Here is a 230686-nt window from a genome sequence, read left to right as displayed (position 1 = left end):
AGACGAGCGACCCGCAGAAGGCCCGCGAGCTGCTCGAGCAGGGCCCCGGCGCGGCCGACGAGGACCCGATGCCCCGCGTCGACGCCTTCGACGTCATGGTGCAGCTCTCGAAGGCCGTGCCGAAGGAGATCACGCACGACGTGCTCGAGCTCGACGTGAACCGCGGCCACGTGACCCTCCAGGGCGTCGTCCCGTCGGTGTCGGACGCGCAGATCATCGCGGATCACATGAAGGAGCACCGCTGCTTCCGCGACGTGAAGATCGGCCGCACGAGCCAGTTCACGGAGGGCAAGCACAAGTACGTCCTCGAGCTGGATCTCAAGTGCGAGGACAAGGCGAAGAAGAAGAAGACCGGCGCCGCTGACGCGGCGGAGAGCGCCTCGGCCGGCGCGCCGGAGAAGCCGGAGGGATCGCGATGACGCTCCGCGAGCGACTCGACAAGCTGGAGCCGCGCGAGCGCCGGCTCCTCACCATCCTCCTCGGATTCCTGGCGGTGATCGTCCTCTTGCTCGTGCCGATCGGGCTCGCGAGCGTCGCGTCCAGCAAGCGCGCCGAGAACCAGGAGATCCGCGATCTGCTCCAGTCGATCTACGAGGCCTCGGGGAAGGTCAGCGAGCGCAAGGCGCTGAAGGACGCGCTGCTCGCGCGCTATTCGCGGCCGGCGCCCGCGCTCGCCGGCTTCATCGAGGACGCGGCGAAGCAGCAGCAGCTCACCGCCGCCGAGTCGCAGGATCGCCCCGACGTCCCGCACGGCAAGAAGTACACAGAGCGGATCACGGTGGTGAAGATGCACAGGATCGGGATGCTCGGGCTCGCGAAGATGCTCGAGCACATCGAGGGCTCGGGCCACCCGGTCGCGGTGACGAAGCTGAACCTCAAGCCGCGCGCCGGCGAGCCGGACTCCTACGAGGTCGAGCTCGGCATCTCCGCGTTCGACCGGAAGGGCGAGCCCCCGCCGGCGACCCCCCCCGCGCCGTCGGCGCCCCCCGCCGCCGAAGAGGAGCAGGAGCCATGAAGGCGCGGCTCATCAAGATCGCGAGGTGGGCGGCTTATCCGCTCTTTTACCTCTTCTGTCTGGGCCTCTTCGGCTACCTCACGTTCCCCTACGACCGGCTCAAGGACCGGCTGATCGCCGAGTTCGACCGCACGCAGCAGAAGCGGGGCCCGAGCCAGGCGCAGCGCCTCGAGATCGACGAGCTCGACTCGTACTGGTTCACGGGGGTCGAGATGAAGGGCGTGCGGCTCATCCTGCCGCCGGGCGAGCTCGGCTCGGGCAGCAGGCCGAGCGGCGCCGCGGCCTTCGCCTCGGGCGACGCCGCCAAGGACAGCGCGCCGAAGCCGAGCGTCATCGAGATCGACGAGGCGCACGCGCGGCTGAAGATCCTGCCCCTCCTGATCGGGCGGATGCGGGTCTCGTTCTGGGCCAGCGTGTTCGGCGGCGAGATCGAGGGCGTGGTCCCGATGGGCCGATCGGGCGGCGACGTCCACGTCGAGGTCGCGAACGTGGAGCTCGCCAAGGTGGGTCCGCTCGGCGAGATCCTTGGCCTGCCGATCGCCGGCACGCTGAGCGCGAACCTCGATCTCAGCGCCCCCGAGGGCAAATTCAACAAGGCGAACGGCGCGCTCGAGGTCTCCGCCAAGGAGGTCTCGGTCGGCGACGGCAAGACGAAGATCCAGGGGCTCATCGCGCTCCCGGAGGCCAAGCTGGGGGAGCTGCTCCTGTCGGCGGAGGCGAAGGACGGCGTCCTCAAGGTCACGAAGATGTCCGCGAACGGCCAGGACCTCGAGCTCGACGGCGACGGCAAGGTCAACATGCGTGAGCCGTGGAACAACTCCACGGCGGATCTCTACGTGCGCTTCAAGTTCACCGATGCCTACCGATCGAAGAGCGATCTCACGAAATCGCTGCTCGGTGCGCCGGGGTCGAGCGTGCCCGGGCTGATCGAGATGCAGCAGCCCAAGATGAAGCGGTCCAAGCGAGCCGACGGCTTCTACGGCTGGCACGTCCACGGCCCGCTGAAGAAGCCCCGGTTCGACCCGCACGCGGCCGAGTCGCCCGCCGCTCGGGGCCGCACGCCTGGCGCCAGCCCGGCCACGACCACGAGGAAGCCCGGCGGCATCAACATGCCCCTCGGCGCCTCCGAGGCCGCCCCGAGGGACGGCGAGGAGCACGAGCCCCCCATGATGCCCCCGCCACCGCCCCCTCCCTCCACCGAGGACGAGTCGCCTACACGGCCGCCGTCTCCTCCGCCTGTAGACGGCGAGGGCACGCCTCCCGTTGAATAGAGCGAGGTGCAAAATTCGTGGGACACGGGCTCGGCCGCTGGGCCGGCGAGTGAGGCGTACGAAGCACGCCGCAGCGAGCCGAACGACGCGGACGAGCCCGTAGCGCACGAAGGCGCGCCCCGCTCCAGGACCCGGACTCACGCTCCAAGGACTCGGTGATGGGGGATCCCAGCTGGCAGCAGAACCGGCGCGTTTTGCTGATCGACGACGACGAGGCCATCCACGAGGATTTCCGCAGGATCCTCCGATCCGACGCGGAGGGCTCGACCCTCGCGAGCCCCCAGCCGGCGCTGCTCCGCGAGCCGCCCGCCCGGCGGCCGGTGAGGTTCGAGCTCACGTCCACGACCCGCGGGGAGGAGGGGCTGGCGAAGGTCCGCGAGGCGCAGCAGAGCGGCGCGCCGTACGCGCTCGTTTTCGTGGACGCGCGCATGCCGGGGTGGGACGGCGTCGAGACGCTCTCGCGCATCTGGAAGGAAGACGGCGCCATCCAGGCCGTCCTCTGCGCGGCGGACTCGGATGACTCGTGGGAGGAGATCGCCGCCCGGTTCGGGCAGACCGACAACCTCCTCATCCTCGCCAAGCCGTTCGGCCCGAGCGAGGTCCGCCAGATGGCCTTCGCGCTGACCGAGAAGTGGAACCAGCGCCGCGCCCTCGCCGAGGCCAACTACAAGGTGTCGACGCAGTACACCGTGACCAGGATCCTCGTCGAGTCGACGACGCTCGCGGAGGGCGTCCCGGCGCTCCTCGGCGCGCTCGGGGAGACGCTCGGCTTCCGGTTCGCCGCCCTGTGGCTCGGCGACGACGAGAGCAAAGGGCTGCGCTGCGAGCACACCTGGAGCGCCGCGCCCGACGACGCGATCGCGCTCGAGGCGGCGACCCGGGGCGCGCGCTTCGCCCGCGACGCCGGGCTGCCCGGCCGCGCGCTCGCCCAGGGGGAGCCGACCTGGTTCAGCGACCTCGACGCCGAGGCGGACGACCCGCGCGCGCGGGCGGCGCGGCACGCCGGCCTCCGCTTCGCGGTCGAGCTCCCCATCGCGGTCCGCGCCGACGCACAGGTCGCGGCCGTGCTGGAGCTCATGGACGCCGAGCCGCGCGCGCCCGATCCGGGGCTGCTCGACGTCCTGCTCGCGATCGCCGCCAAGGCCGGCCACTTCATCGGCAGCAAGCGCGTCGAGGCGGCCCTGCGCCGGAGCGAGGCGAACAACCGCGCGCTCCTCTACGCCATCCCCGACACGATCCTCCGGATCGACAGCAACGGCATCTGCCTGGACTTCAAGGCCTCCCGGGACCCGAGGCCGTCGCTCCGCGCGGGGGATCTCCTGCACAGGCACGTCGGCAACGTGTTCCCCGCCCACGTCGCCGAGCAGATCACCGGCCTCGTGGCGCGAGCGCTCGCGGACGAGGCGACGCACGTCTTCGAGTACCAGGAGCAGCTGGCGGGCAGCGCGCGCGACTACGAGGTCCGGATCGCCGGCAGCGATCGGGCGGAGGCGGTCGTCATCGTCCGGGACATCACGGAGCGAAAGCGCGCCGAGGCGGAGACCGAGGCGCGGCGCGCCCGGGAGGAGGCCCTCCGGGCGCAGAACGAGATCCTCGCGGCGCTGTCGACCCCGCTCATCCCGATCAGCGACGACATCGTCGTGATGCCGCTCGTCGGCGCCCTCGACCCGCAGCGGACGCGCCGCGTGCAGGAGACGCTGGTCCGCGGCGTCGCCGCCCGCCGCGCGCACGTCGCGATCCTCGACATCACCGGGGTGCCGCGGATCGACGGCCCGTGCGCCGACGCGCTCCTTGGCGCCGCGACGGCGGTGCGCCTGCTCGGCTCGGAGGTGATCATCACGGGCCTGAGCCCCGACGTGGCCAGGACGCTCGTCGAGATCGGCGTCGACATGAGCGGCATCGTCACGCACAACACCCTGCAGAACGGCATCGCCTCCGCGATGACCTCCGCGCGCGGACGTCGCCGGCGGCGCCGGGCGAGGGCGCGCCGGTAGCGGCGGCGTCGCGCGGCGTCCGGCTCAGCGCTTGCCGCTCTGCGCGGCGTGCCTGTCGAGGGCGGCGAGGACGCGGTCGTAGTCGGGCGGCAGCTCGACCGGCGGGTTGGCGAGCCGGCTCGTCACGTCCGCGAGCGCGCGCTCGTGGTATTTCACCTTGAACTCCGTGAACTTGAGGCCGTTCGCTGTCGAGACCACGACGACCCGCTGGCGCTTCTCCACGAGGCCCTTCTTCACGAGCTTCTCCAGCGCCGCGAGGGCGACCGCCGTGTGCGGGCAGGTGTACATCCCGGTGCGATCGGCGCGGGCCGCCGCGTCGCAGAGCTCGTCCTCGGTCACCTCTTCGGCGACGCCGTCCATCGCCTTGAGGGCCAGCATCGCCCTCGGCGCGCTCACCGGGTTGCCGATCTGGATCGCGCTCGCCAGCGTCTCCCCGGCCTTCATCGGCACGACCTCGCTCCGCCCCTCGGACCACGCCTTGAAGAGCGGGTTGGCCCGCGCCGCCTGCGCCACGCAGAGGCGCGGGAACCGCGTCGTCAGGCCGAGGTCCTTCAGCATCTTGAAGCCCGCGTAAAGCGCGTAGGCGTTGCCGAGGTTGCCGCTCGGGAGGATGACCCAGTCGGGCAGCGTCCAGTCGAACTGCTGCACGATCTCGATGGCCACGGTCTTCTGGCCCTCGAGCCGCAGGGCGTTCATCGAGTTCGCCAGGTAGACGACGCCGTCGGCCGAGAGGCGCTGCACGATGGCCATGCAGCCGTCGAAGTCGGTGTCCAGCGAGAGGACGAGCGCCCCCGACGCGATCGGCTGGACGAGCTGCGCCGTCGACACCTTGCCCCGCGGCAGCAGCACGACGACGGGCAGACCGGCCGCCGCGCCGTACGCCGCGAGCGACGCCGAGGTGTCCCCGGTCGACGCGCACGCGATCGCGCGCACCTCGAGGCCCTCGCGGATCGCCTTGTTCACCACCGAGACGAGCACCGTCATGCCGAGGTCCTTGAACGACCCCGTGTGGCTGTTGCCGCAGAGCTTCACCCAGACGTCATCGAGCCCGAGCGTGCGGCCGTAGCGGTCGGCCCAGAACAGGTTCGAGCCCCCCTCGTCCATCGACACGATGGCCTCGTCCGGTACCTGCGGAGCGACCCACTCCCGCTTGCCCCAGACCCCGGAGCCGTAGGGCCACACCGTGCGCTTGTAGCGCTCGTCGAAGAGCTTCATCCACGTCGCGGGGCTCCGGTCGCGGAGCGCGTCGATGTCGTGGGCTACGTCGAGCAGGCCGCCGCAGGTGGGGCAACGGTAGAGGGGCTGCGTCAGCGGGTAGCTCCCGGCGCAACCGGTCAGGCATCGGAATGCAGCAGAGTAGGCCATGGCAATACGGATCTCCTGGGTGGCGGGAAGCGCCCGCGGAAGGTGGTGTCGGTTCAGTCGAAGCGTGGGGCTTCCATGCCGAGCCGCCTATAGAAGTAGATCGCCGCGTTCCTGGCAAACGATCCCTGCGGGACATAGACGTCGCTGGGCTCCCGTAGCGGCTCGTCGGCCGAGAGCGGCCCGTCGCGATCGCCGGCCAGGCGCTCGAGATCCTCGAGGAACGCTTCCATCGAGGGATAGCGGTTGTCCGGGCGCTTCCGGATCGCCTTCAGGATCACGGACTCGAGCAGCGGGTCGAGGCTCCGGCGCTTCTCCGAGGGGCGGGGCGGCGGGGTCACGAGCTGCCGGGCGAGGAGCTCGGACTGCTCCGAGCGCGGGAACGGGAGCTCGCCGGTGAAGGCCCGGAACATGACGACGCCGAGCCCGTAGACGTCGGTGCGGGCGTCGGGCAGGTCGCTCACGACCTGCTCTGGCGCCATGTACTCGAGGGTGCCCACCGCGGTGCCTGTCGCCGTGATGAGATCGGCGGCCTGGATCTTCGCGAGGCCGAAATCGAGCACCTTGACCGCGTACGGGTCGCCCTGCGGGCCCACGAGGTAGATGTTGTCCGGCTTCACGTCGCGGTGGATGATCCCGGCGCGGTGCGCGGCGGCGAGCCCGGACGCGGCCTGGGAGAGCACCGGGATGGCGAGGTCCGCGTCCATGCGGCGCTCGCGCCGGAGCCAGTCGCCGAGCGACTCGCCGAAGAGGTACTCCATCACGAGGTAGGGGGCGCCGTCTTCCGAGCGCGCGCCGGCGTCGAGCACCCGGACGATGTTCGGGTGCCCGATCATCGCGGCGCTCTGCGCCTCGCGCACGAACCGCTCGCGCGTCCGCTCCGCCCGGGCGGCGAACTCCTCGAGGACCTTGATCGCGACCGGCTGGCCCGTCTCGATCTCGACCGCGAGGTAGACGCGCGCCATCGCCCCTTTGCCGAGGTAGCCGCGCACCTCGTAGCGCTCCCCGAGGCGGGTCCCGCGCAGCCGGGTCGGCTTGTACCGGAACAGGTCGACGCGCCGGCCCTCGGTGAGCTCCGCGCCGTCGTAGGGGCAGAACCGATGGCCCGCGTCGTACTCCCGGTGGCAGCGCGCGCAGAACATGGCCTCGCTTCGAATAGCGCTCCGCGCTCCGGCCACGCAAGCCCGCTCGGGAGAGGCCGCCCGGCCGAGGGGATTCTCCTTGCGAGCCGGTGTTGCCTCCGGCAATTTGCGAGGGTGGCGCCATCGTGTGCCGGGGGACGACATGCCGCTGCCGCCGACCTCACAACGCCTGCTCGATCCCGACGCCGTGCCGTATTTCCTGTGGGATCTGGGCATCACCGTCGCGGAGGCGCGTCGCATCCTCGCGCGCGAGGCTTCCCCGACCCGGGATGAGCTGATCGCCCGCATCCTCCGCGAGGCCAACAGCCGCGACGTATGGACGCTGCTCGATTGGCCTGCCATCGAGGAGGCGTGGCCTCGGATCGTGCACCGCCTGGGGCGCGCCCGTGGCGTCTGGACGATGATGCTCGAGCGTCGCCGGGAGCATGTCCGGACTACCGCGGCTGCCTGAGCTGGCCGAAAGCTTGGTCCTCGCGGCCCAGGACGCATCGCCCACGGTGCGGCTGGTCGGAGGCACAGGGCTCGCGTTGCTGCTCGATCACCGACGCTCCGACGATCTTGACCTCTTCTGCGGGTTGCGCGAGGACGTCGAGCCGATTGTCCGCGCGCTGGAGGCTGCGGCGGCCGCCTCGAGCGTCGGCGTCATGCGCGTGAGGTCTGCACCTGGCTTCGTGCGGCTCGAGGCTGTCTCTGGACCGGAGGTCCTCCGCGTCGATGTCGCGTCGGATGCGTCGCCGAGGCTGGTCGAGGCGGACACCTACGTCGGTCCTATCCGGGTCGAGGCGCTCCGGGATCAGCGCGCGAACAAGATCGTGGCGCTCCTGGGGCGGTCGGAGCTGCGCGATCTCATCGACCTGTTCTTCATCGACCGCGCCGGCTTCCCGATCCTCCAGGGCTTCGAGGATGCCCTGAAGAAAGATAGCGGAATGGATCCAGCGTGGTTCGCCTGGGCGGTGTCCCAGATTGAGCTGAAGCCGCTGCGCGGCATGGTCGTGCCGCTCCCAGAGCAGGAGTTGGAGGCGTTCAAGGAGTCGCTGCGCCGAGGAGCTCTGGACCGCGCCGGCGCTGGCGAGAGCGTCTGACGAAGCAAGATCCGAGGTGGCGGCGATGCGTTCGCGCGCGATCTCCAGGTTCGCGCGGGAGCCGCCTCGCGCCGCCCTACGCCGCCTTGCGCGGCGAGCGCCCCGTCAGCTTGGTGTACGCGTGATAGCCGAGCCAGCGGAGCGGCTCGGGCGGGACGCCCCGGAGGGGGGCCATGTAGAACGGCAGATCCCGCCACCGCGCGTCGTCGCCCGCGTAGATGTCGCAGAGCACGCGGCCCGCGAGGTTGGCGAGCGTCACGCCGTGGCCGCTGTAGCCGAGGGCGTAGTACACGTTCCGGTGCTCGCCGCGCACCCCCATGCTGCAGAGCCGGCTCATCGTGATGCCGAGGGTGCCCGTCCAGCGGTGCGCGATCCGCAGCCGCTCGGCCGCAGGGAAATAGCCGGTGAGCCGGCGCCGGATGGCCTCGAACGCCGGCCCGGCCGAGTCGGGGGTGCCCGGGTAGGAGGTCTTGTTCCCGTAGAGGTAGGCGTACGCTGCGTTGCTGCCCCCGCCGAACACCAGCTCACCGGCGGGCGTCATGCTGGCGTACGCGATCCGGTCGCGGTCGTCGCTGAAGCCGGCGACCTGCCCCCAGCCGAGCGCGGCGCGCGCCTCGGCGTCGAGCGGCTCGGTCGCGATCACGTGCGAGTGCAGCGGGAAGACGCCGCTCTTGAAGTAGCCGAGGCGCGGCGTGTAGCCGTTGGTGGCGAGCACGATGGCCGCGGCCCGGACGATGCCCCCCGGCGTGGTCAGCTCGATCGTGCGCCCCTCCCGGATCCCGAGCACCGGCGTGTCCTCGTGGACGGCGACCCCCCACGCGAGCAGCAGCGGGCGCAGGCCGCGCAGCAGGTCGACCCCGTTGAGCTGCCCCTCGGTCGCGTCCAGCACGGCCCCGGCCGCGCCCCGGACCCCGAGCCGCTTCGAGAGCGCCGCGCTGTCCAGGTACTGTAGCGAAATGCCCCAGCTGGCCAGCTGCTCCACCCGAGCGTGCGCCGCCTCGGCCCGGCGCGCGTCGGTGAGCACCTCCAGGCATCCGTCGCGGCGGTGGCGCACCGGGAGGTCGTGCTCCTGGATCATCCCGACGATGCCGTCGATCCCCGCGCGCGTCGTCTCGTACACGCGGCGCGTGAGCTCCGGATCACGAGAGCTCACCCCGTTAATCCAGTTCAGCATCATTCCCCCGTTGCGCCCGCTCGCGCCGTTCGCAAGGTGACGCGCCTCGAGGATCATGATGCGGAGGCTCGGAAATCGGCGGATTAGATGGTATGCGGTGGAGATCCCGGTGAACCCTCCTCCGATGATGGCCACGTCGGCCGCCGCGTCCGCGCGCAGCGGAGGGACGGGCTCATAGACCGGGCCCGCCTCGCTCCACACGGAGCGCGCGGAATCGATGTGCGAGCGGGTGTCGACGAGCGCTGCGCGAGCCACGATGATCACCTATCAGAGGAATGCGCCTCTGGCACCATGAACCCCGGGAGCCCTGCTTGAAGCGACGTGTCCGGCTCTGCATGAAGGATCTCTTCCACCAGGACGTGGTGGAGATGATCGAGCGCGAAACCCGCAAATACCAGATCTGGTCCATCGAGGATCCTTCCGACCCGGACTTCGACGCGGCGTATCAGATCCTCTGGGACTGCTTCGGTCCTCACGGAGAGATGGAGCGCAGGGAGGCGATCGAGGCGTTCCTCCGCGACGACCCGTTCACGCCCGAGCCGTCGGGCACGTACATGCGCTACTTCCTGCTCGTGGCGCGAGACGCGGACGGAAAGGTGCGCGGCGTACGCGACGGCACCGTGCTCATCAATCCAGCGTACGCGCCGGACCTCTGCGTCATCTACCTCGCTCATATCTTCATGCTCCCCGAGGCGCGCGGGACGGTGCTGTCGTACTGGCTGCGCATCTCGCCGGTCGAGCTCGCCATGCAGTACCTCACCGACCTCCACGCGATGGGGAAGATCACGCTCCCCGCGCCCTCGGCCCCGGGCAAGTACTTCGGGATGAACGTCGATCTCGCGGCCGAGGTCGAGTACTTCACGCCGGAAGAGCGCCTGTCGTGGCAGCGCATCCTGTTCTACGGCCGCGGCGGGTTCGACGCGATCAACCCGCGCCACTTCCCCTACCGACAGCCCGACTTCCGCGATCCCGACGTGATCCGCGCGACCGGCAACCAGCCGTCTCCCTTCATGGTCCTCGTGCGGCGCATGGGCCGCGAGCGGCAGGCGCAGCTGCCGATCGACGAGGCGAGGGCGCTCATGCGGCTCCTGTACGACGACTTCGCGGATCACTGCGCGCCGCACCTGCTCGAGAACAGCCTCCAGCTCGTCCTCGACCGGCTGGAGGAGCGGGCGAAGCGGAAGAGCTTCGTCGAGCTCCTGCCGCTGCCGACCGGGCCCAGGGACCTGCACCGGTTGAAGCCGCTCTTCCGGCACAACGTGTTCACGAAGTACTACCCGGACAGCCCCGACGTCCGCGGCTACCTGAACAGCGGCATCCGCGAGAAGCTGCTCGCGAACCCGCGCCACCTCGACGAGGAGCTCGCCCACATCGCCCGGGAGCTGGAGACCCGTCCGCCGTTCGTCTACGGGAGCCGGGACAAGACAGCGACCTGGGAGGGCACGCCGCTCTCGCCGGGCTCGGAGCCGATCCCGGACGGGGCCGACCCGGGCGAGATCACCCGCGAGGTGCCGGCGCCGGCGTCGACCCTGCCGCCGCGGTGATCACCACGGCGCCGCGCTGATCACGCCGCCCCGGGCGGAGCGGCGGCGCCGCTCCCGGGGCCGGCCGTCGCGGCCCGCGCGCGCAGGGCGCCCGCGCGGAGCTTTTGCACCGCCGCGGAGGCGGCCTCGTGGGCGTCGAGCGCGCCGCGCAGCACGAGCGCCCGCCCCTTGGCCGCGGCGGCCTCTCCCAGCGTCCCGTCGAGCACGCCCTCGGCGAGCCGGACGAGCGGGCCGATCTCGGCGAGGTTCCGCGCGAGCGCCCGGGCCTCCGTGGCGAGCCCGGACGCCGCCTCGCAGGGCGAGGCGCTCGCGATGGCCGCGGCCTCCTCGCAGAGCTCGTCCGCGACGGGGCCCATGTCGCGCCAGCACGACACGGCCGCGCGCAGGCTGGCCGGCGTGACGTGCGTCGCGCGCGACGCGGGCGACGCGTCGATCCCGCGCGCCGCGTCGACCCGCGGCCCCGCCTGCGCCGCGGCGATGACGGGCGAGAGGGCGAGGAGCGCGCGCTCCAGCGCGCGCGTGGCCTGCTCGACGCGGACGAGGCGCTCCTGCACGTCGGCGCTGGCCAGCGGGGCGTCGCCCAGCGTGAGCGCGGAGAGCCGGCCGGAGACGTCGATGGCGAGCTGCTCGAGGGCGCCGACGATGCGCTGGTCGAAGCGGCGCGGGACGACGTCGAGCACGCAGAGCGCTCCGAGCACGTGCCCGTGCGCGCGCACCGGCACGCCCGCGTACGCGCGGATGCCGTAGCTCTCGACGAGCTCCTTCGGGACGCGCTCGTCGCGCAGCGCGTCGTCGACGATGAGCGGCACCTCGTCGAGCACGACGAGCTGGCAGAACGAGTTGCTCCTCGACGTCGCGCAGCTCACGGCGAGCTCGAGGGGGAGCCCGTATTGCGCGCGCAGGAGCTGGACATGGCGCACGAGCAGGCTGACCACGGCGATCGGCGACCGGGCCAGCTTGGCGGCCCGCACCACGCAGGCGTCGAGGATGGCGTCCGCGTCGGCGCGCAGCACGGCGCCGCGCAGCTCGGCCAGGCGGGCGGGGTCGTTCAGGTCGGCCATCGCGCGATGCTACCCTGCCTGGCGGGGCGCAGGTCGGCCGAGGTCACCCCGGGCGCGCCGCCGCTCCCCTCGCCCGCGCCGCCGCGATGAAGGTGCGGAGGTGCACCTCGACCACCCGGCTCACGTCGGGCGTGTACCCACCCGCGAGCACCCACGCGATCGGGATGCCTCGCTCGAGCGCGGCCCGGAACACGATCGCGTCGCGCGCGTAGAGATCGTCGTGCGTCAGGTCGAGCGGCGAGTACGGGTCCTCGCGGAAGGGGTCCGCGCCGGCCTGGTACAGGATCAGGTCGGGCGCGGCGCGGTCGATCGCCGGGCCGAGGTGCCGCTCCAGGATCTCGAGGTAGGCGGCGCCGCCGCTCCCGCCCGGGACCGGGACGGACCAGCAGTTCTCCGTGTCCGGGGCGCGCTCGCCCTCGACGTCCCGGTACGCCCGGTTCTGCTTGTACCAGCTGCCGTAGATGGAGAGCTGGAACGCCCAGGGGCGCGACGCGAGCAGCGAGGCGGTGCCGTTGCCGTAGTGGAGGTCCATGTCGACCACCAGGCCGCGGCGGATGCGCCCCTCGGCGCGCGCGCGCTCCAGCGCGACGACGAGGCCGTTGAAGGTGCAGAAGCCCTCGCCGTGGCCCTCGTGCGCGTGGTGGAAGCCGCTCGCGAGGTTGCCCGCGACGCCGTCCTCGAGGGCCGCGGCGGCGGCGGCGACGCAGCCGCCGTTCGTGAAGCGCACCGCCCCGGCCAGCGCCGGCGACCACGGGAACTTCTGCGACTCGGCCAGCGCCCGGGGCTCGCCGGTCGCGATCGCCTGGACGTACGCGGGCGCATGGACGCGCAGGAGGTCCTCGTCACAGGCCGCCTCGGGCTCCTCGACGCGCGCGGGCAGGCCGCTCCGCTCGATCGCCTCGCGCACGAGGGCGAACTTGCGCATCGGCATGACATGCTCGCCGATGTCCGCGAAATAGCGCGGCGTGTGGAACACCCGGATCGGGGGCGAGGCGGCGGCGTCAGAGGTCACTTGCAGACCGACTCGAGGTGGTCGAGCGCCTCGCCGACGTGGCGCGAGGCGAAGATCAGCGCCGGCCGGAAGCGGAGCGTGCGATCGCCCGAGCCGCCCACCTCGAGGCCGCGGTTGCGGAGCGCGGTGAGCGCCGCGTCGCGGCGGGCGGCGTGGGGGAAGTCGACAGCGGCGAAGGTGCCGCTGCCCCGGGCGCCCGAGAGCACCCCGGGGTAGCGCCGGCAGAGGTCCTCGAGGCCGGCGACCAGGCGCTCGCCGGTCGCCCGCGTGTTCTCGAGGAGCCGGTCGCGCTCGATGACCTCGAGGATCACCTCGAGCTGCGCGCCGCGGAGCGGGTCGCCGAGCCAGGTGCTGAAGACGCGCAGCGGCTCGATCGGCGCGAGCTCCTCGCGGCAGTAGAAGCCGCCGAGCTGCATCTTCTTGGAGAACGTGACCATGTCCGGCGGCTCGGGCAGGTCCCACGCCTCGTGCGCCCAGAGCGCGCCGGTCCCGCCGCCGCACGTCTGCACCTCGTCGATGATGAGCGCGACGCCGCGCTCCGCGGTGAGGCGGCGGAGCGCCTGGAAGAAGGCCGGGCTCGCGTGGCGGTCGCCGCCCTCGCCCTGGATCGGCTCGACGATGACCGCGGCGACCTCGTCCGGGTGCGCGTCGAGCGCCGCCTCGACCGCCTCGAGCGAGCGCGCCTCGGCGGCGCGGTTCTGCTCGGCGTGCGCGGCGAGGGGGAAATGGCTCGCGGGGAACGGCGCGACGGGCCAGTCGAACGCGGGGATGTCGAGCTTGTGGATCGGCTTGCTCCGCGTCGCCGAGAGGGCGCCCATGCTGCGGCCGTGGAAGCCGCCCTCGAAGGAGAGCACCTTGAAGGCGTTCACGCCGGGCTGCCGGTTGAGCATGGTCGCGGCGAGGTCGCCGTCGCTCGGCTGCGCGCCGCCGCGCCGGCGCCGGGCGAGCCGGATGAACGCGGCCTTGAGCGCGTTCTCGACCGCCTCCGCGCCGGTCGTGAACGTGAAGACGCGCGTGTGCCCCTTCGGCGCGACGCGCATCAGCGTCTTCTCGACGAGGTCGACCCACTCGGGCGCGGGCGCGACGCCGAGCGCGGAGCGGTAGCCGGCGCACCAGTCGAAGCGGCCGTCGCGCCACGCGGCGAGCAGATCCGGGTGGTTGTAGCCGATGGGCACGGCGGCGATGTGCCCGTACACGTCGAGCAGCACGTTGCCGTCCACGTCGACCATGTAGTTGCCCAGGCTCTTGCGCGCGTCCTGATAGAAGTGGATCGGGCGCGCGTCCTGGTAGCGATGGTGACGGGCGCGGAGCGCCTCGGACGCAGGCCCCGGGATGGCGGTGCGCATCGAGGCGCGCTCGGGCTCGCCGGGGATGGGCGGAGGGGAGTGGGTCTGGGCGTTCATGGTCGGACTCCAATGCAACGGCAGCGGCGGAGCGTCACGCAGATCCGTCGGCCGCGGCGGCCGGCTCGACGCGCACCACGATCGATTTCGACGCGGGCGTGTGGCTCTTCTCGGCGATGCTGCCGAGCGGCACGAGCACGTTCGCCTCGGGGAAGTAGGCAGCGACGTTGCCGCGGGGGATCGTGTACAGCACGACGCGGAACGCGCGCGCGACGCGCTCCCCGTCGGAGAAGCGGCTCGTGACGTCGACGAGGTCCCCCTGGGCGAGCCCGCGCTCGGCCGCGTCCTCGGCGTTCATGAACACGACGCGGCGCCCGCCCCGGACGCCGCGGTAGCGGTCGTCGAGGCCGTAGATGGTCGTGTTGTACTGGTCGTGGCTGCGGATCGTCATCATCAGGAGCTCGCCCGGCTCGAGATCGTGCCGCGGGAGCGGGTGGATCACGAAGTTCGCCTTGCCCGTCGCCGTGCGGAACTCGCGCCGCGCCGCGGCGTTCGGCAGGGCGAAGCCGCGCGGGTCCCGGACGCGCGCGTTGAAGTCGTCGAACCCGTCGATCGTGCGCTCGATGAGATCGCGGATCCTGTCGTAATCGGCGGTGAGCTCCTCCCACGGCACGCGCGAGCGCGCGCCCAGGGCCGCGCGGGCGAGGCCCGCCACGATGGCCACCTCGCTCCGCAGCAGCTCCGAGGCCGGCGGGAGGCCGCCGCGCGAGCTCGAGACGACGCCCATCGAGTTCTCGACGGTCACGAACTGCAGGCCTCCAGCCTGCACGTCGCGCTCGGTGCGGCCCAGGCAAGGCAGGATGAGCGCGCGCCTGCCCGTCACGAGGTGGGCCCGGTTCAGCTTGGTCGAGACGTGCGCGGTGAGGTCGCACCGCGCGAGGGCGCGGGCGGTCAGGGCCGTGTCCGGCGTGGCCGAGAGGAAGTTGCCGCCGAGCGCGAAGAAGACGCGGGCGCGCCCCTCGGCCATCGCCGCGATCGCGGCGACGGTGTCGAGCCCGTGGCGGCGCGGCGGGGCGAAGCCGAAGTTCTGCTCGATCCGATCGAGGAGCTCCGCGGGCGGGCGCTCCCAGATGCCCATCGTCCGGTCGCCCTGCACGTTGCTGTGCCCGCGCACCGGGCACGCGCCCGCGCCGGGCCGCCCGATGTTGCCGCGAAGGAGCAGGAAGCTCATCACCTGCTGCACGTTGGCCACGCCGTTCTGGTGCTGCGTGAGGCCCATGGCCCAGCACGCGATCGTGCGCTCGGAGCGCATCGCGATCTCGGCCGCCGCCCGGATCCGGTCGCGCGGGACCCCGCTCTGCGCGACGATGTCGTCCCAGGGCGCGCCGCGCACGGCGCCCGCGAACGCCTCGAAGCCATGGGTGTGGCTCGCGATGAACGCGCGATCGAGCACGGCGCCCGGCCTCCGCTCCTCCTCTTCGAGCATCTCCTTGATGATCCCGGTGAAGAGCGCGACGTCGCCGTTGATGCGCACCTGGAGGAAGAGCGTCGAGAGCGGCACGCCGGAGCCGACGAGATCGAGCGGGTGCTGCGGGTGCTGGAAGCGCTCGTTGCCGGCCTCGGGGAGCGGGTTCACCGTCACGATCTCGCACCCGCGCAGCCGCGCCTCGCGCAGCGCCGAGAGCATGCGCGGGTGGTTCGTCCCCGGGTTCTGCCCGACGACGAAGATCGCGTCGGCCAGCTCGAAATCGTGGAGGGATACGGTCCCTTTGCCCACGCCGATGGCCTCGCGCAGGCCGACGCCGCTCGACTCGTGGCACATGTTCGAGCAGTCGGGCAGGTTGTTCGTCCCGAGCTCGCGCACGAACAGCTGGTAGAGGAACGCCGCCTCGTTGCTCGTGCGCCCCGACGTGTAGAAGAGGGCCTCGTCCGGCGAGCCGAGGGCGCGCAGCGACGAGGCGACGATGTCGAGCGCCTCGTCCCACGACACCGGGCGGTAATGCGACGCGCCCTCGTCGAGCAGCATCGGGTGGACGAGCCGCCCCTGCTTGCCGAGCCAGTGGTCCGACTGCCGCGAGAGCGCCTCGACGCTGTGCTCGCGGAAGAACTCGGGCGTGACGCGGCGGAGCGTCGCCTCCTCGGCGACCGCCTTGGCGCCGTTCTCGCAGAACTCCGCGATCGAGCGCTTCTCCTCGGGCTCGGGCCACGCGCAGCCGGGGCAGTCGAAGCCCTCGCCCTGGTTCACGCGGAGGAGCGTGCGCACGGCGCGCGCGACCCCCATCTCGCCGACCGCGTGCCGGAGCGTCGCGGCGACCGCCGGGAGCCCGCCGGCCGCCGCGCTGCGCTCGCCGATGCTGGGCGCCTCGGGCTCCAGAGGCGGCTCCGCCTGCACGTCGCGCGGCACGTCGCGGGCCGTCACGACGCGGCCTCCGCCGGGACCACGACCGGGACCTCGATGCGCTCCCGGCCCGCGTACACATTGAATCGCCCGTCGCGCGCGAAGCCGACGAGCGTCATCCCGTGCGCCGCGGCGAGCTCGGCGGCCAGGCTCGAGGGCGCGCCCACCGCGACCATCACCGGGATCGAGGCCCGGAGCGCCTTCTGAACGAGCTCGAACCCGGCGCGCCCGCTGACCATGAGCACCGCGCCCGGGTCGGGCAGCCGCCCCGCGAGCAGCGCGGCGCCGATCAGCTTGTCGACTGCGTTGTGGCGCCCGACGTCTTCGCGCAGGTCGGCGAGCGCGCCGCCCGCGTCGAAGAGGGCCGCCGCATGCAGCCCCCCGGTCCGCCCGAACACCGGCTGCGCGCCGCGGAGCCGCGCCGCGAGCCCGTGCACGACGTGCGGCGCGATCCGCGGGACGCTCCTCGCGAGCGGCGCGGGCGGCGCGCACGACGCGACGTCAATCGACGCCTTGCCGCAGACGCCGCAGCTCGCGTTCGCGACCGCGAGGGCGCGCTCGGTGCGCCCGAGATCGACGGCCACGTCATCGCCGAGCGTGACGCGCACGAGGTCGCCCGAGGGGCCAGAGCGCTCGTCGACGTCGACCACGTCGGCGGCACGGGAGATGATCCCCTCGGCGAACAGGAGCCCGATCGCGAGCTCGCGATCGTTGCCAGGCGTGCGCATCGTGATGCCGAGGCGTCGCGGGGCGCGGGCTCCCGACGCCATGGGGAGCGCCCCGCGGGGGCGCGCGACGACGACGATCTCGAGCGGCGCTTCGACGGCGAGCAGATCTTCGGCGTCCGAGGCAATCTCGCCCGTGATCGTGCGTATCGAGACGTGGGCTGTGCTGGACGGCATGGCGGGGTGGTTCCGGACTCCGTCATCCTAGCCTGCTGCGCCCAGCAGAGCAGGTCGCTCGGGAGGATGTGTTCGATGGTCTGCCAGCGCGGGCCATGAGGCGGCGATCACGCTGCTATCCTCCAGCCGACGGGACGATGACAGGAGGAGAGCCGGATGGAAGATTGGATCGTCGCGCGCCCGGGCCTGCTCGGGGGTAAGCCCTGCATCAAGGGCACCCGCATCAGCGTCGAACTCATCCTCGATCTGCTGGCGAGCGGCGCGACACGTGAGCAAATCCTGGAAGCTTACCCGCAGCTTCCTGCTGAAGGTCTCTCGGCGGCGCTGCGGTACGACGAGCGCAGCTTTCAGAGACCTTGATGCAGCCAGAGGTTCCTTGCGTCGAGCGCCGTTGTTGCCCGAGCCGCCCGACCCCTCAACCTCCCCACGCCGCGCAGAGCCTCTCGAGCTCCCGCTCGGGTACGTCGAGCGGCGCCTTGCCGCGCCACGCCGGCGGGAACAGCGGCATCACCGCGCTCCGGAGCACCGGCGCGAACCCCGCGACCTCCGCCGGCCCCCGCGGGATCCGGATCAGGGGCACGCGCTCGCCCGGGAACGCCGCCAGGCGCGCGAGCGCGTTCTCGCGGATCGGCGCGAGCTCGCTCTGGCTCACCTCGCGCGCGTGGACGGCCTGGTAATGGCGCAGGAACGACTCGGCCCGGGCGCGCGGGATCTCGTCGCGCTCCTCCTCGCCGACCTGGCGCACCACCGCGAGCAGCGGCAGCGGCACCGGCGTGACGCCGAGCGCCGCGATGTCGCGAAAATCCGGCTGCGCGTACGGGAGCACGTCTGGCGGGACGATCGCGAACCCCGCGCGCCCGTACGCGATGAGCCGCACCACCGTGTCGCGGTCGTCCGGATCGACGGCCTCCATCTCGGCGGCGAGCATCACCTCCGCGCCGCCGCCGCCGGCCCCGTGGCCCCCTGCGAGCCCCGCGTCGCCGATCGCGCGGCGCGCGAGCGCGACGGGCGCCGCGCGCAGCAAGGCGGCGAGCCCGGTGCGGCGGAAGGCCGGCAGGACGAGCGCGTGCGACAGGAGCGCCACGCAGCGCCGCGCCGCGCGGTCCAGCGTGACGTAGCAATCGCGCACGCCGGCGAGGTGCCCCTCCGCGTCGCGCGCGAGCAGCAGGTGGTACGTCGCGGAGATCGGCGCCCCCGCATCCGTGTGCGCCCCGGTGAGCCACGCCCAGAGCACCTCGCGGCGCTCGAGCTCGCCCTTCGGCCCGAAGACCGCGTCGAGCGCCCGGTAGCCCTCGTCGAACGCCGCGCCGTCCTGCGCCTCGTCCACGGAGAACTGCGCGAGCGCCCGCGCGACCTTCTCCGGCCCCTCCCCCGGGCAGACGTCGCGCGGATCGACGATCATCCGGCCATCTCGCGCAGCACCGCGTCGAAGACGCCGATCGCCTCGTCGACGTCCGAGACCGTCGTGATGAGGTGCGGCCGCAGCCGCACCGAGCGCGTCCCCGTGTAGCTCGCGAACACCCCGCGGCGGAGCGCGCGCGCGAGGAAATCGTCGCGCGCCGCGGTCGTCGGCAGGTCGAACGCGAGCAGGAAGCCGCGGCCGCGCGGCTCGCTCGCGAGCGCGGGGTAGCGCTCGCAGAGCTCCTCGAGCCGCGAGAGGAAATGGCGGCCCGTGGCGCGCACGTTGCCGAGCAGGTCCTCGGACTCGATCGCGCGGAGCGTCGCCAGCGCGATCGCGGACCGCGCGCGGTCGCCGTTGCGCGTCTGGTACATGCGCCCGAACTGCGCGACGTCGTACGCCGACGTCGCGAAGAACCCGCCCATCTGCATCTTCTTCCCGAAGCACATGAGATCGGGCGGGCGCGGCAGATCGAGCTGCTCGTGCGCCCACAGCGTGCCGGTGATCCCCATCCCGGTCTGCACCTCGTCCAGGATGAGCGCCGCCCCCGCCTTCCCGGCGAGCTCCTGCGCGCGGCGGAAGAAGGCCGGGCTCGCGTGCCGGTCGCCCCCCTCGGACTGCACGGGCTCGACGATCACGGCGGCCACCCGGCCGTCGTGCGCGTCGAGGATCCGCTCGAGCGCGGCGAGGGCCTCCGCCTCGGCGCGGTCGTTCTCGTCGGCGAAGCGCGCCAGCGGGAAGCGGCTCGCGGGGAAGGGCGCCGTCGGCCAGGGGAACGCAGGCAGGTCGGCCTTGTGGATCACCTTCGAGTGCGTGGCGGACATCGGCCCGAGGCCCCGACCGTGGAACGCCCCGGCGAACGACACGACCACCGCGTCGGTGCCCGCGTTGTCGAGGATGCTCTTCTGCAGATCCTCCGGCAGATCGAGCGGGTTCCTCGGCAGCCCGGCGGCCTCCCGCCGGCGCTCGCCGTGCCGGATGAACGCCGCCTTGATCGCGGACTCGACGCCCTCGCCCCCCGCGTCCACGCAGAAGACGCGCGCCATGCCGCGCGGCGCGAACCGCTGCTCGAGCGCCTCCACGAACTCGAACCAGGCCGGCGTCGTCACGAACGGCGTCGACGTCGGGTTCGCGACGGCGCGGATGAAGCCCTCGCGGTGCGCCACCTCGACCAGCGCGGGGTGGTTGTAGCCGAGCGCCCCGAGCGCGAAGTTCGCGAACAGGTCCAGGAACACGTTGCCGTCCACGTCGACGAGCGAGCACCCGCGGCTCGCCACGTCGTCCATCACGACCGCGCGGTACCTCGACTGCATGTCGAAGCCGCCGCGCGCCATCCAGGCCCGCGCCTTCGGTCCGGGCAGCTCGGTGACGACTCTTCGCGGAGGGACGGACGGGAGCGTGGGGCGATCGGAGAAATCCATAGGCAGCACGAGTATCCCGCACACCGGGGCAGGTGTCATCGCCGCTTGCCGCCCCCGGGTGCGCGGGTTTACGACGGGGGCATGGGTGACACGCGCGAGACGGTGAAGGGGCTTTGGATCGACAACGCCGAGAGGGAGGCGCTCTCCGGCGAGACGTTCGAGACCGCGAACCCCGCGACGGGCGGGGCGCTCGCGCGGCTCGCCCGCGGCCGCCGCGAGGACGTGGACGCGGCCGTGGCGTCCGCGCGCGCCGCGTTTCCGCGCTGGGCGGCGATGGATCCCAACGAGCGCGCGCGCATCCTGTGGAAGGCGGGGGAGCTGATCCTCGCGCGCTGCGAGGAGCTGGCGCGGCTCGAGGCGCTCGACACGGGCAAGCCGATCACGGCCGCGCGGACGATCGACGTGCCGCGCACGGCGGACACGTTCTTCTACTTCTCCGGGTGGGCGACGAAGCTCGGCGGCGAGACGATCCCGGTCCGGGGTCCGTTCCTGAACTACACCGTGCGCGAGCCGCTCGGCGTCATCGGCGCGATCATCCCCTGGAACTTCCCGCTCCTGCTCGCGGCGCGGAAGGTTGCGCCCGCGCTCGCGGTGGGCAATGTGGTGGTCGTCAAGCCGCCGGAGGAGGCGAGCCTCACGACGCTGGAGCTGGCGCGCATCCTCGCGGAGGCGGGGGTGCCGCCGGGGGTCGTCAACGTCGTCACGGGGCACGGCGAAGAGGCCGGGGCTGCGCTCGTCGAGCACCCGGGCGTCGCGAAGATCTCGTTCACGGGCGGCACGGAGACGGGCAGGACGATCATGCGCGCGGCGGCGGGCACGCTGAAGAAGCTGTCGCTGGAGCTGGGCGGCAAGAGCCCCAACATCGTCTTCGCGGACGCGGACGTGGAGAGCGCCGCGAAGGCGGCGGTGACGGCCATCTTCTACAACCAGGGCGAGCTCTGCACGGCGGGGAGCCGGCTCCTCGTGGAGCGGGCGGTGCACGACCGCGTGCTGGAGGTGGTCACGAGCGGCGCGCGCCGGCTGGTCTCTGGCGATCCGCTCGATCCGTCGACGCAGATGGGCCCCCTCGTCTCGGAGGCGCACTTCACGAAGGTGCTCGGCTACATCGACCGTGGCACGGCCGAGGGGGCGCGCCGCGAGACCGGCGGGCGCCGCGAGGGCCCGGGGTTCTTCGTCGAGCCGACGGTGTTCTCGGCGGTCTCCCCGTCGATGAGCCTCGCCCGCGAGGAGATCTTCGGCCCCGTGCTGGCGGTCCTCCCCTTCGACGACGTGGAGGAGGCCGCGCGCGTCGCGAACGCGACCGAGTTCGGCCTCGCGGCGGGCATCTGGACGCGCGACGTCGGCAAGGCGCACGCGCTGGCCGCGCGCCTCTCGGCGGGCACGGTCTGGATCAACACGTACAACCGCTTCGACGCGGCGAGCCCGTATGGCGGATACAAGCAGTCCGGCTTCGGGCGGGAGAACGGCCGCGCGGTGCTGGACGAGCTGACGCAGCTCAAATCGGTCTGGGTCTCGCTCGGCTGAACGGGACGCATCGGCGTTGACGACGCGCCCCGCTCTCGTCTCACTCTCCCGTCCTCGCCTCGGGCCGACTACTTCGGCGGAGGCGCGGCCTCCTTCGTGCCAGCGCCCGGCGGCTGCGCGCCGCCCTGGGTCCCTGTCGCGCCCGCGCCCGCCGTACCGAGCTTCTGCGAGAGCGCCTCCGCGTCCTTCAGGTGCTTCTCGATCGTCGGCCGGAGGTCCTTCTCGACCAGCGCCTTCAGATCGGCGTTCTTCGCGTCCGGCAGCGCCTTCCTGTCGAGGAAGTCGAGCGTGTTCTGGTGATCCTTGATCATGGTGGCCACGAACTGCTGATCGAAATCGGCCCCTTGCAGCGCCTTCAGCTGCTCGAGCGCGTGTTGCGTCTCGTCGGTGAGCTGCTTGCTCTTGTCCGAGTCCGCGGCCGTGATACCGAGCTTCTTGGCCAGCTTGGCCTGCTTCGCCTTGGCCTCGGTGTGGTGCTGGGTGATGACCTTGGCATAGGCCTTCACGTCCTTGCTCTTGGCCTTCGTCTGCGCGAGCTGGGCCTCGTCGATCTCCTTCTTGTTCGAGGCGTCGAGGACGGCGAGGATCTGCTCGTCGGTCAGCGGGGCCTCGACGGGCGCGCTCGGCGTCGTGGTCGCCCCCGCCTGCGGCTCGGTGCCGGGCTGTGGAGCCGGCGGCGCCGCGGGAGGCGCCGCCTCCGGCAGCGGCGGGGCGGCGGTCGGGGCCGGCTGCGGTGGTGCTTCGTTCGTGCTCGGGCTGCTCGCCGGAGGCGGGTTGGAGCAGCCGACGCCGACAGCGAGACCGATCGTCAGGACGAGAGCGTTGCGCGATGCGACCATGGGTAAAGACCTCCTCACGTGGATTCGAGTGCCGGCCCCCGTGCAAGATCCGGTGCACGCACGGGTGCACCCTTTTCTCCCGAATCCGCGCGACTGCTCCTCTCCCCCGCTGTGGCAAGTTGCTACAGGAGTGGGCGAATCTGCCTCATCAGTCCGCTTGCGGTCAGGCCGCTTGCGGTCAGGAGGATGCCTGTGGCGGACTCGACGGTTGCGCAGCAGCGCTGTCGCGCGACAGCCCCGGTAAGGCCGCGCGGCATGGCGCGATGACCTCGGCGATCACCTCGCGGCGCAGCGCCCCGAGCGCGCGCGCCGGGAGCAGGCCGAGCGCCTCGTGCACGGCGGGCCCGGGGGCCGGGTCGGCGGCGTAGCGGGCGGCGGCGCGGGAGAACGCCCGCTCCGCCGCGGAGCGCGCCGGCTCGCCGAAGGTCGCGAGCATCCACGAGAGCGCCTTCCACGAGAGCGCCGCGTGCCGCTCCTCGTCGTCGGCGATGCGCGCGAGCGTGGCCGCGAGCGCCGGATCCCCCGCGCGCTGCGAGAGCTCACGGCCCTCCGCCGCGCCCAGCGCCTCGCCAACGCAGCCCTCCTCGACGAGCGCCTCCACCACCTCGGCGACGCCGGCGCCGAGCGGCGCCGTGGCCGCCTCGAGCAGCGGCCCGGGGCCGATCGCCCGGCCGGCGAGGCGGGAGGCGACGCCGTAGGCGAGGCGCGCGTGCTCCATCTCGTCGAGCGCGGCGCGGTGCGCCTCGCCGACGAGGGCGGACGGCGCGCCGAGCGCGAGGAGCTGGAGGGAGAAGCGGGCGAAGCTCGCGATGGACGCGTGCTCGAGCGCGGCCATCGCGGCGTAGTGCGCCGCGGCGAGCTCACGCACCTCGGGCGAGAGCGACGCGACGTCGAGCTCGGCGGGAGCGCGCCAGTCGTCGCGCGCGGCGCCCTGCGCGGCGCGCGGCTGGCCGTCGACGACGAGCGGGCGGCCGATGGCGCAGGAGATCCCGGCGCACTCCCAGCGCACGCTCTCGCTCTCGGGGTCGGGGACGACGCAGGCGGCGCCGCGGTTCTCGTCGGATCGGCAGTCCGCGTCGCTCCGGCAGGTATCATCCTTCGTGCGACAGGCGAGCGTGACCTGCTCCCAGCAGCCATTGAAGTACGCTGACAGGCCGCAGGTGCTGCCCGGGCAATCGGCGTCGACCGAGCAGAGAGCCTTTGCGCAGACCGAGTGCTGCTCTCGGAGGGCGCCAGTCCCCTTGCACACGCAGGCCTCGGACGCGCCGCACTCCGCGTCGCTCTCGCAGGCGTACTCGCAGCCGCAATACGCGCCTATCTGCCCGAACGAGCTCACGCACTTTCCGCGGGGCCCCTCCTTGCAATCGGCGTCCGTCCTGCACTGGAACGTCCGCTCCGTGCCGCTGCACGCGCGCTGGTCGATGGTCGCGTCGCACCGGACCCGCGTGGCGCGGTGCACGGTGCCGTCCCGCTCCGTCACCCAGCCCACGCCGCGCGGCGGCCGGGGCCCGGGCGCGGCTTGTTCGTCCGGGACGCCGGCGTCGTGGGGCGCGGCCTGCGGCTCGCCGAGCGTGACGACCGCGATCTCGGGGCTCTTCGCGTTGGAGCAGCCGGCGGCGCCAGCGGCGAGGAGGAGGGTCATGCGGAGCGAGCGATGGCGTTCCATTCGCGGAAGGGTAGCAGAGGGGCGCGCGACGCCGGACCGGCCGACTCGCGGCCGCGCCGTCGCGGTGCGAGCGCGCTTCAACCGAGTCGAACGGTTCGGGCCTGGGCATCGATGCTCGCCGGACCTGCCGAGAAGCGCGCCCTCGGCGGGGAACGGCCCTTTCCGGTATTCGACACCAGAGCGAGCCGCCTCGGCGACTCGTGCCAGGTTTTCGGAGGGATCCTGTCCACTATTCCTCGGAACACCTGCTCGGAGCCGAGCGACTCTCCATGATCCATCTTCGGCGGAGCTGCCCTGCGCGCTCGTCCCTCACTTCGTCCGGAGCCGAGCAGCGAGATGAGCTGTTTTGCGGAGACATGATCGCGAAGCACGGCGCGAGGCCGCGCGCTGCTGCACAGGGCGCGGCGGCTACCTCCTCGCCCTGCGCCCGATCCCGCGCGCGTCGCGCCCGATCGGCTCGCCCAGCTCGAACGCCGGCTCGCCGGTCCTCGCCGTCCGCGCTTGCGGCTCGCCCGCCTCGAGCGGGCCGTGCGCGCGCTCGGCGTCGGCGATGGATGGATAGCGCTCCACGTCGCCGTCGACCCGGAAGCCCCCCTCGCACGCCGGACGCACCACGCGGCCGAGGACGAGCGCCTCGTCCCAGATGCCGCGGTGCTCGACCGCGATCGCAGCGCCCACGGCCACCTCGGAGAGCCGCGCGAGGGCGCCATCGGGCCGCTTCGGCGTGGGTCGCCACCGCAGGATCACGTCCTCGTGAAGAACCACAACGGCGCGATCGCCGGGCAGCTCGGAGACCCCGAGGGCAAAACGGACGCGGCATCCAGGAACGCTGGATCCAGCCGCAAGCTCGCCACCGGCAATGCCCTCCAGGTCGCCGGCCGCGCCCTCGAAGTCGCCGCGCTCAGCGCCCTCCAGGCCGCCGCGCGCAGCGCCCTCCCCCTCATCGCCCACCTCATGGATCGCAGCGATCTGCCCCGAACGCAGATCCTCGAGCACCGTCATGCGAGGTCCTCCCCCGGAGATGTCGGCCACGGTCACGGCTCCGTCAAGCCGGCCGCTCGCTACTTCGGCGCCGGCGCGCCCCTGCTGCCCGGCGGCGCCGCGGTCCCGGCCTCGCCCTTGCGCGCCAGGTTCAGCTGGATCCGCGCGGGGGACTCCGACGTGATCTCCACCGTCTGCGAGACGCCGTCGCTCGATCGCACGTCCACCGAGAGCGCCACCCCCGGCATCGGCCGCGCGATGACCTGGCTGCCCACGCCGAGCACCACGCCGTTCAGCCGCACCACCGCGGCGCTCGGTTCGATCTGCACCGCGATCGGATCCACGAGCGACCGCTGATCCCTCGGCCGGCTGAGCGCGACGAACATGAGCGACGCCACCGCGACCCCCGTGGACACCGCGGCCACGAGCCAGGGCAGCGCCACCGGGCGCAGCGCGTCGCCGCCGGCGCGCATCAGCCCGCCGAGCCCCCGCCGCGGCTCCGACCGCGCGCTCCGCCGGCCCTCGGAGGACGGCCCCGCGGTCAGCGTCGCGCCCGGCTTCGGCCGCCACCCCGCGCGCTGCTGCGGGGCGACGGCGGCCGCGATGCGCTGCCGCTCCTCCTCCATGCTCTCCCCGCAGCGCTCCAGGAGGAGCTCCGCCACGTGCGCGGGCGTCACGACGCCCGACCTGCGCATGAGGAAGTCCTCCAGCACGCTCGCCATCTCGCCCGCCGTCTGGAAGCGCTTCCGCGGATCGCGCGCGAGCGCCTTCACGATGATCTCCTCCAGATCACGCGGGCAATGCGGCGCGATCAACGTGGGCCGCGGCGGCTCCGGCACCCCGGTCTGCGGCAGCACGAGGTCGTGCAGCACCTGGAACGGGAGCGCGCCCGTCACCGCCTCGAAGAGCACCACGCCGAGCGAGAAGATGTCCGAGCGGCGATCGACCGGCTGGCCCTGCGCCTGCTCCGGCGACATGTACTCGCCCTTGCCCTTGATCTCGCCCGTCTGCGTCGTGTCGCCCAGGCGCTCGAACGCCTTCACGATCCCGAAATCGGCCACCTTCACCGTGCCGTCGCGATCGATGAGGATGTTCTGCGGGCAGACGTCGCGGTGCACGATGCCGAGCGGCTCCCCGCGGTCGTCGTGGAGCTCGTGCGCCGCGTGCAGCCCGTGCGCCGCGTCGGCCACGATGCGCGAGGCGATCGCCGGGGAGAGCGGCATCGGACGGAGGCCCGGCCGGAGCAGCTGCTGCATCGTCTGCCCGTCGATCCACTCCATCACGAGGAAGAGCACGCCGTCCGTGTCGCCGAGGTCGAGGATCTCGACCACGTTGCGGTGGTGGATCTTCGAGGCGAGGTTCGCCTCGTCGAGGAACATGCGCTGGAACTGCGGATCGCGCGCGAGCGCCGGGATCAGCGTCTTCAGCGCGACGACCTTGTGAAAGCCGCGGGAGCCCTCCATGCGCGCAGCCCAGACCTGGGCCATCCCGCCCTCGCCGATGAGGCGCAGAAGCTCATATCGCCCGAGACGTTGCCCCGGACCGGGGTCCTCGGAGATCCGCATGGCTCACCAGATGCTGGTGCTCGGGGAGCCGCGCCCGCGGTCCCCAGGAGCAGCCCGGCCGCGGGTCGCGGCCCCTCTCTCCAGACGATCACCATAGCCAAGCGCGACCGCGCCGGAAAGGCTCGTGTGGCTCGCCAGCGCCCGCGACACCTCGATCGCGACGTCCGCAACGCCGGGATCCCCCGCGCCCGGCATCGGCGATACGACGCCCCGCGTCCTCCACGCCCCGCACACCGCGGCGCGCCGCGCACCGCACCCACGACGCCCCGCGCGCCGCACCCGCGACGCCCCGCGCGCCGCACCCGCGACGCCCCGCGCGCCGCACCCGCGACGCCCCGCGCACCGCACCCGCGACGCCCCGCGCGCCCTTCTCCCTCGCCCGCAATCCGCGTCGCTCCCCCGCCTCTCCCCTGCTATGGCCGGAGCACGATGACGAACGCGACAAGCGCTCCGCCCGCCCGCGCGGACCGGGCCCCCGCTTCCAAAGCCCTGTTCGACCGCGCCGCCGCCGTCCTGCCGGGCGGCGTGAACAGCCCCGTGCGCGCCTTCCGCGCCGTCGGCGGCGATCCCCTGTTCATCGCCCGCGCGGAGGGCGCGCGGCTGTTCGACGCCGACGGGGCCGAGTACATCGACTATGTCGGCTCCTGGGGGCCGGCCATCCTCGGCCACGCACACCCCGCCGTCATCGAGGCGGTCCGCGAGGCCGCGCTGGGCGGCCTCTCGTTCGGCGCGCCGACCGAGCTCGAGGTCCGCTTCGCCGAGAAGATCCGCGAGCTCTACCCGAGCATCGACATGCTCCGCTGCGTCTCGAGCGGCACCGAGGCCACGATGAGCGCCATCCGCGTCGCGCGCGGCTTCACGCGCCGAGACGCCATCATCAAGTTCGAGGGCTGCTACCACGGCCACGCCGATCACCTGCTCGTCAAGGCGGGCAGCGGGCTCGCCACCTTCGGCGCCCCCGACTCCGCCGGCGTCCCCGAGAGCATCGCCCGCACCACGCTGTCCCTGCCCTTCAACGACCCGGCCGCCCTCGAGGCCGCCTTCGCCGCGCGCGGCGGCGACATCGCCGCGGTCATCCTCGAGCCCGTGGTCGGCAACATGGGCTGCGTCCCGCCGGAGCCCGGGTTCCTCGCTCTCGTGATCGACCTCTGCCGCAAGCACGGCGCGCTCTCGATCTTCGACGAGGTGATGACCGGCTGCCGCCTCGCCCGCGGCGGCGCGCAGGAGCGCTTCGGCCTCCGGCCGGACCTGACGACGCTCGGCAAGATCGTCGGCGGCGGCATGCCCCTCGCGGCCTACGGCGGCCGCGCCGACGTGATGCGCGTCGTCTCGCCGCTCGGCCCCGTGTACCAGGCGGGCACGCTCAGCGGCAACCCGCTCGCGGTCACGGCGGGGCTCGCGACGCTCGAGCGCCTCACGCCCGCTCTCTACGAGCGGCTCGAGAAGCTCGGCGCGTCCCTCGAGGCGGGCCTCCGGGCCGCCGCCGAGGGCGCCGGCGCGGCCGCGTGCGTCCAGCGGGTCGGCTCGATGATCACGCTGTTCTTCACGAAGGGCCCGGTCCGCTCCTGGACCGACGCCGCCACGTCGGACACGAAGCGCTTCAGCGCCTTCCACGCGGCGATGCTCGCGCGAGGCATCTACTGGCCTCCGTCGCAGTACGAGGCGGCGTTCCTGAGCGGAGCGCACTCAGAAGAGGACATCGAGCGGACGATCGCCGCCTGCCGCGAGGCGCTCGCTGCCTGAGGACCGCGCCGGCCCCTGCCGGGAGGACCCGCGAGGGCGGGCCAGGACGGCGAAGGGCCGACCGCCGCGGCGATCGGCCCTCCCCGCGCCGGCGCGCGGACGGGTGTCGGAGCGGGTCAGTCCGCCGCGCGGACCCAGCCGTTTCTGTAGTAGTTCCCGCGGGCGGTCGGCCAGAGCAGGCAGTTCGTGGCCGATCCCGGCACCGTGTACACGTACGTGTTCGGCTCCGGGTCCGCCCCGTCCCACCCGATCTCGCGGAGCGACACGACGATCTCGATCGTCCCGTCGCCGTTCACGTCGGCCAGCGTCGGCACCGGCATCGCGCCGAGCCGCGGCAGCGGGATCTTGTGGAGGAGCTTGCCGCCGGCGTCGAGGACGAAGAGGTGGCTCCTGTTCTCCTCGGTCGAGTAGGTGTTGAACACGATCTCGGGGATGCCGTCGCCCGACAGATCCCCGACCACGACGCCGCCCGTGAGCACCTGCGTGTCGTCCGTGTAGGTGACGTCCCAGAACTCGGTCTTGTCGGCGTAGACCGCGTGGATCCGCCCGTCCAGGCCCGCGAAGATCATCTCGGGCCCCGCGTGCGTCGCGTCGAGATCGGCCACGGTCACCTGCTGCGTCATGGCCACGATGTTGCCGCCGAGATCCTCGCCGCCGGACAGGTAGTCCGCCGCGTAGAACGGGCTCTCCCATCCCTGGATGCGGCTCGCGTCGTTGTGGACCACCCACAGGCCGACGCCCTGGGACTGGTCCGACATGTCGACGTCCTCGGCCGCCCCGAGCATGATGATCTCCGGCGTGCCGTCGCCGTCGACGTCCGCGATCGCAGGGGCCGAGTTCTTGAAATAGGCCTGCAGGTCGCTGCTGTCGCCGAAGCCCTGCTGCGCGAGCTCGAGATCGTGCATGTACCGCACGCCCGGCGTCTTCGGGCGGCCCTCGAACATGGGATTCGCGTCGAAGGCCTCTCCCGTGCCGTGATAGAACCCGGCATAGGAGTTATCCATCGGCGAGACGATGTCCTGCGATCCATCGCCGTCGAGATCGCCGATGGCCAGGTTCTGGTCGTAGGCGCCCACGATCCAGCACTCGGCGTCGTCGCTGCGGCGCGCGTCGCAGCCGATCGTCTGGCTCTCGATCGGGGGGAAGCCCTGGACCGGCGACCCGCTCGCGTGGAAGGCCATCAGGATGTCGGAGTAGTCGGGGGACCTGTCGGTGCTCGCGGCGACGACGTCGAGCTGACCGTCGCCGTCGATGTCGCCCGCGGCGAGGGAGCGGATCTCGTCGTTCCAGGTGACGGGCCAGCCGCTCACCAGCCGGCCGCTCGCGTCGAGCATGTAGATCGTGGTGCGCGCCGCGAAGACCACCTCGAGCTGCCCGTCGCCGCGGAAGTCGGCGACGATCGGGCTCGCCCAGATGCGGCCGTTCTGACGCGACTCGATGTACCGCCACTTCTGCTCGCCGTCGGGGCCCCAGACGACGACGTTGCCGTTGTGCGTCACAAGGATCTCCTGCTCGCCGTCGCCGTCGAGATCGGCGACCACCGGCGACCCGAGCCACGCGCTCTCGTCGTCGTCGGAGAGCTGGAGGAGGAGCTGGGGCTCCGCGACGGCGGAGGAGCCGCTCGACCCCGGAGCGCACGACGCGGCGGCCGGCAGCGGCTTGGAGCCTCCACCGACGGGGGGGCGGTAGCCACCGGAGCCAGAGGACCCGGAGGAGCCGCTGCCGCTGGTGGGAGAGGTGCCGTCAAGGTTGCCGAGCTGCCCTTCGCAGGCCGCGAGGGCGAGGACGCTGGTGAAGAGAGCGATTCTACCGGGAATTACAAAACCTCGGTTGCAGACAAAGGACTTCATCATGCCAGGAAGCTTACCAGCGCTCCGGGCCCCACAAAGAGGTGGAAGCGGAAAATTGACGCAGTCGCGCACGCGCCGAACGGTACGTTACGCTCCTCCTTCTGGCGCGCAGGTGGCACACGTCATTGCAGGAGGGAGGCAAGTCCACGTCCGTGACGTAGCGCGCACGCTTTCACACCCCGTTCCCCGCTCCCCGCCTCCGCTCGCGCCCCCGCGCGACGTCGGAGGCGCATGGCGGGGGTATGGGTGCGGGTAGGTGCTGTGCTAGGCTCCGCCGCCATGAACGTATCGCGACGGCTTTGGATTGCCGGCGCCGCATGTGCCCTCCTGATGGGGACGACGGCGCTCGGCTGCAGCTCGAATCCCGCGCCCAAGACGGCCAAGGTGCAAGCCGGTGACATGCCCGAAGGCGGCGACTGGACGGGGGTCTATTACAGCGAGCTCTACGGCTACCTGCACCTCGTGCAGGACAACGACGCCATCGAGGGACGCTGGATCCGTCCCGTCAAGGATCGCTGGGGCGTGCTGCACGGGACGGTGACAGGCGACCTCATCAAGTTCACGTGGACCGAGCACACCATCGGCGCGATCGGGCAGAGCGCGACCAAGGAAGGCCGGGGGTACTTCAAGTACACGCGGCCGGAGGGCGAGAACGTCGACGACCGGCTGACGGGCGAGATCGGCCGCAACAAGGACGAGGTCGGCGAGCCCTGGGAAGCGGTCAAGCAGCGCAACATGCTCCCGGATCTGAAGTCGATCGGGGGCTCCGGCGCCACGGACATGGGCGGCGGCGACTGGGACAGCGCGAACCAGGAGGAAGGCGCGCCCGAGCCGCCCGCCTCTCCGTCCGACGAAGCACCTGCCGAGCCCCCCGGCCTCTGACATAACAGCCCCCGATGACCCAACCGCAGCCTCGAGGCATCCAGTTCCGTGAACCCCCCATCTTCGAGCGTGGCACGCCGGGCAGGACCGGCGCGTCGCTCCCCCCGCTCGACGTGCCCGAGGTCGAGCCCGCCGCCCACTACGGCGCGCTCGCCCGCAAGGAGCCAGCCGGCCTGCCGGAGGTGAGCGAGCCGGAGGCCTTCCGGCACTTCATCCGGCTCTCGCAGTGGAACTTCTGCATCGACGGGCAGATGTACCCGCTCGGGTCGTGCACGATGAAGTACAACCCGAAGATCAACGAGTGGGCCGCGCGCATCCCGGGCTTCGCGAAGCTGCACCCGATGACGCCCGACGAGCTCAGCCAGGGGTCGCTCGAGGTGATGTGGCGCCTGCAGGAGGCGCTCTGCGAGGTCAGCGGGATGGACGGCTGCTCGCTGCAGCCGTCGGCGGGCGCGCAGGGCGAGCTCGCCGGGCTGATGATGATGCGGGCGTTCCACGAGTCGAAGGGGCGCTCGCCGAGGAAGGTGTTCATCCCGGAGAGCGCCCACGGCACGAACCCGGCGAGCTGCGCGCTCAACGGGCTCGTGGCCGTCCGGATCGAGAAGACCGCCGACGGCATCACCCACCCCGAGCAGGTCCTCGCCGCGATCGAGCGCGAGGGGTCGGACGGCGACGTCTGCGGGCTGATGATCACGAACCCGAACACCCTCGGGGCCTACGAGACGCACCTGCCGGCGATCATCAAGCTCATCCACGACAAGGGCGGGCTCGTGTACGGGGACGGCGCGAACACGAACGCGATCATGGGGCACGCGCGCCCGGGCGACGTCGGCATGGACGTCATCCACATCAACCTGCACAAGACGTTCACGACCCCGCACGGCGGCGGCGGACCCGGCTCCGGGCCGGTCTGCTTCAAGAAGCACCTGGAGCCGTTCCAGCCCTCGCCCGTCCTCGTGCGGCGCGGCGACGCGTTCGCGTGGGACCGCGACCGGCCCCAGAGCGTCGGGCGGCTCCGGGCCTTCACGGGCAACTTCGGCATGTTCATCCGGGCGTACACGTACATCCGCGAGATGGGCGGCGACGGCCTCACGGCGGCGAGCAGCCTCGCCGTGCTCAACGCGCGCTACCTGTGGGCCAAGCTGAAGGACCACTACCTCGCGCCGGTGCCGCAGCCGTGCATGCACGAGGTGGTGCTCTCCGACAGCCAGCTGGAGAAGGAGACCGGGGTCAAGACGCTCGACGTGGCCAAGCGGCTGCTCGACTACGGCTTCCACGCGCCCACGGTCTACTTCCCGCTGGTCGTGCCCGGCGCCCTGATGATCGAGCCGACGGAGACGGAGACCCGCGAGACGCTCGACGAGTTCGTGGCCGCGATGCTCAGCATCCTCAAGGAGGCGCAGGAGACGCCGGAGGTCGTGAAGCAAGCGCCTCACGGCACGGTGGTCGGCCGCCTCGACGAGGCCCGCGCCGCGCGCCAGCCGCGCCTGCGATGGTCGAAGGCCTGAGCTCCCCGGAGGAGGCGGCCCGCGGTCGGCCTCCTCCGGCAGGCGGCGCCAGCCGGCCGTGCGCTCCAAATTCGCGAATCTCCGCCGGACGCGACTACAATGAGCGCCGAGGGACCGCGGTGAGGCACCTCACGGGACGAGCGACGCGTGGCCGATACCGTTGAGAACGAAGGGGACATCGAGACGATCAGCCAGACCACCCCGGTCTCGGTTGGAGACACCGTGCGCCTCGTGTTCCGCGCCTACGACGAGGCGACCCCGCCGTTCAACATCAAGATCCGCTCCCCCTCCGGGAAGATCATCATCGAGCGCGTGCTGCGCGATCTGCCCACCGGCAAGCCGCAGAGCGCCTCCCCCGTCGAGTTCAGCGCGTCGTCCCCCGGCGAGTACAAGATCGAGATCAAGCAGCTCTACGGCAAGGCGAAGGGCACGGCCGTCCTGCGCGTGAAGCCCTGAGGCGCGCCCGCCGGCCCCCCTCCCCTTCCCCCTACCGTCGCCGGAGCTCACCCGCACAGGAGACGGGTCCAGCTCGGTGTTTTCGGCGCGGAAGCGTACTCTTTACGCTGAGCACCGAAAACGCCGAGATGGGCCCGTATCCGAAGCGGGTGAGCCCGCTAGAAGCCAGGGAGGAGCATCCCTGTCATGCGGTCCGGGCTGACGATGCCCTGCTCGTGCATCCAGCCGTTCGCCGCCTCGACGGCGGCGCGGCCCTCGTCGCCCTTGAGCAGCTCGCCGTGGCGGCGCCGCGCAGCCGCTGCGTAGAGGGCCATGCCGGCGGCCTCGAAGCCGCGCGCCGCTTCGGCGAGCTGCTGGACGGCCACCTCCGCCTCGCCGCGGGCCGCGGCGATCGCGGCGCGCACCGCGGCCGCGAGCGGGTCGGCCCAGGGCATGTGCTCCGCGTCGATCTTGCGGGCGGCGCGCGTCGCCTCCTCGTACAGCGGCTCCGCGTCGGCCGGCGTGGACGCGGCGGCGGCGGCCAGCGCGGCGCAGGCCCGGAGGTGGGTGATGATGATGCGCACGGCCTGGATGCGCAGGACGAGCGAGCTCTCGAGGCCCGCCCGCTGCTCCGCGAAGAGGCGGTAGGTGGCCTCGCCCTCGCCCCGGTAAAGGCCGATGTGCGCGCGGGCGACGAGATCGAAGTAGCTCTGCAGCTGGAAGCCCGCCTTGGACCAGCTCCGGATGGCGTCCTGCGCCTGGCGCAGCGCGGAGTCGGGGTCGTCGCCGACGAGCCAGTAGGCGTTGCTCTGCGAGGAGCGGAGGCTCGTGGCGAGGTAACGGTCGCCGCGCTCGTCGGCCGCCTGCAGGTACATCGGGACCCGGCGCATGAACTCGCGCGTCTCGCCGCCGTACCAGAGCGCCCAGACCGAGAAGGTGTGCGCCCAGCTCCGCTCCCACGTGACGCCGGTGCAGCGCTCGCGAAAGATGGTGTCCGCCCGATCGAGATCGGCCACGCCCTGCTGCCAGCGGCCGAACAGCGTCGCCGTGACGCCGCCGACGAACCCGACGAGGCCGAGCGCGTGAGGCCTGCCGATGCGCGCCGCGATCGCGCTCGCGGTCGAGAGCAGATCGGCGACGCGGGACGCGGAAGGGCCGCCGTCGATCGCGAGGTAGGTCGCCTCGAAGGCGAGCGCGCGCGTCACGCGGTACGGCTCGCCCGCCTTGAGCGACAGGAGGAGGTTGCGCGCCTGGAAGTCGGCGCCGCGCGTGGGGTCGACGATGGCGAGCCCCATCGCCGCCGACCAGCACACGTCGATGCGCATGAGGTCCTCGGGCGAGACCTCGTCGGCGGGGCGCTCGACGAAGTTGAGCCCGCGCAGGCGCACCTGCGCGCGCCGCAGCATCAGCGACGCGACCGCGAGCTCCGGCGTCTTCGGCACCTGCATGCCGACCGCGCCGAGCACCGAGCGCAGGCCCGCCATGCCGGCGTCGACGTAGCCGGCGCGGAGCAGGTTCTCCGCGGCCCGGCGGCCGAGATCGATCGCCTCGGACTCCGGTGCGCCGTCGCTCGCGGCCATGTAGGCCTCCGCCGCCTTGGCGCCGCGGCCCGCGCTGCTCAGGGCGTCGCCGAGCTTGGCGAGTACGACCCGCCGCTCCGCCCCGCCGGGCAGGTGGAGGTCGATCGCCATGCGGTAGAGGCGCGCGGCGTGGTCGAACGCGAACGCGGCCTCGGCATGCTCGCCGGCGCGCACCGCGTAGCCGGCGGCGCGCTCGGGGTCCCCGGCGGCGCGCCAGTGCTCGGCCAGCGCCTCGAGCTCCGCGCGCCCCGAGGCCTCCAGCGCCAGCGCGAGCCGGCCGTGCCAGCTGCGCGCCGCCTGCTCGTCGAGCCGGCTCGCCACCGTCTCCCGGATGCGGTTGTGGAACGGCTCGAGGAACTCGTCCTGACCCGAGCCGCCGGTCCGCACGAGGTTCGCCGCGCGCAGGGCCGAGAGCACCCGCGTGAGCTCCCCGAAGTCCGCGGCCATGGCGTGCGCGGCCACCGACGTCAGCACCGGCGCGCCGGCGCACACGACGAGCTCGAGCAGCTGGCGCGCCCGCGGGTCGAGCCGGCTGATCCGCGCCCAGAGGACGTCGTCGAGGCGCACCGGGCCGCCGTCGGTGTCCGGGGACATCATCCGGTGGCGCAGGAGCGCGTCGATGAACAGCGGGTGGCCGCCGGCCTCCTGCGCGATCGCCTCGATGCTGAGCGGGCGGCCGACCGGGGCGCCCCGGAGGAGGAGCGCGCAGAGCTCCTGCGCCTCCGCGAGCGACAGGCGGTGGAGGATGATGTGCCCGAGCGAGTCGATCGGCACCCCGAGCTGCCGCGAGACGGGCGGCGCGGTCTCCGAGGCGGTCCGCACCGTGGCCACGAGCATCATCGCGCGCGGGCGCGAGGGGTCCACCTGCGCGCCCGACGACACCGGCCCATCGAGGCCGGCGAACGAGCCGGGCCTGCTCGCGGCGATGAAATCGGCCTCGGTCCACGGGCGCATCACCTCCGAGAGCAGCGCGACGCTGTCGGCGTCCGCCCACTGGAGATCGTCGATCGCGAGCACGAGCGGCCGCTCGGCCGCGAGCCGGCCGAGCAGCTCCCGCAGCGCGGCGAAGACGAGCGCGCGGATCTCGGGCGGGTCGATCGCCTTGCGCCGCGCGCGCGCCTCCGTGATCGCCGGGACGGTGCGGAGCACCGGGAACACGGTGCCGAGCAGGCCCGCGTTGGGCGGCAGGAGGGCCTTGACCTGCTCGGGGGGGCGGCGCACGAGGTGCCGGCTCAGCCCGTCGATGAGCTCGTCCACCGCCTTGTAGGGGACCGCCTCCCGCTCGTAGCAGCGCCCCGCGAGCACGAGCGCCTCCTTGTCGATGCGCTCCAGGAACCGGCGCAGGAGCGCGCTCTTGCCGACGCCCGACTCGCCCTCGATGAACCGCGTGACCGCGCGCCCGAGCTTCGCCTCCGCGAACGCGCCCTCGAGCGCGGCGAGCTCGCTGCGCCGGCCGACGAAGCCGATGCGCTGCGAGAGGACGGGCGGCTCCTCGATGAGCTCCTGCACTTGCAGCCGGCGCAGCACGTCGCGCGCCGTCGGCCGGGCGGCCGGGTCGATGCGGAGCATGTCCACGCAGAGCTCGTCGATGTCGGGGGGCATGTCCTCGACGAGCCGGCTCGGCGGCGGAGGCTCCGCCCGCCGCATCATGTCGAGCGCCGCCTTGGGCGCCGTCTGGAACGGGTAGACGCCGGTCAGCGCAAGGTAAAGCATGACCCCGACACTGTAGATGTCGGCCTCGGGCCCGGCCGCCTTGGCCTCGGCCTGCTCGGGCGCCATGTAATGGAGCGTTCCGACGACGGCCTGCTCGCGCCCTGCGCCGCTCGCGTCGGCGACGAAGCCGAAGTCGAGGAGGACCACCCGCTCTTCCGCGGTCACGAGCACGTTGGAAGGCTTGATATCGCGGTGAACCTTGTAAGCCGCATGCACCGCCGCGAGCCCCTGGGCGAGCTGCGCCAGGGCCGAGCGGAGGCGGGCCTCGTGAAAGGGGCGCTTGATCCGGGGCTGTGGCTCCGAGGCAGGGCCCTGCACCGCAGACCACATGGGGCTCGACGGCAGGGTGGAGCGGCGCCCGACGCCCGCGGGCTCGCCCCTCGGCCCGGCGTCGCCCTCCTCGTGGAGCCGCACGTGGACCACGAAGTCGACGCCGCGGATGAGCTCCATCGTGAAGAAGAGCTGCCCTTCTTCCTCGTGCAGCTCGCCGAGGCTGACCAGGTTCGGGTGCTGGATGTCCTGGAGCGCGCGGAACTCGTTCTTGAACCGGAGGCGCGCGTCGGCGCTCAGATTCCGGAGGATCTTGAGCGCGACCCGCCCCTTCCGCTCGCGATCGAAGGCCTCGTAGACAACCCCCATCCCGCCGCGGCCCACGACGCGAACGACCTGGAAGCGACGCGTGCCTCCAAACTCGGGTCTCGCGTTCCTCAGGCCCATGCGTGGGACCAAGAAATCACCGGCGCCGAGCGGTGGCAAGCAGTGCGTGGGGAACGCGTGGGCAGCGCGTGGGCAGCGCGTCGGGAGCGCGTTGAGAACGCGCGGCGAACGCGTGGGGAACGCGCGCCCGACGCGCGGCGAAGCGCGCCCGGACGGGCAGGGAAAGCGCGCTCCGAACGCATTGGGCGCGCTCCAGCGACGCGCAAACCCTGCGCGGCGCTGGAGCGCGCCGCGAGCAGGATCGGCAGAAAGGTGGCACGCCCAGGGGAAGGGCGGTAGCGTACGCCGCCTGCGAGCGAAAGAGCCCGGCCGGGCGCGCGCCGCTCAGCCGGTCAGCCCGGCGCGCACCCAGTTGACAACGGGAGGGCATCATGGTCTGCGTAGTACGCTCCGAGGCTTCGGAAGCGGTTCGGAAAGCGCCACGCGCAAAGGGTTTGCTGGGGTGATCCAGAGGTTGAGAGACTTCTTCTCGTCGCCGGGGCAGCGCAGCATGACGCCCCTGACCGAGAGCGCGGCCGAGCGCAACCCGGGATGTAGCCTCGTTGTAGAGAACGTCAGCAAGAGCTTCGGTAAGACACAGATACTGAACGACGTGTCGTTCACGGCGGAGGCCGGCGAGTTCGTCACGCTCCTCGGGCCTTCCGGCTGCGGCAAGACGACGCTGCTCCGCATCATCGCGGGGCTGGATCGCGCGGATCGGGGGCAAATCCGCCTCGCGGGCAGGGCGGTTGACCACCTGCCGGCGAACCGCAGGCCGGTGAACACCGTGTTCCAGAACTACGCGCTGTTCCCGCATCTGACCGTGTTCGAGAACGTCGCCTTCGGCCTGAGGTCGCGCAGCTTCCCTGATCCCGAGGTGCGCGAGCGCGTGCGTTCGAGCCTCTCGATGCTGAAGCTCGATGACCTCGCGGAGCGGTATCCGCACCAGATCTCGGGCGGTCAGAAGCAGCGAGTCGCGCTCGCGCGCGCCGTCGTCAACGAGCCTGAGGTGCTGCTGCTCGACGAGCCGATGTCCGCGCTCGACGCGAAGCTGCGCGCCGAGGTCCAGCTCGACCTGCGCCGGCTCCAGCGCGCGCTCGGGAAGACGTTCGTGCTCGTCACGCACGATCAGGACGAGGCGATGACCGTCTCGGACCGCATCGTGCTGATGAACAAGGGCCGCATCGAGCAGCAGGGGGCGACGGCCGAGGTGTACGAGCGGCCGCAGAGCCGCTTCGCCGCCGAGTTCTTCGGCGCGGCCAACCTCATCTCTGCGCAGCGCGTCGGCGCCACGCTGGTCTTCACGACGGTGGGCGCGCTGCGGGTGCAGACCAAGCCTCAGTGGGAGTACGGCACGCTCGCGATCCACCCCGAGTGGATCGAGCTCTGCGAGAACGAGCCGGCGGAGAACGGCGTGCGCGGCGTGGTGAAGGAGAGCTTCTACCGCGGCGATCACGTGGAGCTCATCATCGAGCCCGGGCCGCTGCGCGTGCAGCTCAGCCCCCGCTCGCGGCTCAAGCCCGGCTCCTCGGTCTGGCTCGCCCTGCCCGCCGAGCGGCTCGAGGTGCTCAGTGACTGAGCCCACGGTCTGGTATGGCCAGCTGACGACGCGGCGCAGGCTCCTCGCGCGGGGGTCGCTGCTCATCGTGGGCGGCGTCTCCTGGCTGTCCGTCTTCCTCCTCTTGCCGAGCCTGGCGCTCCTCGTCGTGTCGTTCCTCAAGCGCGACGCGGACGGCGCCCTGCTCTGGGAGCTGTCGTTCGAGTCGTTCGAGCGCATCTTCGGCTCCGCGTCCGGCGAGAACGCGCGCATCCTCATCAGGAGCATCGTCCTCGCGCTGGTCGTGACGACCGCCTCCGTGATGCTCGCGTATCCGATGGCCTTCTTCATCGCTCGCGGCTCGCGGAGCCGGCGGTTCTTCTGGCTCGCGCTCATCATCGTCCCGCTCTGCACGAACCTCGTGATCCGCACGTTCAGCTGGAAGCTCCTCCTGTCGGCGCAGCTGCTGCCTGCCAAGCTCGCCGCCTGGCTCGGGTGGATCGACCCGGGCCGCGACGTCTATCCCAGCTGGACGGCGGTCACGATCGGCCTCGTCGCGGCCTCCCTCCCGTTCGCGGTGGTCCCCCTCTACACGAGCATCGATCGTCTCGACTGGTCGCTCGTCGAGGCCGCGCAGGATCTCTATGCGTCGCGGCTGCGCATCTTCCTCGCGGCGATCCTGCCGCAGACCCTCCCCGGCCTCAGCGTTGCAGTCCTCCTCACGTACGTCCCAGCGATGAGTGTCTTCGTGGTGAGCGACATGCTCGGCGGCGCGAAGCACTGGCTGATTGGGAACCTCATCCAGCACCAGTTCGGCCCGGGGCGAAACATCCCTTACGGCGCGGCGCTCAGCCTGGTGCTCATCGTTCTGACGCTGGGCGGAGTGTCCCTCTACCGCCGGAATGGGCGCTCCGTGGAGATCCTGTGAAGCTCGGCCGGGGCCTCTGGCGCGCGCTGACGACGATCGCCGCCTTCTTCGGCTTCGCGCTCCTCTACCTGCCGCTCTTCGCGGTCGCCGTCTACTCGTTCAACGCCGCGGAGCGGGGCCTGCTCTGGACCGGCTTCTCGGTTCGCTGGTACCTCGATCTCTTCGCCGATCCCGAGACCAACCGGCGTGCCCTGGAGATCCGCGAGGTCGCCGTGAACACCCTGATGCTCGGCGGCGCCTCCACGCTCATCGCGACGGTCCTCGGGACGCTGCTCGCCCTGGGGATGCACTTTCCGTGGCCGACCTCCGTGAGTCGCGTGCTCGAGTCGATCGTCGACATCCCGGCGGTCGCTCCCGACATCACGTTCGCGGCGGTGCTGGTCATGGCGTTCAACGTGCTCCGCCGCGTGGTGGACCATTGGTTCGAGCCCAGCATGACGACGATGATCATCGGTCATGTCACGTTCGAGATCGCGTTCGTGACGCTCATCGTCCGCAGTCGGCTCATCGCCATCGGGCCGACGCTGAGCGAGGCCGCGATGGACCTCTATGCGTCGCCCTGGATCCACTTCCGGAGGGTCACGCTCCCCCTCCTGTGGCCGGCGATCGTGGGGGGCGCCATGCTGGCGTTCACGCTGTCGCTCAACGACTTCGTGATCAGCTTCTTCACGTCCGGCCCACGCTCGGTCACGCTCCCGCTCTACGTCTACCAATCTCAGATGCGCGGCGTGCGGACCGACCTGTTCGCGATTTCAACGCTCCTCCTGATCGGCGTGGCGGTGTCCATCGTGCTCCTGGAGCGGCTGACCCGCTGGAGGCACAATTGAGCCGCCGGCCCGGGCTCGCAGACGAGGCCGCGGAGGCGGCGGAGATCCGCGCGCCGGGCGCCGGGCGGCTGAGGAGCACGCGCGCCGCGCGAGCCCGGCGGACTCCTGCGCGTCAGCGCAGCGATGCAGCGCGCTTGTTCACCTTGGCGCCGGGCCTGACCAGCGCTCCATCTCCCTCGGGCTCCCTCGGGCTCGCGCGCAGCCGGGCACCGGGGCGCCGAGCTCGAGCGCTTGCCTGACCGCGTCTCCTGCGGGGCGCCGGGCCCGGACCGCGCGCCGCCCCGGGCTCTGCTCACTCTGTCATGCGCTCCGCGCAGGGCGCCTACACAGCGGCGTCGACGCGGGCGTGAGGTCCTCGGCCGCCTGTGCGAACAGGTTGGATCGGCTGACGGCTTACGGTAAGCTGACCCGGCAATGCGGCTGTTTCGTCCCAAGCTCGCCGGGTCTTTGCGTGACGGCTGGACCTGGCGGACGGCGCTTTGCGCTCCACTTCGACCGTTGGGAATCGAGATCGAAAGATGAGCTTTCGTCGCTCCGCACTCCTACTCATACTCGTAGCACTCCTCACATTCTCCGGTCGGCCTGCCTGGGCGGATGATCTGGCCGATGAGGCCGATCTGCACTTCAGGATCGCCACGGAGCGCTATTCGGCGCGTGACTACCGAGGCGCCCTGGAGCACTTCCTGGTGTCGAACCGGCTCGTCCCGAACCGAAACGTCATCTTCAACATCGCCCGAACTTACGAGGCTCTCCAGGAGTATCCAGACGCATTTCGCTACTATGTTCAGGCGCTCGATCTCGAGCCCAACGCCGCGCGCAGGCCGGCCATCGAGGAGGCGCTCGCGCGCATCCGGCCCAACGTCGCCGTCATCAACGTGACGACGGATCCGCCGGGAGCGACGGTGTACATCAACCGCCGCGATCTCGGCGGCCGCGGCAACACGCCCCGCCTCCTCGGCTTCCAGCCCGGCAAGCACAAGATCATCGTCGACCTCGAGGGGTATGAGCCGGCGGAGGTCGAGAACGTCGAGGCGAAGATCGGCGAGCAAACGAACGTCGCGGTCAAGCTGAAGCGCATCGTCGGCACGGTGCGCGTGGTCGGTGAGACGGCGGGCACGATCGTGCGGGTCAACGACGCGAGCGGCCCTCCGGCGTGCACCGCGCCGTGCGATCTCACGCTGCCTCCCGGCCGGCACCGCCTCTACCTTGCGCAGGAGGGTTATCAGCCGTCGGAGCAGGACGTGAACGTGGCGGCCTCGAGCACGGTGACCGCGCGTTACCGGCTCAACCCGCTCACCGGCAGCCTCGTCGTCAACGCGGACGAGCGCGACGCGCTCGTCGAGGTCGACGGAAAGCCGATGGGCTTCACGCCCGCGGTCCTCAACGTGCAGAGCGGCCAGCGCCGCGTGCGCGTCTCGCTGCGCGGCTTCCGCCCCGTCGAGCAGTCAGCCAACGTGGTGGCCGGACAGCAGACCCGAATCGACATCTCCCTCCGGCAGCTCGAGGAGGTCGAGGCCGCGTCGCGTACGGCAGAGGCCGTCGAGGACGCGCCCGGCTCGGTCACGATCATCTCGGGCCAGGAGCTCCGCGCGATGGGGTATCCGACCGTCGCAGAGGCCTTGAGGGGCATGCGCGGCGTCTACACGACGTACGACGGCACCTACTCCTGGGTCGGCATCCGCGGGATCAGCATCCCCGGCGACTACAGCAACCGCGTGCTCGTCCTGCTCAACGGGCACTCGATCAACGACACGTGGGACGGCCTCGCGTTCGCCGATCAAGCGGCGCGCACCGACCTGGAGGACGTCGAGCGGATCGAGGTCGTCCGTGGCCCGGGCTCGCTGCTCTACGGTACGGGCGCGTTCGTCGGCGTCATCAACATCGTGACCAAGGGCCGCCCGACGTCGTTCGGCGCGGGCGTCGGCGTGGGCGCGGCGCAGCACGGCTTCATCCGGGGTCGCGCCCAGGTGCAGGTGCCCTTCGGGCGTGACTCCGGCATGTGGCTGTCGGTCGCCGGCGGCCACGGTCAAGGGCGAGACTACTACCTGCCGATCCCGGCCGGACTCGAGGACAAGTGGAAGAATAGGGATGCCAACTCCCGCGACGCGGACCACTTCAATGTCGGGACGGTCCAGGGGCGGCTCTGGTACAAGTCCCTCTCGGCGCAGGTGTCCTACAACGAGCGCAAGAAGGCGCTCCCGAGCGGCGCCAACTACACCATGGTCGGCGACGACAGGACGTTTTACCGCGACAGGCGCGGGTTCGCCGAGCTCACGTTCTCGCCGCGGTTCTCCGATAGCTTCTCGATGACGACCCGCGTGGGCGTCGACATGCAGCTCTACGATGACACGCTGTGGCTGGTCGACGCCGGGACCGAGACGACCCATGACGTCGAGCAGTACCAGGACACGTGGCTGCTCGCGGATCAGCGCTTCGAGGTCTCACCGCTCCGCGAGCTGAAGGTCACCGTCGGCGCCGAGGGCCAGATACACCTGCTCGGCAGGCAGCGCATCGAGGAGAACCGGTGCGGTGTTACTCCGTGCATCGACGAGCTCGTCCTGCCCGTCGGCGGCCTCGACCCCGACAACGAGGATCTGTTCGACTCGCATCCTTACCAGATCCTCGCCGGCTACGGCGTTGTCGACTTCGTACCGTCCGACCGCATCCGCGTCTCCGCGGGCGCTCGTATCGATTACTACAATTATGGAAAGGACGGTCTCAGCTTCAACTCCGGGATCAGCCCGCGTATCGCGCTCGTCCTCAAGCCCTACGAAGGGGGCAACCTGAAGGTCACCGGCGGCCGCGCGTTCCGCGCTCCGCCCATCTACGAGCTCTTCCTGACGGTGCCCTCGAGCAACTTCAATCCAGGGTACGATCCAGAGGAGTCGGACGAAGAGCGGATCGGTCCCGAGAGCGTGCTCTCGGGAGAGGTCGAGTTCACGCACCGGCTCTCGTCCACGCTGTCCCTGCTCGGCGCGGGGTACGTGAACTACATGACCGACATGATCGCGCAGACCGGCGAGTTCACGCTGGAGGTGCCGGGGAGGTACGACAACACCAAGGATCCGATCCTCGTGATGGGCGCGGAGGCCGAGCTGCGCCGCGAGTGGCGCCAGGGCTGGATGGCCTCTGTCTCCTACTCCTATTCACGGGCGAGGTACCTCAGGGAAGGAGACGTCGACGAGGTGCTCAAGAAGGTGCCCAACTCGCCGGAGCACATGGCCGCCGTCAAGGGGACCGTGCCGCTGTTCGGAAAGGCCCTGATGCTGTCGACGCGCCTCACCGTCGAGTCGTCGCGCCTCGACAAGACGCTGACGGAGACCGATCCCGCGGTGATCTGGGACGTCGTCCTCTCCGGTCAGGCGGACGTGGCCGGCCTCCGCTACAACATGGGCGTCTACAACGTCGCGGACTGGGAGTACGAGGCCCCCATCTCGCCCCAGTTCACGGCGACCAGGATGCCGCAGGCAGGCCGCACCTTCCTCCTCTCGGCCAACCTGAACTTCTGATCATCGCGCGGCCGTCCTGGCCGCGCGCTCTCCACCTCACCCCCATCACCTCTCGGCGCTCGCCCGCACAGCCCCGCTCGACCGCAGCGCAGGGCGGCGAGCGCAGCGCCTAGCCTCGCGCCAAGCGGGCCATCGAACGGCGTCGCCTCAGCGGCCTCATCCATTCCGGGCGTGGCGCAAACCACACTCGCTGCACCGTTCCACTCTGGCAGGAGCTTCACCGCTGCACGCGGTTCGCGCCACGCGCGAATTCAACATCTCGCGTGAACCCAGCGCCTGGCCCGGCCTCGCGCGTTATGCAGCGCTCTCGGACACTTCCTTGCTCGACGCAAATCGTGCGCCGGGGCGCAAATCACGCACGATCCTCCGCGTTCCACGATCGAGGCGCGATGGTGTGGAGCGGTACGCTCGCCTCATGGCCGTCGTCGACAAAGCGGCGATCCGACGGTGCGCGGCCACGTAACCACGTAACCGAGACCCGTAACCGAGACGAAGTGACCACATCATCGGATGCCCGCACCTCTTGTGGCAATCGGCGCGGTCATGATTTTGCTTGAAAGCAAAACATCGCTTGTCCATCATGGTCACTCGTGACTATCTGCTCCTCGACCTCGGATCACGCGGCACACGGCGCGCGCGGTCCGGAGCGACGGCGGAACAACGGGCGCGCCGCTCGGCGGATCGCGCCGCGACCAGGAGCGACCAGGAGAGCGATCGGCGCCGATTTTCGCGCCGACCCCTAGGTCACGAGAGGAGCGCGCGTCGGGTATTCCACCCGCGGCGCGCCATCTTGACGGCGTTTTTGCCAACCTGACCATCGTCAGCCAGCCCGAGCAAGAGGTCCATGCTGTCCGACCGCCCGATCGATGTCCCCGAGCAATCGTTCGCATCCGTCTACGACCGGCGTCGTCTCGCGGCGGCAGGGGAGATGCTGCCCCGGCTGTGGGACACTCTACCTGAATGGCCGAGCGTCGGCGGCGGGCGCCGCGTCATCGTGCTCGGCGGCGGGATCTCAGGGCTGTGCACCGCATGGTCGCTGCGGAAGGCCGGGTTCGACCCGATCATCCTCGAGCGGAATGACCGTGTGGGCGGCCGCTTCTACACGCTCCGGAACCACTTCGGCGACCAGCACGCCGAGCTCGGCGTCACCCGGATCGCCGACACCCACGTCCTCACGCTCGCCTATGCGCGCCACTTCGGGCTGGAGATCCTCGAGTATCCGCTCGATGCGACGCAGCTGTACTACGTCATGGGCCATCGCTTCCTGAGCACGTCCCGGGGCAAGGCGCACTATCCTGCTGACTTTCCGCTCACCCCGGAAGAGCGGGACATCGACGCTGAGTCCCTCAACCTGCAGCTCGCGGCGAAGGCGTTCTCGGCGATCGGAGACCCGCGGGACACGCAGTGGCCACCGGCGACCGTCCGCAAGGACTTCTCGGGCGAGACGTTCTACCGCAGCCTGGACCGGACCGGGGCCTCGCACGCCGCGAGGGAGATCTGCCGCGCGTACGAGGGCACGGAGATCGAGATGTTCAGCGGCCTCGCCTGGTCGGCGAACCAGCGGCTCGACGCCAAGTGGTTCCACACCTACGCGATCGCCGGCGGGAACGACCGCCTGACCACCGCGTTCGCCGACGATCTCGGCGATCGCATCCTCAAGGGGGCCCATGTGCAGCGGGTGATCTCCCGCGAGGACGGCGTGACCGTCGAGTTCCTCAGGAACGGGGACCCCGAGACGATCGAGGGCGACTTCGTTGTGTGCGCGCTCCCTCACCGCATCCTGCTCGAGGTCGCGTTCGACCCGCCGCTCTCCGGCCCCAAGCACCGCGCCGCGTCGGAGATCCCGATGTTCACAGTCACCCGCCTCAACTTCCAGTTCTCGCACCGGTTCTGGGCGGATGAGGGCATCATCGGGCTGCTCGCGGCATGCACGACCACGCCCATCGAGCGTCTGTGGGACCTGACCTCGCTCCAGCCGGGCACCTCCGGCATCCTCACGGCGTACGTGCAGGACCGCAACGCCGCGGCGCTCGACGAGCTGCCCACCGCGGCCGATCGCATCGAGTTCGGGCTCAAGACGATGGAGTCGTTCTTCCCGAAAGCCCGGGAGTACTTCCAGAAGGGTCTGTCGTTCTCGTGGCACCACCAGCCGTACACGCGAGGCGGCTGGCCCGCGTTCCGGCCTGATCAGACCGACCTGATCGCGGATCTCCAGCGCGGGGAAGGGCGCGTCGTCTTCGCCGGCGATCACACGTGCCTCTACACGGGCTGGGCGCAAGGGGCCCTCGAGTCGGCGCACTTCGCCACCGCCGAGGTGATCGCGGCGGCGCGCGGGTCGATCGAGCCGACCACCTGAGCGAGCTCGCCACGCGCTCGCCCGGCGCGACGTTCACGGAGCCCCATCGAACGCACGTCGCAGAGGGCATCGGCGTTAGCCAAGCTCGTTCGGTCACGCTCAGGGCACGAAGCCCGCCCCCACCATCGGCCACCCACGCGAACGTGGACGTGAACGTGGTCGTGAACGTGAACGTGAACGTGAACGTGAACGTGGTCGTGGTCGTGGTCGTGGTCGTGGTCGTTCACGACCTACCGTTGACGACCACGACCACGACCACGACCACGACCACGACCACGTAAACGTAAACGTAAACGTTCGGAAGTAGGAGAACGCGGCGCGAAGCTTGGTTAATGCCTATGCGCCGCAGAGGGGGGTATAACATCGCTGGTATGGCTCGCCTCCTCCACATCATCGGAGTCCAGTCCCGGCCCGTGCCCGGCGACCCTGCTGCGACGCTCGAGAAGCTCGAGCGCGAGGTACAGACGCTGGGGGTCTCGTTCCCCGAGGCGCAGCTCTACCTGTTTCCCGAGCTGTGGCTCACGGGGGATCACCCGTTCCGCCACACTTCCCCGTCGCACGAGCTCGCCCAGCCGATCCCGGGGCCGCTCACGAGGCGGCTCGGCGCGATCGCGCGCCGGGCCGGGAGGTGGCTCTGCGCCGGGTCGATCTACGAGCGCGCGGGCGACAAGCTGCACAATACCGCGCTCGTCTTCTCGCCGAGCGGCAAGCTCGTCGCGCGGTACCGCAAGCTCTATCCCTGGATGCCCTTCGAGACCTGTGCGCCGGGCGATGAGCCCGCGCCCGTGTTCGACATCCCGCGCGTCGGCCGGCTGGGGCTCATGATCTGTTACGACGGCTGGTATCCCGAGGTCGCGCGCGGCCTGGCGCTGCGCGGCGCCGAGGTGATCCTGCACCCGACGCTCACCACGACGCCGGATCGCGAGGAGGAGCTCGTGCTCGCCCGGGCCCGCGCGATCGAGAACCAGTGTTATGTGGTGAACGTGAACGCCGCGGTGGAGATCGGCGGCGGGCGCTCCATCGCGGTCGATCCCGAGGGCCGCGTCCTCTTCCTGGGCGGCTCCGGGGAGGAGTACCTCGGGGAGGTGCTCGATCTCGACCGCGTCCAGACGGTCCGCGCGCACGGCACGCGCGGGCTGAACCGCGTGCTCCGCCAGTTCACCGAAGACTCGCCAGAAGCGGTATTCGCGCCGTACCGAGCGCGGGCTCCGCGCCGCCAGACACGCCGCTGACCGCTGCTACACACGACGCAGAGCGGCGGTCACCCGCACAGGAGACGGGCCCAGATCGTCGTTTTCGGCGCGGAAGCGCACTCCTGTGCGCCGAGCACCGAAAACGACGAGATGGGCCCGTATCCGAAGCGGGTGACCGCCGCTCTAACGCCGCTCTCCCTCGGCCGGCTCCCTTGCTTTCTCGGACGGCTCCCTTGCTTTCTGAGCGCCAGGCCGGCACGCGATGAGCCCGAGCCCCTCGTGGGCTATGGTCGCACCCGCGAGCGCCGTGATCTCACCCACGTCGTACGCGGGCGCGACCTCCACGACGTCCATGCCGACGAGCGCGATGCCCTGGAGCCCACGCAGGATCTCCAGCGCGACAGCGGTCGACATCCCCCCGCAGACCGGCGTGCCGGTGCCGGGCGCGAAGCTCGGATCGAGGAAATCGATGTCGAACGTCAGGTAAACCTCGTGGTCCCCGACGATGTTACGCACGTGCTCGATCACCGCCCTCGCGCCATGGCGATGAACCCAGGGCGCGTCGAGCACCTGGAAGCCGAGCGTATCGGCGTTGTAGGTGCGGAGCCCGATCTGCGCCGAGCGGCTGGGCTCCACGAGGCCCTCCCGCGCCGCGTGGAAGAACATGGTGCCGTGATCGACCCGCCCCGATCCGACCTCGTCGCTCCACGTGTCGGAGTGAGCGTCGAAATGGATCAGCGAGAGCTTGCCGCGGCGCTTGGACACGGCGCGCAGGATCGGGTAGCTCACGAAATGATCCCCCCCGATCGAGAGGGGCGTCACCCCGGCGTCGAGGATGCGGCCGATGTGCTCCTCGATGGCGGCAGGGCTCTCCTCCGGACGCCCGTAATCCCAGACGCAGTCGCCATAGTCGACAACGGCGAGCCGGTCGAGCGGGTCGAACTCGTAGCCGTAAGGGCGGTTCCACGCGAGCTGCGCCGAGGCCTCCCTCACCGCGCGCGGACCGAAGCGCGTCCCTGGACGGTTGCTGGTCGCCGTGTCGAGCGGGATGCCGGTGACCGCCACATCGACGCCGGTCAGATCGCGCGTGTACTTGCGACGCAGGAAGGAGAGCGCGCCGCTGTAGGTCGGCTCGCGCCGGACGCCATAGAGGCTATCGGCCGTGAACGCGTTGTCGACGATCATACCTCTCGCGCGAGAAGTGGTCTTGGAGCGATGATCTTCCATGGGGGTCCTTACGTTCAGATCGACGCACTCCAGCTCGGGCGTGCGCTCGACACCGGCGCGTCGCGCAGGATTGGCATCGGCGTGATCTGAGGCTGAACACCTCGTTGGCGCCATCGCCTCGCGGTCAGTTCGACTTCACGGCCGCCCAGACCTCGTCGTAGAGCTTGGCCGCCTCACCGAGATCGCGATGGGCCTCCAGGCGGGTCGCCAGGTCGCCCGTCGGGTAGATGAGCTGGTTCGTCCGATCTTCGACCGGCAGCTGGGCCTGCGAGGCGCTGTTCGGGGTCGCGTACTTCGTCATCATCGAGAGCTGCGCGCCGCCCTCGGGGGTCAGCATGTAATTGATGAACTTGTGGGCCAGCTCGGGGTGGGGCGACTTGGTGGGCACGGTCATCACGTCGACCCAGATCACGGAGCCTTCCTTCGGAATGACGAGGGCGAGGCGATCCTTGTCCTCCCAGACCACCTTCTGCGCGTCCCCGTTCCAGACGACCGCCATGTCGACGGAGCCGCCCTTCACGTCCTGCGTCGCGCCGATGCCGCCCTTGAAGCCGAGGCACTTCGGATTGCTCTTGGCCTCCTTGAGGATGCGCCCAGCCTCCCGGATCTCTTCGGGCTTCGACGTGTTGCTGGAAAAACCCTTGTACTTCAGCGCCGCGCCGACCATGTCGCGCATCTCGTCGATCAGCACGAACGTCCCCGGCGTCTTCTGGGCGTCGAAGAGCACGCCCCACGTCGGATCCATGTTCGGGATCTTCTTCTTGTTGTAGATGATCGCGACAGTGCCCCACTGGTAGGGGATAGAATACTTGTTGTTCTCGTCGAAGTTCGGGCCCGAGAACCGCGACTCGAGGTTCTTGAGGTTGGGGAGCAGGGCGTGATCCAGGGGGCGGATGAGCCCGCGGCGCGCGAGCCGCCCGCTGGCGTGGGCCGCCATCACGACGACGTCGTACTGCGCGTCGGCGCCCGCATAGGCGAGCTTGCTCTCCATCTCCTCGGTGGAGTCGTAGATCGTGAGCCGCAGACGTGCGTTGTTCTGCGTCTCGAAGTCCTTGATGCTCTTGTCGTCCAGGTAGTTCGGGAAGATGAGGACGCTGAGCTCGGAGGGCTGAGCTGCAGGTTCCTTGGCGCCCGAATCCTCGCGCTTCTCAGCAGGGGCCTTGTTGTTATTGCAGGCGACAACCGATAGAATGCCCCACAGAATGGCTAGTACCATCAGGGGTCGACGTTGAGTTTGCATAAGTTGTCCTTTCTCCAGCTGCTCAAGGCGGACAGGCCTGCGGGTGTTCGCTGGCGCGATGCTGGCCTCTGAGATCTCCCGGAGCGCCAACCAGCGGAGCGCGTCTGCGGACCGAGGCCCCCATCGGCCGGTAGGACGCGCGCGGGACGCCGGGCAGCCCCGGCCGCAACCCTGGGGTTCGTGGATTGCAAGCGAGCGTCCCCTTGTCAAGGGAAATGTGATGCGCAGTAAGCAACACGACTGGCCTTCTCATTCGGAGCGAAACCACGACTGTTCGCAAGCTTAGGCGAATCGTACATTTCGTGGCTCTGAATCCGAAAGAGATCGTCGAAATTGCATTCAAATGTGTGTTCGCCGCGCATCCACGCGCATCCGGGATAGCGATTACACGGGATTGTTCTCCCCCAGGTGAAACGGCGCGCGGCACGGCAATGCATGTTTCGACGCGACCGGAACACAGGACCGCAATGCTCGCAGGCTGCGCTCGGTGATCGTGCGCATCGTGCGCATCGTGCGCATCGTGCGCATCGTGCTCGTCGTGCTCGATCGGAACGGCCGGATCCAGGTGCTCACGCGTGCAGCATTGAAAAGCGGGAACGCCGGCCCCCCGGCGCGCGGCGCGCACCGGGGAGAGGCGTCCTGCCATCGCACCATGCTGCAAGCGAGTCTCCACGGGAACGCGACACTCCAAGCCGACTCGACGAGCCTAGTTGAACAGCGATTTCACGGGCCCCGTCGAGTGCACGATCCTCCGGGCCAGCAGCGTGACCACGTTGTGATGGAAGGCCGCGGCCAGCTCGGGCGCCTCCGCCGTCATTCGCTGCAGCGCCTCCTCCGAGAGCCGGTAGAGCGTGGACTGCCGGCTGGCGGTGACCGTCGCCGACCGCTTCTCTCCCATGTAGAGCCCGGACTCGCCGACGACCGACCCCGGCCCCATCGTGCGGAGCCGCTTCACCTTCTTCCCGTCGATCTCGAGCCAGGCCGTGAGCTCTCCGCTCTCGATGAGGTAGAGCTCCTTCGAGACATCTCCGGCCCGGAACAGATCGAACCCATCCGGGAGCTCCACGCGCTCGAGGTAGCCGAGAAAACGCAGCATTTCATCGCGACCGCCGAAGACGTCCTGGAGATCGTAGAACAGCATCGGAGGCGGCAGCATGCTGGGCGGCGCCTCCGCGATGATGTCCTTCTCACACGCCTCGAGGCCTCGATCCAGATCCGGGTAGATCTGGCAGACGTCGTCGTCGCCCCGGACGAAGACCTCACCCCGCTCGAGGTGATTGCGGATGTCCACACGCACCTCCGTGAAGAAGAGCTTGACGCCGTTCGCCTTGGCGAGCCTGCGGAGCCGGAGGAAGCTCGCGATGGCGGACGAGTCGATGCCGTTGACGTGGCGGAAGTCGAGGAGCAGATAGCGCACCTCACCGTCGTCGCTCTGGATGCGCTGCTGGGCGGTCGAGAGGAGATTGTACGCCGTCCCGAAGAAGATATACCCTTGGAGCTGGAGCACGTAGAGCTGCTTGGCGCGCTCCGTCAGGGTCATCTCCTCGCCGTCGCTGCGAGCGACGTTGCTGCGCAGGTGGAGCCCGGAGATGGCGTTGCGCACCACCTCGATGCGGCTGTAGCTGAGCGCGAAGAGGATGAACGAGACGCCGAGCCCCACGCCGATGCCGACGAGGAAGCCCCGGACGGCGACGACAAGGAGGATCACCACGATGACGAAGTACTCGATGCGCCGCAGCCGGAACCAGCCCTCGTAAAGCGTGTTGATGAGGAAGTGGAAGCCCAGATAGGCGATCAGGCCCCCGAGGACGGGGCGCGGGAAGTACAGGATGGCGTCGGCGCCGACGAAGAGCACGACGCAGCTGATCGCCGCCGCGACCAGCCCCGAGACGCGGCTGTTCGAGCCGGCCTTGAAGCTCATCGACGACTCGGCCAGCGACAAGTAGCCGACCATGCCGCCAAACAGGCCCGTGACGATGTTCGCGACGCCCGTGGCCCGCAGCTCGCGGTCGAGATCGATCTCCTGCTCCGTCGCGAGCTCGACGCCGGACGCGCTGAGCAACACGGTGATGGCGGCCATGATCGTGACGGCGGCCATGTTGCCCGCGCTGCCGAACAGGACCCCCCAGTCCACCTTCCCGAGGTCCGAGGCGGCGATCGGCGGCCAGAGCGACGCGGCCGGGAACGGGCCGAGGAGCCAGCCGCTGTCGAGCACCTGCTGCACGCTGACGCCGGCGAGCCCCACCGAGACGTAGAACACGACGATCGAGCCCCCGAGCAGCACGGGGAGGAGCAGGAGCGACGAGAACCGCCGCAGCACCAGGAGGAGCAGGACGCCGAACACGAGGCCCGGGAGGACCCGCTTCAAGAGCTCCGGATCCATCGCCACGGCCGGAAAGATGTCGAGCGCCGATGGCTGGCCGGACATCACCGAGATCGAGCCCTGGAGGAGGAGCCAGCCGGCGCCTGCGATGAAGCCGCCGGCCACGGGGTACGGGATGAAGCGGACCAGGATGCCGAGCCGTAAGAGGCCGAGCAGCAGGAAGAAGCCGCCCGCGACCACCGAGGTGATCGCGATGGCGGCCACGATCGTCGGGAACGGGCTCGCCGTCGGGTCCTTCTGCGCGATGCCCGTCGTGATCGCCGCCGCCATCGAGGCGAGAATGACGGCTGCGTCCTCCTGCGGCGCGGCGATCACCGGCTTGTAGGAGCTGAGCAGGGAGACGATCACGCCGACGATGACGGAGCTGATCAGGATGATGCCGATCCCTCTCGAGAGGTAATCGGCCAGCCCGTGGTTGAATATCAGCGCGCCAAGAGAGATATCGAACGAGACGACCAGCGTCCCCGAGACCATTCCGGCGATCACGGCGGGCATGAGCTTGGAAGGCTTCGCCTTCTCAAGGAGCTCCTCGTTCAACAGCGCAGGTGACTCCTTTGTTGCCTGTCGTGTCATGCTCTTGGGAGACCTCTTGATCGATTGTCAGCGGAATTCGCAGGGCGGCGAGGGCCGGGGCACGCCGGCGCCGCGCGGGCCGGCGGGGCCTCTGCGCCGCGATCTAGGGAGCGCGCGACGACGTCGGACGGCGGGGCCGCTTTCGCGTGGGCGGAGGGCACGGCAGCGTCCCCCACCGGCTCAAGAGGCCCCCAGCTCACGCTCGATGGCAGCGGCCTGCTCCTGCAGGGCCTCCGCCTCGCCGAGGTGGCCGCTCAGCCGGTGCAGCTTCGCGAACTCCCCAAGGAGCCTCGCCTCCTCGCGCCGGTTCCCGATCTGCCGCTCGACCGTGATCGCGCGCGAGTAGAGCGTGCGGGCGGCGTCGTACCGGCCCTGGACGGCGTAGGCCATCCCGAGGCTCGCGAGCGTGAGCCCCTCGGCCGGCAGGTTGCCCGCCTCGCGCGCGGCGCGCAGCCCCTCTTCCCAGTACGTGCGCGCGTCGTCCGGCTGCTGCATCGCCCAGTGCGTGCGGCCCAGGCCGAGGAAGCCGAGCGCCTCGGACCCGCGATCGCCGAGCTTCTGGGCGTCGGTGAGCACGCGGATGTGCTCCTGCCGCGCCTCCTGGTACCGCCCCCTCGCCTCGAGGACGTCGCGCGCGAACTCGTACCGCACGACGACGCTCTCGGGCGTGGGCTCCGGCGAGAGCTTGAAGTAGACGCGGTAGAGGCGCGTCGCCTCCTCGTGGGCGTAGCGCGCCGCCGCCTTGCGGGCGCCCGCGAGGAAGTAGCGGCGCGCGTGGTCCACCTTGCCCGCGCGGCGCCAGTGGCGGCCGAGCGCGACGAGCTGGTCCTCGAGGTCGTCGCCGTAGAGGCTCTCGATCGCCTCGGCCGCGAGCCGGTGGAGCTCCTGGAGCCGCGCGCGGGACTGCATCTCGTAGGCCGCGTTGCGGAGGAGCGCGTTGCTGAACTGGAAGCGCCGCTCCGTCATCTGCGACCAGATGCACTGCGCCTCGCCGATGCGCACGTGCTCCTCGAGCACGGACGCGTCGGGGAGCATCAGCGCGAGCACGCGCAGGTCGAACTCGCGCCCGAGGACGGCCGCGGCGACGATCGTCTGCTTCACCTTCGCGTCGAGCCGGTCGAGGCGCGAGATGAGCAGGCTGTTCACGTTCTTCGGCGGCATGAACGTGTTCGAGATCGAGATGGAGCTCGAGCTCGATCCGTAGCGCCCGTCCTCGAGCCAGTAGGCGAGGATCTCCTGCGCGAAGAACGGGTTGCCGCCGGCCGTCTCGCAGAGGAGCGTCGCGAGCATGTCCGGCATCGGGCCGCCGAAGAACGGGACCGCGAGCGCGAGGAGCTGCTCGCGCGGCAGCGGCTTCAGCTCGATGACGTTCTCGGAGATGCCCGGGTCGAGCGGGATGCGGACGGGGGTGCCGTCGTCCTTGCGCCGCGTCGTACAGATGATCGCGATGGGCAGCCCCCGGCACGCGCGCGCGATCACGCGCACCGCCTCGAGCGAGTCCTCGTCGGCCCAGTGGGCGTCCTCGAGGTGCAGGATCACCGGCTGGAGCGACGCCTCGGCGAGGAAGACGAAGCTCAGCGCCGACAGCGTGCTCGTGTACCGGAGCTTCGGGTGCAGGCGCTCGTACGGCGAGTCCTCCCAGCGGATGCCGATGAGCGCGGCGAACACCGAGCGCGCGCGATCGAGCTCGCGCTTCAGCGCGGCCTGGCTCTCGGGCAGGCGCTCGAGGAGGTACTCGAACGCGTCATCGAAGTTCGTGAGCTTCTCTTCCTTGCCGAGCGCGGAGGACTCCCAGAAGTACTCCTTCAGCGCGAACTCGAACGCGTTCAGCGAGCTCTGGAGCGTCTGGTCGCAGCGCGCGTCGATCCACAGGAAGGGCCGGTCGCTCTGGTGCTCCTCGCACCGGTGGCGGAAGCGCTGCACGAGGTAGCTCTTCCCGAGCCCCGGCTCGCCGTCGATGTACGTGATCCCGGCCGGCTTGCCCTCGAAGATCGGCCCGACGTAGCGCGCGAGCTGCTCGATCTCCGCCTCGCGGCCGATGAGGCCGAGGTCGTAGAACTCCTTCTGGACCGAGATGCGGCGGCGCTCCAGCGAGTAGACGAGGATGGGCAGATCGAAGCCCTTGAACCGGAAGATGTTCTCCGTCGTCCACTGGTAGCTCGTCTCGCCGGCGCGGAAGACCTGCTCGTCGGCCCAGATCGCCGACCAGGGGGCCTTCGCGACGAGGCGCGCGGCGAGGTTCGTCGCGCGGCCGATGCACGCGAACTCGTGCCGCTCGGTGCCGCCGTTGAAGCCGGCGTACCGGACGTCGCGCGTGATCCCCGCGCGGAGGCGCATCTGCCGGAGGCCGCGCTTCTTCAGCTCCAGCGCGAAGTCGAGCGCGCGATCGTTGTCGTTCTCGTGGGTGATCGGGGCGCCGAAGTGGATCAGCGCGGCGATGCCGAGATCGCCCGCGTCGATGCCCGTGAAGGTGCCGCCGTAGAGCTCGGAGAGCTCGTGCAGGAGGCGCGTGAGCTCCGCGAAGCTCGGGATCTGCTCGAACGAGAGGAAGACGCTCGTGACGTTGCGGAACTCGCCCTCCGGGGGCATGTCCGCGACGCCCCTCGCAACGAACGCGGTGCCCTCGCCGCGCGGCGGGTTCCTCGGGACCTGCGGCATCCTGGGCGCCGGCACGTCGCCGAGCTTGTAGACGCCCTCGCCGTGGTACTTCGCGCTCGCGGGCGGGATGCGATCGCAGAGCGCGCGGTCGAGGAGGATGTCGCCCTTCAGCGCTTGCCGCTCGATCGCGACGCACGCGGCGAGCGCCTGCCCGTGGAAGTGGTAGTACGCGCGCTCCGGGGAGATGCGGACGATGCCCCACTCGACCGAGCCCCACGCGAGCCCCATCCGGAACGAGAACGGGAAGCTGCCGAAGGGCGTGTCGCGCTCGGGGTGCTCCGCGAACAGGTCGCGCATCGCGAGCGCCGCGCCGAGCACGTACTCGGCGACCTTGCGGTCCGGCGTGTCCTGGAACAGCGCCGTGAACGCGTCGCCCGCGAAGTTCGTGATGAAGCCCCCGGCGTGGTGGACCGCTGCGATGAGCGGGTCGAAGTAGTACCGGAGCGTGCCGGCGAGCGTCTCCGCGCCCGCGCGGCCGTGCTGCATCAGCTTCTCCGTGAGCTCGGTGAAGCCGGGGATGTCGATCATCAGCACCGCCCCCGTGAAGCTGCCCTCGGTGTTGCCGAGAGCGTCTTGCTGGATGATGAAGTCGGGGACGAGCGGGTTCATTTCCTTGCTCCTCAGCAACGGATCCCGCTTGGAATCGGCCTGGGAAGCGCGTCTGCGGGACGCAGAGCCTGGAGTCTACTGCCGGCGGGAACGGATGAATACCGGGATCTTCGATCGATCGTTCGGGCGCTGGTTCGGGCGGCCTTGGAGGGCCCGGTTCGCCGCTGGATTTGACGTTCCTCGCGCTGCGCGGGCTGGCGAGCGTGCGCGTGTCCGTGCGCGCACTCCTGCGCATATTCCGGAGAATGCGGCACATCGTCTCCTTCACCGTTGCCGTGCGCACCGCGCAGGGGGTGCTCGCCCACGGAAAGTCTGGAACAAGGTGCCTCCACCCCGGCGGGGACATCCGCCCAGAGCGGCCGCGCGGTGAAGACAGACGGGGAGACGACGATGTGGAGTGTGGGGCGCTGGAGGGTCATCGTTCGATCTGGATATCCAGCGGCCGAGGAGAAGGGGGCGGGGGCGGAGCGTCGGGAGCGGGCGTGGGCCTCGCGGCCGGCCGGCCAGCGTAGGGGCGAGGCGCCGGGGAGGCCGGGGGCGGCGTGGGCGCGGCAGGCGTGCTCGTCGGCGCCGCCGCGGCCTGCTTCGTGAGCGTGGCGACCAGGCGCACGGACTGATCGGAGGGGCCCTGGACGATCGAGTACGGCTCGTAGCCCTCGTGGCGCACGGTCAGCCGGCGTGGGTTGGCGCGCACGGAGCTGTTCGAGAGCGACAGCTGGAGCGGCGTGTTCCCGAGCGGCTTGCCGTCTTCCAGCACCTCGGCGCCGGACGGCATGGACTCGACCATCAGCACGAACGACCCGACGTCGGCGGGCGGCGGCGCGACCTGCGGCTTCGCCGGTTGCGCGGCGGCCGGCGCCGGCGGCGGCTCGCTCGAGCGCATCTGCGACATCGCGACCCCGATGCCCGCGACGGCGAGGACGCCCACCGCGACGAGCACGATGCCCTTGCGGCCCTGCGGCGCGGCGTCGGCCGGGCGCGAGGCGGCGCCGAGCGAGGCGTCGTCCACCTGCGAGGTCGTGCCGCCGGACGTCGACGAGGGCGACGACGAGCTGGCGGGGATCGCCGTCATCACGCGCACGGGCGGCATCGGCGTCGGCATCCTGCCGGTGCCGGTGGAGTCCATGGTCACGAGGCCCGTCGAGCCGAACGCCGGGGACAGGCCCATCGCCTGCGCGCACTCGCCGAGCCCGCGGATGAGGGCCTCCATGTTGGCCGGTCGGCCGTCCGGATCCTTCGACAGGCAGCGCAGCACGAACGCCTCGAGCGGCTCGGGCACGTCGGCCTCGGGGTTGCGCTCTTTCATCCGCGGCACGGGCTGCTGCAGGTGAGCGATCAGGATCTGGACCGAGTTCTGCGCCTCGAACGGGACCTTCCCGCAGAGCATCTGATAGAGGATCACGCCCAGCGAGTACACGTCCGTCCGCAGATCGACCTTGCCGTGCGAGATCTGCTCCGGCGACATGAAGCGCGGTGAGCCGAGGAACGAGCCCTGCTGCGTGAGCTCCTCCGAGTCGTCGGCGAGCACCTTCACGAGGCCGAAATCGAGGATCTTGACGAGCTCTCCGGTGTCCTCGCCGGGGACGAGCATGACGTTCGACGGCTTCAGATCGCGGTGCACCACGCCGTGCTTGTGCGCCTCGCGCAGCCCGCGCGCGATCTGCCGGGCGATGCCCATCGAGTCGGGCGCCGGGAGGCGGCCCGCCTTGCGCAGCCGCCGGAAGAGCGTCTCGCCCTCGAGGAACTCCATGGCCATGAAGTACCGCTCGGGCTCCATGTTCTCGACTCGGCCGTAGTCGAAGACCGTGACGATGTTCGGGTGCTGGAGCCTGGCGAGGATGCTCGCCTCGAGGAAGAAGCGCTTATGAAAGTTGGGGTCGATTTGATTCGATGAGTTCGTGGGCGTCAGGACCTTGATCGCGACCTGGCGCTCGAGCGCGATCTGCTCGCCGCGATAGATGACGCCCATGCCGCCCGTCGCGAGGAGGGAGTGGATCTTGAACTTCTGATTCAAGACCTTTCCCAGCAGCGGATCGGACTCACCGCTGGCCGAGGCACCGTCCGAAAGCTTCTCCGCCGTGCTCATGGCCTCTGTCTCTTTCCCCTTCCCATCCCGCTGGCCCCCACTGCTGGCAGTCGGGGAAAGCGTACCCCGAGCCCGTCACGCGCTGCCTAACGCTCGACTTACGTTCGACTTACGTACTGGTTCACGTGCTGGTCAACGTTCAGGTCGACGTGCCGCCAATCGTTCCGGCTTACGTTCTCGCTCACGTTCCGGCTTACGTTCTCGCTTACGTTCTCGCTTACGTTCTGATGCAAATTCTGGTACCCGCCTCGCCGCGGCACCTCTCGCGCTCGTCGGGTTGGCTTTCGGACCGGCTGCGGCACGTTTGAGCTCAGCCTACCGTAAGCCGCGAGCCGATCCAACCCAGCTGCTGAAGATGACATGGGTTGGCTACCCAACCACACGCTGTGGGCGTGCCCCCCCGGCCGGGACGCTCGGTCCCTGAACGAGCTTGCTGCATGGGCGGATGTACCCGTACTCTGACCGGGTCCCCGATGCCGCCGCAGCACTTCATCCGATGCCAGGCGTGCGGGTTGCCGCACCCGTCGGACACCGAGAGGTGCCCGGTGCACGGCACGGCGCTCACGCCGAGCGTCGCCCCGCCCTCCTCGACGCGGGTACCGCCGACGAGCAGGGGCGAGTCGGGGTGGCCGGTGGACGGGCCGCTGCCGCCCGACATCGATCCCGATCAGCCGCGGCCGACGAAGGAAGCGCCGCTCGTCGGCCGCCTGCTGCACGACCGCTACCGCATCCTCGGCGTCATCGCGAAGGGCGGGATGGGGATGGTCTACGACGCGATCCACATCGGCCTGCGGCGCCGGGTCGCGATCAAGACGCTCCGCGGCCAGTACGCTCAGAGCAAGACGGCCATCGCGCGCTTCCACAACGAGGCCGCCGTCGCCGGCCGCTTCGGCCACCCGAACATCGTCGAGGTCTACGATCTGGGCGTGCTCGACGACGGCACGCCCTACCTCGTGATGGAGCGGCTCGAGGGCGAGACCATCACCGAGCGGCTCGCGCGCGAGCGCCCCATGCCCATTCCCGTCGTGCTGGACGTGGCCGTCCAGGTGCTCAGCGCGCTCGTCGTCACGCACACCGAGGGCATCCTCCACCGCGATCTCAAGCCGGACAACATCTGTCTCGTCGGCGGCGGCCGCGGCCCGCTCACCGTGAAGGTGCTCGATTTCGGCGTCGCCGAGGCGTTCAACACGGGGGCGGCGGCGCCGTCGATCCTCGTCTCGATGGCCGCCGCGGGGAGCCACGCGATCGCCGGCACGCCCGCGTTCATGGCGCCGGAGCAGGCGCAAGGCGTCCGCGATCTCGACGCGCGCGCGGACCTCTACTCGGTGGGCATGCTGCTCTACGTGATGCTCACCGGGCAGCTGCCGTTCAAGGCGCCGACGGCCGCCGCCCTGCTCGCGGAGATCCAGCGGGTGAAGCCGATCCGCCCGCGCATGCTGCGGCCCGAGGTGCCCCACTCGCTCGACGTCGCGACGATGCGCGCGCTCGCGCTCGACCGCGAGGAGCGCTTCCCGAGCGCGGCCTCGATGATGGACGCGCTCGAGCAGGTGCAGATCGAGGCGGCGATCGGCGGCAACGCGCCGGCCGAGCCGGAGGCGGAGCCGGTCGATCCGGACTCGGAGAAGGTGGAATACTTCTACCGGAAGAGCGTGCTCCCGCCGCCGATGGAAGAATGAACGGCGTGAGCGGCACATGCGGCACATTGAAGATGCGCGCCGTCGTCATCCGCGAGCCGGGCGGGCCGGAGGTCCTCGAGGTGCGGGAGGTCGATGCGCCCGACGTGCCCGACGGGCACGTGCGCGTCGCCGTCCGCTTCGCCGGGGTGAACCGCGCCGATCTGCTCCAGCGGCTGGGCCTTTACCCGGCGCCGCCAGGCGCGCCGCAGGACGTGCCGGGGCTCGAGTACTCCGGCGTGGTCGAGGCCACGGGGAAGGGCGCGCGCCGCTTCGCGCCGGGCGATCGCGTCTTCGGCCTCCTCGCGGGCGGCGCCTACGCCGAGCGGGTCGTCGCGCACGAGCGCGAGGTCGCGCCGGTGCCGGAAGGGCTCACGGACGAGGAGGCGGCCGCGGTCCCCGAGGCGTTCGTGACCGCCTACGACGCGCTCGTGACGCGCGCCCGGCTCGCGCCCGGCGAGCGCGCGCTCGTTCACGCGGTCGGCAGCGGCGTGGGCACGGCCGGCCTCCAGATCGCCCGCGCGCTCGGGTGCTTCGTCGTCGGGACGTCGCGCACGCAGGACAAGCTGGATCGCTGCCGCGAGCTCGGGCTGCACGCCGGGATCGCGGCGTCGGGCGCGAGGTTCGCGGACGAGGTGCTGAAGGCGACCGGAGGCGCGGGGGTCGACGTGGTCCTCGAGCTCGTCGGAGGCGCGTACGTCGGCGAGGACCTCAAGGCGTGCGCGTCCAAGGCCCGCATCGCGCTCGTCGGGCTGACGGCCGGCGCGTCCACGGAGCTCGACCTGCGCGAGCTCCTCCGGAAGCGCGTCGAGCTCATCGGCACCGTGCTCCGCTCGCGCCCGCTCGAGGAGAAGATCGCGGCGGCGCAGGTGCTCGAGCGGAACATCTCCCCGTGGCTCGCGAGCCGCGCCGTGCGGCCGGTCGTGGACCGGGTCTTTCCGATCGGCGATGCCGCCGCGGCACATATTTACGTCGCCAGCAACGCGTCGTTCGGGAAGGTGCTGCTCCAGCTCGGCGGGTGAGCGAGCGCCGCGGTCACGCGCCGCGGCCGGTGAGGCGAGCGAGCGCGCCGGCCTCCGCGTCGTGCGCCTCGGCCTCCTCGGACGGCGTCCACGACATGTCGACCTCGAGGCGGTACGAGCCCTCGAACGCGTGCGGCGGCGAGCCGCCCCACTCCTCGGGCGAGAGCATCGAGAGGTAAGGGACGCCGTCGCCGCGCCGGTAGAGGTGGTAGACGTGGCCGGGCCGCTTCTTGAAGGTGCACGCCGCCCGGTGGAGCTCGCCGTCGCGCTGCGCCGCCTCGAGGACCCGCCGCGCCTCCTCCTGGAGCGACCGGATCTGCCGCGCGATCTGCGCGAGCTTGCCGCCGGTGACCGCGCCGAGCAGCGCGTCCGCCTGCTGGATCTCCCGCGCCACGTCGACGAGCTCGTGCGGCGGGGAGAGCCGGCTCAGGGGATACGGCGAGGTGCGGGAGGGCCCCTCATGGCGGCCGCCGCCGTGCTTCGTGTAGCCGTCGTCGCTCATGCGGTCCACGTCGTCATGGATCGTCCACGGCCCGGCGTCACGGGTCCGGGCACCCGTCCTCATCCGCGACGCCGTCCTCGTCTTCCTTCTGCGTCGGGCAGCGGTCCTCCTCGTCGACGACGCCGTCTTCGTCGTTGTCCCCTTCGGGGCACCCGTCGTCGTCCTGGAAGCCGTCGCGGTCCTCCGGGAGCTCGCGGCACTGATCGACGTCGTCCGGCACGCCGTCCTTGTCGGCGTCGTGCACGCGCGGGGTCCAGGCCACCGAGAGGACGGCGCGCAGCGGCGCGGTGCCGACGCCCCCGGCCAGCGCCGTCTCGACGCCGGCCAGGAACGAGACGTCGCCCAGCGCGTAGCGCGCAGCGAGGCCGAGCTCCAGCGCGGCCGCCTCCTGGCTCGCGAACGGCGCGATCGGCGAGAGCGGGAGGTGCCCGTGCGCCTCGAGGAAGAACGTGGCGCGCCCTTCCGGGTCGATGCCCAGGATCTGGGGCCGGAACGAGAGGCCGAGGCCGAAGGGGAGCTCGTGGCCGAACACCGTGGGGCACGGATCGCCGCCCGCGGCGGAGACCGGGGTCGCCTCGCACCCGAAGCGGGCCTCGCCGGCGCGGAGCTTGACGCCCGCCGCGAGGTGCGCGCCGAACGCGATCAGGCGGTACTCGGCGAGGAGCCTGAGCTCGTTCGTGACGCCCCCCTCGCCCACGAACGACGCCTCGTCCCCCGTGGGCAGCGTGAAGCGCTCGTGCAGCGCGAGCGCGAAGCCGCCCAGATCGCCGCCGATGGGCTGCACGAGGGTGAACTTGCCGACGAGGCCGAGATCGCCGAGCGCCTGCGCCGGGAGCCACGTGTCGCCGAGCACCCGCGTGGCGTCGGACGTGGGGTCGTCGCCGCTCTGGTGGAGGACCACGGGCAGCGTGAGCCCCACGAGCAGGCGCCGCGCGACGCCCACGCCGGCCGCGAAATCGGCGCTCACCTGGTGGCGGATGACGTCGAAGCGGACCTTCCCCGAGGCGGGATCGCGGAGCACGAGGGGACGGTAGGCGTACGAGGCCCAGAGGCTCGCGCTCCACTCGCCCGTGTCCGGGGTCGCGGCGGGCTCGAGGTAGACGCCGGCCCCGGGGTCGATCGAGGCGCGGAACCCGCGGAGATCGGCCGACGGCTGCGCGGCTGCGAGCGGGGCCACAGACGCGGCGAGCAGCGAGGACAGGGCGATGGCGCTCGGTCGCATGGCCGGTGGAGACTAGACCAGCGCACGGGAAGCGCACGGGAAAGTGGGCCCGTCGTCCGCCCGCCCCGCGCTCCGCGCCGGCCGCGCCCCGCGCTCGCGGCGGCGCAGCGGTCGACGCGGAGCGCCGGGCGAAACACGGGGCGCGGCGCGCGGGCGACCCCCGAAACATCGCGTTCCGCCGCGGGTTGTGCGATAGCGGGGGCATGGACTCCATCCGGATCCGGGGCGGTAAGCCGCTCTCCGGCAAGATCCGCATCAGCGGCGCGAAGAACGCCGCGCTGCCGATCCTCTGCGCGACGCTGCTCTCCGATGGGGAGAGCCTGCTCCGCAACGTGCCCGCGCTGCGCGACATCGACACGACCTCGGCGCTGCTCCGGTTCCTCGGGCGCAACGTCGAGACCGCGCCGCCGCTCGTGAAGGTCGGCGCCGGCGACAACGTGCGGCCCGAGGCCCCCTACGAGCTCGTCAAGCAGATGCGCGCGAGCGTCATGGTCCTCGGCCCGCTGCTCGCGCGCTTCGGCCGCGCCAAGGTGTCGCTCCCCGGCGGCTGCCAGATCGGGACGCGCCCGGTGGATCAGCACCTCAAGGGCCTCGAGGCGCTCGGCGCGACGATCCGGCTGTCCCGCGGCTACATCGTCGCGGAGTGCAAGCGGCTCCGCGGCGCCGAGGTCGTGTTCGATCTGCCGACGGTGACCGGCACCGAGAACCTGATGATGGCCGCGGCGCTAGCGAAGGGGCGGACCACGCTGGTGAACTGCGCGCGCGAGCCCGAGGTCGAGGAGCTCGGCCGGGTGCTCAACAAGATGGGCGCGCGCGTGAGCGGCGCCGGCACGGACGTCATCCACATCGAGGGCGCGGACGAGCTGGAGCCGTTCGACCACGCGATCATCTCCGATCGGATCGAGGCCGGCACGTACATGGTCGCGGCGGCCGCGGCCGGCGGCGACGTGCTGATCGAGAACGCGCCGCTCGAGGACCTCGAGGCGGTCGCGGCGAAGCTCCGCCAGGCGGGCGTCGAGGTGGGCCGCGAGGGCGATTGCGTGCGCGTCCGCCGCGAGGGGCGGCCGCTGCGCGCCGTCGACGTGACGACGGCGCCGCACCCAGGCTTCCCGACCGACATGCAGGCGCAGTTCATGGTCCTGATGTGCCTCGCGCAGGGCACGTCGCGCATCGTCGAGACCATCTTCGAGAACCGCTTCATGCACGTCCCCGAGCTCTCGCGGATGGGGGCGCACATCGACGTGGACGGCCACACGGCGCACGTGCACGGCGGCGCGCCGCTGTCGGGCGCGACCGTGATGGCCACCGATCTGCGCGCGAGCGCGTCGCTCGTCATCGCCGGGCTCGTGGCGACCGAGGGCGAGACCGAGGTGCTGCGCGTCTACCACCTGGATCGCGGCTACGAGTTCATGGAGCGCAAGCTCGCGCAGCTCGGCGCCGACACGGCGCGCGTCGAGGGGCGGGCCGGATGACGAGGCCCCTCACCATCGCCGTCCCCAAGGGGCGGATCCTGAAGGACCTCATCCCGCTCGTGCGGCGCGCGGGCCTCGACAGCGCGCCCCTCGAGGCGAGCGATCGCCGCCTGGTCCGGCCGACCGCGGACGGCGCGATCCGGTACGTGTTCCTGAAGCCGGACGACGTCCCGACCTACGTCGAGTACGGCGCCGCCGATCTCGGGGTCTCCGGCCGCGACACGCTCCTCGAGCGCCGCCACGATCTCTACACGCCGCTCGATCTCGGCATCGGCCGCTGCCGCCTCGTCGTGGCCGGGCCCGAGCAGACGGAGGTGCCCGATCTGCCGCGCGTCGCCACGAAGTACCCGCGGATCGCCGGGGATCACTTCGCGAGCAAGGGCGTGGTGGCGGAGATCATCCCCGTCCACGGCTCGGTGGAGCTCGCGCCGCTCGTCGGGCTCTCTCACCTCATCGTCGATATCGTCGAGACGGGCTCGACGCTGCGCGAGAACCGCCTCGAGGTGCTCGAGACGGTCACGGAGGTGAGCACCCTGCTCGTCGCGAACCGCGCGTCCTACAAGCTGCGGAGCGACGCCATCCGCCCGCTGGTCGAGCGCCTGCGGGCCGCGACGGCCGGCGCGGGGCGGTGATCGCCGCGGGGGCGCTCGTCGCCGCTCGCTGATCGAGGACTGCCGCCGTCCGGAGACCCAGAGAGAGGAGGCCCAGCTGCTACCGCACCTCGCCGCGCTCCCGGCCGACATCGACACCTGGGTGGGAGGAGGGACCAGCGTCGTCGCGGGCGTGCACCGCGACGCGCCCGCGGCCCTTCGCTTCGACGCGCTCGCGCAGGCCGAGGTCGGGCTGCGGCTCGCGAGCGGCTCGCTGTACTTCCGGCTCGATCTCGACGTGCAGGCGACCACGGCGCCGCTCGGCCTGCCGGCGTTCGGGCTGCCGGCGTTCGTCTACCCCACGTGGTCCTTGGCGACGCCGGGGATCAAGATCGGCCCGCCCGAGTGGGCGATGCTCCAGATTGGCCGCGAGGATCACCACCTCCGGCTGGGCATCGTCACGCACCCGATTGGCATCGAGGACTGGGACGGCTGGATCAACACCTTCCCGACGACCTCGACCATGATCAGCACCGTCCCGGGCCGGATGCTCGGCGTCGAGCCCGGGCTCGTCCTCGGCGAGGGATACGAGATCAACCTCTTCGGCGGCTTCGATCTCGACGTCGACGCGCCGACGTTCGGCGCCGGTCTCACCACGATGCAGCCGCTCTGGTCGACCTGGTCGGGTATCGCGCTGTATCCGTCGATCGATTTCTACTCGGTGGTCGTCGCCCTGGAGCTCTACCCGGCCGAGGCGCTGACCGTGTCGCTCGACGGCAGCGTCGGGCTGGTCGGCGCGGCGGACGAGGCGGGAGCGATCGAGCTGAAGCCCTGGGTGGGAGGCGAGATCATCGCCAATGTCCTCCCGAAGATGGCAATCCATCCGAGCTTTCGAATCCAGGCTCTCCACGAGCCCGGGAGCGCCCTCTCTGCCTTTCTGTTCGCGCCTCAGCCGAGCGTCTCCGCGAGCGCCGGGCTCACCTACACGCCGTTCGATGAGCTCAAGATCAGCCTCGAAGGCAAGGTCTCCCAGGTCGAGGACGACGTCCTGTCCGGCCTGTTCGCCCTCGTGGCGCTCCGCCGGCCTGAGCCGCCGCCCTACGCCGCCAAGTGAGGCCACGGAAGCGGCGCTGTGGCGCCGTGATCCGCCCGCGCCAGGGCGCAGCGCCGCCGCCTGAGAGCGCCGCGGCCCGAGAGCGACGGAGGCCGGCGACGTCAGGCACCACCAAGGCAGACGACGTCGAGCGCCGCGCCGCCGCACTTTTCCATGGATGGGTGAGTCGGCGCGAAACACTCGAAACGTAACGTGCCGGAACGTAACGAAACGTAACGCATGACTTCACACGCGCCCGCGCGCGGGCGCGTCCGCTCCACCGACGTCCGTCGCCCCTGTTTTTCGAGTCTCGCGCTGGCGCGGCCTTGTGATAGGGTGGCGGCCCCTCTCATGAAAATCCACGAGTATCAAGGCAAGCAGCTCTTCGCTCGCTACGGAGTGCCGGTACCGAAAGGGGAGCCCGCTTTCCAGGCGAGCGAGGTGGCGCCGATCGCCGATCGGCTGATCGCCCAGACAGGTAACCCGGTCGTCGTCGTGAAGGCGCAGATCCACGCGGGCGGCCGCGGCAAGGGCGGCGGCGTCAAGGTCGCGAAGGGCGGCAGCGCGGAGGCGACGGCCCTCGCCGAGAAGATCCTCGGCATGCAGCTCGTCACCAAGCAAACGGGCCCCGAGGGGCAGAAGGTCCGGCGGCTCTACATCGAGCAGGGCCTCGACATCGCGCGCGAGCTCTACTTCGCGATGCTCGTCGATCGCGAGCGCCGCCGCGTCGCGGTGATCGCCTCGACCGAGGGCGGCATGGACATCGAGGAGGTGGCCCACAGCACGCCGGAGAAGATCTACAAGCTCTTCATCGATCCGGTGCTCGGCCTCGCCCCGTACCAGGGGCGGCAGCTCGCGCTCGCGCTCGGGCTCACCGCGAAGGAGACGCAGCGCCAGTTCCTGAAGCTCGTGGCCTCGCTCTACGCCTGCTTCACCGCGGAGGACTGCTCTCTGCTCGAGATCAACCCGCTCGTCGTGACCGGCGCCGGCGACGTCTTCGCGCTCGACGCGAAGGTGAGCTTCGACGACAACGCCGAGTTCCGGCACGCCGAGTGGAACGCGATGCGTGACGTCGACGAGGAGGACCCGGTCGAGCTCCAGGCGAAGCGGGCCGGGCTGTCCTACGTGTCGCTCGACGGCGACATCGGCTGCCTCGTGAACGGCGCCGGGCTCGCGATGGCGACGATGGATATCATCCTCCATTACGGCGGAAAGCCGGCGAACTTCCTGGACGTGGGCGGCGGCGCCACGCAGGAGCAGGTGAAGACCGCGTTCCAGATCATCCTCCGGAGCGAGCGGGTCCGCGGCATCTTCGTGAACATCTTCGGCGGCATCATGCGCTGCGACGTCGTCGCGGCCGGTGTCATCGCCGCGGCGAAGGAGCTCGGGCTCAAGGTGCCTCTCGTGGTGCGCCTCGAGGGGACGAACGTCGAGGCCGGCCGCAAGCTGCTCGACGAGAGCGGGCTGACCATCCAGTCGGCGAGCTCCATGGGCGACGGCGCGCAGAAGATCGTCGCCGCCACGCGCGGCGGCAAGGCCGGCGCCTAGGGCGCCCGCGGGCATCGGGCCTCGAACCCAGTTGAGCAGCGAGCCAGCGGCGGTGGCCGAGCTCCTGTCCACGTTGAAGGTAGAGTAATCAAGCGATGAGCATCCTCGTCAACAAGGACACGCGGGTCGTCTTCCAGGGCATCACGGGCGCCTACGGGTCGCAGCACGCCCGCGCCTGCATCGAGTACGGGACGAAGGTCGTCGCCGGCGTGACGCCGGGCCGGGGCGGCCAGCGATTCGAAGACAAGGTGCCGATCTTCGACACGGTCGAGCAGGCCGTGCGCAACGAGGGCGCCGAGGTTTCGTGCATCTTCGTGCCGCCGGTCGGCGCGGCGGACGCGATCACCGAGGCCGTCGATGCGGGCTGCAAGCTCGTCATCTGCATCACGGACGGCGTGCCGGTGCTCGACATGATCCGCGTCCGTCGCTTCCTCGAGGGGAAGCCGGCGCGGCTCATCGGGCCAAACTGTCCCGGCGTGATCACCCCGGGAGAGTGCAAGATCGGGATCATGCCGGGCCATATCCACAAGAAGGGCCACATCGGCGTCCTCTCCCGCTCGGGCACGCTGACCTACGAGGCGGTCGGCCAGCTGAGCGCCCTCGGCATCGGCCAGTCGAGCTGCGTGGGCATCGGCGGCGATCCGGTCGGCGGCATGGACTTCATCGACGTGCTCGAGCTCTTCAACCAGGATCCCGACACCCACGGTGTGGTGCTGATCGGCGAGATCGGCGGGACGGCTGAGCAGCGCGCGGCGGCCTGGATCAAGAAGAACATGAAGAAGCCGGTGGCGGCGTTCATCGCCGGCCGCGCGGCGCCTCCGGGCAAGCGCATGGGCCACGCTGGCGCGATCATCGCGGGCGGCGAGGGCACGGCGGCCGAGAAGATCGCGGCGCTCGAGGCGGCGGGGGCCAAGGTGGCCGCGACGCCGGCCGAGATGGGCGTCGCGATGCAGGCGGCGCTGGCGGCGGCGCGCTGATCTGATTGCCCGGCCCGGGGCGAGGGTGCTCGTCGGGTGGGGTGGGGGCCCCGCCGAACTCGCCCGAGGCATCTCTCCTCCAGCGAAGCTGGAGGAGAGATGCCTCGGGCTCAGACATCGGCCCATCCCCCACCCCACCCGACGAGCACCCTCGCCCCGGGCCTACCGATATCCTTTTTTGGCCCACCTCGGATATCGGCAATCCCCAGGGACTATCGCTGTCGTTGTCGACGCACGTCGGGCGTCGGCTCATTCCTCGATAAGCACATTGGGTACAGGGTGACGGAGGTCGCGTGAGCGATGCGCTCTTCAACCGCTTCTCGACGCAAGCAGCGGTTTTCCTACGCCGCTTCGATCACGCGTCGAGCGATATCGTCCGCCGCTCGGCCGCGCTCTTCATCGCAGCCTCGATGACACGGATCACGTCGCGCGCCTCCTCGGCGCGCACCGGCGGCGGGGCGCCGTCGAGGATCGCCGCCGCGATGGCCTCGTAATAGGCCTCGTAGGCGCCGGGCAGGCTCTCGATCGTGCGGCGCTCGCCGCTTGCCGTGACGAGCGTGCCGAACCAGCGCGGGTCCTCCCGCCCCCACTCCGGCACGCCCGGGCGCGTGCCTGCCTTGAGGGCGTCCTCCTGGCCGTCGATGCCGTACTTGAGGAAGCTCCCGCCGTCGCCGTGGACCGCGAAGCGCGGCCCCGGCTCGGGCACCAGCGTCGAGGAGCGCACGATCACCCGGCGCCTGCCGTAGTCGAGCGTCAGGTGGAAATAGTCCACCGTGCGCGCCCCGGACCGCTGCGCCTGGAGGTCGGCCGTGACCGCGCGCGGCAGGCCGAAGAGCACGAGCGCCTGGTCGATCAGGTGCGCGCCGAGGTCGTACAGGATCCCCGAGCCAGGCGCCTCCTGCTCTCGCCAGCCCTGCTTGATGGCGGGGCGGAACCGGTCGAAGTGCGCCTCGTACGAGGCCACCTCGCCGAGCAGGCCCTGCTCGATGCAGCTGCGCACGGTGCGGAAGTCCGCGTCCCAGCGGCGGTTCTGGAAGACCGAGAGGAGCCGGCCACGGCGCGCAGCCAGCGCAATGAGCTCGCCCGCCTCGGCGCTCGTGATCGTGAACGGCTTGTCGACGACCACGTGCTTGCCCGCCTCCAGCGCGGCGCGCGCGAGCGGGAAGTGGGTCTCGTTGGGCGAAGCGATGACCACGAGGTCGATCCCCGGCTCGGCGATCAACACCTCGGGCGTCGGATGCACGGCGACGCCCGAGTGGTCGGCCATGACCTGGCCCTCCCGGCGGGTCGCGATGGCGGCGAGGCGCAGCCGAGGGATGGACCGTATCAGCGGGGCGTGAAAAACGGCGCCAGCAAGACCATAGCCGACGAGGCCGACAAAGATGCGTTGGGACATGGCAGGACGGGCTCGTCCGGGACGCTAGCCCGAAGAAGCGCTCGGGGGAAGCCCGGCCGCGAAAACGCCGAGGAGCCTCCAGAGGCGCATGACGGCGGCTGGCGAGCCACCACAGGCATCCGCAACCACGATCGCGCCTGGCGGGCCACCACAGGCATCCTCCACGCTCGGCACGTCGCGCTCGGCATGTTCGCTGTCGCGCTCGGCATGTTCGCTGTCGCGCTCGGCACGTTCGCTGTCGCGCTCGGTGATATGCCCAGAGCATCCACGTCGCTCGTCATCCCACGAGGCGCTCCGCACAAGGCATCTTCGAAGCGTACGAGCTCACGACGGAGGCCCGCGCGAGCGACGAGCACGGGAGAAGTGGTCATCGTGCATCCGATGTCGTCGCCCGTGCTACCCATCGCCGTGGAACGAGTCAGTTCGCACAGACGCGGCGCGGCGGTTGCGATAGCCTCCTGCGCTTGGAGACTTTGATGCAAGCCAAGAGCATCCTTTCCGTGGTGGCCCTGACCACCTTGATCGCCGGCAGCCCCTTCGCGGCAGGGTGCAAGACCACCGCCGAGGCCAGCGTGACCGAGGAGTCGGTCGAGGCTGTCCCCGTGGCCATCGAAGATCCGCTGACCGAGGAGCACGACGGCGGCTCGGTCGGGTGGGATTTCGCGCCCGATGGCACCGTGAAGGCGATCGTGAAGGCGCCTGACGGCAAACCCATCGACAAGGACGTGAGCGGCACGCTCACGTGGAAAGGGCCGAACGGCGACGCGCAGGCCCCGCTGGCGCTCGACGCGAAGACTGGGCTCCTCGTCGCGACAGGGCCCAAGCTCGAGGCCGATCTCACCGAGGTGAAGTACAACATCGTCGTCGCCGGGAAGCCGTGGAACGGCACGCTCCACCTGCCCTCAGGGGGCACGAAGGTCATCGTCGAGGGCGCGAGAAAGGCCGAGAAGAGGCCCATCCCCCCGGGCAAGACGGGCCCGAACGGCGGCGTGATCCAGGTGGTCGGCGACGACACGATCGAGGTGGTCGCGGACAAGGCCTCCGGCCAGGTCAGGGTCTACGTCCTCGACGCGGACCTGAAGCCGGTCCCCGTCGGCGACCGCAAGATCAAGCTCGGCTTCGTGGGACAGGGCTCCGAGCTCGTCGTGCTCACCCCCGGCCCGGGCGGCCTGTACTGCGTCGGCAAGGTCGCGGCAAAGGTCAACCCGGTGAAGCTCACCGTCGTCGTGGCGCACCCGACGCACGCCGACGTGGTGCTCGTCGGCTATCGCCCCGGCGTGCACGTCATCGTCGGCCCGAGCGCGCCTGCCCTCAACGTCGTGGTGGCGACGACGTGGAACGTGGATGTGAAGGTCAAGACGGCTCCAGGCGTGGTGGTGGTCCACGATGACGACGACGACGATGACGACGGCCGACCGGTCCACATCCACGTGCACGGCAAGCACAAGCACCACAAGCACGGGCACGCGCACGGGCACTGGAAGTGACCTCGCGCGGCGCTGGGCGGCCTACCTCACCGCCGAGGTCGACGCCGCCTCCCTCGCCGTCTTCCGCGCGAGCTATGGCGCCCTGATCGCATGGGAGGTCGTCCGGTACGCCCTCCACGATCGGATCTACCGCTATTACATCGAGCCAGGCTTCTTCTTCAGCTTCGTCCCCTTCGTCCGTCCGTGGGGCGGGACAGGGATGTACTGGCACTTCGGCGCCCTCTTCGTCCTCGCGCTGCTCTGCGCCGCCGGGCTCTTCTACCGGGTGAGCGCCGCGCTGCTCTGCGCCGCGCTCACGTACGTCTTCCTCCTCGACAAGGCACAATACCTCAACCACCTCTATCTCCTCTGCCTCCTCGGCCTGCTGCTCGCCGCCGCCCCGGCGCACCGCGCGCTCTCGCTGGATCGCCGCCGCGCGCGCCGCGCCTCGCCGGGCGGCGCGCCGCGTGACACGCCGACGGAGTCCGTGCCGCGCTTCTATCTCTTCGCCCTGAAGGCCCAGATCGCCATCGTCTACTTCTACGGGGGCGTCGCGAAGCTGAACGGCGACTGGCTCCGGGGGCAGCCGCTCACCATGTGGCTCGCCGAGCACGGCGACGCGCCCCTCGTCGGGCCGCTCCTGGCCTCATCGACAACAGGGCTCGCGCTCTCGTATGCGGGGCTCTTCATCGACCTCTCGATGGGCTTCCTGCTCTTCTCCCGGCGCACCTTCCCCTTCGGCGCGGCGCTCGCCGTGGCGTTCAACCTCTCCAACGCCCTCCTGTTCAAGATCGGTATCTTCCCCTACGCGATGATCGCCGCGCTCGCGCTGTTCGGCGATCCCTCGTGGCCGAGGCGGCGCCTGCCCTTCCTGTTCGAGGAAGCAAACGCCCCCGGCGACGAAGCCGGCGTCCCCTCGCCCGCCGCGCCGCGCCGGCCCACGCTGCCGCTCGCGCTGCTCCACGGGTATCTCCTGTTCCACCTCGTGGTGCCGCTCCGCCACTGGGCCTATCCGGGCGACGTCGCCTGGAACGAGGCCGGACACCGATTCTCGTGGCGCATGAAGCTGCGCGACAAGAGCGTGAGTGAGCTCGGCATTCACGTGCTGGATCCGAGGACCGGTGTGCGGGAGCCGCTCGACGTCGAGGCGTGGCTCACGAGCCGCCAGGTCGGGGAGATGTGCACGCGGCCCGACATGCTCGTCGACTTCGCGCACCACGTGGCCGATCGCCTGCAAGAGGACTCCGGGGTGCGGCCCATCATCACGGCCAGGGTCGTCGCGTCGCTCAACGGAGGTCCCCCCCGCGACCTCGTCGATCCGACGCTCGACCTCGCGTCGCAGCCGCGCGGCCTCCTCGCGCTCGTGCAACCACCCTAGCTCCGCGTCGCCAGGCTGTTCCTTGCTTGCGCACACACCGTAGGCCCTCGTCCACGTTGCAGCGTGACACAGCACACGCCGAGCCCCCTTCTTTGCACTCCCTGGGTGAATCCACAGAAGACCGCCTTATACTGGTCTTCCCCGGACGTAATCGCCCGCACGATGCGCGCGGACGAGGCCATCACGAGGTGGAGCGCTAGCACGTCATGACCACCACAGCACCGTTCGATCTGCCAGGACACGTCGTCGAGCAGCTGATCCATGAGGGCGGCAAGACCCACGTTTACCGCGGCCGCCGCGCCGCGGATCAGCGGCCGGTCGTCATCAAGACGCTGAAGGGGGAGCACCCGAGCGTCCGCGATCTCGCGCTGCTGCGGCACGAGTTCGGCCTCCTGCGCGATCTGGACCTCGAGTCCGTGGTGAGGGTGTGCTCGCTCGAGAGGACGCGCGGCGGCCTCGCCCTCGTCACGGAGGAGGTCGAGGGCACGACGCTGAGGGCGATCCTCGACGATCGCCGGCTGGATCTCCGCGCGGCGCTGGCGCTCTCGGCGGCCATCGCCGACGCCATCGGCGCGGTGCACCGCTGTCACGTCACGCACAAGGACATCAATCCCAGCAACATCATCGTCAGCTCGGACCTGCGCCGCGCCACGCTCATCGACTTCGGCGCCTCGTCGCGGCTCAAGCAGGAGCTTCAACAGTCGACCTCGGCGTCCACCCTGCAAGGCACGCTCGCGTACATGTCGCCCGAGCAGACAGGGCGCATGAACAGGGGCATCGATTACCGCGCCGACCTCTACTCGTTCGGTGTCACGCTGTACGAGATGCTGACCGGAGCCCTGCCGTTCCCGGACGGCGATCCGGTGGACGTCCTCTACAGCCACATCGCGCGGCAGCCCGCGCCGCCGCACGAGCGCAGCGAGGACGTCCCCCAGCCGGTCTCCGAGATCGTCATGAAGCTCCTCGCCAAGGCGCCCGAGGACCGTTACCAGAGCGCGTACGGCGTCAAGGCAGACCTCGCGGAGTGCCTGCGCTCCCTCGAGCAGACGGGCCGGGTCCACCCCTTCCCCATCGGTCAGCGCGATCGCAGCCACGAGCTGCGCGTCCCGCAGAAGATCTACGGCCGGGACGAGGAGCGGGACCGGCTCCTGGCCGCCTTCGAGCGGGCCCGCGCGGGCGCCGCGGAGCTCGTGCTCGTCTCCGGCTACTCCGGCGTCGGCAAGAGCGCGCTGGTCCACGAGACCTACAAGGCCATCGCCAGGGTCGGAGGCCACTTCGCCCACGGCAAGTTCGATCAGCTGAACCGCGGCGTGCCCTGCGCCTCGGTCGTCCAGGCGTTCAGGGGGCTCGTGCAGCAGCTCCTCTCCGAGCGGACAGACGCGCTGGCCCACTGGAGAGCGGAGCTCGGCGCGGCGCTCGGCCCGAACGCCGGGCTCCTCGTCGACCTCATCCCCGAGCTCGCGCTCATCGTCGGCGAGGCGCCCCCCGTCGCGGCGCTCGGCCCCTCCGAGTCGCAGAACCGCTTCGACATGGTGTTCCGGAGCTTCCTTGGCGTGTTCGCCGCTCCGTCGCGCCCGCTCGTCCTGTTCCTCGACGACCTCCAGTGGGCGGACCCGGCGTCGCTCAGGCTGCTGCGGCTCCTGCTCACCGACGCCGATACACGCCATCTCCTGGTCGTCGGGGCGTACCGCGACAACGAGGTGAGCCCGGCGCACCCGCTCGTCATCACCCTCGACGCCATCCGCGCCGCGGGCGCGGCCGTGACCGACATCCCCCTCGCGCCGCTCTCGCACGACGACGTGACGGCGCTCGCCTCGGACGCCCTCGGCCGCGCGGCGCAGGACGTCGCCCAGCTCTCCGAGCTCCTCCACGACAAGACGCTGGGCAACCCGTTCTTCCTCGGGCAGTTCCTGCGCATGCTGGGCGACGACGGGCTCCTCCGGTGCGACGCGGAGACCGGCAGATGGACATGGGATCTCGCAGCCATCGAGTCGCGGGCCGTGACGGACAACGTCGCCGACTTCATGATCGCCAAGCTGCAGAGGCTCGCGCCGCCCACCCAGCGCGCCCTGACGCTCGCCGCGTGCATCGGGCACCGGTTCGACCTGCGCACGCTCGCGACGATCTCCGAGCAGCCGGCCTCGCGGGCGGCGCAGGATCTCTGGGAGGCCATGCAGGAAGGGGTCCTGCTCCCCATCGACGCCGACTACCGGCTCGTGCACCCGGAAGACCCGTCCCACGGCGAGACGGCGACCGACGCGTCGCTCGCCGTCTCCTACCAGTTCTTGCACGATCGCGTCCAGCAGGCGGCCTATGCCCTCATCGCGGACGAGCACAGGTGCGCCGCCCACCTGCGCGTCGGCCGCCTGATGCTGGCCAGCCAGCGCGGCGAGCCGCAGGAAGAGCAGCTCTTCGACACGGTAAACCATCTTAACTATGGCGCCGCCCTCATCGCCGATCCCGGCGAGCGCGATCTGCTCGCGCGCCTGAACCTGCGCGCCGGGAGGAAGGCCAAGGGCTCGACCGCGTACGGGGCCGCGGCGGAGTACTTCAGCGCCGGGCGGAGCGCGCTCGGGGACGACGGCGCCTCGGGCGATCACGCGCTGCGCTGGGCGCTCACGCTGGAGGCGGCCGAGTGCGAGTACCTGTGCGGTCGCTTCACCGAGGCCGAGGCGCTGTTCCAGAGGCTACTCGAGGTGGCGGCGTCGAACCTCGATCGGGCGCGGGTCCAGAGCCTGCGGATGAAGCTCTATCAGGTCGCCGGCCGCTACGACGAGGGCGTCACCGTCGGGCAGGAGGCGCTGCGCCTGTTCGGCGTCGAGATCCCCGGGGCGAGCGAGGAGATCGGCGCCGCCGTCTCCGCCGAGGTCGCGCAGATCCCGGAGAGCATGGCGGGCAGGAGCATCGAGGACATCCTGCACGCGCCGCTGCTCGCCGACGAGCAGATGCGCGCGGTCATCAACCTGCTCGCCGACTGCGCCCCCTGCGCGTACATCGGGCGGCCGGGCGTGTTCCCGCTCATCGCGCTGAAGATGCTGAACCTGTCGCTGCGGCACGGCAACACCGAGGCGTCGTGCTTCGCCTACAGCGTTTACGGGTTCATGCTCGTCGCGGCGTTCGGCGATATCCCGTCGGGATTCCGCTTCTCGGAGATGTCGATCCGGCTGAACGAGAAGCTCGGGGACGTCTCGCTGCGGGGGACGCTGCTGCACCTCCACGGCGATCACATCAACTTCTGGGTCCAGCACATCCGGAACGATCTCCCCATCCTGGAGCGGGCGTTCCTCGCGTGCATCGAGGCCGGCGACCTCGTGTACGCGAGCTATCTGGCCTTCGAGACCGTCTGGCAGGTCTACGAGAAGGGAGATCCGCTGGCGGAGGTCCACCGCGTCGCCGAGCGCTTCGCGTCGTTCGCGCGCAAGACAGGCAATCACGCCGTCCTCGAGACGATCCGGCTGGAGCAGCAGTTCCTGCGCAGCCTGAAGGGGCTCACGGCGGCCGACGCCTCGCTGAGCGAGGAGGGCTTTGCCGAATTCTCGGAAGAAGCGTGCCTGGCCGCGCTCACCCGGGCGAGCTTCGGGTGCGGTATCGCCTTTTACCACATCATCCGGCTCATCCTCCTCTATTCCCACGGCCGCCCCGCGGAGGCGCTCGCCGCGGCGGAGGCGGCGCGCCCGGTGCTCGGGGCCGTCATGGCGATGCCGATCGAGGCGACCTACCACTTCTATCTCGCGCTCACGCTGGTCGCGCTCGGCGAGCACGACGAGCGCGAGCGCGAGCGGCACGCCGGGGCGCTCTCCGCGTCGCTCGAGAAGCTCGAGCTCTGGGCCCGCCATTGCCCCGACAACTTCCGCGTGAAGCACGCCCTCGTCCTGGCCGAGGCGGCGCGCGCCTCCGGCCGCGACGTCGAGGCGATGGGGCTCTATGACGACGCCATCGACGCCGCCCGTCAGAGCGAGTTCGTGCAGTACGAGGCGCTCGCGTCGGAGCTGGCGGGCCTTTACTACGCTCGCAAGGGCCGGCGGCGCATCGCCACGCTCTACCTGGACGCGGCGACGCACGCCTACCGGCAGTGGGGGGCAGAACGAAAGGCCACGGAGCTCGTCCGGCAGCACGGGCTCGACCCGCTCCCCATCGCTCGAGGGCCCGCGGCGGAGCACGAGAAGGCCGCCGCGAGATCGAGCAGCATGTCGGTGAGCCACCCGCTCCTCCACAAGCTCGCCGACGTCGCGGCGGTGCTGCAGACGACGCAGGCGATCTCCAGCGAGCTCGTGCTCGGGAAGGCGCTCGACCGCGTGATGCGCGCCGTCCTCGCGAGCGCCGGCGGCCAGCGCGGCTTCCTGGTGCTCGCGCGCGAGGAGCGGTTGTTCATCGAGGCGTCCGTCACCATCGATCCTGCGTCGATCGAGGTGGAGCTCCGGCGTCCGCTGGAGGAGTCCTCGGCCCTGCCGGCCAGCGTGGTCCATTACGTGGCGCGGACGCGAGAGCTGCTCATCCTGGACGACGCCGCGGCGAGCCCTCGCTTCGCGGCGGATCCCTACCTCGCCGCGCACCGGCCCAAGTCGGTGATGGGCCTCCCGCTCGTCCACCAGAACCGGCTCACGGGCGTGCTGTACGTCGAGAACACGCTCGCGAGCGGGGCGTTTACCCCGGAGCAGACGGAGCTGCTCCGCCTCCTGGGCGCGCAGGTCGCGGCGGCGCTCGAGAACGCGCTGCTCTACGGCCGGCTGCAGGAGGCCTCCGAGAGGCAGCGCGCCATGAACGATCGGCTCGAGAGCGAGGTGCAGCGGCGCACCGAGGAGCTGTTCTCGGTCAACGAGCGCCTGTCGCAGAAGGCAGATGAGCTGAACCGGGCCAATGAGCTCTTGCTCGAGGAGCTCCGCGAGCGCGAGCGCGCCGAGCAGGCCCGGGCAGCGCTCCAGGAGGAGATCATCGGGGTGCAGCGGCTGCGCCTCTCGGAGATGGCGACGCCCATCATCCCGATCACCGATCGCGTCCTGGTCATGCCGCTCATCGGGACGATGGACGCGGCGCGCGCCGCGCAGGTGCTGGAGGCGACCCTCGCCGGCGTGGAGCGCCACAACCCGTCGATCGTGATCATCGACATCACCGGCCTGAAGCACGTCGACGCTGGGGTCGCCGACTCGCTGATCCGCACGGCCTCGGCGCTTCGGCTGCTCGGCGCGCAGGCGATCTTGACCGGGATGCAGCCGGAGGTCGCCCGCGCGCTCACGCAGGGCGGGATCGACCTCCGCGGCATCATCACGCGCTCGACGCTCCAGAGCGCCATCGCCCACGCGATCACGCCGTCCCCTGCCGCGCGATCCCGCTGAGCGCGCTGCGCTCCGCAGGCGCCCCCCGCCCGCTGGTGAGGTTTGCGCGGCCGCGCGCGCGGCCATTGTTTGGGCGCTACGGCGACGCCTCTTTGTCCTCGCAGCGGCCCAGCACGAAGATCCCGCAGACGCGCTCTTTCGCCAGGCACTGCTGCCCTTCCGGGCACTGCGACGGATCGAGCACGGCAGGGTCGCACGGCCTCGCGCAGAACGGGGGCGGCCCGCGCGGGGCGTCGTAGACGCCGTTCCCGTCGCGATCGAGGAAGATGGGGTTCGTGACCGCGTAGGGCGCCACCGGGTACCAGTCGGGGACCGGGGGCGACGCCGTGAAGAACCGGGAGAGCGCCTTGACCTGCGTGAACGCGAGGCTCGCGACCCGGGGCAGCTGGAGCTCACCGAACGACACAGGGAGCGCGACCGGCGTGAGGAGGTCCTCGTCGCGCAGGCCCATCGCCACCACCACGACCCAGCCGTCCGACGGCGGCGCCGGCAACATGAGCCGCTCGTCGACGTCCACGATCGCCGACGGCCCCGAACGCGGCTCGAGCACCCGGACCAGGCGGCCGCTCACGTAGACCTCGACGCGATCCACGCCGAACCAGCTCGCCGTCTCGATCCTCAGGTCGAGCGGCACCGCGTCGCCCTCGACGCGCGCCACGCCGCCGAACGTCGCGCCGCCGACGCTCGCGCGGATGAAGGGCCCGTAGGTCGCGAACGCGCTGCCGGCGCGGAGCGACGCCGTCGCCTCGGCGAGATCGAGCGCGGCCGGCTGGTCGGTCCGCGAGCGGAAATAGGTGCGCGGGAAGCCCGGCTCCAGCGAGGCGCCGTGGCTGTCGCTGCTCCCTACCTGCGTCGGCGAGAAGCCGTGGTCGAGGTAGCGGAACAGGTCGTCGACCTGGCCCGCGTGGAAGGTGCACGGCCGATCCGCGTCCTCCGGCGGGACTGCGCCGCCCTCGCCTCCCAGGCAGAGCGCCTCCCCGTCGGCCGCGGTCCTGTCGAAGTCCCAGACGGCGTCCTGCTCCTCGGGCGTCCTCGTCAGGATCCGCTTGGTCACGCTCCAGGCCAGCGCCGAGCGGGCGCGCTGCTGGCACACCGCGTACCGCTCGCCGGGCTTGCACGCCGGCAGGCCGCCGGGAAGCTCGGCGCACGCCGCGCGGAGCGACGCCTCGTCGTGCGCGGCGTCGATCTGGGACAGGCACCGGTTGAAATCGACGACCTCCTGCACGGTGGGGGTCCGGAGCAGATCGAACCGCTTCGCGTTGAAGACCTCCATCGCGTCGAAATCGCAGCTGCCCGCCTGGAACAGCGGGTTGCTCGCCTCGAGCGTCGGGATCGACCGGCGCAGCGTGAAGGGGTCGACGCCGAGCTGGTCGATGTACCCGATGAACCCGTCGCGCGGGTGGGCGACGATCACGAGCGCGTCCTCGCCCTCCGCCGCCGTGCCGCGCACCCCGTCGATCACGTCCCCGCCCGCGCGGCAGACCCAGTCGAAGACGCCGTGATCCGGCACGTCGAGCTCGTCGTAGCGGAGCGGGAAGCCGATGAAGTGCCCGAGCTCGAGCGTCGAGACCTCGGCGCCGACCGCCGTCTTCAGGTGCGGCTCGAGCTGGAGCTGCCTCACCGCGGGCTCGAGATCCGTGTGCACGTCGTGGTCGGTGGCCACCGCGACGTCGAGCCCCTCGACGACCGCCGAGGTCACCCGCTCCTCGAGCGGCAGGCCGCTGTCGAAGCTCGGGCGCTGGTGCAGGTGCATGTCGATCGACATCCAGCCCGTCGAGTCGACCTCGCGCGGCACGACCGCCTCGATCCGCCGCACCTCTCCGGCGCGCACCTCGAGGTCGGGGACCTCGAACCGGCCGAACTCGGGCCCGCGCGTGGCGAGGACGCGGTAGCGCCCGGGCTCGATCTCGACAGCGCCCTCGCCCGTCGCCGAACGCTCGATCTGCCGGACGCCGCTGCCGAGGCGGCCATGGCCGAGGTAGACCCGCCTCGTTCCGTCGCCCTCGAGCGGCTGCCCCGCGGCGTCGAGCGCGACGAACGTCAGCTTGGCGGGCGCGAGCCGGCCTCCCTCGTCGACCACCCGGTACGCGATCCGCGCGGGGCTCGGCAGCTCCGCCGCCACCGAGACCGTGGCCCCGGCGCCGAGCGCCACGCGGATCGGCGCCGACACGGCGGTGCCCTCGGGGTTCTCGGCGACGAGCAGGTAGCCGCCCGGCGGGAGCCGCGCGTGGAAGTCGCCGTCCTCCACCGGATCGAGCCCGAGGTCGGCGTCGATGGAGCTGAGCAGCCCCACGTCCCCCGAGCGCGCGAGGTTCGCCTCGACCAGCGCGTCGACGCTCGCGAAGGCGGCGCCCGGGTCGGGGTCGCGGAAGACGTGGACGCGCGCGTTCGGCACGGGCGCGCCCGTCGACCGCCACCGCACGGCGCCCTCGAGCGCGCCGGTCGGCGTGCCCCGGGCGCCGTACACCACCTCGGCGACGCTCGCGACGTCGCCCTCGCCCACGGCGAAGTAGCGCTCGTAGGTGAAAGCTCGCTTCCGGTCGCACGCCTCGTCGTCGGAGTCCGCCGCGAGGCAGCTCCGGCCCGCGCTCAGGAAGGCCGTCGCCGCGCTCGTGAAGACGGGGACGTTGACCGTGGAGGGCGGGCCGCCCTCTCTGGCCTTCGTGAAATAGCCGTAGCTGACGTCGCCGCCCGCCGCGGCGACGAAATCGAAGCTGAGCGGCTGCTGGAACGTGTCCCGGCCGGAGAAGAGGGCGTCGAACACCGCCTTCTCCTCGTCGAAGCCCATGCCGGGGCCGAAGATGTCGTTCTGGTTGCCGAAGAAGACGAAATCTCCGGCGACGATGCCGCCCTTCCGCTCGGGATCTCCGTTCCGTTCGTCGCCAAGGATGCCCCTGAAGATGTCCGAAGGACCCGTGTAGTTGTCGAGCGAGAGCGGCTCTCCGCAGGCGCACGTGGGGCAGCCGTCGGCGCCTGCCGCGAGGCCGTCCTCGCACTCGAGCGCGCACGAGGCGACGCTCGGGCACCCGAGCACTTTGTCCGGCAGGAGGAGCGTCGTGCGGATCGTGACGAACCGCTTGCCCGGGCGCAGGACGTAGTCGGTGCGGAAGCGCATCGCCGGCTTGAGGCCGTCGAACAGGAGGCCGAGGAGGTCCTCCTGGGTCTTCAGGACGCCGAGCGCGTGGAAGAGGAAGCCGCCGTCGCCCTCGACCCGGACGATCGCCTCCTGCCCGTCCGAGCCGTCGTTGACCACGAAGACCTCGGTGGCGCCCGGGTCGGGCACGAGCAGGTTGGCGACCGGGAACGACTCGGCGAAGCGGTCGCGGCCCGACGCGCTCGCGAAGCGCGGATCGGGGCGGCGCAGGTCGGCGTCGACAAGCGAGCCGCCGTAGACGCCCGGCCCCGGCGAGTGGCGCGGGCCGAGGATCGCGACCCGGATCTCGTCGTTCTCCAGGAGGAAATCGCCGACATCGGCCATCGCCACCGGGCCGCCGACCAGCTCGAACCGGTTCTCGATCGGCTTGGCGCGCAGGAGGTTCGGCTCGTCGCAACCGACCAGGCCAACCAGGCCAACCAGGCCGACCAGGCCGAACAACGCGAGGGCGGAGCGGCGTTTTCGCATGGCGGGCCGCTAGAACGACAAGCGGGTTGAAGCCGCATGCAAACAGCAAGAAGTCGAACCGCCAAGGCGCCATGAGACGCCAAGATGTTTGTGTTTTTCTTGGCGTCTCATGGCGCCTTGGCGGTTCATCTCTCTGGTTTCCTAGCTGTTCGGTGCTCTAGAGGTTGAGCTGCAGCTGGAGCGCCACGGCGTCGTTGTCGAGCGCGACGCCGTGGCGCTCCTGCCGGTGGGTGAAGTCGGCCTGCGCCTTGAGGGTGTTGTCGATGAAGTGGTAACTCGCGCCGGCGGTGAGGGCCCAGCTGTCCGTCTCGTCCGAGAGATCGAGGTTGGGATCGAGCCACTCGAACCGCGCGTTCACGCCGAGCTTGATGCGCCTCACGAAATAGCCGACCTCGCCGACGAGCCCTATCGACGTGACCGGGGCGAGCTGGCCGAGCGGCTGCGTCGGGGTGCTCTCGGGGTTGCTCTGGTTCCAGAGGAGCTCGGCGAGCGCGTGTGCGCCCTCGACGTGGACAAGGAGGTCGGCGCCGATGCCATGGATGTCGCGCGTCCCGCCGTCGCTGAAGAAGTAGCTCGCCCCTGCGCCGACGCGGAGGCGCGAGACGGCGAGGTCCTGCACCGAGCGAGGGAGGGGGCCGAGCGGCTCGGTGGCGAGCCGCGCGACATAGGCGATGTGGTCGAAGCGGTTGCCGAGGCTCGCGGCGTTTTCGACATAGCCGGCGAAGAACTGATCCGAGCGCTGGAAGCCGTTGAACATGCCGGCGAAGTAGCTGAACGCCCTGCCCCGGAAGTGCCCCTCGACGTGGAGGCCGACCTGGCGCGAGGGCGCCATGGCGCGCACGGTGAGGGGCCGCTCGATGAGCGCGCCCTCGCCGGCGCCCGCCATCGCGGAGCGGCTGAACGGCACGTCGTGCGCGCCGAAATAGAGGTTCGCGAACGGGAAGTGGGCGTAGCCGATCCACGCCTCGGAGAGCCGCGCCGAGCCGTCCGCGCCCCCGGCGAGCTCGCCCGAGACCGCGAACGGCACATATCCGGCGAGCCTCCCCGCGAAGCCGACGCGGGCGCGCCGCAGGCGGAAGCCCTGCCCCTCTGCGACGTCGCCCGCCTGGAGGAAGGCGTCCTCGCCCACGTAGGGAACGGCCTGCGCCTGCACGAGAACGATGGGCGAGAGCACGAGGCGGCCGATCGTGAGCTGGAATGGCGATCCGCCCGCGCCGCCTGCGACAGGCGCGACGTCCGACCCGGCAGAGGACGGAGCGCCCGGGGCCGTGGCGGGCGGCGCGGCTCCGGCAGACGGCGCGGCCCCGGCGGACGGTGCGGTGCCCGGCGGCGCGGCGCCTGCCGGCGACGTGCTGGCGGCGGGTGCGCCGGGTGCGGCGACAGCGGACGGCGCAGCGCCGGCGGGCGGTGCGCCCGGCGTGGCCGCGGAGGTGCCGGGCGCCGCGACGGCAGGTGGCGTGGCCGGCGTGGCGCCGGGCGGCGCGGCCCCGGCAGGTGGCGTGGCCGGCGCGGCGCCGGGGGGAGCCGCGGTGGGCGGCGGCGCGACAGGGAGGGTCGGCGCGGCGGGCGGGGGAACCGGAAGCGCGTCGGCGGCCGGAGGCTGGACCGGCAGCCGCTGGGCGGGTTGCGCGCTGGCCTGCGGACACCCGAGCGCCACGGCGGCCACGAGGACAGCGGCGATCGCAGCGCCGTCCGGCGCCGAGCTGCGTCCGCGGCGCCATGGCCGGGCACATCGAGGATCCGCACCGCGACGAGTCCATGCGCAAGGTGTCATTGGCGTCCGAGCTGGCCGGCGGGCGAGAGGAATCGCAACGAACACGGCGACAGCGCCGCTGGCAGGCGCCTTCGTCTATCCCACGTGTCGACAGGGTGTCAACGCGCCGCCTCGCACCCGCGCGCACCAGGCATGTTGCCCTTTCCGTGCACCTGCGATGGGCGTACACTGATTGCTCCCGAACCCCGCGGCGATCGACGTCGATCGCCGCCCGTTCCCGGAGGCGGGCTCGCCCCGCCGCCGCGCGGAAGGCCGGAGTGACCGGCGCTCCGCGCGGTCGACCTCTCGCTGGATGTCCGTCAGCCGCGTCAAGGCGCGCAAAGGAGGTGGTGAATGAGGGTGTGCAGGAGAGCGCACGGAGCTGCCGTGGCGCTGCTTGCGGTGCTGGTTGCGCCTGGCCTGGCGCAGGCGCAGGAGGTGGTGCCGCCGCCCCGGACGCCCGTGGAGCGGCCTGCGTCGGTGCTGTCCGACGCACAGTTCAAGGCGCGGTTGGAGGCGCTCGCAGCGGAGCTTCCATCCGCGCAGATGGGACGTAACTGGAAGCGTGTGGTCGACGAGGCGCTGCAGCGGGTGAGCGACCTGCCGCAGGCGAGCGCGCCGGCGCTTCCGTCCTCGGACATTCTTGTGGATCCGGGGGCGCAGGTGGGGATCGACGACCCGACTCAGGGGTTTCCGGAGGCGGGCGCGACATTCGAGTTTGGCCCCTATGAGGTCACGCTCGCCCCGGTGGTGCTGCCCGTGTCGCCGGTGGTCTGGAACCTGCCTGGCGAGCAGGGGATCCTTCCCGGCGCGCATGTCCGGCTGCCGTGGGCCGTTCCTTAGTCCAGCCTCCGGATTGAAAAGAATTCAGACCGGAGGGTCGTTTACGTAGTCGTGGTCGTGGTCGTGGTCGTGGTCGTGGTCGTCAACGGTAGGCCGTAAACGACCACGACCACGACCACGACCACGTAAACGACCACGTAAACGACCACGTAAACGACCACGGCCACGACCACGACCACGGCCACGTAAACGTTCGCGTTGGTGACCGATGGTGGGGCGGAGGGGAGCGGGCTTCGTGCGCGGAGCGTGACCGAACGAGCTTGGTTAACGCCTAGGCCCCCCTCTCCGAGCGCTGGGCAACTCGGTACGATCTCTTCTCCTTGGCATCCCCGTCCACCGCAACCTCACCCGTTCCCGGAAGGCCCGATCATCCTCTCTGGTCGAACGATCTCGTCGAACTTCTCCCCGTCGAGGATCCCGAGCGCGACCGCCGCCTCGCGGAGGGTGCTCCCTTCCGCGTGCGCCTTCTTGGCGATCTTCGCTGCGTTGTCGTAGCCCACGTGCGGGTTCAGCGCGGTCACCAGCATCAGGCTCTCGCGCAGGTTCCGCTCGATGCGCTCGCGGTTCGGCTCGATGCCCCGCGCGCAGTGCTCCTCGAACGACGCGCAGCCGTCGGCGAGCAGCCGGATCGACTGCAGCACGTTGTGCACGATGAGCGGCTTGTAGACGTTGAGCTCGAAGTTGCCGCTCGCCCCGCCGACGCCGACCGCGACGTCGTTGCCGAGCACCTGAGCGCACAGCATCGTCATCGCCTCCGCCTGGGTGGGATTCACCTTTCCCGGCATGATCGAGCTGCCCGGCTCGTTCTCCGGGATCGAGATCTCGCCGATCCCGCAGCGCGGCCCGCTCGCGAGCCAGCGGACGTCGTTCGCTATCTTGGTCAGGCTGCAGGCGAGCACCTTCAGCGCGCCGTGCGCCGCGACGAGGGCGTCGTGCGACGCGAGCGCCTGGAACTTGTTCGGCGCCGTGACGAAGGGCGCCCCCGTGAGCTCGGCGATCCTGGCGGCGACCTTCACCGGAAACTCCGGGTGGGCGTTGAGCCCCGTCCCGACCGCCGTGCCCCCGAGCGCGAGCTCGTGGAGCGGCGGGAGCGCGCGCTCGATCGCGGCGATGCCGGCGTCGAGCTGCGCCACGTAGCCGGAGAACTCCTGCCCGAGCGTGAGCGGCGTCGCGTCCTGCAGGTGCGTGCGGCCGATCTTGACGATGTCCGCGAACGCCGCGCTCTTCTGCGCCAGGGTGTCCCGCAGCCGGCGGACCTCCGGGAGCAGGCGGCGCTCGATCTGGAGCGCGGCGACGACGTGCATGGCCGTCGGGAACACGTCGTTCGAGCTCTGCGACCTGTTCACGTCGTCGTTCGGGTGGACCGGCGATTTCGAGCCCATCACGCCGCCGCTCATCTCGATCGCGCGGTTCCCGATGACCTCGTTCACGTTCATGTTGGTCTGGGTGCCGCTCCCCGTCTGCCAGACGACGAGCGGGAAGTGGTCGTCGAGCTTGCCCTCGATGACCTCGTCGGCCGCCGCGACGATGAGCGCGCACCTGTCCGCCGGCAGGAGCCCCAGATCGCGGTTGACGAGCGCCGCCGCCTTTTTCACGGTGGCGAGCGCGGCGATCATCTCCCGCGGGAAGCGCTCGCCCCCGATCCGGAAGTTCTCGAGGGAACGCTGCGTCTGCGCCCCCCAGTAGCGGTCGTCCTGCACCGCGATCGGCCCGAAGCTGTCCTTCTCGATGCGCGTCCCCATGGCCGCGTCTTAGCGGCGGCGGACGCGCCCCTCAAGCGGCGCGAAGCCCTGTCGCCGGCGCGTGCGCAGACGCGTAAGCGCGTAGGCACATTCGCGCCGCGGGGCCAAAAAGCGGGCGTGCTCTTGTTTTCCCGCCTGTTTTTTGCGAAGTTCCGGGCCGCGCACGCGCGAGAAACACGGAGATCAGCATGGCCGGCATGGACACAGTACCGCGGGAGCTGCTGCAGGCTGCCTACAGGCGCAACCCGATTCACCTGCTCAAGATCCCGCTTCATTTCGGCATCTGGGCCGCGGTCACGTGGGTGCTCTACGCGACGCAGCACCACCCGCTCGCCATCCCGATCGGGGTCGCCTGCTCGTGGTTGATCGCCAACCTCGTCCGCGGCCTCGGCGCCGTGGCGCACGACGCCGTCCACGGCAGCTGCTCGCGCTCGAAGCTCGCCTCGTACGTCATCGCCCTGCTCTGCTGGGCGCCGACCGGCATGAGCGTGACGCTGTACACGAACTACCACCTTCATCATCACAAGATCGCGAACACGTACCCTGACGTCGACAACTTCGTCGTCACGGACTACACGCGGAACCCCGTCCTCGCGAGGCTCCTGCTCCTCGCCGTGTACACGTTCGCCTATCCGCTCTACTTCCTCGGCTGCATGGCGCGGTACGTGAAGCGGCTGTCGCCGCTCCAGCGCGTCAGGATGAACCTGGAGCTGCTCGGCTTCTACGGCCTCATGGCCTTCTTCTTCTGGGTCATGCCGCGCCAGGTGTTCTTCTTCTTCTACATCCTGCCGTTCGTCTTCGGCGCCATCCTCGCCAGCGTGACCTCGATGATCGAGCACTACGAGATGCTCCCGGGGGAGGACGCCTACAGCTCTCGCACCTACGGGACGGGCGCGCGCGTCACGAACTTCCTCTGGAACAACGTCACGTACCACAACGAGCACCACAAGTTCCCGGGCATCCCGTTCTACAACCTGCGCAGCTTCCACGAGGCGGCGTATCCCTACTACGACGAGCGGGTGAAGTCGGCGTGCCACCCGACGATCGTCGGCGTCGCCCTCTCGCTGTACGGCCGTATCCTGAAGCTCGACATCGCGAAGCTCGACGAGCGGTACCGCGACCTCAACAAGGACGACGAGCGGCGGAAGATGATGGCGCTGAACGGCATCCAGCCCGGCGCGACCGCCTGAGCGTCCCGCGCCGCGCGGCCGAAACCCGCGCGGCGCGCCGTCGATCATCCGCAAAACCCAACGATGGACGGTCCCTGAGGGCGCAGCGAGGCCGCGTGCGCCCGACAGGCCGGCCTCAGTCCGCGGCGAAGCAGTAGAATCGGCCCGCGCCGCCCACCGCCACGAGCTGCTGCTGGCTGCACCCGGAGGGAGCGTGCACGGAGTTCCACGAGTTGTACGGGGCTCCGCCGTTCATGTTCGGACCGAGCCCGTCGGAGTGTCCCACCTGCGGCCCGGGCGTGGCGGTGGACGACGTCCAATCGTTGCACGTGTCGGCGAGGGCCGTACCGTCCGCTGCAGAGCCGGTGAGCATGTCGTGCTCGATCGGCGAGGGAGAGCCCTGCCACTGGCCGTTGATGCGGTTGCCTTCGTGATCGACGAAGAGCTCCGGGTTGCCCCCGGGCAACGCGTGCAGCGCCTCGACACTGGCGGCCACCGTGACGCCCTTGGCGTTGACCCAGGGCCCCTTGCCGATGCGATCACGGGCATTCTCCGTGCTCGTGCTCAGGTACGCGCGCCACGTGCGACCGCCGGCGCCCACTTCGGCCGCCAGCGCCTGGCAGGTCGCGTCCGCGCCGGCGATCCCTCCGAGATCGCCGCCGCTGTCGCTCGGGGTGGAAACGAAGAAACCCAGGGATGAGGTGCCCGGGTCCCCGCCGGCCCCGGTAGCGGGCCCGCCAGCGGTCCCTGCGCCGCCCTCGCCGGCGCCGCCCGAGCCGCTCGTCGATCCCGCCCCACCAGCGCCGCCTTCTCCGACGCTCGAGCTCCCCGACCCGCCGCTGCCCCCGGTACCACCGCTCGAGGCGCTGCTGGTCGAAGCGCTGCTGCTGCTGGCCTGGTCATTACTCGTACCGCCAGAATCGGATTCATCCGAGCAGGCCGTAGAGGTGACGAGGAATGCTGCGGAAAGGACGAGGTAGATCTTGTGCACGGCAGAGCTCCTGAATGGGCGAATGGCGCGCACGATACCGACAGCTCGCCCCGTGCCGCAACCTCGAGCGCGAAAATGCGCGAGACGCGCAGGAATGCGCGAACATGCCAGCGGGATTGAGACAGGCCGAACGAGGAGGCAGCGCGATGGGCCTCGCGGCTGCCCGATCGGGTCAACGTGCTCTCCTGTGCGCCCGTGGAGAGGACGATGCGCATTTCCACTGCTGTTGTCCCGCTATTACGCTCGCTCGCATGGCGCGCACAGCCCCCGTCCCGAATATCCCCGCGATCCCCGGCATGAACCCCGGCGTCTTCATCATGGGCGGCGGCGGCAGCGGCGGCGGCGGCAATGGCAAGGGTGGCAAGGGGAGCGGCAAGGACCAGGGCGCCGACGGCTCCAACGGGGGTAACGGCGCCGACGGAGGGGGGAAGTCGGCCTGCGGCGGCGCGGGCGGCGACGGCTCCGGCTGCCCGAACCACCACGGGTCGAAGAAGAGCGGGAAGGTGTCGAAGGGCGACCCCGTCGACGTCGCCACCGGCCGCGTGTTCACCGATCCCGTGGTCGACCTCGAGCTGCTCGGTCCCCTCGGCTTACGGGTCGTGCGCCGCTACAGCACGAGCGCCCGCGAGCGCGACGTCGGCCTCGGCTTCGGCTGGGTGCACTCCTTCTCGTGGGCCGTCGAGGTGCGGCGCCAGACCACCGTGCTGTGGACCGACACGGGCGCGGAGCTCTCGTTCGACCCCATCGCCGAGGGGGACGCGGGCATTGGCCCCGACGGCTGGGTGCTGACCCGCGACGCCAGCGGGTTCGTGCTCGATGACGCCGCCGGCACGTTCTATCTCTTCTCCGAGCGCGACGGCGCGACATACCGCCTCTCCGCCGTGCGCGACGCCCATGGCAACACGACGCGGCTCACCTACCGCGAGGGGCGCGTCGAGTCGCTCACCGACGCCGCCGGCCGCGTCGTGCGCCTGCGGCGCGCGCCCGACGGCCGCATCGCCGCGCTCGAGTGCAAGAACGCGCCCGAGCGAGGGAGATGGGTGGCCCTCCGGGGCTATACCTACGACGAGCACGGCGACCTCGTCGCCGATACGGACGCGGAAGGCTGCGTCAGCCGCTACACCTACGACGATCACCGGCTGACGTCGCGCACGGATCCCGAGGACCTCACCTTCCATTTCCGGTACGACGAGCGTGGTCGCTGCGTCGAGACCTGGGGCGATCACCCCGATCCGGGGCGCCTCGGCCTCGCAGAGGGCGTGCCCGATACGCTCGCCGACGGCACGAAGGCCTGGGGGATCTACCACTGCAAGCTCGTCTACGGCGACGACGGGTACTCGGAAGTGGTCGACTCGATCACCGTGCACCGCTACTTCGCCAACGAGTTCGGAAAGCTCGACAAGGCCGTATCCGGCGGGGCCGTCTACTGCCGCACCTACGACGAGAACGGCAATCTCCGCTCGTTCACCGACCCGCTCGGAGCCACCACGACCTGGGTCCGCGACGCCCGCGGCCGCACGCTCCGAGTGAGCGACCCGCTGGGCCGCACCACCATTATCGAGCGCGAACCGGACGGGCACATCCGCCGCGTCACCGACCCGGCCGGCGGCGTCACGGAGGTGACGCGCACCGCGGGCGCCCTGTACTGGACCGATCCGATCGGCGCGACCTTCGAGGTGCGCATCGAGGCGCGCGGGCTCATCACGGAGACCGTCGCGCCGAACAGCGCGCGCACGCGCTTCGCCCACGACGCGCAGGGCAACGTGATCCAGAAGATCGACGGGACAGGCGCCGTCACCGAGCACGTCTACGATTATTGGGGACGTTGCCTGTCGGTGCGCGACGCGCTCGGGCACATCACGTCGTACGCCTACAACGACCGGGGCGATCGCATCGCCATGCGCCACCCGGACGGGGGCGTGACCCGCTATGCCCACGATCGCAACGGGGACGTCGTGCGCGTCGACCACCCGGACGGCACCTCGACGCGCTTCGATCGGGGAGGCCTGCACAAGGTCTGCGCGATCCGCCGCCCGAACGGCGAGGTGAACCGGCTCGGCTACGATCGCGAGGGTCGCCTCGTGCGGGCCGAGAACGCGCGGGGGGACGTGTACCTCATGCGCTACGACACAGCGGGCCGCATGGTGTACGAGCGGACGTTCGCCGGGCTGGAGAAGCACTACCGGCACGACATGGCCGGACAGCTCATCCTCGAGAAGACCGGCGCGGGCGAGATGACCGAGTTCACCTACGACGCGGCCGGACAGCTGGTCCAGCGCACCCTGCCGGACGGCGCCACGGAGTCGTTCGAGTACGACCATTGCGGCCAGCTGATCGCCGCCGTCACGCCCGCCGGGGAGCTCACGTTCACGCGCAACGCCGTGGGCTGGGTGGTTGAAGAGCGGCAGCTCGCCTCGGGCGATCTGTTTACCGTGCGGCGGACGTATGATCTCATGGGGAACGTCGTGCAGAGGACGACTTCGCTGGGCCACGCGGTCGCCTTCGCGCGGGACGCCTGCGGCCGGGCCACGCAGGTGGTGCTGGACGGGCGCACCGCGGTCGGGGTCGCGCACGACGCGCTCGGGCGCGAGATCGCCCGCGCGCTGCCGGATGGCGGGCGCATCCAGGTCGTCTACGACGCGCTCGGCCGCATGGCGCAGCGCTGGGTGGGCCACCCCGGACAGGCCAGCGCGGGCGCCGGTCGGCCCGACTGGGTCGGCCCTCGCCCGCCGGGGACGACGGTGTACCAGGCGTTCCGCTATGGGCCGTGCTCGGAGCTCGTCGAGTCGTGGGACGACACGCTCGGCCGGAGGCTGTTCGAGCACGACCCCGCGGGGCAGCTCCTGGGGGTCCGCGACGAGCGGGGCCAGGGGCAGCGCTTTGCTTACGACGCCGCGGGCAATCTTCACGAGCCGGACGGCGAGCAGCGCGCTTACGGCGCCGGGAACCGTCTTGTGCAGAAGGGCGGCACCACGTACGCATGGGACGAGTCGGGCAGGCTCACGAGCGCGCGCGACGCGGAGGGGCGGTTGACGCGGTACACGTGGAACGCCCTCGGGCTGCTCGCCGCGGTCGAGAGGCCCGACGGGAGGGTGGTCGAGCACAGCTACGATCCGTTCGCACGGCGCATCGGGAAGCGCACGTTCGAGCGAGCGTCCGACGGGCGGAGGCGCGAGGTGTCGAGCGTGCGCTTCGTGTGGGACGGCGGCGTGCTGGTCCACGAGATCAGGCGCGTGGCGCAGGCGGCGGGGGATCCCGTGGTGGAGGAGCGCACGTACTGCTTCGAGGAGGCCCGGTACGCCCCCTGGGCCCACCGCGACACGCGCATGGCGGGCGGGCGGCGCGAGGAGAGCCCGTGGTTCCATTACCTCAACGACGACGTGGGCGCGCCGGAGCGCCTGGTCGGCCCGGCGGGCGAGGTGGTGTGCGAGCTCGACCGATCCGCGTTCGGCGCGAAGGTGAAAGAGGGCGGGCGGACCACCACGCCGCTCCGCTTCCCGGGCCAGTACGAGGACGAGGAGACGGGGCTCGTCTACAACCGCTACCGTTACTTCGATCCCGCGATGGGGCGGTACCTGAGCGCGGACCCGGCGGGGCTCGACGGCGGCTTCAACGGCTTCGACTACGCAGGCAACGCGCCGACGCGGTTCGTCGATCCGAGCGGGCTGATGCCGTTCTCGACCGTCCGGAACGCGGCCGGGGACAACCCCGGGGGGAAGGATTTTACCGATCCGAAGAACCGTCGCGGGGTGCCGGGCGATATCGAGGGCAAGAGCCAGGGCCAGCGCGGCGGGGCGAAGGCAGAGGCCCAGCGTGAGCAGTTCGGCAAGGACGACGCGATCACCGAGGCCGTCAAGAACGCGCAGAAGGCGCGCAACGAGACCCAGACAGGGGACACAACATGCGCGGAGGTGGACGCGCTTCACAAGATGGCGCGCCAGATCCGCAACGAAGGGGACGCACAGCGAACAGCGCAGGGGAAGCGTAAAATGACCAATGAAGAGGTGCGCGCCGAGCTTCAGAAGCGCTTCAGGAACGGCGCAACGATCGAGACCACGAACGAGGATGGCGAGGGCATGGCGCCCTGCCCCATGTGCGCGCAGATCTTCCGCGAGCTCGGCCTCCACCCGGCCAACATCGGGGACGACGCAAAGGCCGGCGTGATCGGCCCAAACGACGAGACGGAAACCAAGATGAACAAGATGGGCCGGTGGGACGGGAACATCACGCAGAGCGGCGAGAGGAGGCGCTCTCGACAACGGAACATCCGGACGACGCGCTCCACAACCCCCCCGTTCACCACCTGACGCACGCGATGATGACACCCCGGCCCCCAATCCCCGCCCCCGCGCCCGTCGAGCGCGCCTGTCGCTGCGCCTGGGACGAGGCGTTGTGCGCCACGCTCGACCCCGGAGAGCAAGGCGCGCTGGCCACGCTCTGCCGGTGGATCGAGGAGCCAGACCGGCCCTATGCAATCTTGCACGGCCCGCGCCCCAGCCGACGCGCGGTCGTGGCTGCCCACCTGGTCCGTACACAGCGGGAAGTCACCACTTACGCTGGGACCCTTGTGCCGATCGCGCCTGATCTCAGGCTCGAACGCGACCTGGTCGCGTTGCTCACCTCGCGGCTGCTCGCCGGTTACGGTGGCGGGTCTCCTCGGTGGCTGCGCATGCGGATTGCGGAAGAGCACCTGCGCGTGGGACAGACGGAGGGCGAGCCGCCGCTGCTGCTCGCGATCACCGACGTGGAGGAGGCGGAGCCGCTCGTCGCCTGGCCGGCGCTGTTCTCCGCTGTAGGTCCCCGCATCAAGGTGCTCGCCACCGTCGAGGGCAACGACGCTACGGCCCACGCGTGGATCCCACGCCTCGGCTTCGATCCGGCGCGCACGCGGATCCATCCGCTGCCAGCGCGACCCTGGCCCGCGCCGGGCGATCCAGCGGAGATCGTCGCGACCGCCGGCGCGGTGCCAGCGCGGCTCCTCGGCCTGCTCTCCGTCGCCTACGGCCGGCTTCGCGAGGACGAGATCACGACCGCCCTCGGAGCCCCGCTCGACGGCGCCCTCGCCGGGATCGAGCCGCTCCTCACGGCCATCGATGGCACCTACGCATTCCGCACGAACGCGGCCCGGCGCGAGGTGGAGGAGCGCCTCGACCGCGGCGCGCGGGACGCGTCGATCCGCCGCCTGCTGTCGCTCCCGCCGGACGGCTATCCGTGCGCCTACGTGCGCGCGCACCTCGAGCAGGCCGCCGCGCCGCTCCAGGCATTCGCCGCGCTGGTCACCGAGGAGCACCTCGCCCGCTGGATGGCTCGGCCCGAGGGCTATCTCGGCTTCGTCGCCGATCTCGAGCGTGTGCGCCGCCACGCCGTGGAGGCGCTTCCGGCGGCTCACGAAGCCATGGCGCTCGCGGTGCGTGCGGCCCTGGTCGAGGCGAGCGTGAACTCATACGCCGACCGCGAGGACCACGATGCTCCCGTGGGCGTCGAGCCGATGACTCGGCAAACGCCGATCGCGGATGCGCGAGATCAGGCCAGGGCGCTCACCGCGCTCGGCGCGGCGATGACGGCCGGCCCGGCGCGCGCCGAGGTGCTCGCGTGGACCGAAGACGCCGCACGACGCATCCCGGAGGCCGACTTCCGCGGCGACGCATTCCTGAGCCTCGCCGAGGTCGTCGGGGGCGAGGCGGGATACGCGTTCGCGCGGGAAGCGCTCGCCGCGTTTCGGACCACGGAGAACGCGGAGGATCGAGCGCACCAGATGCTCTTCATGGCGAAGGGGTTGCCTCCGGACGAAGGGATCGCCGTCGCGCGCGAGGCGCTCAGAAGCCTCCGCGACGGCGCCGGAGATCCTGGCCGTGCCGAGGTCTTCGTCAGCGATTTTCCGCGCGCCGTCGCCGAGGCGCTCTGGCCCGACGCGGAGGAGCTGCCTGCGCCCGCGCGAGCGCAGGTGCTCGCCGCGCTCGCGCGGGCCCTTGGCGATCCCGAGCGCGTGCGCACCGCGTTCGCCGCGCTGGAGCAGCACCCCGACCCATACAACCTGGACGAGCACTGGAGGCTCACGCAGCTCGTGCCGTTCCTCGACGCCCCGGAGGCCCGCCGCGCAGCGGCGCTCGCGCCCCAGTTCGGTGAACGGGCCGCCAAGCTCTTCGAGGAGCTGATCCCGCGCCTCATCGCGCTGGGCGATCCCGCCGACGACCTGCTCGAAGCGCTGTCAGTCGCGTCGCGCGTGCGGGCGCTGGCCCGGAGCCTCCCCTTCGCCGCGGAGCCGGCGCGGCTGCGGGCGCGCATCGACGAGGCCGTTCGGAAGGCCGAGCCGCTCGAGCGCTACGGGCTACTCTTCGACGTGGGCCCCTGGTTCGCAGCGACGGGCGACAGCGACGCGGTGCTCGACTGGATCGCGCCGCTCAGTGACGCCCACCACCAGGTCGCCCTCGGCTTCCTGGCACGCTACGATCCCGCGCACGCGCCCGAGCTCACGCGCCGCGCCCTTTCCCTCGCCTTGCGCCTCGGCGCCGACGAGCCGGACCGCCTGCTCGAGCTGCTCCCGCTTGCCCGCCATTTCCCGGCCGAAGAGGCCGTCGCGGCGCTCGGTCTCCTGCTCGACGCGCTCGCCGCAGACATCCGATCTGCCGCGCTCGCGGGCGACGGCGTGAGCCTCGTGAAGCTTGCGCCGCTCATCGCTGCGCTCGCGGGCGACGATGGCCTAGCCGGCGCGGCGCGCGTGGTGGTGCAGGTCGCGGCGTGGTTCCCCTGAGCGCCGCTATCGGCGCGGAAAGCCTCACGCCGACGCGCCCCCGGTGGCGCGGTAAAAGCTTCCGCGAGGGGAGACGGCGCGCCAGCTCCGCAACGAAGGATGCGCCCAGCGAACGTCGCAACGGAAGCCCAATCTGACCGATCAACGGCAAGCGACGCATGCGATGACGACACCTCCGCCCCGGATCCCCGCCCCCGTGCCCATCGAGCGCGCCTGCCGCTCCGCCTGGGACGATGCGTCGCGCACCACGCTCGACCCCGCAGAGCAAGCCGCGCTCGCCGCGCTCGGTCGATGGCTCGACGAGCCGGAGCTGCCCTATGCGATCCTGCATGGCCCGCGTTCGAGCCGGCGCGCGGTCGTGGCCGCCCACATCGTCCGCGCGTCCCAGGAGAGCCCGGCATGGAACGCGCAGCTCGCTCCCATCGGCCTTGATCTCAGGCTCGAACGCGACCTGGTCGCGCTGCTCACCTCGCGACTGCGCGCCGATTATGTGGGCGGCCCACCTCGGCTATTGCGCACGCGGATCTCGGAAGAGCATCTGCGCGTGGGGCCGACCGAGGGCGAGCCCTCGCTGGTGCTCGCGATCACCGACGTCGAGGAAGCGGAGCCGCTCGTCGCCTGGCCAGCGCTGTTCTCCGCCGTGGGTCCCCGCGTCAAGGTGCTCGCCACCGTCGAGGGCGACGACGCCGCGGCCCGCGCGTGGATCCAGCGCCTCGGCTTCGATCCGGCGCGCACGCGGATCCATCCACTGCCGGCGCGGCCCTGGCCTGCGCAGGGCGATCCCGCGGAGTTCCTCGCGACCGCGGGCGCCGCATCAGCCAAGCTCCTCGGCCTGCTCTCCGTCGCCTACGGCCGGCTTCGTGAGGACGAGATCACCGCCGCCCTCGGAGCCCCGATCGACGGCGCCCTCGCCGGGATCGAGCCGCTCGTCGCAGCCTTCGAGGGCACGTACGCGTTCCGCTCGAACGCGGCCCGCCGTGAGGTGGAGGAGCGCCTCGACCGCTGCGCGCGGGACGCGTCACTCCGCCGCCTGCTGTCGCTCCCGCCGGACGGCTATCCGTGCGCCTACGCGCGCGCCCACCTCGAGCAGGCCGCCGCGCCGCTCCAGGCATTCGCCGCGCTGGTCACCGAGGAGCACCTCGCCCGCTGGATGGCTCGGCCCGAGGGCTGCCTCGGCTTCGTCGCCGACCTCGAGCGCGTGCGCCGCCGCGCCGTCGAGCCGCTTCCAATGGGTCACGAGGCGACGGCCCTCGCGGTGCGCGCGGCTCTGGTCGAGGCGAGCATGAACTCGTACACCCGCCGCGAGGACCACGATGCCCCGGTGGGCGTCGAACCGTTCGCTCGGAAGACGCCGATCGCGGACGAGCGAGATCAGGCCAGGGCGCTCACCGCGCTCGGCGCGGCGATGACTGCCGGCCCGGCGCGCGCCGAGGTGCTCGCGTGGGCCACGGACGCCGCACGGCGCACCCCGGACGTCGAGTTCCGCGGGGATGGCCTCCTGAGCCTCGCCGAAATCGTCGGGGGCGAGGCGGGATACGCGTTCGCGCGGGAAGCGCTCGCCGCGTATCGGACCACGGAGAACGCGGAGGAGCGAGCGCACCAGATGCTCTTCGTGGCGAAGTGGTTGCCACCAGAGGAAGGGATCGCCGTCGTGCGCGAGGCGCTCGCCGTCCTCCGTGACGGCGGCGGAGATCCTGGCGATCTCGATCTGTTCGCCGACCGCTACCCGCGCGCCGTCGCCGAGGCGCTCTGGCCCGACGCGGAGGCGCTGCCTGGGCCCGCGCGGGCGCGAGCGCTCGCCGGGCTCGCGCGGGCCCTCGGCGATCCCGATCGCGTGCGCGCCGCCTTCGCCGCGGTGGAGCAGCACGTCAACCCGTACGACCTGCTGATACAACGGACTCTCGCGCAGCTCGTGCCGCTCCTCGCCGCTCCGGAGGCCCGCTGCGCCGCCGCGCTCGCGCCCCAATTCGGCGAGCAAGCCGCCGAGCTCCTCGAGAGCCTGATCCCGCGCCTCCGGGCGCTGGGTGATCCCGCCGAGGACCTGCTCGAGGCGCTGCCGGAAGCGGCGCGCGTGCGGGCGCTGGCCCGCAGCCTCCCGTTCGCCGCGGAGCCGGCGCGGCTGCTGGCGCGGATCGACGAGGCCATCCAGCAGGCCGAGCCGCGCGAGCGCGGCTGGATGCTCTTCGACGTCTGCCCCTGGTTCGCGGCGACGGGCCACAGCGACGCGCTCCTCGCCGAGGTCGCGCTGCTCAGCGACGGTGGCCGCCTGACCGCCCTCGGCATCCTGGCGCGCCACGATCCCGCGCACGCCCCCGAGTTCACGCGCCAGGCCCTCCCACTGGCCCTGCGCTTCGGCGCCGACGAGCCGAGCCGCCTGCTCGACCTGGTCCCGCTGGCCCGCCATTTCCCGCCCGAGGGCGCCGCCGCGGCGTTCGGCCTCCTGCTCGACGCGCTCGCTGGCGACTTCCGCCACGCCGCGCTCGCGGGCGACGGCGTGAGCCTCGATCGGCTCGCGCCGCTCATCGCGGCGCTCGCGGGCGACGAGGGCCTGGCCGGCGCGGCGCGCGAGGTGGTGCGGGTCGCCTTGTGGTTCCCCTGAGCGCCGCGGTGCTCGCGGGCTGCCGTCATGGACTTCCGAGCGCCCGCGTGCCCTGGTGGCGCGGCGTCGGCGCCCTCGGCGGCAGCTAACGCCGAAGCTCGGCACGGACCGGCTATCGCTTCTGCTGCACCATCGCCTTCACGACCGCGTCGACCGCCGTGACCAGCGAGCGCCTGAAGGCATGGAGCCGCTGCTCCGCCGCCGATCCCTTCGCTGCCGGCTGGTTGGGAGCGCAGCTGAACCAGGACATCGACAGCCCGAGGAGGATGACGAACAGGTCCTCGGCGCATGGCTTCTGCGCCGTCCCGAGGTCGTGGGCCGCGGCGAGCTCCTGGACCTTGGCGGTCGCGACGTCGTGCGGCACCTCGTCGGGCAGCTCGAGCTGCCTCCACATCATCATCCGCACGCTCTTCGGGTTCTCGACGAGGTGATCGAAGACGCCGACGACGAAGGCCGGGAGGTCCGACGGGTCGAAGGGCACGGCGTCGAACGCGCTCTGGCACCGCGCCTCGAGCACGCTGCGGAACAGGCCCTCCTTGGACCCGAAATAGGCGTAGATGGCCTGCTTGTTCGCCGAGGCCCGCTCGGCGATGCGGTCCACCCGCGCGCCGGCCAGCCCTCGCTCGGCGAACTCATCGAGCGCAGCGTCGAGGAGCCTCTTCTTGGTCGCCGCCGAATCGTAAGGCATTGGTGGATCGTACCTATGGTGCACACGCCGACGCGCAGGGCAAGAGCACAGCGATGCTCCGCCCGGTTGACAAGGCCGAGGCCGCTCCCTAAGTTTAAACCATCCAGTTGGTTCTAACGTGAGGCGCGCCGACGATGTCGCTGCGAGGTCGTAGAGATCGCAGGCGCGGGCGCTGCCGCAGCACCAGGGCGCTGCCGGCCGCGGCGCGGTGACGAAAAGGACGCGCAGAGAACGGAAGAAGGGACCGAGCGATGGCGGATCCGCAACCGAACAAGAACGACGACGTCAGCGCGCTCTTCAAGCCATTCGAGCTGAAGGGGCTGACGCTCAAGAATCGATTCGTCATGGCGCCGATGACGCGCCAGAGATCGCCGGGCAACGCGCCGGGCGAACCGAACGTCGAGTACTACACCCGGCGCGCCGCCGGAGGCGTCGGGCTGATCCTGTCGGAAGGAACGGTCGTCGAGCGGCCGGGCAAGCTTCACCTCCGCGACGTCCCCCACTTCTACGGCGAGCGGGCGCTGGACGGCTGGAAAAAGGTCATCGACAGCGTGCACAGGGCGGGAGGGAAGATGGCGCCCCAGCTATGGCACGTCGGGCTCGCGAAGCAGGATCCGAACGGCCACGAGGAGCCCGCGGCCCTGGAAGGCCCGGCCAACATGTCCCGCGACGACGTGCACGCCACCGTGCGGGCCTTCGGCAAGGCCGCGGCCGACGCGAAGCGCCTCGGCTTCGATGCCATCGAGCTCCATGGCGCCCACGGGTACCTCATCGATCAGTTCTTCTACGAGGTGACGAACCAGCGCACCGACGAGTATGGAGGAAAGACCATCGGCGAGAGGAATCGCTTCGCCGTGGAGGTCCTCGAGGCCGTTCGAGAGGCCGTCGGGCCAGAGATGGTGGTGATCCTCCGCCTCTCGCAGTGGAAGGTCGGCGCGTACGATAACAAGATCGCGAAGACGCCGAAGGAAATGGAGCAGTGGCTATTGCCGCTCGTAGAGGCGGGCGCCGATGTGCTCCACCTCTCCCAGCGGCGCTACTGGGAGCCCGAGTTCGCCGGCTCCGATCTGAACGCCGCGGGATGGGCGAAGAAGATCACCGGCAAGCCCACCATCACCGTGGGGTCGGTCGGCCTGTCCGGCGATCTCTTCGGGAACTTCGCAGGCGAGGCCTCCGCGCCCCAGGGGCTCGGTGAGCTCGTGCGCCGCTTCGAGCGCGGTGATTTCGATCTCGTCGCCGTCGGGCGCCCCCTGCTCGGCGACCCGGCCTGGGTGGAGAAGATCAAGGCCGGCCGGACCTCGGAGCTGACGGAGTTCACCAAGGAGAGCCTTGGCCGGTACTTTTGAGTCGGACCGTCATCGATGAGGCTTTCCCGCAGGAGCTAAGGGTATAACGCATGAAGATTGCCATTGTCGGCGCCGGTAGGATTGGAAGCACCTTTGCCTTTCAGCTCGCGCGAGCGGGGCACGAGGTGACGGTGATCGCCCGTGGAGAGCGGCTGGAGCAGCTGCGGCGGGACGAGGCGATCGTGAGCGCCACGGGGGAGCGCGCGGCGGTGCGCGTGAGCGCTGCGCTCGACGCGACGGCAGCGTGGGATCTGGTCCTCGTGACGGTGCTCGCGCACCAGGTGGACGCGGTGCTCCCTGCGCTGGCCGAGAGCGCGGCGAGGTCCGTGATGTTCATGTTCAACACCTTCGAGCCGCTGGGCCGCCTCCGAGATGCGGTGGGCCCGGCGCGCTTCGCCTTCGGCTTCCCTGCGATCCTGGCGACCCTCGAGGACGGCAAGCTGACGTCGAAGGTCGTCACCCGAGGCATGGTCACCACGGTGACGGACGCGGCGTGGGCGAAGGTCTTCACGGACGCCGGCATTCCCGCCGTCGTGCACTCCGATATGGAGAGCTGGCTGCGCACGCACGCGGCGCTCGCCGCGCCGGTGATGGTGGCTTTCATCACGGCGCACGCGCGAAAGGCAGGCGTGTCGTGGGCAGAGGCGATGAACCTCGCGCGCGCCACGGAGGAAGGGCTCCGCGTGGTCCGTCGCCTTGGAAACACCATCACGCCGGAGCCGATGGTGATGCTGAGCCGCTTACCAACGCCGGCGGTGGCCGCGCTCCTGTGGGGGCTCAGCAGGATCGACGCCGCCCGCAAGACGGGCGCCGTCGGGCCTGGCGAGCCGCGCGCGCTGATCGACGCGATGGCCGCCGCGGCGCCTGGTCAAACGCCGACGCTGCTCGCGATCAGACCCTGACGTGCGACCGCGGCAGGAGCTCGTTCTGATGCGAGGCATCGGCATGGCCGAGATGCCGACGCATGCACGTACGGCGAGCACGGTCCGAGCTGGTCATGAGGATCGGCTCGCCTCCCGCGGAACGTAGCGCGCGGCGAGCTGCCGCCAGATAAGCCAGCTGACGAGCTCGGCCACGGCCCAGGTGGCGGCAATGGCGATCGCCAGCACGACCATCGCCCGGACGTCGAGCCGCTCGAGCCCGAGGACGCGCCGCAGCGCGGGGACGAGGATCGTCAGCAGTTGCAGCAGGATCCCGAGGCCGATCGACAGATGCAGGGTGAGATTGTGCCGCGACGGGCGCACCATTCGACGCGAGGGGTACGCGGAGACGAGCTTGACGATTGACTCGTACAGGAAGAGGACGCTCTGGATGGCGACGGGCCCGTACCCCCAGCGCGGCACGAGCGTCATCAGCAGGATCCCGATCGAGCCCTTGAGCCCTCCCGTGGCCAGGATAAACGCAGCCGATGGTCCATCGAGCAGCGGGCTCTTCGGCGGGCGCGGCGGTCGGCTCATGACATCGGGGTTGCGGTCGAGGGCCAGCGCCAGCGCGGGCGGGCCGTCGCCGACGAAGTTGATCCACAGGATCTGGAACGCCGTGAGTGGCAAGAGGAGCATGCCCGATTCGTCCCGGAGACCGAGGACGTACGAGCCGATCACGCCGGTGACCACGAGCAGCACGAGCGCGACATTGGTCGAGAAGGTGTACCGGATGAACTTCTGGATGTTCTCGTGGATGCCGCGTCCCTCCTCGATGGCGCCCACGATCGAGGCGAAGTTGTCGTCGAGCAGCACGAGATCGGCCACCTCGCGGGCGACGTCACTGCCGCGCTGCCCCATCGCGATCCCCACGTCTGCCCGCTTCAGCGCGGGTGCGTCGTTCACGCCGTCGCCCGTCACGGCGACGATGTTCCCATCCGCTTTCAGCGCCTCCACGAGACGGAGCTTGTCCTCCGGGCTCATGCGGGCGAACACGCCCACCCGGCGCACGGCTCGCCGCAGATCCTCGACCGGGAGGCGCTCGATGTCGGCCCCGGTGAGCATCTCCGTGCTCGCCATCCCGACGGCCTCGGCGACGGCGCGGGCCGTCGCCGGGTGATCGCCGGTGATCATCAGGACCCGCACGCCCGCCTCCTGCACCTTGCGTATCGCCTCGGGTACCTCCCGCCGCGGCGGGTCCCAGAGCATCACGAGGCCGAGGAATTCGAGGGCGTCTTCCCGCTCGCCCGGGGCGCGTGCCAGGGCGAGGACGCGGTAACCCCGCGCGGCCCCCTCCTCCGCTCGCTGGGCCCACCGCGCTCGACCTTCGGGCGACAGCTCCGCGCGCGCGAGCAGCACCTCGGGCGCGCCCTTGAAGTAGCTCACCGGCCCGGTCGGGGATGCGACGGTGACCCGCATGAACTTCCAGGCGCTGTCGAACGGACGGCTTGCGAGCCTGGGGTGCGCTTGCCGCACCGCGAGCGCATCGATCCTTCGCGAGCGCGCGTACTCGAGCAGCCCGAGCTCCAGCGGATCGCCCGCGCCGGCCTGCGCGTCGGCGTCGTTCGCGAACACCAAGACGGCAAGAGCCGCCTCGGGATCGTCGGACTCGAGGGCGGCCACCGACATGCGGTTGTCGGTCAGCGTGCCAGTCTTGTCGGTCGCGATCACCGTGACCGAACCGAGGGCCTCGACCGCGCTCAGGCGCCGTACGACAGCGTGCCGCCGCGCCATGTGCTGGACCCCGAGGGCGAGCGTCGCTGTCACCACCGCCGGCATGCCCTCGGGCACGGCGGCGACCCCGAGCGCGACCGCGAAGATCATGACCTCCACGAAGTGCGCGAGACCCTCGGCGATGAGCCCCAGGGCGAGGAGCAACGCCGCGAGTGTTCCCACCCAGCGGGTGATCCTGTCGCCGAGCACGTCGAGACGACGCTCGAGCGGCGTCTTGTCGGCCTGGATCTGGCCGAGCACCGCGGCGAGCCGCCCCATGGTGCTCCGGGCGCCGGTCCCGGTAACGCGGAGGAAGCCCGTGCCCCGAGCGAGGAGCGTCCCGCTGTAGACCTCGGCGCCCAGCGATTTGTCGACCGGGATCGACTCGCCCGTCAGCACCGACTCGTCGATCATGACGCCGAGCCCCTCGAGCAAGGTCCCGTCGGCCGGGATCCGCTCGCCCGCTTCGACGCGGACGACGTCTCCTGGGACGAGCTGGCGGCTTGGGATGTGCACGAGGCGCCCATCACGAAGCGTCCAGGCGACGGGGGCGGCGAGGATCTTGAGCCGCGCGAGCGCGTGCTCCGAACGGTACTCCTGGAGCACCCCGAGCACCGCGTTGAGCACGAGCACGGCCGCGATGGCCAGCGCCTCGACGGGCCACCCTCGCCTGCCCCCGTAGAGCCAGGCGCCGAGATCGAACACGAGGGCGAAGAGCAAGATGAAGTTGAGCGGGCCTCGGAACTGTCGGACAAACCGCCTCCAGAGCGGCAGAGGTGCGGACTCCGGGATTGCGTTGGGGCCGAACTCCTCCAGGCGACGTGCCGCTTCCACCTGGGTGAGACCCGTCAAGCCTTGCTCAGCGTCCACGCCTGCCGCGGCCGGCGCAGCGTCGCCCTGCGCGCTCAATCGCGTCTCCGCTCAATGAGCTCGCCATCCGGGGACACCTGCACCGTGGTCTTCGATCCATCCGCCCTCTTCACCTCGTCCTGGACGACGGGTGCGTTGTTCTTCGTGGTCTCGTGCACCCTCGTCACCTGGCCGCCCTCGAGGAACTGCTCGATCGTCTTCTGCGCCGGGGCGGACCGATCCGACATACGCACGTCGTCGACCGCGAACGCGAGGACAGGAAACCCGAGGGCGAGGGTCGACGCCAGGAGTAGGGCTTTGAACGGGTATTCATGACGACACCTCCCGTCGCTGCGCTCGGCGGATCGCTGAGCCGGGCGTTCACTTCGCCGACCGGCCCTGCCGCGGCGACCGTTGCATGCGCGGGACCACCGCGATGCGCCTTCGTTGCTCGGTGTGTGTGTCCGTTATCGTCGTCGACGAGGGGACGCGCGGCAGCCGTGCTCGCGCATCGTCCGCACGAAACGTCCTCGATGCTCGTGGTAACGGGCAGGGTGGCGAGCTCGTCCGACGTCTGTCGTGCGCAAGGCTCGAACCTGAGCTTCACCGCGTGCAGCGGAGGGCCTCGGGCGTCTTGACGAGGCACGGACCACGACGACGATCACCACGTCGAACCGCGGAGACCTACGTGATGGCCGACCCCTCCCCGCCCGACTCTTCGGGGCCGCTCCCGTCCTCGGAAATGCGCGCGCCGGAGCCGCCTCCAACCGCGGTCCTGCCGGCGGCCCCTCCGGAGCCCGCGCGGGAGCGACGGGCGCTCGCGGCGCTGGCGATCGCCGCGGTCGCGGCCATGGTGTGGATCACCCACCCGGTGGGGATCGGCATCCTCCTCGGCACGCTCAACGCCTTCACGATGCAGCCGTTCTACGAGCGGATGCGGGCGCGCGGGCGTCGACCCGCGGTGGCGGCGGCGGTCGCGGTCGCGCTGTCGTCGATCGTGATCGTCGCGGTGCTGGCCGGGATCTCGTCGCTGCTCGTGGGCCGGGGCGTGGGACTGGCGGGGGCGCTCATCGCCGCGCTCTCCCCCGGGGCCCCGGCCCGTGAGCTCCTCGTGGAGTGGACCCGGCGCCTCGAACCGCTCGGGCTCCGCGCCGACGATCTTCCCGCCCGGCTGCGCGACGCCGCGGCCGAGCTCGCCGCCCGCGCCGCCGGCATCGCGGCGTTCGTCGCCTCGGCCAGCTTCAGCGCTCTGCTCGGCTTCTTCTTCCTGTCGATGACCACCTACTTCGTCCTTCGGCACTGGACCTCGCTCGCGCGCCGCGCGGAAGACGTGCTCCCGCTGCACCCACGCCACACCCGCGCGTTGCTCGACGAGTTCCGGGTCGTCGGCCGGACGACGCTCCTCGGCACCGTGCTCACCGGAATCGCGCAGGGGTTTCTCGCGGCGATCGGCTACCTCATCACGGGGATGCCCGAGGCGGCGTTCTTCGGCGCCGCGACGGCGGTGGCCTCGCTGATCCCCGCGGTCGGCACGCTGCTCGTCTGGGGGCCGGCGGGCGTGTACCTGATCCTCACGCACCACATCGCCATGGGGATCGTCGAGCTCGCGTGGGGGGCGCTGGTGGTGGGGGGCGTCTCCGACTACGTGATCCGCCCGCGGCTCGTGGGCCGGGGATCGAGCATGCCAGCGCTCTTCACGTTCGGCGCGCTGTTCGGTGGGGTGGAGACGTTCGGGCTGATCGGGCTCTTGCTCGGGCCGCTGGTGATGGCGCTGGCGATCTCGACGCTGCGGATCTACGTGGCGGAGACGAAGGGGAGGCGCACGGACGGCGAGGCTCGGAGGTGATCGAGGTGCGAGATCGACGCTCAATCGTCCATCCTGCTCCTGGCCGCCGCCCCGGGGCAGGGCTCGACGCCGCGCGCAAGCTTCCGGTTCACCACCGCCCCCACGAGGAGCGCTGCCGTGAACAAGTACAGGCCGATCATGGTCACGCCGATCACCGCGAGCCCCGCCAGGTAGGCGCCGCCATCTCCCGCTTTGGCGATGTAGAACGCATAGGCGAAGCCGAACAGGATCTCGAGCGCGACGGCGAGCAGCGCACCGGGGAGGATCGGCACGCCACGCCGGGCCCGGGGCGGGATGCCGACCCGGTACAGGGCACAGACGTACGCGAGGACGATCCCCGCGCTGACGCAGAAGCGGAGAAGGCGGCTCGCCAGGGTCGGGGCTTCGGTCGCCCGCAGCGGCGGGATCCACCGCCCGAGCCCACCCATCGCGCCTTGGAGCGCGGGGCCCAGGGACGCGAGGAGAGCAACCGCGACCGGCAGGACGATGCACATGCCGATGGCGAGCAGGCGCTTCTTCCACCAGGGACGCGAGATCCCGGTCCCGATCTCGAGGGAGTCGAAGATCGAGTGCACGCCGCTCGAGGCGAGCCAGATGAAGACCGTTGTGGTCCCGACGCCCACCGAACCCTCGTTCCAGGTGGCGAGGTTGATCAGCTCGGCGCTGACGAGCTGGCGGGCCGCTGCCGGGAGCGGGCTCAACAGCTGCACGACCGCGCTCCAGTTGCTCGTCGAGAAGCGCCCGGCAAGGAGACCCGCGACAGCGGCGAGCGGCACGAGCGAGAGAAATAGCCAGAACGCCGTCTCGGCGGCGAGGCCGAGGACCCTCGTGCGATCCAGGCAGACGAGCACGTCCTTCGACCAGGCGCCGGCGCGTGAAAACCGCCGCTTCCATCCCGCCAGCTTCAAGATGTGCGGCCGACGCATCGATGCCTCCCACCTCGGGGCTCCATGGGCTCCTCTTCTGCATCCGGAACCGCCCCTCCGCGTCCTCCTCCCGTAGCTCGCCCTCGTACAGCCGCGCGACGGAGCCTTTCGCGGAACGCGTACGGATATCCTGTTAGCGTCGCGCGTCGTGTGCTCGCGCCCCGACATGGCCGGCGAAGGCGCGTCGCCGTCACGCCGCGCGCCCGCGCGAGAGGAGCTCGCGCCACCGCTGCGCGGAGACCCGCGCCGGCTCCGTCGTGTCCACGAACCTCTCGAGCACTCGCACGAATTTCTCCGGATCTTCGCAATGCGGGTAGTGCCCGACGGCCTCGAAGAGATCGAGGCGGCTGCCCGGCATCGATGCGTGCGCGTCGCGGGCGTGGGTGACGGGGATCACCGGGTCGTGGGTCCCCCACACGATCAGCGTCGGCACCTCCGCCGTCAGGTACAGCCGGTCGTGCGCGCTCACGCGCTGGCCGGCGCGGTCGATCACCGAGCGCAGGGTCTGGACGAACGCGCGCCGGGCGTCCGCGTCCGCGAGCGACGAACAGGAGTTGACGAACTCGACGAGCACCGGGCCGGGGCGCTGGCCGCGCCGCTCCAGGAAGCGCAGGGCGGCGCGCGCGAGGAAGCGCTCCGGGCGGAGAACGAAGCGGAGGAGCGCGCGGGAGAGCGGCCGGCAGCCGATCGGCAGCGCCAGCTCGGCCCCGGGCAGGCTCAGCGCCCGCAGGAGCGCGTTCACCTCGATCCCGAGGCCGCCGCTGCCGACGAGGACGAGCCGCTCGCAGCACTCGGGGAACTGGTAGACCGTCTGCATGGCGACGCCGCCGCCGAACGAGTGCCCGACGAGGGTGCCGCGGTCGTGTCCGAGCGCCGCCATGAGATCGCGGATGCTGCTCGCATACGCGCCGAGCGAGTAGTCGGTCCGCGGCTTGGCGGAGGCGCCGTGGCCCAGCAGATCCGGCGCGACGACGGTGAACCGCCGGGCGAGCGCGGGGATCACTTGCCGCCACGTCGCCGAGCTCCCGGCCATGCCATGGATGAGCACCAGGAGCGGGCCCCGGCCTTCCCGGCGGAAGGCGATGTCGTGCCCGTGGATCGTGGTGTGGTGCAGCTCCATGACACGAAGCGTAACGCGGTTCCGGCCTGTGTCAGATCCGACCTATGCGGGTCGCGCCCCGTAGAGCAGGCACTCGTCCCTCAGCCCGAGCCGCGTCTCTTTGCCGCCTTGTCCTCCATGTCGAGCCGCTTCGCGTCCTCGTCGTAACGCTCCTCGTCGGCGCGGATCTCCGCCTCGGTCTGCTCGCGGATCGGCGGGCGCACTGCCTCCGGTTTGTCTTCGCCGAAGATGGCCTTGGCCGCTCCCCGGCCGAGGCCGTAACCGAGCCATGCTGTGAACCATGACATGGCCAGCCCTCCTTCCTGGGTTCCTGAGGCGTCGTGCGCGCCCCCCTCGAGGTCGCTTCCGACGTGGTCGGCCCCCTGCTTCAGCTTGTCCCACTTATCGTCGGTCGTCTCGGCGATCTCGTGGAGCTTGGCCTCTCCGACGTCGAGCGCCGCGTGCGGGGTGTCGAGGTGAGGCTTCGCCCGAGCTTGGCCGCTCGCTGATGTGGGTCTTCGAAAGTGGTGGCGGGGGCTGCTCGAAGCGCACTACGTCATGAGGAACGAGTTCGGGAAGCTTGTCTGGAAGATGTACAAGGAAGGGACGATTCAGATCTTGAACTTGAAACCGGACGAGCGAAGCGTGAAGGACGATCATGTGCTCGCGGTGTTTCTGCTGTCGAAGGCGAGATATCCCACCTCGTCGAGGACGAGAAGGCCGACCTTCGCGCAGTGCTTCAGCCGATTGTCGAGCGCTCGCGCCGACTCCTGGGCTCCGAGGCGCGCCAGGGTGCGCGGCGACCACGATATGCGCGGTAAGGCGGCTCGCGCTGTCTTGATGCGGCGAGGGGACGTCGCCCCGGGAATGCGAGCGGTTGCGGATGTGCGCAATGCCAGCTGCCCTCGCACAACCGGATCCGGTTACGGGGAGGCTGCCAGCTGCCCTCGCACAACCGGATCCGGTTACGGGGAGGCTGCCAGCTGCCCTCGCACAACCGGATCCGGTTACGGGGAGGCTGCCAGCTGCCCTCGCACAACCGGATCCGGTTACGGGGAGGCTGCCAGCTGCCCTCGCACAACCGGATCCGGTTACGGGGAGGCTGCCAGCTGCCCTCGCACAACCGGATCCGGTTACGGGGAGGCTGCCAGCTGCCCTCGCACAACCGGATCCGGTTACCGGAAGGCCGCCAGCTGCCCCGGCCAGCACCGATCCCTGTGGCGGCGCGAGAGGTGGCGCTCCTGTCAGGCTCTCCGAACGCCGCCGCAGACGTCGTGCGGCTGGGCCGAGGCGCTCCCTACTGCCCGCCGGGCACGCAGATCGCCGTCGCCGAGCCCGCGCCCATGCACGAGAAGCCCGCCGCGCAGTCGGTGTTCGCCGCGCAGGGGAAGGCGCACTTGCCCACGGCCGTGTTGCACTTGTGTGTGCCGCAGACCATGTCGTTCGTACACGGCAGAGCCAGCGGGCCCGGCTGCCCTGTCGTCGCCGGAGCGGTCGTGCCCGGCTGCTGATACTGCCCAGGCTGCTGGTACTGCCCGGGTTGCTGGTACTGGCCGGGTTGCTGGTACTGCCCGGGCTGCTGGTACTGACCAGGCTGCTGGTACTGACCAGGCTGCTGGTACTGCCCGGGCTGCTGGTTGTAGGCGTTGTACTGCTGATTCGACGGATCCTCGGCGTCTCGGCCCCGGCTGCACGCGGAGGTCAGGAGCCCGAGGCCTCCGAGGGCAAGGACGACCGACGCGGCCGAGCGCGCGCTGGTGAACCACATGGATCGCTTCATCAAGGTCTCCTCGAGATGCGGGGCTCTCCCCGCGTGAGCGACGGGCCGGTGCCGGCCCGCCGCTGAGATCTGAGCCCCGGCCCCCGGAGGAGGAACCGCAGGCCCTTCGCCGGCGAGCGCCGCGTCGCGGGGCCCGCTGGGCACGAGCGTACCCCCGGTCGGCGGCCGTGCGCCCCTCAAAAAGGACGCGCCACGGCGCGCTCACCGCGGAGCCGCATCCTTGCAGCAACGAAACCCTTGCTCGTAGCCGTAGTCCTCTTCCTTGTGGAACCCCACCGTCGGGCGGCAGCGGCCGCGCATGGGGCCCCACCAGCCGCCCTTCAGCCCGCTCCGCTCCGGCGACTTGTGGCCGGGCCGGACGACCCACTCGTTGATGTTGCCGTTGAGATCGTAGACGCCGAACGGCGACACACACGCCGGCATCGAGCCCGCAGGCTTGCGCTGATCGAGCCGCTCGAGCTCCGCCTTGCACTTGGGGTGCCGCATGCACCGCTCGTAGTGGTAGAGCGTGACCTCGCGCTGGCGAAAGGGCCGATCGATGTTGCACTTGGTCGCGTCGCGGACGTAGCCGTACGTGTACGGGAGCATCTCCTCTCCCTCGCAGGCGAAGTTGAACTCGTCCTCCGTGCAGAGGCGCTTCCCGACGCCGTTGCACGCCTTGACGGCCTGGCGCCACGAGACGAGCACCGCCGGGAGCTCGCCCTTCCTGTTGGGCCACTCGTAGCGGTCGACGCAGAACCGCATCGGCGCGCGCTTCTTCGAGAGACACTCGGTCGGCCGCCTGTACTCGAGGCACCGCTCGCTGACGCTGGTCGGGCCCTCGGCCTCGTTGTAGGCCGTCGCCCGTCGCTCCTGGTCCTTCTCGTACTCCTTGTGGTGCTTCAGGCAGATCTGGTCGACCACGGGGCAGTAGTCGCCTTCGACGAGGACCATGTCGCCCGGGCACCCCTCGGAGCTGCCGGGCAGCCCCGCGTCCGGAGCGCCGCCGTCGAGGGCTTCCGCCGCGGCGTCCGGCGAGCCACCGTCGAGGGCTTCCGCTGCGGCGTCCGGCGAGCCGCCGTCGAGGGCTGCCGCCGCGGCGTCCGGCTCCGCCGCAGCGTACGACATCGCTGCCCCGGCATCCGGCAGCTCCGCCGGGGTGTACGCCAGCTCCACCGCGGCGTCCGGCGGCTCTGCCGGGGTGTACGCCAGCGCCGCCGCGGCGTCCGACAGCTCTGCCGCAGCGGCGTCGGGCGGCGCGGGCTCGGCATCCGCAGCTGCGCCGGCGCGCTCGGGCCCCCCGGGTGTCGCGGCGTCGACCGCCGCAGGCGGCGGGCTGTCGCAGCCGAGGAGCGCCGCAGCGAGGCCGCAGAGGAACGCGAGGCGGACCGCGCAGGGCCCGCTCGGGGCCCTGCGCCGTCGAGGTGGCGCGACCGGCGGCGCGGCGCGGCGAGGGCGCCGGCTCATCGGCCGGGAGCGGGGATGACCTTGAGCGGCACCCGGGTCCCGCCGCGATCCACCTCGATCTCGACCTCGCGGCCCGGCTCGAGATCGCCGAGCGCGAACATGAAGTCGTGGATGTTGGTGACGGCGTGGGCGCCGATGCGCACGATCACGTCCCCCGCCTGCATGCCGGCGCGGGAGGCCGGCGCGTCGGGCCGCACGCCCGTGAGCTTCACGCCGGGCCCCTGGTACGCGTAGTCCGGCATCGTGCCGAGCGACGCGCGGAAGCCGCCGCGCATGCTGCGGTGCGGGTCGGCGGGCGGGTCGGTGAAGGCGAGCCGCGCGTCGCGCCGCGACAGGGCGAGCGCCATCCGCGCCGCGAGCACCGAGCACCGCGAGACGCCCGCGGCGTTGATCTTGTCCGCCGTGTCGCTCGGCCGGTGGTAGTCCTCGTGGACGCCCGTGAACAGGAAGGCGATCGGGACGCGCGACGCCGTGAACGACGCGTGATCGCTCGCGCCGAAGCCCTCGACGCCGAACTGGAGCGTGAGGCCGAGCCCGCGGGCGGCGTCGTCCACGATCGGCTGCCAGTCGGGCGAGGTCCCCAGGCCGTCGACGAGGAGCTTGTCGTCCCGCATCCGGCCGACCATGTCGGCGTTGATCATGGCCACGACCGGCTTCATCCCCGCGAGCGGGGCCGGCGGGTGATCGACGAAGTGGCGCGAGCCGATGGTGCCGAGCTCCTCGGCGCCGAACGCGATGAACAGGAGGTTCCGCGCCGGCCGCTCGGGGAATGAGGCGAACCGCCGCGCCACCTCCAGGAGCATCGCGGTCCCCGAGGCGTTGTCGTCGGCGCCCGGGTGGACCGCGTGCACGCCCGGCGCGCGCGAGAACGACGTGCCCCCGTAGCCGAGGTGATCGTAGTGGGCGCCGATGACGACGTACTCACCGGCGTGCGGCGAGCCGTCCTTCGCCGAGAGCAGGCCGATCACGTTCGACGCCGGCGCCATCCGCGCGGTGACCTTGGTCGTGATCTCGACGGTCGTGCCGTCGAGCGGCTTCGGCGCGACCGCCTTGGTCGCGGCCGGCTTCACGGCCGCCTGCTTCTCCGGGGCCGCGCCTGCGGGCTTCACCGGCGGCGCGAGCCCGGCCGCCGGGAAGAGCGCGCGGGCCGCGGAGCGCGTGATCACCACGGCCGGGATGCCCATGCTCGCCGCGTCGTCCGGCACCCGCGGGAGCTCGTCGCCCGCCGCGACAAGGATCACCCCGGCGGCCTTGTGCTCGCGGGCGGTGCGGAGCTTGTAACGGACGCTGCCGAAGTCGCGGAGCGCGTCCGCCGGCCGCGCAGGATGATGAGGATCGTCGGGCGCAGCGCCGCCATGCGCTGCACCGGCATGAGCTGCACCCCCGTGCGGACCCGCGGGCGCAGCGCCGCCGTGCGCGCCGGCGTGCGCCGCTCCACCCGAGCCGCCGTCCAGCGTGGGCACGCCGTCGAGCACGATCGCGATCTTCCCCTCGATCTCCCGGCCGGCGTAGTCGTCCCAGGAGAGCGCCGGCGCGGTCACTCCATGGCCGACGAGCACCGCGGCCCCGGACACCGTCCCGCTCGCGCTCCCGTCGGCCGTGACCAGCTTGCCGGCCTCGACGCTCTGCTTCCGGCCCGCGCGCTGCACCGCGAGGGCCGCGGGCGCCACGTCGGCGCCGACCCGCGCGTCGAACACCTGGCGGTACGCCTTCGCGTCGCTCCCCGGCCCGCCCAGCGGCGAGAGCTTGAGCTCGGCGAACCGGCGCGCGATGAACTCGGCCGCCAGATCGGCGCCGGGCTCGCCGGTCCCGCGCCCCGCGAGCTCGGGCGACGCGAGGTACGCGACGTCCGCCGCGATCCGCGCCTCCGCGGCGGGATCGAGATCGATCGAGGCCGGCGCGGCGGGCGCCGGCGCGGCAGGCTTCGAGGCCGGCGGCGCGGCAGGCTGGCGAGGCGGCGCTGCCGGCGGAGCGCACGCGGCGACCGCGGCGAGGAGGCCGGCGGCGAGGCCGCGGCGAAGACCCCATGCGCGGGACGACAGCGGGGCCGCGGCGCGCCAGGCGCTCACCACGGCGACGCCTTCTGCGCCGCGCGGACCAGCTCGAGCGCGCGACGGCCGATGTACTCCTCCACGTCGGCGGGCGCGATGTGGCGGTCCTTCGCGAAATCGAACTCGCGCGGCTTGCCGTCGCCGAACGTCACCCGGACGATCGCGGACTCCCGCAGGAGCTCCAGGGAGAGGCTGAAATCGCCGAGCGCGAGCCGGTGCTTGTCCTGCTCCTGGGTGAGCACGATGGACTGCCCCTTCTCCTGCAGCCTCTCGTGCGCGAACTTCAGCGACTCGGCCCCCAGCGACACGGCCGACTCCGCGGCCGCGAGCGCCTCGGCGACCCGCTTCTTGTGCCGCGCGAGCTCCTCGGCCTCGCGCTCCGCCTTCGATTTCACGGCTTCGATGAGCTCATCACGCCAGGTAGGCACAGTGCACCTCGGCGCGAACACTCTTCCGAAACGTGCGTTTTGTCCAGCCCGACACGCGCCGGTCACCCGGCCCCCCTGGCCAGACCGACGCGCGCCGGAGACGGAAATGGGCGCGCTGCCAGCACAAAAACAGGAAGCCCGGGAGCTCCGGAGAGGACGACCTCCTCCTCGAGCGCTCCCGGGCTCCCTGCCCCTGCATCGCGCGCCGCGGCTCCGTGCGCGGGCGCGGTCCGCGAGATCGGCCGCGCCGCGCCCCGCGCCGCTACTGCGTGTCGTCGCCCCCGGCCTTCGCCGGGGCGAACTTGCTCAGGTCCTCGGCCACGGTGGCCTTCGGGTTCATGAGCTCGTGGAACGCGCGCTTCGCGAGCGCGCCGGTCTCGCCCTGCTCGTGCCGCAGCGCCATGAGCACGCCCTTCTCCTTCATGAACTTGAGCGTGTCGATCGCGCCCTTCTTCTTCGCGCCGTCGCCGCTCTTGGCCTCCTGGTAGAGCCGGTAGCGCAGCACGACGCGCGTCTCCGAGTGCGGGCCGTTGTCGTACTTCAGGTTGTCGAACTGGGCCTGGAGCCGCTGCCGCGCCCACTCCTGCGGCGCGTCGGCGACCTTCACCCGCGTGATCGCCTCGGCGTTGGCGACGTACCGGTAGAGGTTGCCGCGCTTGAAGTCCTCGTCCGACCAGTAGCCGAAGGCGCGGTAGTAGTGGTCCTTCAGGTCGTCGAGCGCGGACTTGTCGAAGTCGGCGTACATCGCGATCGTCCGCGCCGCGGTGTCGCTCGTGCCGCCGAGGATGAGCGCGAGCGCCGCGGCGTTCCGGACCTCGACGTCCTTCAGCTTCTCGAACAGCTGCCCCTGCACCGCCTCGTCGAAGCCGCCGATGCCGATGGCGCGCGCGATGGCCATGCGCACCCCGGGGTCGACGTCGGCCGCGAGGAGCGGGACGAGCTCGGCGGCCGCGCCGGGCACTGGCCGGAGCGCGAGCGACGACGCGTAGCAGGCGCCGATGAGCTGCTTGCGCGGCTCCTTCTTGCTCGCGAACTCCTTCGCCTTCTTCGCCACCTCGATCATCGTCTTGTCGTCGGCGCACCAGGCGACGGCCTCGCAGGCGGCCTGGCGGGCCTCCTCGTGCCACGTCTCGTCCTCGATGAGCTTCGTCAGCCTCTCCACCGCGCGCGGATCGCCCCACTCGGCGAGCCCCTGCGACGCGCCGTAGGCGACCGCGCGGAGCGCCATCCCCAGCATCGCGAGCCCGGCGCCCTGGAGCGCGTCCTGGGTGATGTCCAGCTTCGGGTCCTTCTTGCGGTTGAACTGATCGAGGAGCTTCGGGTAGGAGGGCTCGTCCTTCATGCGCCCGATGTACCGGAGCGCGCTCTGCGCGGTCTCGAACGCCGCGGGGAACGGCGGCTGCTGCCCCTCCTTGGGGAGCGGATCCGTCGGGAAGGCCCAGTCGCGCATGTCCTTCAGGATCTTCTCGGAGCGGACCGTGGCGAGGAAGCGCAGGCCGTTCGCGTGCGGCTGCGGGCGATCCTTGAGCCACAGGATGACCGGGGCCTCGGCCGCGGCCTTGAGCTCGGCGGCCTTGTCCGCGTGGATCACGGCGAGATCGGCGAGCATGCGGGCGCCGACGACGCGGGGCAGATCGGTGCGCGACAGGTGCCCGCCCTCGTCCGCCTCCCAGAACTTCTCGAGCTTGTAGAGCTTGAGCGGGTCGGCCAGCATCCGCTCGCCGATGAACTTGGCGGCGCGGATGTCGCCGACCTCGGCGAGTCGCGTCCCCGCCTCGCCCTGCCAGTGCAGCGGCGGCTTCCTGGCCTCGATCCACTTCACGAGCGGGTCGGCCGCCCGAGGATCGGCGAGCTCGCGCAGCATCTCCATGATCTGCTTCGTCTGGAACCAGGTCGTCTCCTCGGGATCCTGCTTCACGCTGTCGAGCGCGAGGACGAGCCCCTCGCCGCCGATGCCGTCGCGCAGCGCCTCGAGGAAGCGCTGGCGGCTGGTCTTGTCGGCGTTCGCGAGGGCCTCGAGGAGCGGGGCGCGCGCCGTCTCGTCGCCGATCCTCCCGAGGCCATTCGCGGCCTCGCGCGCGACCTCGACGTCCTTGTCCTTCACGAGCGTGATGAGCGCGCTCGTCCACTTGGGCTCGGCGTTGCGCGACAGGACGGTCGCGACCAGCTGCCGCACCGACGAGCTCTCGTCGGTCGCGAGCTTCGAGAGCTCCTCGAGCGACACGAGGCCGGCGAGCTTCTCGGGGTCGAAGGCGATGCCGCCGCCGAGCCGCTCGACCTTCGAGAGGAACCCCTTCCTGTACTGGTCCATCGCGTCCTTGAACGCGGCGGGCTCCTTCAGCTCGACGAGGGCCCAGACGATCTGGGGCCGGTCGCTCTCGTCCGCGACCTTGAGCGCCTCGAGCAGCGCGTGCTTGGCGCCGTCGGCCTTGGGCGAGCCGTAGTACGCGAGCACCTGCGCGGCGACGCCCTTCACGCGGTGGTCCGAGAGCGCGAGCGCGTTCTGCGCGTGCGTGACGCCCTCCGGGTCGTCGGCCCACGCGAGCTGCATGAGCGCCTCCTGCTGGAGCGACAGCTCGGAGCTCGCGGCGGCCCACTTGCGCCAGAGGGGCAGCTGGTCCTTCTTGGGCAGGACGAAGATGTTCTTCTTCTCCTTGGAGACGGCGTCGACCGTCATCTTCTGGCTGTCCTGCTTGACGCCGAGCCAGATGGCGCCCGCGGCGCCGAGCGCGACGACGAGGCCGACCACGATCGACACGGGGCTGAACCGGCCGCGCTTGAAGTTGCCGTCGTCCGCGAAGCCGCCGCCCGCGGGCGCCGGCGGGGCGCCGGGCAGATCGTTGTCATCGGGGGGCCACTTGGCCGCCTGCTTGGCCGGAAGGGGCCCCGGCGGCGGGCGCCGTCCGCGCGGCCCCGCGGGATTCTCTCGTGAAAGATTCGGACGATCGAGCATGGTTCCTCCAGCGCGCGGGCGACGACGTGACCCGAACGGCGGTGGCATCGCGCGGCGTGCCGCGCTGCGCCCCCGACCCCTCCCGGAAGCGGCGGCGTCGCGCGGCGTGCCGCGCTGCGCCCCCTACCCCGGGCCAGGCGGCGAAGCGCCCGGCCGGTCGAGGCGCCGGACCGTACCAGAGCCGCTCGGACGTAGGCCCAAAGATTTGCTATGAAGCCCAGGGCCCGTATGGCCGAACCCCAGCCCAATTCCGGCAAGATTCTCTATCCTGCAGTCGCGTTGCTCATCGCCCTGAGCGCGCTCTTCGGACTTGTGATCCTGCCGCGCCTCGCCCCCGGGGTCGGGGGCATGGTCGGCGCGGAGGCCCCCGACGTGACGCTGCCGGTCGCGGCCAACGGCGAGCCCGGCGCGCGCATGCAGATCGCCGAGCTGAAGGGCCAGCCGGTGATCCTGGACTTCTGGGCCACGTGGTGCGGTCCCTGCGCGGTCCAGGCGCCGATCCTCGACCGGATCGCGCGCCGCTACGAGAAGAAGGGGCTCGTGGTGCTCGGCATCAACGTGGACGACCCGCCCCAGGTGGCCAGCCAGTACGCCGTCAAGAAGGGCCTCTCGTATCCGATCCTCATCGACGACGCGAAGGAGGCCTCGGCTCGTTACGGGGTGGACAAGCTGCCGAGCCTCGTGGTGATCGACCGGCAGGGGAAGGTCGCGGCCTACCTGACGGGCGTCGTCGACGAGGCGAGCCTCTCCGAGATCATCGCGGCCGCCCTCTGATCTAGCTCGACGTGCCCCGCTCGCTCCACGTGCCCCGCTCGCTCCACGTGCCCCGCTCGCTCCACGTGCCCCGCTCGCTCCACGTGCCCCCTCCCTCCCGTCCCTTGCACCTTGTGCTGGCGGCGCTCGCCGCCGCCGCGCCCGCCTGCTCCCGCGGCGACGCCGATCGCGGCCGCGACGCCGGCGCGCCGCCTTCAGGCCCGGCGGCCTCCGCCCCGGAGGCGCCTGCCCCTCGGGCCTCCGGCGAGGCCGGCGCGCCCGATGCGGCCGGCGGCGACGCTGGCGCGCCCGGGGCGGTCGGCGATCCGATGGCGATCCACTACGAGGCGCGCGAGGATCTGGTGCGGCTCTTCTCGCTGAAGGAGTTCTCGGAGCGAGAGCGGAAGTTCAAGAACCCCGAGCTCTTCCTGGAGAAGAACTTCGGCGGCGGCTCGCCTGCCCGGCTCAACCAGGGCAACAAGGAGCTCGCGCGGCACACGCGATCGAAGGAGCAGTGCCTGGAGGGCCTCCGGGGCGTCGTCCTCCAGACGGAGGAGCAGCGCGCCCGCTGCGGCGGCCAGGAGAACATGGTGCCCGTGTACCGGCGCGGGAAGCCGGCGTCGGCCGAGTTCTGCATCGACATCTTCGAGTTCCCCAACAAGCCGTGCGAGCTGCCGATGGTGTGGGCGAGCCCGACGCAGGCGGCGACCGTGTGCAGCCTGCAGGGCAAGCGCCTCTGCACAGAGGACGAGTGGAGCCTCGCGTGTCGCGGCGATCCAGAGGGCGGCAAGCCGAGGACGTACGCTTACGGCGACGAGCTCGATCTCGCCATCTGCCACACGCAGACGCCGCACCGCGACATCGACGGCAAGCCGTGCGACGGCGACACCGCGCGCTCCGCCTACCAGACCTGCGCGACCGACACCGAGCCTGCGGGGTCCTTCCCCGCGTGCCGCTCGCGGTTCGGGGTGTTCGATCAGCACGGCAACGTGGCCGAGATCATGACCCGCCGGGACCGCGACGACGGCAAGCTGTACAGCCAGCTCAAGGGGAGCGCCTGGTTCTACGTCGAGGTCGCCCGCGAGCACGACGCCCCGAGGCCGAAGGGCCGGGAGACCTACCCCGATCACTGCGCCTACAGCCCGCGCTGGCACGTCGAGCCGATGGAGGACGCGTGGCACGCGAATTACCACCTCGGGCTGAGGTGCTGTAAGACGATCCGCTGACGCGCCCCGCCCTGCGCGCGCGGCTGGCTCGCGCCAGCGTGCCGCCGGCGCGATCTTCCACCAGGCGGGTGGAGCACACCCGCGGGGTTGCGCCCGGCATCGTCGGGGCCGTCGACCTCCGCGGCGCGCGGCAGAGTGTCCGTGCGTCATCCGCCCGACGCCTTACCGGCGCGGTGCGGGACCGCTCGCCCCGCGAAGGGTTATACGACCTGCAGGGTCGGCTTTCCTCGCTTGCGCACGGCTTCCGGGACCTGCCCGAACTGCTCACCATCCAGGTGAAGCCACGAAAGCTTCGGTAGAGTCCATATCTCTTTGGGCAGAACCGAAAAGGGGTTGTCGACAACCCAGAGCTCGACGAGCTCTTTCATCTGCCCCACTTCCCGTGGCAAAAGCTTCAGCTGATTGCCGCTCAGCTCCAGCTTGCGCAGCCTCGGGAGGGCGAAGAGCTCCCGAGGCAGTCGCTCAAGCTTGTTGAAGCCGATATCGAGCTCCTCGAGCGCGATGAGCGTGGAGATCGAGGCCGGAACGTCCTTGATGGCGTTGTCGCTCGCGTTCAAGCTACGCAGGCTGGTCAGGCCGCACAGCTCCGAGGGGAACCACTTCAGCTGATTCCGGCTCAGATCCAGCTTCGCGAGCTGGTCGAGCCCCACGAGCGACGGCGTTAACTGTCTCAACGCGTTGCGGGACAGGTCGAGCTCCTCCAGCGTGGTGAGGGTCCCGATCTCCTCGGGCAGATCGTCTAGGCCCAGCCCGCGAAGATTGAGCGTCTTGCTCCCTTGAGCCGCGGCGGCGGAGATCCGCTTGAGCGCGTCATTCACGGCGCCCTCTCGATCCAGGGGACCACCGGAGGATGATGCGCTTCTCGCAGCCCTCTTCATTTCTTTCTCTCGTTCTTCTGTTGCTGACGCAGCTTTTCATAGGTAGCATCCGACTTACTGCTGAATGCGACACCATAATATCCCTGTGTCGTCGCGGCCTTCGGGTTGGCAGCAGCACCCAAGTCGTGGTCGTATCCTGTAGCGACCTCCTTGCCCGCCGTCCCCTTCCCCTTGACCTTGCACGAGCCGTTTGTGTTGCCCTTGTAGGTGACCTTGTTTTGCACCCCCTCTGGCTGCTCCCACATGTACTCCACAGTCGAGTTCGCGTCGGCCGCCGCGCGCATCAGCGCCGCATGACAGGTGGGGCACGGCGGGAACTTGCCTTCGAGCTTGTACTTGCGCTGCCGGCGCGGTAGCTCCCGCGCTTGCTGCGTCTTTCCGAACGCAAGCAATTCCTGGGCGAATTTCTGCTCGCCACATCCGTTGTTGCGCGGATTGAGGCCTGCCGGGGGAGCGTTCAGCCCCGGCGATGTCACGCCGCCGGACGGGAATCCGCCCGGGTTGCCCGCAAAGTTCTGGAACGCCGCCGGCGCACCCGTCAGCTGGGCGATGACCAGCCCCAGAGGGTCAGGCCAGCCGATCGGATTGTGGCCGTAGGCGAACAGGTTGAGCCCACCGAAGTAGCCGATGGGGTCAGGGCTGATGTACCTGCCAATCTCAGGGTCGTAGTAGCGATAGCGATTGTAGTGAAGACCGGTCTCGGCATCATCATACTGGCCAGGATGACGAAATTGCGTCGTCTCCTTCGAGCCGGGAGCAGGCCGCGCCTTCCCGAAGACGGAGCGCTCGAGCCTCCCCAGCAGCCGACCGGTCGCATCGATTAGATCCGTCGGCGCGCCAATGACGTCCTCTACATAGTAGACCCACGCGCCGCCTGCGGTGTCGCGGTGCCCGAGCGGCATCGGGTCATCGGAGTCCTCGAACAGGTATGTGCGGACAGACTCCGGCACCCCAGAATCACTGATCTTCACCTCGTGGATCAATGACATGAGGTCCCAGACATAGTGGTATCGAGCAGTGACGCGGCCATGCCTTAGTGTGCGCTTGACGACGCGACGCGCGAACGCGTCGTACAGGAACTCCACGCGCAGTCCGTCGGGACGATCGACGCTCTCCAGAAGACCATACGCGTTCCAGCTGTAGCGCCATGTCTCCAGCGTCGGAGATGCCGGGCTTCGCACCGTCTTCTTGATAAGGTAGCCCCGCGCGTCGTAGGTGTACTGGGTGTTCCCGCGCGTCGTGAGGACGTTGCCCTGCGCGTAGCTGCGCTCGAGACCGCGGGCGCCGATCTCGTTGTAATTAGAGCACGGATCGACGTGAAACGTTTCCCGCGTTCCATCGGCACGCTGCCTGCAAACGAGTCGCTTTCTGGCGTCGTACTCGAACACATCGGACAGGCCGCCCGCGGTGGACATGCTACGGAGCTCGTCAACGGCGGTGTACTCGTAGCGGTGATCGACCATATGTGCGCGACCGACCCCGATCCACTCCGGCTCATCGCTTCGTTGACCGTCCTGCAGCCTCTCGACGTGGCGGCGCCGCAGGCGGTTGGCGGCGTCTCGTGCGTCGAGAATGGCTCCACCGGCGGCGAGATCGATGCGCTGAACGGAGCCGAGCGGGCTTCGCGTGATAGACAGGACGCGACCGTCGCGGTCCTCCAGCGCTGCGACGCGACCGTTCGCGTCTCGCTTCACGCGCAACTCGTGGCCGAGCGACGTCCGAAGCGCTAAACGATCTCCGGCTTCGTTGCGCCAGCTCTGAACGACGTAGGTCGCCCCTTCCACGGTGATGGATTCCTTGGTAATCCGGCCCGCCGCGTCACGCTCGAACGTGAGCTCGACCTCCGCGGAGGACGCGAACATCAGCTCGCCGCGCGGGTCATACTCGAAGCGCCGCGCGGAGTTGTCGTGTGCGACGTGCTCCAGGATCTGCCCCGCCGGACTGAGCTTCAGCTCATGCAGACCGTCGCCTTCGTCGTATCCCGTGATGCGCCCGAGCAGATCGCGTTGGTAGCGGACGCTCGCGCCATGAAACTGGCGCTCCGAGGAGAGGTTCCCGTCTGCCAAGTACGAGCGCTCGGATTTCTCGCCTCGCTCGTTCAGATGGTACAGCAGCCATCCCTCGCGGTTGTAGAACGCGCGCAGCTCGGAGCCATCGGGATGCAGGACACGCGTGAGCCAATTCAACCCACCGTATTCATACGTCGTTGTGCTGCCGTTCGGCTCGGTGGTTGAGACCAGGTTGCCCATCCCGTCATAGCGACAACTTGTGGTTCGGCCGAGCTGGTCCACGATGTGCGTCACCCGCCCCGATCGGGTGTAGCGCAGATGTATTTCGTAACCGAGCGGATTCACGATCCGAAGCAGGCGTCCCCAGTAGTCGTACATGAACTGGTAACGCGCCCCGTTCGGAAACGTACGAGCGGTGCAGTTACCGTGATAGTCGTACTCGAACAGATGCCGCCCACCACGTTCATCGACGACCTCACGCGCGAGACCTCGTTCAATATGATTGAACTGAATCAACCCATTTACCTGATCGCGCATCAAGACGACTTCGCCGAAGCGGTCGCGGTGAATCGCCGTGCTGCCTCCGCCGGGGTCGACGATCTCGATTTCTCGGCCTAGCGTGTCGCGCCGGACGTGGAGGACTTGGGCGTCGGGATTCGTTTCCATCCCAATCTCATCCATCTCATCGTATTTCCAAGTCCACGTCGCCCCTGTCGGATCGGTGAGCGAAATCATGCGTTCTCGCTCGTCGAAGACACGCGCCGTAACTCCGCCTCGAGCGTTCACGGCTTTGCCGATTTCATCGGCAGGACCACGAAAAAAGCGCTGCAGCCGCACAGAATCGACAACCTCGGTGTAGTCGCCATCATATACAAATCGACAATGATAGATACCTTTCGCTGGGTGCCCGTCACGTAGGACAGGCGGCGCTTCGGAAGCCAGCGCGGCATCGGCGTGTCCCGGATAGTTTCCCCAGGTCTCGATGCAGCTACCCTCGTCGTCGTAGACGAAGTGAAAAACGATCCCGCTCGGATATTCGAGGCGCTGTAGGCGATGATGTTCGTCGTACCCGTAGCGGGTCGAGTAACCATCGGCGTCAATGGCCTCGATCAGGTCGCCATGAGCATTGTATTCGAAGCGGGCGAAGATGAGCGAGTCCCCGTTCGGATCTGGCACGGCGATCGAGCGGATTCGACCTTCCTGGGTGCTGTGGAAGACGATGGTGCGCCCTGCCGAGTCCATAACGCATACCAGGCGCCCGGCCTCATAGTTCAGACGCAGCCAGCCACGGGCTCGATAATTGACCGCGACCAGCCTGTATACGGCGGACGTCGGCTCTGTCTTGGCGAAGTGATGGATGAACTCGTTGCCGGGCCGTACCGCATAGCCCATCTCAGTGCGTAGAATCCCCCAAGGCCCGACAGACGCCTGCTCGCCGGTGCCGTCCAGCGCCGGAAGGGTCTCCACGCCGCCGTCGCCTGACCGCAGAACGAGTCCGCGTCGGGTCTCTTCCAGCGTCCAGGCCAAGCTATGTCTCCAGCCGAATCCCAGTCCTACGTCCTCGTCGCGTCGAGCAGAGGAATATGCACGGGTGATATCGAGGTTGAAGAACCCCGGCAAGAAGAGGTCCGTCTCAGGGCTTGTGAAGACCTCTCCCGAAATGACGTCGACGGGGTCTCCTCTGGAGATACTTCGGCTGCAGTTGGTGCATCCGCCGTTCGCGCCGGGGCTGCATCCTTTTGCGTCCTTGCCACCACCGCTGGCATCTCCCTTGCCATTCTTACCGCCTGCGCCTCGCTCCCCGCCACGCCCTCGCCCACCTTTTCCGCGGCCTCCGCCGCCTCCTCCGCCTCCACCAGCGATGAAGACGCCCGGGTTCATGCCGGGAATTGCGGGGATATTGGGGACGGGTGCGGTGCGTGCCATCGCTGTGTTTCCGGGATATCCGTGGTAGGCGGATCGTCGCACTCATGCTAATCAGGCCAGCGCAGCGACGCGACAACAAAACAAATAATGCATTCTCCTGAGGACGGAAGCCGCCTGCTCGTGGCGGATGCACCGGCCCCGCCGCCCTGCCCAGCACAGGAGCGCCGCCCTCGACTGGGTCCTCACGTTCAGCGACATCAACATGCTCGTGGACATGGGGGACGCGAGCGCACGGAGGCCGATTGCCGCGCGCTGCTCGAGGCAGCGGCGCTCGGCGTGACGTGCGTGCGCTAGACGCCGAGCTTCTTCCGGATCTTCGAGGTGGTCCGGGCCTGAGCCCCCTCGCGACGGCGACCCGTCCCGTTGCCGAGGCGCACCGCGATGATCTCCGCCAAAGGCTTCCAGAGACTCGCGCTGTCGCTGCCCGAGGCCGAGGAGCACGATGCCACCTCGGGCTGAGGTGCTGCAAGACGATCCGCCGACGCGCCCCGCCCCGCGCGCGCGGCTGGCTCACGCCCGCGTCGACGTGTACCCTTCTCCCGCGATGGCGATGCAATCGCTGGCGCCTCGTGCACGGATCGCCCGCGGCAAGTCCGGTGAGGGCCGCTGGGAGATCGCGACGCGGCCCCCGGCGCCGCACCTCCGGCCTTACATCCGCGACTACAGCGGCTACACGGAGGAGACGCCCGGGCCGCTGCGGCGGCGAGAGCTCCCGGCGCCGCAGATCGTCGTGATCATCGAGTTCGGACCGCCGCTGCGCGTGTTCGACGCGGGGAGCGATCGCCGTCATTCCTCGCACCCCGGCGGCTTCGTCGCGGGCCTCGACGCCACCTTCACGATCACCGAGCACGACGGGTTCCAGCGCGGGCTCCAGGTGAACCTCACCCCCATCGGGGCGCGGCTCTTCTTCGGGGTGCCCATGGAGGAGCTGACCGGGCGCGTGATCTCGGCGCGCGATCTGCTCCCGAGGAAGCACGCCCGGCTGGCGGAGCGCCTCGAGGAGCTCCCGACCTGGGACGCGCGCTTCGATCTGATCGAGCGGGCGCTCGGCGAGCGCGTGGACGAGGCGCGGATCGAGGTCGGCGTGGTCTCGTGGGCGTTCCGCCGGATCGAGGAGCGCGGGGGCGCTGTCGACATGCGCGCCCTCGCGCGCGAGCTCGGCTACAGCCAGAAGCACGTGATCGGCCTGTTCCGCGAGCACGTCGGCATCCCGCCCAAGCTCCTCGCGCGGCTCGTGCGCTTCGATCGCCTGGTGCGGCACCTCAAGACGGGCGCCACGGGGACGTGGGCGGAGCTCGCCCAGCGGTTCGGCTACTACGACCAGGCGCACCTCGCGCGCGACGTGAAGCAGTTCAGCGGGACGACCCCGACCCGGACGCGCGCGGCGCTGATCGACGTCGCCGGCATGAGCCCGTAGCGGGCGAGCGCTCTTTGGGGCTCCGGGCGTCGCGCGCGCCGGGGTGGGACGTGGGACTCCCGAACCGCGGCGCGGGCGGCGATTGCGTGAAAAAGCTGCGCTCGCCGATCGCGGAGGAAAGGAATCTTCTCGTCGAACGTAGACCGTTCTGAGCAGCGCAGTCGCCCGGAAGGCGCCCGCGCCCAGCGCTTTCAGGCGCTGTGGCGTCGCCTGGAGGGCCGCGCGGAAGTGCTCAAGGTGAACGTCCTCGTTCAAGGAGATCTCGACATGACACGGATGAAGATTCTCGGGTTTGTGATGGCTGGTCTCGCGCTCGTGGCTTGCGGCGGTGATGAGGGTGATGGCGATGGCGGTAGCGGGAGCGACATCGAAGGCAAGCAGCTCGGCGCGCTGACGGCCGAGGAGGCCGACGGCCTGTGCGACGACCTCCGCGGGCAGACCAACACGATCTCGAAGGAGGACGAGTGCGAGGCCGAGGGGGTGGTTGGCTCGTTGTTCGGAATCGAGTGCGAGACCACCAAGCAGGAGTGCATCAGCGCTGCGGAGGAGTCCGAGCTGACGGGCGAGCTCGATTCGTGCGGAGCGTCCCAGTTCACCGGCTGCACCGCCACGGTCGCGGAGCTCAGGGCCTGCATGACCGCCGTGGTAGGCACCATCAAGGCGCTCACGTGCGAATCGACGCTCGCTGACATCGCGCAGAAGCCCGCTGCGTGCGCCGCGGCCGAAGAGAAGTGCCCGGCGTTCTTCGGGCGACAGGACGAGGAAGACGAGAGCGAGGCCGAAGGCCCCTGAGCGGAGCGCCCGCCCCGCCGCGCGGCTCGGCCTCGCTGGCAGGAGCCCGCGGCGGGGTAAAATCTTTACAAGACCGCCGGCGTCGCGTTCTTCAGGATAAGCTTCGAAGGAGCGAACACCATGTCGAGCGGGTCTCCCACGCCTTCCACGCCTCCCCCTCCCACGCATGTTCCTTCTGCGTTCCGTTCCGAGGACTTCCAGAGGCTCGCGCTGTCGCTTCCCGAGGCCGAGGAGCAGGACCACTGGGGCAAACCGTCGTTCCGCGTGCGAGGGAAGATCTTCGCGACCCACTGGGTGGCGGAGGAGCACGCGGTCCTCAAGCTGTCGCTGGAGGAACAAGACAGCCTGGTGCAGGCGCAGCCCGACGTCTTCTCCGTGACGCCGTGGGGGCACCAGGGCTGGACGCGGGTGGAGCTCCGCCGCGTCGATCGGGCGCTCCTGGAAGAGCTGCTCGTGGGCGCATGGCGTCGCGTGGCGCCGAAGCGCGTGGTCGCGCAGTGGGACGCCGGCCGCAACGGGAAGCCGACGGCGCCTCCGGACGCACCCTCACGCCCGGCGAGACGTCGGCGCGCCCCCTGACGCGCGCCGATACACTCGGGCGAAGAGCGCCTCGACCGCGCGCGGCAGGGCTCGCGCCCGAGGCCGCCGTCTATTTCTCTCCAGCAGGAAGAAAGATTGAACCGCGGTCGTAGTAGGTCCGGCCCGCGCGCCTGCCCGGCCGACGATGCAGCCCGCTCGCTTCCTTGGCGGAGCCGTCCTCGAGCGCCGCGCGGACACGCTGGTGAACATTCTCGATGAGGGAGCGCTCGATGACACGGATGAAGCTTCTTGGATTGCTGATGGCTGGCCTCGCGCTCGCGGCTTGCGGCGGCGACGACGACGGGGGCAACGGGGACACCGGGAGCCAGAGCGGAGGTGACCTCGACGGCAAGCAGCTCGGCCAGCTGACGGCCGCGGACTCCCAGGCGGTGTGCCAGGATCTCGCCGCGTCGATCAATGTCACGAAGGAAGACCTGTGCGAGGTCGCCGGCGCGTTCGCCGGCGCCTTCGGGGGTGACTGCGAGGCCACCAAGGCCGAGTGCATGAGCGCCCCGGAGCAGCCCTCGCAGGGCGACGGCGGGTGCTCCACCGAGGGCTTCGCGGGCTGTACCGCGACGGTGGCGGAGTACAAGGCCTGCATGAAGGCCCAGGCCGACGGCGTCAAGGCGATCACGTGCGCAACGCCGCCCGACACCTCCGGGGAGCCCCCGGCAGGGTGCGCGGCCCTCACCGAGAAGTGCCCGGAGATCGTCGGCTCCGGGGAGACCGACGGCGAGGGCTCCTGAGGTCGCCCAGCGCCCCGCTGACCGATCGTCCTCGGGCGCCACGACGCCGAAGCGCGCGATGAGCGCCACGACGTCGGCCACGGACGGCCCGGGGCCCTTGGCCTCGTCGCCATCGCGGTGAAGCTCCCTGTCCGGAGCCGCGCCCGTTACGCCTCCTTTCCGACCAGGCCATGACATGCGGTGGGCCGAGCACCACCACGAGCTGCACGCGACCGGCGCGCCTCGAGCGCCATCCCGCGCTGTCCGCCGATCCGAGCTCCACCGACGAGAGGGTCGCCCGCGTGACACGCGAGGCCGACGCGGCGATCCGGCTGGGGACGCTGCCTGAGAGCGCGGAGCGTGGGTATCGTCAGGCGAACGGGGTGCCTGCGGGTCCTGAACGGCCACGAGCGCACCTCCCTTGTCAAGGAGAGCTCGAATGAGACGGATGACGCTTCTCGGGGTCCTGGCGGCTGGGCTCGCGCTCGTGGCGTGCGGTGACGAGGGGGGCGAGACCGGAATCGCCCTCGACGAGAACCAGCAGCTCGGCGAGCTGACGAGCGAAGAGGCCAGCCAGGTGTGCGACGATCTCAAACAGCCGATGAAGCTCGCGAAAGCAGACCAGTGCGATCTCGTCGGACTGCTCAACTCCCGCGAGATAGAGGCCTGCGTGGCCATCTGGCGGCAGTGCCTTATCTCTCCAGGTGAACCTCTGACGTCGAGCAGGTGCTTCACGTACGAGTTCGAGGGGTGCGCCGTCACGGTTGCGGAGGCCAAGACATGCCTGATCGCCATGGCCGGCACCCTCAAGGAGCTCTCGTGCGGGTCCGACTTCGACCTCTTGCAGCCTCCTGAGGAGTGCGCGGGCGTCCGCGCGAAGTGCCCGTCGATCCTCGAGAACGGCGAAGGCTTCTGAGGTCTCCCCTCGCCCCGCTTACCGGCCGCTCTCGATCCAGCCGCGTCGCCGCATCGCCTCGCGCCAATACCCTCGGTCGTCGAGCGCGAGCGTCGAGCTGTCGCGGCTCCTCGCATCCTACATCCGAGCACCTGCAGCGGTCCGCGCCCGGATCCGCGCCGGCCGTGCATGCCGGACCTTGACAGGTGACCATTTGGTAACATATCAAGGGGGTGACGGACGACGATCGCGTCTTCAAGGCGCTGGCCGATCCCACCCGGCGCTCTCTCCTCGACCGGCTCTTCGCGCGTGACGGCCTCACGCTCACGGAGCTCGAGTCCGAGCTCGAGATGTCGCGGTTCGGCGTGATGAAGCACCTTCGTGTGCTCGAAGCCGCGGGGCTCGTCGTCACGGTTCGATCGGGCCGGAAGAAGCTTCACTACCTGAACCCGGTCCCCATTCGCCAGATCCACGATCGTTGGATCGACAAGTACACAGAGGGGCGCATTTCGGCGCTCGTCGATCTGAAGAAGCAGCTGGAGGAGAACAATGACGACGAAGAGTGAGAAGCCGGTCCACGTCTACCGAGTCCACATCAAGGCGACGCCCGAGGCCGTCTGGGATGCGATCACGAAGCCCGAGTGGATCGAGAAATACGGTTACTGCGCTCGCGCGGAGTACGATCTGCGCCCCGGCGGCAAATACCAGGCGTTCGCGAACGCGGAGATGGCCCAGCACGGCGGCCCCAAGGTCATCATCGATGGAGAGGTCATCGAGGCCGACCCTCCGCGAAAGCTCGTTCAGACGTGGCGCATCCTCTGGGATCCCGAGATGAAGGAGGAAGGCTTCAGGCGACTGACCTGGGAGATCGAGGTGAGCCCCTACGGCATCACGTCGCTGACCGTGACCCACGAGGTCGGCGACGCGCCCAAGACGGCTGCCATCACCTCGGGCGCGATCAAGGAAGCCGGCGGAGGCTGGAGCTACATCCTGAGCGATCTGAAGACGCTGCTCGAGACAGGCAAGACGCTCTCGGCAGCTTGAAAGCGCTGCGCCGCGCGTTCGGACAGCCGATCGCGCCGTCGGCCCGCGTCACCTGGCGCGGGCCCAGCGCCAGAGCTCGCGGAGGCTCGGCGTCGCTCCATGGGAGAGCACGCCTATCCGGAAGATCCTTGCGGCGACCCAGATGAAGAGCAGCACGGTCGCGCCGGTGCCGCCGATGGCGACGAGGATCTGCCAGAGCGGCGGCTCGGAGACGAGGACCCGGACGAACATCACCATCGGGGCGTAGATCGGGATCATCGAGAGCACGACGGCGAGCGTCGAGCCGGGGTGACCGGCGATGACCACGAGGAAGAACGGCGGCGCGGAGAGCGCCATCGAGATAGGGCTCATCAGCTGCTGCGCGGCCTTCTCGGAGCTCGCGGCCGCGCCCCCGACGGCATAGACAGCCACGTTCACGAGATATCCCAGGAGAAAGAACACGACGAAGTACACGGCGACCATGGGACGAAGCAGGGTCTCGGCGTCGATGAGGCGCGGCCCTCCCAGCGCGCCGATCGCGGCGCCCGCGACAGCCGCCATCCCGAGCCACACGACGATCTGCGTGAGGCCGGCGGCGGCGAGGCCGAGGATCCTCCCGGACAGGAGCTCGAACGGCGTCACCGAGGAAAGGAGGATCTCCATGATACGATCCGACTTCTCCTGCACGATGCGGCGCAAGATCTCGCGACCGTTCAAGAGGATCGCGACGAAGAGCAGGCCGCCGAAGCCGAAGGCGACGAGCATGTCGAGGTCGCCGCCGGGGCCCCCGGGGCCGCTCGAGGAGAGAGGCGCCGGATCGAACGCAGGGGGCGACAGGAGGCCCTCGATCTCGGCGGCGTCGCGGCCGCGCGCCGTCCACCGCGCCACGGCGACGCCGCGCGCCATCGCCGCCGCGGCGTGCTCGACGGCGTCGAGGTCAGCCCCCCTCGCGTAGAGCGCGCCCCTCGCGCCAGGGTCCTCGAGCATCGCGGGCGGGAGCACCACCACGCCGTCCACGCCGTGCCCTCCCGCCTCGACGCCCGCCCTCGCGCCGTCGAGCAGCGCCGCGACGGCCGCGCTCGTGGCGGCGGCGTCCCCGGGGGCGACGTAGGTGAGCCGCAGCCGGGCGGCCCTCGGGAGCACCGCGCTGCCCATCGCGGCGCCGAGCGACCTCGCTGCGGACCGCGCCGACGCCTCCTCGGCGAGGCCCGCAGAGGCGGCCTCCACGACCCCGCGGAGCCGGCCTGTCCCGTCGACAACGACGACCGAGCGGTCGCCGACGCCGACGGCGACGATGAGCGCAGGGAGCAGGCCCACCGCCGCGAAGAGGACCGGCAGGAGGAGCGTCGTGAGGGCGAAGGACGCGGTCTTCACTGCGGCGACGTACTCACGCTTCAAGACGACGAGGATGCGGCTCACGAGGCGCCTCCAGCGCCGCGCCCCGGCCCGCGCGCGCCCTGTGGGCGAGCGGCGGCGGGGCGCCCTCGCCGACGACGCGAGAGAAGATGTCACCGAGCGACGGCGACGAGACCTCGAACCGCCGCACCCGGAGGCGCGAGATCGCCGCCGAGAGCGCCCGCTGCGCGTCGCCGGCGTCGCGCAGCACGAGCTCCGCCGCGCCGGGCTCGATCCGCGCGCTCACCACGCCGTCGACGCCGAGGAGGAAGGTGCCGTCGCCGTCGAACTCGATCCGCGCGGTGTTGCCGGCGAAGGACGCCTTCACCTCGCCGACGGGGCCCTCCAGGACGACGCGCCCCCGATCGACGACGACGACGTGGTCGGCCAGGCTCTCGGCGAGCGGCATGACGTGGGTCGAGAGCAACAGGGTCTTTCCGGCGGCGCGGAGCTCCCCGAAGAGCCGCTTCACGACCACGGCGTTGACGGGGTCGAGGCCCGACATGGGCTCGTCGAGGACGAGGATCTCCGGGTCGTGGACGAGCGCGCCGCAGAGCTGCACCTTCTGCTGGTTGCCCTTCGACAGCGTCTCGATCCGCGCGCGCGCGACGTGCGTGAGCTCGAGCGACCGGAGGAGCCGCGCGGCGCTCTCGCGCGCGCGGCGCGGGCGGACGCCCTTGAGCTCGCCGAGGAAGGCCAGGTGCTCGGCGACAGGCATCTGCTTGTACAGGCCTCGCTCCTCCGGGAGGTAGCCGACGCGATCGCGGATCGCGACGCTGTCGCTCCTGCCTCCGAGCACCTCGACCGCGCCCTCGTCGGGGAGGAGGATGCCTGTCACGAGGCGCATCGTCGTCGTCTTCCCAGCGCCGTTCCGGCCAAGGAGCGCGGTGGCGCCGCCGCGCCGCACCTCGAACGACACGGCGTCGATGGCCCTGCGCGACGCGAAGACCTTCGTCGCCCCCCGGAGCGAGATCGCGGGCCTCATCGGCGCTCCGGGGCCGAGGCGCTCGCGGCGCGGTCGCCGGGCGCGGCGCGGCGATAACACACCTCGCGCAGCGCCACGCGCTTGAACTCGTCCGCGTCGGCGAAGCCGGCGGAGCGCAGCGCGCCCGCCGGATCGGGCGGCACGGGCGCGCCCAGGCATCGCTCGAAATACCACCGGATCAGGTCGCCTTCGCCCATCCCGGCGTCGGAGAAGGCGGGGTTCGACAGGCCGAGCTCGGCGAGGCGCTGCTGCTTGTCGCGGGCCCGAGAGAGCAGCTCCGCGTACTCGCCGGAGACCGAGAGGTGGTCGCGGACGTGGCCTTGCGCCACCTCGTCCGTCGCCTTCTCGACCCAGCCGATGAGCGCCTCGTCGCGGAGCAGCCGCGTCAGCTCGCCCCAGCCGACGCTGAACCGACGCATCCACGCCTTCACGTCGTCAGGCTCATAGAGCCGCCGCTCGCGGCGGAAGGCGTCGGACGTCCGCTCCAGCGCGGCGTTGTCCACGGTGAGGCCGCGCCGCTCGGCCTCCTGCAGCGCGAGGTACCGGAGCATGGCGCCGCGCTTCGCCCGGCCGTAGGCCGCCGCGTCGAGGCGGAGCTCGTCGAGGATGCCGTCGAGGGCGACCGTCTCGTACGGCGACGGGTCGCCGGCGCTCGGGCGCTCCGCGGCGACCATCTCGCCGGCGGCCTGCTCGGCGCGGCACCAGAACTCGGTGACCTCGAACCTGTACGAGACGGTCTTCAGCGAGAAGCCCGCCTCGGCGCGCGCGCGGAGGTGCCGGAGCAGCGCGATCGCGTCGTCGCGCTTCTGGTTGACGCGCCCCTTCGGGAGGAAGTCGCGCAGCGACGCGAGCTCGCCTTGCGGGACGCCATGGCGGGACGCGGCGTCGAGGATCACGGGATAGGCGCGGTCGGGATAGTAAAGAGACTTCGCGATCGCCGTGAGGGCGTCGCGCGTGGCGGCGGTGATCACGCCCGCGGCCGCCGCGGCGTCGAACGTCCTGCGGAGGTTGACCATCGCCTCGGAGCCGGCGCGAAAGCCGCTGTCCGCGGGGCCGTGGACGACGGCCACCTCGTCGTCGTCCTCGATGAGGCCGTCGCGGTACCCCTCGAAGATGGCGCCCACGCCTTCCATGCCGAAGGCGGAGAGCTCGGCGGCGCGCAGCGCCCCCATGCTGGAGCTCCCGAAGACGTGGATGCCCTGCGCCATCGCGAAGAGGATCTCCTTGTGCCAGACCGCCGGGACCCGCTCGAAGTAGCCGTCGATGATCGCGATCGCGCTCGGGCGCTTCGCGCAGGCCCGGTAGACGTCGCCCTGCGAGACCGGCGGCAGATAGATGGCGTCGAGCTCCGCCCGCGCGGCCTCGAGCGAGAGGGTCGGACCGATGAAGACGATGATGCTCATGCGATCTCCTTCCGGCTCGCAGCGCTCCCGCTCCGGCGCTCGAGCGCGCGGCGGAACCGGCGGCCAGGGATGTAGTTGGGGAACGAGTGGATCCCTTCGAGCCCCGGAATCACGATCTTGACGACGGGGATGCCGAACTCCGGCTTCGTGAGATCGAAGGCGACGACGCTGTCGATCCCGACCGCGCGCAGCCGCTCGAGCTGCCAGGCGACGTCGTCCTCGAACGTGTCGCCCGCGAACGTGGGCCCCGCGGAGAACGGGCGCTCTCCGCGCGCCGTCAGCAGCCGGCGGAGGTGCCGGACCTGATCGGGGCTCCGGTGGCGGTCGTACTCGGTCCGGAGGAGGTCGTCGCGCGCGCCCGAGATGACCGTGAGCCGGGTCTGCGCGGCCTCGGTGAGGGCGCGCAGCAGCGCGACGGCGCGCGACGGATGGCAGCCTTGCCCGCCGGAGCCGTGGAGCGCCCGGACGGCATCCTCCGTCCGCTCGGCGATCAGGCACTCGTACGAGGGGATACCGACGTCGGAGGTGGTCTCCCACGCGCCGACGGCGACCCCGGCGGCCGAGAATTTCTCGAGCACCTCGCGGCAGCCGGGGTCATCGATGCTGTCGAGATCGAGCCGCCTCGCGTCCCGCTCCTCGTCGGTGAGGGCCCCCCACACGGCCGTTGCGTCGCGCTCGACCACCTCGCAGATACCGTAGCTCACCGCCTCGAGGAGCCCGTTTCCCGACGAGAGCCCGTTGGTCGAACAGCAGAAGATACCCGGGTTGACGCGGCCCACCGCGGTGGCGTTGACGTGCACGAGCTCGTAGGGGACCCACACAGGGGCGCCGCGCATGAGGTCGTAGCCCTCGGCCCAGAGGAGCGAGGTGTCCTCGTCGAGCGGCGCGCTCGAGGTCCGCGGCAGCGCGGAGACGTCGGCTATCGCGTGGGAGCGCGAGAGCTCGCGAGAGGAGCCGAGGAGCAGCGGCCGGACGATGTTCTCGCCGTGATAGGCCTCGATCGACTCCATCAGCCCAGAGACCTTCGCCGCCGCGAGCGTCAGCCCCTTTCCCTGGCTGACCGAGAGAGAGCGCGAGTTGGGGCGACAGACGACGACGACCGGTATCCCGATCGCGTCGAGCCCCGTGACGTTGGCTACCCGCGTGATCCCCATCGCCGGCATGAAGCCCTTGATTCGATCGAAGGTCTCCTCGGGCGAGGCCGCGCGGTGGGTGCCGTTCATGAAGCGCTTCTTCTCGGGGCCCGAGAGCCCAGGCATGGGCGGAAGCTTTGTCTGAGTCTCCACGATGCTTCTCCTTCGCTCTGCGCCCGCGGCGGGCGCGGCTCGAGTTCGTTCAGGGACTTTGCAAACCGAGGACCACCGGCCTGTCGCGGCGGCCGTCGCCGCGGCAGGCGTCGCGCCGCGCGCGGGCGATCGCCGTGACGAGCCGCCGCTCCTCCGGCGGCACGCCCACGGTGAGCTCCGCGGCGCGCGCGAGCGCGGCCGCCCTGCCGGCGTCGTCCCCCGCGGCGGCGGCGACGTCGGCCTCGAGGTGCGCCGCGGCGAGCGCGAGCAGGGGCGCGCTCTGCGGGGCGGCTCCACCGAGCGCGGCGAGGCGCGCGCGCAGGCGATCGAGGTGCGCCCCCGCCGCTGCGGCCTCGCCCCGCGCGAGGGCCGACTCGGCGCGCGCGTGGAGCACGGCGAGCGCGCCGTAGGGCGAGCGCCACACGCGGGCGCGCGCGGGCAGCGCGCCGTCGAGCCACGCGCGGACCGGGGCGGCGTCGCGGCGCGCGAGGCCGAGCGAGATCGCGTTCTGCGCGGCGAGCGACGCGAGGTCGAAGAGGCCGATCCACGCCGCGTGACGGGCCGCGATGTCGAAGAGCGCAGCCGCCTCGGCGAGCTCGCCCGCGGCCGCGACGCTGCTCGCGAGGCGCACGCGCACCATGAGGGCGCGGCGGAAATCGGCGAGCTCCTCGGCGAAGGCGAGCGCCCGGCGCTGGTGCGCGAGGCCGCGCTCGTGCTCGCCGCTGGCCGCGTGCGCGGCCCCGCGCCACGCGTGCGCGGCGGCGAGGCACTGCGGCGGCGCGTCGCCGCGCGGCGCGGCGAGCAGGGCGTCGAGCCGCGCCTCGTGCTCGGCGCGGCGCGCGTCGGTGGCGCACACGAGCGCGGCGTCGAGCTCCGCCCAGCAGCGCTCCGCGGCGGACGCGCCGGGCGCAAAGCGATGCTGAGCGACCTCGTCCCGGAGCGCGTCGAGCGCGGCGGTCTCGCCCAGGTTGTGGAGCGCGGCGATGAGGACGCGCCGCGCGAGCGCGCGGCGGCGCTCCGGGAGGCCGAGGCGGAGCGCCGCCTCCGCGGCCTTCCGCGCGAGGGCCGGGCGCGACATGCGGAGCGTCGTCCTCGCGAGGGCCACGAGCGCGTCGGCCCGCGCCGCGGGCGAGAGGCCGGGCGACGCAAGGGCGTCGCCGAGGATCGCGGCGGCCTCGTGCAGCGCGCCGGCGCGGCAGAGCGCTTCGCCCCGCGCGACCGTCGCGGGCCCCGGCGTCAGCGCGGGGGCGGCCGCTTCGCCTTCGGGCGCGCGCGCGGTCGCGGGCGCGACGCGGAGGAGCCCCGGCCCCTCCTCGATCTCGGCCACGATCGCGGCCCACCCGGGGCTCGGGCGCCCGCTCGCGGTGAGGACGAGGGCGAGCGGCTCCGTCTCCAGGGCGCGCGTGAGGAACGCGACGGCGTGCTGCGTGTCGGCGTCGGCGCCGTCGACGTCGCGGAGGACGAGCACCGTGGGCTCGAGCGTGTGCTCCGCGAGGAAGACGCGGAGCGCCTCGGCCACGGAAGCCGGGTCGGGCGGCAGCGGGCACTCCGGCGCGTCGTGCGCGGCCTCGATGCGGCCGAGGGCAGCGAGGAGCGCGCCGCCCGCCGGGTGGGCGTCCGCCAGGGCGCGCAGCAGCGCGAACGGCGCGGGCACCCCGGCGGGCGCGGCGGGCGCGATGAACCGGAGGCCGTCGTGGCGGGCCGCGTCGCGGAGCGCGTCGAGCGCGGCGCCTTCGCCGGGGTCGAGGAGCGCGGTGACGGGCCGGCGCTGCTCGGCCGCGCGGGCGAGGCGCTGCCACGCCTCGCCCGGCGAGACGCTCGGCGGGCGAGCCCGCGGCGGCTCGCGCGGGGCGCCTGCCTCGGCGAGCGCGTCCGCCTCGGCGAGCGCATCGGCCACCCACACCTCGAAGGCGAGCGTGAGCCCGAGGCGGTTATGGAACGTGTGGGCGAGGTTGGTCACGACGGCCCCGAGCGGCACGCCGAGCGCTCCGCGCCGCGACGCCTCGGCGAGCTCGGGCAGATCGGCGTCGAACGCGGTGAGGAGCGCGCGCTCGTCGTCGACGAGCTCGCCGAGCGCGGCGAGCCCCTCTCCCCGCACGAGCGCGCGCACCAGCGCGACCGACTCGGCGTCCGGTGCTTCGCAGGCGAGCTCCACGCCCGAGATGGCGCGGGCGAACGTGCGCCAGTGCCGCGCGTACCCCGCGAGGAACGACCGCCGCGCGTCCCCCGCGACGCCCGCGCGCGCGAGCAGCGCGTCGAGCGCGCACACGGCGACGAGGGCGCGCGCCCGCGGCCGCCCCGCCGTCTTCCGGATGCAGCCGAGCGCGAACCTGCTCGACGCGAAGAACTGCCGCTCCGCGATCTCCATCCCCACGGGCCCTCCGTGCTTCTCGAGCTCCGGCTCGTACGCGGCGGCCTCCGCGCGCGACACGGCGGTGCAGCACGCCGCCGCGGCGTCCACGCGCGCCGCCACGTCGACGGGGTCGCGCCCGGGGGCCACGCGCACGCGCAGCCGCAGGTGGTCGCCTCCCTCGGCGTACCGGAGGAAGAAGAAACGATCGATCGCGCCGCTCTGCTCGAGCCCGCTCACGAGCGGATCGATCGACCCGAGGAGGAGCGCGTCGGTCCCCTCGCCCTCGGGGCCCCGACCGTGGAACAGCTTCCGGTAGATCCAGCTCATCGCGCGCTCCTCTCGCCGTCGATCTCGACGAGCAGCTCCGCCGCGTGCGGCCTCCCGTCGAGGCGCAGCCACGACGCCTCGGGCTCCGGCAGGAGCTCGGTGAAGACGAGGTACCCGCTCCTCCCGTCGCTGGGACCGCCGAGCAGGCGAGCCAGCCCGATCAGCGTGAACGGGCTCTCCCAGTCGACGTACATGTTCGTCTCGGTGAAGCCGAAGCCGGCCGCCTCCCGCCCGACGTACCGGGCGAACCCCCGGGCCGGGATCTCGCGCTCGCGCCGCAGGCGCGCGATCGCGCGGAAGTACGACGCGTACGGCTGCTTCGGCTCCTTGCGCGGGACCGCGCTCACCGGGATCGCCCACCGCGCGCGCTCCACCACGACGCGACCGACCGTGAGGCGCGGGCGCCGCGGGGCCAGCGCGACGCCCCGGGCGAGATCGAGGCGATCGAGCACGTTGTAGAGATCCGCCCGCTCCGCGACCGTGTCGTCGCGGAGCCGCGGCGAGAGCGCGCGGAGCAGGAAGTGCGGATCGGGGAGCGCGGCGTCCCGCAGGAAGCCGAGGTGGATCGGCTCGATGTCGCGGCCGAGGCGGCGCGATCGGAGCCGGAGCTCGACCGCCGCCGCGTCGAAGCGGAGGGAGAGATCGCGGAGCGGGAGGACCTTGTCGCCGGGCGCGCTCGGCTCCCACGGGAGCTCGAGCGCCCACTCCGTGAGGCGCGGATGCACCTGGAAGTTGAGGCCGAGCGTGGGCGAAAGCTCGACGGGGAGCGGACCGTCCTCCTGCGCCAGGCGGCGGCGGATCGCATCGAGGGCCTCGGGGGCGCGCCCCGCGGCGTCCGCGAGGTAGCGCGACAGGTACTTCGCGCGCCCGGCCTGCGCGCCGTTGAGCACGACGCGCGGCTCCCCGCCGTCGCGCGGGCAGGGAGGCGCGATCTGGAGGAAGAGCGCCATCGACGACGGCGCGTCCGGGGCGGCGAGCCCCTCGAAGAGCCCCGGATCGAGGCGCACGGCATCGCCCGTCGCCGCGGCGGCGACGCGGCCGAGCTCCGCGTCGATCCAGCGGATCGGCTCGGATGCGCCGCGGATGCGCGCGACGCGCTGCGGGTCCTCGAGGATCTCGGTCACGAAGCCGCCGATGTCGTCGCAGACGCCGTCACGACCGAACCGCTCGACGAACGCCGCGCAGAGCCGGCGGTGCGCGGCCCCGCAGGCGCTCGCGCGGACGAAGCGCACGACCGGCTCGAGCGCCGCGGCGAGCGCCCCGCGCGTGGCAGGGAGCTCCGCGCCGAAGGCGCCGTCCACCATGACATCCTCGAGCACGGCCGAGCGCCCGCGACCGCGGCCGAGCTCGGCGGCGAGGCGCGCGCGCGCCTCGACGTCGGCGGTCGCGTAGTCCTCGAGGCGCCGCGCGACCGAGCGGAGCTCGTCCGGCGCGCCCGCGCACCCGATCTCGCCAAGGGCGTCTGCCGCGGCGCGCAGCGCTGCAGGGGTCGGACCCATCGGGACGCTCGCCGGCTCGAGCATGCCCGCCTCGACGAGCTGCTCGAGGACGTCGCGGCACGCTCGCTCGTCGGCGTCGTCCGACGCGAGCGCCCGGGCGGCGTCCTCGAGCGTGCGCCCCTGGGCGCCCTCGACGAGGCGGGCGACGGCGGGGGTCCACCCGAGCGACATCAGCTCGCCCGACCCTGCGCGCGAGAACACGACCGACGACGCGGCGCCCGCCGCGAAGCGCCGGAGCGGGTTCATCCGGAGCGGCAGGCGCGCGCGTGCGTGGGCGTGAGCCGCCGGCTGAGAAGACATCGCGCGCGCGACGAGCTCCCCGGCGTGCGCGAGCGCGAGCTGCGGGAGGCTGCGCCACCGCGCCTCCCCGGGCGTGCGCGGCGCGTGCGGCGCGTGCGGCGCGTCGCCGACGCCTGGGGGCGACGCGGAGAGGTCGAGCAGCGCGACGCCCGCGAACCCCGCGAACGGCGTCGTCCGCGCCGTGGCGCGGAAGACGTAACGCGCGATCGTGGCCTCGCGGATCTGCTGCGCCGAGGTGAGCGGCGCGCCGCTCGGGATCTCCGCGAGCTTCTGCGCCGTGGTCCAGTGATCGGCGCTCGAGAGCAGGATCCCCCCGAGCAGGCGCGAGCTCCCGAGCGTCTGGCGGAAGCGCTCCGACGCGGCGATCCACTCCGCGGCGAACGTCGCCTCGTAGCGCTCCTCCAGCGCGGCGCACCGGGCCGCGCGCGCGTCGACGAGCGCGAGGGCGGCGCGCGCCCCTTCCGGCGGCGCGGTCCTCGCGCCCTCGAGCGCGCCGGCCGCCACGGCCTTTCCGTTGAACAGCCGCCGCTTCACCTCGAGCGCCGCGCGGCGCAGCGCCTCGTCGTCGCACCCGCGCACGACGTCGAACATGCGCGCCGCCGCGTCCGCCCGCGCGGCCGCGAGCTCGATCTCGGCCACGGCGAGCTCGCGCTCGACCGCGGGGCTCTCGCGAAGGCGCAGCCCGACGAGCGCGTCGGCCGGCATCCCCGCGACGCGCAGCGCGCCCCACGACGCGACATGGAACCCGCGGCTCATCGCGGCTGCCCTCCGCGAGGCGCCTCGCGGGAGGTCGGCTGGCGGTGCCCTCCGACGGCGAACGCGAAGAACGCCGTATGATCGCGGCCGTCGAGCCCGAGGACCTCGTCGACCACCGCGGGGGCGAAGCCGCCGGTCGCCGTGTAGGTGAGCCCGAGCGTCTCCGCGACGAGGTACAGGCGGTCGGTGAGCCACCCCGCCGCGAACGCCGCGCCCCGGTAGCCGCGATCGCCGAACGCCACGAGCCACCGTCCGATCGGGACCACCAGGAAGAGCACCGCCGCGCCCATGGCGTGCTCGCGCTGGAGGATCGCGGTCTCGGCCATCCGCGCGCGCGACGCCGGACCGATCGGCGCGAGGAGATGCTCGCCGCGGTCGTACCGGTGCGCGCCGGGCGGGACACCGTCGACGTCGAAGACCACCGGAAACAGCAGCGGATCGAGCGTCGCGTCCGCGAGCCCCGCCGGCCGCGCCGCGGCGGCCGCGAGCAGCGTCCCGAGCGTCGCCGCGTCGAGGGCTCCCGCCGAAAGCCTTCCGCTCCGCCGCGCGGCGATGACCGACGCGAGCGAGCGCTGGACCGACTCGAGCGCGCGCGGCGCGGGCAGCGCGAGGGCGCGCTCCGCGTCCCCGGGCAGCGGCGACGGCGCGGGCAGCGCCGGCTCCGGCGACGGCCGCGTCTCGGGGTAGCGGCTCGCGACGACGAGCTCGGCGACCCCGCGCAGGGGCTGGGTCGCCGCCGCGAGCGTGGACGAGATCCTGTGATCAGCGAGAGACATCGCGGGCCTCCGTGGCTGCGCCCCTGAGCGCGATGAGGAGATGCGGTGCGAGATCGATGCCATCGACGCCGACGACACCTGCGACGACCTCGTCGTCGAACGTCCAGACCGCCGTCGCCGCGAGGCCGAGCTCCTGGGCGAGGAGCTCCACGCGGTGGGCCATCAACCCGGCGTCGAGCAGCGCGTAGGTGTACCCGCGCGCGTAGTACTTGGAGCACGCCCGCGCGACCGAGCCGACGACGACGATCACGGCGCCCGCGGACTCCACGGCCGCGGCGTGCTCGGCGCTCCCGCCCGCGAGCGCGGCGCGCGCGAGGGCGCCCGCGACCACGCCGGCGCGGAGCGGCGCGAGCGCTCGCGCTGCGAGCTCGAACCGGTGGACGCCCGCCGCGATCCCGGGGACCCGCGCCACGGCGACGTACGCCTCCGCCGAGCCGAGGTTCCCGGCCGACGCCGTGTTGCGACGCACGTGCGCCTCGCCCTCGGCGCGGCGCTCGACGCGCCCGCCGAAGCTCAGCTCGAGCAGCGCGCCGAGCGCGCCCGCGTCGAGCGTCCCCGTCGCGCCGCGCCTGCGCGACAGCGCGGCCCCCGCCGGCGCGCCGAACGCCGCGCCGAGCGGCGCGGTGACCTGCGTGCCAGCGCCCTCCGGAGGCCGCCGCGGCGACGGCGCGGCCGGCGTGCTCTGCAGCTTCCGCACCTCCGGGCTGATGTGCGCCTGCATCCCCGCGTGCTGGCCGATGTGCCACGGCTGGACGACCGTCGTGTTGTGGAACATCCGCGCGAGGCTCTCCGCGTGGCCGGACGGGAGCGTCGCCGTCCGCGGCGGCGCGTCGCCGCCGCAGAGCGGACAGCCGGGCAGCCTGGTCATGAAGGGGTGGAGCGCCGTCTCGCCGGCGCCGGGCCGCCACACCTCGACGTGCTCCAGCGGGGCCACCGCGAGCAGCCCGCTCGCGTGGAAGATCACGTGCTGCGCGACCCGGCTCACGAGCGCGCGCCCCCAGAGCGCGCGAGCGGCGCCGTCGTCGAGCGCCGGATCCGCCGCGGCAGCGCCGATCTGAAGCCGGACGCACGCCGGGCACGCGGACGCCCCGGGGATCGTGAGCGGCCCGATCGTCCACGTGCCGGCGTTCGCCGCGAGCATCGGGACGCGCGCCGCGATGCACGCGCGCGCCGCCGCCTCGAGCGCCTCCTGGTCGCCGATCACCACGGCCAGATCGACCTCGCCCTGCGCGAGCTCCCCGGCGCTCGCGGCGAGGCGGACGTCGGCGACGCCCGCCTCGCGGAGCATCGTCACGAGCATCCCCGCGAGCGGCGCGTCGCCGTCCCCCAGCGCGCGCACGCGCGCGCCTTCGAGCGCCCGCTGCGCTTCCCCCCGGCTGCGGTTGCGCCCGGTCCGGCGGAGGTACCTGCTGAAGAACGCGCGCTGCGCCCGGCGCGGCTCGTCGGCCCCGGCGCCCTCGCCCTCCTCGAGCATGCCGTGCATGTGCATCAGGTGGATCGCGTCCCGCAGGTCGGAGGCGACGACGCCCGGAAACGCGGCCTCGACGTCGCCGACGGTGCGCGTCCCGTCGAGCAGCGGCACGAGGTTCTCCATCACCCACGGGAGCGACGCTCCCTGGATGATCTGCGCCTCGCCGCCGACGACGTGGAGCGCTCCGCCCGGGAGCGTCACGCGGAGGAGATCCTCGACGAAGCGCGGGCGCTCCGGGCAGCGGAGCTCCCAGTAAAGCTCGGCGAAGCGGCTGAGATCGCGGGCCTCGTAGGCATCATCGGACGGGCTCATCGGCCACCTCCCACGCCGGACGATCCGGCGATCGCGAGCGGGTGCTCGGCGAAGTACCCCGCGAGCGACGCCCCGCGCCCCGCCGCGTGCTCGCCGGCGGCGCACCGCCCGCACAGCCCGACCCGGGCGAAGCGCCGCGCGCGGAGCGCGCCCGACGTGACGTCGCACTCCCAGAAGCGCCCCATGCGCGCGGCTCCGGCGCGAGGCGGCTCCGGCGCGCCGCGCTCCTTGAAGAGCGCGAGCGCCTCCGCGGCGAGCAGCGCCGCGGCCTGCTCGGTGACGGCCGCGAGCTCGCCCTGGAACCAGGGGCGAAGGTCGCCCGAGGCCCCGAGCGCCTCGAGGGCGTCGTGCGCCGCGAGGTCCAGCGCGACCGAGCGCACGCGCCGCGTGAAGCAGGCGAAGCACGGCGTGCGGCCGGGGACGATCGACGGCCCGATCCGGAGCTCGTGCGCGAGCAGCGTGCCCGACGTCCACGCGACCCGCGCCGCGAACGCCGCCGCGTCGAGCGCGAGCGCCGCCGCGGGCCGGGGGCGATCGGTCGCGAGGACGATCACCGCGTCGGGCAGCGCCTCCGGCGCGCCCGTGCCCAGCGCCGACGTCGTGACCCGCGCCCCTGCGCCGGTCAGGAGCTCCGCGCAGCGGGCGCCGAGCTCTCCGTCACGGATGACGTGCACAGCGGGCGCGCCGGCGGCGCGCTCCGAGGCCGGGCTCTCAGGCGAACGGGATCGGATCATCGGTGATCGACTCCTCTGTGCGAGCGCCGTACCCGAGCCTCTCCGGCGCGTCGTACAAGCGAGGGTGCGCGAGGTACCGCGCGTGGTGGGTGAAGCTGATGGGCAGGAGCTCGGGCACGATCACCTTCACGACGACGATCCCGAAGTCGCGGACCTCGGGCATCGTCACGTCGACGGCGACCACCTCCATGCCGAGCGCGGCGAGCCGCGCGACGATCGCCGCGAGCGGGTCGTCGCCCTCGATCGGGCGGGGGAACGCGGTCGCGACAGGCGCCTCCCGCGTGGCGAACGCGAACCGCGCCGGCCCGTCGGGCCCCGCGTAGAGGCGCCCGAACGACTCGGGTGTCTGATCGGCGTCGGTGAAGAACGACGCCCGGGTGACCGGCGGAGCGGGCTCGCTCAGCGCCACCCGCAGGCTCCCCACCTCTTCGAGGACGCGCGCCGCCGCGGCCTCGCCGTCGGGGCGGCAGGCCGCCATCGCGATCGCGTGCGGCGCGCTGTGCGCGCACGTCTGCACGGCGCCGATCACGGGGACGCCGACGTCGGTCGTGAGATCGAGGAGCGCCGTCTCCGTGCCCGCGGCCTCGGCGCTGCGAAGGAGCGCCGCGACGAGCGGGCTCCGCGCGCTCCCGGGCGCGATGCGCGGCATCCGGAGCTGGTGCAGCCAGAACAGCGCGAGGCTGTCGCGCTCGATCACCTCGCACAGGCCGGAGAGGATCGCCTGCCGGAAGCTCGCGCCCGCCGCGAACCCCGTCGAGAGCGGGAAGAGCGCGTGATCGCGGATCGGCAGCGGCAACCCCATGTACGTCGCCGTGAGCGGCACCCAGATCGGGCGCTCGTGGGTGAGCGAGAAGCCGCGCACCCAGAGCTCGTCGCGATCCGGATCGGGCTCGCGCAGGCGGAAGGTCGACGGCGCGCGGGCCCGCTCGCGCGCAGAGCAGCGCGGCAGCCGCGCGGGGTCGAGCGCGCGATCGCCGAGCGAGCGCGGCGTCGCGCGCAGCACCCCCTCGGTCGGGTACATGACGCCGCAGTAGCGCTCGAGGGCCTCGCAGACGGCCCGGATCTGGGCGGTGGTCTCGTCGACGGCCGTGCCGGAGCCGGTGAGCGACCCGAGCTCCGAGCCCGTGCGGGACGGGCCCGGGTGGAGCGCCGCGGGCCTGCCGAGGAACGCGGTGAAGCCGTGCATCTGCCCCTCGAAGCCGGGGGGAAAAATGAAGCGCCGGACACGGCGGATGATCCCGCAGCGCTCGTCGATGAGCGGCGCGAGGCGATCGATGAGCGAGATCTCCGGCATGGCGACGGCTCCTTGAGCGGGGCGGGCGGCGCCCCAGGAGCCCGGACGCGCAACACGCGTCCGGGCCGCCCAGGGCGCGCCTACGGGTTCACTTCTTGTCGGCGCCGAGCTCGACGCCCTTGGCGATCGCGGCCGAGACGAGGGCGTCCTGGCCCATGACGTCGATCGCCTTGTCGTGCATGCGGATGACGCTCTCGAGCTGCCCCTCGTCGAGGCTGTCGAAGGACGAATTCGACGAGACGCTGATCGAGCTGACCGAGGAGAAGCACCCGCTCGTACAGGCGGAGCTCAGCGGCACGGCCTGGAGCGTCTCGTTGCTCTTCTCGCTGATCTTCTTGAGGGTGAGCTCGAGGCGCTGCACGCCGGCCTTCGTGTCGACGACGTCGGTCGCGCCGGCGGTCGTCTGCGTCTCGAACATCGACTCGGTATTCTGGATGGTGAGCATGGCAATCTCCTTACAGACGTTGACTACGTATCGACGCGCGCGGTCGCTCGCGAAGATTCGCGAACGACCGCGCGCGCCCTCTCGGATGCGCTCCGAAGAGTCCTTGAGGTCCAAGGCGGCATGTCGCCCGTGACACCCCGTGATCGTCGAGCCGGACAGCGAGCGTGCCTTCCGGCGCCGCTCCAGCCCCGAAGCTCGCGGTTCTTCCAACCTTCAAGCAACGCGCATGCCGCGGGGCCCGAGCTCACGACCGCAGCCCGGGACCGGCGGAGCGGCGCCCGGGGCGCGGGCGGCATCCCCACGATGCTGCCCTCGATGCGCAACTACGCGCGCAAGTGAGCGAGGTTTCGCTCAACATGCGCATGCGTGTCTCCGAGGGCGCCTCGGGCACGAGGAGCGCGTATCGTTCCCGCGAGGCACCGAAGCACCATGCGTCAACACCGGCTCGCCCTCTCTCTCCTGCAGATCGCGCTGCTCACGGCGTGCGTGCAGCGCCTTGAACCTGACGACGGCGCCGGGACGGACGCCGGGCCCGCGTTCCCGTGCCCACCGGGCGCGGTGGAGACCGCCACGGGCTGCGAGCCGGCGGGGGTCCCGCCCGGGCGGTGCGGGAGCGGCTTCACGCCCGACGGAGCGCAGGGCTGCGTGCCCGTCCTGCCGGCGGAGGCGGGCCCGCCAGGTCAGATGGCCGTCCCCGGCGAGGCGGCGTGGCGTGAGGTCGCTCCCTGCGGGACGGGCCCGTGGGGCGACGCGCCGATCGATGAAACGACCGAGTTCGTCGACGCGTCCTACGCCGGGGCGGACAGCGACGGCACGGAGGCCAGGCCGTGGACGACGATCCAGGACGCGATCGACCGCGCGGCCGAGGGCTCGGTGATCGCGATCGCGGAAGGCAGCTATGTCGAAGAGCTGCTGATCTCAGGGCAGCCCGTGCGGCTCTGGGGCCGGTGCCCCGCGCGCGTCGAGATCGTCGGGCCGCCAGCGGCGATCGCCGTCCAGGTCGACAGGGGCGCGAGCGCCACGGAGATCCACGACCTCGCTGTCCGCGGGCAGGGCATGGGCCTCGGTGTGGCGAACGCGCGCGAGGTCTTGGTCGAGCGGGTCTGGATCCACGATACCAGCGATGTCGGCGTCCTCGCCGCAGGCCTGGAGTTCAAAACGAGCCTGACCTTGCGCGGGGCGCTCGTGGAGCACACGACGGGCGCGGGCATGGTCGTGGCCGACGCCGCCGTGACGCTGGAGGGCACGGTCCTGCGCGATATCGATCTCGCCACCGGGGACCCGGGGCACCCGTTCGACGGCCATGCGATCGCGATGCAGGTCGAGTCGTTCGAGCGCCGGGCGAGCGTGACGGCGCGCTCCGTCGTCATCGAGCGCGTCGGGGGGCTCGGTATCAGGTTCTCCGGGGCGGACGGCGTCATCGAGGACAGCGTCGTCCGCGACGTCGCCTGGCTCGCCGCGGAGCTGCCGGGCACCGGGCTCGCGGCGACCCACATCCCGAGCTTCGATCCGGGGACCCTCACGGTCCGGGGCAGCGTCCTGGAGCGGAACCACACCGCCGCCATCGCGATGATCGGCGCGGAGGCGACCATCGAGGCGACGGTCGTGCGCGACACGGGCCTGGCGCTGACGGAGGGCGATCCTGGCCACGGCATGGGCCTCTACACCGAGCCGAGCCGCGTCGACGACCGCCCCGCGCGCGTGGCGCTGCGGCACGTCCTCGTCGAGCGGAGCCGCGAGAGGGGGGTCGTCGTCAACGGCTCCGACGTCGAGATCGATGGCCTCCTCGTGCGGGAGATCCTCCCCGGCGCGCCGGACTACGGCGCGGGGCTCGAGATCGCGCACGATCAGCGGCGCGCGAGCGCCCAGGTGCGCGGCAGCGCGGTGGAAGGCAGCTACGGGATGGGGATCGCCGTCTTCGGGGCCGACGCGACCCTGGACTCGACCGTGGTGCGCGACACGAGGCCGCTGCCGTCGAACGAGGAAGTCGGCCGGGGCGTCAACGTCCAGTCGCTGCCCGACCTCGGCGAGCGCGGGAGCGCGCGCCTGAGCAACGTCCTGATCGAGCGGAGCAGGGACGGCGGCATCTTCCTCAGCGACTCGGACGCGACCGTCGACTCGACGACGATCACGGACACCCTGGGCCGCGCGCTCGACGGCGGGAACGGCCACGGCTACGGCATCATCGCCTACAACAACGAGACGGGTCAGGCGGACGCCCTCGTCCGGGACAGCGTGATCGAGCGGAGCACCGCGGCCGGCATCTACAACGTCGGCGCGACGGTGCGGCTCGCGTCGACGACCTTCACGTGCGAGCCGCTCTACCTCGTGAGGTACGTCGATGAGCGCTCCCCGGCGGTCTACGAGGATCTGGGCGGGAACGTCTGTGGCTGCGATGGCCGCACCATCGACTGCAAGGCGGAGCCGACGCGCCTCGAGCCCCCCCGCGCGCTGCCGCCGCCTCCGCCTCTGCCCGAAAGCGAGGACTGAGGGCCCCCGTCGAGGTCTGCGAGGCGTCGCATAGGCGTGAGTCTCCGTGGGCCTTCGGCGCCGCGGCGCTCGCTGGTCTCGAGCTTGCATGAGCAGGAGCAGCGAGCATCGCATCGCCCAGGTTGCCGACGAGGAGCGGGACGGTCTGCTCGCGTCGCCCGAGGCGATCCTCGAAAGAAGGGGACTACGTCATGTTCTCGAACCAGCACTTCAGCCGATCGGTTTCCATCATGTCAGCACGGGAGGGACGGCGTGGTGCGCGCACGCTGGGATTGATGCTCACGGCGCTGAGCCTCACGGGCACCGCGTTTGCCCTGCCCCCTTTGCCGCCGCCCGGCGAGGGCGGGCCGGTGATCGACCCTGTGGATCCCTCGACACAGCCGCCCGCGGCACCTTCCGGTATCAGCGTCGGCACGCGCACCGCGACGACGGTGGCGCTGTCCTTCCGCGACTCTTCGCCCTACGAAACAGGCTATCAACTGCAGCGGCGCGGCGGGGGCTCGACCAGCTGGGTAACGCGGCGCAGCTTTGGCGCCCTGAGCTCTGGCGCGACAGCCAGTTTCACCGATTCGGGCCTCACCCCGGATACGTCCTATTGCTATCGTGTGCGCGCGTACAACGAGTACGGCCAGCGCTTCTCGCCGGAGCGCTGCGTATTCTCGCGCGACGGCCGGGGGTATCGAGTCTGGCGGGCGCAGCTCGAGGTGCGCGTGGCCGATCGCAGCGACGCCAACACGGATGACGCGGTGTTCGCGCGTCTGAACGGCGGCGCCGTGCCGTCCGGCAACATCACGTACATGGACTACGGGCGTGACGACTTCGAGCGCGGCAGCACGTTCACGTACGACCTGAACCTCGACTCCATCGACGACATCGGGGACATCACGCAGATCACCCTGTCCAAGGACGGCGACGACGCGCTCTGCGTACAAGGCTTCTCGCTCCTGGTGAACGGCATGGAGGTCTTCGATCGCGACTTCGGGGCTGCCTCCAGCTGCCACTGGCTCGACACCGACGGCGGCCATTCCCCGACGCTCACCGTCACCCATGCGGAGCTACGCGCTCATCCGGCCTGGGCGGGCTACAACCACACCGCCGCCCAGTTTCTGCTGGCGTTCGGCATCCCCAACGAGGAGCTGGTGAGCCGGGTCGAGGCCCTGGTCGGCGACTCGCTGCACGGGGAGGATCTGTACTGGGGCAACCTGTACGGCCCTGCCGTGGAGATCACCCGCGGCTGCCCGGCGAGCGAAGCCGGGTGCACGACGGCCCACGTCGACCTCGATCTGGCCTACAGCACATGGCTGCCCGACCCCGAGGTGGACGTCGATTTCGATCTGGACTTCGTGTGCGCTGACGGCGCGCTCAGCATCGTCACGAGCAACCTCGAGGTCGATGCGGACTCCGATTGGTACTATGAGGTCCTGGGCCTCGGCCTGCTCGAGATACTGGACTACAAGGTTCGGCGGGGCGTGGAGGCAGCCTGGGAGGAGATTTCGCAGACGCTCGACGTCGGCGCGGAGTGCCGCGTCAACGTGACCCCCGAGGGCGGCCTCTCGATTGAGGCCGTGCCGAGCTCGGGCGGGCCCCGCGTGCGACCGGGGCTCGGGGTTTTCGGGGGCGCCGTCAATTCACCGGTCGTGCGCCCCTGATCAGGTTCGCGCGAACGCCAAGCCCCAGGAGAGCTGCCCTACTTCATCACCTCGCGCGCGCGGGATGGATGACGGACGCCGAGACGCGCGGCCGGGAGAGCGCCTCGGCGCCGCGCGGCGATGCTCGCGCCGCATGGCGCTGTCTTTTTTTCTGACAAGGAAGGAAAAATCGAGCGTGGTCGTAGTATGCTCACGCGCCGCGCGCCTGCCCGGTCGACGATTCAGCCCGCTCGCTTCCTTCGACGGAGCCGTCCTCGAGCGCCGCGCGGACTCTCAGGTGAACATTCTCGATGATGGAGCGCTCGATGACACGGATGAAGCTTCTTGGAATGCTGATGGTCGGGCTCGCGCTCGTTGCGTGCGGCGATGATGGCGAGGAGAGCAATCCCTCCGGCACCGGCGGCACCGGCGGCGCCAGCGGCACCGGCAGCACCAGCGGCACCGGCGGGACCGGCAGCACCAGCGGCACCGGCGGGACCGGCAGCACCAGCGGCACCGGCGGCACGGACGGCAACGGCGGCGACCTCGACGACAAGCAGCTCGGCGACCTGACGGACGAGGAATCGCAGGCGGTGTGCGACGAGATCGCCGCGTCGGCCGGCGGCATCTCGAAGGAGGACGCGTGCGAGTTCGCCGGCTTGGTCGCAGCCGCGCTCGGCGGCGCCGACTGCGCGACCGCCAAGGAAGAGTGCATGAACGACCCCGAGGAGCCCTCGGAAGAGGGGACGTGCCCCACGGACCAGTTCGCGGGGTGTACCGCCACGGTCGCCGAGTACAAGGCGTGCACGGACGCTCAGATCGAGTTCGTCAAGTCGCTCACGTGTGAATCGACCCTCGACCCCTCCGCGGAGCCGCCTCCGGCGTGCCAGGCCGTCAGCGAGAAGTGCCCGGAGCTCGGCGGCGGGGAGCCCTGAGGCTTCCCCCTCGCCCGCTCACCGGTCGATCTCGGGCGCCACGACGTCGAAGCTCGCGATGAGCGCCACGAGGTCGGCCAGGAACAGCCCTGGGCTCTTGGCCTCGATCATCGCCATCGCGGTGAAGCTCCCTGTCCGGAACCGCGCCCGGTACGCCTCCTCCGCGCCACGCCCGATCACGTAACAGCCCATGTCGCCGCGGGCGCTCTCGATGCGAGCGTACGCCTCCCCGTCGGGCCGCATCTTCTTCGGCAGCTTGTCCAGGATGTCGTCCTCCGGGTGCTCGTCGATCTTGTCGAGCGCCTGGCGGGCCTCAGCATCTCTGTCCACCGAAGCGGGCGGCTCTCCGCCATTCGCGCGGGCGGAGCGGAGCTCGCCTCCGAGTTCTCGCCCGCCGGCGAGATCCCGCTCGGGCAGTCCAGGATGCTGGCGCGGAGGGTGGACACCGAGACGATCAAGGCGCGGTTCATGCGGGAGTGGCCGACCGCCCGCGTGCACTGGGAGGAGCCGATGTATGTGATGCCGGACAACAGCGAGGGTACAATCGAGCCGCGCTACGTGTTCGCCTTCTCGATAGAATCTATCTCGGACGGCCAGCAAGTCCTGTCCCGGCGGCGGCACATCGGCTACTCGGTCGAGGATGCAGGCGCTGCCGCGCAGGACTATACGGAGCGGGCGAATCCGGATACGGCCGGCGATGTGAGGAGATAAAGGGTTACAGATGGTTCACGTGCGTGGGCGAAGATCGCGGCTTTACGGCTCGGCGAGGCTCGTCGCAGCGCTGTGTCTCGGCGCGGGTGGGTGTGCGTCGACCGGGCACGACGTTGAGGTGAGCGGAGGCGGACCCCTCATCCATCGGAGCGTCGACCTGGCGTGGCTGCCTGCGCGGAAAGCGGCCTTCGTGACGGCGGTGCACGGGCTGCAGACCGTCGAGATCGTCACGCTGGAGCCTGGCCCGGCCATCACCGCCCTGTCCGCCCCGGATCAGGGAGGGTGCAAGCGATTTCCGGTGGCGCTTGCCTCCCATGACGTGAACGCGGACGGCCTCGACGACGTGCTGATCCTGGATCCCGCGTGCGGAAACTGGATCGCGCTCGGGCAGCAAGGAGGGGGGTTCGGTCCGGCAGCGTGGGAGGATGTGCTTCCCGCGCTGCCGCCGAACCCCTACCTCTATGCGATCCCGATACCGGGAGAGGAACGCCCCGCGATCGTCTCGTCCAACGAGGGGGCGATCGCGGTTGCCCGCTTCCGGGGCGCCTGGGAGCGTATCGACCTCTCCTTCCTCATGCCGTACATGAGCTCGCTGCATGCCTCCGATATCCTCGCGGCGACCGCGCCCCTCGACGCCGGAGGGATCGAGGTAGCGTTCCAGCGAGGCGAGTTTCTTACCATGCTTGCGCTCACGCCTGCGAGCGCGGCCGCAGCAGCCTCGTCCATCGAGGCGCGTATCGACGTTCCTCAGGAGCTCATCGGGGCCCTCAAGCCGCACATCGGGTACGACCATCTCACGAGCTTCGTGCCGGACGGATGCGAACTCTTCGCGCTCGGCGTCGGCCTGTATCCGCCGGAGGCAGGGGACGCTCCGCGCCGTGTTCACGCGCTCCGCCGCGCGGGCGGCTCGTTCGTCGCCGAGCGACTCCCGCTCTCGTGCGACGTGACGACGTTCGCAGTGGTCCATGGCGGGGACGGCCTGGAGCCCGTGCTCGGCGCGGTCGAGCGGTGCGGTGACGATGACGTCTTCGAGCTCGCGCGCATCGTCGGCTGCGGCGAGCGTGTCGAGGTGCTCAGCCAGGCCAAGATCGAGTTCAACTGGCGCGCCGCGCCCGCGCCTCCCAGCTATTCGCGGCCGACGCTGCCCCGCACGAGCGGGGTGAGGCTCATCGCGGATCGACCAGCGCCCACGCGAGTGCGCTTCGTCCATTACGATGGCTTCGATCTGCGGGTCTTCACTGCAGAGGACGGCGATGGCTGGACGATCCGATCCACGAAAACAAGCATGCACGACGATCGCGAGGACGTCTCATGGTAAGCAAGTATCTGCGCACCTGGTTCCCGCGCCTCGTGACGTTCGCGGCGGTCGCCGCGCTCGGGACGGGGCTCTGCTCGTGCAGCTCCAATTCATGCACGACGCACCGCGAGTGCCTACAGTCGCCGGCAGCCGAGGAGGTCGGGCGCTGCACGCCGAAGGAGGCCTATTGCTCCGATGGCGAGTGCGCCGCGTCGTGCGCGAAGCTGTGCACGATCGTCGAGCCGACGTTCGATCCGTGCGGCGCCGGGCTCCTATGCAACGAGTCCGCGTCGCGCCGCGTGGAGCTGCCCTATTGCACTGGCGCACCCATCGAGTGCTCCACCCCGGCGGACTGCCCCCTGTACCTGCCCAGCGATGCCGGCGCGTGGGCGTGCGTCGACGGCGAGTGTCGGTTCCCGGACTTCCGCTACGCGCACGAATGACAGCGCCCGCGCGAGGGGAGCGCTCTCTTTCTCTATCCCTCCGCCTCCCGGTCTCCCTGTCGATTTCTCTCGGGTTCTCGCGGCGTGATCGGTGCTCTACCGGTCGATCTCGGGCGCCACGACGTCGAAGCTCGCGATGAGCGCCACGAGGTCGGCCAGGAACAGCCCTGGGCTCTTGGCCTCGATCATCGCCATCGCGGTGAAGCTCCCTGTCCGGAACCGCGCCCGATACGCCTCCTCCGCGCCGCGCCCGATGACGTAACAGCCCATGTCGCCGCGGGCGCTCTCGATGCGAGCGTACGCCTCCCCGTCGGGCCGCATCTTCTTCGGCAGCTTGCCCAGGATGTCGTCCTCCGGGTGCTCGTCGATCTTGTCGAGCGCCTGGCGGAGGATCTTCGCCGACTCGCGGCACTCCTCGACGCGGACGTAGAACCGGTCCCAGCAGTCTCCCACGGTCCCGTAGCGCCCGCGGCCCACGGGCACGTCGAACTCGAGCTCGGGGTAGACCGAGTAGGCGTCCTCCTTGCGGAGATCCCATTTCACCCCGGATCCGCGCAGGTTGGGGCCGACGAGCCCCCAGTCCTTCGCCTCCTCGGCCGTGACCACGGCGACGTTGGCGAGGCGCTTGATGAAGATGTCGTTCAGGCTGATGAGCCGGTCGAACTCGACCATGATCGGCTCGAAGCGGTCGAGCCAATGCTTCACCTTGTCGGCCCACCCCTTCGGCATGTCGAACGACACGCCGCCGATGCGGTGGTAATTGAAGGTGAGCCGCGCGCCGCACAGCTCCTCGATGAAGTCGTTGATGTACTCCCGCTCTCGCAGCGCCCACGGGAAGGGCGTGACCGCGCCGACGTCCATCGCCATCGCGCCGAGCGCGATCATGTGGCTCCCGATCCGGTTGAGCTCGCAGGAGATGACGCGGAGGTACTGCGCCCGCTTCGGCACCTCGATGCCCATCAGCTTCTCGCAGGCGCTCGCCCAGGCCTCGTTGGCGAACATCGCAGCGATGTAGTCGACGCGATCCGTGTACGGCATGAAGCCGCTGTACGTGCAGCGCTCGCCGATCTTCTCGATGCTCCGGTGCAGGTAGCCGACGTCCGGCACCGCCTTCCGGATGATCTCGCCGTCCGTCGAGATGACGAAGCGGAGCACGCCGTGGGTCGACGGGTGATGAGGCCCCATGTTGAGGGTCATCTCGTCTTCCATCTCGGCGCCCGGCTCCGCGCCCCCGCGGTCGACGCTGAAGATGACCTGGCTCATGACGCCTCCGCGTCCTTCTTCGGGAGCTTGATCTTGAAGAGCTCGACCGGGTTCGGCCGCTGCGTCGGGATGCCGTGGTACTCGGCCTTCTCCTGCCAGTCCTTGCGGAGGGGGTGCCCCTCCCAGTCGTCGGGCAGGAGCAGGCGGCGGAGGTCCGGGTGCCCCTCGAAGCGCACGCCGAGCAGGTCGAAGCACTCCCGCTCCTGCCAGTTCGCCGCCGACCACACGTCGACGAGCGTCGACACCGCCGGGCTCTCCCGGTCGAGGAACACCTTCAGGACGACCCGGTGCTTCTTCGCGTACGAGTAGACGTGATAGACGACGACGATCTTCTTGAGATCGGGATAGTCGACGCCGGTGATGCACTCCAGGTAATCGAAATCGAGCTCCGGCGCCTCGCGCAGGAGCCGGCACACAGGCTCGATCTTCGCGGGCGCGACCTGGAGCCAGGCGTCCCGATCCTTCGGGGACGCGGGGTGGAAGTCGAAGACCGCGTCTTCGCCGAGCTTCGCCTGGAGCGCCTGGAAGATAGCTTCGGGTGACATGGGAGATCCGGGAGGTGTCGAGAGGAGGGCTCAGCCGCCCGTCGCGCCGCGGCGGCCGAGGGCCCGCTCGCTCTTGATCTTCTCCTGGATCTTCAGGAGCCCTTCGAGCAGCGCCTCGGGGCGCGGGGGGCAGCCGGGGACGTAGACGTCGACGGGGATGATCTGATCCACGCCCTTGCAGACCGAGTAGGCGTACTGGAAGAGGCCCCCGCAGTTCGAGCAGCTGCCCATCGAGATGACGAAGCGCGGCTCCGACATCTGGTCATAGAGGCGCTTCACGCGGGTCGCCATCTTGTACGTCAGCGTCCCCGCGATGATGAACAGGTCGCTCGACCGGGGGCTCGGCCGCGGCGCGGCCCCGAAGCGCTCTAGATCACCGCGGGGGCCGCCGGTCTGCATGAGCTCGATGGCGCAGCACGCCAGGCCGAAGAGCATGTACCAGACGCTGTTCGACCGGCCCCAGTTGAGCAGCCAGTTGACGGTCTGATCGACGCTCGTCGTGATGACGCCGCCGCCGTCGCTCTCGTACTTCGCCTCCCACCCGCGGGGCGGGGCCATCAGGTTCAGGTTCGATGTCATGACTCCGCACCTCCCTCGGCGACCGCCCTCTGACCCGGGAGGCCCGCCGGCGCGCCTCCGCTCGCGCCCGCGCGCGGCTGGGCCCGGCTGCTCACGTTCTGGGCCCCGCGCGGATCCCCCTTGATGGAGCGGATCCAGTTGAAATCGCCCTTCACCCAGACATAGGCGAAGCCGAGCATCAGGATGGCCACGAAGAGGAAGATCTCGATCAGCGCGAAGAGCCCGTTGCCCTGGTCCACCCAGCGCTTGAACACCGCCGCGACCGGGTAGATGAACGCTATCTCGACGTCGAAGATGATGTAGACGAGCGCGATGATGTAAAAACGCGGGTTGAAGTTGAACCACGCGGGCCCGACAGGCGCTTCGCCGCACTCGTACGTCTCGACCTTCTCGGCGTACATGTTGTTCGGGCGCAGCAGCTTCCCGAACAGCAGAGAGCCGAGCATGAAGCCGATCGCCACCAGAAAGAACGCGGCAACGCTGGCGTAGGCCATCAACATCGGGCGGAACCTCGCTCGGCTCGCCCCCCTCGCTCCAGGCGAGGAGGGTCGGATCCAGGGTGGTTATGTAGGTGAAAAGCTGAACCGCGGCAAGCCAGCAGACCCTGGCCTCGCCGGCGCTGCTGCTCGGGATCGACAGGACGCGCCGGGCTGGGATATCGCTTGAGCGTGGGTCTCGTTGACGTGACGGTGCTCGCGGCCGTGCAGGGGGCGGCGCAGGCGCTGCCCATCTCGGCGACCGGGCATGGCGCGGCGGCCCGGCTCTGGCTCAGCGCGGCCGACGACGCCTGGGTCGCCGCCGCGCAGGCGCTCGCGGCGGCGGCGGCGCTCGCGCTCGCCGTGCGGCAGCGGCTCCTCCGCGCGCTCGGCGAGGGCGCCCGGGCGCTCGCGAGGCCGTCGCTCTTCAGGGCGTCGCCGCCGGCGCGCGACGCGGCGGGGCTCGCGCTGGGCGCCGCCGTGAGCCTGATCGTCGCGGCGGCGCTCCGTCCGTACGTCGCGCCGTGGCGGGACGCGCCGCTCGCGGTCGGGCTCGGCCTGCTCGCCACCGGCGCGGCGCTCGCGAGCACCGCGATCGCGCCGCGGCGGGACGGCCGCAACGAGGCCGACGCGCCGTCGCTCGCCTGCGCGCTCGCGGCGGGCGCGGCGCACGGGGTCGCGGCGCTGCCTGGCGCCTCGCGGATCGGGGCGGCGCTCGTCGTGCTGCTCTGGCTCGGCGTCCGGCCCGGGCGCGCCGTCGAGCTCGCGCTCACGCTGAGCATCCCCGCGCTGCTCGCCTCGGCGCTCGCCGAGGCGCGCGCGTTCCACGGCCCGGCGCCAGGGGCGGGCGCCGTGGCGCTCGGCCTCCTCGCCGCCTTCGTGAGCGCCGCCGCGGCGGCCTCCGCGCTCCGCGCCCTCGCCGAGCGACGGCGCATCGGCGCGCTCTCGCTGTGGGTCGTCCCCCTCGGCCTCGCGATGGTGGCCTACGCGCGCGCGCTGCACGGCCTCGCCTGAGCGCCCCTCGGCGGCCGCACCGCAATCGTGCGACCCTCTTCGACGTCCAGACCGCCAGGTCCAAACCGCACCTCCACACCGCGGAGAAGCGCCGATGACTCCGACCGACCCCTCCCTCCATGTCCTGATCCTCGCCGGCGGCGCGGGCACCCGTTTCTGGCCGGCGTCGCGCGCCGCGCGCCCGAAGCAGCTCTTGCCGCTGCTCGGCGGCGAGCCGCTCCTCGCCGCGACGGCGCGCCGGGTGCTCCCGCTGTGCGCCCGCGGCGGGGGCGCGGGCTGGGAGCGCGTCTGGATCGCGACCGGCCAGCACCTGGTCGCGCCGACCTGCGCGGCGCTGCCCGAGGTGTCCGAGCGGCGCCTGCTGGTCGAGCCAGCGCCGCGCAACACGGCGCCGTGCATCGGCTGGGCGGCCGCGACCATCGCGCGCGACGACCCCGAGGCGGTCGTCGTCGTGCTCCCGAGCGACCACCACATCGGCGACGTGCCGCGGTTCCTCGAGGCGCTGGGGGCCGCCGTCGCCTCGGCCCAGGGCGGCGCGATCACGACGATCGGCGTGCGCCCCACGCACCCGGAGACGGGCTTCGGGTACATCGAGGCGGAGGAGACCGCCGGAGCCGAGGGCGCGGCGCCCGCGGCGCCCCGCCGCGTGCGGCGCTTCGTCGAGAAGCCGAGCCGCGAGCGCGCGGTGGAGTTCGTGGCGAGCGGCCGCTTCCTCTGGAACGCGGGGATGTTCATCTTCCGCGCGGGCGACATGCTGGCCGCGATCCGCGCCCACCTGCCGGCGCTCGCCGCGGGGCTCGACGAGATCGACCGCGCCGCCGCGCTCGGCCCGGACGCCGAGGCGGAGGCCGTCCTGCGGGTGTTCCCGGGCCTGCCGGCCGTCAGCATCGATCACGGCGTGATGGAGCACGTCGCCGGGCTCGCCGTGGTGCCCGGCGACTTCGGCTGGAGCGACGTGGGCAGCTGGCAGAGCGCCTGGGAGCTCGCCGACAAGGACGAGCGAGGCAACAGCGCGCCCGCGGGGTCGGTGCTGATCGACGCGCACGGCAACCACGTCGTCGATCTGCGCGCGCGCGCCGCGCCCGACGATCGCCGGGTGATCGCGCTCGTCGGCGTGGAGGGCCTCGTGGTCGTCGAGACCGACGACGCGCTGCTCATCGTGCCGCGCGATCGGGCCCAGGAGGTGAAGCACGCGGTCGACGAGCTGAAGGCGCGAGGGCAGGGCCGGCACACGTGAGCGCGCTACCCGCTCGGCTCCCCCCGCCGCGCCACCGCCCGCGCGTAGATCTCGCGCCGCGGTAGCCCGAGCTCCACCGACAGCTCCTCGGCGATGTGCTTGGCCCGCCTCCCCTGGGCGAGCTCCCGATCGATGCGCGCGTCGAGCTCCTCGTCGCTCGGGCGCGCGCCCTCCGCGGCCGGCGCCGCGGGCGCGAGCACCAGCGTGATCTCCCCGAGCCACTCCCGCTCGATCGCCGCGAGCTCCTCCACGCTGCCGCTCAGGATCTCCTCGTGCACCTTCGTCAGCTCGCGCGCGACGACGGCGCGCCGCCCGGGCATCCGCTCGGCGAGGTCGGCGAGCGTCTCGCGGAAGCGCCGCGGCGACTCGAACAGCACCACCGCCTCCGGCGTCGACGTGACGAGGGCCAGCGCCTCGCGCCGCTCGCGCCCGCCGCGGGGCAGGAACCCGACGAAGCGGAAGCCCCCCGTCACCAGCCCCGACGCGCTCACCGCCACCATCACCGCGCTCGGCCCGGGGATCGCCACGACGCGCGCCCCGGCCTCCGTGGCCGCGCGCACGAGCGCCGTCCCCGGATCGCTCACGACCGGCGTGCCGGCGTCGGTCATGAAGGCGATCGACTCGCCCGCCGCGAGCCGCGCGGCCGCGCGCGCCGCGTCGGTCTCGGAGGCGTGCGCGTCGAACCGGTCGACCGGCTTGCCCGAGACGCCGAGGTGGCCGAGGAGCGCCCGGGCCCGCCGCGTGTCCTCCGCGAGGATGCGGTCCGCCCCGCGCAGCGTCTCGACCGCGCGCAGCGTGATATCGCCGAGGTTGCCGATCGGCGTCGCCACCACGTAGAGGCACCCGCGATCGCTCGACCCGCCTTGCTCGCCGCCGCTCGACACGGCCTAGTCCATCTCGACGGCGTCGCCGAGCTCCTCCTGGAGGTACGTCCGCAGCTTGGACTGGAGCCGCGCCTCGAGCTGGCGCACGCGCTCGCGCGAGATGCCGAACTCGTTGCCGAGCTCCTGGAGCGTGAGCGGATCCTCGGCGGCCATGCGCTTGTCGAAGATGATCACGTCCTTGCCCTTCAGCGTCTCGCGGAACTTCGAGAGCCGATCGTGGACGAGCCTGCCCATCTCGCTCGCCTCGAACGCGGTGTCCGGGCTCGCCCCCGACGACACGAGCAGCTCGACGCGCGGGATCGTCCGGCCCTCGAGATCGCCGACCGGGGCGTCGAGCGAGGCCTCGCCGCTCGAGAGGCGGCGGTCCATGTCGACGACCTCCTTCTCCTCGACCGACAGGCGCTTCGCGATCTCCGCCGCCGTGGGCTCGATGCCCATCGCCGAGAGCTTCGCCTTCTCCTTGTTGAGGTTGAAGAAGAGCTTCCGCTGCGCCTGCGTCGTGCCGAGCTTCACGAGGCGCCAGTTGTTGAGGATGAAGCGGAGGATGTACGCGCGGATCCACCAGGCCGCGTACGAGGAGAGCTTCACGCCGCGGTACGGATCGTAGCGCTTCACGGCCTGCATCAGGCCGATGTTCCCCTCCTGGATGAGGTCCATGATGTTCTTGTAGGCGCGCCGGTACTCGTACGCGAGCTTGACCACGAGCCGCAGGTTCGCCGTCACGAGCCGCGCGGCGGTCGCGACGTCCTGCGTCTTCGTGTACTTGATCGTCAGCTCCTTCTCCTCGTCCGGCGTGAGCAGCGCGTGGCGCTGCACCTCGCGCAGGTAGGCCTGCAGCGGGTCCGTGCGCGACAGCGCGACGTCACCGCCGCCGCGGCCCTCGCCGCCGCTCGCCCTCGCGGAGCGCGGGAGCTCGATGTCGTTCACGTCGAGGCTCGCGTCGTCGATCACCTCGCCGACGACCTCCACGACGTCGCCCTCCTCGACGTCGCCCGTCCTCGCGGCGCCGCTCTCGGGCGCGCCGTCCGCCTCGTCGTCGTCCTCGCGCGGGCCCTCGTCGTCGCTCGCGGCGGGCTGCGCTTCGACACGCGCGCGCCCGCCGTCCTTCGCGGAGGAGCGCGCGCGGCGCTTCGCTGCGGGCCGGGGGCCCGCCTCCGAGTCGGGCCGGAGGTCCGCGCCTTCCTCCTCCGCTCCGGCCTGGAGCCCCGCCTTCGCCACTCCGTCGGGCTGGGGCGCTCCGGTCCCCTTCGTTCGCTTCGTTCGCGGCTCGCTCTTGCTCTTCGCCACCAGGACCTCGTCCTCGAAGTTCTAGTACAGGCCCGCCGCACCGCGCCACCTGCGCCGGCGCGCAGGCGCTTCGCGATCCGGAGGCTACCCGCTCCGAGATCCGCAGGTAAGGAAGACAGCGCGCGGGATCGGAGAACGTGCTACACGCCAGCCTCCTCCACGTGGACTCGCACCGCCCGCCGCGCCCGCGCTCGCTGCGCCCCTGGTACCTGGTGGCCACCATGCTGCTCACCTGGCTCATCGGCGTGCGCGGCTTCATGGCCGGGTGCGGGACGGCCATGTACCTGCGCGCCGGCATGGCCCCCGACGTCATGGCCGTGGCCGAGCAAGCGCGCGACCAGGGGGATCCGTTCCAGTTCACGTTCCTCGTGCTCGAAGCCGCGCAGGCGCGCGCGCTGAGCCTGTACCAGGACGTCTCCTTCCCCCTCAGCATCGCGAAGCTGCTCCTCGGCGGGCTGCTCGTCGTCGCGAGCGGCCTGGCGCTCGGCGGGCGGCCCGGCACGCGCGGCTTCGTCCTCCAGGTCCTCGCCGCCAACCTGGCCTTCGCCGCGGTCGAGTACGCCCTCACCCGGGGCGTCCGCGGCGCCTGGATCGACATGGTGGGGCAGGCGGGGGCGCTCCTCCCGCCGGAAATCCCCGAGCGCGCGGGCCTCACGAACGCCGGCCTCTGGTGGACCGCCGAGCGGGTGCGCTTCGTGTTCTTCGAGCTGGCCGTCCTCGGCGCCGCCGCGCTGGCCCTGACGCGGGAGCGCACCAAGATGTACTTCCAGGCGGTCGCCCGGACGGTCGACCCCAGCGACGAGCCATGAGCACCGCGGAGAGGATCGCCGGCGCGGATCCTCGATCGACGCTCACGCAGGCGCAGGCCGAAGAGCGGAGGGTCGCCATCCTCCCGGACGATCTCGCCAACCAGATCGCGGCGGGCGAGGTGGTCGAGCGGCCGGCGAGCGTCGTGAAGGAGCTCGTCGAGAACGCGCTCGACGCGGGCGCGCGCCGCATCCGGGTCGACATCGAGGGGGGCGGCGTCGGCCTGGTGCGCGTCGCGGACGACGGGCGCGGGATGAGCCGCGAGGACGCCTCGCTGGCGGTGCTCCGCCACGCCACGAGCAAGATCGCCCGGCTCGACGACCTGCGCAGCATCCAGAGCTTCGGCTTCCGCGGCGAGGCGCTCCCGAGCATCGCCTCGGTGAGCCGCTTCTCGCTGCGGACGCGGCGCGACGGCGAGGCCGAGGGGACGGAGATCCGGATCGAGGGCGGCGGCGCGGCGCAGGCCATCCCCTGCGGGTGCGCCGCCGGCACCGTCGTCGAGGTGCGCGATCTCTTCTACAACGTCCCCGCGCGCCGCAAGTTCCTGCGCGCCGTCGGCACCGAGTCGGCGCACGTGTCCGAGATCGCGCAGGCGGTCGCGCTCGGCGAGCCGGGCGTGACGCTGGTCCTCTCGCGCGACGGGCGCGTCGCGCGGGAGTGGCTGCGCACCTCGAGCCGCGCGGAGCGGGCGCGCATGATGCTCGCGGGCGAGGAGCTCGCGACGTGCGCTGGCCAGCGGGGGCCGCTCACGGTCGAGGCGTTCGTGTCGCGGCCGGAGCGCGCCCGCTCGGGCGCCAGCTGGCTGTGGATGTTCGTGAACGGCCGGCACGTGCGCGACCGCTCGCTGGCCCGCTCGATCGCGCTCGCCTACGGCAGCGTCCTCGAGCCGGGCCGGTACCCCATCGGCGCTGTGTTCATCGACCTGCCCGCCGAGCTCGTGGACGTGAACGTCCACCCCCAGAAGGCCGAGGTCCGCTTCGCCGACGGCCGCGCCGTCGCCGACGCGCTCTACAAGATCGTCGCCGCGCAGGTGGCCGCGGCGTTCGGCCTGCCCGCGCCGGCCCCCGGCGGCTTCCAGGGCCGCAAGGGCAAGCTCTTCGAGGACGCGGCGGCGCCGCCCGGAGACGCCTGGGTCTGGTCGGGCGGCCCCGCGGCGGAGGCGCCCGCGGCAGGCCCGTCGACGCCCGCGGCGGGTACGTCGGGCGAGCGGCAGGGGCCGCCGGACGATCCGTGGGGCCTCGGCGGCGACCTCGGCGGGGTCCCGCCGGCACGTCCTCACGCTGCGCCGGCCGGGCCAGCGCCGACGCAGCTCGGGGCGTGGGCCGACATCGCGGCGCTCGATCTACCGGCACCGGCGCACGGCGGACCGGGGGAGCCGCCCGCGCCCGCGCCGGGGTCGCCGCCCGTCCCCTATCCGACCGGCGGCGCGCCGGTGCTCGCCGCGGCCGAGCGCGTGGTCGCCTGGCGGTCGCTGCGCTTCCTCGCCCAGGTGCGCAACACCTTCTTCGTGTGCGAGGGGCCGGACGGCATCTACTTCCTCGATCAGCACGCGGCGGCGGAGCGCGTGACGTTCCACCGCCTGCGCGCGTCGTACGACGGGCGCGACGTCGCCACGCAGAAGCTGCTCTTCCCGGTGATCGTCCAGGCGGCGCCCGCGGAGGTGTCGCTCATCGAGGAGGCGCAGGAGGCGATCGCGCGGCTCGGGCTCGACGTGCGCCCGGCGGGATCGGCGCAGCTCGCGGTGCACGCGGTGCCAACGCTGCTCCGCCGCGCCGCGCCCGAGCGCCTCGTGCGCGACCTCGTGGACGAGCTGAGCCACTCGGGCGAGCGCGCCTTCTCGGGCGCGGTGGATCTCGCGCTCGCGACGATGGCCTGCCACGGCTCGCTGCGCGCGGGCGACCCGGTGGCGCCGGAGGAGGCGCGGGCCCTGCTCGCGGCGCTCGACGAGGTCGACTTCGCCGGCCACTGCCCGCACGGTCGGCCCATCGTGATGCGCGTCGGCTGGCCGGAGCTGGAGCACCGCGTGGGGCGGCGGTGAGCGAGGCGGCGCTCGAGCTCGCCCCGGACGCAGGCGCGGCCGCCGCGCCGCCGTCGTGGGAGACGATCGCGCCGCCCGCGCCGGGTGAGCTGCTCGTCGTGGTCGGCCCGACGGCGAGCGGCAAGACCGAGCTCGCCATCCGGCTCGCGGAGCGGTTCGGCGGCGAGGTGGTGAGCGCCGACAGCGTGCAGATCTACCGGGAGTTCGACCTCGGCTCCGGGAAGCCGACGCCCGCCGAGCGGGCGCGCGCGGCGCACCACCTGGTCGACGCGGTCGATCCGTTGCAGGCGATCGACGCCCAGCGCTTCGCGGAGCTCGCGGACGCGGCGCTCGACGACATCCGCGGCCGCGGCCGGGTCCCTGTCGTCTGCGGCGGCACGTTCCTCTGGGTGAAGGCGCTCGTCCTCGGCCTCTCGCCCGCGCCGCCCGCCGATCCCGAGGTGCGCGCGCGGCACCGCGCGATCGCCGACGCCGAGGGGCGCGCCGCGCTCCACGCGCGCCTCGCCGCCGTGGATCCGGAGAGCGCGGCCCGCCTCGCGCCCAACGACCTCGTGCGCGTCAGCCGGGCGCTGGAGATCTACGAGCGCTCGGGCAGGACGCAGAGCGCGTGGCACGCGGACCACGGCTTCCGGGAGCGCCGGCACGCCGCGCGCCTGCTCGCGGTGCATCGCGACCGCGCCGAGCTCGACCGCCGCATCGAGGCCCGCGTCGCCGCGTGGCTGGAGCAGGGCTGGGTGGAGGAGGTCCGCTCGCTCCTCGCCCGCGGCTACGGCGACGCGCGGGCGATGGGCTCCGTCGGCTACCGGCAGGTGCGGGAGCACCTGGAGGGGCGCCTGCCGGCCGACGAGCTCGCGCCGGCCATCGTGCGCGCCACACGCACCTTCGTGCGCCGGCAGCGCACGTGGTTGAGGGACGAGGCGGTCGCGCACGTCGCGCTGCCATGATCCATAAACCAGAACAATTACAATAATTTACACCAGAACCAACCGCCGGCGAGGCGCCGCAGGCGCCGCTCATGCGCGCTCTTCGCCGGTCCCGCCGCTCCCACGGCGCCGGCCCGCTCCAGCCATGGGAATGCGCCACCGGACCTCGCCGTCGCAGCGCGGGCAGGCCGCGGTGGACGGCCGCGCCTCCTGGGCGAACGCGACGCGCCCGCAGTGCGAGCAGACGGTCATGTGGCGCTGGTAGAGGTCCGGGCTCGAGAGGATCGCCGCGGCGAAGAGGCTGAGCACGACGTCGCTCAGGAAGTCGCCCTCGCGCGGCGCCGGCAGCCAGCCTGATCGATCGCCCACCACGGCCCAGCGGACGCGCGCGCTGTACAGCGCTGCGCGGAGAAACTTGCCCTCGGGGTCCGGCGCCACGAAGTCGACAAGCGTGCTCCCCACGCGCCGGCGCGCGCGCGCGGTGAGCGCAGCGACCGCCTCGGGCCGCTCGTCCAGCTCGCGGAGCGCCACGGTCTCCACGCCCGGCTCGCGCACAGCGCGCGGGGGCATCATCCACCCCGGAGCGATCACGTGCTCGTCGAGCCACGCCCTGAGCTCGTGGGGCTCCCAGGGGCGGGTCGTCACCTGCATGAACAGGAGCGCCCCGGCCAGGCTCGGGCTCGCGAGCATGCGCCCGCGCAGGGCGACGAACGATCGGGCCCTCCCGGCATCGGCGCGCGCGCTCCACCCGAGCCTCCTGCTCCGGCTCGCGAGGTCCGTCGGCGCGGCGCCGGCCATTGGGATCTTCAGGGAATTGCTCATGAGTTCCATGGGGGTCTTCCGCCCCGCAGCGCGCCGCGGGGAGCGGCCGGCGAACCGGCGATGTGCGGCGCGGTAAGCGCCCGGCGTGCCAGCCGCCGCGGAGGCCTGGATCTCACCGCGCGCGCGGGCGGCGCGCGCAGATACGGCATGTTCGCGCGCGCCGGCGGCGCCGCTGAGGCCTCGAAACCGCCGCCCGGCGAGCGCGGTTGCGGGGTCCAAGCCTCAGTGGGCCGCCAGCCCGTCATCGACACCGCCGCTCGCGGCGCTTCACGGGCTCACCCCAAAGGCGCGTGCGCGGGCGCGCCGCTCCGGGCTGACAGCCTCGCTCGAACGACGTCGAACCCCAGAGGGCGAAAGGGCGGAGCCCTTCTCGCCTTTTTACGTCCATGCTAACCGCATCTCTCCTTCGACCAGGAACGGTTCGAGAGGGCTCACCACGGAGCACGGCGCCGCCTGCTCCACACGACGAAAGGACGACCATGACGCGAGAGTCGAGTGACGTGCAGGCGATCCAGAATGTGGTCGTCCGGATTGCCCACCACATCGACAAGCGGCGCTGGACCGAGCTCCGCGGCCTCTATGCCGACGTCGTTGTGGCCGATTTCACGTCCATCTTCGGGGGCGAGCCGCAGGAGCAGAAGACGGACGATCTTCTGGCGGGCTGGAGCAAGTTTCACGACGCCATCGACGCGTCACAACATTTCCTCGGCCCCCTCGATATCGAGGTGAAGGGAGACCACGCCTCCGTGGAGTGCCATGTCCGCGCCCACCATCGGTTCGCGCGCGCGCCGGGCGGCGAGGACTGGCTCGTCGCGGGCCACTACCGCTATGAGCTCGCCAGGCACGCGGGCGGCTGGAAGGTCTCCAGGGTCAGGTTCGAGATATCGTACCAGACCGGCAACACGAACATGTTCGAGGAAGCGCTCAGGTAAAGCCGCCGCGTGTCACCGCGGGTGGGGCGGCGAGATCGCCAGGCCGAGCGCGTGCGCCGCGCGCAGCGCCGCGACGCGGAGGTGGCCGTCCGGCAGGCGCTCTCGCCCCGCGACGAGCTCGATCAGCGGCACCCACGAGAGCCGCCGAGCGGCACCGGACCCCGGCGCGAGGTCGGGCGCGGCGGCAGAGGCGGGCGTGCCGGCCGAGGCAGGCGCCGCGGTGACGACGAAGGCGAGCGGCTGCACGAGCTCCGGGGTTAGCCCTGCCGACGGGCGGTAGGCGCCTCCGAGCTCGACGGCCGCCTCCACCCGAACGCCGTACTCGACCTGCAGCCGCTCGCGTACGAACGCCTCGGCGGCCGCCAGCGCGCTCACGCTCCGCGGCAGCCGCCACGCCGGCGCGACCAGGATGCCGCTGTTGCCAGAGAAGCTCTGGGCGGCCGGCAGATCGTGATCGTCCACGCCGAGCACGACCTCCCCCGACGGCGCCCGCGCGAGCAGCGCCGTCGAGACCGTGAGCACCCCGAGCGGCCGAGGCACCACGTACTCCAGCTCTCGCGCGGCCACCACGCCGCCGTCCGCGGTCAGCTCCTCGAAGCGCGCCCGCCGCACCTCGAGGAACCCCGCGCTGGCGCCCGCGTCCACCCGCGAGAACCGCCGGCGGCTCGGGCGCCCGAGCAGCGCGGCGAGCGACGTCGGCTGCACGGCGGCCACCCCGCCGTCGTCGCCGGCCCCGGCACCGCCAGCATCGCCCGCGCCGCGCCGACCCGCGCCGGCCGCCGGGAGCGGGATCTCGTCGCCGATCCACGGCCCGAACGGCAGGCCGAAGCGCGCCAGGAGGTCGTAGACGTTCAGCTCGAGCCGCGCGTCGGGCAGGCCGCCGACCTGCGCGGCGCGGAGGAGCTGGCGCGCCTCGACGGCGCGGATGCGTCCTGAGGTGCCGAACCCCGACACGTTCTCCGAGGGCGCGTTCACGAACGTGGGCTCGACCTCCACCAGCATCGAGCGCACCTCTTCGAGGATGCCGCCCGGCGACGGGTAGTACGTCGTGCCAGGGATCATGCGCTGGATCGCCGCCGCGCGCACCCCGGCCGCCCGCTCCAGCGCATGCTCGACCGTGTGCCCGACAGGGAACTCGGTCTGCACGACCGCGATCGGCTCGGCCAGATAGTCGGCCGGCCCGCTGCCGTCGAGCGGAGGCGTCTCCTCGCGGCAGGCGCGCGCGATCGGCCGCGGATAGCTCGTCCGCGCGAGCACATACGCCGTCTCGCCCGCGAAGAAGAACGGCACGATGTCCAGCGTGGGGTGCGGCCGCGCCGCCAGGTCGAACACCTGCCCTGTCGCCCGATCCTGGTGGTGCTCGATCCGCAAGAACTGCTGAGAGCTCTCCGCGGGCGCGAGCCGGAACGCGACGCCTTGACCGGCCTTCACCTTCTCTCCGACGATCAGGTAGTTGGTGGGCGGATAAGGCAGTCGGGCGCCCGTGGCGTCCCGGAGCTCGAAGCGACCGACGAACCGGTTCCGCACGATCCAGGGGTTGCGCAGCGGCGTCGACGACAGCACGCGCAGGCCGAGGCGGGCGAAGAGCGCCTCGAACTGCGCTTGTGAGAAATAGGTGTACTCCTCCTTGACCTCGGCTTCCCAGTCGGCGCGGTAATCCTTCCTCAACACGAACTCGACAGCGTGCTTGTGGGCGAGCCGGTACCGACGCCACCCCATGCGCGGCGCTGGGAGCTCGCCGGAGGGCTCGGGCGCGACGCGCGCCAGCGGGAACCCCGGCTCCGGCGAGAGCGAGCGAAACTCGCCCGCGAACCGCTCGAGCAGCGCCGCCGTCGAGGCGCTGCGGGGGTCACGGCCGTCATCGCCGTCCTCGGCAGGCACGTCCAGAAACACCGTCCCCGGCCCGGGATCGACGAAGTCCCTCACCACGAGCACCCCGCCCGGCGCGAGCTGCTCCACCTGCGCTGCCAGCGCATCGGCGGCGTTCGCGTGGCGGTAACCGCCGTACGAGGTGACGTGGTGGAGCACCGACGAGTCGAAGATCCCGTCGAGGCTCTCGGGCGGGAATACCGTCCTGGCGATGTCGCCCAGCTGAAAGCCCAGGTTCGGCTGCTGATGAGCGCGGCGCGCGAGCTCGACGACCGTCGGATCGATGTCGACGCCGATCACCTCGAGGCGCGGGTAGAGCTGGGCCAGCGCGGCGCTGCCCTGCCCCGAGCCCATGCCCATGTCGGCGACGCGGCCCTCGCACAGGAGGTGCGCCGCCGTGAGCGCGACCTTCTGGCGCATCGACGCGTCCATCGCGGACAGGTACCGCGCGTACGCGGACAGGTCGTCTCGCCGTTGATCTGCCTCGTACCCCGCCGGCGCGCGCGTCGTCATGGTGACCAGTGTACGCCGGGCGCGGGACGAGGGTCGACGGCGGCGTGCGCCCGAGGCAGCGCGCGCCCGGGCGCGCGCGACGCGGGAGTCGCGGGGAAAACCGGAGCGCGCGCGCCGGGGAGCGGCGCGTGCGCCGCCTCAGCTGGCCGAGAGGCCCGGGAGCGGCGACTTGGACCGCAGGTTCGGATCGCCGAAGCCCGCGAAGTCCGTGACGCCCATCGCGTCACACAGGCTGAGCAGCACGCGCTCGTGCCGCTCGCCGCTCTTGATGTAGCGGCCGCCAGGGGCCGTCTTCAGATAGCCGCCTTCGCCGCTTGCCAGGACGAACTTCATCTCGTTCTGGTTGTGGTTCGGCGAGTCGCCCATGTCGCGGCACCACGCGATCAGCGTGTTGTCGAAGAGCGTCCCGGAGCCGTCGGCCTCCGGGATCGCCTTCAGCTTGTTGATGAGGTCGACGAACCGCTGCGACAGCCACTTCTCGAGCTTGATCAGGTCGAGGTGCGCCGGCGCCCCGGTGTGGATCATGGCGCCGTGCTCGTCGCCCTTCAGCCCGATGTCCTGGAGATCGACGTTCATGGCCTGATCCGAGCCCCACTGGATCGCGCCGACCCGGGTGATGTCGCACGCGAACGCGCCGACGAGGAGATCCATGTGGAGCAGGTTGGCCTGGAGCGGGTTGGCCGGATCGGTGGCGGGCTTCGTCGGCACGCTGCAGCCGCCGGTCTGGCCGGACGAGGTGTTGGACAGCCGCTCCTCGATCTGCCGGATCGAATCGATGTGCAGCTCCAGCTTGTACTTCTGCTCGGAGCCGAGGTTCCCCTCGAGCGCCTTGATCTCGTTCTTGAGGTGATCGAGGACGCTCTTGCGACGGCGCAAGAGGTCGTCGGAGGAGGTGTTCGACGGGATCGCCGAGCCGAACAGGGTGGAATAGGCGGACGTCGGAGAGGCGATGCCCGGCAGGTTGTCCTTGCGATAATACGGCGATCTCCCGCCGTTCACCGTGCTCTCGGCCCCGAGCAAGAGCGAGGGGATCTGCGTCTTCGTGCCGGCGGCGATCAGCTTGTCCGCGATGAACTGGTCGACGGAGATCAGCTTGGCGGGGTCGCTGAAGCCGAGCCCCGTCAGGGCGTCGGGCGCGCCGTGGTTGTTCCCCGGATTCCCGCTGGGGAGGCCGTCCACGAGCACGACGTGCTGCTTCACGTCGGCGAGCGGCGACGTCGACTCGCTGAACGTGGGGGTCTCGCCGGAGACGCTCGTGGGCTTCCAGATCGATGGCGCGGTCCCCATCGTACAGAACAAAAGGAGCCGCTTGGGCTTCCGCCCGGGCGCCGCCTCGGCGATGGAGTCGAGGAAGGGGGTGAACAAGAAGCCGGCCCCGACGCTGGCCCCCAGCCCCTTGAGGAAATCTCTACGACGATGACTGCGCATGAACGACCCTTTCACGCTACCGATCTCGCGCCAACGGAGCTCGCCGCGACAGGTGCGTGGGGGCGCACCTGTCGCGGCGAGCGGCCTCGCGCCCTCGGTGTCAGGTCGCGGCGATGCCGGGGAGCGGCGTCTTGCTGCCCAGAGCCGGATCCCCGAAGCCGGAGAAGTCCGTGACGCCCATCGCGTCGCACAGGCTGAGCAGCACGCGCTCGTGCCGCTCGCCGCTCTTGATGAAACGGCCGCCAGGGGCCGTCTTCAGATAGCCGCCGTTGCCGCTCGCCAGGACGAACTTCATCTCGTTCTGGGTGTGGTTCGGCGCGTCGCCCATGTCGCGGCACCAGGCGACCAGCGTGTTGTCGAGGAGCGTCCCGGAGCCGTCGGCCTCGGGCGTCGCCTTCAGCTTCTTGATGACGCCGACGAACTGCTGGTGCAGCCACTTCTCGAGCTTGATCAGGTCGAGGTGCGCGGGGGCGCCGGTGTGGATCATACCGTTATGCTCCTCACCGGCGAGGCCGATCTCGCTCAGGTTCGCGTTCATCATCTGATCCGAGCCCCACTGGATCGCCGCGACGCGGGTGATATCGCACGCGAACGCGCCGACGATGATATCCAGATGAAGCTGGTTGGCCTTCAAGCCATTGGTCATGTCGCCGTTCGGCGATGCCGGGACGGAGCAGGCGCCCGTCCCTCCTCCTCCGCCTCCCGGGGTCATCGTGTTCGAGAGCCGCTGCTCGAGCTGGCGGATCGACTCGAGGTGCAGATCCAGCTTGTACTGCTGCTCCTTCCCCAGGTTTCCCTTGAGCGACGTGAGCTCTTTCGTGAGGTTGTCGAGGACGCTCTTGCGCCGCTTCAGCAGGGCCTCGGCGGCGCCGTTGTCGTTGCTGCCTTGGTTGTTGGACGGCGTGAAGCCCGTGAACACGGTCGAGTAGGCGGACGTGGGGGAGGCGATCGGCGACAGGTTGGTCCCCTTGTAGAACCCCGTCTTGCCGCCCTCGACGGCGGCGCCGAGCAGGAGCGAGGGGATGGGCGTCGACAGCCCGCTGCCCTTCAGCTTCTCGACGATGTACTGGTCGACCGAGATCAACCCGTAGGGGCCGTTGCTGTAATAGCCCATCCCGGTGAGGCCGTCGGCGGACCCGTGGTTGTTGCTGGGGCTCCCGCTGGGGAGGCCGTCCAGCATCACGATGTGCTCCTTCACCTCCTCGAGCGGCGAGGTGGACTCGCTGAACGTGGGGGTCTCGCCGGAGACGCTCTTGGGCTTCCAGATCGAGGGGGCCGTCCCCATCGTGAAGAAGATCAGGAGCCGCTTCGGCTTCTTCCCGGGAGCCGCGTTGGCGATGGAATCATAGAAGGGAGAGAACAGAAGGCTGGCCCCCAGGCTGGCCCCGACACCCTTGAGAAACTTCCTACGACTGTGGCTGCGCATGACCGATCCTTTCACTCGCTACCGATCTGTTCTTGGGTTGCAGCCGTGGGGTCACGGACCTTGAACTCTGCGGGTGAAGTGCGGCGCGCGGGTCAGCGCGAGCCACACGCTCTTGAGACGGAACTCGTCCTTCGCGGCGTCCTCCTGGACCTCCTCGTACGTGCATCCGTCCTGCTCCCAGGTGCCGCCGAACGCGTAGTACGACCAGTAACGGACCATGCACGCCTTGACGTCCTCGCTCGCCGCGAGGTAGTCGGCCAGCTCGGCCACGCCGTTGAAATTGAAATCTTCGCCGCTGGGCGGCTCGACGACCGTACCGGTCACGTCGACGGGGATCCCGCTCTCGTCATTCCGCCACCGACCGAACGTGTCGTAGTGCTCGAAGCCGACGCCGATCTTGTCGGTGAACTTGTGGCAGCCCGCGCAATACTCGGCCTTCGTGTGCTGCTCGACCATCTCGCGCGTGGTCGCCGGGGTCCCCAGGGGCTTGACGTTCGGATCCACGCCGGGCGGCGGGGGATCGAGCGGCTGGCAGAGGAGGCGCGTGCGGACCATCTTGCCGCGCTGGGTCGGCGAGGACAGCTTCGCGCTGCCATGCCCCGTCAGGAAGCTGCCGTGGGCCAGGATGCCCCCGTCGCGCTGCCCTGGGGTGAGCGTCACCTTCGTCAGCTCGGTGCCCCCGGCGCCGCTGATGCCGTAGTGCGTACCCAGGCTGGCGTTGATGAACGTGTAGTCCGCCTGCAGGAGGTTGGCGAACGTGCCGTTCTGGTTGAACGCGGTGTCCACGACGAGCGCCTGCGTCTCGGCCATCATGTCCTTGCGCAGGGCGTCCGTGAGATCGAAGATCGTGTTGTCCTTCACCGCGGTGACGAGGCGGTTCAGCTGGAGCCAGCCGCGCATGAACCGCATCATCTCCTTCTCGGCGAGCGGCCTGGTCGCCGAGTCCTCCAGCAGGCGCAGCGCGTGCTGCGCGATCTGCTCGCTGGTCAGGTTGGCGCCCTGGGCGGCGGCCGCGTCGGCGGCCTGCAGCAGGGCCTCGTCCGGCATGGTCCCGGTCAGCAAGTACGAGAGGTTGCTCGCGATCTCGTGCGGGGTGAGCTCGTAGATGCCCGACCCGTTCGCATCGGTCCCGATCTCGTGGCGGTAGAGGAAGTACGGCGACTGGAGCATGGCGCCCACGACCACCTTGGCGCCGTCCTCGAACGACTTCTCCGCCCCGAACAGCGCGTCGTAGGACGCGACGCGCTCGTCCGTGAGCTTGTCGCGGAACGCGCGGCGGCCGAAGTCGCGGATGAACTCGGTCCGGCAGCTCGCATCCATGGTCCTGCACGAGGCCGTGGTGATGCTGGAGAGCTTGTTCGTCACCGCCCAGTCGGCGGTCGTCTCGGCCCAATCCATGATCTGCTGGGCCGTCAGGTCGCGAATCACCAGCGCGTTCGCGTCGGCCGTGAACCCGAGCACCTGCGGATCATTGAAGATGCTCGGGAGGGCGACGCTCTGGTCCTTGAAGAGATCGCGGACAGTGGCCTCGAATTGATCCACCGTCAGGCGACGCACCACGCGCGGGCCCGGGGTGCTCTTGTCCGCGACCTCGCAGTGCGACACATCCGGGATCTCCGTGGGCATGTCCGGCGGATCGCCGATCGGCGGGCCGCCGGCGTCGCCGCCGCTGCTGCTGCTGCCGCTGCCGCTGCCGTTGCCGCTGCTACTGGTCTCGGAGGGCGTCCCGTCGGGATTGCCGAGGTTGCCCAAGCAACCGAGCGGGCCGGCGAGGAGAAGCGCCACTGCGGAGTAGCGGCGACACGCTTTCGCCGAAACTAAGCTATTAAGCGTGCTCATCATTGCTTGAGAAAAGCTGATGTCTCTCATGTTGTCAAGCCCCGATCAAGCGGTGTCGCCCCGATAATCCATGCGCATACCCGCGCGCTTCAATGGCCTGTCACCGAATCGTCCGCGTCATGTGCGTTGTTTGAGTTGATTGCGTCGCCGCGTTCGAATCGTTTTCAGCGTCGTTTTCAGCGTCTTTGCCCTGCCCGCTCGCCTGCATGCGTCATGGTGGGCCCTTGGTGGCTCTCCTCGGAGCGAAGTCGAGTTCGACGCTCCGCGTCGAGCCGATTCACGGTGTCACCCGCCACGCCAGGGAGCTCGACCTCCCACCGGATCCGAGGTCGAACCGGAGCCGCTGGATCGCCAGGCGCGTTTCGACCTCAGGGCTCTGGGCGAGCCGCTGGGCAAGGCCTTCGTCGTCCATGAGCGTCGAGAAGCGATCCACAAGAAGCGGTTAAGCAACCCTCGTGCCGAGTGTTCTCGCGGGGTTACCTGGCGCCGCTGTGCCCGGTTTCTGGATTTTTTCGAAGGTTGCGAGGGGTGGACGCCGAGGGGTCCAGGAAGGGCGATCCACCGCTTCCGCGATCCATCCATGCGCCGCTGCAACCGGCCCCCCCCAGGGCCAGCCGCGTCAGCCCTTGGACCAGGCGCTGATCGAGCGATAGCTCGCGACGGACTCCTCGATGACCTCCAGGGCGCGGTTCCTGTCGTACATCGTATCTACCTCTGCGAGCTTGTTCTCGAGCGTCTTGTAGTCGATGAAGAACCGCATGAGCTCCTTGGTCACGTGCGGCGGGAGCTCCTCGTGGGTCAGGTAATGGGCCACGGAGGGGTCGTCGACGGCAACCGCGATGATCTTGTCGTCGACGCCCTTGTCGTCGCGCATGAAGAAGCCGCCGATGGCGCGCGCCCTCACGATCGTGAGCGGCACGACCGGCTCCTGCATGATGACGAGGACGTCGAGCGGGTCGCCGTCGCCGGCGTGTGTCTGGGGGATGAAGCCGTAATTGGCCGGGTAGTGCACGGACGAGTAGAGCACGCGATCGAGCATCAAGAGCCCGGTCTTCTTGTCGAGCTCATACTTGCACTTCGATCCTTTCGGGATCTCGATCACCACGGGGAAGAAGTCGTGTCGGCTGTCGGGGAGCAAGATGTCGTGGAGCGGATGGGTCATTGAACCGTCCTGGGCTTTCGCCCCCGCCCGGGAGGCGGGCGAGGGGCGCAAAGGATACCAGGAGTTCGATTCGGTGAGACCGGGGTCAAGACACCCCCGCATTCCCGCGCTGGAACGAGGGGAGCCACGCCGCCGCCGGGGCCCTGCAGGCGCGGGCCAGCGGGGCGGGGGGGCGCAAGACCGACGTTGGCGAGCATGGGCAAGGGCGGTCGCTCGTGCGATGAGCTAGCGCGGAGCCGCCGGCGGCAGACTCGCCAGCGGGCCTCCGGAACCCTGTTGCGCTCCCCATGAGACCGTTCCCCACACACGCCCCAGCCACGCGACCGGAGCGAGCGCCCGCGCTGCGACGCAAGGCTCCCTGTGCGCTGGCGGTCCTCGCGCTGGCCGCGGCCCTCGGCGGCCCCCCCGCGGCAGCAGCGCGCGCGCCGGACGCGCCTTCGCCCGCTCCGCCCTCGCCCATCACGAGCGCGCAGGCCGGGGCGCCCCCCGACGACAGCGCCTCCGCGGCCGCCGCCCCGCCGGCCGCGGGCCGACCCGTGGTCTCGCCGGTGAAGCGCCCGGACGAGCGCGACGCCCGCGAGGCCTCGCAGCGCGCTTGCTCCTTCACGCTGCCGGTCTGCGTGCACGCGCCCGCGGACGTCCCCGGCGCCGCCCTCCTCGAGAGCCTCACCCACCTGGAGGCCGCGATGCGGGCCTACGACGCGCTCGGTCTGCCGCGCCCGCTCCCCGATGGCGCGTGGGGCGGCGGCCCATCGTACGATCTCTACCTGGAGCGCGGCCCGCGCCGCGGCCCGATGCGCGTGGGGTACGACCCGCGGGCGCTCGGGGAGCGGTTCGACGCCGCGAGCGCGTTCGCCATCATCGCAGCGCCAGAGGGCGGCGGGTGCGCGAGCGCGTCCGACGCGGCCTACGCGCTCGCGCACGCCATCGCCATGCGCCTCGACGCAGGGGCGGAGCAGGGCGCGATCGCGATGACGGCGAGCTACCTCGCCGCCATCGCGGCGCCCTGCGCGGCCGAGGAGCTCGCCGCGGTCGACGCCTTCCAGCGCGCGCCCGAGCGGGCGCTCACCGGCGCGGCGCTCGGCGCGCTCGACGGCGGCCTGCTCTTTCCGTGGTACCTCGACGACGCGTACGGCACCGGGGCGCCCGCGCAGATCGCCACGTCGCTGCTCGCCATCGCGGCGCAGGCCACGCCCGCGGGGGCGGCGCGCTTCGACGCCGAGCCCGACACCTTCGATGCGCTCCGGGCGTCCCTCCGATCCCGCGGCGAGGACCTCGACGACCTGCTCCTCGAGTTCGCCGTCGCGCGAGCGTTCCTCGGCAGCCGCAGCGACGGCGCGCACCTCTCCGACGCCGAGCGCTTCGGCGATTTCGGCCGGGTTCGCTTCGAGTGGTCGCTGCCTTACGCCACGCTCCCGCGGCGGGTCGCGCCCCTGCGCCCGATCGAGCCGACCGGCGCGACCTATCTCTGGCTCGATCTCTCGGCCGAGAACGCGGCCGCTCGGCCGGACCTCAAGACGGCGGAGATCACCTTCGTGGCCGACTGGGAGCTGCCCGCGCTGTTCCGCTGGGCGATCGTGAAGGTCGACAAGCAGGGCGCCGAGGCCGGCCGCGTCGACGTGGCCGGCGTCTTCGGAAGTAGCCGCGCGCAGCGCACGGTGGTGGGGCTCGACGGGCTCTCCGGGCTGCTCATCGTGGGCGTCAACGCGGGGAGCATGATCCGGAGCCTCCCGTTCGATCCCGACGACGCGCCGTTCATGCCGCACGCGTACACCGTCTGGCTCTCCAGGTAGGCGCCGCGCCGGCCGGCGCTCCCGCCAGCGCTCCCGCCGGGCGCCGGCCGGCGGCGCGCTCGCCGCAGCCTGCGAGGGCGGCCGCCCGACGCGTCACGCCCTCGCCTCGTCTCCTTTGGCGATCAGGTGCCGCGCGAACCACTCGCCGGCGAGCCGGGCGACCGCCGCGAGCGCGCCCGGCTCCTCGAACAGGTGCGTCGCGGAAGGCACGACGGCGAGGCGGCGCGGGCCCGCGAGGTCGTCGAGGGCGGCCTGGTTCAGCGCCAGCACCTGGGTGTCCGCGCTGCCCACGATGAGCAGCGTCGGCGCGCGCACCATCGCCAGGGCCGGGCCCGCGAGGTCGGGCCTGCCGCCGCGCGACACAACGGCGCCCACGACGCGCGGCCGCGCCGCCGCGGCGATGAGCGCGGCCGCCGCGCCGGTGCTCGCGCCGAAGTAGCCGACGGCGAGGTGACGGAGCTCGGGGCGCGCGAGCGCCCAGTCCGTCACCCCGATCAGCCGCCGCGCGAGCAGGTCGACGTCGAAGCGGAGGCGGGCGCTCCGGCGATCTTCCGCCTCCTCCTCGTCGGTGAGCAGGTCGAAGAGCAGCGTGGCCAGCCTCCACCGCCAGAGCGCCTCCGCGACCGAGCGGTTGCGAGGGCTCCTCCGGCTGCTGCCGCTGCCGTGCGCGAAGATCACGAGGCCGCCCGCCCTCTCCGGGATCGCGAGATCCCCGGGCAGCGCCGCCGCCCCCGCCTCGACGAAGAGGGGCCGCTCCGCCCCTTCTGTCCTCGGGACCTCGCGCTGCGCCTCGGCGAGCAGCGCGGAGACGGCGTCGTCCGACGTCTGCGAGAAGTCCTCGTAGTAGGCGCCGATCGCCTGGAGGCCCGGGTCCTCCTCGATGCAAGCGATGGCGTCGACCTCGCGGCGGAGCGACGACAGGCTCGACGGCGCGGCGACGGGCGCGGCGAGCACGAGCCGCCTCGGCGAGCGCTTGCGCAGATCGCGCAGCGCGGCCCGCACGGTGCCGCCGGTCGCGATGCCGTCGTCCACGACGATCACCGTCCGCCCCTCGACGCGGGGCATCGGCCTGTCGCCCCGGTACCGGCGCACCCCGCGCTCCACCTCGGCGGCCTGCTGCTCCGCGATCTCGGCGAGCTCCGCCTCGGAGATCCCCAGCACCGCGACGAGGCCCCGATCGATGTACACCTCGCCCCCCTCGGCGATCGCGCCCACGCCGAGCTCCGGCTGCCCGGGCGCGCCGAGCTTGCGCACGATCCACACATCGAGCGGCGCGCCCAGCGCGCGCGCCACCTCGTAGCCCACCTCGACGCCGCCGCGCGGCAGGGCGAGCACGAGCGGCGCCTCGCTCCTGTACCCCGAGAGCAGCTGCGCGAGCCGGCGCCCGGCGTCCCTGCGATCCTCGAACAGCTTCGCTCGCCCCATCGCCCCCTCCCCTCACGTCCGCTCCTGCGACCCCTTCAAGACCGGTGCCGCAGGCGCGCGCAGCGCGGGCTTGGCCGCGCCGCGGCGAGGGGTGGGGGTCGACCGCGGCGCGGGCTCGGCCGCGCCCGTCAGCGCTCCATCAACCGAACAGGCTCCACTCGTCCTCGATGAGCGAGAGCGCGTTGATCAGCTCGAGCGCGAGCTCGCGCTCGAGCCACTCGTCGATGCGCTGGCCCGCGGCGATCGCGCTGAAGCCCGCGCGCGGGATGCGCTTCGCGAGGTGCGAGAGGCACGAGCCGGTCCGATCGAGGCGCGCGACCCAGTCGGTGTCGCGATAGGCATATCTGGCCTGGTGGAACAGCGAGTCGCTGAGCGCCGAGATCCTGTCGCGGACGACGTCGGCGGGCTCGGCGCGGGACGCGATCGCCTCGCGCACCTCGCCGATGGCGCGCAGCACGAGGCCGACCGGCGCGCCGGGATGGAACGAGGTGCGCTTCGGTGAGAACGTCAGCCCGTCGAGCGCGAGGAAGTACCAGGCCTGCGGCGAGGACACGCGATAGAGGTATGCGGCGTTGCAGGCGTCGGCCGCCCTCATCGCGATCTGCCAGGCGCCTTGCTCGTCGACGCCGTCCTGCTCCGCGGGCATCCCGTCGATGCGCTCGATCTCGGCGCCGCTGACGAGCGGGTCGGCCCACGCCATGACCAGGACCGAGGTCGCGCACGACCAGCTGCACAGGAGGCGCGCGCTCGCCTCGGCGGACACGCGCCCGTTCGGCGCGATCCAGACGAAGCGCCCCTCCTTGAGATCGGCGCGGTACTCGTGGAGCGCGGCGCCGTGGCCCTCGAGCTGCTGGAAGAGCTCCTCACCCCGCGCCGCCCAGCGCTGGGCGAGGACCTCCTCGGCGCTCTCGGACGGCGTGTCGTCCCAGTCGAGCTCAGGCGGCCGGGGCGGCGAGAGCTCCGCGTCGTCCGCTCCGCTCTTCGCCTTCGCGTTCCGGGGCCGCCGCTTCGGAGGCGCGGCGCTGGCCTGATCGCCGGCGCGCGCTCTCGGGGGCCGCCCCTTCGGCGCCGCCGGTCGCTCGGCCGCGGCGCGCTTCTCCGGCGCCGCCGGTCGCTTCACGACGGCGGTCTCCGCGAGCGAGGTCGCGGCCTTCGCCTTCCTGGGCCTGGCTCGCGAGCTCGCGGGCGCCCGCTCCTGCCTGTCGCGCAGCGCGGCCGGCGGGCCCGCCTTCGCGCCCGCGCGCTCGCCCGCCTTGCCCTGACGCCGCGCGCGCGCGGATCCGCTCGATGCCTTGACGGTGCGCCTGGGTTCGGCCGATGTCCCTCGACCGCGCGGTTTGGGCATTGCGACAGGCTATCACGAGCTCGAAGCGCAATATCGATGGAGGCGAGGCGCCCGAGAAGCGAACATGGCGCTCCGAGCGCCAGCTCACTCGGAGCGCAGGGCCGGGAGCCCGGAGCGCGAGCGGCAGGCGGCGACGCGCGTGTCGCGCGTGTCGCGCATGTTCAGGTCGTGTTCGGTCGTGTTCAGTTCGCTTCGCCGAGGGCGCGCCGAACTACCTTCTTGAATTTCGCGAGCGGCTGGGCTCCGCTGACCAGGTAACCGTTGATCACGAACCCGGGAGTCCCGGTGATGCCGGCGCTCCGCGCGGCCTGCGCGTCGGCCTCGACGGCGGCGCGATGGGTGTGCTCGTCGAGCGCCTTCGCGAAGCGCGCCGCGTCGAGCCCGAGGCTCGCGGCGTGCTGCTCCAGGGCCGCGCGGTCGAGGTTCGAGGCGTCGTGGGCCTTGAAGAGCAGGTCGTGCATCTTCCAGAAGCCGGCCGGCCCCTTCTGCGCGAGCGCTTCCATGGCCGCCTCGGCGGCCAGCTGCGCCTCCGGGTGGAAGGGGAGCGGCAGGTGGCGGTAGACCACGCGGACCTTGCCCGGGAACGCCTTGATGAGCTCATCCATCGTGGCGGCGGCGCGCGCGCAAAAAGGGCACTGGAAATCGGAGAACTCCTGGATGACCACCTTGCCCGCGGCCGCGCCCTTGCTGGGGTGGCCCTTGGGCACCGGCGGCAGGGACACCTTCGGCGGCGGCGCCGGCGGGACCGCCTGCTTCTGGATGGCCTCGTAGACCTTCGCGCGCGGCGTCCCCGCCACGACCATCGCCTCCGCCTTGGCGATCTCCTCGTCGATGATCGCCTGGAACTTCTCGATCGGCTGCGCGCCGACGAGGCTTCGGCCGTTGATGAAGAAGTACGGGGTCCCCTGGGCGCCGAGATCGTCGGCGAGATCCACGTCGGCCTCGATCTTGGCGGCGTGCTTGTGCGAGGCGACGGCGCGCTTCACCGCGGTGACGTTCAGCCGGAGGTCCGCGGCGACGGCCTCGAGGGCGGCGTCGTCGAGGGCGGCCTCGCCGGCGAGCAGGCGATCGTTGGCCTGCCAGAAGGCGTCGTTTCCCTTCTGGGCGCGGGCCTCGCGCGCGAGCTCTGCAGCGGGCTCGGCCCGGGGGTGGAACGGGAGCGGGTTGTCCTTCCAGACGACGCGCAGCTTGTCGCCGTACTGCGCCCTGAGCTTCTCGACCGTCGGCGTGACCCGCCTGCAGAACGGACACTGATAGTCGCTGAACAGCACCATCGTGACGAGCGCCGTATCCGCGCCGCGCACGGGCGAGTCCCCGATGGGCACGAGGTGCACAACGCCGCCGTCGCCTTCCTCTTCGGCGTCGTCGGGCTCCTCCGCAGGAGGGGCGAAGTTCTTCTTCGCGAGCGCCGCGTAGATCCGCTCCGGCGGCGTCCCCTCGGCGCGGAGCGCCTGCGCCGCGGCGAGCTGCGCGTCGATGATCTCGGCGAACCGCTCCGCCGGCTGCGCGCCGACGAGGAGGACGCCGTTGATGAACGACGCCGGCGTGCCGTTCACGCCGAGCCGCCCGGCGAGCGCCATGTCGGCGTCGACCTTCTGCGCCGCCCCGCTCTGCTGGACGAGCTGCTGGATCTGGCCGGGGGTCACCCCGGCCCGCCGGAGCGCGGTGGCCTCGAGCTCCGCCGAGAGCCGCTCGTCGGCCGTGAAGATGGCGTCATGGAACGCCCAGAAGGCCTTGGGACCAGCGTGCGCGAACACCGCCATCGCGGCCTCGGCCGTCGGCCGGGCCTGTTTGTGGAAGGCGAGCGGGAAGTTCTTCCACACGATCCGCAGCCGCTCCGAGCCGTACCGCTGCTCGATCTGCCCGAGCGTGCGGCCCAGATGCTTGCAGAAGGGGCACTCGAAATCGGAGAACACGACGATCGTCACGGGCGCGAGCCGGCTGCCGCGCGCCGGATCCGCGCGGGTCACAGGCACCGGACCGGGGTCGCCGTCCGCGACCATCACATCATCGAGCGCGGCTCCCGGATCTGCGGCTGGGCCCGGCTGCCGCGCAGGGGCGCCGCTGGTCTTCGCCTGCGAGGCGTCCGGAGAGGGCGGCGGCAGCGCGGAGCTGCAAGCCAGGGCGAACAGCAATGAGAGCCAGGCGACGGCGGCGATGGCGCGGCGGGACATCGCGCGAGTGTACTCCGGTTCCGTGATGACGCCTTCGCCGCGCGGGCGTCGCTGTGCCCAGCGCGGAACGCCTCGCCGCGTCGCCAGGCGCGATTGACGCCCTCGCCGCCTTCGGCCATGACGGGCGCGGCGCGCCGCTCTGCCGCGCCAGGAGAGCGCACCGGAAAGCCATGGAGAAGGTCTACAGCGCCGCCCGCATCCAGCCGGAAGAGCACAGGGACGTCCTCGCGCAGCTCTGGAAAGAGAACCTCGCCCACGGCGAGGTATCGCAGGAGCTCGTGGAGCGGCGGATGCGCTGGTTCCAGGAGCAGAACCCGGCCGGCCCCCCGCGGACCTGGATGGGCTTTCACGGACCGGAGCGGGAGATCATCGGGAGCGGCTCGTTCTACCCGCGCGATCTGTACGTCGACGGGCGCAAGCTCAAGGCCGGCGTCCTCGGCGATTTCGGCGTGACCAAGGCGCACCGCATCGCGGGGGCCGCCATGAGCATCCAGCGAGAGCTCGCGAGGGGTTGCCGCGACGCCGGGGTCGATTTCGTGTTCGGCTTCCCCAACAAGGCCTCATTCCCGATCTTCCAGCGCGCCGGCTACAAGAAGATCGCCGATTCCATCATCTGGGTCCGGCCCCTCATGGCGGCGTACAAGCTGAACGAGCTCGCGGCCTCGTCGGCCGGCGAGCAGCGGAGCACCGTGAGCACGGTGGTGCAGCGGGTCGCCGAGCGGGCCGCGTCGGCGGTCCCCCACCCTCGCTGGCGCGCGCTCTGGGAGGCGGCGGAGCCGGGCGCCGCGCCCGCCCCGCTCGCGCAGGCGCTATCGACCGCGGCGGAGCGCGTCGTCCAGCGGGCGACCGTGAAGCCGGACAACCTCCTGGTCCGGGCCGCGGGGAGCGCCATCGACGCCTCGATGGCGCTCCGGGACACCGCCGCGCTGCTCGCGAAGGGGAGCCGCGTGCGCACCGAGCTGGTGGACGCCGCCGATCACCGCTTCGACGCCCTCTGGTCGCGGGCGAAGCCCTGGCCGATCGTCGGCGAGCGGAGCGCCCAGTTCCTGAACTGGCGCTATGCGCAGCTCGGCAACGCCCGATACCGCTTCTTCTGCATGCTCGACAGGCACGACGGGCGGCTGCTCGGCTACGCCGTCTACTCGGTGCGGAACAACAAGGTCGAGGTCAGCGACCTGTTCTGCGAGGACAACGGCCCCACGTTCGACGCCCTGCTGCTCGAGTTCTGCCAGGCGATGCGGCGAGAGGGGCATGTCTCTGTGGGCATGCTCCTCGTGACGCCCCCTTCGTTCAGCGCCCGCCTGCGGGCGCTCGGGTTCTTCTCCCGGCCCCACCCGCCGAACGTCGGCTCGCGGTGGCTCATCGTACACCTCGATCCCGCCTTCCCCGACGAGCTGCGGCGCGTGCTGCTCGACGCGGAGAGCTGGTTCATGACCGACGGCGAGCTCGACGTCTGACCCACCGGGTGCTCAACCCGATCCGCTGGACCACTTCCCGCCGCCGGTTACCCTTGCCTCTCCATGGATAACGAGGCGCCGGCCCTGTCCATCGCGCGGCTGCGCTCCGTCTGGGATGCGGAGGTAGGCCCCTCCGCGCGGCGCGCGCTCACCGCGGCGGCCTGCGCAGGGCTGTTCGGCGCGGCGCACGTGGCGCGCGTGGGGTCCCCTCTCGCCCGCGGGCTCGCCGGCGCCGGGCTCGCGCTGCTGCTCGCGGCGATCGCCGCGCGGGCCGTCCTCGTGCGGCGGCGGCGCGGCGACGCCCGGCGCACGGTGCGCGAGATCATCGGCCGCACGGACGAGGCGCTCGGCGCTGCGACCCTGCGGGCGCTCACGCTCGCGGATCGCGCCGCGGCCGACGATCGCGTCGGCTCGCCGGAGCTCGCCGGCCTGCACCTCCGGCGGCTGCTCGGCCGCGCCTCGCAGGCGCGCATCATCGCGCGCGCGCGACAGGCGGCGACGCGGTGGGCGGGCGCGGGCCTCGCCCTCGGCGCGGCGGCGCTCGCGGCGGCGGCGATCGAGCCGTCGCGCGTCGTCGAGGGGCTCGACGTCCTCGCCGCCCGCGGCGGCGAGGCTCCCCTCGATCTGCCGTGGATCGAGGAGGTCGAGATGACGGCGGCGCCCCCCGAGTACCTGCACCAGGGCGCGGAGGAGCTCCTGCCGTTCGCGCCGACGATGCAGCCGCGAGGGACCGTGATCACGGTGCGCGGCCGCCCCGTCCGCGCGGGGCGCGCGCTCGTGCTGACGGACGGCGGCGCCGAGGTGCCGTTCGTCGACGACGGCAAGGGCGCCGTGGTCGCCCGCTGGACGCTCGGCGAGTCGACGACCCTCCAGGCGGCCGCGCGCTTCGGGCGGGTGCGCGTCCGGCAGGCCGACGCGCAGCGCGTCGTGTCGATCCCGGACGACGCGCCGCGCGTCACGCTCGAGGGCGCGCCGCGCACGGTGAAGCTCCTCGACGAGCCCAGCATCCCGCTCCGCTACGAGATCACCGACGATCACGGCCTGCGCGAGGTCAATCTCGTCCTGCGCGCCGGAGCGAAGGAGGAGCGGCGGGTGCTCTCGCGGCCGGCGGCGGACGCGAAGGTCGATCGCGGAGGCTACGAGCTCCGGGCGCGCGATCCCTTCTTCCGCAGGACGTACGTGCCCGTCGAGGTGCGGATCGAGGCGCGGGACAACGATCCGATCGAGGGCCCGAAGTGGGGCAGGAGCGAGGCGATCCTGGTCGTCCCGCCGCAGGTGGGCGAGCCCGAGGCGCGGCGCTACGCCGCGCTCGTGAAGGCGCGCGACGCCCTCACGGATCTGCTCGCCGACCGCATCGGCCAGAGGACGCCGGAGGCGGGCGGCGCGGCGGCTCACGCGGCGCACGAGGCCGAGGTGCAGGCGACCGCCAGGGCGGTGGTCGAGGCGGCGCTCTCCGCGGATCACGGCGGGCTGCGGGTGCGGGGGCGCATCGCGTCGCTCGCCCGAGGTCAGCTGGCCCGGCTCGACGCGGCGCTCGCCGCCGAGCGGAAGTCGACGACCCGCGCGGCGCACCAGGGGCTGCTCGACGAGACCGAGGGCGCGCTGCTCGCGTTCGACGCCGGCCTGCGCGGCCTGGGCCACCGCGACGCCCGGGCCGTCGCCCAGCGGCTCGCCGACGTCGCGGACGAGGCGGCGGCTGCGGCCGAGCTGCTGGGCAGCGGCGACCGCGAGGGCGGCGAGGTCCGCCTGGAGGCGGCCGTCACGGTGCTGGGCGGCGGGGGGGTCGAGCTCGGCAAGCTCGGCGAGCTCGGCCTCGACCTCGGCGAGATCGTCGCGAACGATCTGCGCAGGATCGCACGCGCCCGCGGCGTCGGCGACTGGCTGCACACCGAGCTTTCGGCGCGCGACCTCGCGGCGCGGCTCAGGCGGCCGGAGCCTTCGTTCGGCGGCGGCGGCCGCGGCGGGGTGGAGTCGGGCGCGCCGCGCGGGCCCGACCCCGGGGACGCGTCGAACGCCGACGAGAGCGTCGCCCAGAGCGAGCGGGATCTCGAGGAGCTCGCGCGCGATCACGCCGCCGAGACGAACGCTGTCGCCGAGGAGCTCTCGCGCGCGTCGCGGCCCGAGGACATCGCGGCGCTCCGGGAGGAGGCGAAGAAGCACGCGGAGGCGATCCGCGAGGCCGTGCGGGACCTGCCGCAGCCGGGCGCGGCGCCGGGCTCGGCCGAGTCCGCCGCGGCGGCTGGCAGGGAGCAGGCCGAGGCGATGGCCGGCGCGCTGGAGCAGGGCCGGCCCGGGGAAGCGGTGACGAGCGGCCGTGGCGCGATGCGCTCGCTGGGCGACGCCAAGCGGCTCGGCGCGCAAGCCGGCGGCTTCTTCCCCGAGGAGCGCGCCGCTCGCGAGGCCGCCGAGGCGCAGCAGCCGCTCGCCGAGGAGCTCGCCTGGGCCGAGGAGGCGCTGCGCAAGCTGCGGCAGGCGGCGGCGGAGCGGGCGCGGGACGGCCTCGGGAAGTCGAGCCAGCGCGAGGGCTCGCTCGCCGACCGCGCGCGCGATCTCCGCAAGCGGGGCGAGCGCGGCGACGGCCGCATGCCGGAGGAGACGCTCGATCGCCTCGACGAGGCCGAGCAGGCGATGCGCGACGCCCAGCGCGCCCTCGCCGAGGGGGACGGCGAGGGCGGCAACGAGCGCCAGCGCGACGCGCAGCGGCTGCTCGAGATGTCGAGCAGCGAGGACCAGGGTCAGGAGGGCGACGCCGAGTCGGAAGGGGAGCGGAACATGGCGAGGAAGGCCGACATCCCGGACAAGGACAAGCACAAGGGCCCCGAGGAGTTCCGCCGTCGCGTGCTCGAGGGGCTCGGGGGGACCTCGGAGCCGCGGCTGCGAGAGGCGGTCAAGCGTTACGCGGAGGGGCTCCTGAAATGACGCGCACCGGCGGCGGGGCAGCCCCGGCTCGGCGCGGGGCGACGGCGATCGCGAGGCGCGGCCTCCGGGCGGCGATCCTCGCCGGGCTCGCGACGGCGTCGGCGACCGCGTCCGGCCGCCTCACGGTCGGCGATCTCGATCGCGCGGCCCGGGCGCGGGCCGCGATCCTGGAGATCGACGTCCCCGCGGCGCGAGACGCCCTGAAGGACGCGGATCCGGCGGACCTCGCGCTCGCGCTCGAGCGCGGCCGCCTCGCCATCTACGAGGGCGACTGCGACGCCGCCTCGGCGATCCTCGCGCGCCCCGATCTCGCGGCGACGGCCGAGGGCGCGGCGCTCGGGGACATCGCGCGCGGCTGCGCCCGGGCCACCGCGGCGACGGTCGTCGTGAACGACGAGGAGCGCGGCGTCTGGGTGCGGCTCCAGGACGACGACGATCGCGCGCTCGTGCCGCTCCTCGTCGACGTCGCGGCGAGGACGCGCGACGTGCTCGCGAAGGACCTCGGCGTCGAGCTCCTCCGGCCGCTGCGGATCGATCTCGTCCGCGATCAGTTCACGCTCTCGGCGATGACGGGGCTGCCCGAGGACGCGGCGCGGACGACGGGCACGGTCGCCATCGCCAAGTGGGGGCGGGTGACGATGCTCTCGCCGCGCGCCACGCCGAACGGCTATCCCTGGCTGGACACGCTCGCGCACGAGATAACGCACCTCGCCCTGTCGCGCGGGACGCGCGACAACGCCCCGCTGTGGCTGCAGGAGGGCGTGGCCAAGCGCGAGGAGGTCCGCTGGCGCGAGCCCGACCCGCTGGACGACGTGCCGTCCGCCGACGCGATCGCCTTCCTGGGCATCCAGAAGGGCCTCGGGCGGCCGCTCGACAAGATCGGCCCCTCGATCGCGATGCTCCCGAGCGCGGAGGAGGCGGCGGTCGTGTTCGCCGAGGTCGCGAGCTTCATCCGCTACTGGACGAGGGAGGCGGGCGACACGGCGCTGCCGCAGCTCTTGCGCCGGCTCAAGGACGCGAGCAGCGACGCGGACCTCGAGCGGGCGATCGCCGAGATCTCCGGCGCGGATCTCGCGGCGTGGGACAAGCGCTGGCGCGCCTACCTCGCCAGCGTGCCGGCCGACGTGCCGCCCGACCTCGCGCCCGGCGCGGACATGCCGCACCGGCAGGAGGTGAGCAAGCGGGTGCGGCTCGGCCAGCTGCTCCACGACCGCGGCCACCACGCCGCCGCCGCGGTCCAGCACGCGCGCGCGCAGGCGCTCGCGCCGCACGAGCCGGCGGTGCGCTGCTTCCTCGCCGCCGCCCTGCTGGCGTCGGGCGAGCGCGCGAGCGCCTCGCCGCTCGTCGAGCGGGTGGAGGACGTGAACAGCCGCTACGGCCGGTGGTGGTCGCTGCACGGGCTGCTCCACGGGGGCCCCGACGGAGACCGCTCCTTCTCGGCGGGCACGGCGCTCGACCCGCTGAACCCCGACGTGGCCTGCGAGGAGAAGCTGCCGCCCGATCTGCCCGGCGATCCCCTCCGTTCGGCCCTCTGCGAGGCCGCGCGCCGCAGGGCGCGCTAGCCCGCCGCATCCGAGATCCAAAAAAAGACGGCGAGACGAGGAAATAGCGCCGCTCAACGCAATGGCGCGCGAGCGGCGGTTTGTGCGTGAGCGCGCCCGCTCCGGATTCCGTCGCGCCGGAGCGCGCTCCTACGGTGCGCGGGATGCCGAACCCTGGTCGCATCCCCTTGATGATCGCGCTGGGCCTCGCCCTGCCGGCCCCGGCCTACGCCCACGGCGCGCAGCGCGCGCCGCAGCCGCGTATGCACGGCGAGCTCAGCGCGTCCTCCGTGCTGGCGTTTGGCCTGACACCCACGGCAGGCGTCGGCCTCTCGCCCGCCGTCGCTCTTCGCTGGTCCGACCTGTCCGTGTCGCTCGAGGCGCGGGCGATCGTCGCGCTGGGCAGCGCTCCGAGCGATCTGCCGAGCGCCGGGCCGCGGCGCATCGGCGCCGGGCTGGGGGTCATGTCGCTCTGCAGGCACCGGGACGGCGTCTTCCTGTGCAACGTCTTCCAGCTCGGCGCTGTCCGCGCGCCCACCGCAGAGAGCATCACCCAGGCGGAAGACGGCGTCCTCTGGCTGCTCACCTCCGGCGCGCGCGGCGGCGCCGAGTGGCGCGTCGCGCGGTACCTCCAGCTGCGCAGCTTCCTCGAGCTGCACATCGTCATGGCGCGCCCTCAGCTCTCGGCCGGCCCGGCCGCGAGGTGGAAGACCTCGGCCGTCGCGGCGATCGCCGGGATCGGCCTGACGTTCCCGGTGGACCCGGGGTGACCCGAGGTGAAGCGCGTCGCTCCTGCGCCCCGCGGCGCGCGCCTCCGCGGGCCTCGCGCGGCTCAGGCGCCGCGCCGGAGGAGGTCGCGCGCCCCGCGCGGCCTCAGTGCTTCGCGCGGAGCGCGCGCGCCAGGGTGTTCCTGCCGACGCCGAGCCGCTTCGCCGCTTCCGTCTTGTTCCCCTCGCACGCCCGGACCATCGCCTCGACGTAGCGCCGCGTCACCTCGTCGAGGGTGAGCCCGAGCGGCAGCGCCACCCGCGCGTCGCCCTCGGGCGCGGCGGCGTGCGGCGGGGCGCCTTCGCCCCGCCGCGTCGGGAGGTGCCCCGCGGAGATGCGGCCGTCCGGCGCGAGGGCGATGGCGCTCTCGACCCAGTGCTCGAGCTCGCGCACGTTGCCTGGCCACGTATGAGCGCGGATGTGGCGGAGCGCGTCCGGATCGAAGCGCGGCGACGGCCTGCCGTACCTCGTCGCGTAGACGTCCGCGAAGTGCCGGGCCAGCGTCTCGACGTCCTCGGGGCCGCGCTCGCGCAGGGCCGGCAGATCGATCTCGACGACGCGCGCGCGGTAGTAGAGGTCCTTCCGGAAGCGCCCCTCGGCGACCGCGCTCTCGAGGTCGCAGTGCGTGGCGCACACGACGCGCACGTCGGCGCGGAGCGACTGGCGACCGCCGACGCGCTCGAACGAGCGGTCCTGCAGGAAGCGGAGGAGCTTGCCCTGGATGTCGAGCGGCAGGTCCCCGAGCTCGTCGAGGAACAGCGTGCCGCCCTCGGCGAGCTCCACCTTGCCCGGCACGCGCCGGTCCGCGCCGGTGAACGCCCCCCGCTCGTGGCCGAAGAGCTCGCTCTCGACGAGCTGCGCTGGCAGCGTCGTGCAGTCGACGGTGACGAACGGCTTCGTCTGGCGCCGCGAGTTGACGTGGATCGCCCGGGCGAACAGGCTCTTGCCGGTGCCCGTCTCCCCGCGGAGGAGCACGGTCGCGTCGGTCTGGGCCGCGAGCTGGACCTTCTCGTACACGGCGGCCAGCCGCTCGCTCCGGCCGACGATCCGGTTGAACGGCCCCTGCAGCACGACCCCCGGACCGCCGCCCTCGGCAGCGCGGAGCGTCGTCAGCGAGAGGGCGCGGGCGAGCTGCGTCGCGAGCGCGACGAGGTAGCGCTGGTCCTCGTCGTCGAAGGGCGCGCCTGCGCGGTTCAGCAGCTGGACGACGCCGCGGACCGGCGCGGCGCCGTCCTCGCGGATGGGCGCGACGAGCATCGAGCGCGTCGTGTAGCCCGTCGCCCGGTCCGCCGACGGATCGAAGCGCGGATCGCGCGAGGCGTCGTCGACGCGCACGACCTGTCCGGTCGTGGCCACGTGCCCCGCGATGCCGCGCTCGAGCGGCTGCCTGAGCGAGGGGAGCTCGGGCAGCAGGGCGACGCGCGTCACGAGGTCGCCGCGCTCGGCGTCGACGAGCCAAATCGTCGCCCGGTCGGCGCGGAGCGCCTTCGCGAGCCGCTCGCACGCCGTGCCGAGGAGGGCGTCGAAGTCGACCTCCCGGGCGAGGAGGGAGGCGAGATCGACGAGCAGCGAGAGGCGCGACATGGATAGCGGAGCAGTGTCCAGCATAGAGGGCGCCGCGCTTGTCGTCATCCGCGTCATCACGCGGCCCGGGCGAGGGCCTCGACGTGGATGCAGAGCCCCTCGCGCGCGGCGACCGAGGCAGGGAAGAGCTCGCGGGAGAGGCGCTCGATCTCCGCGACGCCGGCGTCCGTCCGCTGCGGGTCGTGGTGGAACAGGACGAGCTTCCGCGCGCCGCACGCCCGCGCGATCTCCGCGCCCGCGACGTACGTCGAGTGCCCCCACCCGACCTTCGAGCGCCCGCCGTCGCCGCGGTACTCCTCCGGGGTGTACTGCGCGTCATAGATGAGCACGTCGGCGCCGTCCGCGAGCGCGCGCAGCGCCGGATCGACGCAGGCGTAGTGCTCGGTGTCGGTCGCGTAGACGACGCTGCGGCCCTCGTGCTCGACGCGGTAGGCGAGGACGCCGCCCGGGTGGTTGAGCTTGGCGATCCGCACGTGGACCTCGCCCACGTCGAACGCCTCGCCCGGCCGCGCCTCCCGCACGGCGATCTGCGCTCCGAGCTCGTCCATGCGGACGGGGAAGCTCGGCGCGGCCATCTGCGTCGAGAGCACCTCGCGGAGGCTCCCGATCCCGTGCGCGCTGCCCACGATCGACAGCCGCGAGCTCGGCAGGTACGCCGGCACGAAGAACGGCAGGCCCTGGATGTGGTCCCAGTGCAGGTGCGACAGCAGCACCGTTGCCTCGACCGGCCCCTCCCGGAGCAGGGCATCTCCGAGCTTGCGCACGCCCGTCCCTGCATCGAGGATGATCCGCGACGAGCCGCAGCGAACCTCCACGCAACTTGTGTTTCCGCCCACCGCAGCCGTCTCCGGCCCAGGCGAAGCGATGCTCCCGCGAACTCCCCAGAACTTGATCTCCATCGTTGTTGCGAGCCTCCTCGGCCCTCTTCAGCGAGCGGCGTGCCAGGACGCAGGCCCTTGAAAACGCTCTGCTTTTCTGCTGCGCCCGCGGAGGTCGATCGAAGTTGCAGCGCGAGGTCCGGATCGCCGCTTCAGAATGGAGCGCGCCGACGGGGCGGGCGGCGGGCTCTCGCGCCCCCATTTGCGCGGAGCGGCGCTTCGCGATTGACGCGCTCGCAGCGACGTGGAGAAACGTGGGGCGCGGGGGACGGGCCTGGCGTCGCGCCTCGGATCGCGCTGTGCGTCGCGTCAAGGCTGAGCTCTCTCGCTGGATGGGGATCGCGCCGACGCTGGAAGGTTCGTCTGACCCGAGCGTTGACCAAGGTCCTTCCTGAGGCCTAGCATTCCTGCACCGCTCTCTTTCCCGCATCGTTACCGCTGCTCCGCACAATGACCGTTGCCACCTACGCCGCCGCACAGCTGTTGCGGGTGCTTCCGCGAGAGCGCATTACCCGGGCCGTTGGCCGCCTCTGCGACGCCAGGGCACCCGCCGCCGTCTTGAACACGGTGGTGAAGCTCTACGCGCGCGCGTACCGCGTCGACATGGACGCCGCCGAGGTGCTGACGAGCCCTTACGAGAGCTTCGACGCGTTCTTCACGCGCAAGCTCCGCGAGGGGATGCGCCCTGTCTGCTCCGATCCCGGAGCCATCACCAGCCCTGCCGACGGACGGGTCGAAGCGCTCGGCCCCGTGACCGACGGCGGTCGGCTGACCATCAAGGGGCAGCCCTACCGCGTGGAAGACCTCGTGGGCGACCCCGCGGAAGCCACGCGTTATGACGGCGGGCAGTTCGCGATCGTCTACCTGTCGCCCCGCGACTACCACCGGGTCCATTCGCCCGTCGCCGGGCAGGTGAGCCTCATCCGCTCGATGCCGGGGGAGCTGTTCCCGGTGAACGCGATCGGCGAGCGCCACGTCCCGGGCCTCTTCGCGCGCAACCGGCGCGTCGCGATCGTGATCGACACGGAGCGCCAGGGCCGCGTTACGGTGGTGATGGTGGGCGCGATGATCGTCGGACGGATCACGGTGAGCGCCGTCGACGCGCGCGACGTGCCGCTCGGCCTGCACACGATCTCGCCGGCCCTCCCGGTCGCGGCCGGCGAGGAGATCGGCAAGTTCCACCTCGGATCCACCGCGGTCATGTTCGTGGAGCGAGGGGTAGCGCCCCCCTGGAGCAGGGCTCCTGGGCCGATCCTCTACGGCGAGCCGCTGGGCGGAGGGGACCAGCGATGACGAGCGAGCGGCCGCGCAACCCCCTGGCTACGCCCGCCCAGGAAGGCGGCGCCTCCGGAGAGCCCGGCGCGCCGCTGCCGGGCGAGGCAGGGAACGCGGCCGCATCGCCGCCGCAGGGCGAGCAGGGCTCGCTCCCCGCGCGATCGTCCGCTCCGCGGCCCGAGCGCGCCCCCAGCGTGCGCCCGCAGCTCGCGACGACGACCCCGCTGCCGCTGCCGCGCCTCGACGTCATCACGGGCATCGCGGACGGGAGCTCCGGCGGGCAGATCGCGGAGATCCCGGATCTCGATCTCGACCCGCGGATCGCCGGCCCCCCCACGGAGCGCTCGCGGCACGGCGCTCCCCTACCGGCGAACCCGAGCTCCAGGCGGTCCTGGCAATCGCTGGCTGCGGAGGTGGAGCGGGCCGCGGAAGTGGAGCGCGGTGAGGGCGCGAAGACCGGGCGGCGGCGCTCGCGGCGGCTCGTGAACGTGTCGGGAGACGCGGCGCAGCAGGCCGACGATCAGGCCGCCACGCAGGACCGCGCCACCGTGCCGGAGGATTCCGCGACGCCGCGCTCGCACGCGCTCGACGACGCGGACGACGACGGGTGGCCGAGCGCCTCCGAGAGGCGGCCCAGCTACCCGACGCTCGAGGCGCCCAGGCATCCCAGCGAGCCCGCGCTCGATGGATCCAGGCCCGCCAGCAAGCCGGCGGCTGCGACGGCGACGGCGACGGCGACGAACCTGGCGGAGCTGGTCGCCCCCCGTGCGGTCCCGCGCCCGTCCCCGAAATCCTCGAGCCTGCCGCCGATGCCGGCGCCGAGTGGGCTCATCATCGATCCCGATTCGGTGGCGGTGATCCGCCCGCTGCAGATCGTCAGCATCGAGTCGGACCTGCCGCCGGTGCCGCCGATCACCTCGGTCGCCGAGCCCGCCAGACCGCCGCTCTTGACCGATCCGGCGGAGCACGAGTGGCCGCCGCTCCAGTTCAGGATCCAGCCGGACGAGGCCCCGACCGGGATGGGCCTCGAGTCGTTCCAGGAAGGCCTCTCCGAGGGCCCGCCGACGGCGCGCGACGCCGCCTTCGACGCCCTCCAGCCGGAGCCTCGAAGGCGGCCAAGGAGGCAGGCCTCGGCGCCGGAGATCGACGCGCGCCCCTTGGACTGGCCGCTGGGAGCGGGCGCGGACGAGGTCGCGGAGGTCGAGCTCGAGTCCGGGTCCGTCAACGAGGCGAAGGCCCTGCTATCGGACGCTCCTCCCGGAGGAGGCGAACGCCAGCAGGGGCAGGGCGATCCGACGCGCATCACCGTGCCGCCGAAGAGCACCGAGGTCGAGCTGGAGGAGGTCGAGCCCGAGCGCGAGGCCGAGCTGGCCGACGCGAGCTCGGCCGCGCAGACCGACCCGCACGCCGCGCAACCCAAGAAGCCGCCGCCGCCTCCCTTGCCGCCGCGGCGCCCGCGCGCGCAGGCGCTGGCGTCGCCGGATCTCGCGACGTTCACGAGCTCGGTGCCGCCGCCGCCCGTATCGGCGCCGCCCGTGTCGGCGCCGCCATCTCCCAGCGAGCCGTCCGCGGCCGCGCGGCCTGCCGCTCCCGCGGCGGCGCCCGCGGCGAAGCAGGTCGAGCACGATTCCGGGCCCTCGACCGAGCCCGCCGCGCGCCGGAAGCGCCCGTGGTGGGAAGAGCTCTTCGGCGACGACTTCCTCCGCACGCTCGACAAGATCGACAGCAAGGTGGTTCGCCGCGAGGTCGATTTCATCGAGGAGCGGCTCGGCGTCGAGAAGGGCGCGGTGATCCTCGATCTCGCGTGCGGCGCAGGCGGCCACGCGATCGAGATCGCCAGCCGCGGCTACAGCGTGGTCGGCTACGACCTGTCGCTCGCCATGCTCGCCCGCGCCGCCGACGAAGCGCAGGATCGCGGCCAGAAGCTGAACTTCCTCCAGGGCGACATGCGCGAGATGACGTTCGAGGAGACCTTCGACGGCGTCTACTGCTGGTCGACGAGCTTCGGCTACTTCGACGACGAGAAGAACGCGGATGTCCTCGCCCGCATCCGCCGCGCCCTCCGCCCCGGCGGAATGCTCCTGCTCGACATCGTCAACCGCGACTATGTGGCGTCCCGCCAGCCGAGCCTCGTCTGGTTCGAGGGGGACGGCTGCGTCTGCATGGATGAGATGCACGTGGATTTCTTCACGAGCAGGCTCAAGGTGAAGCGCACCGTCATGTTCGAGGACGGCCGCTCGCGCGAGCTCGACTACTCGCTCCGCATCTACGGGCTGCACGAGCTCGGCAAGGTGCTCCACGAAGCGGGCTTCAAGGTCACCGAGGTGACCGGGCACCCTGCGCACCCCGGCGTCTTCTTCGGCTCCGAGTCGCCGCGGCTCATCGTCCTTGCCGAGCGGAGCTGAGGCGCTAGGGCTCCCCGCGCATGAGCTTCGAGGCCGCGATCGCGCGCGCGTTGCCGGGGATCCCGCGCAGCGCATCCCCCGTCGATCAGATCGCCTACGCCCGCGATCTCTGGCCGCGGCACCACCTCGCGGTGACGGAGGGCCGCATCGCCGAGCACCGGCCCGGGATGATCGTCTGGCCGTCCTCCACAGAGGAGGTCGCCCAGGTGGTGCGCTTCTGCGCGGACGAGGGGCTCCCGCTGGTGCCCTTCGGGGCGGGCTCGGGCGTGTGCGGCGGCGTCTTGCCGGACGAGCGCACGGTCGTGCTCGATCTCAAGCGGCTCTCCCGCCGCCGCTCGCTCGATCGTGAGGCCCCGTCGGTCGAGGTCGAGGCCGGCGCGCTCGGCATCCGCTTCGAGGAGGAGCTCAACGCCGAGGGCTTCACGCTCGGCCATTTCCCGTCGTCCATCCTCTGCTCGACCGTGGGGGGCTGGGTCGCGGCGCGCAGCGCCGGCCAGTGCTCCGGGCTCTACGGCAAGATCGAGGACATGGTCGCCTCGCTCGAGTGCGTCGTCGGCCGCGGCGAGATCGTCCGCTTCGATCGGCGCGCGCGAGGCCCGGATCTCACGCCGCTCCTCATCGGCAGCGAGGGCGTGCTCGGCGTGGTCACCGCCGCGACGCTCCGGCTGCACCCGGCGCCGCCGGCGCGCGCCTTCGCCGCGTTCTCGTTCCCCAGCGTCGAGGCCGGATGGGACGCGATGCGGGCGATGTTCCAGGCCGGCCTCCGCCCGGCGGTCTCGCGGCTCTACGACCCGTTCGACTCCTTCATGGCCCGGCTCGGCGCCGTGCGCCGGCAGCGCGCCCACGCCGGCGCAGCCGATGACTCCTCCGAGGGGGCGGCCGCGCGGGGGCACGGCGCGCGCGGCCCCGGGGCCGGCGCCGCGGTGCTTCGCGGCCTGCTGCGCGCGCCGGGGCTCCTCAACCAGATCGTCGACGGCGTCGGGTCGCGCGTGCTCCGCGGCGCGACGCTCATCCTCATCTTCGAGGGCACGGCGCGCGCGAGCGCGGACGACCTCGCCCGCGCCGCGGCGATCGCGGAGCGCGGCGGGGCCAGGCCGCTCGGCGAGGAGCCCGCGCGCCACTGGCTCGCGCACCGCTACAGCGTGAGCTACCGCCAGGCGCCCGTGTTCATGGCCGGCGCCTTCAGCGACACCATGGAGGTCGCCGCGCCCTGGTCGCGCCTGGACGGGCTCTACCGCGCGGTGCGCGGCGCGCTCGGGCGCCACGTGTTCGTGATGGCTCACCTGTCCCACGCGTACCCGGACGGCTGCAGCATCTACTTCACCTTCGCTGGCAGCGCGCCGAGCGTCGCGGCGGCCGAGGCGAAGTACGACGCGGCCTGGCGGGCGGCCCTCGACGCCGCGATCGACGCCGGCGGGACGCTCTCGCATCACCACGGGGTCGGCCGGAGCAAGGCGCCGCGGCTCGGCGCCGAGCTCGGCCTCGGCGCCGACGTCATCCATGCGCTCCGCGGCGTCTTCGACCCCGCGGGCGTCATGAACCCTGGCAACCTGCTCCCGCGCGAGGGCTCCTCTGCCGCGCGCCGCCCGCTGCCGCCGCCGCCCGCTGCGCCGGTGCTCGACGGCGACTCCATGCTCGTGCACGCCGCCGGCGCCGCTCGCCTCGGCGAGATCGAGCGCGCCCTCGAGCAGCGCGGCCTCACGCTGGCGATCGACTTCGGCGCGACCTCGCCCGAGCTGACGGTCGACGCGTGGATCGCCGCGGGCGCCCCCGGCGCGCCGGATCCGTGGAGCGATCCGGTCGATCACCTCGTCGCCGGGTTCACCGCGCGGCTCGCGTCCGGCGCCGAGCTCGCGGTGCGGCCCGCTCCGCGGCGCGCGGTGGGCCCGGATCTCTTCGCGCTGTTCCTCGGCGTGGGTGGGCGCGTCGGCGCCGTCACGTCCGCGCACCTCCGTGCCCACGGCGCGTCGCGGCCCCGCGCCCTGCCGACCGCGCTGCCGCGGCAGCCGTCGCTCCGCGACGACGAGGCGGCGTGGCTCGACGCGGTGGTGAGCGCCGCCCGCGACGTCCGCTGAGCGCGGTCGGCGCGGCGCTCGCTCGGAGCGCGGGCGGCGTTCAGCCGGGAGGCCAGGCCATCGGCCTTCCGCCCATCACGTGGACGTGGATGTGGAAGACCGTCTGGCCGGCATTCGCGCCGCTGTTCACCACGGTCCTGAAGCCGCTCTCCGCGATGCCGGTCAGCTCTGCCACTCGGCGCGCTGCGAGGAGCAGCCGGCCGAGGACGGCCTCGTCCTCGGGCGTGGCCTGGGCGATGCCCGCGATGTGGCGCTTCGGGATGACGAGCGCGTGCGTGGGCGCCTGCGGGTTCACGTCGTGGAAGGCGATGACGTGCTCGTCCTCGAACACGACCTTCGACGGGATCTCCTTGTTCGCGATCTTGCAGAAGATGCACATGGCCGCCTCCTACTCCCAGGGTGCTTGCGAGTCACGCAGCGCCCGGTCACGGGGCAGCGCCCTGGTCCCGGGGTCCGACTCTCCCGGCGCCCCCTCGCCGGGAGACTCCAGCGCTCCGCCGTGCTTCCCCTCGGGCAGCAGCCGGGCGAGCACGCGCTCGATCCGCGACGAATCTGCCGGCTCAGGGAGGAGATCGTGCGGCAAGGCGGCGCCTGTCGCCGAGCTCGGCGCGGCGTCCCCGCCTGCTGGCTGCTCGGCCCGAGGGACCGCTCCGCGCGCGACCGCGATGCGGAGCACCGCGAGCTCCAGGGCGTCGAGCGCGGCGGTGCGCTTCAACCCGAGCGACGGCACGTCGTAGGTGAGCAGCGCGCCGCCGCTCGCGGCGGGCGCGAGCCCGGCGCGGTCCGCGCCCGCGACCAGCTGCCGCACGATGCTCCTGAGCAGCGCCGCCCGCCGCCGCACCCGGCGCGCCTCCGGGTCGGCGTACAGCGAGAAGAAGCGGTTTCGCGAGAAGGTCGACGGCGCCAGCACGAGCGCGACGAGCAGCGCCTCCGGATCGACGGACGGCGCGTCGATGGGCGGCGCGCCGATGGGCGGCGCCCCCATCACGTGACGGGCTCCAGCGCGCCGGGCCCAGAGAGCCCGCCGCGCCGCAGGAGCTCCGCCTGGCGGTGCGTGCGCAGCGCGCCGATGAGCTCGTCGAGATCCCCTTCGATGATCTTGTCGAGCTTGTGCAGCGTCAGGCCGATCCGGTGATCCGTCACGCGGTTCTGCGGGAAGTTGTAGGTCCGCACCTTCTGCGCCCGCTCCCCCGTGCCGACCATGGTCCTTCGCTCGGCGCTCTGGGCCTCCTCCTGCCGGCGCTGCTCGAGCTCGAGCAGCCGGCTCCGGAGCACCTTCATCGCCTTCGCCTTGTTCTTCAGCTGGGAGCGCTCGTCCTGGCACTTCACGATCATGCCCGTCGGCAGGTGCTTGATCTGCACGGCGCTGTTCGTCGTGTTGACGCCCTGGCCGCCGGGGCCGCCCGACGCGGCGATCGAGATCTCCAGGTCCTTGTCGTCGATGTGCACGTCGACCTCGTCGGCCTCGGGCAGCACGGCGACCGTCGCGGTCGAGGTGTGGATCCGCCCCTGCGTCTCCGTCGAGGGGACCCGTTGAACGCGGTGGACGCCGCCCTCGTACCGGAGGTGAGAGTAGACGTCCTGCCCCGTGATCAGCGCCGCGACCTCCTTGTAGCCGCCGGCGGAGGCCTCGCTCAGGTTGAGCACCTCGACCTTCCACCGCTTCGTCTCCGCGTAGCGGCAGAGCATGCGGAAGAGATCGGCCGCGAAGAGCGCCGCCTCCTCGCCGCCCTCACCGCTGCGGATCTCGATGACGGTGTTTCGCGTGTCGTTGGGGTCCTTCGGCAGGAGGAGCACCTCGAGCTCGGCGGCGAGCCGCTCGCGCTCGAGCTCGAGCTCGGGCAGCTCCGCCTGGGCGAGCTCGGACAGGTCGGGATCGCTCAGCGCCTCGCGATCCTCGGCGATGCGCCGCTCGACGTCCCGCAGCCGGGCGAAGGCGACGACCACGGGCTCGATCTCGGTCCGCTCGCGGTTGAGCCGCTGGAGCTCGGCCGGCGCGGAGAGCACCGCCGGGCTGCACATGAGGTGCTCGAGTTCCTGAAAGCGGCGCTGAACCGCCTCGAGTTTCGCGATAGGTAGCATCTGCAATCCGAAGACGACGCGGGGTTGGACGGCGGCGAGGGGCCCGGCGGAGCCGGCGCGCGCTAGCCGTGGGCGCCTGCGTAGCCGGGGTCGGCCAGCAGCTTGGAGTAGTCGGCGAACACCCGATCGGGCTGGACTGGAGCGGCCACCGAGGCCTCGCGCCAGAGCGTCGCACGGAGCGACGCGAGGGCGATCTCCAGCTGCGCATCGTCGGGCTCCGCCGTCGTGATCTTCTGGACCAGGAACCCCGGCCAGAGCAGCACGCGGAGCGGGCCGGTGGTGCAATAACGCGCGAAGATCCGCTGGATCTCGAAGGTAACCGCGGCGATCAGCGGGAGGAACGGCAGCTTCATCAAGAAGAAGGTGACGCTCTCGACGAGCCGGCCGCCGGGCAGCTTGGGCAGGAGCGCCCCGAGGGACGCCCCGGCCACCGAGAACACCACGATCGACACGAGCGCCACCATGACGAGGAACGTCGTCCCGCAGCGGGGGTGCATGGCCGTCTTCCGGCGCGCGTTCTCGACCTCGAGGACCTCGCGCGCCTCGTAGGTGGAAATCGCCTTGTGCTCGGCCCCGTGGTACTGGAAAACGCGTCGAACCTCGGGGATCTGGCGGATCAGGAGGAGGTAGCCGACGACGATGGCGAGCTTCGCCACGCCGGTGATCGCCTGGAACGCCGGCGACGTGACCTCGAGCCCGAGGCCCAGGAGCTTGTTGACCAGCTCGGCGCCGGCCTGGGGCGCCGCCACGAAGAGCAGGACCGCGAAGAGGATCGGGATCATGCCCATCCCTCCCCCCCGCTTCTTCCCCTCGCCGTGACCGCCCGGCGCGGGGCTGCCCGTGATCTGCGCGGGCTCCACGTCCTGCGCCGCGATCGCCGCCATGCTGAGCGCCAGGGAGGTGAGGTTCACCCCGCCCGCCTGCCCGGCGCTCGAGCGCTTGGACTCCGGCCCCTTGGCCGAGCCCGCCTCCTCGGCCGAGAGGTCTTGCTCGTAGAGGTCCGTGGACCAGCGGAGCGCCTGGGATCCCAGGCGGAGCGACTCGACGAGGGTCGCGATCCCCCGCACGAACGGCCAGGTGCGCGCCCCCTTCGAGACGGCGGTCATCGGCTGCTCGCGCACGACCAGCTCTCCCGAGCGGCGCCGGCAGACGATCGCGACCGAGCTCGGCGACCGCATCATGACCCCTTCGATGACCGCTTGGCCGCCGATATACGGACGTGCAGGCTGATCGCTCATACGCGTTCCAATCTAGCGCATAACACGGCCAGCGCATCGGCCCGACCGACCAACGCCGCACAGAGGAACGTGCCGACGTCGTTCGATCCGCGTCCGATCTGCGTCCGAGCCGTGTCCGCCCGCGTCCGCGGCGCGCGACGTCTCGGCCGCTCACGCTCCGCAGGGAGCGAGCTCGGGGCGAGCCCATCCATCCGCCACGCCCCGGGCGGGCGTGGCGTGACGGGCGAATCCGGCAAAAGAAGGGATATCGGGGCGAGAGGGACGATCGGCTCGGCTACTTGCCTGCGGTCGCGTACTTCTTGCGGAAGCGGTCGACGCGGCCGGCGACGTCCATGATCTTGTGCTTGCCCGTGTAGAACGGGTGGCAGGCGGAGCAGACGTCGGTGGTGAAGCTGCCGCGGGTGGAGCGGGTCTCGACGACGGCGCCGCACGCGCAGGTGATCGTGGAGGCCTTGTACTCGGGGTGGATGCCGGGCTTCATGGTGAGTCCTTCGGGTGTTGCGAGGGAGGGCGCCTATAGCTCAGCGCGTCTTGGACCGCAAGAAGCCCCTCAGACGCGCCCGCTCTTCTGTCTCTCGTCCGGTTCTCGTCCGGCCCGCTCGCCGTCGTTTTAGCGAGGTTTCGCGAGGTTTCGCCGATTTTCGCGAGGCCGCGCAGCGAGGCGGCCCTGGCGCTGCCGGCCGAGCCCGTCGCGCTTCCCCCGGGAGCGAGGCCCCCGGATCGAGACGCTGGCGGTGCGAAGCGCGGACACCTTAGGTGCGGCGTGACCTGGCTCCGGTCAAGGTCCGGGCAGCCCCAGCCCGCGCGCACGGCAATTGCTAGGGGCGGCGTTGACGCTCGGGCGCACATGGTTAGCTTCGCGGTCGCGAGCCAGCGAGCTCGCGAAAACTCGGCGAAAGTATCCGGATTCCCAGCGGTTTTTGACGGCTCTGGAGCGGTGGCTCGCGGCAGCTGTCAGCTGAGCCCTGCTGGCCGGTCGGGTCTTCTCGCCCCCCGTGGTCATCAGGCCGTCGCGCAAACAGTTCTCGGAGGGTTCAACGTCATGGGCAAGATCATCGGCATCGATCTCGGCACGACCAACAGCGTCGTCGCGGTGATGGAGGGCAAGGAGCCCAAGGTCATCGTGAATGAGGAGGGCTCGCGCCTCACGCCGTCCGTCGTGGCCTGGGACGACAAGGGCGAGGTGCTCGTCGGACAGATCGCCAAGCGCCAGGCAGTCACGAACCCCACCAACACCATCTACTCCGCCAAGCGCTTCATGGGGCGCCGCTTCGAAGAGGTGCAGGAAGAGGCGAAGCGCGTCCCGTACACGGTCAGCAAGGGCAAGAACAACGACGCCTCGATCGCCGTGCGCGGCAAGCAGGCGTCGCCCCCCGAGATCTCCGCGAAGGTCCTCCAGAAGCTGAAGAAGGCCGCGGAGGACTACCTCGGCGAGAAGGTGACCGAGGCCGTCATCACCGTGCCGGCGTACTTCAACGACTCGCAGCGCCAGGCGACCAAGGACGCGGGCCGCATCGCCGGGCTCGACGTGAAGCGCATCGTCAACGAGCCCACGGCCGCCGCGCTCGCGTACGGGCTCGACAAGAAGAACGAGCAGGTCATCGCCGTCTACGACTTCGGCGGCGGCACGTTCGACATCTCGATCCTCGAGGTCGGCGACAACGTCGTGCAGGTCATCTCGACCAACGGCGACACCCACCTCGGCGGCGACGACGTCGACCACCTCGTGATGGACTGGCTCGCGGCCGAGTTCAAGAAGGACACCGGCATCGACGTCTCGAACGACAAGATGGTCGTGCAGCGGCTCAAGGACGCCGCGGAGCAGGCGAAGATCGAGCTGTCGAACGTGCAGGAGACGACGATCAACCTGCCGTTCTTGACCGCGGACGCCTCGGGGCCGAAGCACCTCCAGAAGCAGCTCACCCGGGCGAAGCTCGAGCAGATGATCCGGCCGCTCATCGACCGCACGCTCGAGCCGACCCGCAAGGCGCTCGCCGACGCGAAGAAGTCGCCCCAGCAGATCGACGAGATCGTCCTCGTCGGCGGCTCGACCCGCATCCCGCTCGTCCAGGAGACGGTCAAGAAGTTCTTCGGCAAGGAGCCCCACAAGGGCGTGAACCCGGACGAGGTCGTGGCCGTCGGCGCCGCGGTCCAGGCGGGCGTGCTCTCGGGCGACGTGAAGGATCTCGTGCTGCTCGACGTCACGCCGCTCTCGCTCGGCGTCGAGACGCTCGGCGGCGTGATGACCGTGATGATCTCGAGGAACACCACGATCCCGACGCAGAAGAAGGAGATCTTCTCGACCGCGACCGACAGCCAGCCCAGCGTCGAGGTCCACGTGCTCCAGGGCGAGCGCACCGAGGCCCGCTACAACCGGACCCTGGGTCGCTTCCACCTGGAAGGGATCATGCCGGCGCCCCGCGGCGTGCCGAAGATCGAGGTGACGTTCGACATCGACGCGAACGGCATCCTCTCGGTGCACGCCAAGGACACGGCCACCGGCAAGGACCAGCGCATCACGATCACCGCGTCGGGCGGCCTGAAGGAGGACGAGATCAACCGGATGGTCAACGAGGCGGCGACGCACGAGGCCGAGGACAAGCGGCGGCGCGAGGAGATCGAGCGACGCAACAAGCTCGATAACCTCTGCTACACGCTGGAGAAGACGATCAGCGAGAACAAGGACAAGCTGCCGGAGGGCGACGTCTCGGCGCTGAACGGGATCATCGCCGAGGGGCGGTCGGCCATCGAGAAGCAGGACGACGCGGCCGTGAGCGCGGCGCTGGAGAAGCTCGAGAAGGAAGCGCACCGCATCGCGAGCGTCATGTACGAGAAGGCCGGCCCGCCCCAGGACGGCGGCGGTGCCGCGCCCGGCGGCGCGCCGGGAGGCCAGCAGCCGCCCCCCGCCGGCGGCAAGGGGAAGGATTCGGTCATCGACGCGGAGTTCGAAGAGTCGAACTGATCGCCGCGAGGAGCCCGCTCCTCGACGGTGGGCGACGAGCGCGGATTCCTCCGCGCTCGTTCGCCAAGCGGTACAAACGGCAAACGCCAAGCGCAACGAGCGCGGATTCCTCCGCGCTCGTTCGCATTTACGTCGACCTCCGCGCAGGACGCGGGCATGCAGCCGTCGCCTGCGCAGCGCGCTCCTTGGGCGTCGACTCGGATGTCCGGGAGCCGTATAACCGGCGCTCATGCGAACTCTCCTGCCGATCGCCCCCCTGGTCCTGATGGCCGGTTCCCTCGCCTGCGGGCCGTCCCCCGCGCCTGTCGCGCCGACAGCAGGACAAGGCGAGGTCAAGGCCGGGCCTGCCCAGGTCGCCGTCAGCCCGGCGTTCGATCTATCCCCCGTCGCCGAGCCGGCCGACATCGTGGGCGTGCTCCGCTGGAGCAACCCCGCGGCCACGCTGTCGAGCATCGCGACGTGCGCGGGGCTGCCTCCGGCGCTCGCGGAGACGGGCGCGCAGGCGGTCTCCTCGGGTGTGCTGAGCGAGCTCGTGAGCCCTTCCATCGACACGGACCAGCTCGCCGCGGTGCTCGCGCTCGACGCGCCGGTGCACCTGATCGTCGCGCTCGATGACAGCTCGAAGCGGGGCAAGCCCGTGGCGGCCGTGTCGCTCGGGCTCACGTCGCTCGAGCGGGCGAAGGGCGCGCTCGAGGCGGGCGCGTCCCTCACCGAGGTGAAGCCCGGCATGTGGAAGATCGGCGGCAAGGAGCCCTCGGCGTCGAGCTGCTTCCTCGCCGCGTCCGCCGGCTCGGCGCCCGCGCGGCTCCTCTGCGGCGATCGGGACCGGGACGTGACGACGCTCGGGCCGTACCTCGCGCGCACGCTGCCGACGCTCGCGCCCGAGGCGCGCGATCTCCACGGCGAGGTCCGCTTCGTCCCGCTCAGCGCGAAGTTCGGCGGCATGGCGAAGCAGCAGCTCGGCGGGCTCCCGATCCTCGCGCAGAGCCAGCTCTCGATCGGGCAGCCCCAGTTCGACCGGGCGCTCACCGACGCGGCGACCGGCGTCCAGCAGGAGCTCGAGGCGCTCATCAACGACGCGAGCAAGGCGGTCGTCGATCTCCAGGTCGACAACCAGTCCTGCGTGAACCTCACGGCGGCCCTGGAGCTCCGGGGCCAGTCGTCGTGGCTCGCCAAGACGATGGCCGACAGGGCGAAGCGCGCCGGGGCCGCGCCGGAGCTCTACTGGCGCGCGCCGAAGGACAGCGCCGGCGCGTTCTTCGACCACGGCTACGACCCGGCGCACTACGGCGGCATCCTGAAGACGCTGCGCGAGATGCTCGAAGGGTGGCTGGAGAAGGAGAAGATCGGCAAGCCCGCCGATCGCAAGGCGCTCGCGGACCTCCTCTCGCTGCCGATCAACCAGGGGCCGAGCGTGTCCGCCCACGGGTATGCCGACGCACCTCCTGCCGCTACCCAGGCCGGGAAGCCGACGCCGAACGAGGCGCTCGACAAGATGATGGGGGGCTTCGTCGGCTGGAACCTGTTCGGGTTCGAGGAGGCCCCCGACGCGCTCATCAAGTACGTGAAGAACGCCGTCACCGCCTACAACACGCCCGGGCTGCGCAAGCGGCTCCCGGAGATCGACGTCGATCCGAAGGAGCTGCCGACGGTCAAGACGGTTCAGGCGCCGAAGGAGCTCGGGAAGACGTCGCTCGCCGTCGAGATCCAGATCGTCCGCGATCTCCCGCCGCTCGACGGCGACGCGGGCTCGACCCCCGCCGCCAAGGGCAAGCAGAGGCCCAAGCTGACGATGACGCTCCACCTCCTCGTCATGGGTGAGGAGAAGACGACGTGGGTCGCCTTCGGACACGACAAGGGCGACCTGCTGAGGCGGCTCGCCACGGTGAAGGCGGGCGCGCCCACCGCCGCGACGCTCGCGTCACGTCCGGGGCTCGAGAAGCTGAAGACCGGGAAGTTCGCCTGGGGTGGATTCTCGACGCTCGCCCCGATCACCCGCACGTTTCAGAGCGTGCTCTCGACGCTGGATCAGCCCGGCGCGGCGCCGGTGGCGCTGCCTCAGGAAGCCCGAATCTTCGGCGAAGCGCTGGCAAAGCTCCCCCACAAAGGGGAAGGGCTGATGTTCGTCACGACCCAGCAGCAGGGCGGCGCCGCGCCGCGGGCCGAGATCTCGATCAACGTGTCGAAGCCCGTGCTCGAGGACATCGGCGCGCTCGTCGCGGCAGGGCTTCGAATGGCCGGCATCACGAAGCCATAGGCTCGTGGATGCGCTATCACCACAGCCAGTAACCTGGCGCGGCTGCTCCTGCTCGGTCGTGTTCCCTGGTCACCACGCCACGCGCGTGCTTCGTCCGCCCACGTTCAAGATCGGTACGCGAATTGCCACCGAAAAGATGAGAGGAAACAATGAACAACCGTGAAGGTGCGAGTCGCGACGGAATGAACCCGGCGCGGCCGGAGACGTCCGCCACGACGGCAGCCGCCATGCCGAGGCCGCCCGTACGCCGCCCGGCGCCCGAAACGGACGACTCCGATCTGCCCGATCTCACGCAGGAGCAGCTTGACGAGCTCCGGCAGGCGCTCGAGGAGCGCCGGGCGAGCCTCGTCGCCAACATCGATGAGCGGCAGCACGCAGAGCGCGACATCTCGCGCGAGGTGGGCGACGAGATGGACGAGGCCAACGCCGAGGGCGCGACGTCGCTGACATCGAAGCTCCTGGAGCGCGATGTCCGCGTGCTCGCCGAGATCGATCGTGCTCTCGCCAAGATGAAGGAGGGGAGCTACGGGATGTGCGAGGGCACCGGCGAGCCCATCGGTTACCGCCGCCTCAAGCTGCGTCCATGGGCGCGCTACAGCGTCGCCTACCAGGAGCAGATCGAGCGCGAAGAAAGAACCGGCGGCGGCTCCTGATCGCTCTGCGCCGGCAGACACCGCACGTCCCTCCCCGCCAGCGCGGGCGAGAGACGTGCGGCCGGCGCTAGCGGAAGCACATGTCCACGAGGGCGCTCGAGCTCGTGCCGAGCGCTCTGGTCCACGCGATCACACGCACCGCGCACGGCGCGCGCGACGAGGCACCTCAGCCGCCCATCCGCTGGATGAACGGGACGATGCGCTCGACGAAGGGCTGCTTGTGATAGCGGTCGAACTCCGCCCAGGTGCAGAGCGTCCGCGGATCCTTCACGCGATCGACGAAGAGCACGCCGTCGACGTGATCCTTCTCGTGCTGGAAGGTGCCCGCCGACAGCCCGCGTACGATGCGGTCGATCGGCCTCCCGTCGCGATCGAGGCCGGTGAGCCGGATCTCCGTATAGCGGTCGACAACACCCCTCAGGTTGGGGACGCTCAGGCACCCTTCGTAGTTCTCGAACGTCTCCTGCGTGAGCGGCTCGATCACCGGATTGACCACGACGGTGAGCGGGATGTTCGGCTTGTACGGGTAACGAGGGTTGTTCTGCACCTCGACCGCGAAGATGCGCACCGGCGCATGGACCTGAGTGGCGGCGATGCCCGCGCCGTTCGCGTCGCGCATCGTCTCCACCAGGTCGTCGATGAACGCCTGCATCGCAGGGGAGGAGAGTTCTTCTGGCGTGACCTCACGCGCTCGCTGCCTGAGGACGGGGTTGCCGATGTGGGCGATTTTCAGGAGCGTCACGCGGCGATCGTACCATGGACGCGCGCCGTCGGCCTGGCCGGCCATGACGGCGCCCAGGCGCTGGCCCATGCGGCGCGCGGCGGCGTCAGCTATGGAGACGGGGCATGCATTACTTCCCTGACGAGCCTTGCGTCCCCGAACGGCAACAGGCGACCGCCGTCATGCACCTCCGCTTCGAGGATGTCAGCCAGACCGGACGGGTGATGCTGGACGCGCTGCCGCACGGCCTCGGGCCCGCGGTCTGGGTGAAGCTGCTGCAGGCGAGCCCCGTCGAGGCGCTCATGGTCACGCAAGGGATCGTCCCGATCCTCACCCGCCTCATCATCGAGGGCGGAGAGGGGCCGATCGCGACGCGGGAGCCGCTGCAGCTGCAGGGCCGCTACCAGCTGGCGCACACGGAGGACGCCACCTCCCAGGTGAACCGGCTGATCCTCGCCATGTGGCTCTCGGCCAGTGGGCGCCGCAGCCGGACCTACGGCCCGCCGCCGCCCGGCGCGGGCGAGCCGATCCAGGTCGGTCGCGTGTTCGCGGAGCACGTCTTCACGCGGCCCTTCGCGGCGCCCGAAGCGCGCAAGGTGCTGCGCTTCGAGTCCCCGGATCTGCCGGCGGTGCCGCCCGAGCGCTACGACTTTCGCTCGCCGGAGGCGTTGATGGGCCTGCCCGAGGGCGCGGAGCCGCTCGACGCGGAGCCGACCCTGGATCCGATCCCGGTGGCGTTCGGCCTGGATCACACGGACGGGAACCAGCACGTGAACTCGCTCGTGTACCCGCGGCTCTTCGCGGAGGCCGCGCTGCGGCGTCTCTCGGCGCAAGGCCACAGCACGGCGGTGCTCGCCCGGAGGGTGGAGATCGCCTACCGCAAGCCGTGCTTCGCCGGCACGCAGGCGAGGATCCTGCTGCGCACGTTCACCCTCGGCGGCGCGCTCGGCGCGCTCGGCGCGTTCGTGCCGGACTCGCCGGAAGACCCCGCCAGCGCAGCCCCCGGCGCGCGCGCGTACTGCTACATCCGCACGCTGTTCCAGGGCTAAGCCAGCGCGAACGCGAAGCCGGCGCGCCCTCTGGAAGGACCGGCGTTCCCCGTCGGCGCCGCGCGAAGCGGCGCGCGCGATGACCAGCCCGCTACGCGCTCGCCGGGCGGGGAAGGCCGGCGCGATCGGCGATCTCGTCGTGGAAGGCGCGGAACGTCGACTCCTGGGGCCAGGAGGGCGCGTCGGCGAGGAGCTCCTCGACGCGGGTGAGCTCGCCCTCGTCGATGGCGACGACGGCCGCGGCGTAGCGCATGGCCCAGAAGACGAGCGGGCTGGCCTCGCTCGCGCGCTCCAGCAGCGCGCGGTCGCCCGGCACGCTCGTGTGGGCGAAGGCGCGGGCGAGCGCGCCGGCCGCCGACCGCAAAGTGACCACCCGGCTGCGGAAAGGCGAGCTGATGTCCGGGAGAGGGAGGCGCGCCAGGCGACCCGCCTGCGCGAGCGCCGTATCGCGATCGCCCTCGAAGGTGCAGAGGAGCGTGTCGAGGAAGAGGCGGTGCTCGAGGGCCGCTTCCCACGCGGGCCCCCGCTCGGCGGCGGCCATCGCCGCGCGCGCCTTCTCGACCCAACCATAGGCCGCGAACGCGGTCGCCGTCATGAGCGGAGCCATCGTGGCGGGGTGCGGGACGCGGTGAAGCGACGACGACCAGCGCCGCAGCACCGAGCCCACATCGCCCGAGCGCAGCAGCCGGCGCAGCTTGCGGCGAGCGAGCCAGCGGGCCGCGCCGAACGCGAGAACGACGCTGAGCACCGCCCCCATGATCACCGGCTGCTGCCAGGCGAACCGGAGCGCGGCCGCTGCCAGCGCTGCGGAGCCGATGAAGAGAAGCACCGGAGTCAGCCGGCTGCCCCGTCCCTCGTCCTCGGAATCGAACGGATCCACGACACCTCTAAGCGTACGGGGCTTCCTGAACGAGGCAAGTCCCGGCCGATGCCGCTCCGGATCGATCCATCGGACCGCGCTCACACCTCCACCCTGAGCACACCTCGATCGCATCTCACGCTCACACCTCACTCGCACCGCGCTCACCCCGATGGCTCCGAGGAGGGAACCAGAGGCGTAGACGTGAGACGTGGGTGGCGTAGGCGGCGCTGCGTTCGCCAGGGAGCCGGAACGCCATGGCCCACGAATCGCCGCCGCACGCGTCGTGGGGCTCGACATGGGGACGAGGTTCGACTACGAAGTCCCTGCATCAGGCGAAAGCGCCTGGGACCTCATGGGTCCGCCGACAGCGCGCCGTGAACCCCGCCAGGCCCGGAAGGGAGCAACGGTAGCGGAAAGCGAGTGTGGCGGGCCCACTTACTTTTTGTCGGTCCAGTTGTGGACCCGACGCGCTCCTGCGCTCATCTCGGGGCGCGGTCCCAGAACCGGGCCGTCGCCGCGGTGATGTAGGCCTCAAGGGGCGTCGAGCGCCGCGGGCGCGATGGGCGCGACGGGCACGGAGAACAGCGCGTCAGGGCTCGTCACGATGCGCGGGACATCCGCGCCGCGCAGCGGGCTGACGCCGCCAGCGGGCAGACGCTGCTGCACGATGCCCGCCGCTTCGTCGCCGCCCTCCAGCGTCACGGCGGAGAGGCGGCTGTCCGGGCCGACGCCGCCGTCGATGAGCACGCTCGCGCGGCGGGACGGGCTGATGGAGGGGTTGAGGGACTCGAGCCCGTTGCCGCTCAGGACGAGCCCGAAGATCGCGGCCTGCGCGCGCTCCTGCCAGCTCACGCCGTCGCCCACGACCTCCTGGGCGAGCCCGCCGTCCGCGCTCACCACCGCCGAGTCGGCGAAGGTCCCGGCGATGCGCATGCCGTCGATGATGATGCCGTGCGCGTCGCCGCTCATCCCCAGGCCGATGGCCCGGTTCTTCTCGAGGAGGCCTCCCGTGAGCTGGACCGTCTGCTCCGGCGTCGTGTTCTGGATCCAGATGCCAGGCTGGTTGCCGCTCACCTCGAAGCCCTCGCCGCTCTCGCCCAGGGCTGCGTTCGCTCGATCGATCAGGAGACCGAACCCGGTGTTGTCGGCGATCGTGAGGGCCGCCGCGTCGAGGGTCGAGCAGCCGGACGCGGAGATGCCGCCGCTCGGATCGAACCCGCTCAGGCCATTGCCGCTGACCTCGACGCGAGACATCGTCGCGCGCGCTCCGACGAGGGACACGCCGATCACCTTGCTGTCGCGGACGAGAGCGTCCTCGACGTGGAGCTCCACCGGCGCCTCGCAGTCACAGCCGCCGGTGCACTGCGCCCACAGCCCTGGCCCCTGCGAGCCCGAGACGACGGACCGCACGACGGCGACGCGGCCAGCGTCGAACGCGCTCAGGCCGTACCGCGCGGAGCCCTCGATCGCCGACGCGACGAGGTCGAGCGACGCGCCGAGGCCGAGCGTCACGCCGTCGGACGCGCTGCCGACGACGCGCACCGCCTCGATCCGCGCCCGCGCGCCGGCCGCGATCCGCACGCCGCCCTCGCCCACCGTCAACCCCCGGAGGACGGCGCCCTCGCCGGCCGCGAGCGAGACCGCCGCGACGCTCACGGAGCCAGCGCCCCGGCCGAGGAGGCTCACGCCGGGGGGCAGATCGATCGGGCCGTAGGCGCCAGGGCCGAGCGCGATGCACGCCCCAGGTCGCGCGGCCTCGGTGGCCTGCGAGAGCGCGGCGGCGCTCGAGACCTCGACGACCTCGGCGCAATCGACCGAAGCGGCGCAGAAGTCGCTGTCGCAGAGCGCTCCCGCGGGGACGCCGATGCACGCGCCAGACGCCGCGCGCGCGCCAGGGCATCCGCCCGGCGACGCGGGATCCGACGCGCACCCGAGCGCCGCCGAGCCGAGCGCGGCCGCGGCGATCAGAACGAGAGCTGCCTGATTCCAAGCCTTGGTCATGACGAACGTCTCCCGCGCGACACGTCGCGCTACCTGACGAGAAAGGGTCAGCCCCTCAGGGATCCGAGAGCAGCGTGCGGCACTCGCCCGCCCGCGCCGCGAGCTCACCGTCCCGGAAATGCGCCCCCAGCGAGGCGGAGAGCTGCACCACGGCTGCCTCGGCGCGGGGGCGGGTCGAGGCATCGCGGAGGGCCGCGCGGCAGATCCGCGCGAGGCCGAGCGCCACGTCCGCGAGGTACACGCGCCCGCCGCCCACCTCGGCGAGGCGCAGCGCCGCGCACCCGGACTCGAGCGCCTCGCCGACGTGGCCGGCCGCGAGGAGCGCGGCGGCGAGGTTGCGGTGCGCGTCCGGGAGATCGGCGCCGGCGCCGGCCTGCTCGCCCAGCCTCACGGCGCGCCGCGCGTGCTCCAGCGCGGCGTGCGGGCGCGCGAGGCGGAGCTCGACCTCCGCGAGGTTGTTGTGCCCCGACGCGATCGCCTGGAGATCGCCGAGCCGCTCCTTCAGCGCGAGCGCTCGGGCGAACACCTCCCGCGCGCCGCCGAGATCGCCCTTCGCGAACAGCACGGCCGCGACGCCGTTCAGCGCGAAGCTCAGCGCCTCGGGGTACGCGCGCTCGTCGACGGCCCGCGCAGCCTGGCGGTAGCAGCGCTCGGCCTGCACCAGCCGACCCCGCGAGTAGAACACGGTCCCGAGCGCGAGGAGCAGCTGCGACGCCGCCGCGCGACGGCGGTCGTCGCCTCGAGGCAGCGTCCGGCAGATGCGCAGGCTCCGGAGCGCGACCGCGCGACAGGCGTCGAGATCGCCCGCGCGCCGGTGGAGCGCCGCGAGCAGCCCGTACATGGGGAGCGTCTCCGGGGCGGCGCCGCCGCGCTCCGCGAGCGCGATCGCGCGCTCGACCAACGCGCGCGCGTCGTCCGTCGCGCCGCGCACCTTGAGCGCGAGGGCGAGGCGGAAATCCACGCGCGCATCCCAGAACAGCGCGGCCTCCGGGCCTTCCGCGGGCGGCGCGGAGGCGCGCCGCTCTACGCGGAGGATCCGCGTCCGCGCCTCGATGTACGCGCGCTCTGCCTCGTCGAGGCGGCCCGCCCTGCGGAGGGCGTCGCCGACGTCGAGCAACAGCGCCGCGCGCTCGTGCCAGGCGAACAGCCGGCGCTCGTCTCCCCCCGGCGCGGCGGCCGACGGGGCGCGCGCCGCGGAGCCCTTCCCCGGGGCGCCGTCCGCCGCGCTCGCGTGGATCTCCCGGGCCCGCTCGAAGTGCCGCAGCGCCTCGGCGTTCTGCCCGAGCGACGACGCGCTCGCCGCCGCGCGCGTGTAGGCGCGCGCCGCGCTCGCCGCGTCGTCGCCGCGATCATGGTGGAGCGCCGCGAGCGCCTCCCCGAGCCCCCGCGGCGCGCGCGCAGGCGAGCGCCCCGCCGAGACGCCGTCGACCCAGGCGGCGACCGCGCGGTGCATGGCCCGGCGCACCTTGAGGCTGAGCGTCTCGTAGGCGATCTCCTGGGTCGCCGCCTCGGCGAAGACGTACTCGCAGTCCTCGGGGAAGGTCGACGCGTCGCGCGCCTGGATGAGCTGCTGATCCCGGAGCCGCCGCAGCACGTCCGCGGTGCTCGATCCGCCGCCGTGGAGCGGCGCGGCGCCGCGGAGGTGGTCGATCGCGCCCTTCCAGAACGTCCTGCCGACCACGGCCGCCTGCGCCAGGACCGCCCGCGCCTCGCCGTCGAGCCGATCGAGCCGCGCCTGGACGATGCCCTGGATCGTCGCCGGCAACGAGAGCCGGGCGAGCTGCTCCTCGTGCAGGACCCAGGGCTCGCCGAGGCGCCGCTCGAGCGCGCCCGCGTCGATGAGCAGGTACAGCGTCTCGGTCAGCGTGAGCGGGTTGCCCTCGGCGCGCTCCGCCAGGGCGCGGAGCGCCTCGGCGGAGCAGCCCGCGACGAGGCGGAGGCGCTCGCGCGCCATGTCCTCGATGTGCCGCCGCGGCAGCGGGCCGAGATCGAGGCGCGCGTGGCTCGCTTTCCCTTCGCCCCAGTGCGGCCGCCGCTCGTAGAGCTCGGGCCGCGCCGCGCCGACGATGAGCAGGGGCGCGTCCGACAGGCGCACGGCGAGGTCGTCGAAGAGGTCGAGGCTGGCGTCGTCCGCCCAGTGGATGTCGTCGAGCAGCACGACGACGGCTCCGCGCGCGGCCATCGCCCGCAGCGGCATCGCGACGGCCGCGGCCACCCGCTTCGCCACCTCGGCGCCGCCCTCGTCGGGGACGATCGCCGTCGCGGGCGCGGCTCGCGCCGCCGGGCGCGGGCAGAGCACGGCCGCGACCTCCGCCAGCGCGTCCTCCAGGGCGATCGGGTGCGGCGCGCCGCCTGCCTCGCCTCCGGCGTCTGCGCCTGCGACGCCGCTCGCGAGCTTGCGCAGCACGACGTCGTGCGCGTCGCCGTCCTGGACGCGGAAATGCGCGCGAAGGAGCGACGCGGCGAGGTGGTAGCTCGCATCCATCGACAGCGACGAGCACGCCGCGCCGAGCACGATGCACGGCTCCGGCTGCGACAGCGCCCTCGTCCGGACCTCGGCGAGGAGGCGGCTGCGGCCGATGCCTCCCGCGCCGATCACCGAGACGAACATCGCGCGCCGCTCCGCGATGACCGTCTCCAGCGCCTCCGAGAGCCGCTGCACCTCGCCCGCACGCCCGACGAAGCGGGTGTCGAGGCCGAGGAAATCGGATCCCGCGCCCGATCCGCTCGCGAGCTTCAGCACACGGAAGCCCGGCGCGCCGTCGCCCTGCGGCTCGACCTGGAAGAGCCCGGCCACCTGCCGGAACGTCGGCTGAGCGATCAGCACCGCGCCGGGCGCGGCGGCCTGCTGGAGCTGGGCGGCCGCCTTCAAGGCCTCGCCCGAGGCGTCGACCGGGGCGCCCCGCCCGGTCGCGCCGCTCACGAACAGCCTCCCCGTGCTGATGCCCACGCGCAACATCGGCCGGGAGCGCCGCGGCAGCTGGACAGGGAGCGACGCGGCGTCGAGCGACGCGAGCTCCAGCCCGGCGCGGACGGCGCGCTCGGCGTCGTTGTCGCTCGCGCGCGGCGCGCCGAACAGCGCGGTGACGACGCCGTCGCTCCTGCCCTTCACGACGCCCCCGAGCGCCTCGACGCGCTCGCGGACGAGCTCGCGGCACGCCTCGCGGAGCTCGAGCTCCTGCTCGGGATCGAGCGGCTCCTGCCCCTCGTCGCCGGCGACGATCTCCGCGGAGAGCACGGTGCAGACACGGTACTCACCCGCGGGCGCCACGACCTGCGCCGCGCCCGCGGGCGCCGTGACCTTCGTGGCGTCGGCGGGCGACGGGGCGGCCGGGAGCGCCGCGCTCGGACCCCGCGGAGACGCCTGGTCGGCCCTCGGCGAGATCGTGGAGAGCGGGGCAGCCGGCGGCCTGTGCGAGGAGCCGGCGCGCGCGGACGCGAGCGCTTCTCCGAGCTCGCGCGCGTCCCGGAAGCGCGCCGCGGGATCGACCGCGACGGCCCGCGCGACGACCGCCTCGAGCGCGGGGCTCGCCTCGACGCCCAGCCCCGCGAACGACGGCCGCCTGCGCGGGTCCACGGCGGCGAGGTAGAGCTCGGCCCAATCACGCCCGTCGATCGGCGGCTTCCCCGAGGCCAGCTGCAGCAGGACGAGCCCGAGCGCGAACACGTCCGTCCAGGGCCCCGTCGCGCCGAGCTTCGGCTCGAACTGCTCCGGAGCGCCGTAGAGCGGCGTGAACACGTGCAACCTCGACGACGTCACGAGCACCTGCGTCGTGTCGCTGGCGCTCACGCCCTGCGGCGCGGCCACGGCTCGCCTCGTCTCCGCGAGCGCCTTCGACAGCGGCATCGACGCGTCGATCACCTTGGCGATGCCGAAATCGACGACCTTGATGGTCGTCGCGCCGGGCGTCTCGACGAGGAACAGGTTCGCCGGCTTGACGTCGCGGTGAGAGACCCGCTCGTCGTGCGCCATCGCGAGCGCCCCCACCGCCGGCGCCAGGAGCTCGATCGCCTCGTCGACGGAGTACGGCGCGCGCCCGGACGCGCGCCGCGCCTCGATGTGCTGCGCGAGCGTCTCGCCCTCGAGCCACTCCATGACGATGTACGGCGTCCAGCAGCCCTCCGGCGAGGTCGCGGCAGAGACGTCGAGCGCCTGGACGATGCCCGTCGTCCGGCGCGAGAGCCGGTGCAGCAGCCGGGCCTCGCGCTCGAACGTGTCGAGCAGCGACTGTCGCTCTTCCGGCAGGAGATCTGCGGGGATTTTCAGGCACTTGACCGCCACCTGCTCCTGGAATCCCAGGTGGGTCGCCCGGTAGACCACGCCGAACGTCCCCTCGCCGGCCACGGCGTCCACCAGCAGCTTGCCGCTGATGGTGCTGCCCACCCAGCCGAACGGGTCCCGCGCGATCATCCGCGGAAACTCTACTGCCCGCGCCGCGGCGCCGGGAGCGCGCCGCCTCGCCGCGATGACGATCGCCGCCCCGCGCGCGCTGGACCACCTCGACCGCCACGGCGGGGGAGCCCCGCGAGCGCGAGGTGAGCGCGACGGAAGTCGCCCTGCGCGCGCGTCCGTGCTACGCCGCCGGCTGCTGGGCGCGCCCTCGGTCCTGGCGACCGTCCTGCGAACGCTGCCGCAACGGTCCCCGGAGCGGATCGCACACGCGCAGCGGCGGGGCGCCGCTCGTCGTCCGGCGCGACTCTGGGGTGCGATGTGGCTGAGCCGGAGATTTTTTCCCGCGAGGATGGCTCGCTCGAGCTCCTGATCATCACCCAGAGCTCGATGAGCACCCGACAGCTGCCGGGCTCGGGCAGCGTCGTCCTGGGCAGGGACGAGGACGCCGGCATCTGCGTCCCCGACTCCTCGGTGTCGCGCCGCCACGCGGTGCTGCACCTCGGCCCGCCGCTCCGGATCGAGGACCTCGGCAGCAGCAACGGGACCCGCGTGCGCGCCCGGCACTGCAGCGCGGCGACCGAGCGCCTGATCGACGTCGGCAAGGGCGCGTCCGCGCGGGGCGCTGCGGTCGAGCTCTCGCCCGGCGACGTCATCTACCTGGGCGCCGCGCGCGTCGTCCTCCGCCAGAAGGGCGGCGAGCGGGACGCGGGCAAGGACGTCATCGTCGAGGACGACGCGATGCGCGCCGTCTACGAGCTGGCCGAGCGCGTCGCGAAGGGCCCGATCAACATCCTCCTCCTCGGCGAGACGGGCGCCGGCAAGGAGGTGCTGGCCGAGTCGATCCACAGGGCCTCGCCGCGCGCGAGCCGCCCGCTCCTGCGCCTGAGCTGCGTCGCGCTGTCCGAGTCGCTGCTCGAGAGCGAGCTGTTCGGCCACGAGCGCGGCGCCTTCACCGGCGCCGTCCGGGCGAAGCCGGGGCTGCTCGAGACGGCCGAAGGGGGCACCGTGTTCCTCGACGAGATCGGCGAGCTGCCGCCCTCGATCCAGGCCAAGCTCCTCCGGGTCATCGAGGAGCGAAAGGTGATGCGGGTCGGCGGGCTGACCCCGATCAAGATCGACGTCCGCTTCGTCTCGGCCACGCACCGCGACCTCGAGGCCGAGGTGAGCCGCGGCGCGTTCCGGCAGGACCTGTATTTCCGGCTGAACGGCGTGACCCTCGTCATCCCGCCGCTGCGCGAGCGGCCCGGGGAGGTCGCGGCGCTGGCGCAGCTCTTCGCGGAGCGCACAGCGAAGGAGCTCTTCCCCGGCGAGACGAGCGCCTTGGCCGTTCCGATCTCGCCCGCGGCCCTGGCCGAACTCCAGCGCCACAGCTGGCCAGGCAACATCCGGGAGCTGCGCAACGTGATCGAGCGCGCGGTGATCCTCGCCAACGGGGCGCCCATCGAGCCGGAGCACCTGCTCCTCTCCCCTCTGGCCGATCCCACCCGTCCATCGCATGCCATGCCCCTTCCGGTGCGCCCGCCGCAGGCGCCCTCGGACGCGAGTGCGGCGGCGGCGGCGGCGGCGAATACGAATGCGAGGAGCGTGCCCGACGTCGCGAAGAGCGCGCCGGACGGCGTGGACCCGGGCCCCACGCGGCTGCGCGACGCCATGGAGGCCCACGAGCGCGAGCGCATCGTCCAGGCGCTCGAGCAGTGCATGGGGAACCAGACGCGCGCCGCGGCGCTGCTCGGGATCTCACGGCGCACGCTGGTCGAGCGGATCCGCGTGTACGGGCTGCCGCGGCCGCGCAAAGCCTGAGCGTTGCGCAGGTCGCCGCGCAACCTGGCGTCGACTGCGCGAGGGCTCGCTCAACCGAGCGCCCGCCCGCGCAACGCCTCAGGCGGGCGTCTCGCGCCGCTCCAGCGGGGCGAGCTCGATCCCGAGCTCCGTGGCGAACCGGAAGATGCGCTCGTCGCGGTAGAACTCGCCGAAGACGACGCGCGAGAGCCCCGCGTTCGCGATCATCTTGAAGCACCCCCAGCAAGGCGAGGCCGTGACGTAGACCGTCGCGCCGTCGATCCGCACCCCGTTCCGCGCGGCCTGGATGATGGCGTTGGCCTCCGCGTGGATCGTGCGCACGCAGTGGCCGTCCTCGATCAGGTGCCCCTCCTCGTCGCAGTGAGGCAGCCCCCGGATCGAGCCGTTGTACCCGGTCGCGAGGATGCTCTTGTCGCGCACGATCACCGCGCCGACGTGCTTCCGATCGCAGGTCGCCCGCGACGCGACGACCTCGGCGATGCGCATGAAGTATTCATCCCACGAAGCCCGATGCGTCATCGCTCACCTCCACGACGGGGGATCCGCGCCCGCCGCCCCCTCGACGTCCCCTCGACGTCGAGCGACCCGCGCTCGCCGATTCCTCCAGAATGTTCAGGGATCCGCCCTCCGGTCCCCCTCGCGAAGGGCCCGGCGGCGCGCGCCCGCGGCCCCGGCTGAGCCGCGCCGCGCCGCGCGGGCGCTTCTATCACGACGCCGGGCGCCGCGGAGCCCCCCGCGGGCACGGGACCGCGCGAGGCGCCTCGACAGCGAGGCCCGGCGCGTGGTAGCGCGCGGGGGTGAGCTCCGCCGCCCCCCGAAGGTCAGATCGCCGCATCCTCGTGCTCGGCTCCGGGGGGCGCGAGCACGCCCTCGCGCGTGCGTTCGCCCGATCGCCCTCGGTCGCCGAGGTGATCGTGGCGCCCGGGAACGCCGGGACCCACGCGCCAGCAGGCGCCGGCCGCGCCCCGATCCGCCGCGTCGACCTCCCGTCCCTGTCGCCCGCCGAGGCGACCCGGCTCGCCGTCCGCGAGCGCGCCGACCTGGTCGTCGTCGGCCCCGAGGCGCCGCTCTGCGCCGGCGTCGCCGACGCGCTCGCCGCCGAGGGCGTCGCCGTCTTCGGACCGAGCCGCGAGGCGGCGCGCCTCGAGGGGTCGAAGGCGTTCCTCAAGGAGTTCGCCGCCCGCCACGGGATCCCGACCGCGCCGTTCCGGATCGTGCGCTCCTTCGACGAGGCGGCCCGCGTCATCCGCGAGCGCGGCGCGCCCATCGTCGTGAAGGCCGACGGGCTCTGCGCCGGCAAGGGCGTCGTCGTCGCGACGACCGTCGACGAGGCCCTCGCGGCCGCGAAGGACATGCTCGTGGATCGCCGCTTCGGCGACGCCGGCGCGACCGTGATCCTCGAGGACGCGATCCAGGGCGAGGAGGCCAGCGTGCACGCCATCAGCGACGGTGAGGCGATCTTCGTCCTGCCGGCGGCGCGCGATCACAAACGCGTCGGCGAGGGCGACACCGGGCCGAACACGGGCGGCATGGGCGCGTTCGCGCCGAGCGCCCGCGTCACCCCGGCCCTGACCGCGCGCGTCGAGCGCGAGATCCTCCGGCCGACGATCGACGGCATGCGGGTGGAGGGGAGGCCCTTCCGCGGGGTGCTGTTCGCCGGCCTGATGATCACGCCCGCCGGGGACCCCATGCTGCTCGAGCACAATGTCCGCTTCGGCGATCCCGAGTGCGAGGCGCTGATGGAGCTGATCGAGGGCGACGTCGCCGAGCTCTGCGCGTCTGCCGCGGCGGGCGCGCTCGCTCCCGGGGCGGCGCGCGTCGCCCCCGGCCGCCACGCGCTCACCGTCGTCCTCGCGGCGCGCGGCTACCCCACGGCGCCGGTGACCGGCGACGTCATCCGCGGCCTCGACGCCGCGGCCGCGGTCGAGGGCGCCTTCGTGAACCACGCGGGCACGGCCGAGCGGGACGGCGCGGTCGTGACCGCGGGGGGCCGCGTGCTCGCCGTCACCGCCGCGGGCGACTCGCTCGCTGAAGCGCGGGAGCGCGCCTTCCGCGCCGCGGGCGCCATCGACTTCGACGGCAAGGTGCTCCGCCGCGACATCGGGGTGGACGGAGCGCGCGCGGCCGGGTGAGGGGGCACCATGGAGCCCATCGTCGATCTCGCCCCAGGCGCTGAGGAGAACCCGCTCGCCGCCTACCTCGGCCAGCTCATCCGCGAGCACCTCGCGCGCGACCCGAAGCGCGCCGCCGATTTCCGGGCGCTGCGCGGGTCGGTGCTCGTCGTCGCCCAGGACGCCGACACGTCCATGACGATGCGCTTCGACCACGGGCGCCTCACCATCCACGACGGCGCCATCGGCATCCCGTCCGTCACGTTCTGCGGCGACGAGTCGGCGCTCCGCCGGCTCCCCGACGTCGCGTTCCACCGCTGGCTGCGCCTCCCGAAGCTGGGGGTGCTGCACCGCCGCCAGAGCGGCCCCCTGCGCGACCTCGCGCGCCTCGTGGCCAGAGGGGAGCTCAAGGTCTACGGCCTCGTCGCGCACCCAAGGCTCCTCCTTAGGCTGCTCCGGGTCCTCTCTCGCCTCCCCTGAGCCTCCCCGAGCCGGTCGCAACGGCGCGCGACGACACGCCACGCGACGACGACAGCGACGACGACGCGGCACGACGGGGCATGACGCGGCATGACGCGGCATGACGCGGCATGACAACTGGTGTGATACTGTAAGACGGTAACGGACGTCCCGTCCGTAGTGCACGGCCCTTCTTGTGGGCTTGCAAACCAATGCTACGCGGCCCGAAAGCTGTCTTTTGACGGCCTGTTGGGCTGTTGGTATGGCTCGATCATGGGCATCCGATTGCGCTACCTCGCCCACGATCTCGAGGTGCCGCTCGGCGAGTTCTTCATCGGACGGAGCGCGGACTGCCAGCTGTCGCTGGACGACCCGCTGGTGTCGCGCAGGCACGCGCTGCTGACCGTCGGTGAGGGCGGCGTCGCGATCGAGGATCTCGGCAGCCGCAACGGCGTGCTCATCAACGGGGCTCGGATCGCGGGGCGCCAGATCCTGTCGGACGGCGACAAGATCGCGATCGGGGGGCAGGAGATGTTCCTGCTCGGGGCCATCGAGCCGAGCTCGGCGCACTCGCCGCGGAGCGCGCCGCTCTGGACGAGGCAGCAGAACGCGCGCACGGTCGACATGAGCGAGATGCCCGGGGGCGAGGACGACGGCGCGACGGCCATCGCCTCCCGGAGGTCGCTCCCCGGGCTCGTCCCGCAGCACCCCGACAAGCGCGTGCACGCGCTCAGCCTCATCGGCAGCGTCGCCGACAAGGCGCTCGCCCTGGGGCGCGTGGATGAAGCCGAGCGCATCCTCCAGCGCTCGCTCACCGACATCCTCACGAAGGCGCGGGACGGGGGCGTCGGCGCCGTGCAGCCCGAGCTGGTCGAGAAGGCAAGCATGTATGCGGCCCGCCTCGCCTCGGCGACGGGTCGCGGCTCGTGGATCAACTACATTTTCGAGCTGAATACCCGGCTCGAGCTCCTCCTCCCCGCTTACCTCGTCGATGAGCTGTATAGTGTCCTGCGCAAGGTGAAGGCCGTCGACATGTCCATTCTCCGTGGCTATGCGAAGCGGCTCCGCGAGCGCGCAGGCGAGCGTACGCCGGCGGAGCGGTTCATCCTCCAGCGTATCGAAGGGCTCGAGCGCCTCGGCGCACTGAAATAGACCATGCCTTTCCGCCTCCGGTACTTGGCGCACGATTTCGAGCTCCCCGAAGGGCCCTTCGTGATTGGCCGGAGCGGCGACTGCCAGCTCTCGCTCGACGACCCGCTGGTGTCGCGGCGCCACGCGACGCTGCAGGTGCGCAGCGACGGCGTGGCCCTGCACGATCTCGAGAGCAGGAACGGCGTGTACGTCAACGGCACGCGCATCTCCGGCCAGCGCGAGCTGACCGACGGCGATCGCATCATCATCGGCAGCCAGGAGATGCTGCTCTACGGCGGGGAGGAGTCGCGCCCCCACGACGCCTACGGGGTCGAGTTCCGGCGCGCGACGGCGACGCTCGGCGCGATGGCGCTGACCGAGATGCGCAAGATGTCGGACGACCCGACGGAGCTCACGAGCCCGACGGGAGACGGCGGGTCCAAGGGCTTCCAGTCGCTGCGCCTGCTCGCGAGCCTCGCCGACAAGGCGCTGGCGATGGGCCGCAGCGAGGAGGCCGAGCGCATCCTGCAGACGGTGCTTATCGACATCCTGAGCCGCGCGCGGACGAACGTGCCGCTCGAGATGCCGGCCGCGGAGCTCGCCGCGCGCTACGCGGCTCGCCTCGCGGGCGCCACGACCAAGGGGACGTGGGTCAACTACGCGTTCGAGCTCTTCACGATCGCGCGCCGCCCGCTGCCCGGCCCCGTCGTCGACGAGCTCTACACCGTCGTCCGGCGCGTCAAGACGCTCGATATCCAGCCGCTCAGGATCTACCTCGACGACCTGCGCCGGATGGCTCCGTCGTTCGGTCCGACCGAGCGGTTCCTGATGCAGCGGATCGAGGGTCTCGAGCGCCTCGTCGCGGCGAAGTAGCCGCCGCGTCGCCGCCGGGCGTCGCGGGAGCGGCGGCCTCTGGTGACAAGCGCGAGGCGCGCGGAGCCGGCGGCTGCGCCGCGCGGGCGGCCCCGTGTGGGGCAGGCGGCTGCGCCGCGCGTGGAGCAGGCGGCGGCACACGTGGGGCCGGCGCGGCGGCGGACTGGTGCGGCGGCGGTGCGTTGCGGGGGCGCGCGCCCGCCTCGGCTTCCTGCCAGCCGAGGTTCCTCGCGGCGGCCTTCGCTATCGCCTCGCGCAGCTCGGTATCGGCGACCTTCCCGAGCTCTCGGCGCACCTCGACCGGGAGCGGCGCCTCCTTCGGGGTCGGGCGGACCTCCTCGCGCCACGGCGGCCGCGCGACCGGCTCCACCTTGCCGACGCGGAACCGGAGCGACTGCACCGGGAGGCCGCGCGACCGGAGCTGCGCGGTGATGGCGTCGCCGAGCAGCGAGAGCTCCTGCGCCCACATCGAGCTCGCCGCGCGGACGTGGAGCACGCCGCGCTCCAGCTTGAGCGGCCGCGCGCGCGCGGCGATCCGGGACCCCACGGCCGCTTCCCAGTCGCGGAACGGCATCGGCGAGGTGTCGACCTCCCCCGGCGCCGAGAGCGAGGACTCGCGCTGGATCAGCGCGCCCAGCCGTTCGAACCCACCTCCGCTCCGACGCGACATGCGCGCCGAGCGTAGCAGCCTGACAGCGCCGTGCTCCGGCAGAGCGCGCCGTCCAGGCTCGCCCAGCATCACGAACGGTCAGCCCCTACGGCGCCGCCTGGTGACCAGGACGGTCGCCCGCCAGATCAGACCACCCGTCCTCGACTGCCTGGCGACGAACGATCGTGAGAGGCGCTCTCGGTACCGAAGGTGGGACTCGAACCCACAAGCCCTTGCGGACAGCGGATTTTGAATCCGCCGCGTTTGCCATTCCGCCACTTCGGCTCAGCGCTGTGATGTCAGCGAGCTCCTGGAACCGTAGATCACCGGGCACGATCCTGGCAACCGTCTGAAGCCTGAAGGCTGAAGCCTGAAAGCCCGAGCGCCTGAAAGGAGCAGCGCCGCCGCGCCGCGGCCGCCGCGCACCGAGGCGCGGCCCGCGAGCGCGGCGAGAGGTCACACCACGAAATCCAGCATCTGGAGGCGTGTCAGGTAGTCCTGGAGCGCGGCGGCGTACTCGTCGATCAGGAGATCGAGCTTCACCAGCGCGCCGTGATCGTCGACCGCGTCGATGGTCCCGCTCACCGGGATCTCGCGCCCGGGCAGGACGAGCACGCCGCTCCAGTGCGCGTCCTTCGCGACGTCGCGCAGACCGGCGAGGCGCAGCCAGCCGTCCGAGAGCTCGACGACGGTGACGAGGGCGCCGCTGTCCAGGCGGACCGAGCTCTTCAGCGTGTGCGCCGGCTCGACCATGTAGTGGGAGCGCCGGTTCTTCTCGATGAGCTCCTCCAGGGTCGCGCAGATGACCTTGCTCAGCGGCGTCTCCTCGCTGTCGAGCACGAGATCGAGGAGCCGCTTCATCGCCTTCTGCGTGCGGATCAGGTTCGCGCGGGTCTCCTCGAGGCGGCGCGCGTCGCGCCGGATCTTGCCCGCCACCACGTTGAGCAGGTTGTTGTAGAAGGGGTACGCGACGTCCCCGTGGTCCTCGAAGAAGTTCTGGAGCTCGGCGACGCCGATGCGCCAGATCTCCGAGGGCTGCGTCGTCACCGCCGTCGTCGTCCGCCGGAAGCCGGTCAGCGCGCCAAGCTCGCCGATGGGCGAGATGGGGCTCAGGCGGAAGCGCGTCTCGCCCGCGTCGAGCAGCGCGACCTCGCCCCGGACCAGGAGGAACAGGTGCGCCGGGGCGCTCCGGGCCTCGAAGAGCACGTGGCCGGACGGGACCTCCTGGCGCTGGAACGCCTTCATCAGATCATCGAGGTGATCCTCCGTGATTCTCTCGAACAGGGGGATCGCGTGCAGGTCGGATGGGCGGACCGCCATGGGATGACACTCCTCTTCAACATGGGTCGGGCTCGGCGTCCGCGGCGTCGCGCGGCACGGAGCCTTGCGGCGCGCACGAGCTCTGCGTGGACCGCGGGAGCGGCATCCTACTCCAGGTCCCGAGCCGAGGAAGAGGGATGGCCTCGCCGCAGCGAGGTGCGTGCGCAGGACCGCGAGCCCGCGCACCTTCTCGCATCGTCGCCGTGCAGCGCGTCGTCGCGTCGCGCGTCGACGAGCGGCGAACGACGATCGAGCAATCGGGCAATCGGTCGGTGGACAGCCGGTGGACAGCCGGTCGGTCGACGGGCGCCGACGCACGCCCGGGCGCCGAGGAGGTTTGCCCCGCTGGCAGGATCGGGTAGGTGCCGGTAACGTCGCCCGGGTGATGTCGTCCGTTCGCCAAGGGCTCCCCGCCGCGATGCGCGTCTCGCCGCTGCGCCGCTCGCTGCTGCGGCTCGTCGTCATCGGCCTCGCCCTCCTCGTCGCCTCGTGCGGCTCCGCGTCGTCGGGAACGCCGGTCAGCGCGGAGGCGCCGCCGCCGCCGAAGCCGCGCAACGCGGCCGCGATCGCGCAGTCGATCGCCGGGGGGAAGGTCTCTGTGCTCGTCTACGGCGACAGGACCCGGGGACACCCCATCATGGCGCGGCTCGCGGCGCTCGATCTGTGGGGCCCCGTGCTCGCCGGCACGGGGCTCGATCCGGAGCGGGACGTCGAGCGCGCCTTCGTCACCGCGCCGCGCGCGGACGCGGCCCACGAGGCGGTGGTCGTCGTCCAGCACAGCGTGCCGCCGGACAAGCTGGCGTCCGGCCTCGACGCGCTCCTCTCGCGCAGCCAGCCGCCAGGGACCCGGGAGACCGAGCTCGGCGTGCCGGCGGTGCGCGTGACCATCAAGGGGCACACGCGCGTCGTGGCGACCGTGGAGCCCGACTTCCTCGTCGTGTTGCCGGTCGCGCGGGCGCGCGAGGCGCGGCGCTTCCTGGGCACGGGCGGCTTCCCCGATCCGACGGGCGACGAGGCCGCGATCGCCGCGGCGATCGACCCGGCGCGGACGCTGAAGGGACCGCGGGAGGCGCCCCGGGTGCCGCCCACCCTGAGATCGCTCGAGGCCACGGTGACGCTGACCAAGGACGGCGGCGCCACGGTCGCGCTCGACGGCGCGAGCGAGAGCCCGGAGCTCGCCGCCCGCGACGCGGCCTTCCTCAACGAGGAGATCGAGCGCGCGACCTCGTTCCGCATCGCCATCGTGACGGTCCGCGTCGTCGACCCGATCGTCTTCTTCGCCGAGGGGGACCGCGTGAAGTCGAACCGGCGCGTGACCCCCGGTGAGCTCGACAAGCTCTTCGGCCTGCTCAGCGCCGTGCTGCCGCGGTAGGCTGCCGCCCGATGCGACTCGTCAAGATCGGAATCGCCAACGTCAACGCGACCGTCGGCGCCGTCCGCTCGAACACCGACCGGTGCCTCTCGCTCGCCCGCGCGATGGCGCGCGACGACGTCACCCTGGCGGTCTTCCCGGAGCAGGTGATCGGCGGCTACGCGGCCGAGGACCTCGTGCAGTGGCCGGCGTTCGTCGCGAGCCAGCAGCGCGAGCTCCGCCGGTTCGCCGAGGAGACCGCGCAGCTCCGCACCGTGTTCGTCATCGGCGTGACCGTCGGCGTGGGAGGCGACCTCTTCAACGCAGGCGCCATCGTCCACGCCGGCCGGGTGCTCGCCTTCTCCCCCAAGGAGAAGCTGCCGACCTACAACATCTTCTACGAGGCGCGGACGTTCTCGCGCGGCATGCCGTTCATGGAGCTCGACGCCGACGGCGTGCTCTGCGGCGATCGCGTCTACGCCTTCGATTTCGGGACGATCGCCGTCGAGGTGTGCGAGGACATCTGGTCGCCCGACGGCCCGATGCGGCGCCGCTGCTACGCCGGCGCCGAGATCGTCTGCAACATCTCGGCGTCGCCGTTCCGCGCCGGGGTGACGAGCACCCGCCGCGAGATGCTCGCGACCCGCGCCTCGGACAACCAGTGCACGATCGCGTACGCGAACCTGGTCGGCGGCAACGACGGGCTCGTCTTCGACGGCGGCGGGTTCATCAACCAGAACGGCCGGCCGATGCTGGAGGCGCCGCGGTTCCGCGAGGGGTTCTCCGCGGCCGTCGTCGACCTCGACCGGACCACCCGCTGCCGCCGCGAGGCGAGCACCTGGCGCAGCGATCTCGAGGAGTTCCGCCGCGCCTCCGCCCGCATGGTGCAGGTCCTCCGGATCGGCGGGGAGACCGCGGACCGCGCGCGCCTCGCCTACCCCGCCCCGCCGGCGGGCACGACGCCTTTCCTGCCCTCGGCGGCGCTGCCCGCGATCTCCGCGCGCGACGAGCTGCTCGACGATTTCTACGAGGCGCTCGCGCTCGGCGTCGCCGACTATTACCGCAAGATCGGCGCCTTCAAGAGCGTCGGCCTCGCGCTCTCGGGCGGGCGCGACTCGCTCCTCACGCTGCTCGTCGCCTGGCGCGCGGTGCAGCTCATCCACCCGGGCCTCGAGGGCGCGGCGCTGCGCGAGCGGATGAGGTCGTCGCTCCACGCGTTCTTCATGCCCTCCCGCTACTCCAGCGACGCCACGCACCGCGCCGCCGCGCAGATCGCCGACGATCTCGGGGTGTCGTTCGCGGTGATCCCGATCGAGGACGCGTTCCCCAGGGAGCTCGAGGCCGCCCAGGCGATGGTCGGCGAGGGCGGGCAGCTCACCGAGCTCACGAAGCAGAACGTGCAGGCGCGCATCCGCGGCGGGCGCATGTGGAACTGGGCGAACACGAGCGGCGCGCTGTTCCTGCAGACGGGGAACATGAGCGAGAAGGCGCTCGGCTACACAACGGTCGGCGGCGATCTCGAGGGGGCGTTCAGCGTCATCGCCAACCTGCCGAAGACGGTGGTCATCGCGCTGCTCGAGCGCCTCTCGCAGCGCTTCCGCTTCCAGGGCATCCAGCAGACGCTCGCCACAACCGCCGGGCCGGAGCTCGCCGAGAACCAGTCGGGCGAGGCCGAGCTCATGCCCTTCGAGGTCCTCGACGCGTGCCTCCACCTCTACGGCGCCGAGAAGCTCGCCGCCGACGAGGTCGCCAGGGCGCTCCCGAGCCTGTTCCCCGACAAGGACCCCGCCGCGCTGCGGGCCTGGGCCGAGAAGTTCGCGACGCTGTTCTCGAGGTCGATCTTCAAGTGGGTGCAGTCGCCCATCGCGATCCACCTCGGCTCGCTCGATCTCGACCGCGAGCGCGCGCTGCAGCTGCCCGTGGTGCAGCGGACCGAGTGGAAGGGCGGCTGAGCCCGCCGCCAGGGGGCGGCCGCCGTGCGCCGCGCGATCAGCGCATCGATCCGCGGCGCGCGGCGCGTCGACGGGCAGCGCGTCAGTTGGCGGCCTCCTCGACGGAGGCCGGGGCCCCCTGCCTGCCGTCCTTCCCGTCCTTCGAGGCGAGCTCGATCCCGTCGTGGCTGGCAGCCATCCCAGGAGCCATGGGCGCCACCGCGGGGCGGATCGAGCCGTCGGCAGAGAAGCGCTCGAGATCCTCGGTGACGCGGCGGAGATAGGCCTGCTTGATGTGGAACGGCAGGAAGGCGCTCTTGAAGCCGGCCACGATGGTCGCCTTGATCTCCTTCAGCCCGAACCCCATCTTCGTGTGGCAGTGCCAGAGCTCGTGCGACACCGTCGTGTCGGTGACGAGCCGGTTGTCGGTGTTGACGGTCACGCGCAGGCCGAGGCTCTGGTAGAGCTTGAGCGGGTGCGAGGCGAGGTCGCGGACGGCGCCGGTCTGCACGTTCGATGACGGGCAGCACTCGAGCGGGATGCGGTGATCGTTGATGTAGTGGAGGAGGTCGCCGTCCTCGCGCAGGCGACAGCCGTGGCCGATCCGGTGCGCGCCGCAGACGTGGAGCGCCTGCGCGATCGACTCGGGGCCGTACGCCTCGCCGGCGTGGATTGTGCAGTTGATGTTGTTCTGCCGCACGAGCTGGAACGCGGCCTTGTGGTGCTTCGCCGGGTGGTCGTACTCGGCGCCGGCCAGGTCGAACCCGACGACGCCGCGGCCCTTATACGCCACCGCGAGCTCCGCCATCTCCAGCGACGACTCCGGCGAGATGTTACGGATGCCGCAGACGATGACGTTGCTCTCGATGCCCAGCGCGTCGCGCGCCGTCCTGAGCCCGGAGAGCACGGCCTCGACCACGCTCGTGAGCCGCAGGCCGAGGCGGGTGTGCAGCATCGGCGAGTAGCGGACCTCCATGTAGCGGACGTTCTCGCGCGCGGCGTCCTCCGCGAGCTCGTAGGCGACGCGGTGGAGGGCCTCCTCGGTCTGCAGGACGCGCAGCGTGATGTCGAACGCCTTGAGGTACTCGACGAGCGAGCCGCAGTTCTGGCCCAGGTTCATCACCCGGCGCAGCTCCGCCGGCTCGTACGTCGGGAGGTTGACGTGGTGGCCGCGGGCGAGGTCGATGATCGTCTCGAGGCGCAACGAGCCGTCGAGGTGGACGTGCAGATCGGTCTTGGGTAGTTGCCGGAAGAACTCCAGGGGGAGCTTGCCGGCTAGCTCGGGGTGATCACTCATGAGCTATTCTGTCACCCGGCGACCAGCCGCGAAAGGCAGCGCGGGGCGCGACGTCGCTCACGATCGCTCTGGCGAGGACGACGAGGGCGCGGCGCCGCCCTCGTCCGCCGCGCCGCGCGAGCGATCCCTTCCGCCCACGAGCACGGCGACGGCGGCCGCGCCGAAGAGGGCGACGAAGAGCCACGGGAGCGGCAGGCTCATGTCGTCCCCGGCGGCCTCACGGCGCAGCGCATCGCGGATCCGCTCGGGGTTGTACGCCACCACGAGCCGCCGGCCGACGTAGGTCGTCGGGAGCCCTCGCGCCTCCATCCGCCCATACAGCGCGACGTCCGCGTCGATGGCGGCCTGGGTCTCGGGCGCGGCGAGGCAAGCCGCGAGCTCGGCGGCGGAGAGGCCGAGCGGCGAGAGGACGGACGCGACGCGCTCGTCCGTGAGCTTGCTCGGCGGCGCGCTGTAGAGCAGCGCCGCGGCCTGCTCGCGCTTGTCCTCGGGCGTGCAGACGTAGGCCTTCGCGGCGGGGAGCGCGCCGGGGTGGATCGGGAGCGGCACCATCTTGCGCACGTGGCGCACCCTGTCGCCGTAGGGTTCCTCGATCTTGCTCAGCTCGGGGTGCAGCCTGCGACAGAAGGGACACTCGAAGTCGGTGAAGGCCACGATCGTGATCTTGCCCGGCTCCTGCAGCGCCGCGAGCTCCGGCGGGAGCGGCGGAACGACCGGGTGGCTGCCCCAGAGGAACGGCAGGCCGACCGCGGCCGCCGCGGCCGCACCCCACACCGTGACGCCCAGCGACCCGCCCTGGGCAGCGCGCTCGAACGCCCTGGCCGGCATGCGCCACGCCTGCCGCGCGACGAGGGCAGACGTGATCGCGGCGGCGAAGGCCGCGAGATCGACCGCGACGCACCACGCGCAGAACGCGCCGATCACGAGGCTCTGGAGCCCGAGGAGCGCCGCGGCGGCTAGGCCGCCGACGGCCGAGGCGGCCGCGATCGCGACGTGGTGCCAGCGCGCCCGCGCGAGCAGCGAGGCGGTGAGGAGCGCCGTGAAGGCGGCGAGGCCGAGGTTCGGCAGCGGGACGCCGAGGAAGCGGCTGTACGGCGAGATCCTGACGGCGAAGCACCCCGACGTGACGCCGCAGAACGCGGGATCGCCCGCGTTCTGGTACTCGACGACGAGCGCCGCGCTCGCCGCGATGGCGACGAAGAGCGCGAGCCGGAACAGCGTGACGAAGAACCGGGCGCGCCCAGCCTGCCGCTCGTCGCTCGAGGGCAGCGACGCAGGCGCCTCGGGGCTCGCCTGAGACGCTTCCAAGGGCGCGCGCCCAGCCCGTCCGTCGCGTCCTTCACGTCCTTCACGTCGGTCACCGGCCGGACGCACCGCGAAGACGTTGCCCCTGCCGGCGAGGGCGACGAGGAGCACCAGCGCGAGGAGCAGGGCGATCGAGTTCAGCAGCATCGGTCGTTGCGGGTGCGTTGCAGGTGGAGGAGGGGTGGGCTCGAGGCATACCGGACCCGGGCGGAGACAGCCAGCGCGAGGAGACTCGTGCTAGTCGAGTTTCATGCGTTCTTCATCTCGCGGAGATCCCCCGACGACCGGCTCCGGCGCGCGCCGCCGGGAGGCCGTGGTCGACCTGCTGTCCTCGTTCAAGCGCGCCCTGCACGCGAACGAGATCGCCGAGCGCCTCGGGGTCGAGCCGAGCCGCTACGCGAAGCTGCAGCGGCTGCTCGAGGAGCTGTCGCTGGAGGGCAGCATCGTCGCGCTCCCCGGGCAGCGCTTCCGCACGAGCCAGAAGCAGGTCGAGGCGCGCGGCGCCGAGCGCGAGGGGACGCTGACGGTGCACCCGCGCGGCTTCGGCTTCGTGGCGCTCGGAGGGGCGGCCGAGGACGTCTACATCTCGCCCGAGGCGATGGGCGGCGCGCTCCACGGCGACACCGTCGCCGTGCGCATCTCGACCCGCTCGCGGCGCGGCGTGGAGGGGGAGATCGTCCGGGTCGTCAAGCGGCGCCACGCGCGCGTGGCGGGCGTGCTGCGGCGGCGTGGCAGGAGCGCGTGGCTCGAGCCGGACGACGGGCGCGTCCGCGGGCCGATCGTGATCGTGCCGCGCGAGCAGGGCGGGCCGCTCGTGCCGCCCGACGCGGAGGACGGCGCCGCGGCGGTCGTGTCGATCGCCCGCTTCCCGGACCTGGCCGACGAGAACCCGGAGGGCGTGCTCGAGGCCGTGCTCGGGACGCCCGGCGACCCGAACGTGGAGGTCGCCAAGATCCTGGTGCGCGAGGGCATCGAGGAGGAGCACTCGCCGGAGGCGATCGCCGAGGCCGAGGCGTTCGGGGGCGAGGTGCCGGCCGAGGCGCTCGAGGGGCGCACGGACCTCACCCACCTGCCCATGCCGACGATCGACCCGGAGGACGCGCGCGACCACGACGACGCGGTGTGGGTGATCCGCGAGGACGACGGCTCGTACCGCGCCTGGATCGCGATCGCCGACGTCTCGCACTACGTGCGGCCGGGCACCGCGCTCGACCAGGCGGCGCTCGGGCGGGGCAACTCGGTCTACCTGCCCGATCGCGCGATCCCGATGCTGCCGCGGGCGCTGTCGTCGAACCTGTGCTCGCTGCTGCCCGGGGTGATCCGCCTCTGCCTGTGCGTCGAGGTCGAGCTCGACGCGACGGCGACGGTGCGGAGGGCCCGCGTCATCGAGGGGTACATCCGCTCGATCGCGAAGCTCACCTACCCCGGCGTGGCGCGCGCGCTCGGGTTCACCCCCGAGCCGCCGCGCAGCCCCGAGGCCGAGGCGCTCAGGAACGACCTTCAGGTGATGTGGGACCTCGCCCGGCTGCTCCGCGGCAGGCGGATGCGGCGGGGCGCGCTCGACCTCGACCTGCCCGAGGCGAAGGTGGTGCTCGACCCGAAGACGGGCGCGCCCGTCGACGTGCAGAAGCGCAGCCACGACCCCGGCGTCGCGAAGGCCTACCAGCTCATCGAGGAGATGATGCTCCTCGCGAACGAGACGTGCGCGCAGTTCGTCGTCGACCAGGGCATCCCCACGGTCTTCCGGTACCACGCGCCCCCGGACCAGGCGAAGCTCGAGCGCTTCGCGACGATGTGCGGAGAGCTCGGGCTCGCGTTCGACCCGGAGGACGCGGCCGACCCCAAGCGGCTGTCGGTGTTCCTGAAGAAGCTCGACGCGCACCCGCAGAAGCAGGTGCTGCACATGCTGCTGCTCCGCGCGATGAAGCAGGCGGTGTACGACGTCGCCAACGTGGGCCACTTCGGGCTGGCCTCGAGCGCGTACCTGCATTTCACCTCGCCCATCCGGCGGTACCCGGACATCACCGCGCACCGGGCCATCCGCGCCGTGCTGCGCGGCGAGCGCGTCGACAGGAGCGAGGCGGCCACCGAGCGGCTGCGCGAGGCGGCCATCACGGCGTCGGAGCGCGAGCGAAAGGCGATGGAGGTGGAGCGCGAGGTGGTCGACCTGCACCGCGCCCTCCTCATGCGCTCCCGGCTCGGCGACACCTTCGAGGGCACCGTCACGGGCATCGTCGGAGGGGGCGTCTACGTCAACATCGAGGATCCCTTCGTCGACGTGCTCGTCCGCATGGAGTCGCTCGGCCAGGATCAGTACGAGATCGACGACGAGGGGCTGCGCGTCATCGGCCGCCGGTCGGGGGACCGGATCGCGATCGGCGACGCGATGCTCGTGCAGATCGAGGACGTGGCCATCCTCCGGCGCGCCGTCTATGGCCGGCGCCTCGCCGGCGAGCCGGCGTCGGACGAGGCGAAGCCGCGCAGGCTGCGGCGCGACGCGGCGGACGCACGGCCTCCCCGTCGTGTCAAGATCAGCAAGAGCACCAAGCCCCTGAAGGGCATTAAGACCACCAAGCGCACCAAGGGCGGCAAGAGCGCCAAGGTGCGAAAGAAGCAGCGGTAGCAGCCCGCCCGAGGGCTCGATTCCCTGCAGGCTTTGCCGCCCGAACGCACGAGCGCGCAGCACCTTCCCAGCCACGCTCGCTCTCGCGGACAAGCACGAAACCTCGTCGAAATCGCCGAGACGACCCGGCGAAACAGAACGAGTCGAACCCGTCGAGATCGTCGAAGCGCACGAAGCCGACGAGGCGCTCGAGACACACGCGACGACCCAGGCAAACAGCCGACCGGGGCGCTGCGGACATCGGCGCCAGATCCAAAGTCGCACCCCCTCCGCGCCCCTCTGCGACTGACACCCGCTCAAAAGAGGGATGGCTCCTGCATTTTCCTTGCGCCCAGAAAACCACTATGTTCTCAACTAACTCATTCTAGGAGAGAGGTAACCAATGCCCAAGCCGACGTATCCCGCTTACAACGCTGGTGACTTCCTGGTCGATTACGAGGAGAAGGTCTTCGAAGACGTCAAGGCGAAGCCGGGAGAGAAGGCGCTGGTTACCTTTCACACGGTGGCCTTCGAAGGGTCGATCGGCCTCGTCAACGTGCTGACGGCGATCCGCCTGCAACGTAAGGGGTTTGAGACATCCATCCTGCTCTATGGGCCGGGCGTCACGCTGGGGCTCCAGCGCGGCTTCCCCAAGCTCGGCAGCGAGGCGTTCTCCGGGCACCTCGCGGTGAACCAGCAGATCGGCCGGTTCATGGAGGAGGGCGGCAAGGTGTACGCCTGCCGGTTCGCGCTGCAGGCGCTCTACGGCCACGGCGAGCACGCGCTGATCCCGGGCATCAAGCCCATCAGCCCGCTCGACGTGCTCGACATCCAGCTGATCCACCGCCGGGACAACGCGTTCATGGTCCACTCCTGGACGCTCTGATCCGAGCGCCGTCCATGGAGTTCAACCGCAAAGTCCGGGCGGCCGCGGTGCAGGCCAGTCCCGTCCTGGGGAGCCGGGACGGGACGACCGAGCGAGTCGTCGCCGCGATCGCCAGGGCCGCGAAGGAAGGCGCCGAGCTGTGCGTCTTCCCTGAGGCGTTCGTCCCCTATTACCCGTACTTCTCCTTCGTGCTCCCGCCGCCCGCCATGGGGAAGGAGCACATGCGCCTTTACGACGAGGCGGTCACCGTCCCCGGCCCGGTGACGCGGGCCGTGGCGGCCGCCGCGCGCGCGCACGGGGTGGTCGTGGTGCTCGGCGTGAACGAGCGCGATCACGGGACGCTCTACAACGCGCAGCTCGTCTTCGACAGCGACGGCTCCCTGGTGCTCCACCGGCGCAAGATCACGCCGACCTACCATGAGCGCATGATCTGGGGGCAGGGCGACGGCTCGGGGCTCAGGACGGTGGACACCGCGGCCGGGAGGCTCGGCGCGCTGGCCTGCTGGGAGCACTACAACCCGCTCGCGCGGTTCGCGCTCATCGCGCAGCACGAGCAGATCCATTGCAGCCAGTTCCCCGGCTCCCTGGTCGGGCCCATCTTCGCCGAGCAGATGGAGGTGACGATCCGGCACCACGCGCTGGAATCGGGCTGCTTCGTCGTGAACGCCACGGCCTTCCTGACGCCCGAGCAGGTCCGGGAGGTCGCTCCGAACGAGCAGATCCAGGGCGTGCTGCGCGGCGGGTGCATGACGGCGATCGTGACGCCCGAGGGCGTGCACGCGTGCCCGCCCGTGACCGACGGCGAGGGGATGGCCGTCGCCGAGCTCGATTTCGCGCTGATCACGAAGCGAAAGCGGATGATGGATGCGGCGGGGCACTACGCCCGGCCCGACTTGCTGCGGCTTTGGATGGATACGGCGGAGCGCTCGATAACGCTCGGCGCGGGCAGCCCCAAGGCCTCCTCCCTTGCCCCTGCGGCGGTGGACCATGGATACCCAGACGCTGATCACCGAGCTCCAATCGTTCGGCCTGAGGCTGGCTGAAGCCCCCGAGGGCGCCCCCGAGGCGGGCGCCGCGCCCCCGCCGGAGCCCGCCTCCGGCGAGGCCTCCGGCGAGGGCGACGGCCGCCGCGCGGCGTGGACCTCGCGGCGCGGCGGCGCGGGGCCGACCCAGCACGTCGCGGCGACGCTGCGCGGGGCCACGGTGATGATCCCGATCCACACCGACCAGGCGGCGGCGTCGCCGTTCGTCGCGCGGCTCGGGCGCGACGGCGCGGGGACCGTGGAGCGGGACGGCCAGGAGCTCGCGCCCATCGCCCTCGTGAAGACGCCGCGCTTCTATGCCCTCTCGACGAAGGACGGCATCCCCTACCCCAAGATCGCGCTGCTGCACGGCGCGGACGTCCTCGCCTCGACGGTGCTCCAGACGTGCATCCGGTACACGGAGCGCGAGAAGGCCTGCACGTTCTGCGCGATCGGGCAGTCGCTCGCGGCGGGGCGCACCATCGCGAAGAAGACGCCGGAGCAGCTCGGCGAGGTCACCGAGGCGGCGGCGCGGCTCGACGGGGTGCGGCACGTGACGCTGACGACGGG

167 protein-coding genes, 1 tRNA gene and 1 other RNA gene (2 of these 169 cut by a window edge) are annotated in these 230686 nt (G+C 71.7%); 83 read left to right on the top strand and 86 right to left on the bottom strand.

The features are described 5' to 3' along the window. The 4 genes from pilM to POL72_RS19320 all read left to right on the top strand — a co-directional run. Positions 1–419: the 3' end of a type IV pilus biogenesis protein PilM gene (gene pilM, locus POL72_RS19335; RefSeq protein ID WP_272096916.1), read on the top strand. The gene continues 1111 nt to the left of window position 1, outside the view; 419 of the gene's 1530 nt are visible here — the last part of the coding sequence; the start codon falls outside the window, past its left edge; it ends in the stop codon at positions 417–419. Beyond that, on the top strand, positions 416–1015 hold the full coding sequence (locus tag POL72_RS19330; RefSeq protein WP_272096915.1) for a type II secretion system protein M: 600 nt from the start codon (positions 416–418) through the stop codon (positions 1013–1015). The genes pilM and POL72_RS19330 overlap by 4 nt, the downstream gene beginning before the upstream one ends. Then, positions 1012–2286, top strand: coding sequence for a type II secretion system protein GspN (gene gspN / locus POL72_RS19325; RefSeq protein WP_272096913.1), 1275 nt, complete (start codon positions 1012–1014; stop codon positions 2284–2286). The genes POL72_RS19330 and gspN overlap by 4 nt, the downstream gene beginning before the upstream one ends. 158 nt (positions 2287–2444) lie before the next feature. Beyond that, on the top strand, positions 2445–4280 hold the full coding sequence (locus POL72_RS19320) for an STAS domain-containing protein (RefSeq protein ID WP_272096912.1): 1836 nt from the start codon (positions 2445–2447) through the stop codon (positions 4278–4280). A 24-nt stretch (positions 4281–4304) separates the two neighbouring features. Here the strand turns inward: POL72_RS19320 and thrC are convergent, their stop codons facing one another. Then, positions 4305–5645, bottom strand: coding sequence for a threonine synthase (thrC, locus tag POL72_RS19315; RefSeq protein ID WP_272096911.1), 1341 nt, complete (start codon positions 5643–5645; stop codon positions 4305–4307). A gap of 53 nt (positions 5646–5698) precedes the next feature. Next, positions 5699–6784 carry a serine/threonine-protein kinase gene (locus tag POL72_RS19310; RefSeq protein WP_272096910.1) on the bottom strand — a complete coding sequence of 362 codons (1086 nt, stop codon included), beginning with the start codon at positions 6782–6784 and terminating at the stop codon, positions 5699–5701. A 142-nt stretch (positions 6785–6926) separates the two neighbouring features. Between POL72_RS19310 and POL72_RS19305 the strand changes: the two genes are divergently transcribed. Together POL72_RS19305 and POL72_RS19300 are read left to right on the top strand one after the other, a co-directional pair. After that, positions 6927–7235 carry a hypothetical protein gene (locus tag POL72_RS19305; protein ID WP_272096909.1) on the top strand — a complete coding sequence of 103 codons (309 nt, stop codon included), beginning with the start codon at positions 6927–6929 and terminating at the stop codon, positions 7233–7235. A gap of 13 nt (positions 7236–7248) precedes the next feature. Then, entirely contained in the window at positions 7249–7866 is a 618-nt protein-coding gene (locus POL72_RS19300) for a nucleotidyl transferase AbiEii/AbiGii toxin family protein (RefSeq protein WP_272096908.1), read from the top strand. A 76-nt stretch (positions 7867–7942) separates the two neighbouring features. Here POL72_RS19300 and POL72_RS19295 read toward each other — a convergent pair whose 3' ends face one another. Beyond that, positions 7943–9295 carry an NAD(P)/FAD-dependent oxidoreductase gene (locus POL72_RS19295; RefSeq protein ID WP_272096907.1) on the bottom strand — a complete coding sequence of 451 codons (1353 nt, stop codon included), beginning with the start codon at positions 9293–9295 and terminating at the stop codon, positions 7943–7945. Positions 9296–9351: 56 nt separating this feature from the next. Between POL72_RS19295 and POL72_RS19290 the strand changes: the two genes are divergently transcribed. Then, positions 9352–10584, top strand: a complete 1233-nt coding sequence (locus POL72_RS19290; protein ID WP_272096906.1) for a hypothetical protein — start codon at positions 9352–9354, stop codon at positions 10582–10584. Positions 10585–10604: 20 nt separating this feature from the next. On the opposite strand, the gene POL72_RS19285 is transcribed toward POL72_RS19290, so the two are convergent. Genes POL72_RS19285 through fdhD form a run of 5 tightly spaced genes read right to left on the bottom strand, consistent with a single transcriptional unit; the run spans position 10605 to position 17300 of the window. Beyond that, positions 10605–11645, bottom strand: coding sequence for a GAF domain-containing protein (locus POL72_RS19285; protein ID WP_272096905.1), 1041 nt, complete (start codon positions 11643–11645; stop codon positions 10605–10607). 43 nt (positions 11646–11688) lie between these two features. Then, positions 11689–12657, bottom strand: coding sequence for a histone deacetylase family protein (locus POL72_RS19280; protein ID WP_272096904.1), 969 nt, complete (start codon positions 12655–12657; stop codon positions 11689–11691). Beyond that, positions 12654–14060 carry an aminotransferase class III-fold pyridoxal phosphate-dependent enzyme gene (locus tag POL72_RS19275; protein WP_272096903.1) on the bottom strand — a complete coding sequence of 469 codons (1407 nt, stop codon included), beginning with the start codon at positions 14058–14060 and terminating at the stop codon, positions 12654–12656. Before POL72_RS19275 ends, POL72_RS19280 begins: the two co-directional genes overlap by 4 nt. Before the next feature lie 34 nt (positions 14061–14094). Further along, positions 14095–16419 (bottom strand): FdhF/YdeP family oxidoreductase, encoded by a 2325-nt coding sequence (locus tag POL72_RS19270; protein WP_272096902.1) that lies wholly within the window; start codon positions 16417–16419, stop codon positions 14095–14097. Beyond that, positions 16416–17300, bottom strand: a complete 885-nt coding sequence (gene fdhD, locus POL72_RS19265; protein ID WP_272096901.1) for a formate dehydrogenase accessory sulfurtransferase FdhD — start codon at positions 17298–17300, stop codon at positions 16416–16418. Before fdhD ends, POL72_RS19270 begins: the two co-directional genes overlap by 4 nt. A gap of 156 nt (positions 17301–17456) precedes the next feature. On the opposite strand from fdhD, the gene POL72_RS19260 reads away from it, so the two are divergent. Next, positions 17457–17660 (top strand): DUF433 domain-containing protein, encoded by a 204-nt coding sequence (locus POL72_RS19260; protein ID WP_272096899.1) that lies wholly within the window; start codon positions 17457–17459, stop codon positions 17658–17660. A 55-nt stretch (positions 17661–17715) separates the two neighbouring features. On the opposite strand, the gene POL72_RS19255 is transcribed toward POL72_RS19260, so the two are convergent. Together POL72_RS19255 and POL72_RS19250 are read right to left on the bottom strand one after the other, a co-directional pair. Further along, positions 17716–18702 (bottom strand): hypothetical protein, encoded by a 987-nt coding sequence (locus POL72_RS19255; protein WP_272096898.1) that lies wholly within the window; start codon positions 18700–18702, stop codon positions 17716–17718. Then, positions 18699–20120: an aminotransferase class III-fold pyridoxal phosphate-dependent enzyme gene (locus tag POL72_RS19250; protein WP_272096897.1), complete on the bottom strand. Its 1422-nt coding sequence runs from the start codon at positions 20118–20120 to the stop codon at positions 18699–18701. The genes POL72_RS19255 and POL72_RS19250 overlap by 4 nt, the downstream gene beginning before the upstream one ends. An 81-nt stretch (positions 20121–20201) precedes the next feature. Between POL72_RS19250 and POL72_RS19245 the strand changes: the two genes are divergently transcribed. Next, entirely contained in the window at positions 20202–21644 is a 1443-nt protein-coding gene (locus POL72_RS19245; RefSeq protein ID WP_272096896.1) for an aldehyde dehydrogenase family protein, read from the top strand. A 68-nt stretch (positions 21645–21712) separates the two neighbouring features. On the opposite strand, the gene POL72_RS19240 is transcribed toward POL72_RS19245, so the two are convergent. The 4 genes from POL72_RS19240 to POL72_RS19225 form a co-directional block, all read right to left on the bottom strand. Then, positions 21713–22483, bottom strand: a complete 771-nt coding sequence (locus POL72_RS19240) for a DUF4142 domain-containing protein (protein ID WP_272096895.1) — start codon at positions 22481–22483, stop codon at positions 21713–21715. A 178-nt stretch (positions 22484–22661) separates the two neighbouring features. Next, positions 22662–24125, bottom strand: coding sequence for a ferritin-like domain-containing protein (locus tag POL72_RS19235; protein WP_272096894.1), 1464 nt, complete (start codon positions 24123–24125; stop codon positions 22662–22664). Positions 24126–24557: 432 nt separating this feature from the next. After that, positions 24558–25151 (bottom strand): hypothetical protein, encoded by a 594-nt coding sequence (locus tag POL72_RS19230; RefSeq protein ID WP_272096893.1) that lies wholly within the window; start codon positions 25149–25151, stop codon positions 24558–24560. Positions 25152–25210: 59 nt separating this feature from the next. Beyond that, positions 25211–26695 carry a serine/threonine-protein kinase gene (locus POL72_RS19225; protein ID WP_272096891.1) on the bottom strand — a complete coding sequence of 495 codons (1485 nt, stop codon included), beginning with the start codon at positions 26693–26695 and terminating at the stop codon, positions 25211–25213. 429 nt (positions 26696–27124) lie between these two features. Here POL72_RS19225 and hemL point away from each other — a divergent pair, with 429 nt between their 5' ends. Then, complete coding sequence (hemL, locus tag POL72_RS19220) at positions 27125–28438, top strand: glutamate-1-semialdehyde 2,1-aminomutase (protein WP_272096890.1); 1314 nt, start codon at positions 27125–27127, stop codon at positions 28436–28438. A gap of 116 nt (positions 28439–28554) precedes the next feature. On the opposite strand, the gene POL72_RS19215 is transcribed toward hemL, so the two are convergent. Further along, positions 28555–30291: an FG-GAP repeat domain-containing protein gene (locus POL72_RS19215; RefSeq protein ID WP_272096889.1), complete on the bottom strand. Its 1737-nt coding sequence runs from the start codon at positions 30289–30291 to the stop codon at positions 28555–28557. A gap of 276 nt (positions 30292–30567) precedes the next feature. Between POL72_RS19215 and POL72_RS19210 the strand changes: the two genes are divergently transcribed. The 3 genes from POL72_RS19210 to POL72_RS19200 all read left to right on the top strand — a co-directional run bounded on the left by POL72_RS19210 (position 30568) and on the right by POL72_RS19200 (position 33134). Beyond that, entirely contained in the window at positions 30568–31170 is a 603-nt protein-coding gene (locus POL72_RS19210) for a hypothetical protein (RefSeq protein WP_272096888.1), read from the top strand. Between the two features lie 14 nt (positions 31171–31184). Next, on the top strand, positions 31185–32678 hold the full coding sequence (gcvPB, locus tag POL72_RS19205) for an aminomethyl-transferring glycine dehydrogenase subunit GcvPB (protein WP_012241772.1): 1494 nt from the start codon (positions 31185–31187) through the stop codon (positions 32676–32678). A gap of 147 nt (positions 32679–32825) precedes the next feature. Next, positions 32826–33134 (top strand): hypothetical protein, encoded by a 309-nt coding sequence (locus tag POL72_RS19200; protein ID WP_012241771.1) that lies wholly within the window; start codon positions 32826–32828, stop codon positions 33132–33134. A gap of 158 nt (positions 33135–33292) precedes the next feature. Here POL72_RS19200 and POL72_RS19195 read toward each other — a convergent pair whose 3' ends face one another. Continuing rightward, the gene (locus tag POL72_RS19195) at positions 33293–37123 is read right to left on the bottom strand and encodes a serine/threonine-protein kinase (RefSeq protein WP_272096886.1); all 3831 of its coding nucleotides are present in this window, start codon (positions 37121–37123) and stop codon (positions 33293–33295) included. 442 nt (positions 37124–37565) lie between these two features. Between POL72_RS19195 and POL72_RS19190 the strand changes: the two genes are divergently transcribed. From POL72_RS19190 to POL72_RS19160, 7 genes are all read left to right on the top strand, one after another. After that, positions 37566–38681 carry an ABC transporter ATP-binding protein gene (locus POL72_RS19190; RefSeq protein ID WP_272096884.1) on the top strand — a complete coding sequence of 372 codons (1116 nt, stop codon included), beginning with the start codon at positions 37566–37568 and terminating at the stop codon, positions 38679–38681. After that, on the top strand, positions 38674–39567 hold the full coding sequence (locus tag POL72_RS19185; protein WP_272096883.1) for an ABC transporter permease: 894 nt from the start codon (positions 38674–38676) through the stop codon (positions 39565–39567). Before POL72_RS19190 ends, POL72_RS19185 begins: the two co-directional genes overlap by 8 nt. Beyond that, on the top strand, positions 39564–40394 hold the full coding sequence (locus POL72_RS19180) for an ABC transporter permease (RefSeq protein ID WP_272096882.1): 831 nt from the start codon (positions 39564–39566) through the stop codon (positions 40392–40394). The genes POL72_RS19185 and POL72_RS19180 overlap by 4 nt, the downstream gene beginning before the upstream one ends. Before the next feature lie 686 nt (positions 40395–41080). Further along, the gene (locus POL72_RS19175; protein ID WP_272096881.1) at positions 41081–43903 is read left to right on the top strand and encodes a TonB-dependent receptor domain-containing protein; all 2823 of its coding nucleotides are present in this window, start codon (positions 41081–41083) and stop codon (positions 43901–43903) included. Positions 43904–44747: 844 nt separating this feature from the next. Next, positions 44748–46259 (top strand): flavin monoamine oxidase family protein, encoded by a 1512-nt coding sequence (locus tag POL72_RS19170; RefSeq protein ID WP_272096880.1) that lies wholly within the window; start codon positions 44748–44750, stop codon positions 46257–46259. Between the two features lie 149 nt (positions 46260–46408). After that, complete coding sequence (locus POL72_RS19165; protein WP_272096879.1) at positions 46409–46540, top strand: hypothetical protein; 132 nt, start codon at positions 46409–46411, stop codon at positions 46538–46540. 90 nt (positions 46541–46630) lie between these two features. Continuing rightward, a complete protein-coding gene (locus POL72_RS19160) occupies positions 46631–47491 on the top strand; it encodes a carbon-nitrogen hydrolase family protein (protein WP_272096877.1) in 861 nt (286 codons plus the stop codon). Positions 47492–47635: 144 nt separating this feature from the next. Here POL72_RS19160 and speB read toward each other — a convergent pair whose 3' ends face one another. The 5 genes from speB to POL72_RS19135 form a co-directional block, all read right to left on the bottom strand. Next, the gene (speB, locus tag POL72_RS19155; protein WP_272096876.1) at positions 47636–48637 is read right to left on the bottom strand and encodes an agmatinase; all 1002 of its coding nucleotides are present in this window, start codon (positions 48635–48637) and stop codon (positions 47636–47638) included. A gap of 166 nt (positions 48638–48803) precedes the next feature. Next, on the bottom strand, positions 48804–49895 hold the full coding sequence (locus POL72_RS19150) for a polyamine ABC transporter substrate-binding protein (RefSeq protein ID WP_272096875.1): 1092 nt from the start codon (positions 49893–49895) through the stop codon (positions 48804–48806). Between the two features lie 730 nt (positions 49896–50625). Next, complete coding sequence (locus POL72_RS19145; RefSeq protein ID WP_272096874.1) at positions 50626–52839, bottom strand: SulP family inorganic anion transporter; 2214 nt, start codon at positions 52837–52839, stop codon at positions 50626–50628. 216 nt (positions 52840–53055) lie between these two features. Continuing rightward, positions 53056–56142 carry an AAA family ATPase gene (locus POL72_RS19140; protein WP_272096873.1) on the bottom strand — a complete coding sequence of 1029 codons (3087 nt, stop codon included), beginning with the start codon at positions 56140–56142 and terminating at the stop codon, positions 53056–53058. A gap of 415 nt (positions 56143–56557) precedes the next feature. Beyond that, a complete protein-coding gene (locus POL72_RS19135; RefSeq protein ID WP_272096872.1) occupies positions 56558–58228 on the bottom strand; it encodes a serine/threonine-protein kinase in 1671 nt (556 codons plus the stop codon). Positions 58229–58740: 512 nt separating this feature from the next. On the opposite strand from POL72_RS19135, the gene POL72_RS19130 reads away from it, so the two are divergent. Next, positions 58741–59904: a serine/threonine-protein kinase gene (locus POL72_RS19130; protein WP_272096871.1), complete on the top strand. Its 1164-nt coding sequence runs from the start codon at positions 58741–58743 to the stop codon at positions 59902–59904. A gap of 5 nt (positions 59905–59909) precedes the next feature. Continuing rightward, positions 59910–60923, top strand: a complete 1014-nt coding sequence (locus POL72_RS19125; RefSeq protein WP_308738128.1) for an NAD(P)H-quinone oxidoreductase — start codon at positions 59910–59912, stop codon at positions 60921–60923. Between the two features lie 13 nt (positions 60924–60936). Here the strand turns inward: POL72_RS19125 and POL72_RS19120 are convergent, their stop codons facing one another. Together POL72_RS19120 and POL72_RS19115 are read right to left on the bottom strand one after the other, a co-directional pair. Beyond that, the gene (locus POL72_RS19120; protein ID WP_272096869.1) at positions 60937–61425 is read right to left on the bottom strand and encodes a DUF2452 domain-containing protein; all 489 of its coding nucleotides are present in this window, start codon (positions 61423–61425) and stop codon (positions 60937–60939) included. 37 nt (positions 61426–61462) lie between these two features. After that, positions 61463–62647 (bottom strand): hypothetical protein, encoded by a 1185-nt coding sequence (locus POL72_RS19115; protein ID WP_272096868.1) that lies wholly within the window; start codon positions 62645–62647, stop codon positions 61463–61465. 203 nt (positions 62648–62850) lie between these two features. On the opposite strand from POL72_RS19115, the gene murA reads away from it, so the two are divergent. The 5 genes from murA to sucD all read left to right on the top strand — a co-directional run bounded on the left by murA (position 62851) and on the right by sucD (position 68327). After that, on the top strand, positions 62851–64119 hold the full coding sequence (murA, locus tag POL72_RS19110; RefSeq protein ID WP_272096867.1) for a UDP-N-acetylglucosamine 1-carboxyvinyltransferase: 1269 nt from the start codon (positions 62851–62853) through the stop codon (positions 64117–64119). After that, positions 64116–64751: an ATP phosphoribosyltransferase gene (hisG, locus tag POL72_RS19105; protein ID WP_272096866.1), complete on the top strand. Its 636-nt coding sequence runs from the start codon at positions 64116–64118 to the stop codon at positions 64749–64751. Before murA ends, hisG begins: the two co-directional genes overlap by 4 nt. A gap of 121 nt (positions 64752–64872) precedes the next feature. Continuing rightward, complete coding sequence (locus POL72_RS19100; RefSeq protein ID WP_272096865.1) at positions 64873–65823, top strand: hypothetical protein; 951 nt, start codon at positions 64873–64875, stop codon at positions 65821–65823. A gap of 330 nt (positions 65824–66153) precedes the next feature. After that, positions 66154–67350 carry an ADP-forming succinate--CoA ligase subunit beta gene (gene sucC / locus POL72_RS19095; protein ID WP_272096864.1) on the top strand — a complete coding sequence of 399 codons (1197 nt, stop codon included), beginning with the start codon at positions 66154–66156 and terminating at the stop codon, positions 67348–67350. Between the two features lie 95 nt (positions 67351–67445). Next, positions 67446–68327: a succinate--CoA ligase subunit alpha gene (sucD, locus tag POL72_RS19090; RefSeq protein ID WP_272096863.1), complete on the top strand. Its 882-nt coding sequence runs from the start codon at positions 67446–67448 to the stop codon at positions 68325–68327. 355 nt (positions 68328–68682) lie between these two features. On the opposite strand, the gene POL72_RS19085 is transcribed toward sucD, so the two are convergent. After that, positions 68683–69723, bottom strand: coding sequence for an oxidoreductase (locus POL72_RS19085; protein ID WP_272096862.1), 1041 nt, complete (start codon positions 69721–69723; stop codon positions 68683–68685). Positions 69724–70199: 476 nt separating this feature from the next. On the opposite strand from POL72_RS19085, the gene POL72_RS19080 reads away from it, so the two are divergent. The 3 genes from POL72_RS19080 to POL72_RS19070 all read left to right on the top strand — a co-directional run bounded on the left by POL72_RS19080 (position 70200) and on the right by POL72_RS19070 (position 77900). Next, positions 70200–71210: a hypothetical protein gene (locus POL72_RS19080; protein WP_272096861.1), complete on the top strand. Its 1011-nt coding sequence runs from the start codon at positions 70200–70202 to the stop codon at positions 71208–71210. Then, on the top strand, positions 71110–72567 hold the full coding sequence (locus tag POL72_RS19075) for an HTTM domain-containing protein (protein ID WP_272096860.1): 1458 nt from the start codon (positions 71110–71112) through the stop codon (positions 72565–72567). Before POL72_RS19080 ends, POL72_RS19075 begins: the two co-directional genes overlap by 101 nt. Positions 72568–72773: 206 nt before the next feature. Continuing rightward, entirely contained in the window at positions 72774–77900 is a 5127-nt protein-coding gene (locus POL72_RS19070; RefSeq protein ID WP_272096859.1) for an AAA family ATPase, read from the top strand. Between the two features lie 76 nt (positions 77901–77976). On the opposite strand, the gene POL72_RS19065 is transcribed toward POL72_RS19070, so the two are convergent. Next, entirely contained in the window at positions 77977–81522 is a 3546-nt protein-coding gene (locus POL72_RS19065) for a PHP domain-containing protein (RefSeq protein WP_272096858.1), read from the bottom strand. 157 nt (positions 81523–81679) lie between these two features. Further along, entirely contained in the window at positions 81680–83179 is a 1500-nt protein-coding gene (locus POL72_RS19060) for a porin (protein WP_272096857.1), read from the bottom strand. A gap of 483 nt (positions 83180–83662) precedes the next feature. On the opposite strand from POL72_RS19060, the gene POL72_RS19055 reads away from it, so the two are divergent. Next, positions 83663–84118 carry a hypothetical protein gene (locus tag POL72_RS19055; protein WP_272096855.1) on the top strand — a complete coding sequence of 152 codons (456 nt, stop codon included), beginning with the start codon at positions 83663–83665 and terminating at the stop codon, positions 84116–84118. A 41-nt stretch (positions 84119–84159) separates the two neighbouring features. Here POL72_RS19055 and POL72_RS19050 read toward each other — a convergent pair whose 3' ends face one another. Together POL72_RS19050 and fumC are read right to left on the bottom strand one after the other, a co-directional pair. Beyond that, on the bottom strand, positions 84160–84303 hold the full coding sequence (locus tag POL72_RS19050; RefSeq protein WP_272096854.1) for a hypothetical protein: 144 nt from the start codon (positions 84301–84303) through the stop codon (positions 84160–84162). Between the two features lie 159 nt (positions 84304–84462). Continuing rightward, the gene (gene fumC / locus POL72_RS19045; RefSeq protein ID WP_272096852.1) at positions 84463–85860 is read right to left on the bottom strand and encodes a class II fumarate hydratase; all 1398 of its coding nucleotides are present in this window, start codon (positions 85858–85860) and stop codon (positions 84463–84465) included. Between the two features lie 197 nt (positions 85861–86057). On the opposite strand from fumC, the gene POL72_RS19040 reads away from it, so the two are divergent. Then, positions 86058–87050: a fatty acid desaturase family protein gene (locus POL72_RS19040; protein ID WP_272096851.1), complete on the top strand. Its 993-nt coding sequence runs from the start codon at positions 86058–86060 to the stop codon at positions 87048–87050. A gap of 115 nt (positions 87051–87165) precedes the next feature. Here POL72_RS19040 and POL72_RS19035 read toward each other — a convergent pair whose 3' ends face one another. Continuing rightward, the gene (locus tag POL72_RS19035; protein ID WP_272096850.1) at positions 87166–88020 is read right to left on the bottom strand and encodes a hypothetical protein; all 855 of its coding nucleotides are present in this window, start codon (positions 88018–88020) and stop codon (positions 87166–87168) included. 251 nt (positions 88021–88271) lie between these two features. Here POL72_RS19035 and POL72_RS19030 point away from each other — a divergent pair, with 251 nt between their 5' ends. The 3 genes from POL72_RS19030 to POL72_RS19020 all read left to right on the top strand — a co-directional run bounded on the left by POL72_RS19030 (position 88272) and on the right by POL72_RS19020 (position 97370). Continuing rightward, positions 88272–92327, top strand: coding sequence for an RHS repeat-associated core domain-containing protein (locus POL72_RS19030; protein ID WP_272096849.1), 4056 nt, complete (start codon positions 88272–88274; stop codon positions 92325–92327). A gap of 362 nt (positions 92328–92689) precedes the next feature. Further along, a complete protein-coding gene (locus POL72_RS19025) occupies positions 92690–94771 on the top strand; it encodes a hypothetical protein (RefSeq protein ID WP_272096847.1) in 2082 nt (693 codons plus the stop codon). Positions 94772–94934: 163 nt separating this feature from the next. Next, on the top strand, positions 94935–97370 hold the full coding sequence (locus POL72_RS19020; protein ID WP_272096846.1) for a hypothetical protein: 2436 nt from the start codon (positions 94935–94937) through the stop codon (positions 97368–97370). A gap of 112 nt (positions 97371–97482) precedes the next feature. On the opposite strand, the gene POL72_RS19015 is transcribed toward POL72_RS19020, so the two are convergent. Then, on the bottom strand, positions 97483–98058 hold the full coding sequence (locus POL72_RS19015) for a TetR/AcrR family transcriptional regulator (protein ID WP_272096845.1): 576 nt from the start codon (positions 98056–98058) through the stop codon (positions 97483–97485). Between the two features lie 251 nt (positions 98059–98309). Here POL72_RS19015 and POL72_RS19010 point away from each other — a divergent pair, with 251 nt between their 5' ends. Together POL72_RS19010 and POL72_RS19005 are read left to right on the top strand one after the other, a co-directional pair. Further along, complete coding sequence (locus tag POL72_RS19010; protein WP_272096844.1) at positions 98310–99404, top strand: NADH:flavin oxidoreductase; 1095 nt, start codon at positions 98310–98312, stop codon at positions 99402–99404. 50 nt (positions 99405–99454) lie between these two features. After that, positions 99455–100306, top strand: a complete 852-nt coding sequence (locus POL72_RS19005; protein ID WP_272096843.1) for a ketopantoate reductase family protein — start codon at positions 99455–99457, stop codon at positions 100304–100306. Between the two features lie 93 nt (positions 100307–100399). On the opposite strand, the gene POL72_RS19000 is transcribed toward POL72_RS19005, so the two are convergent. Continuing rightward, the gene (locus POL72_RS19000; protein WP_272096841.1) at positions 100400–102889 is read right to left on the bottom strand and encodes a cation-translocating P-type ATPase; all 2490 of its coding nucleotides are present in this window, start codon (positions 102887–102889) and stop codon (positions 100400–100402) included. Between the two features lie 53 nt (positions 102890–102942). Next, a complete protein-coding gene (locus tag POL72_RS18995) occupies positions 102943–103134 on the bottom strand; it encodes a hypothetical protein (protein ID WP_272096840.1) in 192 nt (63 codons plus the stop codon). A 443-nt stretch (positions 103135–103577) separates the two neighbouring features. On the opposite strand from POL72_RS18995, the gene POL72_RS18990 reads away from it, so the two are divergent. Further along, the gene (locus POL72_RS18990) at positions 103578–104732 is read left to right on the top strand and encodes an AI-2E family transporter (protein ID WP_272096839.1); all 1155 of its coding nucleotides are present in this window, start codon (positions 103578–103580) and stop codon (positions 104730–104732) included. A 20-nt stretch (positions 104733–104752) separates the two neighbouring features. Here POL72_RS18990 and POL72_RS18985 read toward each other — a convergent pair whose 3' ends face one another. The 8 genes from POL72_RS18985 to POL72_RS18950 form a co-directional block, all read right to left on the bottom strand. Next, positions 104753–105658, bottom strand: coding sequence for a YihY/virulence factor BrkB family protein (locus tag POL72_RS18985; protein WP_272096838.1), 906 nt, complete (start codon positions 105656–105658; stop codon positions 104753–104755). A 190-nt stretch (positions 105659–105848) separates the two neighbouring features. Then, a complete protein-coding gene (locus POL72_RS18980) occupies positions 105849–106778 on the bottom strand; it encodes an alpha/beta fold hydrolase (protein ID WP_272096837.1) in 930 nt (309 codons plus the stop codon). An 80-nt stretch (positions 106779–106858) separates the two neighbouring features. Further along, positions 106859–107065, bottom strand: coding sequence for a hypothetical protein (locus POL72_RS18975; RefSeq protein WP_272096836.1), 207 nt, complete (start codon positions 107063–107065; stop codon positions 106859–106861). Between the two features lie 989 nt (positions 107066–108054). Beyond that, positions 108055–108537, bottom strand: a complete 483-nt coding sequence (locus POL72_RS18970) for a hypothetical protein (protein ID WP_272096835.1) — start codon at positions 108535–108537, stop codon at positions 108055–108057. A gap of 201 nt (positions 108538–108738) precedes the next feature. Next, positions 108739–109983 carry a formylglycine-generating enzyme family protein gene (locus POL72_RS18965; protein WP_272096834.1) on the bottom strand — a complete coding sequence of 415 codons (1245 nt, stop codon included), beginning with the start codon at positions 109981–109983 and terminating at the stop codon, positions 108739–108741. After that, on the bottom strand, positions 109980–112055 hold the full coding sequence (locus POL72_RS18960; protein WP_272096833.1) for a M20/M25/M40 family metallo-hydrolase: 2076 nt from the start codon (positions 112053–112055) through the stop codon (positions 109980–109982). Before POL72_RS18960 ends, POL72_RS18965 begins: the two co-directional genes overlap by 4 nt. Further along, entirely contained in the window at positions 112049–112429 is a 381-nt protein-coding gene (locus POL72_RS18955; RefSeq protein ID WP_272096831.1) for a hypothetical protein, read from the bottom strand. The genes POL72_RS18960 and POL72_RS18955 overlap by 7 nt, the downstream gene beginning before the upstream one ends. Positions 112430–112724: 295 nt before the next feature. Next, positions 112725–115415, bottom strand: a complete 2691-nt coding sequence (locus POL72_RS18950; RefSeq protein WP_272096830.1) for a HEAT repeat domain-containing protein — start codon at positions 115413–115415, stop codon at positions 112725–112727. 228 nt (positions 115416–115643) lie between these two features. Here POL72_RS18950 and POL72_RS18945 point away from each other — a divergent pair, with 228 nt between their 5' ends. Continuing rightward, complete coding sequence (locus POL72_RS18945; protein ID WP_272096829.1) at positions 115644–116189, top strand: TlpA family protein disulfide reductase; 546 nt, start codon at positions 115644–115646, stop codon at positions 116187–116189. 11 nt (positions 116190–116200) lie between these two features. Continuing rightward, positions 116201–117394 (top strand): SUMF1/EgtB/PvdO family nonheme iron enzyme, encoded by a 1194-nt coding sequence (locus POL72_RS50970; protein ID WP_272096828.1) that lies wholly within the window; start codon positions 116201–116203, stop codon positions 117392–117394. Positions 117395–117594: 200 nt separating this feature from the next. Here POL72_RS50970 and POL72_RS18935 read toward each other — a convergent pair whose 3' ends face one another. Next, positions 117595–118212, bottom strand: coding sequence for a leucine-rich repeat domain-containing protein (locus tag POL72_RS18935; protein WP_272096827.1), 618 nt, complete (start codon positions 118210–118212; stop codon positions 117595–117597). Positions 118213–118268: 56 nt separating this feature from the next. Continuing rightward, complete coding sequence (locus POL72_RS18930) at positions 118269–122162, bottom strand: RHS repeat-associated core domain-containing protein (RefSeq protein WP_272097943.1); 3894 nt, start codon at positions 122160–122162, stop codon at positions 118269–118271. Between the two features lie 487 nt (positions 122163–122649). Between POL72_RS18930 and POL72_RS18925 the strand changes: the two genes are divergently transcribed. The 7 genes from POL72_RS18925 (at position 122650) to POL72_RS18895 (ending at position 127659) form a co-directional block, all read left to right on the top strand. Continuing rightward, positions 122650–123624, top strand: coding sequence for a helix-turn-helix domain-containing protein (locus tag POL72_RS18925; RefSeq protein ID WP_272096826.1), 975 nt, complete (start codon positions 122650–122652; stop codon positions 123622–123624). Between the two features lie 267 nt (positions 123625–123891). Further along, positions 123892–124416, top strand: a complete 525-nt coding sequence (locus POL72_RS18920; protein WP_272096825.1) for a hypothetical protein — start codon at positions 123892–123894, stop codon at positions 124414–124416. A 120-nt stretch (positions 124417–124536) separates the two neighbouring features. Then, the gene (locus POL72_RS18915) at positions 124537–124995 is read left to right on the top strand and encodes an MmcQ/YjbR family DNA-binding protein (RefSeq protein ID WP_272096824.1); all 459 of its coding nucleotides are present in this window, start codon (positions 124537–124539) and stop codon (positions 124993–124995) included. A 230-nt stretch (positions 124996–125225) separates the two neighbouring features. Then, positions 125226–125741: a hypothetical protein gene (locus tag POL72_RS18910; RefSeq protein WP_272096823.1), complete on the top strand. Its 516-nt coding sequence runs from the start codon at positions 125226–125228 to the stop codon at positions 125739–125741. A gap of 418 nt (positions 125742–126159) precedes the next feature. Then, on the top strand, positions 126160–126636 hold the full coding sequence (locus POL72_RS18905; protein ID WP_272096822.1) for a hypothetical protein: 477 nt from the start codon (positions 126160–126162) through the stop codon (positions 126634–126636). A gap of 212 nt (positions 126637–126848) precedes the next feature. Continuing rightward, positions 126849–127181: an ArsR/SmtB family transcription factor gene (locus POL72_RS18900; protein ID WP_272096821.1), complete on the top strand. Its 333-nt coding sequence runs from the start codon at positions 126849–126851 to the stop codon at positions 127179–127181. Beyond that, complete coding sequence (locus tag POL72_RS18895; protein WP_272096820.1) at positions 127165–127659, top strand: SRPBCC family protein; 495 nt, start codon at positions 127165–127167, stop codon at positions 127657–127659. Before POL72_RS18900 ends, POL72_RS18895 begins: the two co-directional genes overlap by 17 nt. Positions 127660–127707: 48 nt before the next feature. Here POL72_RS18895 and POL72_RS18890 read toward each other — a convergent pair whose 3' ends face one another. The 11 genes from POL72_RS18890 to POL72_RS18840 form a co-directional block, all read right to left on the bottom strand. Then, positions 127708–129057 (bottom strand): ABC transporter permease, encoded by a 1350-nt coding sequence (locus POL72_RS18890; RefSeq protein ID WP_272096819.1) that lies wholly within the window; start codon positions 129055–129057, stop codon positions 127708–127710. Further along, on the bottom strand, positions 129026–130018 hold the full coding sequence (locus POL72_RS18885) for an ABC transporter ATP-binding protein (RefSeq protein WP_272096818.1): 993 nt from the start codon (positions 130016–130018) through the stop codon (positions 129026–129028). The genes POL72_RS18890 and POL72_RS18885 overlap by 32 nt, the downstream gene beginning before the upstream one ends. Next, the gene (locus tag POL72_RS18880; RefSeq protein ID WP_272096817.1) at positions 130015–131421 is read right to left on the bottom strand and encodes a TfuA-like protein; all 1407 of its coding nucleotides are present in this window, start codon (positions 131419–131421) and stop codon (positions 130015–130017) included. The genes POL72_RS18885 and POL72_RS18880 overlap by 4 nt, the downstream gene beginning before the upstream one ends. Beyond that, complete coding sequence (locus POL72_RS18875; RefSeq protein WP_272096816.1) at positions 131418–132707, bottom strand: YcaO-like family protein; 1290 nt, start codon at positions 132705–132707, stop codon at positions 131418–131420. The genes POL72_RS18880 and POL72_RS18875 overlap by 4 nt, the downstream gene beginning before the upstream one ends. 49 nt (positions 132708–132756) lie before the next feature. Beyond that, positions 132757–135387 (bottom strand): thiopeptide-type bacteriocin biosynthesis protein, encoded by a 2631-nt coding sequence (locus POL72_RS18870; RefSeq protein ID WP_272096815.1) that lies wholly within the window; start codon positions 135385–135387, stop codon positions 132757–132759. Further along, complete coding sequence (locus tag POL72_RS18865) at positions 135384–137942, bottom strand: lantibiotic dehydratase (protein ID WP_272096814.1); 2559 nt, start codon at positions 137940–137942, stop codon at positions 135384–135386. The genes POL72_RS18870 and POL72_RS18865 overlap by 4 nt, the downstream gene beginning before the upstream one ends. Further along, positions 137939–138718, bottom strand: a complete 780-nt coding sequence (locus POL72_RS18860) for a nitroreductase family protein (protein WP_272096813.1) — start codon at positions 138716–138718, stop codon at positions 137939–137941. The genes POL72_RS18865 and POL72_RS18860 overlap by 4 nt, the downstream gene beginning before the upstream one ends. Continuing rightward, complete coding sequence (locus POL72_RS18855; protein ID WP_272096811.1) at positions 138705–140501, bottom strand: SagB family peptide dehydrogenase; 1797 nt, start codon at positions 140499–140501, stop codon at positions 138705–138707. The genes POL72_RS18860 and POL72_RS18855 overlap by 14 nt, the downstream gene beginning before the upstream one ends. After that, entirely contained in the window at positions 140498–141235 is a 738-nt protein-coding gene (locus POL72_RS18850) for a hypothetical protein (RefSeq protein WP_272096810.1), read from the bottom strand. Before POL72_RS18850 ends, POL72_RS18855 begins: the two co-directional genes overlap by 4 nt. Next, complete coding sequence (locus tag POL72_RS18845; protein ID WP_272096809.1) at positions 141213–142529, bottom strand: YcaO-like family protein; 1317 nt, start codon at positions 142527–142529, stop codon at positions 141213–141215. The genes POL72_RS18850 and POL72_RS18845 overlap by 23 nt, the downstream gene beginning before the upstream one ends. Before the next feature lie 88 nt (positions 142530–142617). Then, a complete protein-coding gene (locus tag POL72_RS18840) occupies positions 142618–142974 on the bottom strand; it encodes a hypothetical protein (RefSeq protein WP_272096808.1) in 357 nt (118 codons plus the stop codon). Positions 142975–143403: 429 nt separating this feature from the next. Between POL72_RS18840 and POL72_RS18835 the strand changes: the two genes are divergently transcribed. The 3 genes from POL72_RS18835 to POL72_RS18825 all read left to right on the top strand — a co-directional run bounded on the left by POL72_RS18835 (position 143404) and on the right by POL72_RS18825 (position 148027). Further along, positions 143404–145464, top strand: coding sequence for a right-handed parallel beta-helix repeat-containing protein (locus tag POL72_RS18835; protein WP_272096807.1), 2061 nt, complete (start codon positions 143404–143406; stop codon positions 145462–145464). 191 nt (positions 145465–145655) lie between these two features. Then, positions 145656–147113, top strand: a complete 1458-nt coding sequence (locus POL72_RS18830; RefSeq protein WP_272096806.1) for a fibronectin type III domain-containing protein — start codon at positions 145656–145658, stop codon at positions 147111–147113. A 305-nt stretch (positions 147114–147418) separates the two neighbouring features. After that, positions 147419–148027: a hypothetical protein gene (locus POL72_RS18825; protein WP_272096804.1), complete on the top strand. Its 609-nt coding sequence runs from the start codon at positions 147419–147421 to the stop codon at positions 148025–148027. 18 nt (positions 148028–148045) lie between these two features. On the opposite strand, the gene POL72_RS18820 is transcribed toward POL72_RS18825, so the two are convergent. After that, entirely contained in the window at positions 148046–148357 is a 312-nt protein-coding gene (locus POL72_RS18820) for an NADH-quinone oxidoreductase subunit D-related protein (protein ID WP_272096803.1), read from the bottom strand. A 108-nt stretch (positions 148358–148465) separates the two neighbouring features. Here POL72_RS18820 and POL72_RS18815 point away from each other — a divergent pair, with 108 nt between their 5' ends. The 3 genes from POL72_RS18815 (at position 148466) to POL72_RS18805 (ending at position 150478) form a co-directional block, all read left to right on the top strand. Continuing rightward, the gene (locus tag POL72_RS18815) at positions 148466–148738 is read left to right on the top strand and encodes a hypothetical protein (protein ID WP_272096802.1); all 273 of its coding nucleotides are present in this window, start codon (positions 148466–148468) and stop codon (positions 148736–148738) included. Positions 148739–148928: 190 nt separating this feature from the next. Next, complete coding sequence (locus tag POL72_RS18810) at positions 148929–150056, top strand: hypothetical protein (RefSeq protein ID WP_272096801.1); 1128 nt, start codon at positions 148929–148931, stop codon at positions 150054–150056. Further along, the gene (locus POL72_RS18805; protein ID WP_272096799.1) at positions 150050–150478 is read left to right on the top strand and encodes a hypothetical protein; all 429 of its coding nucleotides are present in this window, start codon (positions 150050–150052) and stop codon (positions 150476–150478) included. Before POL72_RS18810 ends, POL72_RS18805 begins: the two co-directional genes overlap by 7 nt. 96 nt (positions 150479–150574) lie before the next feature. Here POL72_RS18805 and POL72_RS18800 read toward each other — a convergent pair whose 3' ends face one another. Genes POL72_RS18800 through POL72_RS18785 form a run of 4 tightly spaced genes read right to left on the bottom strand, consistent with a single transcriptional unit; the run spans position 150575 to position 153365 of the window. Further along, a complete protein-coding gene (locus POL72_RS18800; RefSeq protein WP_272096798.1) occupies positions 150575–151741 on the bottom strand; it encodes an NADH-quinone oxidoreductase subunit D in 1167 nt (388 codons plus the stop codon). Further along, positions 151738–152286: an NADH-quinone oxidoreductase subunit C gene (locus tag POL72_RS18795; RefSeq protein WP_272096797.1), complete on the bottom strand. Its 549-nt coding sequence runs from the start codon at positions 152284–152286 to the stop codon at positions 151738–151740. The genes POL72_RS18800 and POL72_RS18795 overlap by 4 nt, the downstream gene beginning before the upstream one ends. A gap of 30 nt (positions 152287–152316) precedes the next feature. Beyond that, positions 152317–152865 (bottom strand): NADH-quinone oxidoreductase subunit NuoB, encoded by a 549-nt coding sequence (gene nuoB, locus POL72_RS18790; protein ID WP_012241670.1) that lies wholly within the window; start codon positions 152863–152865, stop codon positions 152317–152319. Further along, complete coding sequence (locus tag POL72_RS18785) at positions 152862–153365, bottom strand: NADH-quinone oxidoreductase subunit A (RefSeq protein WP_272096796.1); 504 nt, start codon at positions 153363–153365, stop codon at positions 152862–152864. The genes nuoB and POL72_RS18785 overlap by 4 nt, the downstream gene beginning before the upstream one ends. A gap of 168 nt (positions 153366–153533) precedes the next feature. Between POL72_RS18785 and POL72_RS18780 the strand changes: the two genes are divergently transcribed. Together POL72_RS18780 and POL72_RS18775 are read left to right on the top strand one after the other, a co-directional pair. Further along, positions 153534–154355 (top strand): undecaprenyl-diphosphate phosphatase, encoded by an 822-nt coding sequence (locus POL72_RS18780; RefSeq protein WP_272096795.1) that lies wholly within the window; start codon positions 153534–153536, stop codon positions 154353–154355. Between the two features lie 94 nt (positions 154356–154449). Continuing rightward, positions 154450–155592: a mannose-1-phosphate guanylyltransferase gene (locus POL72_RS18775; protein WP_272096794.1), complete on the top strand. Its 1143-nt coding sequence runs from the start codon at positions 154450–154452 to the stop codon at positions 155590–155592. A gap of 5 nt (positions 155593–155597) precedes the next feature. Here POL72_RS18775 and rsmI read toward each other — a convergent pair whose 3' ends face one another. Together rsmI and POL72_RS18765 are read right to left on the bottom strand one after the other, a co-directional pair. Beyond that, positions 155598–156476 carry a 16S rRNA (cytidine(1402)-2'-O)-methyltransferase gene (gene rsmI / locus POL72_RS18770; protein WP_272096793.1) on the bottom strand — a complete coding sequence of 293 codons (879 nt, stop codon included), beginning with the start codon at positions 156474–156476 and terminating at the stop codon, positions 155598–155600. Positions 156477–156479: 3 nt separating this feature from the next. Beyond that, positions 156480–157763, bottom strand: coding sequence for an RNA polymerase factor sigma-32 (locus POL72_RS18765; RefSeq protein WP_272096792.1), 1284 nt, complete (start codon positions 157761–157763; stop codon positions 156480–156482). Between the two features lie 137 nt (positions 157764–157900). Between POL72_RS18765 and POL72_RS18760 the strand changes: the two genes are divergently transcribed. The 3 genes from POL72_RS18760 to miaA are packed head-to-tail and all read left to right on the top strand — an operon-like array spanning position 157901 to position 161552. After that, positions 157901–158572, top strand: coding sequence for a hypothetical protein (locus POL72_RS18760; protein WP_272096790.1), 672 nt, complete (start codon positions 157901–157903; stop codon positions 158570–158572). Further along, positions 158569–160608: a DNA mismatch repair endonuclease MutL gene (gene mutL / locus POL72_RS18755; protein ID WP_272096789.1), complete on the top strand. Its 2040-nt coding sequence runs from the start codon at positions 158569–158571 to the stop codon at positions 160606–160608. The genes POL72_RS18760 and mutL overlap by 4 nt, the downstream gene beginning before the upstream one ends. Next, on the top strand, positions 160605–161552 hold the full coding sequence (gene miaA, locus POL72_RS18750; protein WP_272096787.1) for a tRNA (adenosine(37)-N6)-dimethylallyltransferase MiaA: 948 nt from the start codon (positions 160605–160607) through the stop codon (positions 161550–161552). Before mutL ends, miaA begins: the two co-directional genes overlap by 4 nt. A gap of 69 nt (positions 161553–161621) precedes the next feature. On the opposite strand, the gene POL72_RS18745 is transcribed toward miaA, so the two are convergent. Next, on the bottom strand, positions 161622–162353 hold the full coding sequence (locus tag POL72_RS18745; RefSeq protein WP_272096786.1) for a hypothetical protein: 732 nt from the start codon (positions 162351–162353) through the stop codon (positions 161622–161624). A 479-nt stretch (positions 162354–162832) separates the two neighbouring features. Here POL72_RS18745 and POL72_RS18740 point away from each other — a divergent pair, with 479 nt between their 5' ends. Beyond that, positions 162833–163285, top strand: a complete 453-nt coding sequence (locus tag POL72_RS18740; RefSeq protein ID WP_272096785.1) for a nuclear transport factor 2 family protein — start codon at positions 162833–162835, stop codon at positions 163283–163285. A 12-nt stretch (positions 163286–163297) separates the two neighbouring features. On the opposite strand, the gene POL72_RS18735 is transcribed toward POL72_RS18740, so the two are convergent. The 5 genes from POL72_RS18735 to POL72_RS18715 all read right to left on the bottom strand — a co-directional run bounded on the left by POL72_RS18735 (position 163298) and on the right by POL72_RS18715 (position 171522). Then, positions 163298–165667 carry a class I SAM-dependent methyltransferase gene (locus POL72_RS18735; protein WP_272096783.1) on the bottom strand — a complete coding sequence of 790 codons (2370 nt, stop codon included), beginning with the start codon at positions 165665–165667 and terminating at the stop codon, positions 163298–163300. A gap of 138 nt (positions 165668–165805) precedes the next feature. Beyond that, positions 165806–167095, bottom strand: a complete 1290-nt coding sequence (locus tag POL72_RS18730) for a DUF1552 domain-containing protein (RefSeq protein WP_272096782.1) — start codon at positions 167093–167095, stop codon at positions 165806–165808. 100 nt (positions 167096–167195) lie between these two features. Beyond that, positions 167196–168521: a DUF1552 domain-containing protein gene (locus POL72_RS18725; protein WP_272096781.1), complete on the bottom strand. Its 1326-nt coding sequence runs from the start codon at positions 168519–168521 to the stop codon at positions 167196–167198. A 51-nt stretch (positions 168522–168572) separates the two neighbouring features. Continuing rightward, positions 168573–170306, bottom strand: coding sequence for a DUF1592 domain-containing protein (locus POL72_RS18720; protein WP_272096780.1), 1734 nt, complete (start codon positions 170304–170306; stop codon positions 168573–168575). 673 nt (positions 170307–170979) lie between these two features. Further along, positions 170980–171522 (bottom strand): inorganic diphosphatase, encoded by a 543-nt coding sequence (locus POL72_RS18715; RefSeq protein WP_272096779.1) that lies wholly within the window; start codon positions 171520–171522, stop codon positions 170980–170982. Positions 171523–171809: 287 nt separating this feature from the next. On the opposite strand from POL72_RS18715, the gene POL72_RS18710 reads away from it, so the two are divergent. Then, positions 171810–173315, top strand: a complete 1506-nt coding sequence (locus tag POL72_RS18710; protein ID WP_272096778.1) for a hypothetical protein — start codon at positions 171810–171812, stop codon at positions 173313–173315. A 93-nt stretch (positions 173316–173408) separates the two neighbouring features. On the opposite strand, the gene POL72_RS18705 is transcribed toward POL72_RS18710, so the two are convergent. The 3 genes from POL72_RS18705 to POL72_RS18695 form a co-directional block, all read right to left on the bottom strand. Further along, positions 173409–174740: a phosphoribosyltransferase family protein gene (locus POL72_RS18705; RefSeq protein ID WP_272096777.1), complete on the bottom strand. Its 1332-nt coding sequence runs from the start codon at positions 174738–174740 to the stop codon at positions 173409–173411. 139 nt (positions 174741–174879) lie between these two features. Continuing rightward, on the bottom strand, positions 174880–176085 hold the full coding sequence (locus tag POL72_RS18700; protein WP_272096776.1) for a DUF6882 domain-containing protein: 1206 nt from the start codon (positions 176083–176085) through the stop codon (positions 174880–174882). A gap of 182 nt (positions 176086–176267) precedes the next feature. Beyond that, positions 176268–178259: a DsbA family protein gene (locus tag POL72_RS18695; protein ID WP_272096775.1), complete on the bottom strand. Its 1992-nt coding sequence runs from the start codon at positions 178257–178259 to the stop codon at positions 176268–176270. A gap of 170 nt (positions 178260–178429) precedes the next feature. Between POL72_RS18695 and POL72_RS18690 the strand changes: the two genes are divergently transcribed. The 4 genes from POL72_RS18690 (at position 178430) to POL72_RS18675 (ending at position 184946) form a co-directional block, all read left to right on the top strand. Beyond that, entirely contained in the window at positions 178430–179716 is a 1287-nt protein-coding gene (locus POL72_RS18690) for a GNAT family N-acetyltransferase (RefSeq protein WP_272096774.1), read from the top strand. Between the two features lie 63 nt (positions 179717–179779). Further along, on the top strand, positions 179780–182635 hold the full coding sequence (locus POL72_RS18685; RefSeq protein WP_272096772.1) for a DUF4175 family protein: 2856 nt from the start codon (positions 179780–179782) through the stop codon (positions 182633–182635). Then, positions 182632–184197 (top strand): hypothetical protein, encoded by a 1566-nt coding sequence (locus tag POL72_RS18680; protein ID WP_272096771.1) that lies wholly within the window; start codon positions 182632–182634, stop codon positions 184195–184197. The genes POL72_RS18685 and POL72_RS18680 overlap by 4 nt, the downstream gene beginning before the upstream one ends. Positions 184198–184340: 143 nt before the next feature. Further along, positions 184341–184946 (top strand): hypothetical protein, encoded by a 606-nt coding sequence (locus tag POL72_RS18675; RefSeq protein WP_272096770.1) that lies wholly within the window; start codon positions 184341–184343, stop codon positions 184944–184946. 103 nt (positions 184947–185049) lie between these two features. On the opposite strand, the gene POL72_RS18670 is transcribed toward POL72_RS18675, so the two are convergent. Together POL72_RS18670 and POL72_RS18665 are read right to left on the bottom strand one after the other, a co-directional pair. Then, positions 185050–186552 carry a sigma-54-dependent Fis family transcriptional regulator gene (locus POL72_RS18670; protein ID WP_272096769.1) on the bottom strand — a complete coding sequence of 501 codons (1503 nt, stop codon included), beginning with the start codon at positions 186550–186552 and terminating at the stop codon, positions 185050–185052. A gap of 32 nt (positions 186553–186584) precedes the next feature. Further along, positions 186585–187427, bottom strand: a complete 843-nt coding sequence (locus POL72_RS18665; RefSeq protein ID WP_272096768.1) for an MBL fold metallo-hydrolase — start codon at positions 187425–187427, stop codon at positions 186585–186587. Positions 187428–187973: 546 nt separating this feature from the next. Here POL72_RS18665 and asd point away from each other — a divergent pair. From asd to POL72_RS18650, 3 genes are read left to right on the top strand one after another with little or no spacing between them, the layout of a single operon-like run. Beyond that, positions 187974–188699 carry an archaetidylserine decarboxylase gene (gene asd, locus POL72_RS18660; RefSeq protein ID WP_272097942.1) on the top strand — a complete coding sequence of 242 codons (726 nt, stop codon included), beginning with the start codon at positions 187974–187976 and terminating at the stop codon, positions 188697–188699. Continuing rightward, positions 188696–191086: a class I SAM-dependent methyltransferase gene (locus POL72_RS18655; RefSeq protein WP_272096767.1), complete on the top strand. Its 2391-nt coding sequence runs from the start codon at positions 188696–188698 to the stop codon at positions 191084–191086. The genes asd and POL72_RS18655 overlap by 4 nt, the downstream gene beginning before the upstream one ends. A 20-nt stretch (positions 191087–191106) precedes the next feature. Then, positions 191107–193161, top strand: coding sequence for an FAD-binding protein (locus POL72_RS18650; protein WP_272096766.1), 2055 nt, complete (start codon positions 191107–191109; stop codon positions 193159–193161). 40 nt (positions 193162–193201) lie between these two features. Here the strand turns inward: POL72_RS18650 and POL72_RS18645 are convergent, their stop codons facing one another. From POL72_RS18645 to rpmE, 5 genes are all read right to left on the bottom strand, one after another. Then, positions 193202–193540, bottom strand: a complete 339-nt coding sequence (locus POL72_RS18645) for a histidine triad nucleotide-binding protein (protein ID WP_012241641.1) — start codon at positions 193538–193540, stop codon at positions 193202–193204. A gap of 9 nt (positions 193541–193549) precedes the next feature. Further along, positions 193550–194146: a hypothetical protein gene (locus tag POL72_RS18640; protein WP_272096765.1), complete on the bottom strand. Its 597-nt coding sequence runs from the start codon at positions 194144–194146 to the stop codon at positions 193550–193552. Beyond that, on the bottom strand, positions 194146–195243 hold the full coding sequence (gene prfA / locus POL72_RS18635) for a peptide chain release factor 1 (RefSeq protein ID WP_272096764.1): 1098 nt from the start codon (positions 195241–195243) through the stop codon (positions 194146–194148). Before prfA ends, POL72_RS18640 begins: the two co-directional genes overlap by 1 nt. A gap of 62 nt (positions 195244–195305) precedes the next feature. Next, positions 195306–196481 (bottom strand): DUF1385 domain-containing protein, encoded by a 1176-nt coding sequence (locus POL72_RS18630; protein WP_272096763.1) that lies wholly within the window; start codon positions 196479–196481, stop codon positions 195306–195308. 274 nt (positions 196482–196755) lie between these two features. Further along, complete coding sequence (gene rpmE / locus POL72_RS18625) at positions 196756–196962, bottom strand: 50S ribosomal protein L31 (protein WP_012241637.1); 207 nt, start codon at positions 196960–196962, stop codon at positions 196756–196758. A gap of 561 nt (positions 196963–197523) precedes the next feature. On the opposite strand from rpmE, the gene dnaK reads away from it, so the two are divergent. The 3 genes from dnaK to POL72_RS18610 all read left to right on the top strand — a co-directional run bounded on the left by dnaK (position 197524) and on the right by POL72_RS18610 (position 202353). Then, positions 197524–199443 carry a molecular chaperone DnaK gene (dnaK, locus tag POL72_RS18620; protein WP_272096762.1) on the top strand — a complete coding sequence of 640 codons (1920 nt, stop codon included), beginning with the start codon at positions 197524–197526 and terminating at the stop codon, positions 199441–199443. A gap of 229 nt (positions 199444–199672) precedes the next feature. Continuing rightward, positions 199673–201700, top strand: coding sequence for a hypothetical protein (locus POL72_RS18615; RefSeq protein ID WP_272096761.1), 2028 nt, complete (start codon positions 199673–199675; stop codon positions 201698–201700). A 149-nt stretch (positions 201701–201849) separates the two neighbouring features. After that, entirely contained in the window at positions 201850–202353 is a 504-nt protein-coding gene (locus POL72_RS18610; protein ID WP_272096760.1) for a TraR/DksA family transcriptional regulator, read from the top strand. A 166-nt stretch (positions 202354–202519) separates the two neighbouring features. On the opposite strand, the gene def is transcribed toward POL72_RS18610, so the two are convergent. Next, positions 202520–203095 carry a peptide deformylase gene (def, locus tag POL72_RS18605; protein WP_272096759.1) on the bottom strand — a complete coding sequence of 192 codons (576 nt, stop codon included), beginning with the start codon at positions 203093–203095 and terminating at the stop codon, positions 202520–202522. 104 nt (positions 203096–203199) lie between these two features. Between def and POL72_RS18600 the strand changes: the two genes are divergently transcribed. Next, positions 203200–204123: a hotdog family protein gene (locus tag POL72_RS18600; RefSeq protein WP_272096758.1), complete on the top strand. Its 924-nt coding sequence runs from the start codon at positions 203200–203202 to the stop codon at positions 204121–204123. A 91-nt stretch (positions 204124–204214) separates the two neighbouring features. On the opposite strand, the gene POL72_RS18595 is transcribed toward POL72_RS18600, so the two are convergent. Beyond that, positions 204215–205003, bottom strand: coding sequence for a hypothetical protein (locus POL72_RS18595; RefSeq protein ID WP_272096757.1), 789 nt, complete (start codon positions 205001–205003; stop codon positions 204215–204217). A 332-nt stretch (positions 205004–205335) separates the two neighbouring features. Here POL72_RS18595 and ffs point away from each other — a divergent pair. Next, positions 205336–205425: signal recognition particle sRNA small type (gene ffs, locus POL72_RS18590), an RNA gene on the top strand. 91 nt (positions 205426–205516) lie between these two features. Here ffs and POL72_RS18585 read toward each other — a convergent pair. Then, entirely contained in the window at positions 205517–206986 is a 1470-nt protein-coding gene (locus POL72_RS18585; protein WP_272096755.1) for a right-handed parallel beta-helix repeat-containing protein, read from the bottom strand. 55 nt (positions 206987–207041) lie between these two features. Next, entirely contained in the window at positions 207042–211397 is a 4356-nt protein-coding gene (locus POL72_RS18580) for a serine/threonine-protein kinase (RefSeq protein ID WP_272096754.1), read from the bottom strand. Between the two features lie 369 nt (positions 211398–211766). Between POL72_RS18580 and POL72_RS18575 the strand changes: the two genes are divergently transcribed. Then, positions 211767–213179, top strand: coding sequence for a sigma 54-interacting transcriptional regulator (locus tag POL72_RS18575; RefSeq protein ID WP_272096752.1), 1413 nt, complete (start codon positions 211767–211769; stop codon positions 213177–213179). Positions 213180–213257: 78 nt separating this feature from the next. Here the strand turns inward: POL72_RS18575 and POL72_RS18570 are convergent, their stop codons facing one another. After that, a complete protein-coding gene (locus POL72_RS18570; protein WP_272096750.1) occupies positions 213258–213698 on the bottom strand; it encodes a deoxycytidylate deaminase in 441 nt (146 codons plus the stop codon). Positions 213699–213976: 278 nt separating this feature from the next. Here POL72_RS18570 and purD point away from each other — a divergent pair, with 278 nt between their 5' ends. The 4 genes from purD to POL72_RS18550 all read left to right on the top strand — a co-directional run bounded on the left by purD (position 213977) and on the right by POL72_RS18550 (position 217753). Continuing rightward, positions 213977–215311 (top strand): phosphoribosylamine--glycine ligase, encoded by a 1335-nt coding sequence (gene purD, locus POL72_RS18565; protein ID WP_272096749.1) that lies wholly within the window; start codon positions 213977–213979, stop codon positions 215309–215311. Between the two features lie 9 nt (positions 215312–215320). Next, positions 215321–215770 carry a hypothetical protein gene (locus POL72_RS18560; protein WP_272096748.1) on the top strand — a complete coding sequence of 150 codons (450 nt, stop codon included), beginning with the start codon at positions 215321–215323 and terminating at the stop codon, positions 215768–215770. A gap of 252 nt (positions 215771–216022) precedes the next feature. Further along, positions 216023–216901, top strand: a complete 879-nt coding sequence (locus POL72_RS18555) for an FHA domain-containing protein (protein WP_272096747.1) — start codon at positions 216023–216025, stop codon at positions 216899–216901. 3 nt (positions 216902–216904) lie between these two features. Further along, positions 216905–217753 carry an FHA domain-containing protein gene (locus tag POL72_RS18550; RefSeq protein ID WP_272096746.1) on the top strand — a complete coding sequence of 283 codons (849 nt, stop codon included), beginning with the start codon at positions 216905–216907 and terminating at the stop codon, positions 217751–217753. Here POL72_RS18550 and POL72_RS51785 read toward each other — a convergent pair. The 3 genes from POL72_RS51785 to POL72_RS18540 form a co-directional block, all read right to left on the bottom strand. Continuing rightward, a complete protein-coding gene (locus POL72_RS51785) occupies positions 217644–218327 on the bottom strand; it encodes a DciA family protein (RefSeq protein WP_373372232.1) in 684 nt (227 codons plus the stop codon). The genes POL72_RS18550 and POL72_RS51785 overlap by 110 nt on opposite strands. A 277-nt stretch (positions 218328–218604) precedes the next feature. Further along, positions 218605–218687 (bottom strand) — tRNA-Leu (locus tag POL72_RS18545). Between the two features lie 171 nt (positions 218688–218858). Beyond that, a complete protein-coding gene (locus tag POL72_RS18540) occupies positions 218859–219722 on the bottom strand; it encodes a Crp/Fnr family transcriptional regulator (RefSeq protein ID WP_272096745.1) in 864 nt (287 codons plus the stop codon). Between the two features lie 385 nt (positions 219723–220107). Between POL72_RS18540 and POL72_RS18535 the strand changes: the two genes are divergently transcribed. After that, positions 220108–221094, top strand: coding sequence for a hypothetical protein (locus POL72_RS18535; protein WP_272096744.1), 987 nt, complete (start codon positions 220108–220110; stop codon positions 221092–221094). A gap of 11 nt (positions 221095–221105) precedes the next feature. Continuing rightward, positions 221106–223025 carry an NAD(+) synthase gene (nadE, locus tag POL72_RS18530; protein ID WP_272096743.1) on the top strand — a complete coding sequence of 640 codons (1920 nt, stop codon included), beginning with the start codon at positions 221106–221108 and terminating at the stop codon, positions 223023–223025. Positions 223026–223107: 82 nt separating this feature from the next. Here nadE and add read toward each other — a convergent pair whose 3' ends face one another. Further along, positions 223108–224301, bottom strand: coding sequence for an adenosine deaminase (add, locus tag POL72_RS18525; RefSeq protein ID WP_272096742.1), 1194 nt, complete (start codon positions 224299–224301; stop codon positions 223108–223110). A gap of 57 nt (positions 224302–224358) precedes the next feature. After that, positions 224359–225753 carry a vitamin K epoxide reductase family protein gene (locus POL72_RS18520; protein ID WP_272096741.1) on the bottom strand — a complete coding sequence of 465 codons (1395 nt, stop codon included), beginning with the start codon at positions 225751–225753 and terminating at the stop codon, positions 224359–224361. A 103-nt stretch (positions 225754–225856) separates the two neighbouring features. On the opposite strand from POL72_RS18520, the gene rnr reads away from it, so the two are divergent. The 4 genes from rnr to POL72_RS52270 form a co-directional block, all read left to right on the top strand. Further along, on the top strand, positions 225857–228229 hold the full coding sequence (gene rnr, locus POL72_RS18515; protein WP_272096740.1) for a ribonuclease R: 2373 nt from the start codon (positions 225857–225859) through the stop codon (positions 228227–228229). Between the two features lie 382 nt (positions 228230–228611). Further along, the gene (locus tag POL72_RS18510; RefSeq protein WP_012241614.1) at positions 228612–229094 is read left to right on the top strand and encodes an MSMEG_0572/Sll0783 family nitrogen starvation response protein; all 483 of its coding nucleotides are present in this window, start codon (positions 228612–228614) and stop codon (positions 229092–229094) included. A 14-nt stretch (positions 229095–229108) separates the two neighbouring features. Beyond that, a complete protein-coding gene (locus POL72_RS18505) occupies positions 229109–230137 on the top strand; it encodes a Nit6803 family nitrilase (protein ID WP_272096739.1) in 1029 nt (342 codons plus the stop codon). Then, positions 230082–230686, top strand: the 5' portion of a protein-coding gene (locus tag POL72_RS52270) for a hypothetical protein (protein ID WP_272096738.1). It continues 220 nt past the right edge of the window; the window shows 605 of its 825 coding nt (coding positions 1–605); it begins with the start codon at positions 230082–230084; the stop codon falls past the right edge of the window. Before POL72_RS18505 ends, POL72_RS52270 begins: the two co-directional genes overlap by 56 nt.

This window comes from Sorangium aterium, from assembly GCF_028368935.1.
In the GTDB taxonomy this organism is placed as follows: Bacteria; Myxococcota_A; Polyangia; order Polyangiales; family Polyangiaceae; genus Sorangium; species Sorangium atrum.
Note: the sequence above shows the minus strand (reverse complement) of the source record. Positions and strands in the feature narration are given on the sequence as shown.

Bases quoted from the DNA above. Each gene is read 5' to 3' on its own strand.
- POL72_RS19235 (WP_272096894.1), bottom strand. From the start codon at position 24,125: ATGACCCTCCTCCTCGCCGCTGGCGCCGCCGGCTGCTCCAACGCGAAG.
- rpmE (WP_012241637.1), bottom strand. From the start codon at position 196,962: ATGAAGCCCGGCATCCACCCCGAGTACAAGGCCTCCACGATCACCTGC.
- sucD (WP_272096863.1), top strand. From the start codon at position 67,446: ATGAGCATCCTCGTCAACAAGGACACGCGGGTCGTCTTCCAGGGCATC.
- rnr (WP_272096740.1), top strand. From the start codon at position 225,857: ATGCGTTCTTCATCTCGCGGAGATCCCCCGACGACCGGCTCCGGCGCG.
- POL72_RS19065 (WP_272096858.1), bottom strand. From the start codon at position 81,522: ATGCGAAAACGCCGCTCCGCCCTCGCGTTGTTCGGCCTGGTCGGCCTG.
- POL72_RS18585 (WP_272096755.1), bottom strand. From the start codon at position 206,986: ATGACCAAGGCTTGGAATCAGGCAGCTCTCGTTCTGATCGCCGCGGCC.
- POL72_RS19080 (WP_272096861.1), top strand. From the start codon at position 70,200: ATGCAAGCCAAGAGCATCCTTTCCGTGGTGGCCCTGACCACCTTGATC.
- POL72_RS18850 (WP_272096810.1), bottom strand. From the start codon at position 141,235: ATGATCCGATCCCGTTCGCCTGAGAGCCCGGCCTCGGAGCGCGCCGCC.
- POL72_RS19330 (WP_272096915.1), top strand. From the start codon at position 416: ATGACGCTCCGCGAGCGACTCGACAAGCTGGAGCCGCGCGAGCGCCGG.
- POL72_RS18985 (WP_272096838.1), bottom strand. From the start codon at position 105,658: ATGCGTCGGCCGCACATCTTGAAGCTGGCGGGATGGAAGCGGCGGTTT.
- POL72_RS18600 (WP_272096758.1), top strand. From the start codon at position 203,200: ATGCATTACTTCCCTGACGAGCCTTGCGTCCCCGAACGGCAACAGGCG.
- gcvPB (WP_012241772.1), top strand. From the start codon at position 31,185: ATGACCCAACCGCAGCCTCGAGGCATCCAGTTCCGTGAACCCCCCATC.
- POL72_RS19005 (WP_272096843.1), top strand. From the start codon at position 99,455: ATGAAGATTGCCATTGTCGGCGCCGGTAGGATTGGAAGCACCTTTGCC.
- POL72_RS18980 (WP_272096837.1), bottom strand. From the start codon at position 106,778: ATGGAGCTGCACCACACCACGATCCACGGGCACGACATCGCCTTCCGC.
- POL72_RS19225 (WP_272096891.1), bottom strand. From the start codon at position 26,695: ATGCGGATCTCCGAGGACCCCGGTCCGGGGCAACGTCTCGGGCGATAT.
- POL72_RS19140 (WP_272096873.1), bottom strand. From the start codon at position 56,142: ATGAACCCGCTCGTCCCCGACTTCATCATCCAGCAAGACGCTCTCGGC.
- POL72_RS18925 (WP_272096826.1), top strand. From the start codon at position 122,650: ATGCCACCTCGGGCTGAGGTGCTGCAAGACGATCCGCCGACGCGCCCC.
- POL72_RS18740 (WP_272096785.1), top strand. From the start codon at position 162,833: ATGACGCGAGAGTCGAGTGACGTGCAGGCGATCCAGAATGTGGTCGTC.
- POL72_RS19115 (WP_272096868.1), bottom strand. From the start codon at position 62,647: ATGCGACCGAGCGCCATCGCCCTGTCCTCGCTGCTCGCCGCGTCTGTG.
- POL72_RS18715 (WP_272096779.1), bottom strand. From the start codon at position 171,522: ATGACCCATCCGCTCCACGACATCTTGCTCCCCGACAGCCGACACGAC.
- POL72_RS18860 (WP_272096813.1), bottom strand. From the start codon at position 138,718: ATGTCTCTCGCTGATCACAGGATCTCGTCCACGCTCGCGGCGGCGACC.
- murA (WP_272096867.1), top strand. From the start codon at position 62,851: ATGGACTCCATCCGGATCCGGGGCGGTAAGCCGCTCTCCGGCAAGATC.
- POL72_RS18870 (WP_272096815.1), bottom strand. From the start codon at position 135,387: ATGAGCTGGATCTACCGGAAGCTGTTCCACGGTCGGGGCCCCGAGGGC.
- POL72_RS19320 (WP_272096912.1), top strand. From the start codon at position 2,445: ATGGGGGATCCCAGCTGGCAGCAGAACCGGCGCGTTTTGCTGATCGAC.
- thrC (WP_272096911.1), bottom strand. From the start codon at position 5,645: ATGGCCTACTCTGCTGCATTCCGATGCCTGACCGGTTGCGCCGGGAGC.
- POL72_RS19040 (WP_272096851.1), top strand. From the start codon at position 86,058: ATGGACACAGTACCGCGGGAGCTGCTGCAGGCTGCCTACAGGCGCAAC.
- POL72_RS18615 (WP_272096761.1), top strand. From the start codon at position 199,673: ATGCGAACTCTCCTGCCGATCGCCCCCCTGGTCCTGATGGCCGGTTCC.
- POL72_RS18800 (WP_272096798.1), bottom strand. From the start codon at position 151,741: ATGAGCCAGGTCATCTTCAGCGTCGACCGCGGGGGCGCGGAGCCGGGC.
- POL72_RS19305 (WP_272096909.1), top strand. From the start codon at position 6,927: ATGCCGCTGCCGCCGACCTCACAACGCCTGCTCGATCCCGACGCCGTG.
- POL72_RS18840 (WP_272096808.1), bottom strand. From the start codon at position 142,974: ATGCTCACCATCCAGAATACCGAGTCGATGTTCGAGACGCAGACGACC.
- POL72_RS18785 (WP_272096796.1), bottom strand. From the start codon at position 153,365: ATGTTGATGGCCTACGCCAGCGTTGCCGCGTTCTTTCTGGTGGCGATC.
- POL72_RS19010 (WP_272096844.1), top strand. From the start codon at position 98,310: ATGGCGGATCCGCAACCGAACAAGAACGACGACGTCAGCGCGCTCTTC.
- POL72_RS18655 (WP_272096767.1), top strand. From the start codon at position 188,696: ATGACGAGCGAGCGGCCGCGCAACCCCCTGGCTACGCCCGCCCAGGAA.
- POL72_RS18730 (WP_272096782.1), bottom strand. From the start codon at position 167,095: ATGCGCAGTCATCGTCGTAGAGATTTCCTCAAGGGGCTGGGGGCCAGC.
- POL72_RS18775 (WP_272096794.1), top strand. From the start codon at position 154,450: ATGACTCCGACCGACCCCTCCCTCCATGTCCTGATCCTCGCCGGCGGC.
- POL72_RS18950 (WP_272096830.1), bottom strand. From the start codon at position 115,415: ATGCTCGATCGTCCGAATCTTTCACGAGAGAATCCCGCGGGGCCGCGC.
- gspN (WP_272096913.1), top strand. From the start codon at position 1,012: ATGAAGGCGCGGCTCATCAAGATCGCGAGGTGGGCGGCTTATCCGCTC.
- POL72_RS19150 (WP_272096875.1), bottom strand. From the start codon at position 49,895: ATGGTACTAGCCATTCTGTGGGGCATTCTATCGGTTGTCGCCTGCAAT.
- mutL (WP_272096789.1), top strand. From the start codon at position 158,569: ATGAGCACCGCGGAGAGGATCGCCGGCGCGGATCCTCGATCGACGCTC.
- nuoB (WP_012241670.1), bottom strand. From the start codon at position 152,865: ATGACATCGAACCTGAACCTGATGGCCCCGCCCCGCGGGTGGGAGGCG.
- POL72_RS19245 (WP_272096896.1), top strand. From the start codon at position 20,202: ATGGGTGACACGCGCGAGACGGTGAAGGGGCTTTGGATCGACAACGCC.
- POL72_RS19070 (WP_272096859.1), top strand. From the start codon at position 72,774: ATGACCACCACAGCACCGTTCGATCTGCCAGGACACGTCGTCGAGCAG.
- POL72_RS19285 (WP_272096905.1), bottom strand. From the start codon at position 11,645: ATGGCCGACCTGAACGACCCCGCCCGCCTGGCCGAGCTGCGCGGCGCC.
- POL72_RS19310 (WP_272096910.1), bottom strand. From the start codon at position 6,784: ATGTTCTGCGCGCGCTGCCACCGGGAGTACGACGCGGGCCATCGGTTC.
- POL72_RS19210 (WP_272096888.1), top strand. From the start codon at position 30,568: ATGAACGTATCGCGACGGCTTTGGATTGCCGGCGCCGCATGTGCCCTC.
- POL72_RS18550 (WP_272096746.1), top strand. From the start codon at position 216,905: ATGCCTTTCCGCCTCCGGTACTTGGCGCACGATTTCGAGCTCCCCGAA.
- POL72_RS18560 (WP_272096748.1), top strand. From the start codon at position 215,321: ATGGAGCCCATCGTCGATCTCGCCCCAGGCGCTGAGGAGAACCCGCTC.
- speB (WP_272096876.1), bottom strand. From the start codon at position 48,637: ATGATCGTCGACAACGCGTTCACGGCCGATAGCCTCTATGGCGTCCGG.
- POL72_RS18745 (WP_272096786.1), bottom strand. From the start codon at position 162,353: ATGAGCAATTCCCTGAAGATCCCAATGGCCGGCGCCGCGCCGACGGAC.
- POL72_RS18555 (WP_272096747.1), top strand. From the start codon at position 216,023: ATGGGCATCCGATTGCGCTACCTCGCCCACGATCTCGAGGTGCCGCTC.
- fumC (WP_272096852.1), bottom strand. From the start codon at position 85,860: ATGGGGACGCGCATCGAGAAGGACAGCTTCGGGCCGATCGCGGTGCAG.
- POL72_RS18945 (WP_272096829.1), top strand. From the start codon at position 115,644: ATGGCCGAACCCCAGCCCAATTCCGGCAAGATTCTCTATCCTGCAGTC.
- POL72_RS18970 (WP_272096835.1), bottom strand. From the start codon at position 108,537: ATGAAGCGATCCATGTGGTTCACCAGCGCGCGCTCGGCCGCGTCGGTC.
- POL72_RS18895 (WP_272096820.1), top strand. From the start codon at position 127,165: ATGACGACGAAGAGTGAGAAGCCGGTCCACGTCTACCGAGTCCACATC.
- POL72_RS19085 (WP_272096862.1), bottom strand. From the start codon at position 69,723: ATGTCCCAACGCATCTTTGTCGGCCTCGTCGGCTATGGTCTTGCTGGC.
- POL72_RS18630 (WP_272096763.1), bottom strand. From the start codon at position 196,481: ATGAGCGATCAGCCTGCACGTCCGTATATCGGCGGCCAAGCGGTCATC.
- POL72_RS19215 (WP_272096889.1), bottom strand. From the start codon at position 30,291: ATGATGAAGTCCTTTGTCTGCAACCGAGGTTTTGTAATTCCCGGTAGA.
- POL72_RS19195 (WP_272096886.1), bottom strand. From the start codon at position 37,123: ATGGGCCTGAGGAACGCGAGACCCGAGTTTGGAGGCACGCGTCGCTTC.
- hisG (WP_272096866.1), top strand. From the start codon at position 64,116: ATGACGAGGCCCCTCACCATCGCCGTCCCCAAGGGGCGGATCCTGAAG.
- POL72_RS18880 (WP_272096817.1), bottom strand. From the start codon at position 131,421: ATGAGCATCATCGTCTTCATCGGTCCGACCCTCTCGCTCGAGGCCGCG.
- POL72_RS18670 (WP_272096769.1), bottom strand. From the start codon at position 186,552: ATGCTGGACACTGCTCCGCTATCCATGTCGCGCCTCTCGCTGCTCGTC.
- POL72_RS18705 (WP_272096777.1), bottom strand. From the start codon at position 174,740: ATGGGGCGAGCGAAGCTGTTCGAGGATCGCAGGGACGCCGGGCGCCGG.
- POL72_RS18795 (WP_272096797.1), bottom strand. From the start codon at position 152,286: ATGTCACCCGAAGCTATCTTCCAGGCGCTCCAGGCGAAGCTCGGCGAA.
- POL72_RS18725 (WP_272096781.1), bottom strand. From the start codon at position 168,521: ATGCGCAGCCACAGTCGTAGGAAGTTTCTCAAGGGTGTCGGGGCCAGC.
- sucC (WP_272096864.1), top strand. From the start codon at position 66,154: ATGAAAATCCACGAGTATCAAGGCAAGCAGCTCTTCGCTCGCTACGGA.
- POL72_RS18735 (WP_272096783.1), bottom strand. From the start codon at position 165,667: ATGACGACGCGCGCGCCGGCGGGGTACGAGGCAGATCAACGGCGAGAC.
- POL72_RS18520 (WP_272096741.1), bottom strand. From the start codon at position 225,753: ATGCTGCTGAACTCGATCGCCCTGCTCCTCGCGCTGGTGCTCCTCGTC.
- POL72_RS18650 (WP_272096766.1), top strand. From the start codon at position 191,107: ATGAGCTTCGAGGCCGCGATCGCGCGCGCGTTGCCGGGGATCCCGCGC.
- POL72_RS18535 (WP_272096744.1), top strand. From the start codon at position 220,108: ATGTCGTCCGTTCGCCAAGGGCTCCCCGCCGCGATGCGCGTCTCGCCG.
- POL72_RS19240 (WP_272096895.1), bottom strand. From the start codon at position 22,483: ATGGTCGCATCGCGCAACGCTCTCGTCCTGACGATCGGTCTCGCTGTC.
- POL72_RS19275 (WP_272096903.1), bottom strand. From the start codon at position 14,060: ATGAACGCCCAGACCCACTCCCCTCCGCCCATCCCCGGCGAGCCCGAG.
- POL72_RS18700 (WP_272096776.1), bottom strand. From the start codon at position 176,085: ATGCCCAAACCGCGCGGTCGAGGGACATCGGCCGAACCCAGGCGCACC.
- POL72_RS19260 (WP_272096899.1), top strand. From the start codon at position 17,457: ATGGAAGATTGGATCGTCGCGCGCCCGGGCCTGCTCGGGGGTAAGCCC.
- POL72_RS18920 (WP_272096825.1), top strand. From the start codon at position 123,892: ATGACACGGATGAAGATTCTCGGGTTTGTGATGGCTGGTCTCGCGCTC.
- POL72_RS18885 (WP_272096818.1), bottom strand. From the start codon at position 130,018: ATGAGGCCCGCGATCTCGCTCCGGGGGGCGACGAAGGTCTTCGCGTCG.
- POL72_RS19170 (WP_272096880.1), top strand. From the start codon at position 44,748: ATGCTGTCCGACCGCCCGATCGATGTCCCCGAGCAATCGTTCGCATCC.
- POL72_RS18845 (WP_272096809.1), bottom strand. From the start codon at position 142,529: ATGCCGGAGATCTCGCTCATCGATCGCCTCGCGCCGCTCATCGACGAG.
- hemL (WP_272096890.1), top strand. From the start codon at position 27,125: ATGACGAACGCGACAAGCGCTCCGCCCGCCCGCGCGGACCGGGCCCCC.
- POL72_RS19135 (WP_272096872.1), bottom strand. From the start codon at position 58,228: ATGAGCACGGCGGAGAAGCTTTCGGACGGTGCCTCGGCCAGCGGTGAG.
- add (WP_272096742.1), bottom strand. From the start codon at position 224,301: ATGAGTGATCACCCCGAGCTAGCCGGCAAGCTCCCCCTGGAGTTCTTC.
- fdhD (WP_272096901.1), bottom strand. From the start codon at position 17,300: ATGCCGTCCAGCACAGCCCACGTCTCGATACGCACGATCACGGGCGAG.
- POL72_RS18910 (WP_272096823.1), top strand. From the start codon at position 125,226: ATGACACGGATGAAGCTTCTTGGATTGCTGATGGCTGGCCTCGCGCTC.
- POL72_RS18825 (WP_272096804.1), top strand. From the start codon at position 147,419: ATGACACGGATGAAGCTTCTTGGAATGCTGATGGTCGGGCTCGCGCTC.
- prfA (WP_272096764.1), bottom strand. From the start codon at position 195,243: ATGCTACCTATCGCGAAACTCGAGGCGGTTCAGCGCCGCTTTCAGGAA.
- POL72_RS19255 (WP_272096898.1), bottom strand. From the start codon at position 18,702: ATGATCGTCGATCCGCGCGACGTCTGCCCGGGGGAGGGGCCGGAGAAG.
- POL72_RS18505 (WP_272096739.1), top strand. From the start codon at position 229,109: ATGGAGTTCAACCGCAAAGTCCGGGCGGCCGCGGTGCAGGCCAGTCCC.
- POL72_RS18805 (WP_272096799.1), top strand. From the start codon at position 150,050: ATGGTAAGCAAGTATCTGCGCACCTGGTTCCCGCGCCTCGTGACGTTC.
- POL72_RS19230 (WP_272096893.1), bottom strand. From the start codon at position 25,151: ATGACGGTGCTCGAGGATCTGCGTTCGGGGCAGATCGCTGCGATCCAT.
- POL72_RS18570 (WP_272096750.1), bottom strand. From the start codon at position 213,698: ATGACGCATCGGGCTTCGTGGGATGAATACTTCATGCGCATCGCCGAG.
- POL72_RS18905 (WP_272096822.1), top strand. From the start codon at position 126,160: ATGAGACGGATGACGCTTCTCGGGGTCCTGGCGGCTGGGCTCGCGCTC.
- POL72_RS18690 (WP_272096774.1), top strand. From the start codon at position 178,430: ATGGAGAAGGTCTACAGCGCCGCCCGCATCCAGCCGGAAGAGCACAGG.
- POL72_RS19160 (WP_272096877.1), top strand. From the start codon at position 46,631: ATGGCTCGCCTCCTCCACATCATCGGAGTCCAGTCCCGGCCCGTGCCC.
- POL72_RS19030 (WP_272096849.1), top strand. From the start codon at position 88,272: ATGGCGCGCACAGCCCCCGTCCCGAATATCCCCGCGATCCCCGGCATG.
- POL72_RS18830 (WP_272096806.1), top strand. From the start codon at position 145,656: ATGTTCTCGAACCAGCACTTCAGCCGATCGGTTTCCATCATGTCAGCA.
- POL72_RS18835 (WP_272096807.1), top strand. From the start codon at position 143,404: ATGCGTCAACACCGGCTCGCCCTCTCTCTCCTGCAGATCGCGCTGCTC.
- POL72_RS18965 (WP_272096834.1), bottom strand. From the start codon at position 109,983: ATGAGCCGGCGCCCTCGCCGCGCCGCGCCGCCGGTCGCGCCACCTCGA.
- POL72_RS18685 (WP_272096772.1), top strand. From the start codon at position 179,780: ATGGATAACGAGGCGCCGGCCCTGTCCATCGCGCGGCTGCGCTCCGTC.
- POL72_RS18675 (WP_272096770.1), top strand. From the start codon at position 184,341: ATGCCGAACCCTGGTCGCATCCCCTTGATGATCGCGCTGGGCCTCGCC.
- POL72_RS19025 (WP_272096847.1), top strand. From the start codon at position 92,690: ATGCGGATTGCGGAAGAGCACCTGCGCGTGGGACAGACGGAGGGCGAG.
- POL72_RS18695 (WP_272096775.1), bottom strand. From the start codon at position 178,259: ATGTCCCGCCGCGCCATCGCCGCCGTCGCCTGGCTCTCATTGCTGTTC.
- POL72_RS19020 (WP_272096846.1), top strand. From the start codon at position 94,935: ATGACGACACCTCCGCCCCGGATCCCCGCCCCCGTGCCCATCGAGCGC.
- POL72_RS18610 (WP_272096760.1), top strand. From the start codon at position 201,850: ATGAACAACCGTGAAGGTGCGAGTCGCGACGGAATGAACCCGGCGCGG.
- POL72_RS19120 (WP_272096869.1), bottom strand. From the start codon at position 61,425: ATGAGCGACGACGGCTACACGAAGCACGGCGGCGGCCGCCATGAGGGG.
- POL72_RS19250 (WP_272096897.1), bottom strand. From the start codon at position 20,120: ATGGATTTCTCCGATCGCCCCACGCTCCCGTCCGTCCCTCCGCGAAGA.
- POL72_RS18580 (WP_272096754.1), bottom strand. From the start codon at position 211,397: ATGATCGCGCGGGACCCGTTCGGCTGGGTGGGCAGCACCATCAGCGGC.
- POL72_RS18575 (WP_272096752.1), top strand. From the start codon at position 211,767: ATGAGCACCCGACAGCTGCCGGGCTCGGGCAGCGTCGTCCTGGGCAGG.
- POL72_RS18995 (WP_272096840.1), bottom strand. From the start codon at position 103,134: ATGTCGGATCGGTCCGCCCCGGCGCAGAAGACGATCGAGCAGTTCCTC.
- dnaK (WP_272096762.1), top strand. From the start codon at position 197,524: ATGGGCAAGATCATCGGCATCGATCTCGGCACGACCAACAGCGTCGTC.
- POL72_RS19075 (WP_272096860.1), top strand. From the start codon at position 71,110: ATGACGACGACGACGATGACGACGGCCGACCGGTCCACATCCACGTGC.
- POL72_RS18680 (WP_272096771.1), top strand. From the start codon at position 182,632: ATGACGCGCACCGGCGGCGGGGCAGCCCCGGCTCGGCGCGGGGCGACG.
- POL72_RS18990 (WP_272096839.1), top strand. From the start codon at position 103,578: ATGGCCGACCCCTCCCCGCCCGACTCTTCGGGGCCGCTCCCGTCCTCG.
- POL72_RS18710 (WP_272096778.1), top strand. From the start codon at position 171,810: ATGAGACCGTTCCCCACACACGCCCCAGCCACGCGACCGGAGCGAGCG.
- POL72_RS18510 (WP_012241614.1), top strand. From the start codon at position 228,612: ATGCCCAAGCCGACGTATCCCGCTTACAACGCTGGTGACTTCCTGGTC.
- POL72_RS18930 (WP_272097943.1), bottom strand. From the start codon at position 122,162: ATGAACCCGGGCGTCTTCATCGCTGGTGGAGGCGGAGGAGGCGGCGGA.
- POL72_RS51785 (WP_373372232.1), bottom strand. From the start codon at position 218,327: ATGCCGTTCCGCGACTGGGAAGCGGCCGTGGGGTCCCGGATCGCCGCG.
- POL72_RS18640 (WP_272096765.1), bottom strand. From the start codon at position 194,146: ATGGGGGCGCCGCCCATCGGCGCGCCGCCCATCGACGCGCCGTCCGTC.
- POL72_RS19015 (WP_272096845.1), bottom strand. From the start codon at position 98,058: ATGCCTTACGATTCGGCGGCGACCAAGAAGAGGCTCCTCGACGCTGCG.
- POL72_RS18855 (WP_272096811.1), bottom strand. From the start codon at position 140,501: ATGAGCCCGTCCGATGATGCCTACGAGGCCCGCGATCTCAGCCGCTTC.
- POL72_RS18540 (WP_272096745.1), bottom strand. From the start codon at position 219,722: ATGGCGGTCCGCCCATCCGACCTGCACGCGATCCCCCTGTTCGAGAGA.
- nadE (WP_272096743.1), top strand. From the start codon at position 221,106: ATGCGACTCGTCAAGATCGGAATCGCCAACGTCAACGCGACCGTCGGC.
- POL72_RS18975 (WP_272096836.1), bottom strand. From the start codon at position 107,065: ATGTCATGGTTCACAGCATGGCTCGGTTACGGCCTCGGCCGGGGAGCG.
- POL72_RS18665 (WP_272096768.1), bottom strand. From the start codon at position 187,427: ATGGAGATCAAGTTCTGGGGAGTTCGCGGGAGCATCGCTTCGCCTGGG.
- POL72_RS18645 (WP_012241641.1), bottom strand. From the start codon at position 193,540: ATGTGCATCTTCTGCAAGATCGCGAACAAGGAGATCCCGTCGAAGGTC.
- POL72_RS18915 (WP_272096824.1), top strand. From the start codon at position 124,537: ATGTCGAGCGGGTCTCCCACGCCTTCCACGCCTCCCCCTCCCACGCAT.
- POL72_RS18865 (WP_272096814.1), bottom strand. From the start codon at position 137,942: ATGAGCCGCGGGTTCCATGTCGCGTCGTGGGGCGCGCTGCGCGTCGCG.